General features: G+C 45.9%; 208 protein-coding genes, 5 tRNA genes and 6 pseudogenes (2 of these 219 only partly in view). 120 read left to right on the top strand and 99 right to left on the bottom strand.

All coding sequences use genetic code 11. From position 1 onward, the window contains the following. The 19 genes and pseudogenes from ilvA to H7R39_RS09045 all read left to right on the top strand — a co-directional run. Positions 1–592 carry the end of a threonine ammonia-lyase gene (ilvA, locus tag H7R39_RS09125; RefSeq protein ID WP_185898934.1) on the top strand. Its footprint begins 620 nt before the window's first position, so the window shows 592 of its 1,212 coding nt (coding positions 621–1,212); its start codon lies off the left edge, out of view; it ends in the stop codon at positions 590–592. A 205-nt stretch (positions 593–797) separates the two neighbouring features. Beyond that, the gene (locus H7R39_RS09120) at positions 798–1,484 is read left to right on the top strand and encodes a DUF4230 domain-containing protein (protein WP_185898933.1); all 687 of its coding nucleotides are present in this window, start codon (positions 798–800) and stop codon (positions 1,482–1,484) included. A 7-nt stretch (positions 1,485–1,491) separates the two neighbouring features. Continuing rightward, a complete protein-coding gene (locus H7R39_RS09115; protein WP_185898932.1) occupies positions 1,492–2,181 on the top strand; it encodes an MOSC domain-containing protein in 690 nt (229 codons plus the stop codon). 75 nt (positions 2,182–2,256) lie between these two features. Beyond that, a tRNA-Gln gene (locus tag H7R39_RS09110) sits at positions 2,257–2,331 on the top strand. Positions 2,332–2,343: 12 nt separating this feature from the next. After that, a tRNA-Met gene (locus tag H7R39_RS09105) sits at positions 2,344–2,418 on the top strand. 60 nt (positions 2,419–2,478) lie between these two features. After that, complete coding sequence (locus H7R39_RS09100) at positions 2,479–2,922, top strand: helicase IV (protein ID WP_185898931.1); 444 nt, start codon at positions 2,479–2,481, stop codon at positions 2,920–2,922. Between the two features lie 312 nt (positions 2,923–3,234). Next, positions 3,235–4,245, top strand: coding sequence for a bifunctional 3,4-dihydroxy-2-butanone 4-phosphate synthase/GTP cyclohydrolase II (locus H7R39_RS09095; protein WP_185898930.1), 1,011 nt, complete (start codon positions 3,235–3,237; stop codon positions 4,243–4,245). Beyond that, the gene (locus H7R39_RS09090; RefSeq protein ID WP_185898929.1) at positions 4,220–5,314 is read left to right on the top strand and encodes a PAS domain-containing sensor histidine kinase; all 1,095 of its coding nucleotides are present in this window, start codon (positions 4,220–4,222) and stop codon (positions 5,312–5,314) included. Before H7R39_RS09095 ends, H7R39_RS09090 begins: the two co-directional genes overlap by 26 nt. 65 nt (positions 5,315–5,379) lie before the next feature. Continuing rightward, positions 5,380–6,108: a response regulator transcription factor gene (locus tag H7R39_RS09085; RefSeq protein WP_185898928.1), complete on the top strand. Its 729-nt coding sequence runs from the start codon at positions 5,380–5,382 to the stop codon at positions 6,106–6,108. Between the two features lie 217 nt (positions 6,109–6,325). Further along, the gene (locus H7R39_RS09080) at positions 6,326–7,252 is read left to right on the top strand and encodes a Dyp-type peroxidase (RefSeq protein ID WP_185898927.1); all 927 of its coding nucleotides are present in this window, start codon (positions 6,326–6,328) and stop codon (positions 7,250–7,252) included. 269 nt (positions 7,253–7,521) lie between these two features. Beyond that, complete coding sequence (locus H7R39_RS09075; RefSeq protein WP_185898926.1) at positions 7,522–8,100, top strand: cytochrome C; 579 nt, start codon at positions 7,522–7,524, stop codon at positions 8,098–8,100. 618 nt (positions 8,101–8,718) lie between these two features. Then, entirely contained in the window at positions 8,719–11,277 is a 2,559-nt protein-coding gene (locus H7R39_RS09070) for a molybdopterin-dependent oxidoreductase (protein ID WP_185898925.1), read from the top strand. Positions 11,278–11,520: 243 nt separating this feature from the next. Beyond that, the gene (locus tag H7R39_RS09065; RefSeq protein ID WP_228724769.1) at positions 11,521–12,105 is read left to right on the top strand and encodes a cytochrome C; all 585 of its coding nucleotides are present in this window, start codon (positions 11,521–11,523) and stop codon (positions 12,103–12,105) included. A gap of 10 nt (positions 12,106–12,115) precedes the next feature. Then, positions 12,116–14,635 (top strand): molybdopterin guanine dinucleotide-containing S/N-oxide reductase, encoded by a 2,520-nt coding sequence (locus H7R39_RS09060; protein WP_185898924.1) that lies wholly within the window; start codon positions 12,116–12,118, stop codon positions 14,633–14,635. Positions 14,636–14,970: 335 nt separating this feature from the next. Further along, positions 14,971–15,702: pseudogene (locus H7R39_RS11655) on the top strand (cache domain-containing protein); the annotation flags it as partial. A gap of 837 nt (positions 15,703–16,539) precedes the next feature. After that, positions 16,540–16,941, top strand: a pseudogene (locus H7R39_RS11650) (methyl-accepting chemotaxis protein); the annotation flags it as partial. Positions 16,942–17,130: 189 nt separating this feature from the next. Then, positions 17,131–17,904, top strand: a pseudogene (locus tag H7R39_RS11645) (cache domain-containing protein); the annotation flags it as partial. Positions 17,905–18,711: 807 nt separating this feature from the next. Next, positions 18,712–19,083: pseudogene (locus tag H7R39_RS11640) on the top strand (methyl-accepting chemotaxis protein); the annotation flags it as partial. 191 nt (positions 19,084–19,274) lie between these two features. Next, positions 19,275–19,703: an EamA family transporter gene (locus tag H7R39_RS09045; protein ID WP_185898921.1), complete on the top strand. Its 429-nt coding sequence runs from the start codon at positions 19,275–19,277 to the stop codon at positions 19,701–19,703. 156 nt (positions 19,704–19,859) lie between these two features. Here H7R39_RS09045 and H7R39_RS09040 read toward each other — a convergent pair whose 3' ends face one another. Further along, positions 19,860–20,321 carry a methylated-DNA--[protein]-cysteine S-methyltransferase gene (locus H7R39_RS09040; RefSeq protein ID WP_185898920.1) on the bottom strand — a complete coding sequence of 154 codons (462 nt, stop codon included), beginning with the start codon at positions 20,319–20,321 and terminating at the stop codon, positions 19,860–19,862. 86 nt (positions 20,322–20,407) lie between these two features. Here H7R39_RS09040 and H7R39_RS09035 point away from each other — a divergent pair, with 86 nt between their 5' ends. Then, positions 20,408–23,056 (top strand): bifunctional aconitate hydratase 2/2-methylisocitrate dehydratase, encoded by a 2,649-nt coding sequence (locus H7R39_RS09035; RefSeq protein ID WP_185898919.1) that lies wholly within the window; start codon positions 20,408–20,410, stop codon positions 23,054–23,056. Positions 23,057–23,163: 107 nt separating this feature from the next. Here the strand turns inward: H7R39_RS09035 and H7R39_RS09030 are convergent, their stop codons facing one another. From H7R39_RS09030 to H7R39_RS09015, 4 genes are all read right to left on the bottom strand, one after another. Next, positions 23,164–24,336: a sensor histidine kinase gene (locus H7R39_RS09030; protein ID WP_185898918.1), complete on the bottom strand. Its 1,173-nt coding sequence runs from the start codon at positions 24,334–24,336 to the stop codon at positions 23,164–23,166. Further along, positions 24,329–24,991, bottom strand: coding sequence for a response regulator transcription factor (locus H7R39_RS09025; RefSeq protein WP_185898917.1), 663 nt, complete (start codon positions 24,989–24,991; stop codon positions 24,329–24,331). The genes H7R39_RS09030 and H7R39_RS09025 overlap by 8 nt, the downstream gene beginning before the upstream one ends. Further along, the gene (locus H7R39_RS09020) at positions 24,991–25,236 is read right to left on the bottom strand and encodes a hypothetical protein (protein WP_002944746.1); all 246 of its coding nucleotides are present in this window, start codon (positions 25,234–25,236) and stop codon (positions 24,991–24,993) included. Before H7R39_RS09020 ends, H7R39_RS09025 begins: the two co-directional genes overlap by 1 nt. A 63-nt stretch (positions 25,237–25,299) precedes the next feature. Further along, positions 25,300–26,211: an AEC family transporter gene (locus tag H7R39_RS09015; protein WP_122871381.1), complete on the bottom strand. Its 912-nt coding sequence runs from the start codon at positions 26,209–26,211 to the stop codon at positions 25,300–25,302. Between the two features lie 145 nt (positions 26,212–26,356). On the opposite strand from H7R39_RS09015, the gene H7R39_RS09010 reads away from it, so the two are divergent. Genes H7R39_RS09010 through H7R39_RS09000 form a run of 3 tightly spaced genes read left to right on the top strand, consistent with a single transcriptional unit; the run spans position 26,357 to position 30,861 of the window. Then, positions 26,357–27,568, top strand: a complete 1,212-nt coding sequence (locus H7R39_RS09010; protein WP_185898916.1) for an efflux RND transporter periplasmic adaptor subunit — start codon at positions 26,357–26,359, stop codon at positions 27,566–27,568. 18 nt (positions 27,569–27,586) lie between these two features. Next, positions 27,587–29,515 (top strand): MacB family efflux pump subunit, encoded by a 1,929-nt coding sequence (locus tag H7R39_RS09005; RefSeq protein WP_185899418.1) that lies wholly within the window; start codon positions 27,587–27,589, stop codon positions 29,513–29,515. Between the two features lie 2 nt (positions 29,516–29,517). After that, positions 29,518–30,861 (top strand): TolC family protein, encoded by a 1,344-nt coding sequence (locus H7R39_RS09000; RefSeq protein WP_185898915.1) that lies wholly within the window; start codon positions 29,518–29,520, stop codon positions 30,859–30,861. A 105-nt stretch (positions 30,862–30,966) separates the two neighbouring features. Here the strand turns inward: H7R39_RS09000 and H7R39_RS08995 are convergent, their stop codons facing one another. Together H7R39_RS08995 and tgt are read right to left on the bottom strand one after the other, a co-directional pair. After that, positions 30,967–31,659, bottom strand: coding sequence for a CorA family divalent cation transporter (locus H7R39_RS08995; RefSeq protein ID WP_185898914.1), 693 nt, complete (start codon positions 31,657–31,659; stop codon positions 30,967–30,969). Between the two features lie 9 nt (positions 31,660–31,668). Further along, a complete protein-coding gene (gene tgt / locus H7R39_RS08990; RefSeq protein ID WP_185898913.1) occupies positions 31,669–32,805 on the bottom strand; it encodes a tRNA guanosine(34) transglycosylase Tgt in 1,137 nt (378 codons plus the stop codon). A gap of 35 nt (positions 32,806–32,840) precedes the next feature. On the opposite strand from tgt, the gene H7R39_RS08985 reads away from it, so the two are divergent. From H7R39_RS08985 to H7R39_RS08955, 7 genes are read left to right on the top strand one after another with little or no spacing between them, the layout of a single operon-like run. Then, a complete protein-coding gene (locus H7R39_RS08985) occupies positions 32,841–34,244 on the top strand; it encodes a COG3400 family protein (RefSeq protein ID WP_185898912.1) in 1,404 nt (467 codons plus the stop codon). Positions 34,245–34,277: 33 nt separating this feature from the next. Further along, positions 34,278–35,315: a 3-dehydroquinate synthase gene (aroB, locus tag H7R39_RS08980; RefSeq protein WP_185898911.1), complete on the top strand. Its 1,038-nt coding sequence runs from the start codon at positions 34,278–34,280 to the stop codon at positions 35,313–35,315. Beyond that, a complete protein-coding gene (locus H7R39_RS08975; RefSeq protein ID WP_185898910.1) occupies positions 35,312–36,907 on the top strand; it encodes a mechanosensitive ion channel domain-containing protein in 1,596 nt (531 codons plus the stop codon). Before aroB ends, H7R39_RS08975 begins: the two co-directional genes overlap by 4 nt. After that, entirely contained in the window at positions 36,897–38,186 is a 1,290-nt protein-coding gene (mtaB, locus tag H7R39_RS08970; RefSeq protein WP_185898909.1) for a tRNA (N(6)-L-threonylcarbamoyladenosine(37)-C(2))-methylthiotransferase MtaB, read from the top strand. The genes H7R39_RS08975 and mtaB overlap by 11 nt, the downstream gene beginning before the upstream one ends. Continuing rightward, the gene (locus H7R39_RS08965) at positions 38,173–39,840 is read left to right on the top strand and encodes an AAA family ATPase (protein ID WP_185898908.1); all 1,668 of its coding nucleotides are present in this window, start codon (positions 38,173–38,175) and stop codon (positions 39,838–39,840) included. Before mtaB ends, H7R39_RS08965 begins: the two co-directional genes overlap by 14 nt. Positions 39,841–39,855: 15 nt before the next feature. Continuing rightward, positions 39,856–40,395 (top strand): molybdopterin adenylyltransferase, encoded by a 540-nt coding sequence (gene mog / locus H7R39_RS08960; protein ID WP_185898907.1) that lies wholly within the window; start codon positions 39,856–39,858, stop codon positions 40,393–40,395. 7 nt (positions 40,396–40,402) lie between these two features. Beyond that, positions 40,403–41,062: a nitrogen fixation protein NifR gene (locus tag H7R39_RS08955; protein ID WP_185898906.1), complete on the top strand. Its 660-nt coding sequence runs from the start codon at positions 40,403–40,405 to the stop codon at positions 41,060–41,062. Positions 41,063–41,274: 212 nt separating this feature from the next. Here the strand turns inward: H7R39_RS08955 and H7R39_RS08950 are convergent, their stop codons facing one another. From H7R39_RS08950 to H7R39_RS08930, 5 genes are all read right to left on the bottom strand, one after another. Next, positions 41,275–41,901, bottom strand: coding sequence for a DedA family protein (locus tag H7R39_RS08950; protein WP_185898905.1), 627 nt, complete (start codon positions 41,899–41,901; stop codon positions 41,275–41,277). Between the two features lie 369 nt (positions 41,902–42,270). Next, on the bottom strand, positions 42,271–43,050 hold the full coding sequence (locus tag H7R39_RS08945; protein ID WP_185898904.1) for a MetQ/NlpA family ABC transporter substrate-binding protein: 780 nt from the start codon (positions 43,048–43,050) through the stop codon (positions 42,271–42,273). Positions 43,051–43,241: 191 nt separating this feature from the next. Beyond that, positions 43,242–44,015, bottom strand: a complete 774-nt coding sequence (locus H7R39_RS08940) for a MetQ/NlpA family ABC transporter substrate-binding protein (protein WP_185898903.1) — start codon at positions 44,013–44,015, stop codon at positions 43,242–43,244. Between the two features lie 152 nt (positions 44,016–44,167). Then, positions 44,168–44,941 (bottom strand): MetQ/NlpA family ABC transporter substrate-binding protein, encoded by a 774-nt coding sequence (locus H7R39_RS08935; protein WP_185898902.1) that lies wholly within the window; start codon positions 44,939–44,941, stop codon positions 44,168–44,170. A 253-nt stretch (positions 44,942–45,194) separates the two neighbouring features. After that, on the bottom strand, positions 45,195–45,530 hold the full coding sequence (locus tag H7R39_RS08930) for an ArsR/SmtB family transcription factor (RefSeq protein ID WP_221892114.1): 336 nt from the start codon (positions 45,528–45,530) through the stop codon (positions 45,195–45,197). Positions 45,531–45,630: 100 nt separating this feature from the next. On the opposite strand from H7R39_RS08930, the gene H7R39_RS08925 reads away from it, so the two are divergent. After that, positions 45,631–46,407, top strand: a complete 777-nt coding sequence (locus H7R39_RS08925; protein WP_185898901.1) for a permease — start codon at positions 45,631–45,633, stop codon at positions 46,405–46,407. A gap of 173 nt (positions 46,408–46,580) precedes the next feature. On the opposite strand, the gene H7R39_RS08920 is transcribed toward H7R39_RS08925, so the two are convergent. The 7 genes from H7R39_RS08920 to pbpC form a co-directional block, all read right to left on the bottom strand. Next, a complete protein-coding gene (locus H7R39_RS08920; RefSeq protein ID WP_185898900.1) occupies positions 46,581–47,255 on the bottom strand; it encodes a methionine ABC transporter permease in 675 nt (224 codons plus the stop codon). Further along, positions 47,255–48,211 (bottom strand): methionine ABC transporter ATP-binding protein, encoded by a 957-nt coding sequence (locus tag H7R39_RS08915; RefSeq protein ID WP_185898899.1) that lies wholly within the window; start codon positions 48,209–48,211, stop codon positions 47,255–47,257. The genes H7R39_RS08920 and H7R39_RS08915 overlap by 1 nt, the downstream gene beginning before the upstream one ends. A 31-nt stretch (positions 48,212–48,242) precedes the next feature. Next, on the bottom strand, positions 48,243–49,229 hold the full coding sequence (locus H7R39_RS08910) for a diaminopimelate dehydrogenase (protein WP_185898898.1): 987 nt from the start codon (positions 49,227–49,229) through the stop codon (positions 48,243–48,245). 60 nt (positions 49,230–49,289) lie between these two features. Further along, positions 49,290–49,433: a hypothetical protein gene (locus tag H7R39_RS08905; protein WP_002952601.1), complete on the bottom strand. Its 144-nt coding sequence runs from the start codon at positions 49,431–49,433 to the stop codon at positions 49,290–49,292. Positions 49,434–49,473: 40 nt separating this feature from the next. Then, the gene (locus tag H7R39_RS08900; protein ID WP_185898897.1) at positions 49,474–52,095 is read right to left on the bottom strand and encodes a valine--tRNA ligase; all 2,622 of its coding nucleotides are present in this window, start codon (positions 52,093–52,095) and stop codon (positions 49,474–49,476) included. Between the two features lie 130 nt (positions 52,096–52,225). After that, positions 52,226–57,391 (bottom strand): alpha-2-macroglobulin family protein, encoded by a 5,166-nt coding sequence (locus H7R39_RS08895; protein WP_185898896.1) that lies wholly within the window; start codon positions 57,389–57,391, stop codon positions 52,226–52,228. Further along, positions 57,391–59,559: a penicillin-binding protein 1C gene (gene pbpC, locus H7R39_RS08890; protein ID WP_185898895.1), complete on the bottom strand. Its 2,169-nt coding sequence runs from the start codon at positions 59,557–59,559 to the stop codon at positions 57,391–57,393. Before pbpC ends, H7R39_RS08895 begins: the two co-directional genes overlap by 1 nt. A gap of 100 nt (positions 59,560–59,659) precedes the next feature. On the opposite strand from pbpC, the gene fumC reads away from it, so the two are divergent. The 19 genes from fumC (at position 59,660) to H7R39_RS08795 (ending at position 78,588) form a co-directional block, all read left to right on the top strand. Further along, on the top strand, positions 59,660–61,087 hold the full coding sequence (gene fumC / locus H7R39_RS08885) for a class II fumarate hydratase (RefSeq protein ID WP_185898894.1): 1,428 nt from the start codon (positions 59,660–59,662) through the stop codon (positions 61,085–61,087). Positions 61,088–61,238: 151 nt separating this feature from the next. Further along, on the top strand, positions 61,239–61,625 hold the full coding sequence (locus H7R39_RS08880) for a hypothetical protein (RefSeq protein WP_185898893.1): 387 nt from the start codon (positions 61,239–61,241) through the stop codon (positions 61,623–61,625). 334 nt (positions 61,626–61,959) lie between these two features. Next, positions 61,960–63,108, top strand: coding sequence for a hydrogenase small subunit (locus tag H7R39_RS08875; protein ID WP_185898892.1), 1,149 nt, complete (start codon positions 61,960–61,962; stop codon positions 63,106–63,108). A 2-nt stretch (positions 63,109–63,110) separates the two neighbouring features. Then, on the top strand, positions 63,111–64,829 hold the full coding sequence (locus tag H7R39_RS08870) for a nickel-dependent hydrogenase large subunit (RefSeq protein WP_185898891.1): 1,719 nt from the start codon (positions 63,111–63,113) through the stop codon (positions 64,827–64,829). 11 nt (positions 64,830–64,840) lie between these two features. After that, positions 64,841–65,521 carry a Ni/Fe-hydrogenase, b-type cytochrome subunit gene (gene cybH, locus H7R39_RS08865; protein WP_185898890.1) on the top strand — a complete coding sequence of 227 codons (681 nt, stop codon included), beginning with the start codon at positions 64,841–64,843 and terminating at the stop codon, positions 65,519–65,521. Then, positions 65,521–66,195 (top strand): HyaD/HybD family hydrogenase maturation endopeptidase, encoded by a 675-nt coding sequence (locus H7R39_RS08860; RefSeq protein WP_185898889.1) that lies wholly within the window; start codon positions 65,521–65,523, stop codon positions 66,193–66,195. The genes cybH and H7R39_RS08860 overlap by 1 nt, the downstream gene beginning before the upstream one ends. Further along, entirely contained in the window at positions 66,192–67,733 is a 1,542-nt protein-coding gene (locus H7R39_RS08855) for a hypothetical protein (protein WP_185898888.1), read from the top strand. Before H7R39_RS08860 ends, H7R39_RS08855 begins: the two co-directional genes overlap by 4 nt. Further along, entirely contained in the window at positions 67,717–69,942 is a 2,226-nt protein-coding gene (gene hypF / locus H7R39_RS08850; RefSeq protein WP_185898887.1) for a carbamoyltransferase HypF, read from the top strand. Before H7R39_RS08855 ends, hypF begins: the two co-directional genes overlap by 17 nt. Before the next feature lie 51 nt (positions 69,943–69,993). Then, a complete protein-coding gene (nikR, locus tag H7R39_RS08845) occupies positions 69,994–70,407 on the top strand; it encodes a nickel-responsive transcriptional regulator NikR (protein WP_185898886.1) in 414 nt (137 codons plus the stop codon). 131 nt (positions 70,408–70,538) lie between these two features. After that, complete coding sequence (gene nhaA / locus H7R39_RS08840; RefSeq protein ID WP_185898885.1) at positions 70,539–71,723, top strand: Na+/H+ antiporter NhaA; 1,185 nt, start codon at positions 70,539–70,541, stop codon at positions 71,721–71,723. Between the two features lie 4 nt (positions 71,724–71,727). Then, a complete protein-coding gene (locus H7R39_RS08835) occupies positions 71,728–73,011 on the top strand; it encodes a DUF2157 domain-containing protein (protein ID WP_185898884.1) in 1,284 nt (427 codons plus the stop codon). Beyond that, entirely contained in the window at positions 73,008–73,535 is a 528-nt protein-coding gene (locus H7R39_RS08830) for a GDYXXLXY domain-containing protein (RefSeq protein WP_185898883.1), read from the top strand. The genes H7R39_RS08835 and H7R39_RS08830 overlap by 4 nt, the downstream gene beginning before the upstream one ends. A 238-nt stretch (positions 73,536–73,773) precedes the next feature. Further along, positions 73,774–74,580, top strand: a complete 807-nt coding sequence (gene hypB / locus H7R39_RS08825; protein WP_185898882.1) for a hydrogenase nickel incorporation protein HypB — start codon at positions 73,774–73,776, stop codon at positions 74,578–74,580. After that, entirely contained in the window at positions 74,580–74,894 is a 315-nt protein-coding gene (locus H7R39_RS08820) for a HypC/HybG/HupF family hydrogenase formation chaperone (RefSeq protein ID WP_185898881.1), read from the top strand. The genes hypB and H7R39_RS08820 overlap by 1 nt, the downstream gene beginning before the upstream one ends. After that, complete coding sequence (gene hypD, locus H7R39_RS08815; RefSeq protein ID WP_185898880.1) at positions 74,891–75,988, top strand: hydrogenase formation protein HypD; 1,098 nt, start codon at positions 74,891–74,893, stop codon at positions 75,986–75,988. Before H7R39_RS08820 ends, hypD begins: the two co-directional genes overlap by 4 nt. A 121-nt stretch (positions 75,989–76,109) precedes the next feature. Further along, positions 76,110–77,159 (top strand): hydrogenase expression/formation protein HypE, encoded by a 1,050-nt coding sequence (gene hypE / locus H7R39_RS08810; RefSeq protein ID WP_185898879.1) that lies wholly within the window; start codon positions 76,110–76,112, stop codon positions 77,157–77,159. 145 nt (positions 77,160–77,304) lie between these two features. After that, entirely contained in the window at positions 77,305–77,646 is a 342-nt protein-coding gene (gene hypA, locus H7R39_RS08805; RefSeq protein WP_185898878.1) for a hydrogenase maturation nickel metallochaperone HypA, read from the top strand. Positions 77,647–77,779: 133 nt separating this feature from the next. Beyond that, positions 77,780–78,037: a hypothetical protein gene (locus H7R39_RS08800; RefSeq protein ID WP_185898877.1), complete on the top strand. Its 258-nt coding sequence runs from the start codon at positions 77,780–77,782 to the stop codon at positions 78,035–78,037. A gap of 71 nt (positions 78,038–78,108) precedes the next feature. Beyond that, entirely contained in the window at positions 78,109–78,588 is a 480-nt protein-coding gene (locus H7R39_RS08795) for a flagellar protein (protein ID WP_185898876.1), read from the top strand. Between the two features lie 600 nt (positions 78,589–79,188). Here H7R39_RS08795 and H7R39_RS08790 read toward each other — a convergent pair. Then, positions 79,189–81,738, bottom strand: coding sequence for a YhdP family protein (locus H7R39_RS08790; RefSeq protein ID WP_185898875.1), 2,550 nt, complete (start codon positions 81,736–81,738; stop codon positions 79,189–79,191). On the opposite strand from H7R39_RS08790, the gene mltG reads away from it, so the two are divergent. From mltG to H7R39_RS08745, 9 genes are all read left to right on the top strand, one after another. Continuing rightward, positions 81,668–82,630, top strand: coding sequence for an endolytic transglycosylase MltG (gene mltG, locus H7R39_RS08785; protein ID WP_228724768.1), 963 nt, complete (start codon positions 81,668–81,670; stop codon positions 82,628–82,630). The genes H7R39_RS08790 and mltG overlap by 71 nt on opposite strands. 64 nt (positions 82,631–82,694) lie before the next feature. After that, positions 82,695–84,911 carry an NADP-dependent isocitrate dehydrogenase gene (locus H7R39_RS08780; RefSeq protein WP_185898874.1) on the top strand — a complete coding sequence of 739 codons (2,217 nt, stop codon included), beginning with the start codon at positions 82,695–82,697 and terminating at the stop codon, positions 84,909–84,911. A gap of 12 nt (positions 84,912–84,923) precedes the next feature. Next, entirely contained in the window at positions 84,924–85,811 is an 888-nt protein-coding gene (locus tag H7R39_RS08775; RefSeq protein ID WP_185898873.1) for a lactate/malate family dehydrogenase, read from the top strand. A gap of 3 nt (positions 85,812–85,814) precedes the next feature. After that, entirely contained in the window at positions 85,815–86,591 is a 777-nt protein-coding gene (locus H7R39_RS08770) for an NlpC/P60 family protein (RefSeq protein WP_185898872.1), read from the top strand. 304 nt (positions 86,592–86,895) lie between these two features. Then, positions 86,896–87,207, top strand: coding sequence for a 4Fe-4S binding protein (locus tag H7R39_RS08765; RefSeq protein ID WP_185898871.1), 312 nt, complete (start codon positions 86,896–86,898; stop codon positions 87,205–87,207). Then, on the top strand, positions 87,204–88,364 hold the full coding sequence (locus H7R39_RS08760) for a 2-oxoglutarate synthase subunit alpha (RefSeq protein ID WP_185898870.1): 1,161 nt from the start codon (positions 87,204–87,206) through the stop codon (positions 88,362–88,364). Before H7R39_RS08765 ends, H7R39_RS08760 begins: the two co-directional genes overlap by 4 nt. Continuing rightward, the gene (locus H7R39_RS08755) at positions 88,354–89,199 is read left to right on the top strand and encodes a 2-oxoglutarate ferredoxin oxidoreductase subunit beta (protein ID WP_185898869.1); all 846 of its coding nucleotides are present in this window, start codon (positions 88,354–88,356) and stop codon (positions 89,197–89,199) included. The genes H7R39_RS08760 and H7R39_RS08755 overlap by 11 nt, the downstream gene beginning before the upstream one ends. After that, the gene (locus tag H7R39_RS08750) at positions 89,196–89,756 is read left to right on the top strand and encodes a 2-oxoacid:acceptor oxidoreductase family protein (protein WP_185898868.1); all 561 of its coding nucleotides are present in this window, start codon (positions 89,196–89,198) and stop codon (positions 89,754–89,756) included. Before H7R39_RS08755 ends, H7R39_RS08750 begins: the two co-directional genes overlap by 4 nt. A gap of 82 nt (positions 89,757–89,838) precedes the next feature. Further along, the gene (locus H7R39_RS08745) at positions 89,839–90,318 is read left to right on the top strand and encodes a flavodoxin domain-containing protein (protein WP_185898867.1); all 480 of its coding nucleotides are present in this window, start codon (positions 89,839–89,841) and stop codon (positions 90,316–90,318) included. Between the two features lie 175 nt (positions 90,319–90,493). Here the strand turns inward: H7R39_RS08745 and H7R39_RS08740 are convergent, their stop codons facing one another. From H7R39_RS08740 to murJ, 14 genes are all read right to left on the bottom strand, one after another. After that, the gene (locus tag H7R39_RS08740; RefSeq protein ID WP_185898866.1) at positions 90,494–94,081 is read right to left on the bottom strand and encodes a DUF4214 domain-containing protein; all 3,588 of its coding nucleotides are present in this window, start codon (positions 94,079–94,081) and stop codon (positions 90,494–90,496) included. 258 nt (positions 94,082–94,339) lie between these two features. Then, a complete protein-coding gene (locus tag H7R39_RS08735; protein WP_185898865.1) occupies positions 94,340–95,113 on the bottom strand; it encodes a hypothetical protein in 774 nt (257 codons plus the stop codon). 52 nt (positions 95,114–95,165) lie between these two features. After that, on the bottom strand, positions 95,166–95,801 hold the full coding sequence (locus H7R39_RS08730) for a YggS family pyridoxal phosphate-dependent enzyme (protein ID WP_185898864.1): 636 nt from the start codon (positions 95,799–95,801) through the stop codon (positions 95,166–95,168). Next, complete coding sequence (gene rseP, locus H7R39_RS08725) at positions 95,798–96,910, bottom strand: RIP metalloprotease RseP (protein ID WP_185898863.1); 1,113 nt, start codon at positions 96,908–96,910, stop codon at positions 95,798–95,800. Before rseP ends, H7R39_RS08730 begins: the two co-directional genes overlap by 4 nt. Positions 96,911–96,931: 21 nt before the next feature. Beyond that, positions 96,932–97,927 (bottom strand): AI-2E family transporter, encoded by a 996-nt coding sequence (locus tag H7R39_RS08720; protein WP_407644573.1) that lies wholly within the window; start codon positions 97,925–97,927, stop codon positions 96,932–96,934. A 23-nt stretch (positions 97,928–97,950) separates the two neighbouring features. Continuing rightward, a complete protein-coding gene (gene pgsA / locus H7R39_RS08715) occupies positions 97,951–98,505 on the bottom strand; it encodes a CDP-diacylglycerol--glycerol-3-phosphate 3-phosphatidyltransferase (RefSeq protein WP_185898861.1) in 555 nt (184 codons plus the stop codon). Then, positions 98,502–98,864, bottom strand: a complete 363-nt coding sequence (locus H7R39_RS08710; protein WP_185898860.1) for a hypothetical protein — start codon at positions 98,862–98,864, stop codon at positions 98,502–98,504. Before H7R39_RS08710 ends, pgsA begins: the two co-directional genes overlap by 4 nt. Next, positions 98,861–99,646, bottom strand: a complete 786-nt coding sequence (locus tag H7R39_RS08705) for an enoyl-ACP reductase (protein WP_185898859.1) — start codon at positions 99,644–99,646, stop codon at positions 98,861–98,863. The genes H7R39_RS08710 and H7R39_RS08705 overlap by 4 nt, the downstream gene beginning before the upstream one ends. Beyond that, the gene (gene dapA, locus H7R39_RS08700) at positions 99,646–100,515 is read right to left on the bottom strand and encodes a 4-hydroxy-tetrahydrodipicolinate synthase (RefSeq protein WP_221892130.1); all 870 of its coding nucleotides are present in this window, start codon (positions 100,513–100,515) and stop codon (positions 99,646–99,648) included. Before dapA ends, H7R39_RS08705 begins: the two co-directional genes overlap by 1 nt. Before the next feature lie 19 nt (positions 100,516–100,534). Next, a complete protein-coding gene (locus H7R39_RS08695; protein WP_185898857.1) occupies positions 100,535–101,788 on the bottom strand; it encodes a M16 family metallopeptidase in 1,254 nt (417 codons plus the stop codon). A gap of 8 nt (positions 101,789–101,796) precedes the next feature. Beyond that, the gene (locus tag H7R39_RS08690; RefSeq protein WP_185898856.1) at positions 101,797–102,870 is read right to left on the bottom strand and encodes a quinone-dependent dihydroorotate dehydrogenase; all 1,074 of its coding nucleotides are present in this window, start codon (positions 102,868–102,870) and stop codon (positions 101,797–101,799) included. Positions 102,871–102,911: 41 nt separating this feature from the next. Further along, positions 102,912–104,636, bottom strand: coding sequence for an ABC transporter ATP-binding protein (locus tag H7R39_RS08685; RefSeq protein ID WP_185899412.1), 1,725 nt, complete (start codon positions 104,634–104,636; stop codon positions 102,912–102,914). Beyond that, positions 104,633–106,021, bottom strand: coding sequence for a cysteine--tRNA ligase (cysS, locus tag H7R39_RS08680; RefSeq protein ID WP_185898855.1), 1,389 nt, complete (start codon positions 106,019–106,021; stop codon positions 104,633–104,635). Before cysS ends, H7R39_RS08685 begins: the two co-directional genes overlap by 4 nt. Next, positions 106,008–107,408, bottom strand: a complete 1,401-nt coding sequence (gene murJ / locus H7R39_RS08675; RefSeq protein ID WP_185898854.1) for a murein biosynthesis integral membrane protein MurJ — start codon at positions 107,406–107,408, stop codon at positions 106,008–106,010. Before murJ ends, cysS begins: the two co-directional genes overlap by 14 nt. A gap of 145 nt (positions 107,409–107,553) precedes the next feature. On the opposite strand from murJ, the gene H7R39_RS08670 reads away from it, so the two are divergent. From H7R39_RS08670 to H7R39_RS08625, 10 genes are all read left to right on the top strand, one after another. Next, the gene (locus H7R39_RS08670; protein WP_185898853.1) at positions 107,554–109,455 is read left to right on the top strand and encodes a flagellar assembly protein A; all 1,902 of its coding nucleotides are present in this window, start codon (positions 107,554–107,556) and stop codon (positions 109,453–109,455) included. Between the two features lie 2 nt (positions 109,456–109,457). Further along, positions 109,458–110,594: an MlaE family ABC transporter permease gene (locus H7R39_RS08665; protein ID WP_185898852.1), complete on the top strand. Its 1,137-nt coding sequence runs from the start codon at positions 109,458–109,460 to the stop codon at positions 110,592–110,594. Continuing rightward, a complete protein-coding gene (locus H7R39_RS08660) occupies positions 110,595–111,338 on the top strand; it encodes an ABC transporter ATP-binding protein (protein ID WP_185898851.1) in 744 nt (247 codons plus the stop codon). Beyond that, positions 111,328–112,260, top strand: a complete 933-nt coding sequence (locus H7R39_RS08655) for an MlaD family protein (protein ID WP_185898850.1) — start codon at positions 111,328–111,330, stop codon at positions 112,258–112,260. The genes H7R39_RS08660 and H7R39_RS08655 overlap by 11 nt, the downstream gene beginning before the upstream one ends. Then, positions 112,257–112,820, top strand: coding sequence for a hypothetical protein (locus tag H7R39_RS08650; protein WP_185898849.1), 564 nt, complete (start codon positions 112,257–112,259; stop codon positions 112,818–112,820). Before H7R39_RS08655 ends, H7R39_RS08650 begins: the two co-directional genes overlap by 4 nt. 28 nt (positions 112,821–112,848) lie before the next feature. Beyond that, the gene (gene ruvA, locus H7R39_RS08645; protein WP_185898848.1) at positions 112,849–113,403 is read left to right on the top strand and encodes a Holliday junction branch migration protein RuvA; all 555 of its coding nucleotides are present in this window, start codon (positions 112,849–112,851) and stop codon (positions 113,401–113,403) included. A gap of 13 nt (positions 113,404–113,416) precedes the next feature. Further along, the gene (locus H7R39_RS08640; RefSeq protein ID WP_185898847.1) at positions 113,417–114,451 is read left to right on the top strand and encodes a D-alanine--D-alanine ligase; all 1,035 of its coding nucleotides are present in this window, start codon (positions 113,417–113,419) and stop codon (positions 114,449–114,451) included. A 404-nt stretch (positions 114,452–114,855) separates the two neighbouring features. Next, positions 114,856–115,086: a type II toxin-antitoxin system Phd/YefM family antitoxin gene (locus tag H7R39_RS08635; RefSeq protein WP_002947827.1), complete on the top strand. Its 231-nt coding sequence runs from the start codon at positions 114,856–114,858 to the stop codon at positions 115,084–115,086. Beyond that, on the top strand, positions 115,086–116,255 hold the full coding sequence (locus H7R39_RS08630) for an alpha/beta fold hydrolase (RefSeq protein ID WP_185898846.1): 1,170 nt from the start codon (positions 115,086–115,088) through the stop codon (positions 116,253–116,255). Before H7R39_RS08635 ends, H7R39_RS08630 begins: the two co-directional genes overlap by 1 nt. Positions 116,256–116,544: 289 nt before the next feature. Continuing rightward, a complete protein-coding gene (locus H7R39_RS08625; RefSeq protein WP_185898845.1) occupies positions 116,545–117,981 on the top strand; it encodes a Mur ligase family protein in 1,437 nt (478 codons plus the stop codon). A gap of 255 nt (positions 117,982–118,236) precedes the next feature. Here the strand turns inward: H7R39_RS08625 and H7R39_RS08620 are convergent, their stop codons facing one another. Both H7R39_RS08620 and H7R39_RS08615 read right to left on the bottom strand, forming a co-directional pair. After that, on the bottom strand, positions 118,237–120,270 hold the full coding sequence (locus tag H7R39_RS08620) for an ATP-dependent helicase (RefSeq protein WP_185898844.1): 2,034 nt from the start codon (positions 120,268–120,270) through the stop codon (positions 118,237–118,239). A 316-nt stretch (positions 120,271–120,586) separates the two neighbouring features. Next, a complete protein-coding gene (locus H7R39_RS08615; protein WP_185898843.1) occupies positions 120,587–122,785 on the bottom strand; it encodes a TonB-dependent receptor in 2,199 nt (732 codons plus the stop codon). A gap of 230 nt (positions 122,786–123,015) precedes the next feature. On the opposite strand from H7R39_RS08615, the gene H7R39_RS08610 reads away from it, so the two are divergent. Continuing rightward, entirely contained in the window at positions 123,016–124,176 is a 1,161-nt protein-coding gene (locus tag H7R39_RS08610) for an FtsW/RodA/SpoVE family cell cycle protein (RefSeq protein WP_185898842.1), read from the top strand. 184 nt (positions 124,177–124,360) lie between these two features. Continuing rightward, positions 124,361–125,383 carry a UDP-N-acetylglucosamine--N-acetylmuramyl-(pentapeptide) pyrophosphoryl-undecaprenol N-acetylglucosamine transferase gene (locus tag H7R39_RS08605; RefSeq protein WP_185899410.1) on the top strand — a complete coding sequence of 341 codons (1,023 nt, stop codon included), beginning with the start codon at positions 124,361–124,363 and terminating at the stop codon, positions 125,381–125,383. Positions 125,384–125,494: 111 nt separating this feature from the next. Here the strand turns inward: H7R39_RS08605 and H7R39_RS08600 are convergent, their stop codons facing one another. From H7R39_RS08600 to H7R39_RS08545, 12 genes are all read right to left on the bottom strand, one after another. Further along, positions 125,495–126,211 carry an imidazole glycerol phosphate synthase gene (locus tag H7R39_RS08600; protein ID WP_185898841.1) on the bottom strand — a complete coding sequence of 239 codons (717 nt, stop codon included), beginning with the start codon at positions 126,209–126,211 and terminating at the stop codon, positions 125,495–125,497. Further along, a complete protein-coding gene (locus H7R39_RS08595; protein WP_185898840.1) occupies positions 126,208–126,714 on the bottom strand; it encodes a PAS domain-containing protein in 507 nt (168 codons plus the stop codon). Before H7R39_RS08595 ends, H7R39_RS08600 begins: the two co-directional genes overlap by 4 nt. 244 nt (positions 126,715–126,958) lie before the next feature. Beyond that, complete coding sequence (gene htpG / locus H7R39_RS08590) at positions 126,959–128,812, bottom strand: molecular chaperone HtpG (protein WP_185898839.1); 1,854 nt, start codon at positions 128,810–128,812, stop codon at positions 126,959–126,961. A 202-nt stretch (positions 128,813–129,014) separates the two neighbouring features. Continuing rightward, the gene (locus H7R39_RS08585; RefSeq protein WP_185899459.1) at positions 129,015–129,536 is read right to left on the bottom strand and encodes a hypothetical protein; all 522 of its coding nucleotides are present in this window, start codon (positions 129,534–129,536) and stop codon (positions 129,015–129,017) included. 192 nt (positions 129,537–129,728) lie between these two features. After that, positions 129,729–129,926 carry a hypothetical protein gene (locus H7R39_RS11325; RefSeq protein WP_228724767.1) on the bottom strand — a complete coding sequence of 66 codons (198 nt, stop codon included), beginning with the start codon at positions 129,924–129,926 and terminating at the stop codon, positions 129,729–129,731. Between the two features lie 147 nt (positions 129,927–130,073). Next, complete coding sequence (locus tag H7R39_RS08575; protein WP_228724766.1) at positions 130,074–131,114, bottom strand: hypothetical protein; 1,041 nt, start codon at positions 131,112–131,114, stop codon at positions 130,074–130,076. 4 nt (positions 131,115–131,118) lie between these two features. Then, positions 131,119–131,805, bottom strand: a complete 687-nt coding sequence (locus tag H7R39_RS08570) for a lysophospholipid acyltransferase family protein (RefSeq protein ID WP_185898838.1) — start codon at positions 131,803–131,805, stop codon at positions 131,119–131,121. Beyond that, a complete protein-coding gene (locus H7R39_RS08565) occupies positions 131,792–133,144 on the bottom strand; it encodes an SH3 domain-containing protein (protein WP_185898837.1) in 1,353 nt (450 codons plus the stop codon). Before H7R39_RS08565 ends, H7R39_RS08570 begins: the two co-directional genes overlap by 14 nt. Beyond that, on the bottom strand, positions 133,138–133,803 hold the full coding sequence (gene purQ, locus H7R39_RS08560; RefSeq protein WP_185898836.1) for a phosphoribosylformylglycinamidine synthase subunit PurQ: 666 nt from the start codon (positions 133,801–133,803) through the stop codon (positions 133,138–133,140). The genes H7R39_RS08565 and purQ overlap by 7 nt, the downstream gene beginning before the upstream one ends. After that, a complete protein-coding gene (purS, locus tag H7R39_RS08555) occupies positions 133,800–134,060 on the bottom strand; it encodes a phosphoribosylformylglycinamidine synthase subunit PurS (RefSeq protein WP_185898835.1) in 261 nt (86 codons plus the stop codon). The genes purQ and purS overlap by 4 nt, the downstream gene beginning before the upstream one ends. Position 134,061: 1 nt before the next feature. Then, entirely contained in the window at positions 134,062–134,778 is a 717-nt protein-coding gene (purC, locus tag H7R39_RS08550; RefSeq protein ID WP_185898834.1) for a phosphoribosylaminoimidazolesuccinocarboxamide synthase, read from the bottom strand. 11 nt (positions 134,779–134,789) lie between these two features. Next, on the bottom strand, positions 134,790–136,079 hold the full coding sequence (locus H7R39_RS08545) for a S41 family peptidase (protein WP_407644572.1): 1,290 nt from the start codon (positions 136,077–136,079) through the stop codon (positions 134,790–134,792). Positions 136,080–136,272: 193 nt separating this feature from the next. Between H7R39_RS08545 and H7R39_RS08540 the strand changes: the two genes are divergently transcribed. Continuing rightward, complete coding sequence (locus tag H7R39_RS08540; protein ID WP_185898832.1) at positions 136,273–138,846, top strand: ATP-dependent Clp protease ATP-binding subunit; 2,574 nt, start codon at positions 136,273–136,275, stop codon at positions 138,844–138,846. Positions 138,847–139,053: 207 nt separating this feature from the next. Here the strand turns inward: H7R39_RS08540 and H7R39_RS08535 are convergent, their stop codons facing one another. After that, complete coding sequence (locus H7R39_RS08535; RefSeq protein ID WP_185898831.1) at positions 139,054–140,118, bottom strand: tyrosine-type recombinase/integrase; 1,065 nt, start codon at positions 140,116–140,118, stop codon at positions 139,054–139,056. Positions 140,119–140,285: 167 nt separating this feature from the next. Between H7R39_RS08535 and H7R39_RS08530 the strand changes: the two genes are divergently transcribed. Together H7R39_RS08530 and H7R39_RS08525 are read left to right on the top strand one after the other, a co-directional pair. Then, positions 140,286–141,026: a 4Fe-4S dicluster domain-containing protein gene (locus H7R39_RS08530; RefSeq protein WP_185898830.1), complete on the top strand. Its 741-nt coding sequence runs from the start codon at positions 140,286–140,288 to the stop codon at positions 141,024–141,026. 10 nt (positions 141,027–141,036) lie between these two features. Then, positions 141,037–144,036 (top strand): molybdopterin dinucleotide binding domain-containing protein, encoded by a 3,000-nt coding sequence (locus H7R39_RS08525; protein ID WP_185898829.1) that lies wholly within the window; start codon positions 141,037–141,039, stop codon positions 144,034–144,036. 141 nt (positions 144,037–144,177) lie between these two features. Here the strand turns inward: H7R39_RS08525 and H7R39_RS08520 are convergent, their stop codons facing one another. Continuing rightward, positions 144,178–145,116 (bottom strand): DUF3137 domain-containing protein, encoded by a 939-nt coding sequence (locus H7R39_RS08520; RefSeq protein ID WP_221892113.1) that lies wholly within the window; start codon positions 145,114–145,116, stop codon positions 144,178–144,180. Between the two features lie 135 nt (positions 145,117–145,251). Between H7R39_RS08520 and H7R39_RS08515 the strand changes: the two genes are divergently transcribed. Further along, the gene (locus H7R39_RS08515) at positions 145,252–145,389 is read left to right on the top strand and encodes a hypothetical protein (protein ID WP_185898828.1); all 138 of its coding nucleotides are present in this window, start codon (positions 145,252–145,254) and stop codon (positions 145,387–145,389) included. A 10-nt stretch (positions 145,390–145,399) separates the two neighbouring features. Here the strand turns inward: H7R39_RS08515 and H7R39_RS08510 are convergent, their stop codons facing one another. After that, positions 145,400–146,599, bottom strand: coding sequence for an acetate kinase (locus H7R39_RS08510; RefSeq protein ID WP_185898827.1), 1,200 nt, complete (start codon positions 146,597–146,599; stop codon positions 145,400–145,402). Beyond that, positions 146,599–147,984 carry a phosphate acetyltransferase gene (gene pta / locus H7R39_RS08505; protein ID WP_185898826.1) on the bottom strand — a complete coding sequence of 462 codons (1,386 nt, stop codon included), beginning with the start codon at positions 147,982–147,984 and terminating at the stop codon, positions 146,599–146,601. Before pta ends, H7R39_RS08510 begins: the two co-directional genes overlap by 1 nt. A gap of 62 nt (positions 147,985–148,046) precedes the next feature. On the opposite strand from pta, the gene flgH reads away from it, so the two are divergent. From flgH to H7R39_RS08480, 5 genes are all read left to right on the top strand, one after another. Then, complete coding sequence (gene flgH, locus H7R39_RS08500; protein WP_122873899.1) at positions 148,047–148,748, top strand: flagellar basal body L-ring protein FlgH; 702 nt, start codon at positions 148,047–148,049, stop codon at positions 148,746–148,748. Between the two features lie 595 nt (positions 148,749–149,343). Continuing rightward, complete coding sequence (locus tag H7R39_RS08495) at positions 149,344–151,041, top strand: acetolactate synthase large subunit (protein WP_323874606.1); 1,698 nt, start codon at positions 149,344–149,346, stop codon at positions 151,039–151,041. Positions 151,042–151,049: 8 nt separating this feature from the next. Next, positions 151,050–151,511: an acetolactate synthase small subunit gene (gene ilvN / locus H7R39_RS08490; protein WP_163026421.1), complete on the top strand. Its 462-nt coding sequence runs from the start codon at positions 151,050–151,052 to the stop codon at positions 151,509–151,511. Further along, a complete protein-coding gene (lpxD, locus tag H7R39_RS08485) occupies positions 151,511–152,467 on the top strand; it encodes a UDP-3-O-(3-hydroxymyristoyl)glucosamine N-acyltransferase (RefSeq protein WP_185898824.1) in 957 nt (318 codons plus the stop codon). Before ilvN ends, lpxD begins: the two co-directional genes overlap by 1 nt. Before the next feature lie 61 nt (positions 152,468–152,528). Beyond that, entirely contained in the window at positions 152,529–152,822 is a 294-nt protein-coding gene (locus H7R39_RS08480; RefSeq protein WP_185898823.1) for a DUF2695 domain-containing protein, read from the top strand. Positions 152,823–152,936: 114 nt separating this feature from the next. Here the strand turns inward: H7R39_RS08480 and H7R39_RS08475 are convergent, their stop codons facing one another. The 10 genes from H7R39_RS08475 to murA form a co-directional block, all read right to left on the bottom strand. Next, positions 152,937–154,106: a pyridoxal phosphate-dependent aminotransferase gene (locus H7R39_RS08475; protein ID WP_185898822.1), complete on the bottom strand. Its 1,170-nt coding sequence runs from the start codon at positions 154,104–154,106 to the stop codon at positions 152,937–152,939. Positions 154,107–154,127: 21 nt separating this feature from the next. Further along, positions 154,128–155,963 carry a biosynthetic arginine decarboxylase gene (gene speA, locus H7R39_RS08470; RefSeq protein WP_185898821.1) on the bottom strand — a complete coding sequence of 612 codons (1,836 nt, stop codon included), beginning with the start codon at positions 155,961–155,963 and terminating at the stop codon, positions 154,128–154,130. Then, positions 155,956–157,203, bottom strand: coding sequence for a histidine--tRNA ligase (gene hisS / locus H7R39_RS08465; protein WP_185898820.1), 1,248 nt, complete (start codon positions 157,201–157,203; stop codon positions 155,956–155,958). The genes speA and hisS overlap by 8 nt, the downstream gene beginning before the upstream one ends. Next, on the bottom strand, positions 157,196–157,774 hold the full coding sequence (gene tmk, locus H7R39_RS08460; RefSeq protein ID WP_185898819.1) for a dTMP kinase: 579 nt from the start codon (positions 157,772–157,774) through the stop codon (positions 157,196–157,198). The genes hisS and tmk overlap by 8 nt, the downstream gene beginning before the upstream one ends. Positions 157,775–157,776: 2 nt before the next feature. Then, positions 157,777–158,244, bottom strand: coding sequence for a pantetheine-phosphate adenylyltransferase (gene coaD, locus H7R39_RS08455; protein WP_004320690.1), 468 nt, complete (start codon positions 158,242–158,244; stop codon positions 157,777–157,779). An 81-nt stretch (positions 158,245–158,325) separates the two neighbouring features. Next, the gene (locus H7R39_RS08450) at positions 158,326–159,264 is read right to left on the bottom strand and encodes a UbiX family flavin prenyltransferase (RefSeq protein WP_185898818.1); all 939 of its coding nucleotides are present in this window, start codon (positions 159,262–159,264) and stop codon (positions 158,326–158,328) included. Beyond that, on the bottom strand, positions 159,261–160,067 hold the full coding sequence (gene flgA, locus H7R39_RS08445; protein ID WP_185898817.1) for a flagellar basal body P-ring formation chaperone FlgA: 807 nt from the start codon (positions 160,065–160,067) through the stop codon (positions 159,261–159,263). The genes H7R39_RS08450 and flgA overlap by 4 nt, the downstream gene beginning before the upstream one ends. A 59-nt stretch (positions 160,068–160,126) precedes the next feature. Next, positions 160,127–160,201: transfer RNA gene (locus H7R39_RS08440), tRNA-Gly, on the bottom strand. 43 nt (positions 160,202–160,244) lie between these two features. Further along, positions 160,245–161,402 (bottom strand): molybdopterin molybdotransferase MoeA, encoded by a 1,158-nt coding sequence (locus H7R39_RS08435; RefSeq protein ID WP_185898816.1) that lies wholly within the window; start codon positions 161,400–161,402, stop codon positions 160,245–160,247. A gap of 1 nt (position 161,403) precedes the next feature. Continuing rightward, the gene (murA, locus tag H7R39_RS08430; RefSeq protein ID WP_228724789.1) at positions 161,404–162,669 is read right to left on the bottom strand and encodes a UDP-N-acetylglucosamine 1-carboxyvinyltransferase; all 1,266 of its coding nucleotides are present in this window, start codon (positions 162,667–162,669) and stop codon (positions 161,404–161,406) included. A 270-nt stretch (positions 162,670–162,939) separates the two neighbouring features. On the opposite strand from murA, the gene H7R39_RS08425 reads away from it, so the two are divergent. Genes H7R39_RS08425 through H7R39_RS08410 form a run of 4 tightly spaced genes read left to right on the top strand, consistent with a single transcriptional unit; the run spans position 162,940 to position 165,510 of the window. Further along, positions 162,940–163,599 carry an NlpC/P60 family protein gene (locus tag H7R39_RS08425; RefSeq protein ID WP_185898814.1) on the top strand — a complete coding sequence of 220 codons (660 nt, stop codon included), beginning with the start codon at positions 162,940–162,942 and terminating at the stop codon, positions 163,597–163,599. Between the two features lie 52 nt (positions 163,600–163,651). Beyond that, the gene (locus H7R39_RS08420; RefSeq protein WP_185898813.1) at positions 163,652–164,185 is read left to right on the top strand and encodes a rhomboid family intramembrane serine protease; all 534 of its coding nucleotides are present in this window, start codon (positions 163,652–163,654) and stop codon (positions 164,183–164,185) included. Next, the gene (locus H7R39_RS08415) at positions 164,182–165,021 is read left to right on the top strand and encodes a ferritin-like domain-containing protein (protein WP_185898812.1); all 840 of its coding nucleotides are present in this window, start codon (positions 164,182–164,184) and stop codon (positions 165,019–165,021) included. Before H7R39_RS08420 ends, H7R39_RS08415 begins: the two co-directional genes overlap by 4 nt. Next, a complete protein-coding gene (locus tag H7R39_RS08410; RefSeq protein ID WP_185898811.1) occupies positions 165,022–165,510 on the top strand; it encodes a SixA phosphatase family protein in 489 nt (162 codons plus the stop codon). A gap of 584 nt (positions 165,511–166,094) precedes the next feature. Here the strand turns inward: H7R39_RS08410 and H7R39_RS08405 are convergent. After that, positions 166,095–166,171, bottom strand: a tRNA-Arg gene (locus H7R39_RS08405). 419 nt (positions 166,172–166,590) lie between these two features. Between H7R39_RS08405 and H7R39_RS08400 the strand changes: the two genes are divergently transcribed. From H7R39_RS08400 to H7R39_RS08380, 5 genes are all read left to right on the top strand, one after another. Further along, positions 166,591–168,057: an acetyl-CoA carboxylase subunit A gene (locus H7R39_RS08400; protein WP_185898810.1), complete on the top strand. Its 1,467-nt coding sequence runs from the start codon at positions 166,591–166,593 to the stop codon at positions 168,055–168,057. Beyond that, a complete protein-coding gene (locus H7R39_RS08395) occupies positions 168,050–168,271 on the top strand; it encodes a hypothetical protein (RefSeq protein WP_122873882.1) in 222 nt (73 codons plus the stop codon). The genes H7R39_RS08400 and H7R39_RS08395 overlap by 8 nt, the downstream gene beginning before the upstream one ends. After that, positions 168,265–168,987: an arginyltransferase gene (locus H7R39_RS08390; protein WP_323874602.1), complete on the top strand. Its 723-nt coding sequence runs from the start codon at positions 168,265–168,267 to the stop codon at positions 168,985–168,987. Before H7R39_RS08395 ends, H7R39_RS08390 begins: the two co-directional genes overlap by 7 nt. A 35-nt stretch (positions 168,988–169,022) precedes the next feature. Next, positions 169,023–169,838 carry an adenylosuccinate lyase gene (locus H7R39_RS08385; protein WP_185898809.1) on the top strand — a complete coding sequence of 272 codons (816 nt, stop codon included), beginning with the start codon at positions 169,023–169,025 and terminating at the stop codon, positions 169,836–169,838. Between the two features lie 104 nt (positions 169,839–169,942). Then, the gene (locus tag H7R39_RS08380; RefSeq protein WP_221892112.1) at positions 169,943–170,551 is read left to right on the top strand and encodes a hypothetical protein; all 609 of its coding nucleotides are present in this window, start codon (positions 169,943–169,945) and stop codon (positions 170,549–170,551) included. A 98-nt stretch (positions 170,552–170,649) separates the two neighbouring features. Here the strand turns inward: H7R39_RS08380 and H7R39_RS08375 are convergent, their stop codons facing one another. The 4 genes from H7R39_RS08375 to H7R39_RS08360 are packed head-to-tail and all read right to left on the bottom strand — an operon-like array spanning position 170,650 to position 173,276. Next, positions 170,650–171,912 (bottom strand): RNA polymerase factor sigma-54, encoded by a 1,263-nt coding sequence (locus H7R39_RS08375; RefSeq protein WP_185898808.1) that lies wholly within the window; start codon positions 171,910–171,912, stop codon positions 170,650–170,652. Next, on the bottom strand, positions 171,912–172,640 hold the full coding sequence (gene lptB, locus H7R39_RS08370) for an LPS export ABC transporter ATP-binding protein (RefSeq protein WP_185898807.1): 729 nt from the start codon (positions 172,638–172,640) through the stop codon (positions 171,912–171,914). The genes H7R39_RS08375 and lptB overlap by 1 nt, the downstream gene beginning before the upstream one ends. Next, entirely contained in the window at positions 172,633–173,034 is a 402-nt protein-coding gene (tsaE, locus tag H7R39_RS08365; RefSeq protein WP_185898806.1) for a tRNA (adenosine(37)-N6)-threonylcarbamoyltransferase complex ATPase subunit type 1 TsaE, read from the bottom strand. The genes lptB and tsaE overlap by 8 nt, the downstream gene beginning before the upstream one ends. Next, the gene (locus H7R39_RS08360; protein ID WP_124851202.1) at positions 173,031–173,276 is read right to left on the bottom strand and encodes a S4 domain-containing protein; all 246 of its coding nucleotides are present in this window, start codon (positions 173,274–173,276) and stop codon (positions 173,031–173,033) included. The genes tsaE and H7R39_RS08360 overlap by 4 nt, the downstream gene beginning before the upstream one ends. Before the next feature lie 166 nt (positions 173,277–173,442). On the opposite strand from H7R39_RS08360, the gene H7R39_RS08355 reads away from it, so the two are divergent. The 15 genes from H7R39_RS08355 to H7R39_RS11555 all read left to right on the top strand — a co-directional run bounded on the left by H7R39_RS08355 (position 173,443) and on the right by H7R39_RS11555 (position 188,679). Continuing rightward, positions 173,443–174,666 carry an argininosuccinate synthase gene (locus H7R39_RS08355; RefSeq protein ID WP_009494474.1) on the top strand — a complete coding sequence of 408 codons (1,224 nt, stop codon included), beginning with the start codon at positions 173,443–173,445 and terminating at the stop codon, positions 174,664–174,666. Positions 174,667–174,680: 14 nt separating this feature from the next. Beyond that, positions 174,681–175,127 (top strand): 50S ribosomal protein L9, encoded by a 447-nt coding sequence (rplI, locus tag H7R39_RS08350; protein ID WP_002945216.1) that lies wholly within the window; start codon positions 174,681–174,683, stop codon positions 175,125–175,127. Beyond that, entirely contained in the window at positions 175,128–175,661 is a 534-nt protein-coding gene (gene hslV, locus H7R39_RS08345; protein WP_185898805.1) for an ATP-dependent protease subunit HslV, read from the top strand. Positions 175,662–175,668: 7 nt separating this feature from the next. Continuing rightward, positions 175,669–176,991, top strand: coding sequence for an HslU--HslV peptidase ATPase subunit (gene hslU / locus H7R39_RS08340; protein ID WP_185898804.1), 1,323 nt, complete (start codon positions 175,669–175,671; stop codon positions 176,989–176,991). Next, positions 176,988–177,857, top strand: a complete 870-nt coding sequence (gene era, locus H7R39_RS08335; protein WP_185898803.1) for a GTPase Era — start codon at positions 176,988–176,990, stop codon at positions 177,855–177,857. Before hslU ends, era begins: the two co-directional genes overlap by 4 nt. 109 nt (positions 177,858–177,966) lie before the next feature. Continuing rightward, positions 177,967–179,478, top strand: a complete 1,512-nt coding sequence (locus H7R39_RS08330; RefSeq protein WP_185898802.1) for a hypothetical protein — start codon at positions 177,967–177,969, stop codon at positions 179,476–179,478. Further along, positions 179,478–180,140: a type 4a pilus biogenesis protein PilO gene (pilO, locus tag H7R39_RS08325; protein WP_185898801.1), complete on the top strand. Its 663-nt coding sequence runs from the start codon at positions 179,478–179,480 to the stop codon at positions 180,138–180,140. The genes H7R39_RS08330 and pilO overlap by 1 nt, the downstream gene beginning before the upstream one ends. Further along, positions 180,137–180,541, top strand: coding sequence for a hypothetical protein (locus H7R39_RS08320; RefSeq protein WP_228724765.1), 405 nt, complete (start codon positions 180,137–180,139; stop codon positions 180,539–180,541). The genes pilO and H7R39_RS08320 overlap by 4 nt, the downstream gene beginning before the upstream one ends. Further along, positions 180,519–182,060: a pilus (MSHA type) biogenesis protein MshL gene (gene mshL / locus H7R39_RS08315; protein ID WP_185898799.1), complete on the top strand. Its 1,542-nt coding sequence runs from the start codon at positions 180,519–180,521 to the stop codon at positions 182,058–182,060. The genes H7R39_RS08320 and mshL overlap by 23 nt, the downstream gene beginning before the upstream one ends. Next, positions 182,050–182,871: an ATP-binding protein gene (locus H7R39_RS08310; RefSeq protein ID WP_185898798.1), complete on the top strand. Its 822-nt coding sequence runs from the start codon at positions 182,050–182,052 to the stop codon at positions 182,869–182,871. Before mshL ends, H7R39_RS08310 begins: the two co-directional genes overlap by 11 nt. Beyond that, entirely contained in the window at positions 182,864–183,769 is a 906-nt protein-coding gene (locus H7R39_RS08305; RefSeq protein ID WP_185898797.1) for a transformation system protein, read from the top strand. Before H7R39_RS08310 ends, H7R39_RS08305 begins: the two co-directional genes overlap by 8 nt. A 109-nt stretch (positions 183,770–183,878) precedes the next feature. Further along, positions 183,879–185,636, top strand: coding sequence for a GspE/PulE family protein (locus H7R39_RS08300; RefSeq protein ID WP_185898796.1), 1,758 nt, complete (start codon positions 183,879–183,881; stop codon positions 185,634–185,636). Beyond that, positions 185,633–186,883, top strand: coding sequence for a type II secretion system F family protein (locus tag H7R39_RS08295; RefSeq protein ID WP_185898795.1), 1,251 nt, complete (start codon positions 185,633–185,635; stop codon positions 186,881–186,883). The genes H7R39_RS08300 and H7R39_RS08295 overlap by 4 nt, the downstream gene beginning before the upstream one ends. A gap of 20 nt (positions 186,884–186,903) precedes the next feature. Next, positions 186,904–187,407 carry a PAS domain-containing protein gene (locus tag H7R39_RS08290; RefSeq protein ID WP_185898794.1) on the top strand — a complete coding sequence of 168 codons (504 nt, stop codon included), beginning with the start codon at positions 186,904–186,906 and terminating at the stop codon, positions 187,405–187,407. A 9-nt stretch (positions 187,408–187,416) separates the two neighbouring features. Continuing rightward, a complete protein-coding gene (locus H7R39_RS11555) occupies positions 187,417–188,679 on the top strand; it encodes a methyl-accepting chemotaxis protein (protein WP_185898793.1) in 1,263 nt (420 codons plus the stop codon). A gap of 440 nt (positions 188,680–189,119) precedes the next feature. On the opposite strand, the gene H7R39_RS08280 is transcribed toward H7R39_RS11555, so the two are convergent. Further along, positions 189,120–189,557, bottom strand: coding sequence for a GatB/YqeY domain-containing protein (locus H7R39_RS08280; RefSeq protein WP_185898792.1), 438 nt, complete (start codon positions 189,555–189,557; stop codon positions 189,120–189,122). Positions 189,558–189,687: 130 nt separating this feature from the next. Between H7R39_RS08280 and H7R39_RS08275 the strand changes: the two genes are divergently transcribed. Further along, positions 189,688–191,232 (top strand): inorganic phosphate transporter, encoded by a 1,545-nt coding sequence (locus H7R39_RS08275; protein ID WP_185898791.1) that lies wholly within the window; start codon positions 189,688–189,690, stop codon positions 191,230–191,232. Positions 191,233–191,458: 226 nt separating this feature from the next. Here the strand turns inward: H7R39_RS08275 and H7R39_RS08270 are convergent, their stop codons facing one another. The 10 genes and pseudogenes from H7R39_RS08270 to H7R39_RS08225 all read right to left on the bottom strand — a co-directional run bounded on the left by H7R39_RS08270 (position 191,459) and on the right by H7R39_RS08225 (position 205,233). Further along, a complete protein-coding gene (locus H7R39_RS08270) occupies positions 191,459–192,076 on the bottom strand; it encodes a tetratricopeptide repeat protein (protein ID WP_185898790.1) in 618 nt (205 codons plus the stop codon). Positions 192,077–192,372: 296 nt separating this feature from the next. Then, positions 192,373–194,510: pseudogene (locus H7R39_RS08265) on the bottom strand (TonB-dependent siderophore receptor). Then, the gene (locus tag H7R39_RS08260; RefSeq protein ID WP_228724764.1) at positions 194,507–195,472 is read right to left on the bottom strand and encodes a PepSY-associated TM helix domain-containing protein; all 966 of its coding nucleotides are present in this window, start codon (positions 195,470–195,472) and stop codon (positions 194,507–194,509) included. The pseudogene H7R39_RS08265 and the gene H7R39_RS08260 overlap by 4 nt, the downstream one beginning before the upstream one ends. Positions 195,473–195,919: 447 nt before the next feature. After that, positions 195,920–198,940 carry an efflux RND transporter permease subunit gene (locus H7R39_RS08255; protein ID WP_185898789.1) on the bottom strand — a complete coding sequence of 1,007 codons (3,021 nt, stop codon included), beginning with the start codon at positions 198,938–198,940 and terminating at the stop codon, positions 195,920–195,922. Further along, complete coding sequence (locus H7R39_RS08250) at positions 198,933–200,078, bottom strand: efflux RND transporter periplasmic adaptor subunit (RefSeq protein ID WP_185898788.1); 1,146 nt, start codon at positions 200,076–200,078, stop codon at positions 198,933–198,935. Before H7R39_RS08250 ends, H7R39_RS08255 begins: the two co-directional genes overlap by 8 nt. Then, the gene (locus H7R39_RS08245; protein WP_185898787.1) at positions 200,075–201,394 is read right to left on the bottom strand and encodes a TolC family protein; all 1,320 of its coding nucleotides are present in this window, start codon (positions 201,392–201,394) and stop codon (positions 200,075–200,077) included. The genes H7R39_RS08250 and H7R39_RS08245 overlap by 4 nt, the downstream gene beginning before the upstream one ends. A 142-nt stretch (positions 201,395–201,536) precedes the next feature. Beyond that, positions 201,537–202,268 (bottom strand): flagellar type III secretion system pore protein FliP, encoded by a 732-nt coding sequence (gene fliP / locus H7R39_RS08240; protein ID WP_376826371.1) that lies wholly within the window; start codon positions 202,266–202,268, stop codon positions 201,537–201,539. Between the two features lie 11 nt (positions 202,269–202,279). After that, complete coding sequence (locus tag H7R39_RS08235) at positions 202,280–203,050, bottom strand: OmpA/MotB family protein (protein WP_185898786.1); 771 nt, start codon at positions 203,048–203,050, stop codon at positions 202,280–202,282. A 5-nt stretch (positions 203,051–203,055) separates the two neighbouring features. Then, complete coding sequence (locus tag H7R39_RS08230; protein WP_002950161.1) at positions 203,056–203,823, bottom strand: motility protein A; 768 nt, start codon at positions 203,821–203,823, stop codon at positions 203,056–203,058. Positions 203,824–204,084: 261 nt separating this feature from the next. Then, on the bottom strand, positions 204,085–205,233 hold the full coding sequence (locus H7R39_RS08225; RefSeq protein ID WP_185898785.1) for a PepSY-associated TM helix domain-containing protein: 1,149 nt from the start codon (positions 205,231–205,233) through the stop codon (positions 204,085–204,087). Between the two features lie 147 nt (positions 205,234–205,380). Here H7R39_RS08225 and glmU point away from each other — a divergent pair, with 147 nt between their 5' ends. The 8 genes from glmU (at position 205,381) to H7R39_RS08185 (ending at position 213,353) form a co-directional block, all read left to right on the top strand. Continuing rightward, positions 205,381–206,700, top strand: coding sequence for a bifunctional UDP-N-acetylglucosamine diphosphorylase/glucosamine-1-phosphate N-acetyltransferase GlmU (gene glmU / locus H7R39_RS08220; RefSeq protein WP_185898784.1), 1,320 nt, complete (start codon positions 205,381–205,383; stop codon positions 206,698–206,700). Next, entirely contained in the window at positions 206,687–207,862 is a 1,176-nt protein-coding gene (gene coaBC, locus H7R39_RS08215) for a bifunctional phosphopantothenoylcysteine decarboxylase/phosphopantothenate--cysteine ligase CoaBC (protein ID WP_185898783.1), read from the top strand. Before glmU ends, coaBC begins: the two co-directional genes overlap by 14 nt. Continuing rightward, positions 207,859–208,539, top strand: coding sequence for a hypothetical protein (locus H7R39_RS08210; RefSeq protein ID WP_185898782.1), 681 nt, complete (start codon positions 207,859–207,861; stop codon positions 208,537–208,539). Before coaBC ends, H7R39_RS08210 begins: the two co-directional genes overlap by 4 nt. Position 208,540: 1 nt before the next feature. Beyond that, positions 208,541–209,242 (top strand): polyprenyl diphosphate synthase, encoded by a 702-nt coding sequence (gene uppS, locus H7R39_RS08205; protein WP_185898781.1) that lies wholly within the window; start codon positions 208,541–208,543, stop codon positions 209,240–209,242. A 361-nt stretch (positions 209,243–209,603) separates the two neighbouring features. Then, a complete protein-coding gene (locus tag H7R39_RS08200) occupies positions 209,604–210,410 on the top strand; it encodes a prepilin peptidase (RefSeq protein WP_185898780.1) in 807 nt (268 codons plus the stop codon). Then, positions 210,403–211,428 (top strand): LptF/LptG family permease, encoded by a 1,026-nt coding sequence (locus H7R39_RS08195; RefSeq protein ID WP_185898779.1) that lies wholly within the window; start codon positions 210,403–210,405, stop codon positions 211,426–211,428. The genes H7R39_RS08200 and H7R39_RS08195 overlap by 8 nt, the downstream gene beginning before the upstream one ends. After that, complete coding sequence (gene truA, locus H7R39_RS08190) at positions 211,429–212,412, top strand: tRNA pseudouridine(38-40) synthase TruA (RefSeq protein WP_185898778.1); 984 nt, start codon at positions 211,429–211,431, stop codon at positions 212,410–212,412. Beyond that, entirely contained in the window at positions 212,409–213,353 is a 945-nt protein-coding gene (locus H7R39_RS08185; protein WP_185898777.1) for a DUF3137 domain-containing protein, read from the top strand. The genes truA and H7R39_RS08185 overlap by 4 nt, the downstream gene beginning before the upstream one ends. A 234-nt stretch (positions 213,354–213,587) precedes the next feature. Here the strand turns inward: H7R39_RS08185 and H7R39_RS08180 are convergent. Beyond that, positions 213,588–215,048 (bottom strand): annotated as a pseudogene (locus H7R39_RS08180) (DNA translocase FtsK); the annotation flags it as partial. An 823-nt stretch (positions 215,049–215,871) separates the two neighbouring features. Beyond that, complete coding sequence (locus H7R39_RS08175) at positions 215,872–218,130, bottom strand: flagellin N-terminal helical domain-containing protein (protein WP_228724763.1); 2,259 nt, start codon at positions 218,128–218,130, stop codon at positions 215,872–215,874. Positions 218,131–218,255: 125 nt separating this feature from the next. On the opposite strand from H7R39_RS08175, the gene H7R39_RS08170 reads away from it, so the two are divergent. From H7R39_RS08170 to H7R39_RS08155, 4 genes are all read left to right on the top strand, one after another. Beyond that, positions 218,256–218,993: a YaaA family protein gene (locus tag H7R39_RS08170; protein WP_185898774.1), complete on the top strand. Its 738-nt coding sequence runs from the start codon at positions 218,256–218,258 to the stop codon at positions 218,991–218,993. Positions 218,994–219,113: 120 nt separating this feature from the next. Continuing rightward, positions 219,114–219,416 carry an HU family DNA-binding protein gene (locus H7R39_RS08165; protein ID WP_002950674.1) on the top strand — a complete coding sequence of 101 codons (303 nt, stop codon included), beginning with the start codon at positions 219,114–219,116 and terminating at the stop codon, positions 219,414–219,416. Positions 219,417–219,506: 90 nt separating this feature from the next. Next, positions 219,507–219,593 (top strand) — tRNA-Leu (locus tag H7R39_RS08160). Between the two features lie 188 nt (positions 219,594–219,781). Further along, positions 219,782–220,969 (top strand): tyrosine-type recombinase/integrase, encoded by a 1,188-nt coding sequence (locus H7R39_RS08155; protein ID WP_185898773.1) that lies wholly within the window; start codon positions 219,782–219,784, stop codon positions 220,967–220,969. Here the strand turns inward: H7R39_RS08155 and H7R39_RS08150 are convergent. The 18 genes from H7R39_RS08150 to H7R39_RS08070 form a co-directional block, all read right to left on the bottom strand. Continuing rightward, positions 220,966–221,622, bottom strand: a complete 657-nt coding sequence (locus H7R39_RS08150; protein ID WP_185898772.1) for a hypothetical protein — start codon at positions 221,620–221,622, stop codon at positions 220,966–220,968. The two genes, H7R39_RS08155 and H7R39_RS08150, sit on opposite strands and share 4 nt — an antisense overlap. A 225-nt stretch (positions 221,623–221,847) precedes the next feature. Continuing rightward, a complete protein-coding gene (locus H7R39_RS11315; protein ID WP_228724762.1) occupies positions 221,848–222,546 on the bottom strand; it encodes a helix-turn-helix domain-containing protein in 699 nt (232 codons plus the stop codon). Beyond that, the gene (locus tag H7R39_RS08140) at positions 222,536–222,784 is read right to left on the bottom strand and encodes a hypothetical protein (RefSeq protein ID WP_185898771.1); all 249 of its coding nucleotides are present in this window, start codon (positions 222,782–222,784) and stop codon (positions 222,536–222,538) included. The genes H7R39_RS11315 and H7R39_RS08140 overlap by 11 nt, the downstream gene beginning before the upstream one ends. Next, positions 222,781–223,026: a hypothetical protein gene (locus H7R39_RS08135; RefSeq protein ID WP_185898770.1), complete on the bottom strand. Its 246-nt coding sequence runs from the start codon at positions 223,024–223,026 to the stop codon at positions 222,781–222,783. Before H7R39_RS08135 ends, H7R39_RS08140 begins: the two co-directional genes overlap by 4 nt. A gap of 56 nt (positions 223,027–223,082) precedes the next feature. Next, positions 223,083–223,856 carry a phage antirepressor KilAC domain-containing protein gene (locus H7R39_RS08130; RefSeq protein ID WP_185898769.1) on the bottom strand — a complete coding sequence of 258 codons (774 nt, stop codon included), beginning with the start codon at positions 223,854–223,856 and terminating at the stop codon, positions 223,083–223,085. A 10-nt stretch (positions 223,857–223,866) separates the two neighbouring features. Then, entirely contained in the window at positions 223,867–225,258 is a 1,392-nt protein-coding gene (locus tag H7R39_RS08125; RefSeq protein WP_185898768.1) for a DEAD/DEAH box helicase family protein, read from the bottom strand. Between the two features lie 91 nt (positions 225,259–225,349). Further along, positions 225,350–225,637 carry a hypothetical protein gene (locus tag H7R39_RS08120; protein WP_185898767.1) on the bottom strand — a complete coding sequence of 96 codons (288 nt, stop codon included), beginning with the start codon at positions 225,635–225,637 and terminating at the stop codon, positions 225,350–225,352. A 9-nt stretch (positions 225,638–225,646) separates the two neighbouring features. Further along, on the bottom strand, positions 225,647–226,399 hold the full coding sequence (locus tag H7R39_RS08115; RefSeq protein ID WP_228724761.1) for a DNA methyltransferase: 753 nt from the start codon (positions 226,397–226,399) through the stop codon (positions 225,647–225,649). Further along, a complete protein-coding gene (locus tag H7R39_RS11310; RefSeq protein ID WP_228724760.1) occupies positions 226,354–226,581 on the bottom strand; it encodes a hypothetical protein in 228 nt (75 codons plus the stop codon). Before H7R39_RS11310 ends, H7R39_RS08115 begins: the two co-directional genes overlap by 46 nt. Further along, on the bottom strand, positions 226,578–226,760 hold the full coding sequence (locus tag H7R39_RS08110) for a helix-turn-helix transcriptional regulator (RefSeq protein ID WP_185898766.1): 183 nt from the start codon (positions 226,758–226,760) through the stop codon (positions 226,578–226,580). The genes H7R39_RS11310 and H7R39_RS08110 overlap by 4 nt, the downstream gene beginning before the upstream one ends. 2 nt (positions 226,761–226,762) lie before the next feature. Further along, complete coding sequence (locus H7R39_RS08105) at positions 226,763–226,939, bottom strand: hypothetical protein (protein ID WP_185898765.1); 177 nt, start codon at positions 226,937–226,939, stop codon at positions 226,763–226,765. A 10-nt stretch (positions 226,940–226,949) separates the two neighbouring features. Next, the gene (locus H7R39_RS08100) at positions 226,950–227,855 is read right to left on the bottom strand and encodes a hypothetical protein (RefSeq protein ID WP_185898764.1); all 906 of its coding nucleotides are present in this window, start codon (positions 227,853–227,855) and stop codon (positions 226,950–226,952) included. After that, positions 227,856–228,050, bottom strand: coding sequence for a hypothetical protein (locus tag H7R39_RS08095; RefSeq protein WP_185898763.1), 195 nt, complete (start codon positions 228,048–228,050; stop codon positions 227,856–227,858). Continuing rightward, positions 228,043–228,261 carry a hypothetical protein gene (locus tag H7R39_RS08090; RefSeq protein WP_185898762.1) on the bottom strand — a complete coding sequence of 73 codons (219 nt, stop codon included), beginning with the start codon at positions 228,259–228,261 and terminating at the stop codon, positions 228,043–228,045. Before H7R39_RS08090 ends, H7R39_RS08095 begins: the two co-directional genes overlap by 8 nt. After that, entirely contained in the window at positions 228,255–228,446 is a 192-nt protein-coding gene (locus H7R39_RS08085) for a hypothetical protein (protein ID WP_002944581.1), read from the bottom strand. The genes H7R39_RS08090 and H7R39_RS08085 overlap by 7 nt, the downstream gene beginning before the upstream one ends. After that, positions 228,397–228,585, bottom strand: a complete 189-nt coding sequence (locus H7R39_RS08080) for a hypothetical protein (protein ID WP_185898761.1) — start codon at positions 228,583–228,585, stop codon at positions 228,397–228,399. Before H7R39_RS08080 ends, H7R39_RS08085 begins: the two co-directional genes overlap by 50 nt. A gap of 3 nt (positions 228,586–228,588) precedes the next feature. Next, positions 228,589–228,822, bottom strand: a complete 234-nt coding sequence (locus H7R39_RS08075) for a hypothetical protein (protein WP_185898760.1) — start codon at positions 228,820–228,822, stop codon at positions 228,589–228,591. Positions 228,823–228,843: 21 nt separating this feature from the next. Beyond that, positions 228,844–229,050: a hypothetical protein gene (locus H7R39_RS08070; RefSeq protein ID WP_002944710.1), complete on the bottom strand. Its 207-nt coding sequence runs from the start codon at positions 229,048–229,050 to the stop codon at positions 228,844–228,846. Positions 229,051–229,137: 87 nt separating this feature from the next. On the opposite strand from H7R39_RS08070, the gene H7R39_RS08065 reads away from it, so the two are divergent. Next, a complete protein-coding gene (locus H7R39_RS08065; protein WP_185898759.1) occupies positions 229,138–229,476 on the top strand; it encodes a hypothetical protein in 339 nt (112 codons plus the stop codon). A 65-nt stretch (positions 229,477–229,541) separates the two neighbouring features. Here H7R39_RS08065 and H7R39_RS08060 read toward each other — a convergent pair whose 3' ends face one another. Then, positions 229,542–229,703 carry a hypothetical protein gene (locus H7R39_RS08060; protein WP_185898758.1) on the bottom strand — a complete coding sequence of 54 codons (162 nt, stop codon included), beginning with the start codon at positions 229,701–229,703 and terminating at the stop codon, positions 229,542–229,544. Between the two features lie 160 nt (positions 229,704–229,863). Between H7R39_RS08060 and H7R39_RS08055 the strand changes: the two genes are divergently transcribed. Together H7R39_RS08055 and H7R39_RS08050 are read left to right on the top strand one after the other, a co-directional pair. Further along, complete coding sequence (locus tag H7R39_RS08055; RefSeq protein WP_171992699.1) at positions 229,864–230,256, top strand: helix-turn-helix domain-containing protein; 393 nt, start codon at positions 229,864–229,866, stop codon at positions 230,254–230,256. Then, positions 230,253–230,686 carry the 5' portion of a helix-turn-helix domain-containing protein gene (locus H7R39_RS08050; RefSeq protein WP_185898757.1) on the top strand. It continues 160 nt past the right edge of the window, so 434 of the gene's 594 nt are visible here — the first part of the coding sequence; it begins with the start codon at positions 230,253–230,255; the stop codon falls past the right edge of the window. Before H7R39_RS08055 ends, H7R39_RS08050 begins: the two co-directional genes overlap by 4 nt.

The raw sequence follows: 230,686 nt of genomic DNA, 5'->3' as shown, positions 1-230,686 counted from the left end.
TGCGATGTTTAACAGCTTTAGCGCTAAAAAAAGCATAAACTCAAAAACCGTGCGCACGATCGCCGACGGTATCGCGGTTCGAGACGCGAGCGAGACGACGCTGGCAAATATCTTAGAGTGCGTGGACGAGTTTGTGCAGGTTGATGACGAGGAGATCGCAAACGCGATTTTGTTCCTGCTCGAGACGCAAAAGATCGTGGTCGAGGGCGCGGGCGCGGTCGGCGTAGCTAGTATCCTGCACAACAAGGTCAAATTTAAAGCCGGCGAGCGCATCGGCATCGTGCTAAGCGGCGGAAATATCGACGTGCAAATGCTAAACGTCATCATCGAAAAGGGTCTCATCAAGTCCCACCGCAAGATGGCGCTGCAAATCACGCTGATCGACAAACCCGGCGCGCTCATGAGCCTAACCGATAGCCTAAAGATCGCAAATGCCAATATCGTGAAGATCGACTACGACCGCTTCTCCACGAGCCTAGAGTACGGCGACGCTAATATCACGATCACGCTGGAAACCAAAGGCGAGGATCACCAAGAGCTCATCAAAAAAGTTCTCAGAGAGCACGATTTTAAATTTATACAAGTGTTTTAGATGGTTAAATTTGAGCTCAAATTTGCTAACTAAATTTGGGCTTGTCGTTAAATTTGCCTCAAATTTAAAACTCGTATCTCAAAGGTGCGGGTTTTGCCAAACTGCACCGTAAATTTAAATTTATATCGATACAAAACAACCCAAAGCTCAAATTTAACGATTATTTTAACGAATTTCGCTAAAATCGCCTTTTAAAGGAGCAAAGATGATAGATGTTACAAGCCTTATTTTGGCAATTTTGCTGGCGGTTTGCGTATTTACGATTTTTAGATTTAACAAAGCCTTAAAAACCGCGCAAAAGCCCTCTACGACGCAGATTGGCACCGAGATATCGCAGCTAAAATCCATCGGCGAGCTATCCGTTTTTCAGGTCTATAGCAAAGAGATCGTGACCAAGACCGATCATGCATTCGGCAGCTTCGGCAAGGAGTACCTGCGCTGGCTGGTGAGCGAGAAAAAGCTCTCGATGATATTTGAGTTTGAGATAAACTTCATCTACGACTTAACGAGCCCGCGCCTAGAGATCGTAAACGTCGCGAGCGAGGAGTATCTCATCAAGATGCCGCCTTGCAAATACAAATTTTCGATCGCGAATATGAAATTTTACGACGAGAAAAACGGCAAATTTATCCCGTTTTTGTTGCCTGATTCGCTAAACGGATTTTTCGGTAGCAGCTTTAGCGAGGAGGATAAAAACAGGCTCATCGAGGAGGCGCGCGCCGAGGTCGAAAAGATGTCCGTACGCCTAATAAATCAGCTCCAGTCCAAGATCCACAAATCCGCGCGCGATACGCTAGAGGCGATCGCAAAGAGCTTTGGGGCTAGGGCGGTGAGATTTGAGTTTAACGACGAGGACGAGCAGGTTAGGCTAAATCTGCAAAACGTGGCGTGAGGGTAAGATGGCATTCGTAAAAGCGCTTTTGATAGGTAAAGCAAGGCAGTACGGTAGCGTGGCGGCTACGGATGAGCTGGGCAAGGCGTGGCGCTCGGCAATATTTAAAAATGCGCAGACGGGCGAAATCTACGCAAACGAGCTTGGCTTTGAGGGCGACGAGGTCGCCGACACCAAGCATCATGGCGGCGTAAATAAAGCCGTGTTTGCAAACTCGCTAGAAAACTATCCCGCGTGGGAAGCTTATCTTGGGCTTAAAAATTTGCCGTTAGGCGCGATGGGCGAAAATTTGACCGTTAGCGGACTAGATGAAAATAGCGTAAACGTGGGCGACGTGCATAAAATCGGCTCATTAGTACTACAAGTAACCCAGCCGCGAAAACCGTGCTTTAAGCTCGCAAAACGCTGGGGAAATGCAAATTTAGCCAAAGAGATTTTTGCTACCGGATTAACCGGCTGGTACTATAAAGTGCTTGAAAACGGGTCGTGCAAGGCCGGCTGCGAGATAGAGATCCTGCAAAAAAACGAAAATGCTCTAAGCGTAATGCAGATAAATAAACTGTTTTTAAATCCGAGCGAAAATTTGGATTTGTTGCCTAAATTTAGAGCTCTTGAAGCGCTACCTGCTAGCTGGCAGGACGATATAAATAGGCGCTTAAACGGCTCGTATAGCACAGCTTTTATGGAAAAACTTTGAAAAAACGGCTAAAATTTGCCAAAAAGCTTGACAAATAAGGTAAAAATATATATAATCAGCTTTCTTTTTACAGGCTGGGGTATCGCCAAGCGGTAAGGCAATTGGTTTTGGTCCAATCATCCAGAGGTTCGAATCCTCTTACCCCATCCACTCAAATTTCATCGCGGAGTAGAGCAGTGGTAGCTCGTCGGGCTCATAACCCGAAGGTCGGCGGTTCAAGTCCGTCCTCCGCAACCAAATCTAATTTTTCCTTCATTTACTCCAAAAAATCAAATTTTGCATTAAAGAAAATTGCTTATGAGCTTTGACGTACCAAAAATTTTAATCGTTTTGCTGCTGATTGTAATTATTTTGCTGGCTTTAAAGCTATTTAAAAAGCAAAAAATCAAGCAAACTAGATACAAAAGCGATAGCGGCGATACAGTAAAAAGCCGTGCCGAACTCATCGTGGCAAATTGGCTGTTTTACCGCGGCATAGATTTTATCTACGAGAAAAAAGCGCCGACCAAAGAGCGCGTCGTTAGCGATTTTTACCTTACGCAAAGCGAAATTTATATCGAATTTTGGGGTCTTGAGACGCCGCAATACCTAAAAAGAAAAAGCAAAAAAATCAAAATTTACAAGAAAAATCGCCTAAAGCTTATCCAAATGAACGACGATAGCCTGCGAGATTTAAACGCATTTTTCGCTAAAGAATTTGCAAGGCTCGGCGCAAAATATCAAATCAAGCCAAAACAGTAAAATTTATCAAATTTACAGGCATTGTCGTTTTGCCGTAAATTTGCCTCTACTTAGCGCAAGCCTCAAAAGCTACGATGTTTAGCCTTTTCAAGGTGCGGGTTATGCCCAAAATCGGTCAAATTTGATAAATCCGTAGAAATTAAACAAAAACTTACAAGCCTGGTCGCTTCGTTTAAATTTAACCAAAAGTATGTTTGCGTTGCAGTTAGACGCGGCAAAAAGTCTGTAAAATCCCTAACAAGGCCCGCGCAAAAGCCTAAATTCAAAGCTAAAAATGTATAATTACCCTAAATTTTTAAACAAGGAATAACAATGGATAGAGTAGAGCAGGCCATAAACGACATCAAAAACGGCAAAATGGTCGTCATGGTCGACGATGAGGATCGTGAAAACGAGGGCGATCTGGTATTTGCGGCGACCTTTAGCGACACGCAAAAGGTAAATTTCGCCATAACTCACGCAAAAGGCGTGCTGTGCCTCGCGCTAAACGAGGAGATCGCGGGTCGCCTTGATCTAAATTTGATGGTGGATAAAAACACGTCCTGCCACGAGACGGCGTTTACCGTCACCATAGACGCCAAAAACACGACCACGGGCGTGAGCGCATACGAGCGCGACGTCACGATCCGCCTGGCAGCCGATCCGATGTCAAAGCCCGAGGATTTCGTGCGACCTGGGCATATTTTCCCGCTCATCGCTAAAAAAGGCGGCGTGCTAAGCCGCACGGGGCACACCGAAGGCTCGGTCGATCTATGCAAGCTTGCCGGACTAACGCAAGCAGCCGTTATCTGCGAGATCGTAAAAGAGGACGGAAATATGGCTCGCAGACCCGATCTAGAGGAGTTTTGCGATAAATTTGGGCTAAATATGGTCTCGGTTTCCGAGCTAGTTCAATACCGCTTAAAACACGAAAGCCTAATCGAGATAAAAGAAAAAAACGCGGCTAAGATAGCGGGCTTTGACGCCCTAAAATGCGATATCCTAGATCACAAAGGCGAGCGACACTATGCTTTTGTTTTCGGCGAGATAAAGGAAAAAACCGCGGTCAAATTTCATCAAATTTCAAGCGATGTGGAGCTACTGTGCTCGGATAAATTCGACGATTTGCGAGATTCGCTCGAGTATCTATCCAAAAACGGCGGCGTCGCGGTGTTTTTGCAAGGCGAGGAGAAGTCCGGCGAACAGGTCAAGGACTACGGCATCGGCGCGCAAATTTTACACAAACTAGGCGTCAGCCGTATCGAGCTTTTAAGCGCGAATAAAAACAAAGATTTCGTCGCGTTAAAGGGCTTTGGGCTTGACATCGCGGGCTACAAAGAGTAACGCAAGCGGGCCTAGCGAGGTCGCGCGAGCCTTTGCTAAGACGCTAAATTTGGGGCTTTTGTATGCGGACAAAAAGGGCGTCATAAAATTTATAAATAAAAAATTCGAGCGGATTTTTGCTCTAGCGCCCAAGGTTTTTTACGGAGCGAAATTTGACGAGATGATCACTGCGGCGCAGGGGCTTAGCGAGCTAAAAAGCTTTGAAAATCTCAAAAATAGCCCGCTAAACTCAAGCGATTTTGTAGTAAAAAAGGGCGATAAAAGCTTCAGGCTAAACGTCTCAAACGTGCTTGAGGGCGGGATAAAATTTGACGGATTTATCCTCGCAGTCACCGACGTCACGCACGAAGCGGAGCTCGAAAAAAAGGAGCTTGAGCATAGGCGCTCGGTGCTAGTTCACGCCAAAACCGCGCTGGTAGGCGAGATGATAAACTCCATCTCGCATCAGCAGCGCCAGCCTCTAAGCGCGCTGGGACTGTATCTGGACAATATCGATGAGTGCGCGCGCGAGGGCGAATTTGAGCACATACCGGCTCAAATCGCAGCCTGCAAAAAGAGCCTAAGACTCATGGATGAAACGATAAAGGCGTTTAGAAATTTTTACGCCAGCGGCGAGGGTGCGGCAAAATTTGACCTCGTTAATATCATAAACGAGCTTATTTTGATAGTGCGACCCGAGCTAAACTCTCACGGTATCGAGCTAAAATTTGCTCATGATGGCGGCAAGTGCGAGCTAAAAAGCGTCGCTAGCTACGTGAGGCAGATCTTACTCTCTTTGCTCTCAAACGCCAAGGACGCGTTGGTTGAAAGCGGATGCGAAACGCCGCAAATTTTGATCGAGTTAAAGAGATCGGGCGGGCTATTTTGCGTGAGCGTGAGCGATAACGGCAGCGGGGTTAAGGCGGATAGCGATAAAATTTTCGAGCCGTTTTTTACGACGAAAAATATAGGCACGGGCACGGGGCTAAACGTAGCTAGGGAGCTCGCCGTAAAAAAGCTAGGCGGCTCGCTGGAGCTTGAAAGTGCGGCGAATCCGACTAAATTTACGCTATTTTTAGGCGAAATTTAGACGAGGCGATAAATTTAAAAATTAGTTTGCAAACTTAAGAAAGACAAGCAAGAAACGAGGCTAGCGTGTATAGCAAAATAAAAAATATCTTAAACGGCGTAAATTTGCTCATCGTCGAGGACGACGAGAGCCTGCGCGAAAGCATCAAAATATCGGTCGAAAACTACGTGAGCGAGGTTTACGCCTGCGCAAACGCCAAAGAAGCGCTGGAGGTTTTTGAAGCAAAGGACGTAAATTTGGTGCTCTCAGATATCAACATGCCGCATATGAACGGGCTTGAGATGGCGGCTCGTATAAGGGGGCTGGATAAGGACGTGCCCATTATATTTCTCACCGCATACGATAGCGACGAAAACGTGCTTAGCGCGATAGAGCTGGGTAGCTTTGGCGTACTAAAAAAGCCCTTTGAAAAGCGCGAGCTCATCATGGAAATGAGCTTTGCGGCGAATAAATTTAAAAACGATTTTGCGGAGGTCGATCTAAAAAACGGCTTTAAATTTAACGCCTTTAGCAGGCAGCTAACAAAGGAAAACGAGCCTGTGGCGCTAACGAAAAAAGAGCAAAATTTACTCCATCTTTTTCTCAAAAATCAAGGGCGCGTCGTGAGCTTTGAGATGATCGAGGCGTGCGTCTGGCAGGAGGGTAGCTGCACCGCCGACGCGATACGAAGCTTTGTGTATAAACTACGCAAAAAACTCTATCCAGAACTCATCCAAAACGCGCAGGGCAGCGGATATGCGCTTGTCCTAGCCGAGCAAAATCAACGAACCGTGAGTCAAACGAGCTATATCTGAGGCAAGACGGCTTAATCAAAAAGTCATAGTTTAAATACAAAATGCGGCGCTTTTAAATTTGGCGTCTGCAAAAGACCGCAACGATAAATTTGAGCCAAGACTCGACGATTATAATCCGTTTAAAATTTACGTTTTCTTAAAAGCGTAAATTCAGCATAAATTAAAATTTAAGTCGTAAAATGCGAGCTGCTAATTTTAAAAATATCAAGGAGAAAAGATGCAAATAAATTCGCAAGAAGTAACGCAGGCGCCGGGAAACAACACCGTCTTTCAAACTTGGCTGTTAAGCGGCGACGAAAACGCCTGTAAAAAGGGCTTTGAGAGGCTTTGCGCTTTGGTCGTAAATTTAAATAAAACGGCTAAAGTAAGGTTTGGCGCGGAGGCGAACGTAAACTGCGTAATCGGCATCGGACACGACGCGTGGCTAAAACTAGGACTTCCGCAGCCGCTACCAAAAGAGCTTGTAAATTTTAAAGCGATAAAAGGCGACAAGCACGAAGCCGTGAGCACCGCGGGCGATATCCACGTGCATATTAGGGCGCTTGATGCGGCGGATTGCTTTGATATGGCGCAAAATATAAAGGCCGAGCTTTTTAAATTTGCCAAGCTCGCAGACGAAACTCAGGGTTTTAAATACCACGACGGCAGAGCGATTATTGGATTTGTGGATGGAACTGAAAATCCAAACGGCGAGGATAGGGATTATTTTGCCAAAGTCGGCGACGAGGACGCGAAATTTAAGGGTGGAAGCTATGTGTTTGTACAAAAATATAAACACAAAATGAGAGAGTGGAATGCAACTAGCGTGAGCGAGCAAGAAAAGGTCATCGGCCGCACGAAAGCAGACGACATCGAGATGAGCGAGGATGAAAAGCCTAGCAACTCTCACTCCGCCGCGGCAAACGTAGGAGATGATAAAAAAGTCGTTCGCGGAAATATGCCTTTTGTCGAGGGAAGCTTGACGGGGACGTACTTTATCGCGTATGCTAGCACGTTTTCGACGGTTGAAGCGATGCTAAATAAGATGTTTATCGGTGAGCCGCGCGGCAACTCGGATAGACTACTTGATTTTAGCACGCCGGTCACCGGAGCGCTCTTTTTCGCTCCTACTTTTGATATGCTCTCAAGCTATAGCGCAGAGTAGGATTTTTCGGCTCGCAAACCGTCCTAATTTTCGGGCATTTTGCGGGCTACCGCTTTAAAATTTGCTTTCAATAACCTCGCTGAATTAGCTTTTAAAATTTAAAACTAAGATTAGTATTTTTTCGTAAGCTTTTACCGTCAAATTTGCAAATTTTGCTCGCAAATTTACGATATGAGTCGCGCAAATATAAAATCTTAATTTGATAAAATCATAGTTTCATCATACTTTTCTTATATAATCCTTTTACATCTTAAATTTAAGGGAGAAAAATGAAAAAAATCCTACTATCAAGCTTGCTCGCCTGTTCGCTCTTTGCAGCGGGCGAGGTGTATAGCCCATCAGTAAAAGACGTTTACGCCGATGCGACGTCGCAAAAAAGCATAGGCAGGCTCTTGCCGACGAACGGGGTTAAAATTTTAGCCACGCAGGGCGACCGCGTGAAAATCTCCGTCAAAGGTTACCAAAATCCCGCCGTTAGCAACGTTGTTTATTTTAGTGACTCCGAGCGCGTCATCGCCGTTGCGTTTGCCAAAACCGCGACGCCTGATATAAAGGTCGTAAAAAAGGGCGCAAACGGCAAATGGGACGAGGTTGAGACCGTTGTCTACACGCAAAAAGACGGCTTTACGAACGACCTAGGCGGCCTTTTTGCTAAGGGCGGCGAGATTTACAAAGAGAGCTGTGGCGTGTGCCATTCGCTACATCAAACCACGCACTACAAGGCAAATCAGTGGCCTAACCTGCTAAAATCGATGATCGCGCGAACGGCGATCGGCAAAGACGACGAGTGGTTGGTGATACAGTACTTGCAAAAGCACTCTGCCGACGTGAACGTGGCGAAAAAGTAAAAGGCGGCGCGTAAATTTGACGAGGATTTACGCCTAAATGCGCCCACAAACGGACGAGATTTGCGGGAGCTAAACTTATAAATGTCGCGGCGAAGCGGTCGCTTTTTCAAATGCCGAAAAAGTTAAATTTAGCGCGCAAGACGAGATGCGCGCTAAATTTGAGCGACTACTTTGCGGGTTAGGCTGCGCGAACGAGGCTTTTAGCCGTCAAATTTGACTCGCTGGACGAGATGGCGGTTAAATTTGAGCGTAAAAGCTTAAATTTAAGTTCGTGCGAAGGTGCGGCTCGTTGGCTGATAAAAAAATCGCTTTTAAAAGAAGCGATGTGTTTTAGCTTTGCTTGTCTGCGACTTCGCAACTGCAAGCAGAGGGGTGCAGGGAGCGCTTGCGCTTCCGCTCGGAGGTCGGACTTCGTTCGACCGAGAAGTTTGATTTAGGGTACCCTACGCAGTAGGGACTTTAGGTGGGTGAGCGACCGTCTTTAGAGGATGCCGACTGCTCGGCATCCGTACGGGAGCGAGTGAGCGGAGCATATCGCATAGGCGATGCGAGCGATGGGTAAAAACAAATCGGAGGTCGGACTTCGTTCGACCGAGAAGTAAAAAATAGGAGAGGAAAATGAACCTACAAAGACGAAATGTATTAAAAGGCGGAGCGGCTCTTGCGGCAGCTCCTTTGTTTTCTAGCGTAACGGCGTCAAATTTACTCGCCGCCGAGCTAAATACGGCAAACGTGCGTAACGGCGAGGTGCTAACGGCCGCTCACTGGGGCATGCTAAAGGTTAGCGTCAAAGACGGCAAGATCGTAAAATCAGAGCCGTTTCAAAAAACGAGCGAAGTGTATAATCCGCTGCAACATTACACCGCCGACATGGTCTATAAATCACGCATAAAATACCCGATGGTGCGCAAAAGCTACCTAGAAAATCCGGACTCGCCAAAACCAGAGCTAAGAGGTAAAGACGGCTGGGTACGCGTACGCTACGAGGACGCGATAAAACTAGTGGCTAGAGAGCTAAAAAAGACTAGAAAACAAAAGGGTCTAGAGGGCGTGTTTGCGGGTAGTTACGGCTGGAAATCAAGCGGCAACGTGCACAACTCGCGAATTTTACTTCATAGATTTATGAACCTTAGTGGCGGATTTGTGGGGTCGCTAGGTGACTACTCCACGGGTGCTAGCCAGATCATCATGCCTCACGTCGTGGGCAGTATCGAGGTTTACGAGCAGCAAACCAGCTGGCCTGTGGTACTAGAAAACTCAAAAGTAGTCGTCATCTGGGGCGCAAACCCGATGGCAACTCTTCGCATAGCGTGGACTAGCACCGACGAGCAGGGATTTAAGTATTTTGAAGAGCTTAAAAAACGCAGCGACATAAAGGTCATAATAATAGATCCTATTAGAAGCGATACGGCGCAGTACTTTGACAAGGCTCAGTGGATCGCTCCGGTGCCAAACACCGACACTGCGATGATGCTAGGTATGATGCACTATCTATACGAGAGCGGCAAATACGATAAAAACTTCATCGAGACCTATACGAGCGGCTTTGATAAATTCCTGCCGTATCTGCTCGGTAAAACCGACGGCACGCCTAAAAATTTAGAGTGGGCGAGCAAAATTTGCGGCCTAAAAGTAAGCCTCATAAAAGAGCTAGCAGATACCTTCGCCGCTAACCGCACGATGATAATGAGCGGTTGGGGTATGCAGCGCGCGCATCACGGCGAGCAGCCGCACTGGGCGATGGTGACATTAGCGGCGATGCTAGGACAGATCGGGCTTCCTGGCGGAGGATTTGGCCTTAGCTACCACTACTCAAACGGCGGCGCTCCGACTTGCAAAGGCGCGGTCATCGGCGGCGTAAATAGCGCAAGCGTGGGTAAATTTAACGACGAGGGCGAGTTTATCGGCACCGATAGCGGAGAATTTGACGCAAACGGCCGCTTCGTAGCTAAAGCTGCGGCGGTTGCGGGTACGGGTCAAAGCTGGCTACAAAAGGCGACTCACTATGCATTCCCAGTCGCTCGTATCGCAGACGCCCTGTTAAATCCGGGCAAAGTGATCGATCACAACGGCAAGAAAATCACGTATCCTGATATCGACTTTATCTACTGGGTCGGCGGCAATCCTTTCGCCCACCATCAAGAAACCAACCGCCTACTAGAAGCGTGGCGCAAACCTCGCACGGTAGTCGTAAACGAAGCTTACTGGACGCCGACGGCTAAGATGGCTGATATCGTATTCCCGACTACTACGGCGTACGAGCGCAACGACGTCACGATGACGGGCGACTACTCGAATATGAACATCGTGCCGATGAAGCAAGTCGTGGAAAAATACGCCGAAGCGCGCGACGATTATCAAATTTTCACCGATCTTTGTAAGGCCTACGCTAAAAATTTAGTCGTAGCCTACACCGACAACGGCAAGGACGAATTTGACTGGATCAAAGAGTACTACGGCGCGGCGTACGAGCAGGTCAAGGCTATACCTGATTTTGAAACCGATATGAAGCCGTTTGAGGAGTTTTGGAATGAAAATAAGCCGGTAACTTTTGCCTCGACGCCTGAGAGCGATACGTGGGTGAGATTTGGCGAGTTTAGAGAGGATCCGGTGCTAAATCCTCTAGGAACGCCAAGCGGCCTAATCGAAATTTACTCCGAAACCATCGAGAAAATGGGCTATGACGACTGCGGCGCGCATCCGATGTGGTTTGAGCCGATCGAGTGGCTAGGCATGAAAGATAAACCTGCCGAGCTACACATGCTAAGCCCGCATCCGACCGATCGCCTCCACTCGCAGCTAAACCAAACCTCTCTGCGCAAAAACTACGCGATTGCAAACCGCGAGCCGATCTGGATACACCCTAAAGACGCCGCGAAAAAAGGTATCAAAACGGGCGATTTGGTTAGAGTATTTAACGCGCGCGGCGAAGTTCTAGCGGGTGCATTGGTGACGCAAGATATCAAAGAGGGCGTCGTTAAGCTCGCTGAAGGCGTATGGTACGACGGATTTGACGCGGGTCTTTGCAAAAACGGCTCGCCAAACGTACTAACTATCGATATCCCGACTAGCAAGCTAGCAAACGGCAACATCAGCCACACCGCGCTTGTAAATATCGAGAAATTTACGGGTAAGGCGCCTGAACTAACGGCGTTTAGCGATCCGAAATTCGCTTAAATTTGAAGCCGCGAAGTAAAATTTGCGGCTTAATCTCGGCTCCAACCTCGTTTGGTCAAATTTGACCTGCGAGGCTTTTTGACTACTACATGCTAAATTCTTAAAATATTTTTTTGCAAAATATAAAAAAATCCAATCTAAACGCATAAAAAATAAATTTATTACGATCAAATCATAAGCACTCTTACGGCACTTTATTTTTTTAATATTTTATTTATAAAAATATTTTGCTAAGGAGGAAACATGGTAACTAGATTTTTAGGTCGCATTGTTATTGCCGAGCTGTTTTTGATCGGTTCTCTTCTGGCCGGCGAAAAAATTTACAGCGATTCGGTAAAGTCGTTATATGCCGATGCATCATCCGCAAAGGCTATAGGGCGGTTATTGCCGACTAATGCCGTTACGGTCGTCCAAAAAAGCGGCGAACGAATCAAAATCGCTATACGAGGATATCAAAATCCCGACGTGAAAAACGTGATTTATTACAGCGATTCTCAGCGCGTGATAGCCGCTGCGTTTTCTAAAACCGCAAACATTGAGACGAGACTCCTTGAAAAAGGCAAAGGCGGCAAATGGGATAAAGTCGAAGTATCGGTTTATACGGAAGAGGGAGGCTTTGGTGGCGGGCTTGAAGCTATGTTTGAAAAGGCAGGGCAAATTTATAATGAAAACTGCAGTATTTGTCATGCCTTACCCGAGCCTTCACATTCCAAAGCAAATCAGTGGCCAAGCCTTTTGCAGTCTATGCTTAGCAGAACCGCGATAGACAAAAAAGATGAATGGCTCGTGATACAGTATCTACAAAAACACTCTGAAGACGTAAAATAAGGAGAACAAAATGAATAATCAAAGACGAAATATACTAAAGTATGGCGCTATATTAGGCGCTATGCCGATTATTTCAAAATTTAGCGTGTTTTCAAATTTAATAGGTGCCGAAATTTCAAGCGTAAGCTCCGGACTGGTTAAAAACGGAGTCGTTTTAAATGCAACTCACTGGGGCATGCTAAATATAACTGTTAAAGACGGTGTTATAGTAAAATCAGAGCCTTATCAAAAAGTCAGCGGTATTTATAATTCCCTTCAATACACGGTTCCCGACTCTGTATATAAAAGCCGTATAAAATATCCTATGGTGCGCAAAAGCTACCTAGAAAATCCCGACTCTCCAAAACCCGAACTAAGAGGCAAAGACGAGTGGGTGCGCGTCCGCTACGAGGATGCGATAAAACTAGTCGCTCGCGAGCTAAAAAAGACGAGAAAGGAACATGGCGACGAGAGTATATACGCAGGTTCTCAAGGATGGAAATCTAGCGGAAATATGCACAGCTCCACGATACTGCTTCATAGGTTTATGAATTTAACCGGCGGCGCTATCGTAACGATGGGCAATTATTCTACGGGCGCGGTCAGCTTTACTATGCCTCACGTCGTGGGCAGTATCGAGGTTTACGAGCAACAAACCAGCTGGCCCGTGGTGCTTGAGCACTCAAAAGTAGTCGTCATCTGGGGCGCAAATCCTATTTTAACTTTAAAAATAGCTTGGACAACGACTGATGAACTCGGTTATAAATATTTTGAAGAGTTAAAACAAAAGGATATAGAGATAGTCGTCATAGATCCTATAAAAAGCGAAACTGTTAAATATTACGATAAATGTACCCACATACCCATCCGTCCTAATACCGACGTAGCTATGATGCTCGGCATGGCGCACTATCTTTATACTAGCGGTAAGTACGATAAGGATTTTATAGAGAGCTATACTTACGGATTTGATAAATTTTTGCCTTATCTTTTAGGTCAAAGCGACGGTATAGCAAAAACTCCCGAATGGGCGAGCGAAATTTGCAAAATTTCAGCCGATACCATAAGAGCTCTAGCGGATAAATTTAAAGATAACCGAACTATGTTTATCTCCGGCTGGAGTATGCAGCGCGCCCATCACGGCGAGCAGCCGCACTGGATGCTCATAGCGTTAGCTAGCATGATAGGACAAATAGGACTTCCCGGCGGCGGTTTCGGATATAGCTATCACTACGCAAACGGCGGCGTACCTACCTGTAAAGGCGGCGTAATAACCGGAATAAATAAAGGCAAAAGGGGAAATTTCGACGAAAACGGTAATTTTATAGGAACGCAAAAAACCGATGCCTCGCAAGAGTGGGAACAAAAGGCCAAGAAACATAACTTCCCTGCTCCAAGAATCGCAGAGATGCTATTAAATCCCGGTAAAGTTATAGATCATAACGGTAAAAAGATAACTTATGCCGATACGCAGTTTATATATTGGGCCGGAGGCAATCCTCTAACTCACCACCAAGACTTGAATATGCTAGTAAAAGCATGGAGAAAGCCTAGAACCGTAGTGGTAAATGAAATTTACTGGACGCCGACTGCGAAGATGGCCGATATCGTTTTTCCTATAACGACGTCGTTTGAGCGCAATGATATCGTTATGAGCGGCGAATACTCAAACATGCACATAGTACCTATGAAACAAGCCATAGAAAAGCTTTATGAGGCAAAAGACGACTATCAGGTATTTAGCGACCTTTGTAAAGCTTATGCAGACGGACTTTACGAAGAATATACGCAAGGCGGCAAGAGCGAGATGGATTGGATTAAAGAATTTTACAACTCAGCCTACGAACAAGTAAAGGCCATTCCAGATTTAACAGTCGACATGAAGCCTTTTGATGAATTTTGGGCTGAGAATAAGCCCGTTATTTTTAGCTCCACTCCGGAAAGCGACGAATACGTAAGGTATGCTAAATTTAGAGAAGACCCTATACTAAACGTCTTAGGAACGCCGTCCGGGCTAATAGAAATTTATTCTGACGTAGTGGCTAATATGCATTACGATGATTGCATGGGGCATCCTGCGTGGTTTGAGCCTGCAGAGTGGCTCGGTATGAAAGATAAACCGGCGGAATTTCATATGGTAAGCTCTCATCCGGCCGATCGCTTGCATTCACAGCTTAACTATGCCAGCATACGCGACAATTACGCCGTAGCAAACCGCGAGCCGATATGGATAAATAAAAAAGACGCTCAAAAAAAAGGTATAAATGACGGCGATATAGTCAGGGTTTTTAATAAACGCGGAGAGGTATTGGCCGGCGCGATACTGACGGACGATTTTGGCGAAGGTATAGTTAAGCTAAACGAGGGAGCATGGTATGATCCGGACGAAAACGGTATGTGCAAAAACGGTTGCCCGAATGTGCTTACTATAGATATACCAAGTTCTAAGTTGGCAAACGGAAATATCGCTCACACCGCGCTCGTAAATATCGAGAAATTTACGGGTAAGGAGCCTGAGCTAACGGCATTTAGCGATCCGAAATTCGCTTAAATTTGAGGCCGCGAACTAAAATCTGCGGCTTAAATTTGATAAAACCTCGCCGGGTTAAATTTGACTCGGCGAAGCGTTTAAAATTCAGTCGTTAAATTTAACTCGGAGCGGTACAAATTTGGATTAAATTTATACCGTTTCTTCATACGAATTTATTCCTTTTTTACCTCGTTTTTCCACTATAAACGGAATTTTTATATTTTCATTCGCAGACTTGTATAAATTTGGATCAAATTTTGCTTTTAAAGCTAAGTTTATGCTAAATTTCAATTTTATTTAACTTTGAAAGTAGTAGAATAATTTTTTAATTTTAAGAAAAAATATAAGGAGAGAAAATGCGTTCTATCACGAATAAGATCGCGTTGATGCTCATCGTCGCGCTGATCGTTTCGTTTGCTGCTATTTCGGCGGTTAGTTATTATACGGCCGAGAACAAGGTCGTTCAGCTCGTTAGCCAAAATCAGGCTCAAATTTTAAAAGACGTCGACGCGGTCACGGATTCGTTTTTTCACGACTACATGGAGGTTGCGAACAAAATCGCTGCTGCCGTGGGCAATACCGATAACGACGGCGACGCGTATATGGCGCAGCTGAAATTTCAAAAATATAATGCAAATTCTTTGATTTCGTTTGTATTTTTCGGTCGCGAAGACGACGGATATTTTTTTCAATCCGACGACACTAGACTAACTCCTGAAAAAGACAACTACGACCCTCGCAAACGTGGCTGGTACATGGACGCAAAAGCTAAAAACGGAGCTATCTATACCGAGCCTTACAAGCCTGCTACATATAACGGACTGGTTGTTAGTTTTGCCGCTCCGGTTACAAAAAACGGTAAATTTATGGGCGTCATCGGCTTTGATATCCAGATCGACGCTCTAAGCAAGAAAATTTTAGATATGGGCAAAACCGAATACGGTTACGTTTACGTGATGAATAAAGACGGCGTCATGCTAATCCACTCAAATCCAGACAACGTCGGTAAAGCAGTCGAGTCTACGCTATATCTTTCAAAACAATACGCGGAAAAGAAATTTGACGAAAACGGCCTGATCCCATACACCAACTACAAAGGCGAAAATGTAACGGCCAAGCTCATACCTATCAACGATCAGGGTTGGTTTGCAGTCGCAGCTATCGGAGCAAATACCTTTTCTAGCAACACTTTGCCGCTTTTAAAAGCTCAGCTTGTGCTTGCTACTGTGTTTATCATCGCGCTTTCGCTATTTGTTTACGTACTGCTTAAAAAATCGCTAAGCCCGATAAAAACTATCCAAGAAAAGCTTGACGATACGTTTAAATTTATCACTTATGAGACGCAAAAAGCTCCTGACAAACTAAAAGTTACTACAAAAGACGAATTTGGACTAATGAGCTACGCCATAAACGAAAATATCGACAAGGTCATCGACGGTATCAAAAAAGATAGCGCGATGATCGACGAGCTAAACGGCGTAGCAAACAAGATGATCAGAGGAAATCTCGGCGCCAAGATCGCCCAGACGCCTAACAACCCTGCGCTAGTCGAGCTAAAAGAGCTACTAAATCGCTTCTTTGCCTCTATCTCGTCAAATTTAAAAGATATCGCCGCGGTGCTAAACGCATACAATAAAAACGACTATACATCCCGCGTGGATATAAAAGACGACATCGAAAGCGACCTGCGCGATATGATGCTGGGACTGCAAAGCGCAGGCGATGCGGTATGCAGCATGCTAAGAGAAAATCTAAGCGAAGCTCAAAGTCTCGAAGAGAAAGCAAAAGTACTCGCTGACTCCATGAGGGAGCTAACGCAAGGCGCAAGCAAACAAGCAAGCGCGATCGACGAGAGTGCGGCCGCGATCGAGCAGATGAGCAGCTCAATGAATGCCATCAGTCAAAAAACAGGTGACGTCATGAGACAAAGCGAAGAGATCAAAAACATCATCGTGATCATCCGAGATATCGCCGATCAGACGAATTTGCTAGCTCTAAACGCAGCTATCGAGGCGGCTCGCGCGGGCGAGCACGGTAGGGGCTTTGCCGTCGTAGCCGATGAGGTTAGAAAGCTAGCCGAACGCACTCAAAAGAGCCTCGGCGAAATCGAAGCTAACGCAAACGTACTGGCTCAAAGTATCAACGAGATGAGCGAGAGCATCAGAGAGCAAAGCGAAGGCATAAATATGATAAATCAAAGCGTAAGTCAGATCGACGATATCACGAAACAAAATATCGGCATCGTCGATACCACAAACGAGATCACCTCACAGATCGACGATATGGCTAAAAATATCGTCGCAGACGTGAGAAAAAATAGATTTTAATTTTTTAACATCAAATTTGGGAGCCCTAGCTCCTAAATTTGAATTTTATTACTAATTTAACCGCAACAAAATAAAAAAATCAAAACCTTAAATTATTATTTAATAGTTAATTTACTATTCTGGGATTAGTAACATTTAATACAAAAAGTTATAAAATCGCGTATTAAACTTTTAATAAAGGGAAAGTAAATGCGCTCAATTGCAAACAAAATATCGTTGATGCTCATCTTGGCACTTTTTATATCGTTTTCTGCGATATCTTTAGCTAGTTACAATACGGCTCACGACAAAACCGTAGACCTAGTGATTCAAACTCAAAAGCAAATTTTAAAAGACGTTAAAGTCATGTTGACTAACTTTTTTGAGAGCAATCAATACGCCATAGAAAAGATGGCCGAGAGTCTAGCTAAAATAGGCGAAAAAAGCGACGGCGAAAGAAACGCGGACGGTATAAATTTCGCTTTATCTCAGGCAAAAGCCGTATCCGGAAAAGAAATATCTCTCATTTATGCCGGATATGAGGACGGGGCTATGTTTAGATCAAACGGCCAAAACAAAGCAGGATACGATCCGAGGGTGAGAGGTTGGTACAAACAAGCTAAAGCCGAAGGCAGACCGACGTATACCGATCCATATATGGCCGCTTCGTTAAACGCGATGGTTATAACATTTGCCGCGCCTATCAAAAACGTCGGAGTGGCCGGCATAGACGCATCTATCGAGGCGCTAAGCGATAATATATCTCAAATCAGCAAAACCGCATATAGCTACGCTTTCGTCGTCGATCAAAACGGCAATATCATCATACACCCAGACAAAGATCTAGTCGGCAAACCTCATGATATAGCCAAAAGCCTCATCAAGCAATACCAAGAAAAGAAATTTGACGAAAACGGACTGGTAGCGTATAAAAACAATAAAAACGAGGACGTTTACGCCTATATGCTGGAGCTAAACGATAAAGGCTGGCTTGCTGTAACGGCGATGGATCAAAATATCTTTACCTCGCATACCTTGCCTATCTTAAAGATTCAGCTTATCTTGGCCGCTATATTTATATTCGTCTTATCGGCGATCGTACATTTCTTGCTCAAAAGATCGCTTAGCCCGATCAATACGATCACTGGCGCTTTGATCAGCTTCTTTAAATTTTTAAATTTCGAGACAAAAGAGCCCGTCGTTTCAAAAGTAAACACAAAAGACGAATTTGGCGTAATGAGCAAGCTAATAAACGATAATATAGCTAAAATTTGCGATAACGCCAGCCAAGACGCTAGAGCGGTATCTCAGTCTGTAGAGGCTGCAAAACAGATAGAAAACGGAAATTTAAGAGCTAGGATAACCGACAACCCGGCCAACCCGAAACTAGTCGAGCTAAAAGACGTTTTAAATAAAATGCTAGACGTTTTAGAGCACAAAGTCGGTAGCGATCTAAACGTGATCCAAAAAGCTTTTAACGACTTTAGAAAATCTGATTTCACGTCAAGGATCGCAGACGCCAAAGGCGACGTCGAGCTCGTGACGAACGAACTTGGCGAAGAGATAGCCGGCATGCTCGCGTTTAACCTAGAAAAAGCTCAAACTTTAGAAGAAAAAGTCCACATGCTATACGAGTCTATGAAGCAAGTGGCTCAGGGCGCTAGCACGCAGTCAAATTCTCTCCAAGAAAGCGCCGCGGCCGTAGAGCAGATGAGCAGCTCGATGAACGCCATCAGTCAAAAAACCGTCGACGTCATCAGACAAAGCGACGAGATCAAGCATATCATCGTTATCATCCGCGACATCGCCGATCAGACGAATTTACTAGCTCTAAATGCAGCTATCGAGGCAGCGCGCGCAGGCGAGCATGGACGCGGTTTTGCCGTCGTGGCCGACGAGGTTAGAAAGCTAGCTGAGCGCACTCAAAAATCGCTCGGCGAAATCGAAGCCAACACAAACGTCCTAGCTCAAGGAATCAACGAGATGAGCGAAAACATCAAAGAGCAAAGCGAAGCTATCAACATGATAAATCAAAGCATCGCCCAGGTCGATGAGCTCACCAAGCAAAACGTCAATATAGCCAACGCCACGAGCAGGGTAACTAGCGAAGTGGACGACATGGCAAAAGCTATCGTAGAAGACGTTAGGAAAAAGAAATTTTAATTAACTCCATCAAAACGGCGGGTTTGGATAAATTTGGCTTGCCGTTTTGATTTGACTCCTTTTATTTTGGCTGCGAAGCGTTAGTAAAATTAACCGCTTTGCAGCTTTCTCTTATTTTTTTATTTTAAATTTGTACCCTTTTGAGCTAAATTTGCCGTAAAATTTGACTATAATTTCGCAAAGGATAAATCATGCAAGAGTGGGCTTTATGGGCGCTGGCTTCGGCGGTTTTTGCCGCGCTTACGGCGATTTTCGCCAAGGTCGGGCTTGAGGGTATAGACTCAAATTTTGCGACTTTTATCAGGACTCTAGTTATCGCAGCGGCTCTAATTTTGTTTCTCACATATGCTAAAAAGTGGCAGCCCCTTGGCGAGCTAAGTGCGCTAAACTGGCTATTTTTGACGCTTAGCGGACTGGCTACCGGCGCGTCGTGGTTGGCGTATTTTAAAGCGCTTCAGATAGGCTCCGCGTCGCAGGTAGCTCCGATAGATAAGCTTAGCGTCGTTTTGGTCGTCATTTTTGCGGTTATGTTTTTGGATGAACGCCCGAGCGTCAGAGAGTGGATCGGTATCGCGCTGATCGCTAGCGGCGTGTTTACGCTGGTTTTTGCAAATAGATAGTTTACGCGTAAATTTTATTTGAGTTAAATTTACCAAATTTGGCGAGCATAAAATCGCGGTTTGCTAGCAAAATTTCGCGTCAAATTTGTGCCCACCAATCACAAATTTGATATGTACATTGTCAAATTTCAACCGCAAAAATACAAGCTATCAAATTTATTCCTTAAATTTAGCTTCGTGCTCCAAAAGCCAAATTTTAGTCGCCAGCCCTTCGCCGCCGCTGTATCCGCCAAGGCCGTTTGAGGCTATGACTCTGTGGCAGGGCACGATGATGGGGATTTTGTTTTTTGCGTTTGCCGAGCCTGCCGCGCGAAACGCTCTCGGCCGCCCCGTCATCGCTGCCAGCTGGGCGTACGTTACGCGCTGCCCGTAAGCGATCTTTTGCAGATTTTCGTAAACGCACCTTTGAAACGCCGTGCCGCCGATATTTAGTCTTGTTTTAAAGGTTTTAAGCTCGCCTTTAAAATAACCCTCAAGCTCGCTTAAACAGAGCTTTAAATTTACGTCCGTTACGTCCGCGCGGACGAATTCGCGCACGAAATTTATCTCGCAAACTCCGCTCTCGTCGCCGCAAATTTCCAAAACGCCCACAGGCGAGTTAAAATACGCTTTTTGCATCGTAATTCCTTAAAATCAAGTGCTTAAATTTAGCCAAATTTCGCTTTGTTTTGCTAAAATTACGTAAATTTTAATAAGGATAAACGATGGACTTTTTCACGCAGTACGAAAAACACGTAAAAGAGCGCGAGGCCCTAGGCGTGCCGCCGCTACCGCTAAACGAGAAGCAGACGAAGGAGGTTTGCAAGCTTTTAAAACAAGGCGGAGATAGGCGGAGCGAGCTTATAAATTTACTCGCAAATCGCGTAAATCCGGGCGTAGACGACGCGGCGAAGGTAAAGGCGGAGTTCTTAAACGAGATTATAAATCATGGACTTGAGATAAGCGGTCTTGATAAAATCGCCGCCGTAAATTTGCTGCGACCGATGCTTGGCGGATACAGCGTCATCGTGCTGCTTGAAAGCCTAAAAAACGGCGATGAGGCCGTAGCCCAGGCCGCCTGTAACGTACTAAAAGAGACGATTTTCGTACATGATTATTTTAACGACGTAGCGCAGCTTGCAAAAACCAATAAATTTGCGCTAGAAGTTCTGCGCTCATGGGCGGAGGCTGAGTGGTTTAGGGCGCGCGAGAGCCTGCCTAGGCGTATCAGGGCGGCGATCTTTAAGGTCGCCGGCGAAACCAACACCGACGATCTAAGCCCGGCTAGCGAGGCCTACACGCGCTCCGATATCCCGCTGCACGCAAACGCGATGCTAGTTAAGCGTCAGCCGGGTAGTCTAGAAATGATCCGCGAACTTAAAAAAGGCGGGCTAGAAGTCGTCTACGCTGGCGATGTCGTGGGTACGGGCAGTAGCCGAAAGAGCGGCATAAACTCCATCCAGTGGCACCTCGGGCGCAAGATAGAGGGCGTGCCGAACAAAAAAACGGGCGGTATCGTGATAGGAACGGCGATCGCGCCGATATTTTTTAACACTGCCGAGGATAGCGGCGCGCTACCTATAGTAGCCGACTCAAGCGCGCTAGAAACGGGCGACGTCGTGGATATCTACCCGTATGCGGGCGAGATCTTCCGCGTCGGGCGGGTAAATTTGAGCGCCGAGGGTAAATTTGATGCGGTTCAAATTTACGACGAAGCTAAATTTGAAAATTTAAACGAAAATGCTAAGCCCAAAGGCGAGCCGGTTGCTCGTTTTACGCTTGCGCCAAACACGATATTTGACGAGATCAGAGCCGGCGGACGCATACCACTCATCATCGGCCGCTCGCTTTGCGGTAAGGCCAGAGCCGCGCTAAATTTAGGCGCGGAGGATATATTTGCGAAGCCCGCGCAGCCGCAAGCGGACGAGAGCGAGGGCTACACGCTAGCTCAAAAGATCGTGGGCAAGGCCTGCGGCGTGCAGGGTATCAGAGCCGGGCAATACTGCGAACCGGCGACTCTAACCGTAGGCTCGCAGGACACCACCGGGCCGATGACGCGCGACGAGATCAAGGAGCTGGCAAGTCTTGGATTTTCAGCTGATTTCGTGCTGCAGAGCTTTTGTCACACGGCGGCGTATCCAAAGCCCAGCGACCTCGAGACGCAAAGGACGCTGCCTAAATTTATGAGCTCGCGCGGCGGAGTGAGCCTAAGGCCGGGCGACGGCGTCATACACTCGTGGCTAAACCGCATGGTGCTGCCCGATACCGTGGGCACTGGCGGTGACTCTCATACGCGGTTTCCTATCGGCGTGAGCTTCCCTGCGGGTAGCGGACTGGTGGCGTTTGCGGCGGTGTCCGGGGCTATGCCGCTAAATATGCCAGGCTCTGTGCTCGTGCGATTTAGCGGGCGGCTACAAAAGGGCGTGACGCTGCGCGATCTGGTAAATGCGATCCCGTACTACGCGATCAAGCGTGGACTGCTCACGGTCGAAAAGAAGGGCAAGAAAAACGTATTTGCCGGTAAAATTTTAGAGATCGAGGGGCTGGAAAATCTAAAAGTCGAGCAGGCCTTTGAGCTAAGCGACGCCTCTGCGGAGCGCTCTGCGGCGGCCTGCGCAGTAAATTTGAGCCAGCAGAGCGTCGCTGAATATGTCCGCTCAAACGTCGCTCTCATCGAGGCGATGATAGAGGCCGGGTATGAGAGCAGGGCGAGCCTGGAGCGCCGTGCGGCGAAAATGCGCGAGTGGCTAGCGGCGCCCGAGCTGCTGCGAGCCGACAAAAACGCGCGCTACGCCGAGGTGATCGAGATAAATTTGGACGAGATAAAAGAGCCCATCCTAGCCTGCCCGAACGACCCCGACGACGTCGCGACTCTGAGCGAAGTGCTAGCCGATAGCTCGCGCCCGCACAAGATTGACGAGGTATTTGTGGGTAGCTGCATGACAAATATCGGCCACTACCGAGCGCTCGGCGAAGCTCTGCGGGGACTTGGGGCGCTGCCGACTCGCCTTTGGATCGCGCCGCCTACCAAGATGGATCAGGCTCTGCTCGAAAAGGAGGGCTACTACGATATCTTCCGCGCGGTAGGCGCTCGCACGGAGGTGCCTGGATGCTCGCTTTGCATGGGTAACCAAGCCCGCGTAAACGACGGCGCAACCGTGTTTTCGACCTCGACGAGAAATTTTGATAACCGTATGGGCATGGGCGCGCGCGTGTATCTAGGCAGCGCCGAGCTAGCGGCAGTTTGCGCCGTATTAGGCAGGCTGCCTAGCGTGAGCGAATACATGAGCATAGTGCCCCAAAAGCTTGCGGGCAAAGAGGCACAGATCTATCGGTATCTAAATTTTAACGAGATAGAAAATTTTAAAATTTAGCAAATTTGGTTACTCGGGTAAAATTTGCGGCTAAAGCTAGGCTGTTTTGCGGCCGGCTTTTTCGCAAATTTTATCTAGCCAAATATGCATCCTTAAAATCGTCAAATTTAATGAGTCCACCTAAGCGTAAAGGTAGTTTCTTTGCCTAGTTCGCTTTCGCAGGCTACGGATATAGCGTTGTTTTCGCAGGCTCTTTTGACTAAATTTAGCCCGATGCCAAAACCGCCTTGGTCTTCGTTAAACCGCGTGTATCGCTCGAAAATTTTATCTTGCTGCTCTTTGCTTAGCCCCTCGCCGCTATTTGAGATTTTTAGCTCGCCGTCTTGCAAACTAACCGCGACGTAGCCGCCTTGGTTTGCGTATTTTACGGCGTTGCTTAGTAGGTTATCCACCGCACGTTTTAGCTCATAGCCGTTTGCATTTATGAGAGCGTCTTTTAAATTTAGCCTTAAATCAAGCCCTCGTTTAGCAAAAAACGGAGCAAAAAATTCGAGCCGCTCGTTTAAAATGTCTCTCAAATTTAGCTCCTCTTTTGGTGCGCAGCGCTCGGCACCAAAGGATAAATACGTGAGGTCCTCATAGGTACGGCTTAGCGTTTTGGCGGCGGTTTGGATGTTGTTTAGGCGCTTTAGATTTCTCTGGCTTAGGCTACTTTTATCTGCCGTTTCGATGCTCATAAGTATGACGCTAAGGGGCGCGTTTATCTCGTGAGTAGAGTCTTTTATAAAGCGATTTAGCGCGGCGATCTTGGCGTGTAGCGGCGCTAGCGCGGTCTTTGCTAGATAAAAGGCGATTATCATGATAACGCCTAAAACGATAAGCAAATTTAGCGCCGTACGCAGTCGCAGCAAATTTAGCTCGCTCGTGACGTCCTTGCCGCTTAGCGCGATTTTTGCCGTCGATAGCTCGTCGGCGCCATCTTCGTCCATATTTTGCAAAGCCTCAAATATCGTTACCTTGCCGTCCGATACGACCGTGCTACTCTGGGCGTCGTCAAATTTAGCGCAGCCCGCCTCGCCGTATAAAATTTGACCGCTTTTAGCTACGATGCAGGCTTTGACGTCTTTTTCGGCGGTAAAGCTTTTTACTGCGCCAAGCCCGGACATGCGCGCTTTCATGTAGATACCCATCTTGATCTCTTTTAGATTTTTTACCTCGTTTGAGATGAGGGCTTCCTTTTTCATTTTATAGTCGTTTGTAAAAAAATACCCCAAAAATATGGTGCTAGTGATGAGATAAAGCGAGAGGATTTTAGCTATAACGGCGGAGCGCTCAGACATAAATATAGCCGTCTCCGCGCCTATTTATGATCGCGTCCTTGCCTAAAATGCGGCGTAAGTTTTTGACGTAAACCCGCAGGCTCAGCTCGCTTGGCTCCTCGCCGTAGTTCCAAATTTTCTCAAATATCGTCTCTTTGCTCAGTAGCGCGTTTTTATTTTCCAAAAATAGCGCCAAAAGTTCGCTTTCTTTGTTTGAGAGGTTTACGATTTGCCCGTTTTGCCGGAGCGTTTTGGAGCTTGGATAAAATTTATATCCACCATTAAGCTCGATAAATTCGTCATTTACGTGAGAAAATTTGCGCTTGAGTAAAATTTGAATACGAAGCAAAAGCTCTTTTAGCTCGTAGGGCTTTTTTAAGTAGTCGTCGCAGCCGCTTTTGTAGCCGATCTCTAGGTCTTGTAGCGCGTTTAGCGAGGTGGTAAAGATCGCAGGCGTGTCGTCGCCAAGCCGCCTAAGTTCGCGCAAAAGGGAGAAACCGTCGCCTTTAGGTAGCTTGACGTCGAGGATGAGGATATCAAAATTTCGCTCGTAGGCGGTATCGAGGGCTGCTTTAGCATCGGCGCGAACGGTCACGTCGTAGCCTTGTTCGCTCAGATACTCGCTGATGAGTTCGCTTAGCGTCTCATCGTCCTCTACGAGCAAAATTTGCGTCATTACATCTTATCCTTTTTCATATCTTTCATATCGTCTTTCTTTTTACCCATATCGTCTTTCATCTCTTTCATGTCGCCCTTCATTTCGTCCTTTTTTATCATCATATCGTCTTTTTTCTCCATCATGGCGTCCTTCTTTTCCATCATGGTATCTTTTTTCTCCATCATATCGCCTTTCATCTCGGCGGCAAAGATAGAACCTGTAACGAACAACGCGCTAAGCGCAACTAAAGCTAACTTTTTCATAGCATCTCCTTTAAGAAAATTTATGATGGAAGTTTAGCCAAGAAACGTGAAACGAGCGTGAATTTATGCCATCAGGCTAAAAACGTACGATAAAAGCGGCAGGCTAATAAAGCTAAACGCGACTCCCACGGCCACAGCGGCGACAGCTAGCTGGCTATCAAGCTCTGCCTTCATGATCATCGCGCTTGCTAGCACCATCGGCGGCATGGCGCACTGCAGGATGCCTATCATCCAAATTTGACCGAAATTTACGCTAAAAACTATCGTGACTAATATAAAAATAAAAGGCGCTAGCAACATCTTGCCTGCGATTACCACTGCAGTTGATTTATAGCAGCTCTTGATACTGCGAAATCCAAGTCCGATGCCGATCGCAAAAAGAGCTACCGGAACGACGCTTTGCGCAAAAAGCGTAAGTGCGTCAAATAGCACCTTTGGAAGCGGAACGCCGCGAAGCAAAAAGCCTAAGATGAGCGCGACGAAAGGAGGAAATTTGACTACTTTCATCACGTTTTGCACGAGCGAAACCTTTGCCGGAGCGCCGAAAGCCAGGATAAAAGGCCCAAAAATGCTAATCGGGATCGAGGTGGCTAACTGATCGTAAAAGATAACTTCGTTCATCGCGTCCTCGCCGAAAAAGCCTTTGATGATAGGCATACCCATAAATACGGTATTTCCGAACATTCCCAGCAGTACGGCGCTCACGGTGGTGGCTTTGTTAAATTTTAAAAATCTGCACGCCAAAAATATCGCCGCAGCGCCCAGCATCGAACAAGCAAAGCCCGTGGCGATGACGTTGATAAGCGTAGTGTCGATGTTTACGTGGTAAATTTTGTCGAAAATCAGCGCCGGAAGCGCGAAGCAAAGCGCGTAGTTTATGAATACGGAGGCGTTTTTTTGCTCAAAGACTTTAAATTTTTTCGCCCCGTAGCCTGAGGCGATAATGATAAAAATAGATAATAATTGCGTAAACATTTGCGTAATCCGAGTTATAAATTTCAAAAATGCGATTATACGGCGGCTCGCATTAAAGAAAAATAAAATTTAATTGAATTACTTAACATCGCCTTAACGCATTTTTGTATATAATCTCGCGTTAAATTTTAAAAAGCGAGAAATAATGAAAAAACTTATCAAATTTATCGCGGTTTTCGCCGTGCTAGCGGGGGTTGGTTACTACTTCTACGATAAAAATTTTAACGTCCCGCAAGTCGATCAGTTTATCGCCTCAAAAGCCGTTCGCGGCGAGCTGGTAAAAAGTATCGAAAGTAACGGCGAGATCTACGCTACTGAGCTAATCGACGTGGGCGCGCAGGTAGGCGGCCAGATTAAAAAGCTCTACGTAAAGCTCGGCGACGTCGTAAAAGCCGGCGACATGATAGCAGAAATCGACTCCGCGACTCAGCAAAATAACGTAGATACCAAAAAAGCCCAGCTTGGTATTTACGAAGCGAAGTTAAATTCGGCCAAAGTCGCGCTTGAGATTTCAAAGACCAAATTTAAGCGCGAGCAAGAGCTTTTTGCTAAAAACGCAACCTCAAAAGAGGAGTTTGAAAACGCTAAAAATACCCTAGCCGCAAACGAAGCCTCGCTAAAAGAGATTGAGGCGCAAATTGTGCAGGCTAAAATCTCTCTAAACACCGCTCAGATAGACCTTGGCTACACTAAAATCACGGCTCCAAAAGGCGGCGTCGTGGTCTCCGTGCAGGTCGAGGAAGGTCAAACCGTAAACTCAAATCAAACTACGCCCACCATCGTAAACATCGCAGATCTAAGCAAAGTCCAGCTAAAAATGGAGATCGCCGAGGGCGACATCACAAAGATAAAAGTAGGCTCAAGAGTCGAGTACTCGATACTATCCGAGCCAAACCGTAAATTTCACGCCCGTATTAGCTCGATAGATCCGGGCCTCACCACGCTAAGCAACGGCAAATACACCACGACCACAAGCTCCGGCTCGACCGCCTCAAGCTCGAGTAGTTCGGCGATTTACTACTATGCCAAAGCTATCGTGGATAATGCCGATGGTACGCTAAGGATCGGTATGACCACGCAAAATACCGTCATCCTAGATAGCGCTAAAGACGCCGTTATCGTACCGTCGATCGCTATAAAAAAAGAGAACGGCAAAAGCGTAGTCTACGTGCTAAAAAAGGATAAAGACGGGCTAGATACGGCCGAGCGAAGAGAGGTGCAAACGGGACTAACCGACAGCTTAAAAACTCAAATTTTAAGCGGAGTAGAAGAGGGCGAGGAGGTCGTGACGAAACAAAACTCGGCGGCTGAAATCAATGCGATGCTCGAAAAAGAAAAAAGAAGAATGAAATTCTAAGGCGACGTCTTGAAAAATTTGATAGAACTTAAAAATTTAAGTAAGAAATTTAAGCTCGGCGATAACGTATTTGACGCGCTAAAAGACGTAAATTTGAGCATAAAAAAGGGCGAGTTTATCGCTATCATCGGGCAGAGCGGATCGGGTAAATCCACGCTCATGAACATCCTTGGCTGCCTAGATAATCCAAGCGGCGGACAGTATCTGCTAGAAGAGCGCGACATATCTAAATTTGAAGGCGACGAGCTAGCGCGTTTGCGCAGAGAAAAATTCGGCTTTATCTTTCAGCGCTATAACCTTTTATCTACGCTATCTACGCTGCAAAACGTAGCTTTGCCTAGCGTGTATGCGGGCATTTCTAAAAAAGAGCGCGAGAAAAAGGCCGGCGAGCTTTTAGAAGGGCTCGGTCTTGGCGAAAAGCTGCAAAATTTGCCCAATAAACTTAGCGGCGGACAGCAGCAGCGAGTCTCGATCGCTAGAGCACTCATAAACGGCGGCGAGATCATCCTAGCAGACGAGCCTACGGGCGCGCTAGATAGTAAAAGCGGCCTCATGGTGATGGAAATTTTAACGAATTTGCACAAACAAGGCCACACCATCATCATCGTCACGCACGACCCAAATATCGCCGCATACGCAAACCGCGTCATCGAGATAAAAGACGGCAAAATTTTGAGCGATACGGTAAAAAACGAGGAAATTTTCGCCTCCGAAAAACCTAGCCCAAAGCGTAAAAATATCTTTAGCTTTTACAAAGATCAGTTTATCGAGAGCTTTAAAATGTCGATAAATGCGATACTTAGCCACAAACTGCGCTCGGTGCTAACGATGCTTGGCATCATCATCGGCATCACCTCGGTTATCTGCGTCGTGGCGCTAGGGCAGGGCTCGCAGGAGCAGATCCTCTCCGATATCCGCGGTATCGGCACGAATACGATAGATATCTATAACGGCAAGGGTTTTGGTGATATGCGCTCGGAGAGGGTTAAAAATCTAACCGTGAGCGACGCGGCAATGCTAGCTAAGCAAGACTACCTAGATAGCGTCACGCCAAACGCCTCTGCTAGCGGCACGCTCACCTACGGCAACAAATCAGCCTCGGCTACGATCAGGGGCGGCAGCGAGGAGAGCCTAAACGTGATGGGTTACACCGTAGAGGCTGGGCGAGTGTTTACAGCGCAAGAGGTCGCAGAGTCGGCGTCCGTGATCGTGATAGATCAGCCAACTAGGGAGCAATTTTTTAAAAATGAGGATCCGCTGGGCAAGACCGTGCTTTTTAACAAACGCCCATTTAGGATCATCGGCGTAGTAGCCAAAAACGACAATATGTTCGCAGACTCCAGCACTTTGCGCACGTTTTCTACATACACCGCGGTCATAAACAAGCTAACCGGCGATAGGCACCTGTCATCTATCACGGTTAAGGTAAAAGACAGCGTAAACGCGCAAATCGCCGAGCAGAGTTTAACGGAAATTTTAACCGCCAAGCACGGTAAAAAGGACTTTTTCACCAGAAACTCCGATACGATCAAAAAAACGATCGAGGAGACTACGAGGACTATGACGCTGCTGATCTCTTGTATCGCTTTTATCTCGCTGCTAGTGGGCGGTATCGGCGTGATGAATATCATGCTAGTTTCCGTAACCGAGCGCACCAAAGAGATCGGCATCAGGATGGCGATCGGCGCGCGTCAGGGAAATATCCTCGAGCAGTTTTTGATCGAGGCCGTGCTGCTGTGTCTCATCGGCGGACTCATCGGCGTCGGGACTGCCTTTGGTATCGGGTATCTAACGGAAAATTTCGCGCCCGATATAAAGATGATATTTTCACAGACATCTATCGTGGTCGCGCTCGTCGTTTCTAGCGCGATAGGCGTGATATTTGGCTACATGCCTGCTCGCAGCGCCTCAAAGCTAAATCCTATCGACGCTCTTTCAAGGGAATAAAAATGAAAAAAATCTCCATAATCCTAGCCGCACTTTTGCTCGGCGGCTGCGCGGTAACGCAGATAAACGAAAACTACGAGCAAATTTTGCTAAAAGAGGACGCAAGCGCCGATATAAAAATAAACCGCGAGTGGTGGCGAGGCTATAACGAACCTAGGCTAAACGAGCTAATCAGCCTCGCGTTAAAAAATAATATAGACCTGGCAAAATCGGCCGTCGCCGTAAATAAAGCCCTAGCTCAAGCAGGCGTCTTGCAAGCCGATCTCGTGCCTAGCTTTAACGCAAATTTGGGCGTGGAAACTGGTAAAAATATAAAAACGGGCGGTAGCTGGAATGAGAGCTACAAAAGCGGCGTATCGCTAAGCTACGAAATCGATCTGTGGCGCAAGCTCGCAAACTCCGCAGACGCCGCCATGTGGGAAGTAAATGCGACTAAATACGACCTAGAGGCCGCCAGACTTGCGCTCATTAACTCCGTCGCAGATGCGTATTTTGAAGTGAAATATCAAAAAGAGAGCATAAATCTATACGAAAAGACGCTAAAAAACTACGAAGAGCTTGAGGCAATTATAAAGGCCAAATTTGAGCTAGGCAAAGAAGAGGAGCTAAGCCTAAAACAGGTAAAAAGCTCGGTAATCTCGGCTAAAAATAGAATTTTAAACGCAGCCAAGAGCCTTGATGCGGCAGAAAAAACGCTAAGAAATCTGCTAAACGTTAGGCCTGAGTTTGATTTAAATTTGAGCGGAAATTTGAGCGATATCTCGCCTCAGGGCGTAAATTTAAACGTGCCGCTTTACGTTATCGGCGCGCGTCCTGATTTGCAAGCCGCGGTCTCGCGCATCAAAGAGGCGCTTTTGGGGGTTAAAGTTAGCGAAAAAAACTTTTATCCCAGCATCACGGTAGGCGCAGGACTTAGCGGTAGCGGAGATAGTGCTAGCGAGGGACTTAAGCTAAATTTCTTAAGCGGAAATATCGCGATAAATTTGCCGTTTTTAAACTACTCCAAGCTTAAATCAAAGCTAAAAATCTCCGAGCTTGAGTTTGAGACGATGAAGCTAAACTACGCGCAGACGCTAACGACCGCGCTAAACGAGATCGACGCGAGCTATAAAAATCTGCAAAAAGACGAGGCGGTTTTGCGAAATTTAAACGAAAATTTGCGAAATCTAAGCTCTATCAGCGACATATATAAACTCAAATACGACTACGGCAAAACCGAGCTAAAAAACTATCTAGAGGCGCAAAATTCGCTGCTTGAAGGTAGGATCAGCCTGATCGCTCAAAAATATAAAATTTTGCAAGACGAAATCGGTATCTATAAAGCGACGGCTGGAAAAGCGGAGTAAATTTGACTATGTCGCGCACCTGATTTGCGGTTTTTTGGGTGCGTTAAATTTGCAGCGAATTTGACGGCTAGTTAAATTTAGCTAGCCGCAAATGACCTTGCAAATTTACTCGCGCCGTTTGCCTAGAAAATAAAACAGTCCCGCTAGCGTCGCAAAAAGCGCAAGCATAGATCCGGCGACGATTGCCGTGCCGTTTTGAAAGCCGTTTAAAAACATCCCGTTCGTATTCATCCCGAAAAATCCCGTGATCAAATTTAGCGGCAAAAATAGTGCCGAAAGTAGTGTCAGGATGTAGATGTTTCGGTTGATTTTGTCGTTTTTTAGGCTCTGTATATGCGCGTATATATCGTCTATCCTAGCGGCGTTTTCGTAGGCGGCGTTTTTTAGTACGCCGGCTTCGTAGACGTAGTTTTTGAGCTGCTTTTTTAGCTCGGGCCTTTCGTTTTGACAGATCGCCAGAGCCTCGTAAAAGTGCGAAATTTTATTTTGAAATTTGCGTATTTCGTATTTTAAGACCGCGTGCTTTTTGATAAATTTAGTAAAATCCCTCTTACCCGCGTAAATTTTCTCGTAGCTTTCAAGCTGGGCGGAGTGCTCGGCGATCTTGGCGCGAAACTCGCTCGTTATCTTTTTTACGACGCGGATAAACTCCTCCGCGCCGCTCTCGCTGCCGTCCTGGGCGTAAATTTTGTCGTCTTTAAAGATAAATTTATAGTTTTGTTCGCTGCCGTCCGTCACGAGATAGACGTACTCGCACTCCTCGTCGTAAAAGTACCCAGAGATATCGCGCTCGCTCACTGTTTTGCCTTATATGCTTGGCGCGTCTTTACCGCGTTTGGCGTAGAAATTTCGCCTAAATTTTTCAAATTCGCCCGCCGTTATCGCTTCTCTCATCTGTCGCATTAAATTTAGATAATAATGCAAGTTGTGTAGGCTCGCCAAACGGAAAAACGTCAGCTCGCCCGCTCGGTATAGGTGGCTAAGATAGGCGCGCGAGTAGTTTTGGCACGCGTAGCAGTCGCACTCGGGATCTATCGGAGCGCGGTCGGTTGCAAATCTCGCGGACTTAATATTTATCTTACCGAAACTCGTAAATAGCGTGCCGTTGCGCGCGTTTCGCGTCGGCATCACACAGTCAAACATATCCACGCCGCGAGCCACGTTTTCTACGAGGTCTTCAGGAGTGCCTACGCCCATGAGATAGCGCGGACGCGTCGCGTCTATGTATGGCATCACGGCCTGCACGGTGTCGTACATCTCTTGATTGCTTTCGCCTACGCTAAGCCCCCCGATAGCAAGCCCGTCAAAAGGCATCTCGCACAGCGCCTCAGCGCAAAATTTACGTGCCGCCTCGTCCGTGCCGCCTTGGATTATGCCGAATATATTTTGCGTGAGCCCTTCGCCTAAATCTCGCTTAAATTTATGATAGTCTATCGCCTCGCGCGCCCATTTTATCGTGCGTTTGATGCTTAGCTCTACGCGCTTTTTTTCAGCAGGAAGCGCGACTAGATCGTCTAGGATCATCATGATGTCGGAGTTTAGGTCGTACTGAGTATCTAGCACCGAGCGCGGCGTGAAATAGTGCGCGCTGCCATCGATATGGCTTTTAAATTTGATGCCGTTTTCGTCGGGCTTTGAGATTTTGCTCAGCGAAAAGGCCTGAAAGCCGCCGCTATCTGTTAAAAACGAGCGGTTAAATTTAGTAAAGCCGTGCAGGCCGCCAAGCTCCTTTACGACCTTGCTACTAGGGCGCAAGTAGAGGTGGTAGGTGTTGCCAAGGATTATTTGGGCGTCTAAAATCTGCATCATATCCACGGCATCTAGGCTTTTTACCGCACCTACGGTGCCAACTGGCATAAACACGGGCGTTTTTATCGTCGAGTGAGCGGTGATTAGCGTGCCCGCGCGCGCCGCACCGTCCGTTTTATCTATACTAAAAGTCATTTTGATATAATAGTCCCTTTAAATTTGGAGTTTTAATGAAAAATATCTTGATAGTTGCGGACGGCATTGTAGCGAAACATTTCTTAGAAAGACTATTCGTAAGCAGAAGTAGCACGCATCACTACGTAGTTATCGCTTGCGGAGACGAGGATTACTCGGACGTAAATTTAGAAAATTTTACCTTTTACCGCTTTGATCCCACGAGCCTTGATAGACTGAGGCAAGTAGCCAGCGGTTATTTCAGCCAGTTTATGATAATGCTAAAAGACGGCTTTGATACGGTCAGCGTCTATAATAACCTGCGTCAAATCAGCAAAAAAACGGAAATTTTGATGCTGGATCTCTGGGGGCTTGGCGGACTAGAGGACGACTCGCATCTAACTATTTTAGATGCCCGCGCGGTGCTAACGGCTAGGCTCATGGATTTTTTGCCCGACATCCCCGTCGTGGCCGATAACCTAGGCCTTGGCAAGGGCGAGATAATGGAAGTAAAGGTGCCCGTAGGCAGCTCCTTTATGTACCGTCACATCAGCTCCATAACGCAGAAAAAATGGCGCATAGCGATGATTTATCGCGGTTCAAATTTCATGATCGCAAAGCCAAATTTGATGATCCTGCCCGGCGACGTTTTGCTCATAGTTGGCGAACCAAGCGTGCTTTTAAGCGTATTTAGAAGCGTAAAAAAAGAAACCGGGCAGTTTCCAAACCCGTTTGGGCATAATATCTATCTGTTTTTAGACATGAAAAAGATGGGTGAAAAGCTGTGCATAAGGCTACTTGAGCAGAGTCTAAAACTGCACGAAAAGCTAAACAACAGACGCCTTTTCGTCAAGGTCGTAAATCCGGCGCTAAATTTAGCCTACGAAAAGCTAAAATCCGTAAACGACGAGATGGCGACGGTTATGTTTGATTATTTCGGAGGCGGAGTAGGGCAGATAAAAGACGACGTTTTCAAAAACGACGTCGGGCTAGTCGTAACGGATAATAAATTTTTCGCCGCGCACAAAAGGCTGCTTTTCGAGCTAAAAAAACCGGTCGCCGCCATCGGTAAAAGCGACATCGACGAGATCAAAAAGGGCGTGGTGCTAAGTAGCGGTTTTGGCGACGAGATAGAAAGCCAATCGGCCGTCATCATGGACTGCTGCTCGCAGCTTGATATGCCGATAACTCTTTATCACTTCGGCCGAAGCGGCGCGGACGAGGAGATGGAGGAGCATTTTGATAGTTTGGCTAAGATTTTCGGACGCAAGATCGAGGTCGTGGAGGACAAAAACTCAAATCCGATTTTAAGACTAAAAAAAGAGCGAAATTTGCTCCAGTTCGTGCCGTTTACAAAAAAGATCAGTAAAAAAGATGCCTTTGCGGCGTTTTCAAACGATATGAACCGCCTATACGCGCGCCTTAGCGACAACTATCAGATTTTTATACCGATAAATTAGGCTATTTTGGATAAAATAAAAGCGGAGAATAAGATGAAAATAGATATAAAATTTGACGGTAAGCCTGGCTACGGCGTCTATATAAACGAGCTAAAAGAGCTTAAATTTGACGCTAAAGTCGCTATCGTGACAAACGCAAAAGTAGGCGGGCTTTATCTGCAAAATTTACTCTCGCGCATAGATTGTCCGCAAAAATTCGTCATCAGCGTCCCAGACGGCGAAGAGTATAAAAATATGCAAACTATCGAGGCGATTTTAGAGCAGCTTTTCGTCAGCCGCCTTGACCGCAGCAGCGTGATTATCGCGCTTGGCGGCGGAGTGGTGAGCGATATGGCTGGCTTTGCGGCGAGCATTTTCGAGCGCGGGATCAAATTTATAAACATCCCCACGACCCTGCTAGCCCAAGTGGACGCGAGCGTAGGCGGAAAAACGGGCGTAAATAATAAATTCGGCAAAAATCTGATCGGCTCGTTTTATCAACCTAGCGCCGTTTACTGCGAAACCGGGTTTTTAAAGACGCTTGAAAAGCGCGAATTTGCCGCGGGACTTGCAGAGGCTGCGAAGATGGCGATAACCTTTGACGAAAAACTATTTTCGTGGATGGGGAGCGCAAATTTGACGGATGAGGCGAATTTGCAAAATTTGATCTACCGCTGCGTGCAGATAAAGGCCGCCGCCGTAGAGGCCGACGAGCGCGAAAAGGGCGTGCGCGCGGTGCTAAACTACGGCCATACCTTCGCTCACGTGATAGAAAACGAAACGAACTATAAAAAATATCTACACGGCGAGGCGGTGGCGATCGGCATGAATATGGCTAACGCGCTAGCGGTGAAGCTTGGCCTCATGAGCGAGGATCAAAAGGCGCGCGTGGCGGAGCTTTTAGTCAAATTTGACTTGCCGATAAGCTACAAGGTGCCAAATGCAAGCGGCTTTTACGAGGCGTTTTTCCTTGATAAAAAGGCGGAAAACTCGGCGATCAAATTTATCCTGCCGCGAGGTATCGGCGCATACGAGATACGAAAAGACGTGCCGCGCGAGCTGGTGATGGACGTTTTAAGAGAGTTTGAATGAGAAAAATTTTATTTATTTTATTTTTTGCGCTCTTTGCTTATTCGCTAGATGATATACCTAGCGATTTTAACGGGACAAAAGAAGCTCAGCTATCCGAGCTAAACGCGTCTTTGTCGCTTATCGAGGACGAGTTAGCCGATAACATCTGGGCGACTCGATACTCAAACTACAACACCTTTCAAAAGCTAAGCGCGGAGCTTGATGAAATCGAAGCGGCGATAAAAAAACAGGCTAAAAATACCGAAAAAGTACTCGAGCTACAAAAAAAACAAAGTACGCTAAAAGAGCAGATCGAGCTTTTAAGAGAGTTTCAAAAAGCGCCGTTTTCTAGCATGATAACGGCTCCCGAGATAGAAATTTTACAAAAGATAACCAACCCAGTCGCCGTGATCTCGGGCTTTTCTCACATAAAGCAGCTAAGAAGCGAAAAAGACGAGTATAAACGCCGACTAGACGGGCTTTCTAAGACGACCGACGAGCTAGCCAGAAAAGAGCAAATTTTAACCCAGATCGTAAATTTGAGCGACGACGCGCGCTTTCAAGCAGAGCTTGCGGAGGCTAGACAGGAGCTGGCGGAATTTAACGCCGCGGCCGACATCGCAAAAACAACCTACGGAGTGTATGAAAAGCGCGTAAACGAGGCGATAAACCGGACCAGCGAGGATATCAAAGCGCAGATGAAAAAGGCGCTAGATATCGGTATATTTATCGTAGTCGTGATCGGGCTTTCGTTTTTGTTCAAATTTATCATCAAAAAGACGATCACGGATAACGAGCGCCTCTATACGGCAAACAAATTTATAAACCTCGTAAACATCACGCTCATCATCATGATTTTGCTTTTTGCCTATATCGAAAACGTGACCTATCTCGTCACGGTGCTGGGCTTTGCGTCTGCAGGTATCGCGATTGCCATGAAAGATATGTTTATGAGTATGCTCGGCTGGACGGTGGTGGTTTTTGGCGGTAGTTTTCACGTCGGCGACCGCATCAAGGTGCGCAAGGACGGAGAGGACGTCGTGGGCGACATCATCGATATCTCGCTGCTTAGGATGACTATTTACGAGGACGTCACGATAGTCACCGTAAACTCAAATCGCAGAGCGGGGCGCATTATATTCGTGCCGAACAACTATATATTCACCGATCTGATCGCAAACTACTCGCACCACGGCATGAAGACCGTCTGGGACGGTATCGACGTTGTTTGTAGCTTTGAGTCGAATCACAAAAAAGCCGCTCACATCATCAAAGATATCGCGCGAAAATACTCTAAAGGCTACACCGAGATCGCCAAAAAACAAATGAGCAAGCTGCGAAATCAATACAGCATCAAAAATCCAAACGTCGAGCCGCGCGTGTTTACCTTTATCGAGCCTTACGGCGTAAAAATTTCGGTCTGGTATATGGCAAACACCTTCGCCACGCTATCTTTGCGAAGCACGATAAGCGCGGAGATCATGGAAGCCATCGCTAGCCACGACGACATCGTGATCGCCTATCCGACGCAGACTTTATACATGGATAGGCGCGTAAAAGCCGGCGAGTCAAAGCCGATCGGCGAAGGCGGCGAGGATAAGCATGAAGCCTAACTCAAATTTGACCCAGCAAGAGCCGCGCCGAGAGAAGGTATTTTTTAAAACCTTCGGCTGTCGCACGAACATCTACGATACTGAGCTGATGAAAAGCTACGTCAAAGACTACGATATAGTTAGCGACGAAAACGAAGCAGACATCGTGGTGGTAAACTCCTGCACGGTCACAAACTCAGCAGATAGCGGCGCTCGCAGCTACATAAACGGTATAAAAAAACGAGGCGCCAGAGTGATACTAACGGGCTGCGGCGCGGTGAGCAAGGGTAAGGAGCTGTTTAACAAAAGCGCGGTTTTCGGCGTGATAGGCGCGAGTAAGAAAGAGGATATAAACGCGCTGCTAAAGTCGCAAGATCCGTTTTTCGAGCTGGGAAATTTAAAAAGCATAGACAAAAATATCGTAACAAACTACGAAAATCACACCAAAGCCTTTATCAAGATCCAAGAGGGCTGCGACTTTGCGTGCAGTTACTGTATCATCCCCGCCGTTCGCGGCAAGGCGCGCAGTATGGACGAGGAAGCGATCTTGCGCGAGGCTAAAATTTTAGCCTATAACGGCTACAACGAGCTAGTGCTAACGGGTACAAACATCGGCAGCTACGGCAAGGATACGGGCTCAAGCCTAGGGCGACTGCTAGGCAGGATCGGTAAAATAGGCGGCATAAAGCGCATAAGGCTAGGCAGCATAGAGCCTAGCCAGATAGACGAGAGCTTTCGCGAGATTTTAAAAGAGAGCTGGCTAGAGCGGCATCTGCACATCGCGCTTCAGCACACGAGCGAGGCGATGCTGCGCATTATGAGGCGGCGAAATCAGGCCTTTAGGGATTTGGAGCTATTTTTACAGCTTAGCGAGATGGGCTTTGCGCTAGGAACCGACTATATCGTGGGGCATCCGGGCGAGAGCGAAGAGATCTGGAGCGAGGCGCTGGTAAATTTTAAAAAATTTCCGCTCACGCATCTGCACTGCTTTGCGTATTCGCCGCGCACAGGCACGCATTCGGCGGATATGAAAATGGACGTTAGCGGCGATGTGGCGAAGGCTAGGCTTAAAATTTTAAAGCAAATCGTAGCGGAAAATAATTTTAAATTTAGACAAGAGCACGCCAAAAAAGGCGGGAGCCTAAACGTTCTCGTTGAGCAGCTAAACGGCGAATTTTACGAAGGTTTCGATCAGTTTTATAATAAAGTAAAAATCAAAACGGATAAGCAAATTTTAAAAGAGTGGGCGGTCATAGATAAATTTGAAGTAAAAAGCGAGGGCGACTATGCACAAATTTAAGCTAAATAAACAAAAGATCATCGTGATTTTGACGGCTATTTTGGCGGTTTTGCTAGCCGTTGCGGTAGGCAGAAATCAACCCAAAAACATAATGTACGAAAGCTATGAAAAGCTGCTAGAGGGCGACATGATCGCAAGCGCGACCGTAAACGGCGGCGAGCTGGAACTCACGACTAAGGGCGGCAACAAATATATCATCGTAAAAGACGGCGTGGATATGCGCGCTCTGGTGCAAAAAGTCCCCGTCGATCTAAAAAAAGAGACGCCCGTGCTGGATGAAATTTTAGCCGTGCTAGCGCTACTTGCTATCTGTTTTGCGGGGCTTGCGGTTTATGCGAGGCTTAAAAAACAAAGACTCGCCGCTCAAAACGAAAATCAAAAAGCAAACGTCTATGAGTATGAAAATATCGCCGCTAGCTCGGTTGCTCCTGCTATCTCAAACGTCAAATTTGACGACGTAGCGGGCATAAAGGACGTCAAATTTGAGCTAAGTGAGATCGTGGATTTTCTAAAAAATCCGACGAAATATAAAAAATTCGGCATCAAAATGCCAAAAGGCGTGCTGATGGTCGGGCCTCCGGGCGTAGGCAAGACGCTAGTGGCAAAGGCCGTCGCGGGCGAGGCGGGAGTGCCGTTTTTTTACCAAAGCGGAGCTAGTTTCGTGCAAATTTACGTCGGTATGGGCGCAAAACGCGTGCATGAGTTGTTTTTAAAGGCTAAAGCCTATGCGCCGTCCATCATCTTTATCGACGAGATCGACGCCGTTGGTAAGGTGCGCGGCGGCAACCGAAACGACGAGCGCGAGGCCACGCTAAATCAGCTACTGACCGAGATGGACGGCTTTGAGGATAACTCGGGCGTCATCGTGATCGCTGCAACTAACCGTATCGAGATGATAGATGAGGCGCTGCTGCGCTCGGGGCGATTTGATAGACGAATTTTTCTTTCGATGCCTGATTTTGCCGATAGAGTCGAGATTTTAAAATCCTATCTAAAAGACAAAAACACGAGCGTAGAGGCGCAGGACGTGGCGCGTATCAGCGTCGGTTTTAGCGGGGCGGCGCTTTCTACGCTCGTAAACGAAGCCGCGATAAATGCGCTAAGACGCGACGGCGAGATAATCGAATTTAGCGATTTTGAAAGCGTTTTAAACAAAGTCCTGCTCGGAAAAAAGAGGATTTTAAGCTACAACGACGAGGAAAAGCGCATCCAAGCGCTCTATCAGGGCGCAAAGGCCTTGGCGGCGTATTGGTTCGGGATAGAATTTGAAAAAATTTCGCTCGTTGAGGAGCAGTTTATGCGTCCGGAGCGAGAGATAGAGTCGCGCTCGCAGATGTTTGCGCGTATCAAGGTCTGTTTGGCTGGTATGAGCGCGCTAAAGATGGTCAAAGACGATACCTTTTCAAACTCCAACGTCGACATCCAAAAAGCCCGCGAAATCGCGCAAAATATGGTCTTTGAGTACGGCATGGGGCATACCTTTACGCCAAGCGCGGCGGAGGCCGAGGAGCTACTGCAAGAGGCGTACGCCGAGGTCGGAACGTTTTTAGCCGGTATGAAAACTCAGCTAGAGCGCATCAGCGAGCATATCGAGATTTTTGAGAGTATCGATAAAGACGCGCTGGGCAAAATTATCAAAGAGTATTACAACTAAATTTAAGGAGAAAAAATGAAAGCGAAAATAGGCATTTTGACGCTGAGCGACCGCGCTAGCGAGGGTAAATACGACGATCTATCGGGCGCGGCGATAAAAGAGGTTTTGGATGGCTGGATAACGAGCGAGCGCGAGTATTTTTACGAGGTGATTCCCGATGAGATCGAGCTTATAAAAGAGCGCCTAAAATACATGATAGACGTGCTAGGCTGCGATTTAGTGCTAACTACGGGCGGCACGGGACCGGCTCCTCGCGACGTGACGCCTGAGGCAACCGAAGCCGTGTGCGAAAAGATGATGCCCGGCTTTGGCGAGCTAATGCGCGCAGCTAGCCTAAAATACGTCCCCACAGCGATCCTATCGCGCCAAACGGCCGGTATCAGAGGGCACGCGCTCATCGTAAATTTACCCGGCCAGCCAAAGGCGATCAGAGAGTGCCTAGAGCCCGTATTTCCTGCGATCCCGTACTGCATCGACCTGATCGGCGGCGCATTTATAGAGACGGATGAGAGCGTGATGAAGGTCTTTCGCCCGAAACAAAAGAAAATTTCATAATCCACGCGTGCTAAACTTTTTTGAAAATATAAATTTAAAGGCTACGAGGCTGCTTGAGGGCTATTATTCGCTCTTTTGCGGCCTATTTGTGCTTTGCGTCGGCATTTATGTGCTCGCACTCGTTTTTAGGGTCGAGTGGCTTTTATTTGCCTCTAGCGCTTTTGTCTACGCGTGCTTTGTCCTGCTTGCGTTTCGCTCGCTTTTTTGGTTCGTTTTGAGCCTGATTTTTTCGCCCGCTTTTGCTATAGTCGTACGCGAGCGTTACGATGAAAATTTATTTTTAGACGCGGTTTTTGCGCTTATTTGGATACTTTGCTGGTTGTTTTTATCGCTAGCCGTTAGTGAAAATATCTCAAAACTCGGCAACGAAATCGTATCTAAAATTTTACGCATCGCCGCGCTTTTTGCAGTGATCGGCGTTTATTATATCAGCATCGAAAATAGCTTAAATTTACAAGCTATTTTACAGCATACCGTTGCGCTTCGTATCGTGCTTATCGCAATAAACATCTACATGTTTCCTTCCCTTGTTGCGCTTTTAGCGCTTGATTTGCGCGGGTATTATTTGAAAAATAAAGACGCAAAAATGGCTAAATTTTCATTTTTTAATTTCACCAAAGAAGCTTTAAAAGTAATCAAATTTATTGCCTTAAGGCGTAAAATTTAAACGCATAAACTTTTTATACAGTCTCTAAAAAACGCTATTTTTTGTAAATTTGAGGGATAGAAAACCGCTCTGCTACTTTTTGATTAATAGCCGAGAAGTTAAAATTTTAGTAAAACTCTTGATGTATTTTGGCGTAGCGATGGCTTGCGATAAATCCCGCAAAGCAAAGCCAAATTTTAATTTCGGCTTTACCAGCTGGTTTACTCGGCAGTTTATTCTAGCTCTCTTGTGCCGATTTTTGATTTTTTACTTAGGCGTCTTACGTAAAAAATATAAAGCGCAGTGAGCAGGCCGACGGCGGCGAGCAGGGCGACCACGATGTGGCTAAACGCGCTCTTGTCGTAGTTTTTGCCCAGATACCAGCCCACTGCTAGCAATATGGCGACCCAGATGCCCGCACCAAGAGTCGTGTAGAGGCTAAATTTAAAAAGATTCATCTTGGCAAGGCCCGCAGGCAGGCTGATGTACTGGCGGATGCCCGGGATCAGGCGGCAGTTAAATGTCGAAATCTCGCCGTGCCTTTTGAAAAAGGCCTCAAATTTGCGCATTTTTACCTTTGTGATGCCGACGTATTTGCCGTATTTTAGCACGAGCTCGCGCCCAAAAAAGTAGCATAGATAGTAGTTAAACACTGCTCCTGCGAGGCTGCCCGCCGTACCCGCGCACCACGCTAGCACTAGGCTCATCTGTCCTTGGTGTGCGAGGTAGCCCGCGGGTATCATCGCCACTTCGCTTGGAAACGGGAAAAACGAACTTTCTAAAAACATCATCAAAAATATGCCCGCATATCCCCACTCACCGACGGTTTGGACGATAAAATTTATAAAATCGCCTAGCATTTTTCTCCTTAAATTTAAAATTATGATTTTAGCAAACTACGGTAAATTTTAGCTTTAGGCGGGCGTAATTTGGGGTTAGGGCTGTCTATGGCGATTAAATTTGACGGAATTTCGGGCGAGTTTTAAATTTGCTTGCAGGATAAATTTAGAAGATAAAGATTTGGGTTTTACCCGCTCCTTGATAAGGTTTTGTGGAGGATTGTCGAGTTAAAAAAATGAGTTGCGGTCAAATTTGAGTTCTAAATTTAACCGCGTCAGTTTGAGAGTCAAATTTGACGATAAAACCCAAATTTGACTCAAATTTTATCGACCGACTTTAAAATCGGCCAAAAAGCTTTCGGTCTGCGCTAAAACGCAAGCGGCGCGTAATCAAAACACCGGCAGGATCGCTCCGTCATATCTTTTTAGGATAAATTCCTTCGTCTCGGGGCTGGTTGCGGCTTTAACGAGGGCTTTGATTTTCGGGCTATTTTCATTGCCTGCTTTGACCGCGATGATGTTGGCGTACGGGCTTTCGGTACCTTCGATAGCTAGCGAGTCTTTTTTAGGATTCATGCCGATATCAAGGACGAAATTCGTGCTTATAGCAGCAAGATCGACTTCGTCTAGCGTACGGGGTATCTGCGCGCCCTCAAGCTCGACGAAATTTAGGCGCTTTGGATTTTTCACGATGTCTTTTGGCGTGGCTAGCTCAGCGCTTTTATCTAGCTCGATGAGGCCCGCTTTTTGCAGGATATTTAACGCTCTGTTGCCGTTAGTCGGGTCGTAGGCGATCGCGACTTTAGCGCCGTCTTTTAGCTCGCTTAGGCTCTTTATCTTTTTTGAGTAAAAGCCCAGCGGCTCAAGATGTATTGCCGCAGCGGTTATCAGGGTCGTGCCTTTTGTTTCATTGTGATTTTTTAGATACGGCCAGTGTTGAAAGAAATTCGCGTCCAAATCGCCGTCTTGCGTCGCTAAATTCGGGATCGAGTAGTCATTTATCTCTTTGATGACTAGATCGTAGCCCTCTTTTGCTAAGACGGGTTTGATAAACTCCATGATCTCTGCGTGAGGTACCGGCGAGACGGCTATTACGATAGTGTGATCTTTATCTGCTGCATAGAGGTTAAAGGCTAGCGCCAAACTTGCTAAAATTTTAAAAACTTTCATTATATTTTCCTTTTTTATTTTAAAAAACGGCGCTAAAAAGGTAAAAGCTTTTACGCCGTTTTGTTTTTGGAGATTTTTCTCGACTATTTTCGGTTTTTCGTCAAATTTGAGCCGTAAAATTTAAGCAAAAAGCGCCTATTGCGATTTTTAAAGTAATTTTTACGATGGCAAATCGGTCAAATTTGATGCGATCAGAAGCTTGGTATCACCGCGCCTTGGTAGCGCTTTACGATAAAGTCTTTAACCTCGGGAGTTAATATCGCTTTATCTAGAGCCTTGATTTTCGGGTTATTTTCGTTGCCGGCCTTGGTCGCTACGTAGTTGGTGTACGGGCTATCTTTATCCTCTAGGATTAGCGCGTCTTTGGTCGGTTTGAGGCCTACGTCTAGGGCGTAGTTTACGTTGATAAATGCTAGCGCGACGTCGTCGAGAGAGCGGGGCGTCTGCGCGGACTCCATCTCTTTAAATTTGAGATTTTTCGGATTTTCCGTGATATCTAGCGGAGATTTGTATTCGCCCTCTTTAACCTTTACTATGCCGGCTTTTTCGAGTAAATTTATCGAGCGCGTCGAGTCTGCGGCATTGTTTGAGATAGCGATGATGTCGCCGTCTTTTAGCTCGTCTAGGCTTTTTATCTTTTTAGAATACGCGCCCATAGGCTCGATGTGTACGCCCGCGGTCGGCACGATGTGAGTGCCTTTGTCCTTGTTAAACGACTTCATATACGGTAGGCCTTGGAAGTAGTTGGCGTCGAGTTCGCCGTTTTCGACGGCGAGGTTTGGGATCACGTAGTCGTTAAAGATTTTGACGTCGAGCTTGTAGCCTTCTTTTTCTAGGATCGGCTTTACGACCTCTTCTAAGATCTCTGCGTGCGGCACTGGAGATGCGCCTACGGTGATAGTTTTGTCGCTAGCATACAGGCCGGTAGCCAAAAGCGCGCCCAGAAGTATTTTTGAAAATTGCATTATTATTCCTTTTTTGATAAAAAACGGCGCTAAAAAGGTAAAAGCTTTTACGCCGTTTTATTTTAAGAGCGGTCTCTAAACTAAATTTGGATTCGTCGTTTCGCTAAATTTGCCCTGCGCCCATAAATTTGAGCGGGCGGGGCTAAATTTGATTAAAACGTCGGGATTATCGCGCCTTTATATTTTTCCTCGATAAATTTCTTTACCTCCGGGCTCGTGACGGCTTTATCCAGAGCTTTGATTTTCGGGCTGTTTTCGTTACCTACTTTGACTACGACGTAGTTGGTGTACGGGCTATCTTTGCTCTCAAGTACGAGCGCGTCTTTGGTCGGGTTTAGGTTGGCGTTTAGAGCGTAGTTCGTGTTGATAACGGCGATGGCGACGTCATCTAGCGTACGAGGAACTTGAGCGGTCTCGATCTCTTCAAATTTTAGCTTTTTCGGGTTTTCCGTGATATCAAGCGGAGTTTTTAGAGGGTTGTCGTTTAGCTTGATAAGACCTGCGCTAGCTAGCACGTCAAGCGCGCGGCTCTCGTTTGTCGGGTCGTTTGGTATAGCTACGGTGCTACCGTCTTTTAGCTCTTTGATATCTTTTATCTTTTTAGAGTAAACGCCCATAGGCTCGAGGTGAACGCCTACGGTTTTAACTAGATGAGTGCCTTTGTTTTTGTTAAATTCCTCAAGATACGGTAGGTGCTGGAAGTAGTTAGCGTCTAGATCGCCGTCCTCGGTGGCTAAATTTGGAGTAGAGTAGTCGTTGAATTCTTTGATTTCAAGAGTAAAGCCGTCTTTTGCAAGGATTGGTTTTACGACTTCTAAAATTTCAGCATGCGGAACTGGAGTAGCGCCTACGACGATTTTCTCGGCGGCGTTTGCTGCGATTGTTAGGCTTAGAGCGACTAGAGAGTATTTGAGTAAATTTTTCATTTTATATCCTTTTTAAAATTTGGCTAGCATTTAAAAAAGGATATGAGCGGAGGCTTAAATTTCTTTTTAAATGCTTAGCGAGACTAAGCGCTTAAAAAGAAATTTTGCGCTTAGCGTTAGTCTTTCGACGACTTAAGTTGAGTGAAGCGACGCATTTCGCACATATCTGATTTCATTTTCTATCCTTTCTTTGTAAAATTAATTTCGCGCATTGTAAATAAAAAAAGTTTAAAAAAAAATAAATTTTAGAAATTTATCTTAGACTTTTTATGACGCCTCTTGCATTTTCTGAGTTTTTGGCTGCTTTTTCCTCTAAAATATTTTTTAAACATTCCAAAAAATTTGGCAAACAGCAAATATCAACCGAGTAAAAAACATTAAGTCCGGACTTCTCGCTTTTTAAAATTCCCCCATTTTTTAATACCCCAAGATGCTTCGAAACCGTTGCTTGTTCTTTATTTAAAAGCTCACAAATTTCACCTACGCTCATCTTTTTATCACCTAAAATCTCAACTATCCCAATCCTAATAGGATGAGCCAAAACTCTCATAAAATCGCTTTTTAGCGCAAGAATATCAACATATTGCATTTTTATACCTTTTTTATGATTTTAACTTAAAAGAGCTAAATTTATACTTGATTATATTCCTATATTAGTATATAATCATATAAAAATTTAAAGGTAAAAAATGCTCGATCTTTTTAATCAACACAATATATTTGAGTTTATCAAATTTTTCATACTTTATTTTACAGAGATTTCACTACTATTTTTTTGTGTCTCTTTTTTGGTGTTTATCGTATCTGAAAAATTTAGTCAAAAACTCAAAAAACACCTTATAAGCACAAAAATTTCAAGCTTTATCAAGGCGTTTTTGGTTGGCGCTATTACGCCGTTTTGTTCGTGCTCTACTATACCTCTTTTAAATGGGTTTTTAAAAAGCGGCGTATCACTTGGCGTTAGTAGCGTATTTTTGTTAAGCTCTCCGCTTGTTAATCCTGTAATTTTAACGCTTCTTTTTATGAGCTTTGGGTTTAAATTTGGCATTATTTATTTTACGGTCATTTTCATCTCATCGCTTGCTTTTGGTCTTTTGTTATCAAAAGCAGATCAAAGTCTATTTTTAAAAGATGATTTTTTAAAACCAAAATTTAGCCCAAACAATCCAACTAAAAGCTTTGTTTTTACGCCCGTTAATCAGACGCAAGCTTGTTCTTGCAAGGATATAAAAAATAATAAAAATATTTACAAAATGGCGCTTTTAAACTCGGTAAAAGAGTATAAAAAGCTATTTTATTACATACTGCTTGCGATGTTTATCGGCGCCGCTATACACGGATTTGTTCCGCAAAAGCTTATCTCAAACTATCTTGGTTCTAGCGACATCGCCTCGATACTTATTTCGGCATTTTTTGGAATTTTACTCTATGTTAGAGTAGAAGCGCTAGTGCCAATATTGGCTTAGCGCTTCTTGCGTCGGGTGCTAGTGCGGCCGCATTTGGAGCGTTTGTAATAACGGCGGCAGGGGTTAGCCTGCCGGAAATCATACTTCTTAATAGGTTTTTTAGGCCAAAATTTATGGCAATTTTTATCGCTTTTATCTTATGTGTGGCATTAGCATTTGCAATGTTTTTAAAATCATTTTTTTGAAATTTTATATAAATAATTACCTAAAATTTGAAAAATTTGTACCATTATAATGAGTATCACGACGGTATAAAGCATGATATCGGGGCGAAATCTCTGATAGCCGTAGTTTATCGCCACAGACCCCAGCCCGCCGCCGCCGACCGCGCCTGCCATCGCGGAAAAGCCGATATTTACGATCAAAGTAAGCGTAAAAGCGGCGATGATACCCGGCAGCGCCTCAACAAACATAACGCGAAAGATGATCTGAAAATTTGAGCTACCAAAGCTTCTAGCAGCCTCGATGATGCCTTTATCGACCTCTTTTAGTGCGCTCTCTATGAGCCTAGCGATAAACGGCGCTGCGCCGATAGTAAGCGGAACGATAGCCGCGCTGGTACCGATACTGGTGCCTACGATCAGGCGCGTGAGCGGGAAAAGAACGATGATGAGGATGATAAACGGAAAGCTTCTTAGCGTATTTACCGTGATGTCAAGCGCGATAAATAGCGGTTTGTTCGGCTTTAGGCCATCCTGCGCCGAAAGCACGAGCAAGATAGCGGGCACTAGACCTATGAGAAACGCTAAAAGCGTAGAAACCACACTCATATAAAGCGTCTCGCCGATAGCAGGGAGCAAAATGCGCTCGAAAACGTCGGGAAATTTAGAAAAATCTATGCCAAACATCACGCCACCTCCCATAATACGCCGCTTTGCTTGATATACTCGGTCACGCGCGCTTCGTCTTTGGGATCGACGTTGATGACGAGCGAGCCAAGCACGTTTTCGTTTAGCTTTTCAAGCTTGCCCCAGACGATGTTAAAGTCGATGTTTAGCGTGCGCGCCATGTGCGTGATGACGCTGTTTTGCGCGACTTCTTTCGGGAAAAAGAGCCTGATATTTACGCCCTCGCTCGGCAAAATTTCATCCTCGCCGAGGAATTCTTTCATCTTTTCGTCGGGTTTTAAAAATAGCTCCTCGATCGTACCGCTGCCGATTATCTTGCCGCTTTCTAGCAGCACTGCGCGGCGCGCGATGCTTTTTACGACCTCCATCTCGTGCGTGACTAAAACGACGCTGATGTTTAGCGTTTGATTGATTTGTTTTAAAAGCTCGAGTATCGAATTTGTCGTATTTGGATCAAGCGCCGAGGTCGCCTCGTCGGAGAGTAAAATTTTTGGACTTAGCGCAAGGGCACGGGCGATGGCGACGCGCTGTTTTTGTCCGCCGCTTAGCTCGCCCGGGTAGCTTGTGGCTTTGTTTGCAAGGCCGACGAGATCCAACAGCTCGCTCACTCTTTTTTTGATTTCGCCGTCTGAGTAACCCCAAAATTTAAGCGGAGTCGCGACGTTTTCAAATGCCGTTTTTCTAGCCATCAGCGCAAAGTGCTGAAATATCATCCCCACGTCGCGCCTAAGCTCTCTTAGCTCTCTATCTCTTAGCGCCGAGATTTCTTTGTCAAATACCTTTAGGCTGCCGCTTTGATAGTCCTCTAGACCGTTTATGCAGCGAAGCAGGGTGGATTTACCCGCGCCGCTGTGGCCTACGATGGCGAAAATTTCGCCTTTTTCTACGTTTAGGCTGACATCATCTATGATCTGCGTCGCCCCGTAAAATTTCTTTAAATTTTCTATTTTTATCACTAATTTTCCTTGTTTTTAAAACCGCATAAATTTATAAAATTTCGCGCCTTAGCTCATCGGCGCTCTTTGGCGAAAGAAGCGCCGGAGCGATGTCAAACACGCTAAACGCGCCGCACTCGCCTCTTTTCGACAAACGATACGCCGCGCGGGCGTAGGCTACGAGCACGCTTGCGGTAAATTCCGGATTTGAGTCAAGCTTTAGCGAAAACTCGATCAAGTGTTTATTTTCTCCGCTTTCGCCCGTTGCCCCGCTTCGCAAAACGAATCCTCCGTGAGGGATGCCGCCGTGCTCTTTTTTAAGCGTCGCAATATCGATGAAATGCACGCTCGTATCGTAGTCGGCAAAGTAGTTTGGCATCGTTTTTATCTCACGCTCGATGCGCGCTTTATCGGCGCCGTCCTGCGCCACTACGTAGCACTCGCGCAGGTGTTTTTCGCGCGTTGAAAGCTTTGGATTCTCTCCTGAACGTACTCGCTCTAAAGCGCTATCTATCGGCACGGTGTATTGGCGAGCGTCCACGACGCCCTCGATCCTGCGGATGGCGTCGGAGTGGCCTTGGCTCACGCCTTTGCCCCAAAACGTATAACTACTGCCGTTTTCCAGCACGCTCTCGCCAAATAGTCTATTTAATGAAAACAGCCCCGGATCCCAGCCTACGGCGATGATGCCTACATTTCCGCCCTTTTTGGCTGCGGCGTCTACCGCGGCGAAGTGCTCAGGGATTTTTGCGTGCGTATCGAAGCTATCAACTACATTAAATTCTTTTGCAAACTCTGGCGTCTGAGTCGGTAGATCCGTCGCACTACCGCCGCAAAGCACCAAAACGTCAAATTTGCCCTTGTGCGATAAAATTTCATCCGCGCTAAATACCGGAGCGCCGCATGTTTTTACTTCGCTCGGATTTCTGCGGCTAAAAACGGCCGAAAGCTCTAAATCCTTGCTATTTCGCGCGGCAAGCTCCACGCCGCGACCTAAATTTCCATATCCCAAAACCGCTATTTTTATTTTTTCGCTCATTTTTTATCCTTGATAAATTTTAAAATTTAGCGCGTAAAACGGCGCGCCGCCGATTAAATTTTACTTCATCAGCAAATAATAAATCACGTATATCCAACTTAAAAATCCGTGGATTATCGCCCACAATATGCTTTTATTAGCTCCCCATGATAGCGCGACGGCTATGACCGTGCCCAACGTAAATCCACCTATACTGCCTTTCATTTTTTCTCCTTGATTTAAAATTTAGGCTCAAACGAGCGGACTACTCGCCAAACGCCTTTAGTTCGTCGCATACTTTGGCGAATTTTTCCTGCGCGCTTTGCAGTCCTTCGCGGTTGGCTTCGACCACGGCTTGCGGAGCGGAGGCCACGAATTTATCGTTGTTTAGCATACTTGAGAGCTTTGCTATCTCTTTTTCCAGTTTGGTTTTTTGCGACCGCAGTCGCATGATAACAGCGCTCATATCCACGCCCTCAAGCGGCACGAATGCCTCTAAATTTTCGCTCACGTCGCGCGCTGCGTTTTCTATTTTAGCGTCGCAAAACTCGATCTGCTCGCATTTAGCTAACAGTGCGATATAGTTTGTTGCCTCGGTCAAATTTTCGTTTCCGTTTAGCTTGATGAAGGCTTTTGCGATCTTTGAGTTGCCTTGCTCGATGGTCGCCTTTGCGCGGCGGATAGCTACTATGGCCTCGATCACCAGCTCAAAGGTCTTTTCTATCTGCAAATCACGCTCGTTAGCCTGCGGATACTCCTCTATCATGATCGAGCTTGCGTTTTCTAAATTTGAACTGCTAAGCTCGTGGAAAAGGTATTCGGAGATAAACGGCATAAACGGACTCAGTAGCCTCATCGCCTCTTTAAATATCGCTCCAAGCTCTTTTACGCTGCCTTTGTCGGCTTTGCTAAGCTCGATGCCCCAGTCGCAAAACTCGTCCCATAAAAATTTATAAATCGCGTTTGCCGCGTCGTTAAAGCGGTAGGCGTCTATGTTCTCTCGCACTTCGCGCACGCACTCGTTAAAGCGGCTTAGCATGTATTTGCCAAGCTTCGTTTCGATTTTTGCGTCGCTTAAATTTGCAAATTTAGACTCGTTTAGCAGCAGGTATTTGCTCGCGTTGTAAAGCTTGTTCGTAAAATTTCTCACTAGCTTCATCTTTTCGTCGCTTAGCTTTATGTCGCGTCCCTGCACGGCAAGTAGCGCAAGCGTAAAGCGCAGGATATCGGCGCTGTATTCGTCTATGCTAACGAGCGGGTCGATGACGTTGCCTAGGCTTTTACTCATCTTTCTACCTTGCTCGTCTTTAACCAAAGCGTGCAGGTAGATGTCGTCAAACGGCAGCTTGCCTAGCGCGTTTTCGCCCTGAAACATCATCCTAGCCACCCAGAAAAACAAAATATCAAAGCCGGTGATTAGCAGGTTGTTTGGGTAAAATTCGGCCAAATCGCCCTCAAACCATTTCTCGTTTTTTAGCTCCTCGCCGTTGCCCCAACCAAGCGTGCTAAACGGCCAAAGTCCCGAGCTAAACCAGGTATCAAGGACGTCCGGGTCTTGAAGGAAATTTGCGCTTTTGCATTTTGGGCACTGCGTCGGTTCGCCTTCGTCCGCCCACTCGTGTTCGCACTCATTACAGTAAAATACCGGGATCTGATGCCCCCACCATAGCTGGCGCGAGATACACCAGTCGCGAAGCTCGCGCATCCAGGCGTTAAAGCTATTTATCCAGTGTGCTGGGTAAAATTTAGCTAAGCCTTCGCCGACCTTTGCGATCGCGTCGTCTGCGATCTGTTTTTTGACGAACCACTGCTTTGAGATGTATGGCTCGACGACGTTTTTGCAGCGGTAGCAGTAGCCGACTTGATTTTCGTAGTCTTCGATCTTCTCGACGTTCCCGAGCTTTTCTAGCTCTGCGACGATGACGTCTCTGGCTTCAAGTCTTTCTAGCCCCTTAAACTGCGCGCACTGCTCGTTTAGGATGCCTTTTTCGTCAAAAACGGTGATAAACTCTAAATCATGCCTTTTGCCGACTTCGTAGTCGTTAGTATCGTGCGCCGGGGTGACTTTCACAAGACCAGTTCCAAACTCCATATCGACGTGCTCGTCGGCGATGATCTCGATCTTGCGACCGATTATCGGTAGGACGACTTTTTTGCCGATCAAATTTTTATAACGTTCGTCGTTTGGATTTACCATGACGGCAGTGTCGCCGAAATATGTTTCAGGCCTAGTGGTAGCAACTACAACATATTCGCTTGGCTTATCTGCAAAATAGTATCTCAAATGATAAAGTTTGTCTTTGTTTTCCTTATGCTCGACCTCGATGTCGCTGAGCGCGCCGTCGTGAGTACACCAGTTTATCATGTAGTTTTCGCGTACGATGAGCCCTTTTTCGTAGAGATTTACGAAGGCTTTTTTGACGGCTATCCTGAGCCCTTCATCCATCGTAAATCTCTGGCGCGACCATGCCGGAGAGATGCCTAGTTTTCGCATCTGATGCACGATCATACCGCCGCTTTTTTCTTTCCATTCCCAGACTTTTTCTACGAATTTTTCGCGTCCGAGCTCTTCTTTTTTGATGCCTTGGGCTAGGAGCTGCTTTTCAACGACGTTTTGCGTGGCGATACCTGCGTGATCAAGGCCCGGCTGCCACAGCGTTTTGTAGCCGTCCATTCTTTTGTAGCGCGTCATTATGTCTTGCAATGTAAAGGTTAGGGCGTGCCCGATGTGAAGCGAGCCAGTTACGTTTGGAGGCGGCATCATGATGCAAAATTTACGGCCGTCTTTGCGGATGTTTTTGTTCGCGTCTATCTCGAAATACCTGCGTTCTTCCCAAATTTTATAAAATTTATCTTCTACTTCTTTTGCGTCGTAAAATTCCGCCATATTTTATCCTTAATAATTGTTTAAAAAATGTCGGATTTTACTACAAATTTGCTAATAGTATGTTTAAAATAGGTTGTTTTTAAGAATAGGCAAAGAAAGCGAAGCGGCTAAAAAACCGCTTCGCAAAGGATTATTTGACGATAAATTCGTGCTGAGCTAGATCGTAGTCGCTCATGCTCTCGTCGTACATATTTTCCGTGATGACCGCAGGCAGCATGCATTTACCGCTCATGACGACGCGAAGAGGCGTGTAGAGCACGTGCGCATCCTTGCTAGCGTCCAAGCTATAAAAGCTCAAAACTCTGTCGTCCTCGATATTTTGATGCTCGAGAGTTAAAGAGTTTTTCGTAGCTTCCGTTCTTGCGTTAGGTACGATATTTTCGTTTACCACCTCAAGGCAAGGGCTAATCGTTTCGTTTATCACGCCGTTTCTGATAAACTCATTCGTTTTAAGAGAAAGCTTTGAGTAGATGACGTCGTTTACCTTAAGCGCGTTGATATCGATCTCTTTGCCGTCTTTGCCGACGAAAGTTCTGTAGATATCAAGCTCTTTTTTGTCAAATTTGTGATTTACGTCTAGCTTTTTGTAGCCTGACGCGCTAACGCCTAGATACACGGCTGCGCCGTTCTCAGGCACGATAGTAATCTCAGGCTTTTTAGGAGCGATGTTGATAGCTCCGCGGCCGTCGAAATTTAGATCGTGTCCGTCGGCAATAAGCTTAAATTTGTTCTCGCTTGAGACGTCTTTGATATAAACTCTTAGCGCTCTTAGCGTAAATGCGCGCTCCTGCGTCGAATGTAGCTTATCGACGCGAGCGATCAGGTAGTCCGCTAGCTCATCGCTAAATGCGTTTTTCTCAAAGTGATTAGCGTGTAAAAGTAGCATAAAGGCCTTGTTTCTGATCTCTGAACCGAAGTTATCTGCTAGCTCTTTTTCGCGGTTATAGGTCGATTTGTTTAGCTCTTTTAGTACTTTTTCGCTCTCTTTATTTAGTCCCTCGTTTTTGAGGATCGCAGCCATCAAGTAGCCCTCAAGCGCGCTGCCTTGGTATCTCTTTTGATCGTATAGAGCGTTTAGCTTCGATCTATCGAGTTTCTTTTGCGAGCTTAGGACGTAGGCTGCGTAAAGAGCTTGGAAGTTGTCGTTGCTACCAAACGCCTTTAACCAGTCGATCGCTTTATTTTTTACGTGGCTATCAAGCGCGAAGCCTGATTTTTCAAGGGTAAACAGCATATCGATAGAGTAGATAGAAGCAAAATTGTTCGTGTAGCCTAGCTGATTCCAGTAGCCGATGCTGCCGTCTGTTTTTTGCATATTGACGACGTCTTGTATGCCCGCTTCGACGAATCTTCTTCTATCGGCTTCTTTTGCTTTAGCTTCTTTGGAATCATCTCCGCCAAGCACTAGGAAATTTAGCTCAAAAAGCTTACTTGAGCGCTGCTCGGCGCATCCGTAAGGGTAGTTTACGAGCTTATCGCTATTTGCGCTTAATACGCCTTTTATAGAGCTTGAAGCGTCGATTCTGATGCGTTTAAATTCGCTGTCAAGCTTAAATGTTTTTTCCACTGTAGCCTGGAAATTTTTAGCGTAGGTACTAAGCGGATAGGCGTGGATGACGTCAAGTTTTTGCGAGTAGGTGTAGCCGTTTTTGCCGTCGTTTGCGGTGAAATTTATATATGATTTGCCCGTAGCGTTAGCGTCGATGACGAAATTTAATTTTGCGTTTTCGTTAGGTTTTAGCTCGATGCTATCGACTGCTAGCTGTGCGTTTAGGTTCGTATCTATGCTTAGAGCAACGGTTTTTGGCTCTTTAGTGGTGTTGATCACTCTTAGCGTGTAGTTTACCTGGTCGCCCTGGATCAAATACGCCGTTTGCGTTGGTTTTAGGATGATGTCGTCTTTTACCTTGACGGCATTTACGCTAAAGCCTAGTTTATCGCCGATGACGCTAAGTGCTGCCAAATTTATCTCGGAGTTAAAGTCGCTAGGTACTTCTACGTCAAAGCTCGCTACGCCGTCCGCGCCCGCTTTTGCGGTTTGCATTTTGATGTATGTTTTGACGTTTTTCTTATCGACGGGGCTGGCAAATTTTGCCATTCTCATCTCCATGAGAGCAGCCGCCGCGTCGCCGCCGAAGCTTAGTACTTTGCCGTCTTTTTTAAATCCGCTCAAATTTGAGTAGATATCATAATCAAGCACGCCGTCGTTTAAAATTTTGTCAAAGAAATCAAGAGGGCTTTTTAGCTTTTGATTTGTTATCTGAAGTACGCCTTCATCGACCGCAAATAGCGTAACCTCGGCATTTGGCTCGGTTTTTACGCTAGCTTTAAATTTGGAGTTTGACTTCACGACTTTAGGCGCTTCGATGCTGACGTTCGTCGCTCGGTATGATTTGTCCGCTTTTACATAAACTTTGTCGTAGGTTCTAAACGGCATAGTGTCGTTATCGGCTACGCGCATGATAGATGCCGTGACGTAAAGTCCCTCAAAATCGAAGTCAAGGTCAAATTTGGCGTTTGCGACGTTGTTTTCGATATTTACGACTTTATACTTTTTGACGTTTTCTGACTCGACCGTGATGATGCCGATACCGCTTTTTAGCACGGAGCTAACGTCTACGTTTAGCGAGTCGCCTTTTTTATAGACTTTTTGATTTAGCTTGATTTTAGCTTTAGCTAGCTCTTTTGTCGGTTGCAACGTGCCGCCGTAGTCCCAGCCGCTAACGTAGATATCTAAATTTGCCGAGTGGCCGCTTAGGATATCGGAAACCACGACTATGAAGTCGCCGCTTTGACTAAAATCATAAACGAATTCGTTGCCGCTAAGAGTATCACTAAAGACCTTTTCGTAGCGCTTGTTCCATTTTAGATAGCCTTCTTTGTCGTAGTTGTATTCCCAGATCGCTTTTTTGATCTCTACGGCTTTTTGTCTATCTTTTAGCTCCTCGTCCTTGAGCGGATCGACGCTGACGAAATTTAGCGTTAGTTTGGAGTTTGAGTCGATGTATGTGTCGTTTGCTCTGACGCCGACCATCACGTCAAAAGGATAGACGCTAAAGTCGCTGCTAGCGCTCACGTTTTTGCCGTCGTCGTTAATGGTAAATACCGCAGTGCCTTTTAAAATGCTTGCGATTTTGCCTTTGTTTTGTAGCTTAAACGCAGTCGCGCCTTTACCTTCGTTGTCTAGAGTGACTGGCTTAGTAAACTGATCTAGGCCGTTTGCAGCGTATTCGCCGTTGCTAAATTTATACTCTTTAAATTTATCGTTTTTGTAATCTTGTTGATATAAATTTAACGCCACATCGCCCTCTAGATTAGCCGCCGCTCCGCCAAAAAGGTAGTTGCTTTGTAGTTTTACGTCTATTAGATCGTCTAGAGCGTAAATTTGCTTATCTAGCTTAACTTCGTTTTTGATGCGTTGCGGAGTGAATGACTCAACTGAAAAGTCGTAGCTATCGATGATTTTATTTGCAAAGATCACTTCAAATTTAAACGTTCCCGTTAGTCCCGAGTTTACAGGCTCGTCGAAATTTATCACGCCAAGCTCGGTGGTGTTTATGCTTTTATCTAGGATTACTTTGTTTTGCGGATCTCTGATTTTTAGCTTAACGGGCATGTTTGAGAGGCTCTTAAACAGCGCGTTTTTGATGATGATCTCGCCTTTTATATTTTCCTGCGGGCGGATGATGTTACTAGCAAAATGCAAATACGCGCTATACGTTTCGCTTCTATCTTTGGCGTCTAAATTTGACTCCTCGTTTAGGCGTTTGTTTTGCGATAGCGCGATAAAGCTCTGCTCTTTACCTAGCGTTAAAACTGCGCTTGAGACGTCCTTGCCGATATCTTTTTTGTTAAATTTAAACACGCCTTCGTCGTTTGTGATACCGCTTGCGATGAGATTGTTTTTGACGGAGTAGATTTTGACGTCTGCGTTTGCGACCACTTCGTTTTTACTCAAGCGGTTGGCAAATAAAAATACCTCGTCTTTTGAAACCTTCATGCTTAGGCCGATATCGGTTAGATAGACCGGTTTTTGGACGCTTTTGTCTTTGTCGTAGTAGATCGTTACTAGATAAACTCCGTCGCCGCCCTCGGCAAAGTCAAGCTTAATCTTGCTTTTTTGCATTTCGTTTTGAGCGCCGCCGATCTCGTAGTTTTTGCTAGCGACCTCTTCGGCATAGTTATCTAAAGGAGTCTCGGTGAAATTTAAAAAGTATCTTAAATTTTGCTCTTTTAGCTTCTCGACTACGACTTTAGCAGTGTTCGTATTTACGCTTTTTACGCCGATCTCGCCTAGGCTAGACATATACGTTCCGCTATCGGTAAACTCCAAAAACGGCTTTAGATCGCCGAACGCGACGTTAAATGAGGAGTTTTCTCGAAGCATCGAATAGTCGTCGCCAAAGCCTTTGTAGAAAGTGACTTTGTATGTTGTCTGCGGTTTGAAGTCGTTGCTGGTAATGTCGATATAGTAGTAGTAATATTCGCCGTCGGCATCCTGATGGCTGGTGTACTCCATATCGCTCACTTCAAAGCTATTTACGCCCTCGACCTTGATAAATTTTTTAATATTATCGGAGTCCACCCAATCTTTAAGATAGAGTCTAGCCGCTAGTTTGCCGTTATCTAAGCTAACTCCCTCGACCTCGTTTAAAAACATAGTCTTGGCTTTTGGCTTATCGACGAAATTTTCATCCGGGCCGGCTACTTTTTGCACGACTTCAAAGTCGTCGGCTAAATTTACGCCCGAAGCGTTTTTGAGATTTTTAGAGACCGCAAATACCAAATTGTCGCCGCTTTCAAGTAGCTTTATCTGAAAGCTTTTAGGCGTTTTGGCTACGATTTTATATTTGATATTTTGCTTGGCTAAATTTTGCTTGTCGTAAATTTTAAAATTTGCGGCAAACTCATCCTCGCTAACAGTATCGTTAAATACCGCTAAAAAGGTATCTCCGGAGTACTCTATCATGTTTGATAGCACGAAGTCCCCGCCGTAAAATTTGGCCTTGCTCTCGCCTTTTTTGCACGAGTAGCTTACGCCTTTTGCCAGAGGCTTTTTAGGGTAAAATAAAATCTGGTTTGAGCCGTACTCAAAGGCTCCCGTTATCTCGGGCGCGCACTCGATTATCTTTTTGTGCGTGACTTTGCCGATGAGCAACTGTTCGTTTTGAGCGTATTTGACGCCAAGACTCACCGAGCCGTCGTCTAATGCCCTGCTTGAACCGTCAAGCGTAAAGGCGCTTAAATTTGCCGCCAAAATGCAGCTCAGGCTTAAGCCGACTAACTTGAAACGCATTAAAACCTCCTTATTTCGATATTGATTTCGCTTAAATTCGAATTTTCGTCCAGACACCCGAGCTTATGTTTGCCTTGCGTTAAATTTAATGTATTTTCGCTCGCGTTGTTTACTTTTTCCCATTCGTTTTCGTCGATCTTGAGATATATCTCATCGCCGATATATGCGTAACATTTTAGCATAACTTTAGTTAAATTCTCATCGCTTAGCAGAATTTGATTATTTGACGGCGTTGCAACGAGAGGTTTATAGCTTTTAAACTTATAGTAACAAGGGCTATCTTTGATATCTTCTTGTGTGATCGCGCCGTTTTTGAGCAAAAAACCTACTTCATCGCCCCTGATGCTCTCGCAGATATCCTTTAGCTCTACTCCCTCTATCCGCCAGTCGTCTTCCTTGTCTCTGCACTCTTTAAATTTAAATGCGTCAAGGCAGGTTTTTTTGCTCTCTATGCCGCTTGGAGCGCTCATGAAAGATAATTTTTGCTTTTGGGCAAGCAGCTTAAAGACGTCAAAAACCGTGCGCGAGGCGTCGCTAAATCCGCTTAAATTTTGCGTTTTTTTGCCGTTAAAGTTACCAAACCACACCGCGACCGTGTAGTCGTTATTTACGCCGATCGTGTAGATATCGCGCGAGCCGTAGCTGGTGCCGGTTTTAAAGGCGATTTGAGGCGTGTCTTTTGCGTATTGCCACGCGACGCCTAGATAGCTTCGAGAGGCTGAGGAGAGCATTTTTGAGGTTAGATACGCGCTTTGCGGGCTGATTAGCCGTCCGTAGCCTAGTAGCGTCTTGCCTGCGACTTCAAGCGGTTTTAGCTCGCCGCCGTTTGCGTAGATCGTGTAGAGGTGGGCTAAATTTAGCAAACTCATCTCTGCGCTTCCAAGCGCGATACTGTCTGCGTAAAATTCCTTTGAATAACTCACCAAATGCACGCGAGAAAGCAGCTCGTAAAGAGAGTTTTCGCCAAGCTTGTTGTTTAGGCTAACGGCCGGGATATTTAGGCTAAGCGCTAGCGCCTCGGTCGCCGAGATGATGCCGAAAAACCTGCTGTCGTAGTTTTTAGGCGCGTACTCTCCGAGGAAAATTTCTGTATCTATCATCTGGCTTTTTGGCGTGATGAACCCATCGTCGAGTCCTAGCGAAAATATAAACGGCTTTAGCGTGGAGCCCACGTTTCTACTCATCGTCACGCCGTCGTTTTGCCCCTGCGGAGCGTGCCAGTCGTGCGAGCCTACGTATGCCGCTACGCTCATATTTTTGTTGTCGATGATTATCCCCGCGGCGTTGTAGGCGTCTTTTGATTTTAGCGAGGTTGCCGTATTTTTTAGCGCGTTTTCGAGTAAAATTTGCAAATTTAGATCTAAATTTGAGTTCGTAACGCCGTTTTTTAGAGCTTGCGCGGCGTAGTGCCTGGCCTTATAAACGGCATCGTAGCGTTTGTTTTTAAAGGGCTCTCTTTGCGCTCTTTGGAATGCGCTTTGATCTATCACGCCGGCTTTATAAAGCAACTTTGCGACGCGGTTTTTTAGCGCGTTGATGTTTGATTTTTTATCTAAGCGGTTGGCGTTTGGATTTTTTGGGATCGTGCTTAAAAGCGCGCACTCGGCGATACTAAGTTCGCTTAAATCTTTACCGAAATAAAACCTCGCCGCAGCCGCCGCCCCCTCGATATTTCCGCCGTATGGGGCGAGGTTAAAGTAAAAATTTAAAATTTCGTCCTTGCTGTAATGCCACTCAAGCTGAAGCGCGGTAAAGATTTCTTTAAATTTATTTGCATAGGTGCGCTCCTCTCGCTTCATCATGCGCGCGACTTGCATCGTGATCGTGGAGGCACCGATGCGGTTTTTATGCGTGAGATTGTGCGCGGCCGCGCGTATCATAGCAAATGGATTTACGCCGATGTGGTAGTAGAAAAATTTATCCTCAAACAAAAGAACGCTATCTTTTAGCGTTTGCGGGATGTTTTTGGCTTCAAATCTCCAAATTTCATCGCTACTAGGCCGAAGGGCGACGATCCGACCGTCTTTATCAAAAAGTATGAGCGAATTTTCCCGCTTTAGCGCTTTGACGTCGAGCGGATAAGCAAAGTCAAGCGCCAAAAAAGCTACGAAGCAAAGCAGGGCAAAGGCGAGAAAAAATTTGATAAATTTAGCTAAAACTCTTTTCATTTCGCGATTATATCGAATTTGCGCGTAAAATCTCGAAAGATTAAATTTATGATAATTGATATATAATTTCAAATATTAATTTAAGCAAAGGAGAAAAACCGTGGAATATAGAATAGAAAAAGACACGATGGGCGAGGTAAAGGTTCCAAACGACAAATATTGGGGTGCGCAGACGCAGCGCAGCCATGAAAATTTCGAGATCGGAGTAGGGCTGGAGACGATGCCTAAAGAGGTCATAGAGGGCTTTGCCTATCTAAAAAAGGCGTGCGCGCTGGTTAATCGCAAGCTAGGCCGTCTAGACGAACCTCGCACCGAGGCGATCGCGCAGGCGTGCGATGAAATTTTAAACGGCAAACTGGACGGAAATTTCCCTCTAGTCGTGTGGCAGACGGGTTCGGGCACGCAGTCAAATATGAATTTAAACGAGGTCGTTTCAAACCGCGCGATGGAGATTTTGGGGCTAAATTTTCGCGATAAGGCGGCACTGGACGCCAAAGACGCAAAATTCGTACACCCAAACGATCACGTAAATAAAGGCCAGAGCTCAAACGACACCTATCCTACGGCGATGCGAATAGCTTTTGTGCTAGAGCTTCAAAAAAAGCTACTGCCCGCGATCGAAAAATTAGAAGCGACGCTGGATAAAAAGACCGCCGAGTTTGCGGGGATCGTAAAGATCGGCCGCACTCACCTGCAAGACGCCACGCCGCTCACGCTCGGGCAGGAATTTAGCGGCTACGCGCATATGCTAAAGGCGAGCAAGGCGCAGATCCTCGCTACTATGCCGTTTTTGCAGGAGCTCGCTATCGGCGGCACCGCGGTAGGCACGGGGCTAAACTCGCACCCGAAATTTAGCGAGATGGTAAGCGACGAGCTAAATGCGCTAACGGGCACGGCGTTTAAATTTAAATCCCATCCGAATAAATTTCACGGCCTAACCAGCCACGACGCCGAGGTGTTTTTAAGCGGCGCGCTAAACGGCCTGGCGGCAAATTTGATGAAGATCGCAAACGACGTGCGCTGGCTAGCAAGCGGGCCAAGATGCGGCATCGGCGAGATAAACATCCCCGAAAATGAGCCGGGAAGCTCGATAATGCCGGGCAAGGTAAATCCGACGCAGTGCGAAGCCGTCACGATGGTAGCGGCGCAAGTAATGGGCAACCACGTCTCGATTTCCGTCGCTGCAAGCCAAGGCAACTTCGAGCTAAACGTCTTTAAGCCGGTGCTTACCTACAACCTCATCCAAAGCATCCGCTTGCTAAGCGACGCGATGAACAGCTTTGAGAAACATTGCGCTTGCGGTATCACGGCAAACGCCGCGAAAATCGACAAACTGCTGCACGAGAGCCTAATGCTCGTAACCGCGCTAAATCCGCACATCGGCTACGCAAACGCCGCTAAGATCGCCAAAACCGTGCACCATAACGGCACTACGCTGCGCGAGGAGGCGATAAAATCGGGCATACTAACCGCCGAGGAATTTGACGCGTGGGTGGTGCCCGAGGATATGATCGCGCCGAAGGAATAAATTTTAGTTATTTGACTTTTTGGGCTCGGCAGGATTTGGGCGATTTTGCCGAGCCTTCTTTAAAATCCATAAATTTGAGAGCGAAATTTACGTTTGCGCCTTAAATTTTACTCAAATTTGCCGATGTACTTTTAAATTTAAAGGCACGGCGATGGATGTAAAACTAAACATAAATTTAAACTCAAATTTGATGAGCGTCGGCAAAAGCTCAGCGGCGGCTAGCGCGGCAAATTTAAACGCGGGCGCGCTAAATTTAAAAAGCGGCGATAGAGGCGATATCTTGCGCGGCGCATCAGATTTTTTTGATAGCGCAAACGAGGCCGAAAGCAGCGCCGATCTCCTAAAAAAGCAGCTGGAAAAACTGCAAAAGCGGCTAAAAGAGCTTGAGGTGGCGATAAAGCGTGCAAGTGCCAGCAAAAATCCATACGCAAAAGATATGGCGGCCTCGCTTGAAACGCAAAAGGGAGCGGTGTTTGCGCAGATAATGCAAATAAGCGCGCGAATTTTAGAAATGCAAGGCGGCCAGGGTAAAATTTGACGCCGTAAATTTGCATTTCAAATTTTAAAGCCTTTAAACTAAATTCGTAAATTTAAGAAATAGGGCGATTTTGATTTTAAAATATCAAAATGTAAAAATAATTTGTCAAATCTATCTTTTTATACTTTAATTATTTTTTAGGACTTTTCTCGCAAAAATAACACTAAAATAACAATATACTTAATCATAGAAACTAATATTTTTGCTAAATATAAAATTTTAATTTTTAGTTGTAATATTTCAATTTCTGAAATTATTTGATAACGACTTAAAGATAAATTTACTCCGTTATCAAATATGCAAAAAATGCATATTTTACCCCAAAGGAGAGAGCATGAGAGATGACGTCCTAGTTAGGATAAACGAACGACTTAACGTGCTTGCCGCGCTTCCGACTCTAAAAAACGGATCGATCGGCGAAGCTTTAAAGAAAAGCGGATTTAGTAGGCGCGATTTTATGAAATGGGCGGGCGCGATGACGGCGTTTATGGCGCTACCTGCGTCGATGGCGCCTACAGTGGCTAGAGCCGCCGAGCTTAGCGATAGATTGCCCGTGATATGGCTACACATGGCCGAGTGCACGGGATGTAGCGAGAGCCTGCTTCGCACCGATGCGCCGAGTATAGATAGCTTGATTTTTGACTACATTAGCCTCGAGTATCACGAAACCGTGATGGCGGCGGCAGGATGGCAGGCTGAAGAAAACCTAGAAAGCGCGATCGAAAAATACAAAGGCAGATACATCCTGCTAGTCGAGGGCGGCATACCTACGGGCGATACGGAGAACTATCTAACTGTCGGTCCTTTGGGGCTTAGCGGCCTACATCACGCAAAGCACGCGAGCGAGAATGCCGCGGCGATATTTGCTATCGGCACCTGTTCGAGCTTCGGCGGAGTGCAGGCCGCAAAGCCTAATCCGTCAAATTCCGTCGGCCTATCAAAAGTAACCTCAAAACCTGTTATAAACGTCCCCGGCTGTCCTCCGAGCGAGAAAAATATCGTGGGCAACGTCCTTCACTACATACTTTTTGGCACCTTACCGGCGCTTGACGTATTTAACCGTCCAAAGTGGGCTTACGGGCTTAGGATCCACGATCTGTGCGAAAGACGCGGTAGGTTTGACGCGGGCGAGTTCGTGCAGACCTTTGGCGACGAGGGCGCGAAAAACGGCTACTGCCTCTATAAAGTCGGCTGCAAAGGCCCATATACGTTTAACAACTGCTCTCGCGAGAGGTTTAATCAGCACACTAGTTGGCCGGTGCAAGCAGGCCACGGCTGTATAGGCTGCTCGGAGCCTGATTTTTGGGATACGATGGGGCCTTTTGAGGAGCCGATGGCAGATAGGCTGTTTAACACCGTTTTAGGCCTAGGCGCCGATAACGTCAGCGATAAAATCGGCATCGGAGTGCTGGCGCTCGCAGGCATCGGTATAGCAGCGCACGCCGCGGTAAGCATTTTTGCTAAAGACAAAGAGGAGGCGTAAAAATGAGCGAGCAAAGAATAGCAATAGACCCCATAACCAGGATAGAAGGTCACCTGCGCATAGAGGTCGTCGTAGATGAAAATAACGTAGTTAAAGAGGCTTACTCGGGCTCAACGCTTTGGCGCGGCATAGAGCAGGTCGTAAAGGGGCGCGATCCGAGGGACGCGGGATTTTTCATGCAGAGGATTTGCGGCGTTTGTACGTTTTCGCACTACCGCGCGGGCATTATGGCCGTCGAGGACGCGCTGGGTATCGTACCTCCGCTAAACGCGCAGCTAACGCGTACGCTGATGAACAACGCCCTTTATATGCACGATCACGTAGTGCATTTTTATCAGCTTCACGGCCTTGACTGGGCGGACGTAGTCTCGGCTCTAAGCGCGGACGTGCACAAGGCTGGCGACGAGGCGTTTAAATACTGCGATACGCCTTACGCGACCGGCGCAGATAAGCTAAAAGAGGTAAAAGAGCGCGTTGAAGCCTTCGTAAAAAAGGGAAATTTAGGGCCTTTTGCAAATGCATACTGGGGACATCCGACCTATAAATTTACACCCGAGCAAAATTTGATCGTGCTTTCGCACTACTTAGAGTGCTTAAGGATACAAAGGACGGTAGCGCAGATGATGGCGATATTTGGCTCCAAAAACCCGCACCCCCAAAGCCTCACCGTAGGCGGCGTGACCTGCGTGATGGACTTGCTAGATCCTGCAAGACTAGGCGAATATCTAACTAAATTTCAAGAAACGGCTGATTTTATCAACCGAGCGTATTATCCAGATCTAGTTATGGCCGCTAAAGCCTACGGCAGCGAGCCAAGCGTGCTAAAAGATGTCGGCGTGCCAAATTTATTCGCTTACGACGAGTTTTTAGTCGGCAGAAACGAGTATCTGATCCAAGGCGGCGCTATCTTAAACGGCGACATCAGTAAGGTTTACGAAGTAAATGGCGACAAGATCACCGAGGAAGCCACTCACGCATGGTATAAAAACCCGGCTCCGCTGCATCCGTACGACGGCGAAACCGAGCCAAACTACACCGGCCTAAAAGATATGAAAACATTGGGCGGCCACGGCAAGGAGGTAGATACCAAAGTGTTTGACGAAAAGGGCAAATATAGCTGGATCAAAGCTCCTCGCTATGATGGCAAACCGATGCAGGTGGGACCGATAGCCAGCATCATCGTAAACTACGCCAATGGTAACGAGCGCGTGGTAAAGATCGTAGATAAATTTTTAAAAGATACGGGCCTTCCGCTTGAGGCGGTATTTTCTACGCTAGGCAGAACCGCAACTAGGATGCTAGAGGCTAAACTAGTAGCCGATCACGGACTAACCGCCTTTACTAGCTTAGTAGAAAATCTAAAAACCGATCAAGAAACCTGCGCTAAGTATGTCATAGATAACGGTAAAGAGTATAAAGGAAATTTCCAAGGCAACGCCCCTCGCGGCGCGCTCAGCCACTGGTGCCGCATAAAAGACGGCGTGATAACCAACTGGCAAGCAGTCGTGCCTAGCACATGGAACGCCTCGCCAAAAGACGCCGCAAATGCGCGCGGTAGCTACGAGGAGTGCCTCATCGGGCTAAAGATCGCAGATCTAACCAAACCGCTTGAGATCATCCGCAAGATCCACTCTTACGATCCTTGTATCGCATGCGCCGTACACGTGATGGATGCGCGCGGTACGCAGCTGGGCGAATACAAAATCAATCCGAATTTGTGAAAGGAGCGACTATGAGCGAGCATAATGACCGCAAAAGCGAGTATGAATTTTCCATCGGGCTTAGAGCGACGCACTGGATCAGGTTTTTTGCCATCACATTTTTAGTCGTGAGCGGCTACTATATCTCTTATGTTTTCGTTAGCCCCGAAATCACGAGCGAACCGACGAATTTTATGAACGCCAAGTTGCGCGCGGCTCATCAGATCGCGGGATTTATCTTGATAGCGTGCTTTATTTTCAAGCTCTACCTATTTATATTTGACAAATACAGCCGTAAAGAGGTCGTTAGTATCGTCGATTTTTTTAACCCCAAAGTCTGGATAGCGCAGATAAAATACTATCTGTTTTTAGGCCCGCACCCGCATCTAAAGGGCGTTTATAATCCGCTTCAGTTTGCGTCGTATTTTTTCTTTTATCTAGTGCTTTTTTTGATCTGCCTAACGGGTCTCGTTCTCTACGTCCACGTCTATCACGAGGGGCTTGGCGGGCTACTTTACGAGCCGATGAGGCAGTGCGAGGAGCTAATGGGCGGGTTAGCAAACGTCCGTACGATACACCGCATCTGCATGTGGATCATCATGATTTTCGTCGTAGCGCACGTATATATGGCGGTATTTAACGCCGTAAAAGGCAAAAATGGAGCTATGGACGCGATTATTAGCGGCTACAAATACGTAAAAGACGAGCACTGATGCGGGTTTTGGTGCTAGGTATCGGCAACGTGATGTTTGGCGACGAGGGAGTTGGAGTGCATTTTGTCAAAATGATGGAGCAAAACTATAAATTTAGCCCTAAAATCAGGGCTAAATTTGACTCCGCTTTAAATTTGGACGATAAATTTGAAGCGTCAAATTTGGACGTCGCAAACTCAAATTTAAGCGGCGATTTGGCTAGTCGAGACGGCTCCAAATTTAACGCGGACGGCGCAAATTTGGAGCTAAGATTTATCGATGGCGGTACGCTAGCTATGGCGTTAACGCCCCTTATAGCTCAGGCGGACGTTTTGATAGTAGTCGACTGCATCAGCGCAGATGGCGGCGAGACGGGGGACGTGTATTTTTTCGGTTACGAGCAGATGCCGCCCACAATTTCCTGGAACGGCTCCGCGCACGAGGTAGAGATGCTTGAAACATTGCGGCTGATGGAGCTTGCGGGCGATTTGCCGCGGACTAAAATTTTAGGTATCGTGCCAAAACGCATTGAGCCTATGAGCTTTGAGCTCTCGGCTCAGGCGCAAGAGGGCGTAAATTTGATGGAAAAGACGCTTTTAAACGAGCTTTCGCGGCTTGGATTTAGTTACGAAAAGATCGCAAATTTTAGCGTCTCTGGCATCGCTTTAGAGTTTTCAAAAAAGGGCGCGATATGATTTTGGCCTACGAGTTTGACTGCGCGAGCGAAAATTTCGCCTTTTTTCTTAAATTTTACGCACAAAAAAGCGGACTAAAATTTAGCCTTAAGAAGAAGATAGATTTAACTACGCTTTACGCCGAGGGCGCGCAAGAGGAGCTTTTGGCGTTTTCGGATCAGCTTTCTGGCTCGTTGCCTCATAGCCTGTTTTTGCGCGGCTCAAAGGTTTACGCGAGCCAAAATTTACCGCAAGGCGAAACGAGCGAACCGCAAAATGCCCTCTCAAACATCACGCCGCGCGTCGTTAGCGCTTACCTAAAAGGCGAGCTAGAAGAGTGCGAAAACGGCGTTTTTAGCGATGTTTGCGTTTTTACGGACGGCAAATTTACGCCCGTAACGAAGGCGAATTTTAACGAGCTTTTGGATTTTGCTTTTAAAAATTTAAGCACAGGCGCGAGCGTTAAATTTAAAGATATTAGCGGCGAATTTGAAGCGTCAAATTTTACCGAACTAAACGAAAATTTTAATCTTTTAATGCCGACAAACCTTAAAAATTTACCCAAAATTTTTATCGCAAACGAAGCCGAACAAGTAGCCCTAGCAAGCTACGAAAAGCCCGCCGTTACGCTAAAAACGACGGCGATTTACCGCGGCAATCACCCAAACTCGCCAAGGTTTTTTGACGTCTGCGCCGCTAGAGATATTTTCCTCTACGCGCTTTGTGACAAGCTTTTTAAAGCGGGCCTAAATTTTATCGCGTTAAAGGCGCAAAAGCTGCCGTTTAAGGCTACCGTGCTTGAAAACGGATATATTTTTAGCGGCTCTAGGATTTATTATTCGCGTGCAAATTTGAGCGAGGTAGAGGGCGCCGCGGATAAAAATCTAGCCAATTTTAATCTCGCAAAAAAAGAATTTGACGAAGGAGGCGGGATAGCTAGGATATTTTTAAGCAGGTTTAAAGACGATGAAGTTAAAATTTACCCCAAATTTGATGATTTTAACGTCTTAAATTTCGCCTTGCCCGCGAGTTTTGACGAGCTTTACGCTCAGATAAAGCGCGAGGAGGGCGGCGAGAGATTGCTTCAAAATTACGGCGAAAGCTTTAGCCTACCGAGCGGCGAGCTAAATGTACAAAACGGCTTTTTCGGGCTATTTTGCATGGCTGGAGCGCTGCTTGGATTTGATAGCGATGCGCAAAAATCGGGCGAAATTTTACTGCAAAACGCGAGCGATTTTAACGGCGCAAAAGGGCCTAGGCTTGATTTTAAAATGCTAAACAAAACGCATTTTGACGTCGTTAAATTTGCTAGAAGCGGCATGAGTTTTAGGCTCGCGGGCGTCGATGCGAGGCTGCTTAGCTACGGATACGCCGAGTCGCTGGCTTATTTTTTGAGCGATTTTTCGGACGCGATAAAGCAAGATCTCGGCGTACGAAACGCGCTGCTTTGCGGCTCACTTTTTGAGAATAAAACGCTTGCAAATTTGACGTTAAAGCATCTAAAAACGGGCTTAAACGCCAAATTTAGCAAAGAGTTTTTGATTGAAGAGATGTTTTAAATATGAAATTTCAGGCTTAGTCCAAGGCGTCGGTTTTCGCCCTTTCGTTTATAATCTAGCCCTTAAATTCGGCCTTGCGGGCGAAATTTATAACGACGACGAGGGCGTAAAGCTAACGCTTTGCGGTCCACGCGAGCAGATAGAAAAATTTGAAAAAGCGCTGCATGAGGAGCTGCCCAGCCTCGCTCGTATCGACGAGATGAAAAAAACCGAGCTAGAGGATGCGAAATTTGACGAGTTTAAGATAGTCGCCTCAAAATCAGCCAAAAAACACGCGCCTATTTTGCCCGATTTTGCCCTCTGCGCAGACTGCGAGCGCGAGTTTTACGACCCCGCAGACCCGAGATATCATTATCCTTTTATCAACTGCACCAACTGCGGCCCGAGGTTTTCGATTATCGAATCGCTACCTTACGACCGCGCAAACACGACGATGAATGCGTTTAAGATGTGCGAATTTTGCGGCGGCGAATACAAAAATCCGCTAAATCGCCGCTATCACGCCCAGCCCATCTCCTGCCCAAACTGCGGCCCTAGGCTTGCTCTAAAAGATAAATTCGGGCGGGTTTTAGCGCGGGATAACGATAGCGCAAAGCAGGCAGCGCGGCTCATAAACGAGGGCAAAATTTTAGCCGTAAAGGGGCTTGGCGGATTTCATCTGATGTGCCGTTTAAAGGATGATACGGTGGGGCTTTTAAGAGAGCGAAAAAAGCGCCCTAAAAAGCCCTTTGCCGTGATGTGCAAGGATATCTCGCGCGCTAAAAAATACGCACGAATTTCGCCCGAAGAAGAGCGGCTTTTAAGCTCAAATTTAAAACCGATCGTCGTTTTGCAAAGCTTGCCGGACGCGCCGATTCCCTCAAATTTAGCGCCGGGGCTTAATAAAATCGGCATATTTTTGCCATACACGGGCGTTCATCTCTTGCTTTTTGAATACCTAGAGGGCGACGTCATCGCTACCTCGGCCAACGTCTCGGGCGAGCCGATAATCTACGACGAAAAAGAACTGCGAGAAAAGCTGGGCGGCGTGATAGATTTTTACCTAGATAACGACCGCGAGATCCACTCGCCAAGCGACGATAGTATCGCGTTTGTAGCGGACGGTGAGCCTATCTTTATCCGCACCAGCCGCGGCGTGCATCCTAAGTTTATCCGCACGAAATTTAAGAGCGAAAAGACCGTTTTAGCAGTCGGAGCGGAGCTAAAAAATCAGTTTGCGATATTTAAGGACGGCGAGCTAATGATAAGCCCATATATCGGCGATCTAAAAAACGTCGCGACCTATGAGCGGTTTTGTGCGCTAATCAATCTTTTTAGCGAGATTTACGAGCTAAAATTTGACGAAATCGTAGCCGATTTGCATCCGCATTTTTTAAACCTAAAATGGGCGCGCGAATACGCCGCGAATTTCGGCTCAAATATCACGCAAATCCAGCATCATCACGCGCATTTGCTATCGGTGATTTTAGAAAACGATCTGGACGCAAAGCGCGAGTATCTGGGCTTTTGCTTTGACGGTACGGGATACGGCGCGGACGGGAGCGTCTGGGGCGGAGAGATACTAAAAGTGTGCGGCAAAGAGTACGAGCGAGTTTGCAAATTTGACGAAATTTTGCTGATCGGCGGCGAAGCTAGCGTGAAAAACATCTGGCAGATCGCTTATGCCGCGATTTTAAAATATAATCTAGAGCGCGAGGCGGAGGCGTTTTTAGCCAAATTTGAGCCCGCTAGGCTAAAAAATCTAAAAATCCTGCACGAAAAGCAAATAAACTGCGTCAAAACCAGCTCGCTTGGACGAATTTTTGACGCGTTTGCGGCGGTGATCCTTGGGCTTGATAGCATTAGCTACGAGGGCGAGGCGGGGATGAGTCTGGAGGCGCTTTTTGACGCAAATTTGGACGCTTGCTACGAGTTTGAAATCAGGAGTGACAAAATTTGCTTTAAAGAGGCCTTTAAAAGAGCGCTAAAAGACGATGCCAAAACGGCTGCGACGGGCTTTATAAAAGGGCTCGCAAAGCTCGTAGCAGACGCGGCTTGCGCGCAGCCTAACGACGTCTTGCTAGCGGGTGGCGTTTTTCAAAATAAAGCCCTGCTTGAAAATGTAATTTTAATTCTTAAGCAAAAAGGTAAGAAGTATTACATAAATAAGAACTTTTCGTCAAACGACTCTTCGGTAGCTATCGGTCAAATCGCGCTTACATTAATTTAAATTAAAGTTTTCTGATGTATAATATCTAATAATTTCTTTAAGGAGGCGATAGTGGAAAATATCATAAGATTCAGCGTCTCGTTGCCAAAGCAGTTATTAGACGAACTTGACAACAAAATAAGCGCTCAGGGCTATGCTTCGAGAAGCGAGTTTACTCGCGATCTGATTAGGGAAAAAATAGTAAATGATAGTTGGAAGGACGCGGATGAGGATCTTATCGGCGTTTTGACGCTCATTTATCTACATCATCAAAACGACCTCGTCGTGAAAATGATGGACATCGAGCACAAGGCGAACCTACACATCGCCTGCACGACTCACGTCCACGTGGATCACGATAACTGCCTAGAGACTCTGATACTGCGCGGCAAAGCAGGGTCTATCGAGAAATTTTCAGAAAAAATGGGCGGACTAAAAGGGGTTAAATTTGCAAAACTCACCAAAGCCGCCATCCCGCGCTCATAGCGCTTAAAATGCGGGCGGGTCTGATAAGCTCTATCAAATTTGCCCGCAAAAATCTCTTTTTTATCGCGCATTTAGCCCTTTGATGTTAAAATCGCCGGAATTTATCGCTATTTTTATCCTAAGGCTAAAATTTGAAACATATTTCTTTTAAAAATTTCGTCCAAAACGAGGCGAGCTCGGGTATCTTGCTCATACTTGCCGCGATTTTTGCGATGATATTTCAAAACGGTTTTTTGAGCGGATTTTACAACTCTTTTTTACGCATAAATATGGGCGTGGTTTTCGGTGAATTTAGCCTGCAAAAGCCGTTTATTTTGTGGGTGAACGACGGTCTCATGGCGGTTTTTTTCTTTCTTTTAGGGCTTGAGCTAAAGCGCGAGATAGTCGAGGGCGAGATGCGAAATCCCGCTCAGATCGTGCTACCTATCGTAGGCGCCGTCGGCGGCATCGTCATGCCCGCGCTCGTTTTTTACGTGTTTAACCATGCCGATGCTTTCGCACTAAAAGGCTGGGCGATCCCGACCGCGACGGACACGGCGTTTGCTCTAGGTATCATAATGATTTTAGGCAAAAGAGTGCCGGCGAGTCTTAAAATTTTCCTCGTGACGTTATCTATCATCGACGACGTTTGCGCGATTTTGATAATGGCGATATTTTACAGCGGCCATCTCTCGGCGATGTCGTTTGTGGTTGCTGGGGCGGCTACTTTGGGGCTTTTGGCTTTAAATTTAGCCGGCGTAAATAAAAAAGCCTGCTACGTGATTTTGGGCATAATCCTTTGGGTGAGCGTGCTAAAATCGGGCGTGCATGCGACGCTAGCGGGCGTCGTGGCGGCATTTTTTATACCGCTTAAGGCAAAGGACGGTGAGGGCTCGATGTTAAAACAGATCGAGCACGACCTGCACGGCTACGTCGCCTTTTTCGTGTTGCCGGTGTTTGCCTTCGTAAATGCGGGCATCTCGCTAAAAGGCATCGGGCTGGAGCAGATTTTCCACCCCGTGTCGCTAGGCGTCATACTGGGGCTGTTTGCGGGCAAGCAGCTAGGGGTGTTTGGATTTTGCTTTCTTGCGATCAAATTTAAGCTCGCAAAGCTACCGAAATACTGCAATCTAGCTCAGTTTTACGGCCTTTGCTTGCTTACTGGCATCGGCTTTACGATGAGTCTTTTTATAAATTCGCTCTCCTATCACGACACCTACGAGTTCGCGTACGCCGATAAGCTCGCGGTACTCATCGCGTCGCTGATCTCGGGCGTGACGGGCTATGCGATGCTCTACTGGGCCGGACGACACAGGATAATGAAATGCGTGGAGTAGAAAAATGATGATATTTCATAAAAATTTTCTCGCAGACGAGCTTGCGAAGTGGCGAGAAGAAGGGCTAGTAAGCGATGAGGCGGCGCGCAAGATAGCGGCTAGATACGATATAGATTTATCGGGCGCAAACGAGCGGCGAAGCTTTATATTAAAGCTCGTCGCGTATCTATTCTTGGCGCTTTCGCTATTTACTTTGGTCGGCGCAAACTGGGAGGAGCTGCCGCGCGCCGTGAGGCTAATCATAGTGCTTGGCATACTCGCGGCGGTAAATTTTAGCGGAGTTTTGGCGCAGAAAAACGGTAAAGAGACGCAGGCTACGACGCTATTTTTCCTGGGTAACTTTTGCTACGGCGCGGCGATCGTTTTAGTTGCGCAAATTTACCACCTAGGCGAGCATATGCCAAACGGCGTGCTGCTGTGGGCGGTCGGAGCGCTGGCGCTCGCGCTTGCTACGCGCAAGTCCATCATCACACTTCAGGCTCTTATTTTGGGGCTTGTTTGGTTTTTGATGGAGTTTGAGTTTAGCGGCGTTTCGCACGGATTTTTGCTATTTATCGTAGCTAGTGCGGCCGTGCTTTGGCGCGACGATTCGCGGCTGCTTACGGGCGCGCTTTTTGCGAGCGTGTTTACTTATATCGTATCTTTCGTGCTTTACGAGCGGTATTTTATGACGGATTTGCGCGTGGACGACGCGTTTTACGGCGTTCATTTTTTCGCGCTTAGTTACTGCTTGCTAGCCGTTTGCACTTCGTTTTTGCTTGAGAGAGCGGGCAAATTTGAACTCGCGTTTTATCTCAAAAACATCGGCATCGTCTGCGGCGCGGGCATCTTGTGTTTTGATATGTCGCTTTACGAGGATTTGCATTTTTCGCGTCCGTGGCCTTACGGCACGCAGAACTACGAGAATGTTTTAAACGGCGTTACATTTTTAAAAAGCGTGTTTGGGGCGCTATTTGTGGCTTTTTGCGCGGCCTCTTTGGGGCTTGCGTTTTACTTTAAAAAATACGCCGCCGCTATCGTCGGAGCGCTTTTGGTCGCTCTACCTTTTATCTTAGACGCGTTTGCAGGCTACGAGGAGGGGGTGTTTTCGCTCATCGGTGTTTGCGTCGCGGTCGCTCTTATCAAGCAAAATAATATGAAATTCGGCATAGTGCTCATCTTTTGGGTGGCTTTCGTGCGATATGTGGATCTGGTTGGCGATTACGTCAGTGCTAGCGCGCTGTTTTTGGTGTTTGCGCTGGTGGTGCTCGGCGTGTCTAGGATCTCTAAAAAAAGGAGCGCGAGATGAAACTAAAGCTAATTTTTGCCGCCGCGGTATTTCAAATTTTAGCCGTGATAGCGATGCTTGCGTATGCGTACGCGCCGATATATTTTGGCAAAGAGATCTTGCTGCAAACTACGCTTCACGATCCGCGCGATATGTTTCGCGGCGATTACGTGCGCCTTAGCTACGGCTTTGCGGGCGTTTACGAGCTGGACAAAAGAGACTCAAATTTGAGCAAAAGGCAGCAGCTGCACGGTAGTAAAATTTACGCTATCTTAAAGCAGGACAAAGACGGCAAATATAAATTTGACAAATATAGCTTCGAGCGACCTAGCGGTGGGACGTTTTTAGCGGGTAGGGTTGATTATAATACCGCAAATTTCGGCATCGAAGCCTTTTTCATGCCGCCCAAAAGTGCAAAGCAAATGGAGCGAGATATGATGGAATTTAACGCCACCGCCGTCATCAGCGTGATGGATAACGGCAAAGCTCGTATCAAGGATATCGTAATAGAAAAGCCAAAAGTCGGAGAATCTAGCAAGCGTTAAATTTACGGGCGGCCGGAGGGCTAAATTTGACTAGACTTATCTGAAGTCAAATTTAGCCTGAGCCATAAAATTTGACGTGGCTTAAATTTAATCAAATTTGACCGATCTCGCCGCCGCCGCAAAAATTTCAAAATATAAATAAAACGCAACGAAATAATATCCGCAAGGTATGAAACTAAAGCGAGATTTTAACATCTAAGAGTATAATAACCCCAAAAAATCGCTAAGGAGAAACAAAATGTGTAAAGATTGCGGATGCTCGCTGGGCGGGCACGACCACGCCCACACTCACGCAGACGGCACGACACACTCGCACGCTCACGATCACGGCGCCGAACACGGACACGGCGCGGCTCACGAGCATAGTCACGGCCATGCGCACCCTGCGCTAAACGAGAGCAAAACGGTTGAAGTGATAACTAAAATTTTATCCCAAAACGACGAAGAGGCCGCGCACAACCGCGCTCATTTGGACGAGCACGGGATTTTATGCGTAAATCTCATGAGCAGCCCCGGCAGCGGCAAGACAACGCTACTAGAAGCTACGATAAAAAGCGGTAAATTTAAAATCGGCGTCGTCGAGGGCGATCTAGAAACCAACCAAGACGCCGACCGCATCATAAAAGCTGGCGGCAAAGCCCACCAAATAACGACCGGACAGGCATGTCACCTCGATGCCTTTATGGTGCACGAGGGACTTCACCATCTGCCGCTAGAGGGCCTTGATATAGTTTTCGTAGAAAACGTCGGCAACCTCGTTTGCCCCGCTAGCTACGACGTGGGCTCGCACTTTAACGTCGTGCTGCTCTCGGTACCTGAAGGTGACGACAAGGTGGCCAAATATCCCGTGATGTTTCGCGCCGCCGATCTCATCGTGATAACCAAAATTTCGCTGTTGCCGCATTTTGAATTTGACGTGAAAAAAGTCGTCAAAGAGGCTCGCAAACTAAATCCGAAGGTCGATGTCGTCGAGCTTGACGCAAAAACGGGCGAAGGTATGGAGAAGTGGTTAAATTTCTTAAAATTTAAAAAAGAGCTTAGATAATGTGCCTCTCAATCCCGTCAAAAGTGGTCGCGATCGACGAAGATAACGTCGCTACCGTAGAGACGCTAGGCGTGAGTCGCCGCGTAAGCCTCGATCTCATCGCCGAGCCCGTGGCCGTAGGCGAATACGTGCTCATACACGTCGGCTACGCGATGGAGAAAATCGATACGAAATTTGCGCTAGAAAGCATCGAAATCTACCGCCAAATCGCCAAAGATATGCAAAACGGCCAGATCGGCGCAGACGAGGGCGACGCGGGACTAGGCGCTATGCAAGAGGCGGCAAACAAGCTGGACGCAAAGGAAAAAGCGTGAATCTAATCAATGATTTTCGCGATAAAGAGCTTATCTTAGCGTTTTCAAAACTCATCAAAAAAGAGAGCGTAAAACCGCTAAATATCATGGAAATTTGCGGCGGACATACGCACTCGATCATGAAATTTGGCCTACCGCAGTTAGTCGGCGAACATATAAATTTCGTCCACGGCCCGGGCTGTCCGGTGTGCGTGATGCCAAGGAGCCGCATAGACGAGGCGATCAAGCTAGCTCAGATGCCAGGCGTGATTCTCTGCACTCTAGCCGATATGCTCAGAGTCCCAGGCTCAAACACCAGCCTGCAAAAACTGCGCGGCGAAGGTTGCGACATCAGGGCGCTATATAGCCCGCTAGATTGCATCAAAATCGCGCGGGAAAATCCCGAAAAGAGCGTGATATTTTTCGCGATCGGGTTTGAGACGACGACTCCTATGAGCGCAAATTTAGTGCAAAAGACGCTGGAGCTCGGGCTAAAAAATCTATTTTTCCATATAAATCACGTTACCGTCCCAGCACCCGTGCGAGCGATCCTAAACGACGAAAACGTTAAGATCGACGCGTTTTTGGGGCCTAGCCACGTGAGCGTGATCACGGGCTACGGCATATACGAGAGTATCGCGGCCGAGTACAAAAAACCTATCGCGGTTAGCGGATTTGAGCCGCTTGATCTGATGGACGGCATCCTAAACCTCGTCCGCCAGCAAAACGCAGGCACGCACGAGGTCTATAACGAATACGCCAGAGTCGTCACGCGCGAGGGCAATCAAAAAGCAAAGGCGCTCATAGACGAGTTTTTCGAGCCGTGCGACTTCTCGTGGCGCGGTCTTGGTATGATCGCGCAAAGCGGTATGAAGCTACGCCCCGAGTACGCCGAGCTTGACGCGAGGGTCAAATTTGACTGTAGCGTGCAAAGCAAAGGCGAGAGCAAGGCCTGTATCTGTCCCGAAATTTTACGCGGACGAGCAAAGCCTTTCGACTGTAAAATTTTCGCTAAAGCCTGTACGCCAAAAACCCCGGTAGGCTCATGCATGGTCTCTAGCGAGGGCGCATGCGCGGCATACTACAAATACGGCGACGTCAAAAGCGCGGGGTAAATTTGACGCTTTGCGCCAGTCTCGGCAAATAGCGAGGTCGCGAAATAGTCGCGAATGGGCGATACTTCGCGCGACTTGGCGGCGAAAAACGAGGCGCGAACTATAAAATTTAGAGGAAAAAATGAGCAAAATAATGCTAAGCCATGGCGGCGGCGGCGAGGAGATGAACTCGCTCATAAACGAGACGATTTTTAGGATATTCGACAACGAAATTTTGCGCGAGAGCAACGATAGCGCGATACTAAATTTTAGCGACTTTTGCGCGGACGAGAGCGATAAATGCTCGGCAAATTCGGCACTTAAATTTAACGGCAAGCTTGCCTTTAGCACCGATAGCTTCGTGGTTACGCCGATATTTTTTAACGGCGGCGATATCGGCAAGATCGCCGCATGCGGCACGATAAACGACCTAGCTATGGTTGGTGCCGAGGCAAAGTACCTAAGCTGCGCGCTAATAGTCGAGGAGGGGTTGGAGATATCCGAGCTAGAGCGCGTGCTAGGCTCGCTAGCCACCGTCGCTCGCGAAAACGGCGTGCGGATAGTCTGCGGCGATACGAAGGTCGTACCGCGCGGCAAATGCGATAAAGTTTTTATCAACACGAGCGGTATCGGCGAGATCGTCTGCGAGGGCGTGGAGCTAAAAAGCCTGCGCGCGGGCGCAAAGATCCTGATCTCGGGCGACGTTGGCAGACACGGCGCGGTGGTGCTGGCTAGCCGCGAGGAGCTTGATCTACAAAGCGAACTAAAAAGCGACTGCAAGGCGCTAGTAGGCGCGGTAAAGGCGCTGATAGAGGGCGGCGTAAAGCCTCTTTGTATGCGCGACGCGACGCGCGGAGGTCTTTCGGCGGTGCTAAACGAATGGGCGAAATTTAGCGGCCTAGACATCCTCGTGCGCGAGGAGGATATCAGGGTCAGCGACGAAGTGACGGGCGTTTGCGAGCTATTTGGTTTTGAGCCGTATGAGCTAGCCAACGAGGGTACGTTCGTGCTGGCCGTAGATGAAAAAGACGAAGCGCGCGCGCTTGAGATTTTGCGCAAATTTGACGCTAACGCAGCTTTGATTGGCGAGATCTTAGGCGCCGCAAACGGTCGCGTCATCCTGCAAAACGCATACGGCTCGAAGCGCTTTTTAGAAGCGCCAAAGGGCGAGCTTTTGCCTAGAATATGCTAGGTGCGGCGATGGATATGTCAAATTTAAGCGCATTAGCTTTTGGGGTTTGCACGGCGCCAGAATCGGCTCGCAAAATTTATCAAATTTACGCCCTAGGCGCGTGCGTAAAAATAAAATCCGCTCCGTCTACAAGCGAGGCAAGCCGATGCACGAACTAAGCATAGTGCAAAGCCTAGTCGCGCTTTGCGAGAAAAACGCCGCCGCAAACGGCGCGAAAGAGGTCGTGCGCCTTGAAGTGCGTATCGGACGGCTAAGCGGCGTCGAGCCTCACTACCTAGAAAGCGCGTTTGAGGTTTATAAAGCGGGCACGATCTGCGAAAATGCCGAGCTTTTGATCGCCTTGCAAAACGTCGCCGTAGAGTGCAAAAGCTGCGGTTTTAGCGGCGAGCTTAGTGAAAACGACTTCACCTGTCCGGCCTGCGGCTCGCAGGAGCTTGATGTCACGGGCGGCGAGGATATGCACCTCATGCGCCTTGAGATGCGGTGATTTTACCGTAAATTTTAGCTCAAATTCGGTGCTTAAATTTGAGCCGATTTTTAAAATTTACTTCCAAAAACACGGCAAAATAAATTTAAAAAGAAGCCAAATGCCCAAATTTCCATTTGAAATCATAGAGTAAATGCTGCTAAAATGTGTGGCCGAGGGCGGCGAGCCGGAGCTTAGCTTTCGACTGCGCGGCGAGGAATACATGATCATCGCCTATGCGCATCGCTGCTCGTTTCAAAGATGTTCGGACGAATCCGGCGCAAACGCGAGCGGCGAGCGGTATTTCGCCACGCTGCAAGAATTCTGCGCCGCGCCGCAGATAGACGGACGCTCGCTAGAGGAGCTTTGGAGCGAGGCGGATGATTTTTACTGCCCTAATTTCGAGCCGTGAGACCGTGAGATTTGTGCGGCGCAGGCAAATGCGCGGATAAATTTGAACTAAATAAATCTGAAAGGAAATAAATGGGTTCTGCTTGGAGTTACAGCGCGAAAGAGTGCAGCGCGGACGGTAAATTTAGCGCGGAATTTGAAGGTCATGAGATAGCCATGGGCGCGCCGAGTTTGGGCGAGCTACGGCTTTACGCGAGCGCTGAGGCACAAGGTTTAAATTTGAAGTGCGAAGAAAGCGATGGCGAGAACGAAAACGTAAAATTTAGCCAAAGCGGCGAGATTTTACTTAGCGAGCAGGCTACGGCGTGTTTTACGTTTTCGGACGATTCGCGGTTTTTGGCCTTTGCCGAGTGGACGGCTGATAAAATGCAGCTCGTAAAGGTGCTACGGCTAGCGGACATGAGCCTAAAAACCGTTGACAGACTCCAAAGAGTCGCGGAGTTTTTGTCTTTTAGGGACGGCTTGCTGGAGATTTTGGACTCGCCGATTTTTATGCCCGGAAGCTTTTGGGTGGACGTTCGCGAGCTTTTTGACGATGAGATCAAAAGCTAAATTTGACGCCGTAAAACGCCTGAGCCGCTAGCGATAAAATTTAAAACGCAGGCAAATTTAATAAAAATCGTAGTCCCAGCATGACGGCATCAAACGCCAAAACCCGCCGTAAATTTACAGTAAATGTGCAAAATCTACGGCCGGTGCGCTAATTTTTAGGGGCCGTTTTTGCCCTGAGCGCATTTAGAGCATCTGCATACTACATCTACGCTGGTTTTGTCTCGCTAGTCTTGGCGCCGTTTTTATCAAATTTGACGCATGCGCGATTTTGGGCTTTGCGGCGAGAAATGTCGCAGCGACGTTTGTCGTTTTGCTCGCGATTTCACGGCCTATAAAGATTATAAATTTATGAAAATCCGCAGCGACTCTAGTCTATTTGAAGGGCGAAATTTTTGCTATTTGGATTTTGTTTTCGACTCGGTTTTTGCCGTATTTAGGTATGGCACTCATGCTTGCCATTTAGAAATATCAAAGACCGCAAATTTGATTAAATTTGCCGATAGCCCGCGAACGCCTTGCGCAGACAAGTGGCGCGGGGTATTAAATTTGGCTTAAATTTAACCCGCAAACTAGCGGCGCAGACGCTTGCGCTCGTCAAATTTACTCAAATATCAAAAACGGCGCTTCGAGTACGTTTCTGATTATCTTAAACGGCGAAAGCAGCGCGTCTTGCAGGATTTGCGTCGAGTATTGCGGCTTTTGCAGCGTTCCGCGAACCTTTATGACGGTCGAGAGGGTGCGGTCTTTGCCTAGCACGATCTGATTTATGAGCGGGATCTTGTCGATGATGGAGCTGGCGTCCTTTAGCAGCTTTAGCTCCAGATCCACGTCGATCTCTTTGGTTGCGAGATTTATCGTGCCGTGCCCGCCGATATCCGCGCTCGAGCTCTCTAGCTCGATGGCTAGAAACTTTAGCACATCTGCCTTTTTCTCAAATAAAATTTTGCCGAATTTCACCGGATATCCGTCGGCGCTAAAATCCGGCGTCTTAAACACGAGTAGGGAGGGTACGGAGTTTAAAAACGTGAGAAGCTGATTGTAAAACGTGTAGTCTTTTAGCGTGGCGCCGATCAGCCTTACTTCGCCCTTAAAATCATCGGTGCTGCCGCCTAAAACGCGCATTTTAAAGCTGCCGCCCTCAAAGCTTTTGATGTTAAAAATCGAGTTGATAAACTCGCCTCTGATGTCGTTTGCCGACATTTCAATTTTTTTGTCCGATTTTATGAGCGAAAAGTTGCCGCGAGCGGGCTTGGCGTCAAATCTCACCGTCCCGTCCGCACTTTGGCCGCTATAAGCTAGCAGGTCCAGAGTCGCGTTAAAATCGTTTAAAACGAGCTTCGAGCCCTTGGCTTCAAACTCGATGTCGGCTTCCTTATCGGTTAGATTTTCGTCGCCGCTAAGCACAAGATCGAGCTCTTTTATAAAAAGCTCCGTCTTGCCGCCCGAGATTTTGAAATTTAGCCCGCCGCTTTTGCTTTTGCCCGTTGCGCCTTTTGCGTTTACGTCGATGGTAAAACTATCGGCGTCGTAGGGCGAGCCGTCTTTTTTAAACAGCGGCGTTTCAAATTTAACGTCGTTAGCCTCGATGCTAAGATTTTCAAAATCTTTGGTTTTTATATTTACGCCGCCTTCTGATATTTTTAGGCTTTTTAGCAGCGGCGAGTAGGGCAGTAGGCTCTTTGCGTCAGGCAAATTTATCTCGTTTTGCGCGCCGAATTTTAAACCCACGGCGGCTGGCGAAGCGATATCTAGCTTCGTATCCTTGCCGCTAAAATCAAGCCTGGCCGCAAACGGCACCGCGCCTAGTTTTAAAATTTCGCTCTTGCCGAAGGCTAAATTTAGCCCCTTTAGCGTGCCGTTTATGTCGCCTGCGAGCTTGCCTAGATCAAGATCTACCGCCGCGTCCGCGCTAAAAAAGTCCATCCCCGTATTTTTCGCATTTACCTTTAGCTTATCATTTAAAAGCTCGACGTCTGCGGTATCTACGTTAAATTTAGCTCCCGCAATTAGAGTCTGTCCGCCCGTGACTTTAAATTTACCCTTAGGCGTCACCTCTAGCGGGTCAAATTTGATATCAAGAGCGAGTTTGCCGTCCGTTTTGCCGCTTAGCTGTTCAACGGGAACCTCGATGTCGTAGGCTTTTAGTATGGAGTTTACGCTTTTGTCGTAGAGGGCCGAGGTTTGCAAATTTAGCGTGAGTCCAGCGCCTTTTTCCTCGAAAATTTTATAGATTTCAAGAGTGCTTCCGTTTAGATTTTTGCCTTGCCATTTCGGGTTTTTTAGCGTGAAAAATAGCGAACCTTTTTTTAGCTCGACGTCGACTCCTTCGGCTGTGGCGGCGGGTAGTTTTTCGTGAAATTTAACCTTTACGTTTTTTGAAAAACCCTGCGCGCTAAGCTCGTTTAGATAGGGTTCTTGGCTGTTTAGATCAAACCTGCCCCGAAGCGATTTTACGAAGTAGTTATCCGCCGTGATATAGCCGTAGATCCAGTTTTTTATCTCTTTATCTAGCCCCGTTTTTGCGCCCAGCTCATCCATAAAGCCCCTTAGGCTAGTTGCGTTTATGTCGCTTAGTTCGTATTTTAGCTCGCCTTTTTTGAGATTTACGGTAGCGTTTCCGTTTAGTTCGTGACTGGAAAACGTACCGTTAAAATCGTAAATTTGACGCCTTAAATCGGCATTACTAACGCCGCTTAAGGTGATGTTAAAGTCCTTAAACTCGAGCAGATAAACGTTTGCGGTGATACCGTCTTCGGTATCTTTAAAATTTGAGCTAACCGCCAAAAACGGGCTATCTAGATAAAAAACGTCGTCTCTGTAAAACAGCGTGGACTCGCTGTTTAAAAATTTGACGCGTTCGAGTAAAATTTCGTCAAACAGCCTGTCGATCCAGACGATGTTTTTGGATAGATCTAGCAGCGCGTCCTCGGAGCTATCCTTGGCGCTTTGTTTAGGTATCTCTATATTTTTCGCGCGTAAAATTATTTTTTTATCGAGTTTTATATATAATTGCTCTATTTTAAAGTCGCCCGCGTCGATATTTTCTATCTCGACGCCGTGTTTTAGGACGGCTATAAAAATGACGAATATCAAAACCGCGGGGATCAAAATGCGCCAAATTTTCTTCATTATCAGCGAGATGATTTTCATATTTTTTCTGAGCTTTCTTGTTTATCTTAGCCGCCCGGTGAGCGTGAGCGAGGTCATTTTCGTGCCTCAGGGCAGTACGCTTGGGATTATATCATATCTAAGCGAAAAAAATACGGACACAAATAAATTTGACGCCGTGATCTTGCGCACTATGGGGCACGTGCAGGCAGGCTGGATAGACCTGGGCGCGGCAAAGCTTAGCAAGCTTGATTTTTTATATAAACTCACGACCGCAAAGGCGGCTCTAACGCAAATAACGCTGATTCCCGGCGAAACGACGGCCGTATTTTTGCAAGAGGTCGCAAAAAAGCTAAATTTGAGCGAGACGAAGCTAAATGAATTTTACGCCAAATTTGCTCCGCTAGGGGACGGCTTTTTAGTGCCTGAGACATACAAAGTACCGCTTGGCGTAAACGAAGAACAGCTAGCGGCGCATCTGGTAAATTTATCTAAAAAATCCCACGAAAAAACGGCGACTGAGCTACTCGGTAACTACGACGAAAAGCGCTGGAGCGAGTATCTCGTGACGGCCTCGGTCGTGCAAAAGGAGGCCGCAAACGAGGATGAGATGCCCCTTGTGGCCTCCGTTATCCAAAACCGCCTAAAAAAGGGTATGAAGCTGCAAATGGACGGTACGTTAAACTACGGGCTATATTCGCACGAGACGGTCACGGCCGAGCGCATACGAAGCGATAAGAGCAAATTTAACACCTATCTAAACGAAGGTCTGCCGCCAAGCCCCGTCTGCACCGTGGGTCTAGCGGCGATACGGGCGGCGATAAGGCCGGCGCAGAGCGAGTTTTTGTACTTCGTTCGCGATAAAAAGACTGGCAAGCATAAATTTAGCGCGACGTACGAGGAGCACGTAGGCGCGATAAATTCCCAAAAATAGCCTGCCAAAAGGCGTTTTAATATAAATTTGGATAAGATTTTGCGAAATTTAACTAGGAGGAAAGATGAGCGACATCGTCTATACTAGAACCGACGAATCCCCGCTGTTTGCTAGCTACTCGTTGTTTCCGATCCTGCAGGCGTTTTTGCGCGCAGGCGGTATAGAGATAGCCCAGGCCGACATAGGGCTAGCCGCGCGGATCATCGCCGCTTTTAACGACAAGCTGCCGCCTGATCTGCGAGTGAGCGACGACCTTGAGATGCTACGAAATTTGACGCAAGAAAAGCGCGCAAACATCATCAAGCTACCAAACATCTCGGCAAGCTTGCCTCAGCTAAACGCCGCTATCACAGAGCTTCGCGCTAAAGGCTACGATCTACCGCCGTACCCCTCAGATCCAAAAACGCCGGAGGAAAAAGACGCGGCCGCCAGATACGCCAAAGTGCTAGGAAGCGCGGTAAATCCGGTGCTGCGCGAAGGCAACTCCGACCGCAGATGCGTCGGTGCGGTAAAACGCTATGCCCGCGAAAACCCATATAAAATCACCCCTTTTGAAAAAGATAGCAAAACCGAAGTCGCCTATATGAAGGGCGGCGATTTTTACTCTTCCGAGCGCTCGATCAGCTTTGAAGCGGATGAAAATTTACGCGTCGAATTTATCTCAAAAAGCGGCGAAAAAAGCATGCTAAAAGAAAATTTAGCGGTAGAAAAAGGCGACATAATCGACGCTAGCTTTATGAGCGCGCGGGAGCTGGACGTCTTTATAAAGGAGCAAATCGCGGACGCGAAAGCAAAAAATTTGCTCTTTAGCGTGCATCTAAAAGCTTCGATGATGAAGGTGAGCGATCCCGTGATTTTCGGGCATTTCGTGAGGATTTTTTTCGCGGAGGTTTTTGATGAGTTTGCAGACGAGCTAAAAAGCGTAAACGTCAGTGAAAACAACGGATTAAAAGACCTTTTTGCGCGGATTTTAAATTTACCGCAAGCAACGCAGGAAAAAATCAAAGCCAAATTTGATGAAATTTACGCCATAAGGCCAAATTTAGCGATGGTAAACTCGGCTGCCGGCGTTACAAATTTACACGTACCTAGCGACGTTATCATCGACGCTTCGATGCCCGCGATGATAAAAAACGGCGGCAAAATGTGGGACAAAGAGGGCATAGCCAGGGAAACCAAAGCCGTGATACCCGATAAAACCTACGCCGTCGTTTATGAGGCCGCGATCGCGGATATCAAGGCAAACGGCGCGCTAGATCCCGCTAAAATCGGCAGCGTCTCAAACGTCGGACTGATGGCTAAAAAGGCCGAGGAGTACGGTAGTCACGATAAGACCTTTGTGATGAGCGAAGCTGGCGAGGTGCACGTGTTAAATGCAAAAGGCGAAATTTTATTTAAATTTGAGTTAGAAAAAGGCGATATATTTAGGATAACGCAGGTCAAAGACGTCGCCGTGCGAAACTGGGTCGAGTTAGCGCTAAAACGCGAGAAAATCACGGGGCAAAAGGCGATATTTTGGCTGGATGAAAACAGAGCTCACGACCGAGAAATACTAAAAAAAGTAAGAGCGCAGCTAGCTAGCGCCGATACCGGCGGGCTTGATATAGAGATCATGTCTCCCGCGGCCGCTTGCAAAAAGTCGCTTGAGATCATGAGGCGCGGCGAGGACTGTATCAGCGTCACGGGCAACGTCTTGCGCGACTATCTGACCGATCTTTTTCCGATCTTGGAGCTTGAAACCAGCGCCAAGATGCTCTCTGTCGTGCCGCTGCTAGAGGGCGGAAGTATCTTTGAGACGGGAGCGGGAGGTAGCGCACCGAGGCTCGCCGAACAGCTGCTGGAGCAAAATCACCTAAGCTGGGATAGTTTGGGAGAGTTTTTGGCTCTGGGCGCTAGTCTCGAGCAGTTAGCGGGATTTAAGCAAAGCCCTGAGGCGCAAATTTTAGCCGATGCCCTAAATGCGGCCGTAGAGCGCTATCTAAAAGAAAATAAGGTTCCGCGCTTTGAAGTGGGGCAGCTAGATACGCGCGCGAGTCATTTTTATATTGCGCTTTACTGGGCGAGCGAGCTTGCCGCTAGCGGCACGGGACTGGGCGCTAGATTTAAACTCGTCGCCCAAAATATCGCGCAAAACGAGAGCGCGATAGTGGCCCAAATAAACGCGGCGCAAGGACGAAAGGTCGATATCGGCGGATACTATAAGCCAGACGGCAAAAAGGCGAGCGCGGCGATGAGGCCGAGTGCGACGTTTAATCAAATTTTGCAAAATCAAATTTTATAAAAAAGGAAAAAAATGAAAATTTCAGTTATCGGAGCTGGAAACGTAGGCGCGAATGCGGCTAGCGCTATTTTGCTAAGAGGCATCGCAGATGAGATCGCGCTGGTGGATATATTTGGTGACGTGGCGCGCGCAAAGGCGATCGATCTATCTCAGAGTGCGGCGGTTTTCGGTCTGGATGTTAGCGTTGCCGGCGGGGATGATTTTGAGCTAGTTAAGGATAGTGACATCGTGGTCGTGACCGCCGGAAGCCCTAGAAAAGAGGGGCAGACTAGAGAAGATCTGCTGCTAAAAAACGCAGGCATCGTAAAAGGCACGGTGGAGAAAATCGCCAAATTTGCCCCAAATAGCGTCATCATAAACGTAACAAATCCGCTCGATGCGCTCACGTATCTTGTCTATAAAACGAGCGGTTTTGATAAAAGTAGGGTGCTGGGGATGGCTGGCGAGCTAGACTCCGCGCGCCTAAAATACGAGATCTCTCAAAAAACCGGGCTAAAAAACAGCGCCTTTAGCGCGCACATCATAGGCTCTCATAACGACGATATGGTGGCACTACAAAGCAACGTGAGCGTGGATCTAGGCGGCGAATTTGACGCGGTAGCTCAGGAGGCTAAAACGGGCGGCGCAAAGATCGTTAAGCTGCTCGGCACGTCGGCGTATTACGCTCCGGGCGCGGCTGCAGCCAAGATGTGCGAGGCGATAAAAACCGGCAGCGAGCAGTGGCTAAGCTGCTGCGTGATAGATGGCGAGTGCGCGGGCGGTAGGCTGGTTAAGCTAGGCAAAGGCGGCGTGCGCGAGATCAAGCAACCAAGCGCGGAGGAAAAAGCAGCGCTTGAAAAAGGCGAATCGCAAACGGCTGTAAATATCAAATTTTTAAAAGAAAGCGGGGTAATCGCGTAGCTGATGTTTATAAAATCCAAGATCAAAACAAAACAAATCCACGCGCTATTTTTAGCGGCTTTTATTTCGGGCTGCGCTAACGTTTCGCCAAGCGCTCCGAAAAATGAAGCCTCGGTTGCGACGCAGACAAAGCAAAGCCAAATCCAGACTGCGATGCCGGCGGAGAAAGGTCAAATTCAAGTTGCGACTTCGCTAGAAAAAGATAAAGCCCAAAACTCGGGAAGCGAGACTATGCAAAGTAAAGTCGGCGACCGATTTAACGTGAAAGAAAAAGCTCTGCTTGACCTTATACAAAAGTATGTGGGCAAAAGAGACGGCGGCGACTGCTCTGGTTTCGTAACGCTTATAAATAAAAAATTTAACCGAGACTTTTTTGACGAAAAGGAACTCGATAAATTTTACACCAAGCGCGGCCTAAAAAGCGAAGCGATGTTTAAGCTTTACGAGAGTAAAAATCTGATTGCATTTGACGATCCGCAGGTCGGGGATTTGATATTTTTTAATAACACGACTAGAGGCACGAAAAATAACAAAAAAGCCAAAATTATTACTCACGTAGGCATCGTAAGCAGCGTCGAAAAAGACGGCACTGTAGCATTTACGCATCATACCAAGGGTAAAAATATGGTGGATTTTATGAATCTAAACAACAAAAACACACGTAAAAAAGGCAACAAAGAGCTAAATTCCTATGTCGTATCTTGCAAAAACAAAAGCACGTCGTGCCTTGCGTCAAATAGATTTTCTGGATTTGGCAAAGCCAGCGTAAGGAGAAACTAAGTTTAGTTATTTATGCTTATCGCTTTAAATTTACCGCCGTATCCGTTAAATCGTCGTCAAATTTACGGATCGGCGGCGGTAAATTTGACTTTCTAAATTTACTCTACGCCAAATTGCGTAATAGCCGTTAAATTTGAACCAAAAATCCTAAATATCAAGAACGGCATATCCGCTAGGGCGTTTCAAATTTGCTCGTTTTCATACAAAAAAACTCCAAATTTTGTTTTACTATCCGATTTAAATACCAAATTTAACTTAAATGCTATAAAATTATCGTTACGAGTTAAATTTGATAAGGAAAAATATGCTGATAAAAACTGACGCCCCCGTCTGGGTCGATATCTCGCGCTGCAAGGCGTGCGATATCTGCGTGAGCCGCTGTCCTGCGGGCGTGCTGGCGATGGCCGTCGAGCCGCGCGCAGTGCTAGGCAAAACGATCGAAGTGGTACACCCGGAGGCCTGTATCGGGTGCCGAGAGTGCGAGCTACACTGCCCCGATTTTGCTATTTACGTGGCGGAAAAGGGCTTTAAATTCGCCAAACTAACCGCCGAGAGCAAAGAGCGCGCTACCGCCGTAAAAGAGAATAAATTTGAAAAATTAGAGGCGGAGCGATGAGCGAATTTTTAAATAATAACGGCGGCAAAAGAGAGGTCATCGCTAGCGGCAACGAGCTGGTCGCGCTTGCGGCGGTGGAGTGCGGGTGTAACTTTTTTGGCGGCTATCCGATCACGCCAAGTAGCGAGATCGCGCACGAACTAAGCGTGCTGCTACCAAAGCACGGCGGTAAATTTATCCAGATGGAGGACGAGATCGCAGGCATCTCGGTAGCGCTTGGAGCCTCGATGAGCGGGGCAAAGGCGATGACTGCAAGCTCGGGTCCCGGTATCTCGCTAAAGGCCGAGCAGATCGGGCTTGGCTTTATCGCGGAGGTGCCGCTAGTGATCGTAAACGTCATGCGCGGCGGACCTAGTACGGGGCTGCCTACTCGCGTGGCGCAGGGCGATCTCCTGCAGGCGAAAAACCCAACTCACGGCGACGTAAACAGTATCGTTATCGCGCCATCAAGCCTAGAGGAGTGCTATACGCAGACCGTTCGCGCGTTTAATCTCGCCGAGCGGTTCATGACGCCCGTGTTTTTGCTGCTAGACGAAACGATCGGACACATGCACGCAAAGGCCGTATTGCCGCAGACTAGCGAGCTAGAGATCTACTCGCGTAAGCAGTTTGGCGGCGATCCCGCGGACTACCGTCCGTACAGGGCCGCAGCAGACGAGCCTGCCGTGCTAAATAAATTTTTCGGCGGTTACCGCTATCACGTCACTGGCCTTCATCACGGTGAGACGGGATTTCCGACCGAGGACGGCGCGGTCGTGGACTACAACATCAAGCGTCTTTTTAACAAAATAAATGCGCACGCGCATGAGTTTGAGCTTTGCGAGGAGTTTATGCTGGATGACGCGGAGATTTGCATTATCGCGTTTGGCTCCGTGGCTCGCGCGGCAAAAGAAGCGGTGCTAAATTTACGCGAAAAAGGCGTGAAAGTAGGACTTTTTAAGCCTATCACGCTATTTCCGACGCCAAGCGAAAAATTACGCGAAATATCGGCTAAATTTAGCAAAATTTTAATCTGCGAGTTAAATTTGGGCCAGTACGCGGGCGAGATAATAAAAGCTACACTAAGAGAGGATTTTAAAACGCTGCTAAAAGCCAACGGTCGTCCGATCAGCCCGCAAGAAATCGTGCAAAAAATAGGAGAATTTGATGGCATTTAACTACGACAACTACCTACGCACGGACAAAATGCCGACTCTGTGGTGCTGGGGCTGCGGCGACGGCGTGATACTAAAGGCGTTAATCCGCGCGATCGACAGGCTAGGCTGGGATATGAACGACGTGTGCGTGGTCTCGGGCATCGGCTGCTCGGGACGCTTTAGCTCCTACATCAACTGCAACACCGTCCACACGACGCACGGGCGCGCGATCGCCTATGCTACGGGTATCAAGCTCGCAAACCCGGATAAACACGTCATCGTGGTAACCGGCGACGGCGACGGACTAGCGATAGGCGGCAATCACACGATCCACGGATGCCGCAGAAATATAAATTTAAACCACGTTTTGATAAATAATTTCATCTACGGGCTAACAAACTCCCAAACCAGTCCGACCACGCCGACTGGCTTTTGGACGGTGACGGCGCAGTACGGTAACGTAGATCCGAATTTCGACGCGTGCAAGCTCGCAACCGCCGCAGGAGCGACATTTGTAGCGCGCAGCAGCGTGATAGAGCCGGCAAAGCTAGAAAAGATATTTGCCGAGGGATTCGAGCACGACGGATATAGCTTTTTTGATGTATTTTCAAACTGCCACATAAACCTGGGCCGTAAAAACAAAATGGGCCAAGCTACGCAGATGCTAGAATGGATCGACGGTCGCACGGTGAGCAAGGCTAAATTTGACGCTATGAGCGAGGATGAGCGGGAGGGTAAATTTCCGCTAGGAGTAATGCATAAAGACGAGTCGCGCATGGAGTACACGAAGGCCTACGACATGGTGATAAAAGCCGCTAGAGACGGCGAGAAAATCGACTTTGGAGCGCTAAAATGAAAAGGCAGCTAAGATTCGTCGGAGTGGGTGGCCAGGGCGTGATATTAGCGGGCGAAATTTTAGCCGCGGCCAAGATCGAGGAGGGCGGATACGGCGTCAAGGCCTCGACCTACACCTCGCAGGTGCGCGGAGGGCCGACGAAGGTCGATATCATTTTGAGCGAGCGCGAGATATTTTACCCCTACGCAAACGAGGGCGAGATCGAGTTTATGCTCGCCACCGCGCAGGTTAGCTTCGAGCAGTTTAAAGACGGCGTAAAAGAGGGCGGTATCATCGTCGTGGAGCCAAATTTGGTACGCGCTAGCGACGAGGACAAAAAGCGCTGGAAAATCTACGAAATACCGATCATCTCCATCGCTAAAGACGAAGTGGGCAACGTCATAACCCAAAGCGTCGTCGCGCTCGCAGTCGCCGTGCAGATGAGCGGCTGCCTAGATACTGAGCTAGTTAAACGCGTAATGCTCTCAAAAGTACCTAAAAAAGTCTACGCCGAGAACGAAAAAGCCTACGAGCTGGGGCTCAAATACGCCAAAATTTGCATAGAAAACGGCAAATAAAAGCGTGATTTGAAATAAGATAAATTAAGTATCATTTCGTTATAATTCAGGTATTAATTTATTTGATTTTAAGGAGAACAAAATGAGCGTTGGTATTTTTTACACGACGACAAAAGGGCACACAAAGAGCGCGTGCGAGTATCTAGCCGGCAAAATAGGAGCGCAGCTAATAGACGTAAAGGGCGCAAGGGCGGAGGATTTTGCTAAATTTGACGTCATCATCGTGGCGGCGCCTAGCTACGGCGACGGCGAGTTGCAGTCTGATTGGGCGGAGAAACTACCGCTTTTAAAAGCCGGTAGTAAAGGCAAAAAAGCCGCCATCATAGCCATCGGCAATCAAGCCAACCATCCGCAAACGCTTTTTAGCGGCGCGGTGGATTTTCTGCCGTATCTAAAAGATGCGCAAATTTTTGGCGCTAGCGACGTGGACGGATATAAATTTAACCACTCCGCATTTTTATTAAACGGCAAATTTATCGGTCTTGCGCTTGACGTTAAGGGTGATGAAAACTACGCAAAACGCATCGACAAATGGGTTGAGCAAAACAAGTCTAATTTTTAATTTTCTACTTTCCGCCGCTTTGCTAGTTAATTTGCGGAGCGGACGACTCTCTTTTTATTTTTAAAAATTGCGATATCAAATTTTAACGATGAGTAAAATTTGATAAATCTTGATACTTGTAAAAAAATACGAGAGATAAAAAGGGGCTGAATTTTAGCCCCTTTTAGTTTTAAACTTAGCTTAGCGTCGTGTATCCGCCGTCTACGTCGCTAAATCCAGTGCTGTAAGCTACGCCGGAGATTTTGACTAGGGTGTCGCTGCCTTCTTGATAGCCGTCTATGCCGTCGGTATTTAACGCTAGATACGCGTCAAATTTATCAGCCCCTACGTTTTCTAAGAAATAAGCCCCTTCGCCTGCTTTTAAATTTGCTAGCTTTTCCGTCAAATTCGACGAATCCGTGCCGTCTGCCGCTTTTGAGATTTTAGCGATATTATCAGGTAGTTTTATCTTCTCGCCTTTAGATATCTGCATCATTTTGCCGCCCGCATCTATTGTTATCTTTTTGGCGTCCGGATTTTGAGCGATGGTTTCTTTGAGATCAAATTCCTCTTTACCTAAAAACGACCCGTTGTTACCCTGGGCTTTTGAGATTAGAGAGATTTTATCCGAGTCTATGTTTTCATAGATTTTAAACGTCGTTTGAGTATCGCCGACATTGGCTACAGCTTTTTTACCTAGTGCCTTATCAGTTATGGTCGCAGTGCCTTTAAAGCCCTTAGTTACGTCATTTAGCGGGCTTAGATCCCAAGGCGTAGATAAATCCATCGTAAGCGCAGATTTTGTTGCTAGCAAGGAAGTTTCATTATCGGAGCCAACGTCAAATTTGATCGTTTTATTGGCATATTCTGCGCTTGTTATTGTAGCTGATTTTATCTGCTCGTTTTCGTAGGTTACGTCTATGGTTCTATCATTTTGACTATATGACGAGTCTTGCAATACCTGTTTTATCAGTTTATTTGAAGCATCGTAGGTTTTGGTTACGGTTTGAACGACTCTGCCGCCTTCATTATTACTTAGGGATTTTACGATCTCGACGTTTGGCGTAGATTTGTCTATCTCGTAGACTTTTGCTCTGGTTTGCCAGCCGGTAGTATTTAGCACCTTTTCGTTTTTATCAAAAAAGACCCCTTGGGCAAATTTAAACCCGCTATTTTCATCTTGAGCTCTTTCAAAAACTATTTGATAAGTTTTATTCGTCGCGGTATTTACGTATTCCCAAATTTTAGATTTGCCGTCTACTACGTCTTTAGCTACCGCGTTTTGGAAAGTAGACGGAGTAGGGGCGGTAAAATCGGAGTTTAGTTTTTTGTAGATCGATGTCGCGCCGTCTTTTAGCTCCGTAAATTTACTTCTATTTTCGACGTCTTTTACCTCTATTAAGGTATCGCTGCCTTCTTGATAACCCTCTACGCCGTCGGTATTTAGCGCCATATAGGCGTTAAATTTATTTTCTCCTACGTTTTGCAATAAGTACTGCGCCTTGTCGACTCCGAGCGTAGATAGCTTCTCTTCGATGTTTTGCAGATTTACGCCGTCTTGGGCTTTTGATAGCTCAGTGATGTTTGACGGAAGCGTGATTTTATCTTGAGCATTATCTAGCACGGCCATCTTTGATCCGTTTGATAGGTTGCTCGTATCGGCGTTTATGCTTATTTTTTTCAAATTTGCATTTTCTTGTAGGGTCTGGGCTATATCGAAAGTATCGACTCCGTAGCTGCTATTGACCGTATATGCAGCCTTTGACACTAGCGTCACGTCGTCCGAGAATCGTCCGTCGTATGCTCGGTAGACTACTTCGCTATTTCCGATATCGGCGGTCCATTTCGTATTTAGCGCGCTATCTGTTACCGTGACTTTGCCTTTGTAGTTGAAATTCGGCGTAAGAGGACTTAGATGCTCCGGCGAGCTTGCGTTTTGATACAGTTTGCCTTTGTAGTCTAGATTTTCGCTATCTTTGCTGATTTCAAAGTCTATTTCGGTATTTGCGTATTTAGGATCGGTTTTTCTAGCGTAGCTTAACTTGCCGTCTTCGTAGGTTAGGGTGAGTTTTTGCCCGTCGCTTCTCTCTAGTACTTTTTCTTCTAGCACGCCTTTTTCGTCAAATTTATCTCTGGTGATGTCGCCTACTTTTGAGACGCTAGGAGTGTATTCTTCGGTTACCTTGTAGCCGTCTTTTTCGTAAAATTTATAGGCTTTGATCTTGTAATCCTTGATCATATTTTCGCCGTTATAAAATTTACCGTCCGGCATATCGACTTTTATGTCGGAGTTTTCGGGCTGAGCGTCTCTTTTGCCAAATTCAATCCTATATGTAACGCCGCTAGTATCGTTTGTGTATTCCCAGGCGAGAGCTTTGCCGTCTTTTACGTCGATCGGTTTCATGGCTGCTTTGCCCGTTAGCTCCTCAACTTTATAAACGTTGTTATCTTTGTCGTCTTGCGATACTACGTCTTTTATGACGTCGTATTTTGCTTTTATGAAATTTATCTCCGCATTGTCGGTGCTATCTAGAGTCTTTATGCTGTCTATGTGGGATTTTATATAGTCAAAGTTTTTAACGATATTTGCCGAAGTATCTTTTATTACAAATTTATCGCCATTTGCTTTTTTGTTTTTTAGAGCTGTAAAGGTAGCGATATCTAGCGTAAAATCCTTACTATCGTCTATAAAAAATTTCTCTACCGAACTGCTTTTTATCAAATTTAAATGATCGCTCGTTGCGTTATGTAGCCAAATTTTACCTTCGGAAATTTTGTTTAATAACGCTTCGGTAGCTTTATTTGCATCCATTGTGAAACTTCCCTCGTATTTTATGGATGAAACATAAGCGAGTTTTGCAGCTATTTTTTCTATATTGTTTTGGATGACACCTCCCTCGTCTTTTATGATAAATTTGACATTTGAGCTACTATTTGCAGTTTCCTCTAAAAATGTTTTAGCGTCTACTTCTTTTATAATAGGGCTAGGCTTGCCACCGCCAGAATTACCGCCACTGTTTCCTCCTTGTCCCGGATTGCTTGGAGTGTTTGGAGTGTTTGGCGTATTAGGAACGTCCGGAGTATTTGGAGTATCAGGCGTATTTGGAATATCCTCTTTAGGTACTATCTGTTTTATCTCGTCTTCGCTTTTACCCGTTACTTGGGATAAAATCTTAACCTTATTGTTTTGCTTGGCGGATGCTTCTAATTTGGTTTCATCTACGGTTAGAGTTCCTTTGTTATCTTGTATAACCTTTTGTATATCGCTAGCTTTTAAAGAAGAAGATATATTGCCGTTAATATCTACGAAAGCTTTTAAGGCGTTTTGTATGCTTCCGCTAGGAACGTTTTCTATACTATCTGCCACCATATTTGAAGCAAGTACTTTATTTACTAAAAGATTATGAGCCGCTTTGGTGGCTTCATCGGTACTGTTTGAGTATTTAGGATCAAGTGCTGCTTTAAGAAGCTCGCTTGCTATAAAGCCTTTATCTATTCCTTCTTTTAGTTTATTTACCCAAAAGGCTTTACCTTCTTTATCTATACCCGTACTCTTACCTAGTACGTTTTCATAGATATGATTTATAAACTTTTCGTCGGTATCTAGATTGCCTCCAAAATACTCTTTTGCTGCACTGGTATTAAGCATAGCGTTTGCAATATCTGCCATACTTAGGTTTTGAGTATTTGCTGCGTTTAGCCAGAATTTACTTCCGGCGCCTTCACTGGCTCTACCAAATAAGGCTACGTATAGAGCTGATATTTGTGATTGGGTTAGGGACATGGAAAATCCTTGAATGTTAGAATTTTTCAAATACGAGCACTAGGTATTTGAAATTTTATTATTATATATTACAAATATAAAAACAAAACTTATATTTTAACCGAATACAAAATAATAAAAAAGAAAAGGTTGGGTTGCTAAAATTTACAGATAATTAAAATTATATTATTCAAAAAGTATTTAGGTGATAAAGCGAATCGATAAAATTTTTTATAAAGCGATGTTTTTAAAAAAGAGCAAAAAGAAAAGCCTACGGTTTTATTTTCCAAAAAGCTTCTTTATAGCGCCGAAAAAGCCGCCTGAGCCTTCGTTTTTGTTGCTTTCTTTTTTACTTTTGTCTAGCTTCATCGCTTCGCTTAGTTGCTGAGCCGCCGTATCGGCGTAGATAAACGCGCCTTCTGGGTCGCAATTAAAAAGATTTGAGTAGCACTCAGAATCATTTAAATCAATCGGGTTGGGTATAATCACGTCGGTTGCCTCAAACAGTCCGTAGCTGTTTTCTACGCTAAATTTAACCGCGCTTAAAAATGCGGGCAAATTTTGGGCGTAAAAATCATCCGTTTTTTGCTTGATATTGCCACCTGCGTTGTAGTCCTGCCAAAATTTAGCCAAATTTGCCGCGCTTATAAACGCGCCCGATGAGTAGTTTCCGTCAAATTCGCCAGTAAATTTAGCTTTTATCTCGGGCGGTATAACACCGCTTATGTCGCTTAGATACCGCTTAAATTCGCCATGCTCCTGCGCCAAAAAACTAAACGCCGTACCGCGCGTGTAGAAGTACTTTCTAAAAAATCCCTGCACGGTAGCGAGTATGTAGCCATGGCTGACCGAAAAGCTCTCGTTATCTTTGGTTTCAAGCGCGATTTTAAGAGTATCGATGTACTTTTGCGCGTAAAAATCCTCCATGCCGTACTCTTTTGCAAGCCTCTCTACGACCGACCAGTCGCCCTCTCTCGCGCTTTTTAACGCGTCAAAATACCACTGCTTTATCTCGCTTTCGTTGATCGGATGATAACTCACGTCGTAGCCCATTTTGGCTCCTTTTTAGGTAGATTTTTCTAAATTTATACGGATCTCGACCGATCTACGCGTATAAAATCGACCCCAGACGAATCATATTCGAGCCGCATTTTATCGCTAACTCAAAGTCGCCGCTCATGCCCATGGAGCAAATTTGCGCGCCGCGAGGTTGCAGATTTTCGTAAATTTTACGCGTCGTCTCAAAGCTCTTTTGTATGGCTCGCTCGTCATCAACGTGCGCGCCGATACTCATCACGCCGACGGGTTTTAAAAATTTACACTCCTGCGCGATTTGCAAAAACACATCCTGTGCGGCTTCTGGCGAGATGCCTTGTTTACTATCTTCGTAGGCCGAGTTTATCTGTAGCAGGCAAGGTAGCTCATAGTCAAGTCTCTTATCCACCGCAAGTGCGGCCTCTACGCTCTCGCAGCTTTGCCAAAGAGCGGGCTTGAGCGCTAGGAGATGGTTTATTTTGTTGCTTTGAAGTCGTCCGATAAAGTGCCACTCAATCGGCAAATTTGATAAAATTTCGCTCTTGTTTTTGAGCTCTTGCACGCGGTTTTCGCCAAAGCTCGTTTGTCCTTGCCTAAAAAGCTCTAAAACCTCTTTAGTCGTTACGTTTTTGCTTACGGCGATTAGCTTCACGGCCTCGCCCGTGCGCGCGTTTTCGATGCGTTCTAAAATTTGTGCGAGCTTCATTGTCCAACTCCGCTTAGGCGCATTACGTCGTTAAAGGTCGCAAACGCCATCAGGCAGAGCAAAAACGCCCAGCCGCAGTAGGTGAGGCCGATATAGACTTTTTCGTTCATCTTGCGGCGGAAAACGAGCTCATAAAGGTTGAAAAATATATGTCCGCCGTCAAGCGCCGGGATAGGCAGTAGGTTTAGCACGCCTAAATTTACGGAGATCAGCGCGGCGATGATGAGTAGGGTCGAGACGCCGATGCCTGCGGCCTTTGAGGTGATGTCGGTGATCTGGATGATGCCGCCCATCTCTTTTAGCGGTACGACGCCTGCGATGAGCTTTTCAAGCCCCGTAAATATGAGCTTTGAGGCGTTTACGGTCTCAACGAGCGCGAATTTTAGCGAGCTAAAGCCGGTATTTCGTATCGTGACGGCCTCGCCTGAAGGCGAAATGCCGATGAGCGGTTTTTCTATCTTTTCGCCAAATATCGTCATGCTTTGCCCGATTTTAGGCGTCAAATTTATCGTTTTTATTTCGCCCGCACGCTCGAGCGTGATCGCGGTGGAGGTTAAATTTACGTTTTTGCTTATCTCGTCCCATTCGCTGATTTTGATGCCGTTTATGTTTAAAATTTTATCGCCTTTTTGCAGTCCGGCGCTTGCTGCGGCGGAGTTTTCAAGTACTTTGCCCACAGTCGGCGCTAGCCTTTCTACGCCGATATGTCCGAGCGCGATAAAGATAAAAAACGCTAAAGCGAAGTTAAAAAACGGTCCGGCAAAAAGGATGAAAATGCGTCCTAGCGGGCTAAGCCTCGTATAGCTGTCGGCATCCTCGTTTTTTAGCCCCGGTTTGGAGTCCTCTTGCCCTTTTAGGCTAACGTAACCGCCAAGCGGTATCGCGCCGATGGCGTACTCGGTGCCGCCGATGGTTTTTGAGTAGACGCTTTGCCCAAAGCCCACGCTAAATTTTAAAACGCCGACTTTTAGCATGCGAGCGGCGAGAAAGTGGCCCAGCTCGTGAAAAAATATAAGAAACGAAATCACCAAAACCGTGATCAAAAAGTGCCACGAATACGCATAAATGCCGACGGCTAGCAACGCCGCCACAAAGATAATGCTTTTCAAAATTTACCTTTAAATTTGATTTTACCGCTCGAGTTTATCGCTGAGTAAAACGGCGATAAATTTCGTGCTCGGGTTCGCGTCAAGCGCGATCTTTAGGCTCATGGTAAGCGGTACGGCCAAAAACATACCGCCGATGCCGAACAAAAATCCCCAAAAAAGTAGGCTCAAAAGCACTACAAGCGTGCTGATACCAAGGCCTTTGCCAAGAAATTTTGGCTCGATAAAGTTGCCGATGACGACATTTACGACCGCATACAGCGCCGCAGTCCAAGCGCAAGCCGCCGCGTCGTTTAGCAAAAGCGCCACCAAAAGCGCGGGAACGGCCGCGATGATAGAGCCGATAGTCGGGACAAAATTTAGCACGAAAGCCAAAATCCCCCAAAGCGGCGCGTAAGGCACGCCGATGAAATTTAGCCCGATAAATATAAAAACGCCCGTCGCAAACGATGCCGCGGACTTGATCGCGAGATAGCGTTTGAGATTTGATATAAACGTATCTACGATCTGATTTGTTTGCGGATTTTTACTCGCAAAATACTCGACTTTTTGAGAAAATACCTGCACCTCAAAAAGCATAAAAGTAACGAGTAAAAAGACAAAAAAGCTCTTTGAGGCAAGCTCCGTGCCGCTTCTTAAAAATCCGCCCATTACGGCAAAAAGTTTATTGATATCAAAGTCTGCGGGCGCGGCGACGCTGTTTGGGTCGATGAGGCCGCGGCTAGCTAGTATGTGGTGATAGTGGTCGGCGAGGGCTTTAAATTTGCTCTGAAGCTCGGGCATATAGCTAACTAGCCCGTTGATCGTCTTTAGCACGGTGTTTGCGATAAAACCAAGCGACAAAAACACGACCGCCGTAACGAGCGCAAAGGCTAAAACGCGCGGAAATTTGAGCTTTTCTAGCGCATTTATCGCAGGCGTCGCCACTATAGCGATAAAAACCGCCATTAAAAATGGCAGAACTACGACGCTAGCGGCCTTTAGCCCGGCTGCTACCACGACGAAGCTCGCTAGATAGATTATGGCGTTTCCGGTTCTCAAATTTACGCCTTTTTGGCTTGATTTTTAACGTGCCTTACATAGGCGTTTACGTACTCAAAGCCCGAATACAGCGTCAGCGCGACGCTAAGCCAGAGCAAAAACTCGCCAAAAGGCCACTGCATGGTTAAAAAGCCGATCGCGATCATCTGGCAGACGGTTTTGACCTTGCCCGCCATCGATGCGGCGACCTCTACGCCTTCGCCCGCCATCACGACGCGAAATCCCGTGATAAAAAACTCGCGAACGAGGATGAGATACACGGCCCACGGGCTCGCGCGGTCTATCATCATGAGCCCTAAAAACGCGCCAAGAGTCAGCATCTTGTCAGCAAGCGGGTCGATCACGGCTCCAAGCTTGGTCTTTTGATCCCACGCGCGCGCGATAAATCCGTCGAAAAAGTCCGTGACGCTAGCGATCACGAATACAAGCGCGGCAAAGTAGTTCATCCAGCTAACGTGCACGCCTGAGAAGGAATTTACGCTAAGTAGCAGCCAAAACATCAGAGGTGCGAGAAATACGCGCAGGAAGGCTAGGGCGTTTGGTAAATTTAGGCTCATTTATTTGTTCTTTCTTTTTGGTTTCGGAGTTTAAAATTTGACGGCTCGGCGCTAAAGCCCGCGTAAAATTTGCCGACCCGAATTTTGTTTGATTTGGTCGGTCGCGGATTTGCGCTTTGGTTAAATTTGCTCGTCGCTTCGTCAAATTTGAGCGATTTTGGATTTAAATTTAACGGCAAAAAGCGTTTCGATTCTTTTAAATTTAAATCAAATTTAAAATATTCGTCCGAGTCGCAAAATTTGCTTTTAAATTTTAAATTTTCAAATTTAGCCTGCAAACGCATTAAATTTATACTGCCGAATTTGCCCGAAATGCGAGCAACCGACAAAGGAGCGCAGGCTAAATTTGCTTTTTTCATTTAAACGTAGTACCGCCGTCGATGATGAAGGTATGACCCGTGACCCAGCTAGCTTTTGAGCTACAGAGAAACAAACATGCGCCGGCGATATCTGCGGGCTGACCCATGCGGTTTAGCGGGCTTAGTTCGGCCGTTTTGTCGCGCACTTCTTCGTAGTTCGTAAAAGCCCTAAGCGCGTCCGTCTCGATCGGGCCGCCACTAACGACGTTTACGCGGATGTTTTTTTCGCCAAGCTCGGTGGCCGCATAGCGCGCCATAGCCTCTACCGCGGCTTTAGCGGTGCCGTGGCCCGCGTAGTTTTCGATATAGACGAGATTGCCCGTCGATGATAGCGAGATGATACTACCGCCGCCCGTTTTTTCCATGCGTTTTGCGGCTTCTTGCGCGCCCACTACGAATGCATTTACTGTCGCGGTGAAAATATTATTGATACCGCGAGGGCGAAGTTTCATAAATTTAGTATATCCGCCTGCTACCGGGCGACCCGAGATGATTGCGTTTGAGATGAAAAAATCTATACGGTCAAAGTCTGCGTCGATCTCTAAAAATAGATCTTTGTAGGTCTCGGGCTCGAGTATATTTAGCGCGTAGGCTCTAGCTTTTATGCCGTACGTCGCCTCGAGCTCGGCGGCTTGGGTCTTGGCTAGCTCTTCGTTTGAGTTGTATGTAAAGGCGATATTTACGCCCTTTGCGGCAAATTCCTCCACGATGGCGCGTCCGATGCCGCGCGTTCCGCCGCTGATTACTAGAGTTTTGCCTTTAAATTCGTTTTCGCAATTCATTAAAATCCTTTTATATTATATTGTTTTATGGTTTGTTCGATTTTTTTGAGATTTTCGGCGCTCGGCTCGCAAAGCGGCAGGCGGTACTCGAGGCTTGATATGAGCCCGGCGATATACATAGCTGCCTTGACCGGGATCGGATTGCTCTCGCAAAACATTATTTTATTTACCGCATAAAGATCGTCGTTTATGGCTTTTGCGCGCGCAAATTCGCCTTTTAACGCAAAGTGGGTCAAATTTGAGATTTCGTCCGGGAGCAAATTTGCCGTGACCGAGATCACGCCCTTGCCGCCGTTTGAGAGGATAGGGTAGTTTATCGCATCCTCGCCGCTGATGACGGACAAGGTAGGCTCGTGCGCGAGCAGATCGACGCAGCGCTCGATGCTGCCGGTGGCTTCTTTTACACCGTAGACGTTCTCGCACTCTTTAAACAGTCTAAAAACCGTGCACGGCTGGATATCTACGCCCACGCGGCCCGGGACGTTATAGAGCAGCACCGGGATTTCGACGCTTGAAGCGATCGCTTTGTAGTGGCGGTATAGGCCTTCTTGCGTTGGTTTATTGTAGTATGGGGCTACCGAGAGGATACCGTCTGCGCCGTGATCTTGCGCGAATTTTGCAAGGCCTACCGCCTCGTGAGTGGCGTTGCTACCCGCACCCGCGAGTACTTTTACGCCGGTATTTTTGCAGGTATTTACGGCTATTTCGATGCAGATTCTATGCTCGTCGTGCGTTAGCGTCGCGCTCTCGCCCGTCGTGCCTACGGGTACGACCGCGTCGATGCCGTTTGCGATTTGTCTTTTGATTAACTTTTCATAACCGATTTCGTCTAGTTTGCCGTCTTTAAAAGGCGTAATCAGCGCCGTCATAGCGCCCGTTATTGCTTCTTTATTCACTTTTTTCCTTTCTTAGGATGATCGTCGTGGATTTTTCTTTTCTTGCGTATTTTTTGCAAATTTCGTTTAGATCGGCCGGTTTTAGCGCGGCTGTTTTTTCGGGCAGCTCAAAAAGCGGCTTTATATCGCCTCTAACGAGATATCCGCCGTATAAATTCGCCACCTTCGACGCGCTATCTAGCGAGTAAATGAGATCGCTTTTTAAGCTATTTTTTATCTTGGCTATCTCGTCTTCGTCGATTTTTTGCGTTTTTGCGTTTTCAAGCACTCGCCAGATCTCGTCCTCCGCAGCCTCTGCCTTGACGCCGGGATTACAAACGGCAAGCACTACGAGCAGGCTCTCGTCGATATTGCTCATATTATAGACGTCTACGCTGTTTACGAGGCACTTTTCGTCTATCAAAACGCGCTGTAAAACCGAGCTTTGTCCGCTGCCTAGATACTCCGCTAGCGCGCCTAACGCAGGCTGATCCTCGTGATTAAACGGCGGGATCTTAAAGGCAAGCGCCAACATCTCTACCTCGCTATCTTTGTAAATTTCAGTCCTTTTCGCGCCGTTTTGCTCGGGCTCGATGCAGTGCAACTTAGGTAGCGGTTTTTTGTTTTTTATATTTTCAAAGTGCTTTTTACCTAGCTCAAAGGCGCTTTTTTTGTCGATGTCGCCGCTGATTAGTAGGATCGCGTTTTGCGGCTGATAGTATGTCTCGTGAAATTCTTTTATATCCTCTATACTCCAGTTTCTGATATCGCCGATAAAGCCGATCGGAGTCCAGTGGTACTGGTGATAGCTAAAAGCGACGTTAAAGAGCGTAAAGTACAAAAAGCCGATCGGAGAGTTGTCCGTGCGCCATCTGCGCTCCTCGGTCACGACGTCGCGCTCGGGCTGAAATTCTTTATCTTTTAGGCCCAAATTTTCCATTATATCGGCGTAAAGCCTAAGGGCTTCGTCTAGGTTGCCCTTTGAGCATTTGACGAAATAATGCGTATAATCAAAGCCCGTGCTAGCGTTATTTACGCCGCCAAAACCTTTTACGATCTCGTCAAATTCGCCCGCTTTCATATTTTTCGTAGATTTAAAATTTAGATGCTCTAGCATGTGAGCGATGCCGCTCTTGCCCATGGTTTCGTTTCGCGAGCCCACGCGGTAAAACACGTCCACGCTAATTACGCTAGAGCCCTTGCTAGCGGGGATGTGATAGATCTCAAAGCCGTTTTTGAGCTTTGTTTTGGAGTATTTTATAAGCATAAATTTCCTTAAATTTTGTTTTTTATATCGCAGCCCACCGCTTCGCTAATCGAGGCGAAATTATCCTCTTTTAAAAGCTTTAAAATACCTTCGTTGATCTGTTTTGCGATGTTCGGGCCTTTAAATATAAAGGAGGTGTAAATTTGAACCAAATTTGCGCCCGATTTTATGCGTGCGTATGCCTCCTCGGCGCTGTCTATGCCGCCGCTTGCGATCAAAACCGTCTTGCCGTAAAGCTCGCTAGCCACCGCGCTAAAAAGCTCGCGCGAGCGTTTGGCGATGACCTTGCCGCTTAGCCCGCCGAAATTTTGTAAATTCGGCGACTTTGATAGCGAATAATCAACGCTCGTATTATTTACGATTACGCCTTTTGCGCCGCTTTCTACGGCCGTTTTGCAGATCTGCACGGCTTTGTCGTCGTCCATATCGGGCGCTATTTTAAAGATTATCGGTTTTTTTGCGATCGGCGTAAGGCGCGCAAAGAGGTCTTTTATAAAGCTATCTTCTTGCAGTTCGCGTAGGTTTGGGGTGTTTGGCGATGAGATGTTGATGACGAAGCAGTCGCAAATTTCGTTAAATTTAGCGACTAAAATTTCATAGTCCTTGATCGCTTCTTCATTTGGCGTGATTTTATTTTTGCCGATGTTGGCAAAAAGCGGTATCGCAAACGGATAGAGCTTGCCGACGCGCGCGCCAAGAGCGTCTGCGCCTTCGTTGTTAAAGCCCATCGCGTTTTGTATGCTCTCTTCTTCGATGAGGCGAAAAAGGCGCGGTTTTGCGTTGCCCTCTTGCGGTTTTGGCGTCACGGTGCCAAACTCCACGTGCCCAAATCCGAGCGCGGCTAGCGGACGCAGCATGGTGGCGTTTTTATCAAAGCCGCCGGCGATTCCAACCGGATTTAAAAAGCTAGTTCCGAGCAAATTTTGCGAAAGAGCCGCGTCCGCGACGACGCAGTTTTTGGCGACGATACTATAAAGTCCCGGAAATACGCAGTCTGAGATACTTAGCGTTTTTTCTACGATTTTGTGAGCGGTTTCGGGGTCAAATTTAAAAAATATGGATTTTAGCGTTTCGTAATTCAAATTTTATCCTTAAATTTTGAGCGATTTTATCAAATTTAGGCTTAAACAAGGGCTTCGCCTTTTAGTTTCGCGTAAATTTCGCAGCTCTTGCTAAGCGCCTCGTCGGTATCAAAACCGACCACTTTTCCGCCGCTGATAACGGCGATCTTGTCGGCATTTTGTACCGTACTTAGGCGGTGCGCGATGATAAATATTATCTTTTCTTTTTGTAAATTCGCGATGGCTTTGGTTATCTGCTGCTCGCTTTCGTTATCTAGGGCGCTCGTGGCCTCGTCAAATATCAAAATCTGCGGGTCGTCGTAAAGAGCGCGGGCGATGGCGATGCGCTGGCGCTGGCCGCCTGAGAGATTGGTGCCAAATTCATTTAGCACGGTCTGCGCACCCTGGGGTAAATTTGACACGAAATCATACGCATTTGCCGTTTTTAGTGCGAGCTCGACTTTGGCTTCGTCGTATTCGCGGCCGTAGGCGACGTTGTTTGCGACCGTGTCGTTAAAGATATAGACGCGCTGGGTCACTAGGCCGATATTTTGTCTAAGCGAGCCGAGGTCAAAATTTTTGATATTTTCGCCGTTTATCTCGATCGCTCCGTCGTTTGCGTCGTAAAATCTCATTAGCAAATTTACGATCGAGCTTTTTCCGCCGCCGCTACTGCCCACGAGCGCGACGGTTTGAGACTTGCTCGCGCTTAGATTTATACCTTTTAGCACCTCTTTGTCGTCGTAGTTTAGCCTGACGTCTTTAAAATTTATCAAATTTATTTCAGACGGCACGGGCTTGTCGCCGCTTAAAATTTGAGGCTCTTTGTCAAGCAGCTCAAAGGTTCGCTCTGCCGCGACCACGGCGTCTTGCATCTTGTTATAAAGGCCTGAAATGCGTTTAATAGGCGTATAAAGCATGAAAAGCGCGGTTAGGAAAGAAAAGAAGCTTCCCATTGTCAAATTTCCGTCTATGACCTCTTTGCCGCCGATAATGACGACCGCCGCGACGCCGACGGAGCCGAAAATTTCCATCATCGGACTCACCATCTCGTTTACTTTTACGCTTTTTAAATTTAGTTTGAAAAATTTAGCATTTTCGTCGGTAAATTTGGCGTGCTCAAACTCTTGCGCGTTGTTTGCTTTGATGATTTCGATGTTGGTAAAAATTTCGCTTAGCTTCGAGCTGATGTCGGAGGTTTTTTCCTGCGAGGCGCGGGAGATTTTTTTCATCTTTTTTGCGAGTTTTGAGAGCGGATAGACGGCTGCGGGCATGATAACTAGCGCAAAAAACGCAAGCTGCAAGCTCTGATAAAGCACTACGCAAAGCAGCCCCGCGATCGTGATAGCCTCGCGGATGAGTTCGGGGATCATGGAGCTAACGATGCTTCTGATGCGGTCTATGTCGTTGATATTTCGGCTTATTAGCTCGCCCGTGCGGTAGTCGTTAAAAAACTTCATATCCAAATTTAGCAGGTTTTTTAGTAGCTTCTCACGAAATCTCCTCACGATATCCTGCCCGATATATGCCGTAAAATACGCCTGCAAAAACGTCCCGAGCCCCTTTAAAACGTAAATCGCGATGATGGCGTAGGGCAAAAGATAAAGCAGGTCTTTGTTTTTTTCGATGAAAATTTTATTTAGCACCGGCTCGATCACCCACGCCGACGCCGCAGTGCCACCGCTAGCCATCAGCATGCCGGCGATTGCGATGATAAAATACGAAATATAATCCCTAAAATAGGGCGCAAACCGCCGCAAAACCTCTTTTAGGCTCATCTGCTTCATATCTTTTCCCACATGCAGCCCTCTGGCGTATCCATGAGGCTGATGCCGTTTGTGGCTAGCATATCGCGGATTTTATCAGATAGCTCGTAGTTTTTGGCTTTTTTAGCTTCGTTTCTTTGATTTATCAGATCTTCGATGTAGGCTCGCTTTTCGTCGCTCACGCCAAACTGAAAATACTCAAATACGTCCACTTGCAAGATGCCTAGCACGCGAGCTATCAGCTCTAAATTTGCCGCGATTTCGCCTTTTTTGGCTTTGTCTTTAGGGTTTGCGTCTAGCTCGTCGTTTGCGCTGCGGACGAACTCGTCTACGCTAGCAAGGGCTTTTGAGGTGTTTAGATCGTCCTCCATCGCAGACATAAACTCGCTCTTAAATTTCTCGTTCGCGCTCAAATTTGCCGCAGCGCCAAGAACCCGTTTTTTTAGACGGTAAATTTTATCTAGGCGCTTTTTTGCCGCATTTAGATCATCTTCGCTAAAGTCGAAATTTGCTCTATAGTGGCTAGAGATCAGATAAAATCTCACCGCCTCGCCCAAATTTCGCTCCAGCGCGTCCTTAACGAAAAAGCTATTTCCGAGGCTCTTGCTCATTTTTTCGTTATTTACTTGGATAAAGCCGTTGTGTAGCCAGTATTTAGCCAGGCTCTTGCGCTCGGCGCAGCGGCACTGCGCGGCCTCGTTTTCGTGATGAGGAAAGAGCAGGTCAAGCCCGCCCGCGTGGATATCTATCTCAAATTTTTCGCCGCTAGAGAGATGCTTTTTTATCATCGCAACGCACTCGGTGTGCCAACCGGGTCGGCCGCGGCCAAACGGGCTCCCGTACCATTTCTCGTCAAATTTCCACAGCACGAAGTCCTTTTTATCCTCTTTTTGTAAATTTGACTCGACGCGAGCGACGTTTGCCTCGGTGTCAAATTTACCGCTCAGGCTCAGATACTGCGCGTCCTTTGCGGTGTCAAAGTATATGCCGTCTCCCGCGATCTCGTAAGCAAAGCCGTTTTTTAGCAAAATTTCGATGTACTCTATCATCTCTTTTAGCGTCTGCGTCGCTTTTGGTTTGACGTCTGGCTCAAGTACGTTAAGCGCGCCCATATCGCGCTCATAGCTTGCGATGTATCTGTCCGTGATCGCTTCTAGACTCTCGCCGCTCTCGCTCATTTTCTTTAAAATTTTATCGTCGATGTCGGTGTAGTTTCGCACGAATTTGACCTTGTATCCAAGCTCGCTTAACGTGCGCCTAAGCAGATCAAAGCTAATCGCGCTTTTGGCGTGTCCTAAATGCGCGTCGTCGTAAACCGTCGGCCCGCAAACGTAAATGCGTACGAAGTCGCTTTTTACGGGCTCAAACTCCACTTTTTTTCTCTTTACGCTATCAAAAATTTGCATCTAAAAATTTCCTTAAAAATATCAAAATCACTGCTTCTAAAGCCAAAACCGCGCTTAAAAGCGTTAATTTTTTAGGCTCAATTATAGCTAAAAATTTCCTTATCCCAAAAAATTTGACGTTTAAAGCTAGCGTCAAAAACCCGCCCAGCGAGCTAGCAAGCGCTAGTCCGAACGCGCCGTAAATTTGCATCAAAATAACGGCCAAAACTAGGTTAAAAACGAGCGTGATAACGGCGATTTTGGAGGCTAGTTTTTGCTGTAAATGCGCATAAAGCCAAAGCGAAAAAAGCTTGGCAAGCCCAAACGGCAAAAGTCCGATCATATAAGCGGCCAAAACGCTCGCGGTCGCCGCCGTATCGGCCTGCGTGAAGCTTCCGCGCTCAAAAAGCAGCTTTATGATAGGCTGAGCCAAAACGATGCCGCCGATGGCCGCCGCAAAGAGCAGAAAATATAAAATTTCAAAGCTTTTTCGCATCCATTTTAGAGCTTCGGCTTCGTTGCCGGCCTTGATCTGGCGCGTGATTTTAGGAAAAAGCGCGGTTGAGAGCGCGATCGCAAATATCGCTAAAGGTAGCTGAAAAATGCGGTTGGCGTAGAAAAGATAGCTTATCGATCCAGCCGCCAAAAACGACGCCAGCCACGTATCCATAAATGAGCTTAGCTGCATCGCGGATGATCCGACTAGACCGTGGAAAAAGTTGCTAAAAAAGCCTTTTGTATCGGCTCTTTTGCCGCGGGCAAATTTAACTAAGCCGCCAAAAAATAGCTTTGAGATTCCGTTAAATTTAAGAGCGATAAGGTGCGCGATGAGCTGCAAAACGCCGCCTACAACGACGCCAAAGCTAAGATAATAAGCTACGATTTTAGGCTCTTGTCCGCGCGCTAAGATTAGGGAACCGATCATGGCTAAATTTAGCAAAGCGGTCGAAAACGCCGTCGTAGCAAAGTGCCCGCGGTACTGCAAAAGCGAGGCTAAAAAAGTAACGGCAAAGATGAGCGCTAGGTAGTAGAAGTTGATTTTTACGAGCGGGACGGCTTCGTTTATGTCGCTAGGCGCTAGGCCCGTGGCGATAACGGCGGTAAAAAACGGAGCGAATAAATTTACCAAAAGCGTGAGAACGCCGATAAAGGCTAGAAATTTAAGAAAAATCTCGGCGCTAAAGAGCGATTTTTTGTTTGATTTCGTAAAATTTGGCAAAAAAGCGTTGGCAAAAGCCCCCTCGCCAAAGATACGGCGCAATAAATTGGGTATCTTAAACGCGATGAAAAATATATCGCTGTAAATGCCAGCACCTAAAGTAGAAGCCGTGAGCAGGTCGCGCACGAGCCCTAAAACTCGCGAAACCATGATGCCGATGCTGTTTGAAAAAAAGCCTTTTATGAGCATAAAATTTCCTATTTAAAATTGGCGTAATAATAGACAAAATTTGTTTTAAAATACGTAAAAGCGGGCGCGAAAATCTCGCATAATGTGTTTTTAATGAAATTTTAGAGATAATCTCGCGAAAATAAAAATAACGCGAGAGTATCACGTGCCAGAAAACCAAAACGCGCAGCAAAACTTCCTTGCCGAGATGGAGGTCGAGACCGCCAACCCGTACGGCGAGATATTGAATTTAGTAAAAAGCTTCGGCGTCGATAGCAAATTTATAGATTTTGATATCTTGGAAATCAAAACCGAATGCAAGGTGGTAGGCGAGAGCCAACCTAGACAAATCGCCGAAGACAAGCTAAACGTCTTTGATAACGATAAATTTTACGTAGACAGAGTCGAGAGTATCAAGCAAAGCTATCTGGTTAAATTTTACGACGTTAGGCGCGTAAAGCCTACGCCTTTGCCTAACGTTTCTGTAAATGCAAATAAAAATTTGACCAAAATTTTAGCTACCGTTTCGCAAAACGCCGACACTGTTTATTTTAAAGAATTTGACAAAAAGCTGATAAATTTCATCTACAAAAAGCTGATAAAAGTAGGCATCCTGGTTGGCATCAGAAACAAAACGATGCTAGAAGAGGTCGCTAAAATTTCTTCGGTTCTAAGAGTAAAAGAATTTATCGACAAGGACTACACCTTTGCCGTGACTGTAGGCGTAAACGTAGTTCCGTCCACAGACGACGCGCTAATCTATCACTACAAGACAAAAATAAGAAACGTAGATGAAAACGACAAGATCGACTACGCAAACAGAGGCTATCTGCTCGGAGTCGTCGAAAACGAGCTCATAATCGAATACGTAAAACTAAGAGACGGTACAAGCGGCCGCGACGTGAGGGGGAATTTCCTACTCGCACAAAAAGCCAAGGCCACGATAACAAAAATGCCCGAACACACCGAAAATATCTACGTAAAAGAAGACAACGAGGGAGTAAAATTTTTCGCCAAAAAACCGGGCTACGTCAAAGAGGAAAAAGGCGTCTTTGATATCAAAGACGAGCTTGACGTAAATGAAATCACGTTTAAAACCACAGGCTCGGTCGATACGGGTCTTGATACCAACGTAACGCTAAACGTAAAGGAAAAAGACCTAACGAAAGACGCCATAGGTACGGGCATGACGGTCGAGGCAAACGAAGTAAACGTCGAGGGAAACGTCGCCGCAAACGCTGTAGTAAAGGCAAACAAAGTAACGATCGGCGGACAAACCCACGCCAAAGCTCTCATCGAGGCGAAAGAAGCAAAAATAGCCGTACATATCGGTAGCTTTGAAGGCGAGAGTGTCGAGATAGATAGGCTCGAAGGCGGCAAGGTAAAAGCTAAAAAAGCCGTGATAAAATCGGTCATCGGCGGCGAGATAATCGCCGAAAGCGTCGCCATCGATACGCTCGTATCAAACTCAAATATCATAATCGCCGATACTTTGGAGATAAAAAAACTAAAAGGCGTGAATAATAAAATTTTAGTCGATTTTAGCATGATAAAAAACACGGGCGAGCAGATAAACGAGCGTATGGCGAAGATAAAAGCCATCAGAGAACAGATCGTAAAAATGCCACGCACGCTAGAGTCTAAAAGATGCGTCATCGAAGAAAACAGAGGCCCGATAAACGTCATCAAGGCTAAAATCGAGGAACTAAAAAGCACGAACAACACTCCGCCCGCGACGTTTATGAAAAAACTAAAAGAGTATCAGCAGCTAGTGCACGAGTACAACGCGCTTTTAAAAGAATTTCGCGAGAAAAAAGCCGCGATCGCCGAGCTAAGGGGCGAGATAACAAATATCCAAGAGGGTATATTTAACTCAAAAGTGATAAATCACAGTAATTGGCGCGAATTTAACGAGATAAAATTTAGGCTCGTAGACCCGGCTCGCGACATCACGTATAGTACCCGCGAAAACGAGATCGCGCGAATAATCACGATAGCTAAAGTCGAGACCGAGGACGGCGACATAGACTACGTAGTTAAGAAAAAAAATAACGCTAAAAAGGCCTAAATTTGCCTCTTTTTTTAAAATTTGAAAGCGAGTTTTACAAGTGCGAGCAAAGCGGCGGCAAGCTAACTATAAATCTAAAAAACGACTGGAACTACAAGCTGCCGGCTCAAATTTGGACTCAGACGGCCGCACTCATCGGCTCAAAGAAATTTAATAAAATCGTTTTAAATTTTAAAGACGTAAAAGAGCTTGATTACGCAGCGGCGCTGTTTTTTAAAAATACCTTTTTAAACGCGCGCAAAGAGTACGAGCTAGTAAATTTAAACCCGTACGCGCAAAAGATTTTTGATTCGATAAATAGCGAAATAAATCCTAAAATAAAGCAGATCATAGACGCCAAACCTAACGAAAATCCATTCTCTCAAATCGGCAAAAATTTGACCGCGTTTTTTGCGGGATTTTGCGCATTTTTAAATTTCATGGGCGAGTTTTTGGTTAAATTTAGCAAGATATTCATGCTAAAAAATATCCGCGTGAAGGAAATTTTGGCTTATTTCGAGGATGCGGGCATAAAGTCGGTTTTTATCGTGTGCCTCACCTCTTTTCTCATCGGCATCGTGCTGGCATATCAGGGTTCAAATTTGCTCGAGAGTTTCGGCGCTACGATAATAATCGTCGAGATGATGGGTCTTTTGACCCTGCGCGAGATAGCTCCGCTCATCGCCGCTATCATCGTGGCGGGGCGCCTGGCGTCAAGCTTTACCGCGCAAATCGGCGTTATGAAAATCACCGAAGAGATCGACGCGATGAAAACGATGGGATTTGATCCGTTTAAATTTCTCGTTCTGCCTCGCGTGATAGCTCTCATCGTAGCCATGCCTCTTATCGTGTTTTTAGCCGACGTGGCGGGGATTTTCGGCGAGATGGTCGTGATGGAAAACTACCTAAACATCAGCTTTGATAGCTATCTAGCGAGGTTTGGTCAAGAGGTGGAGATCAAGCATCTTTACGTCGGGCTTTTTAAGGCACCGTTTTTTGGCGTCGTGATCGCGTTTATCGGCTGCATGAGAGGCTTTCAGATCAGCGGAAACACCCAAAGCGTGGGCACATATACGACCGTGAGCGTGGTAAATGCGATATTTGGCGTGATCATGGTGGACGCGCTGTTTTCGATTATTTTCACGCAGTTAGGCATATAAATGATAATAAAAGCGACTGATTTAACGACGAAATTCGGCGACAGAGTGATCCACGACGGGCTAAATTTTCACGTAAACGAGGCTGAAATTTACGGGCTACTGGGCGGTAGCGGCACGGGCAAGTCGACGCTGATGAAAACTATGATATATCTAAAAGAGCCAAGCGCCGGCAAAGTCGAGATGTTAGGGCGCGATCTATGGTCGCTAGACGAAGCGGCTAGACAGGAGATGAAGCTCGCATGCAGCGTGATGTTTCAGTTCGGTGCGCTTTATACCTCGATGAACGTGCTGGAAAATATCTACATCCTACTAAAAGAGTATAGCGGTATGAGCGAGCGCTCTATGCGCGAGATAGCGATGTTTTGGCTGCAAAAAGTAGGCCTTAGCGAAAACGTCGCGCTGCAATACCCAAGCGAGCTAAGCGGCGGTATGAAAAAGCGCGTAGCGATGGCTAGAGCGCTGGTGCTGAGTCCTAAAATTTTGTTTTTAGACGAGCCAAACTCCGGCCTTGATCCAAGCAGCGCGCGCGCCTTTGACGAGCTAGTGGTCGAGCTACGAGATACGCTTGGCGTCACGGTCGTGATGGTGACGCACGATATAGACAGCATTTGTACGATTTTGGATAGATTTTTGATACTTCAGGATAAAAAGATAGCCTTCGAGGGGACTTTTGAGCAGCTGATGCAAATGCCCGAAAATCCGCTCGAAGAGCTTTTAAAAACAAGGAAAAACGGTGGGAAATAAAATAAATTATACTTTGATAGGCCTCTTTTTCGTGCTCGTCGTGAGCGCGCTAGGCATCGCGGCGTGGTGGCTGGGCGGATACGGGAAAAAAGCCGATGATTACAGGTCGTATTTCATCAAAACTACAAGCCTGCCAAGCGGCATCAAAAAGGACTCCACGGTCAAATTTATCGGCGTAGACGCGGGCACGGTCAAGGATATTCGCTTTGCCGACGAAAAAGAGGCCCTCATCGAGCTTGAGCTCTCCGTAAGGAAAGATATACCGATAAGAACCGATAGCACGGCGTCTGCGGAGATACAGGGCATCACGGGCATCGGCTACCTAAATATCTCGCGCGGCAGCATGGATAGCCCGCTCTTTGATAAAAACGAAAAGGCCTACATCGGGCTTGAGGCGAGTTTTTTTGACAAAATCGGCGACAGAGCCGAGTATCTAACGAAAAATTTAGAGTCTACCTTTAAAAATATCAATAAATTTTTAAGCGACGAAAACGCGGCTAAATTTTCGTCTATCCTGGTTTCGGTTGATGAAGCCGCGAAGAAGATAAACGCCGGAAATCTCGATATAAACGCGACTATCGCAAACGCGAACGAGGTTTTGGCAAATGCAAATTTGACGCTAACCGAGCTAAAAAAAGCGCTAAAAAACGCCTCGGGCACGCTTGAGTTCGTAAATTCGTTTACGACCAAGGCTGCAGACGCCGCGCAGGCGCTAAAAAATCTACAAACCGCGATAGCAGAAAAGATAAAAAGCGGCGAATACGACGTAAAAGACGCGCTAAATACGATTGGCGACGAGACGGAGAGGACGCTGCTTAGCTTCCAAAAGCTCATTTCGGATTTCAGAAATACCCTTTTTAGACTCGAGGACGACCCGTACGAGTTTTTCTTTAAAGACACGCAGAAAAAGGACGAAAAATGAAAATTTTAAGCACGGTTTTAGCTCTGGCGGCGCTGTTTTTTAGCGGTTGTAGCGTTTTGGCAAAGCCTGCGCCCAGGACGAATTATTTTATGCTAGGCGGCGCGGAGGATAAATTTAAAGAGTGCGAAAATAGGCCCGAAAAAACGGTTTTCATCGAGGAGGTGCGGGTTTTTGGCGCGTATGAGAGCCGCGAAGTCCTAAAGATAGATGCAAACGGCGAGATCCGTCCGCTAAAAAACGTCAAATTTTTAGCCCTTCCAAGCGAGATGACGAGGCGAAATTTGATCATAGCCGCAAGCGATCAATGCGCGTTTAAGCCCTCTTTTAAAAACGCGGACATCATCGTAAAGTCAAATTTGCTCACGCTTCAAATCAAAGATCAAAAAGCGCAAATTTCGATGATGTTTAGCTTTTTTAAAGAGGGCAAAGAGCTAAAAAGCGTCGTGCTAAGCTCGCAAAAAGACGCAGGCTTGGACGAGGGTGAAATAGCTATGAAGGCGCTAAATGCCGCCTTTAGCGAGGTTACGGATAAATTTTTGCAAGAATTAATCAAATTTTAGAGATAATCGCAAATTTTAAAGGAAAACGATGATAAAAGCGATCGAGGGCGTGATAACAAAAAAAGAGCCCGCAAATCTCATCTTAAAGACGGCCGGCGGCGTGAGCTACGGCGTGGCGATCTCGCTTTTTTGCTCGGCAAAGCTCGAGCGAGGCCAGAGCGTGGAGCTAAACATCACGCAGATCATCCGCGAGGATGCGGACTTGCTTTACGGGTTTTTAGATAGTAACGAACAAAAGATGTTTGAGACGCTGATAAAACTAAGCGGTATCGGCGCGGCGACGGCGATGGCAGTGTGCTCGAGCCTAAATCCCAACGCATTTTTAAATGCGGTTAAAAGCGGAGATGCAGCGGCGCTACAAACGGTACCGGGCATCGGCGCAAAGACTGCTAGGCGCATCATCGCCGAACTTAGCGACGCAAAGATGACTATGGATGAAAATTTGCCTAGCCATCAGCACGAAGCGATTCTAGCGCTTGAGAGCCTCGGCTTTAAAAGAGAAAAGATAACCAAGGCGCTAAGCGAGTGCGACGCGCAAAATACGGGCGAACTCATCAAACAAGCCCTAAAAAAACTAGTATAAAAAAGGAAAAAATATGAAATTTGCTGTTATATTTGGCGCAAAAAGCTACGAACACGAGATCAGTATCGTGAGCGCCATAGCCCTAAAAAAGGTGCTAAAAAACGAGCCTTTGTTTATATTTTGTGATAAATTTAGAGAATTTTACCTGATAAACGGCGCCGATATGAGGGCGAATTTCTTTAGCTCTGGCAAGTATAAAAACGCCAAAAAGCTCACTCTTAAGCAGGGCGGATTTTTCGCGGGTGGGCTGCTCGGCGAGAAAAAGATCGAGGCGGACGTATTTATAAATTTAGTCCACGGTATGGACGGCGAGGACGGCAAGATCGCGGCGCTGCTTGAGTTTTACGGCCTTAGCTACATCGGCCCTCGCGTGGAGGCTAGCGCGCTAAGCTACAACAAGGAACTAACCAAACTACTCGCGCAAAAAGCGGGTGTAAAAACCCTAAACTACGAGGTTGTAAGCAGAGAAAAGGCGCCTAGCCTGCCGCTACCCGTGATCCTAAAGCCGCTCCGACTAGGAAGCTCGATAGGAGTTAGCGTGATAAAAGACGCTATCGAGCTAGAATACGGCCTGGACGTGGCGTATGAGTTTGATAAAGAGATCCTGGTCGAGCCCTTTATCGAAGGTGTAAAGGAGTACAATCTAGCAGGCTGCAAGGCGGATGGCGAGATAAAATTTTCCATCATCGAAGAGCCGAAAAAGAAGGAATTTTTAGACTACGAGCAAAAATACATGAGCTTTTCAAACGAGAGCATGGCGCGCGAGGCCGATATAAGCGCAGAGCTAGCCGCCAAGCTAAAACAAAGCTTTGAGCGCATTTACAACTGCGGCTTTGACGGGGCGCTGATACGCTGCGATTTTTTCGAGATAAATGGCGAAGTATATCTAAACGAGATCAATCCAAATCCGGGCAGCTTGGCGAATTATCTATTTGACGATTTTGAGGGGACTCTGGAGCGACTCGCCGCAAGCTTGCCCAAAGAGCGCGAGATAAATATCGACTATAAATTTATCAACTCCATAACGTCGGCAAAAGGCAAGTTGTAAAGAAACGTCGGCATTTCCCGGCGCCTTTTTAGTAAATTTGACCGCTTTAAAACGCCTTGTTTTTGGCGGCTTTTTGCACTTTATCTTATCGCTACTAAAATTCGAGCGTTAACTTTTTAAATTTGACGGCTATTACGCTTGCTAGGCAAAAAGCTCGGCTTGTTTTGTAACATTTTAGCCCTAAAGTACCGATTTTTAGGCCAAATTTGACTCGCCTATTTTCTGTTCAACGGCTAGTTTCAATCAAATTTTACCATACTGTTTTTATACTCTCGCAAATTTCACGCCAAAAACATAAAACGCTCTGAAATAAATTTTAAAGAACATAATGCGCCATTATATTTTAATTTGAATTTAAAGATAATATGCTATATTTTACACAAAATTTTACGTAAAGAGCAGAGATGACTACTTTTAGCAAAGATGAAATTTACACGGCGACCGAAGTGGTGCGAAATTTCAGCGCCGTCTTGGGCAAGGTCGGCAAGGCGCAGATGAAGCGCGCGGTGATCGTCAAAAATAATAAATTTGAAGCCGTGCTGCTAAATATGGGCGAGTACGAGCGCCTATGCGAGGCCGTCGAGGTACTGCAAAGCATTTATGAGGCTAAAAAACGAGCCGGAAGCGGCGAATAATGGCGGTCAAAGAGGTAAAATACGGCGGCAAAATTTACCGCATCAGCTACGAAACCGTAAATCCCGCGCACAAGGACGTCGCACTATTTTTGCACGGTTGGGGCGCAAACAAAGAGATTATGAAAAAGGCTTTCGGCACGTATTTTAAGGACTTTCGGCACGTTTACGTCGATATGCCGGGCTTTGGCGCGAGCAGTATACACGGCGCGCTAGCGACGAAAGACTACGCAAAAATCATGAAATCCTTTTTAAACGAGCTTGGCGCAAGCCCCAAAATCATCTTCGGACATAGCTTCGGCGGCAAGGTCGCAACCCTGCTAAATCCCGAATATCTCGCGCTTTTAAGCTCGGCCGGCATCGTAGCTAAAAAGCCGCTTTGGGTGCGATTTAAGATCGCTTTGTTTAAGTTTTTAAAGCTGTTCGGGCTTGGGTTTTTATACAAATTTTTCGCCACGAAAGACGTAAAAGGCATGAGCAAAACGATGTATGAGACGCTAAAAAACGTCGTCGATGAGGATTTTAGCTCTAAATTTGCAGACTTTGGCGGCAAAGCGTTTGTATTTTGGGGCGAGGAGGACAAGGCAACGCCTCTAAAAAGCGGCGAACGCGTAAGTCGCCTCATCAAAAACAGCGAATTTCACGCGCTAAAGGGCGATCATTTTTTCTTTTTACTCCACGCGCGCTACATCGACGGCGTCGTAAATGCGGGGCTAAATTTGACGGACTTGGATGATGAAAGCGGGATAGAGAGCGTAAAAATTTTAAGCCCGAAAAACCATGAAAATTTAAGCGAAAAAGCCTGGGGTGCCGACGAAAACGGCGATCCCAAAAACGCTGCCGAGCAAAATTTGACGGAATCTACCCAAAAGGCTTTGGAGCAAGAGGTAGCCATAAATACAAAAACCGTCTCGCAAAGCAGCCTTTTTGACGAGCGGTCGCAAGATAGTAGCCTTGTGGATCAAAACCCGCAGCTTAACGATGTAAGCGGCAAAAACGGTCAAGTTTTTAAAGAAAATTTGTTTGACGAGCAAGAAATCGCGCAAAACCAATCGGAGCCCAAAAATAGCGTTTCAATCAGAGACGAGCAAAATCAAATTTTACCAAAAAATGAGCAAGACGCTCAAAAAAGCCACAAAAAGCCGGTACAACAAACGTTTGATTTAAGCTAGCGCGCAAATTTGGTATTTGCGCTTTTGACTTAGTTATTAGCATTAAATTTGTGCTGGTTTGGCGGGCCTGTATCAAATTTACGAGCTAAATTTAAGCCCAAAATCTGTAAAATCTCGGCTGATAAATTTGCGTTTTACGGCGTAAAAAAGCAGGGCGATTAAATTTGCTCTCAAATTTAACGAAAAAACTATCAAATTTACGCCAAGCACGCAAAAACAAACCGCAAAACGCTAAATTTAGCAAAAAGGGTGCAAACAAAAGCCCGCTTAAGCGAACCTAGGAGAAAAAATGAACGAAACCCTCATAAATATCGGCCTTGCCGCGACGCAGATTTTATTTGCCTTTGCGCTCGGATTTTATCTCATCACCTGCCTTCAGTGGTTTTCCTACAAATTTGAGCGCGTGCTATTTCACTTCACCATGCCGCTGTGGCACGTGTTTTTCCTCATCGTGCCGATCGTGCTTTTTTACGGGGCGGAGCGATTTTTCTGGATTTATTTTTACTTTGCACTGGTACCAAGCCTCGCTCTTTGGCACAAAAAGCTAGATAAAAAGCTGGTTTTTACGCCGAGAGTCAAGCGATTTTTTGTTATCTTAGCGCTCGCTGTTATCGCTAGCTACGCCGTTTATCTCGCGACGCAGCACCGCGTAAATCTAGGCGTCGTTCTGCCACTCGTGCTCTCTTTCGCGCTTAGTTTTTTGCTGGAAAAGGCTAAATTTAAGGCCTACGAAAACAGCGCGCGCAAAAAGCTAGCCTCGATGCCGGAGCTCAAAATCATCATGATAACGGCGAGTTTTGGCAAAACCAGCATAAAAAATTTCCTCTTTGAGCTGCTTAAAAATGACTTCGTCTGCCGCAAAACCCCTCGCAGCGTAAACACGCTAGCAGGCCTCATCCAAGACGTAAACAACGAACTTGCCGCGGGTACGCAGATATACATCGCCGAGGCCGGCGCGCGCCTAAAAGGCGACATCGCGCAGATTACGGAGTTTTTGAACCCGCAGATCGCTATCGTCGGCGAGATCGGCGCGCAGCATATCGAGTACTTTAAGACGCTCGAAAATATCCGCGCCACGAAGCTTGAGGCTCTTGGCTCAAAGCGCCTAGAAAAGGCTTTCGTACATAGCAGCACGCAGGCAAATGAGGGCGAGAAGATAGAAATTTACGATAAAGACCTAAGCGGCGTTGAGGCGAGCTTAGACGGGGTCAAATTTAAGCTTGGCGAGAGGGAGTTTAACTCGCCGCTGCTTGGTAAATTTAACGCCGCAAATCTAGCCGTCTGCGTCAAAACCGCGCTATATCTGGGGTTAGGCGAGGCCAGGATCGCCTCCGCTCTAGCGCGCTTAAAAAACGTCGAGCATAGACTCGAGCGCATCGACGCGGGCGGTAAAATCATCATCGACGACGGCTTTAACGGTAACTTTAACGGTATGAGCGCGAGCTACGAGCTGGTCGCCGGCTACGAAGGGCGCAAGGTGCTCGTGACGCCTGGCATCATGGAGAGCAGTGACGAAGAGAACGAAAAGTTAAGCAAAATCATCAACAAGACCTTTGATATCGTCATGCTGACAAGCTCGCTAAACGCCGTCGCGCTGCTAAAGCACCTAAGCAGGCCGAAAGTCATCATCATCAAGGATAAATCAAAAATGCAAGAAGCCCTGGCGCAAAACACCAAAGCCGGCGATCTGATCCTTTTTTCAAACGACGCTCCGAGCTTTATGTAGGCGTAAATTTGGTTTGGGCGGCGCAGTCAAATTTAGCGGCGCTGCTTCTAGCCACTCAAATTTGATTAAAATTTAGTACGCTCGCATTGGCGGAGATTGATTTAAAAAAATGCCTTTAAATTTGAAGTTTGGTTAAATTTGGCATTTTCAAGGTGCAGGTTATGCCAAGCGCCGACTGTGGCAGATGAAAGATAAAATAGGGCGGCTAAATTTAAACGACTTCAAATTTTACATCGGTCAAATTTGCCGTCAAATTTAAATCCCGGCGCTCGCCATCCCAGCCTCGATCAAAAACTGGCTGGGTTGGTAGTTTATCTTTTTGATCTTGTCGTATTTGGCGTAGCTGAGTATAAGCTCGTCTCGCGCCCTCGTGACCGCGACGTAAAAGAGCCGCCGTTCCTCCTCGAGCGAGCCGCCCATGCTCATTAGTTTGAGGTTCGGGAAGCGATTTTGCGCGAGATCGACTACGAAAACCAGATCAAACTCAAGCCCCTTTGAGGCGTGCACGCTTAGCAGATTTACCCCTTCGCCGCTGCTCATTTCGCTGCTGCCCAGCGTGATAAAGTTATAAAATTTCTCCGCCTCCGAGTAGTTTTTGGCTAGCTCGCCCAGCACCTCTAGCTTGCCCGCGATGCGCTCGAGGGCCTCTTTTTTTAGCGTTTCGTCTATGTTGCCGTTTTTTTGCGTGGCGCGCTTGGTCGCGAGGTTGTCGGCGATGAGAGCGTAAATTTTGCTATTTTTTAGATCCTCTATCAGCGAGGTCGGGCGCGAGTGGCGTTTGGCGGCGCTTAAAAAGTTGTAAATTTCATACAAAAACTGCCCGCCGCTCTCGCTTAGTTTTTGCATTTTTAGCACGGGGTGAGCAAAAAATTTCTCGCTAAAGTTAAATTTAGCAAAGCGCGACTTCTCTCCGACCTCGTCAAGCTCGTCAAAAAGCCCCAGCTGGTAGTTTTTGGTCTTTTTAGCAAAGGCCTCCACACTATCGTCAGGCTGCAAAAATCCGCGCACGACGTCGCCGTGTCCGACCTTGCTTAGCACCTCGAAAATCTCCTTGCTAAGCGCCGCACCCACGCCTTTTGCGTATTCGCACACGTGGATAAAGGCCATGATGTCCTTTGGGTTGATGAGGATGCCTAGCAAATCCATCGCGGCGCGCACCTCGCGGCTCTCAAAAAAGCTCACGCCGCCCTTGCGCTTGGAGCCGATACCAAGCTCTCGCAGCGCGACTTCTAGACCGTCGGCGCTTGAGTTGTTGCGAAAGATGATGGCGATGTTTTCTTGTTTATATTTTGAAACGGCGATGATCTGCGCGATGTTGGCGTACTGGTCGAAAAGCTCGTTGTAAACCAGCAGCTTTGGCGAGGTAAATTTGCCCTCGCGGCCGACGACTAGTTTTTTTTCATAAAGGCGCGGGTTGTTCGCGATGACTTTGTTGGCCAGAGCTAGGATCGCGGAGCTGCTGCGGTAGTTGATGTTTAGCGCGTAGATTTTGGCGTCTGCGAATCGGTCCTTAAACGAGCCGATGATCTCGATATTTGCACCGTTAAATGCGTAAATACTCTGGTCAAAATCCCCGACGCAAAAGAGGCTTTTTGTCTCAAAAGCGCTGATTAGCGAGCCTTGCAGGGAGTTTGTGTCCTGATACTCGTCGACTAAAATTTCCTCAAATTTTAGCGGCGCGCCTTTTCTTAGTTCGTTACGCATTTTGATAAGCAGGTCGTTAAAATCCGCGTAGCCGAATTTGCTCTTTTCCTCCTCAAATTCGCGCAAAACGTCCTCGTAAATCTCGGCATAAACGCCTTGTTCGTCGCTTCGCTCCTTTAGCCACTCGCCAAACGTCTGCTTTAAGGCTAAATTTTGATACAGCGAATACGCGTCGTAAAGATAGGCGCCGCCGTAGGGTTTGACGTCGCTTAGATGGTTAAATTTGCGCCTCTCGACGAGCGATTTTAGTAGCGTTTTTAGTTCGCTAGGCTGCTTTAGCGTGACCGGTTTTTCTAGAAATTTAAGCAGCGAATAAGAAACCGAGTGAAAGGTGCCCGCAGTGATGCGCGAGGTGATTTTTTTATCAAAATGTCGGTTTAATCGCTCTATCATCTCGGCCGCGGCCTTGTTGGTGAAGGTTAGAAGTAGGATTTTTTCGGGCTTTACGCCTAAATTTAGCAGATGAGCGATGCGCGCGACGATGGTGCTGGTTTTGCCGGTGCCCGCACTTGCTATGACTAGATTATGTCCTGCTGGAGCGGTTGCGGCGGCGTATTGTTCTTGATTTAGTTTTGAAAGGGGCATATTTTCCTCGCGTTTAAAAGGGCAGATTATACCCAAACGGGCTTAAATTTATAAAAACGCAAAAGCGGCGAGGGCTAAATTGTTTTGATGCAGGTTTAGTTCAAATTTGAACTAAAAAGTCAAAGCGCAGCATTTTTTTACTTCACTGCGCTTGTAGCCTTTCAAGAGGCTTTAGACGGAGCGCTTTTAAATTTGACGACGGAAGCCACCTCGTCCTCGTCGGTAGCGACCGAGCCAAATTTAAAAGCCTCTACTGCAGTTGCGACCGCAACGGAAGCAACGAAGTATAGAGCAAAAAAGCGAGCCTTAAATCAAATTAAAATTTGACTTCGGCCGAAAGCATAAACATCCTGCTCTCGCCCAGGCTTAGCCCGTTAGCTACGCCAAGAACGCTAGCGCTGGTGCCTGCGCCATCAGCACTTGCAGGATACATACCCGCCCAGTATTTTTTGTTAAATACGTTATTTACGTTAAAGCGCAAAGTGGTTTGCTTGCCTAGCATCGCGCGGCTAACGTATCTCACGCCAAGATCCGTGACGAAAAAGCTAGGCGTAGCCTGCGTGTTTAGATCGTCGATATACATCTTGCTCGTGTAGTGGAAATTTGCGCTAAATGCGAGCTTTTCGGTATTTGGAACGACGTAGTCAAATAGCAAATTCGAGTTTAGTTTAGGCACGCCGTTTACGACCTTGCCGTTTGCGCCTTTTAGTAGCGGATTTTTAAATTTAGAATTTATAAGCGTAAAGCCGCCTAGAACGCTTAAATTTGAGGTGATTTTACCGCCGCTCATAAACTCAAATCCAGTGTTTACCTGCTCGCCTTGGACATCGTATTTGCCGCTACTGCCGACATAGGCGATAGGGCGCTGTATCCTAAATACCGCCGAGCTAAAGTCGATCTCGTTTATGCGAGCTTTGGCGCCTATTTCGTATTGTTTCGAGCGATACGGTTTTAGCACGCTGGTCGTGCCGTCGGCGTTCGTGCCACTGCCGCCTTGTTGCAAGCTATCGGCAAATGTAAAATACGTGCTGACGTTTTCGACCGGCTTATAAACCAAGCTCGCGCCGTAGCTAAGGCCTGATTCGTCGTATTTAGTCACGATAGGCTTTAGCTGTCTTTGCGTCGCGGTTATGGCCGGGCGAGTGCGCTCTTTTATCCAGCTGTTTGAGAGGCTTAAAAGCAAGCTAAAGTTATCGTTTATCGTGATATCGTCTAGCACGGAGATATTTTTCATATCGGTCGTGCTTAGTTTATATAAATTCGAGCCTTTTTTTGAGTTTGGATGCGGGAAAATTTTAGGATCGTTGATGTTTGCCGAGCCCGCTTTCGTCGTCGTGCTTAAATTTGAGTAGCGATACTGCACGTATCTATATCCGTTTGCCTGCACGCTAAAGTTATGGTTTAGCCCCCAGGTATCAAAGTCCGTGACTGCCTTTAGATAGCCGCTAGGTAGATCAAATCTATACGCCGCCGTCGCTCCGCCGCTGTGATAGGTATCGTAGTTGCCGTTTTTATCGGTAATTCTGTTTACGACGCTGTGTATGTGGCGATCGGCTCGCTGGAACTGATATCCGCCCTCGAAATACCAATCCTCGCTCGGAGCGTATTTAAATTTAACGCTAGCCGTCGTCGTTTTTAGATTCATACCGCCGTATGGCTGACCAAGTCCGGGAGTTTTGTTATCGACCGGATCTGGTAGTTTTAGGTCGTTTCTGATCATGCCGTCTTTTACGTAAAGCGCAAAAAGTCCAGCAAAGCCGTGAGTGTTGTGCTCGTAGTAGCTAGCTGCGGTCTCAAACGTAAGCGACTCGGTCGGATAAAACTCGAGCGTGATGCTGGCTAGGCGGCGCTGATAGTTGCTGTCTTTTACTTGTTTTGCGCCGTCTGAGCCGTATACGACCGCGCGGTAACCTACTTTGTCAAATTTCATCGAGCTATCCACGCCCACGCCAAAGTGCTCGCGCGAAGCGTAGTCTGCCCAGATGCTGTGCTCGTTATCTACCGGGCGTTTTCTCGTGTAGTTAAAGACGCCGACCGGGTTTTGCGGGCCGTAAAGCGAGCCGGCAAGACCGTTTTGTATCTGCAAACTCTCAAACATCGCCATCGGGATCGCCGTAGTCGAGATAGCGTAAAAACCGTCCCAAAAAACGTTGCCTACGACGCTGCCTTCAAAGCCGCGAGTTTGCGGACGACCGACCGTGGTGCCGCCTCTCATCTGTACTTGCGCGGACGGGAAGTACTTCACCGCCTCCTCAAAGCCGGTCACGCCCTGATGATTCATCGTTTCTTTCGTGATCGTGCTTATCTGATACGGCGTATCTAGTACCTTTTTACCAGCCAGGATGCCGTTTTGCACGTTTTTGGCGAGGATGCCTTCGCTAATACCGCTCTCGCTGATGTTATCGCCGACGCTGTTTATTTCGACGCCTTCTAGCTTAACCGTATCGGCGGCGTTCGCCTGCGCTGCAAATAGCGTCAAAACCGCACATGTGGCAACTGAAAATTTCACTCTCATTTAGACTCCTCTTTTAGTTTTATGCTACATTTGCATAACGCGCGTATGTTACAAACTATTTACTTAATACTAAATTAAAATTATATATTGATATAATTTGTACTATTATATTTTTAATTTTTTAGGCAATTTTTGAGCTAAATTTTGAAATTTATAAACGCTCGATTAACATCTTTGTAAGTCAAATTTAAGTAAAATCGCCCATTAAATTTAACTCGGGAAAGGGAAAAATGCAGGCGGATAAGTGGATATTTTACTCTTGCGTCGCGCTCATTACTATCGGTATAGTTTTTTCGCTCTCCTTGCCCGTTTTTACCGTGCTTTTCTTTAACTACGAGCCTTATCATTTTTTCATCAGACAACTTGTCGTAGGGGCGATCGGGATATTTTTGATGTGGGGTATCTCGCGGCTTGACCCTGACAAATCCATGGTCTGGATCGGCTTTTGTCTATTCGGCTTTTGCGCTATCGCTATGGGAGCCATGCACGCGCTGCCTAGCTCGCTAGTCACCGATGCGGGCGGAGCTAAGCGCTGGATACGCTTGCCGGGCTTTTCTCTAGCGCCGGTTGAGTTTTTTAAGATCGGTTTTGTTTACTTTTTGGCATGGAGTTTTGCGCGCAAGATCGATGGCAGCAAAAAGAGCCTAAAGCAGGAATTTAAGCTCATTTTGCCTTATATGTTTTTGTTTTTGATAGCCGTTTATCTTATCGCTATCCTTCAAAACGACCTCGGCCAAGTCGTCGTTTTGGCGCTTACGCTTATCGTTATGATGCTTTTTGCCGGCACTAGCAAGCGGCTTTTCGTCATTGGCATGGCGAGCGCTTCAGTGCTTGCTATCGTGGCTATTTTTACGTCGGAACACCGTATATTACGTATAAAGTCGTGGTGGGGTACGGTGCAAAATATGGTCCTTTCTCTTATGCCCGAAAATATGGCAAATATGTTTCGCGTCGAGGGCGTGCCGGAGCCCTACCAGATATCGCACTCGCTAAATGCGATAAAGCACGGCGGATTTTTCGGCGAGGGGCTGGGAGCGGGCGTGTTTAAGCTCGGATTTTTGAGCGAAGTGCACACGGACTTCGTACTTGCCGGTATCGCCGAGGAGGTCGGGGTGCTGGGGATACTCATCATCACGTCGCTTCTTTTGATTTTGCTTTTCCGCATCTTTCGCGTCTCCTCAAGGAGCGAAAACAAAGTCTATCACCTCTTTACGCTCGGCGTCGGACTTCTCATCTCGTTTTCGTTTATCATGAACTCATACGGCATCACCTCGATCACGCCTATCAAGGGCATCGCCGTACCGTTTCTAAGCTACGGCGGTAGCTCGATCCTAGCGCTTTGCATAGGGGTCGGTATGGTGCTGATGGTGAGCAAAAAAGTAAAAGATTGAGCTTAAATTTGACTTGCGGCACGGTAAGGCAAATTTAAGCATTCTAAATTTAAACGGCAAGGAGTAAAATTTGACGCCTGAAAATTTAAAAGACAAAGAGCAAAATTCGGCTGAAATTTCACCGTCAAATTTGACTAGCGATGAAGCCCAAAACAAAGATAAAAGCAGCTTACAAAACGGCACTATCGTCATCTGCGGCGGAGGTACGGGCGGACATCTAGCCGTCGCAAAAGCTCTAAACGAGGAGCTGGTTTCGCGCGGATGCAGAACGATATTTGTGGGCTCTAGCAGCGGGCAGGACAAGATGTGGTTTGAAAACGACGCCGCATTTAGCGAGAAATTTTTCCTGCCTAGCAGCGGTGTCGTAAACAAAAAGGGGCTGGGCAAACTTTTTTCGCTTTTTAGTATCCTAAATTTAGCCTTTAAATGCCGAAAAATCTTTAAGACACAAGGCATAAAAGCCGTCGTTAGCGTAGGTGGATACAGCGCGGCGCCTGCGGCATTTGCGGCAATTATCTCTCGCACGCCGCTTTTTATCCATGAGCAAAACGCCGTGATCGGCAACCTAAACAAGCTCCTAAAACCGCTTGCAAAGGGCTTTTTTAGCTCTTATTTTAAGCCTATCTTTAGCTATCCCGTAGCGGAAAGATTTTTTAGCTCGGCCAGGCTTCGCAGCGAGCTAAAAACGGTGATATTTTTAGGCGGTTCGCAGGGCGCGGCGGCGATAAATTCGTTAGCTTTAAAGCTGGCTCCGATTTTTAAACAAAAAGGCGTAAAAATCATCCATCAATGCGGAAAAAACGCGCTTGAGGGCTTGCAAGAGGAGTATAAGAAACTGGGGCTTAGCAGCGACGAACTCGAACTTTTTGACTTTGATCCCAAAATAGAGCTTAAGATGAGCCGTGCCGATCTAGCGATAAGCCGCGCAGGGGCGGGCACTCTGTGGGAACTCACGGCAAATGCTCTGCCTAGCGTATTCGTGCCTTATCCTTACGCCGCAAACAACCATCAGGTCTTTAACGCGAAATTTCTCGTGGATCAAAATTTGGCCAAATTTTGCTTTCAAAAAGACGGCGAGATCGACGCGGATGAGATGCTAAATTTGATAAACGAGATGGATATAGCGCAAATTTCAAGCAAGCTTTCCGGGCAAATAGATAACGGAGGCGCGCGAAAAATTGCGGATGAAATTTTAAAAGATATTTAAATTTACGGCATGGCGTTAAATTTAAATATCTTTGTATTAATGCAAATTTGAAAACATGATTAAATTTGCCGTAGTTTAAGCGCGCTAAAACAATACAAAAAAGCAAAAAGATTAGTTTATAAAATCATCCTTCAACTCTCGCAGCTCGTAAACTAGATAGTGATACACGAGCTCGCCGGTTTGCAGGCTTTGACCGCTAAAAACCGGTTCTATCATCGCCGCGATCTTATCACAAACGCTGATTATCTCGGCTAAAAGTAGCTGATCGCCTCTGCTTTTTGCTAAAAAAACAGAATAAAGTAAAAATTTATACGCCATCTTAAACTCGCCCAAAATCACGTTTGAGATGATGCTAGCCTGCATTTTTAGTAGCTTATCTAGTCTTGATTGCGCTTTTAGTAGTTCGGCTAGTTGCGTCTTTACGGCGCGCAGACGAGCCGCGTCTTTGTCAAAGAAGCTTCGTCTTTTGTATTTTTGCATGATGGCGCTTTGAGCTTGCAAGAGCTCGGTTATATCCTTGATGTTTTTTGCGGCGACTTGGAGTTTGTGATTTGCCGCCGTGCTTATGCCGTTTTTCTCGCTTTTTAGCGATATCTCTAGTAGGATCTGCGAGAGATAGGCGCTGACGTTAGCATAGTAATCCTCGTTGTCAAAAACAGCCGAAAAATATCCGCTAGCCTTTGTCCCTCGCTCTTTGACCGCGCTTGCTAGAGCGCTAAACTGTGCGGCGCTCATGATCGCTTCTTGCGGTTTGATGTCCATTTTTTCAAGCTCGTTAAGCTCGTTTTTTAACTTAATTATATCGCCTGAGATAGGATGCTGCCTCATATCTGTCCTCGCTGAAGTTTATGTACCAACTCGTCGTAGCTGACGCCGGCGCCGGCTAAAATTTGCCCCAGCAGCTTGCCGGAAGCCTCCATGCCGCCGCTTTTTTCAGCCTCAAGCAGCCGTCTATATACGCCTTCGATAAATTTGACGCCCTCAGGGTTTGGTTTGCGGCGAACGGAGTAGTAGCCGATGATCTCGCCGTTAGCGTCTAGCGAAGCCGTAATGTTAGCAAATACCCAGTAAAATCCGCTGTCAAAGCTCTTGTTTTTAACGAACGCAAATATCTCTTGCTTCGCCTTTATACGCTCCCACAGTAGCTTAAACACGATGCGCGGCATATCGGGGTGCCTAATGATGTTGTGCGGCTTGTGCAAAAGCTGCTCTTGCGTAGCGCCTACGATCTTTAAAAACGGCTGATTGCAGTAGGTTATCCTGCCCTTTAGATCGGTTTTCGATACGATAAAATCTTCTTCTTTTACGAAATATTCTTTACTTCCGTTCACTTTGTACCTTAAATTTTTCGGAAATTATAACAAAATATTACGCAAATGTAGCTTACTAGCCTTTTTAAATTTGGCATTCGGCGAGCATGGTAAGCGTCTTTTAGGTCAAATTTGACGCCGTAAATTTAAGGGTAGGGCGAGCGGATTTTGCTATGTAAATTTGAGTGCGAGGTTTAAAAACTCGGCGGCAAATTTAACTTCGCCGCCGAACCGCAATAAAATTTAAGCCCAAAAAGGCTTAAATTTAGATCGCTTTTAGCAAAATTTTAGTTAGCTTTTTGCTAAATGCCGATGGATCGTCGATAGCGACGCCTTCGTTTAGCTTAGCCATATCCAAAAGCAGCTCCGCCGCGTCATATATCATCGCCTCGTTTTGAGATAGCTTTTCAAAGAGCTCGTGCTTTGGATTTATCTCCAGTATCGGCAAAATTTTGCCCGCGCTATGCCCCATCTGCTTTAGCATCATCTGCGTAGCGTAGTCGGGATCGTTTTTGTCGTAAACGATGACGGCGGGGCTTTGGCTTAGGCGTGAGCTTAGCTTCACGTCCTTGACCTCGTCTTTTAGTATCTCTTTCATCTTAGCTAGCAGCGCGGCGAATTTACCCTCGTCGGCTTCGCTTTTTTCAGGCTTGATCTCGGCGTCGATATCGGTGTGATTTACCGCTTTTATAGGTGTTTTGTCGTAGTCTTGGACCATCGGCATGACGATAGAGTCTATCTCCTCGTCCATGATGAGTACTTCTATCCCTTCAGCCTTAAAGCTCTCTAAAAGCGGCGAATTTCTTAGCATCGTTTCGTTATTTCCGCTGATGTAGTAGATCGATTTTTGACCTTCTTTCATCGCGTCTTTGTACTCTTTTAGGCTGACTAATCCCTCGCGCTTGCTTGATTTAAAGAGGCAAAGGTCTAAAATTTGCTCCTTTTCGCTGCTAAATCCGTAAAGCCCCTCTTTGATCACCTTGCCGAATATTTTATAAAATTTGATGTATTTTTCTCTATCTTTTTCTTTTAGCTTGGCTAGTTCGCCCAGGATTTTTTTGACGCTTTGCTCTTTGACGCTGCGCATTATGCTGTTTTCTTGTAGGATTTCGCGGCTGACGTTTAGCGGCAGGTCCTCAACGTCGATTATACCGCGGACGAATCTAAGATAAGGCGGCAGCATCTCTTTGGCGTCGTCGCTGATAAATACGCTTTTGACGTAGAGTTTCACGCCGCTTTGATAGTCCACGCGAAATAGATCAAACGGCTCTGACGCCGGCACGAAAAATAGGGTAGTGTACTCGATCTTGCCCTCGGCTTTGGTATGCACGTAAAGTAGCGGATCTTCGCTGTCGTGCGAAATTTGCTTATAAAAGTCGTTGTAGTCGGCGTCTTTTAGCGCGCTTTTACTCATTTTCCAAAGTGCTGAGGCTTTATTTATCTGCACGTTTTTAGTCTCGTACGAGCCCTCTTTTTCGCCCTCTTTAGGCGGCACGTACTCTTCTTTATCCGCAAATATCGGATACGGGATGTGGTTGGAGTATTTTTTGACGATGTTTTCGATGCGATAAGGCTCGGCGAACTCGCCATCTTTTAGATAAAGCGTGATCGAGGTGCCGTGGCTATCTTTTTGCGCGGGCGAGATCTCGTAGGTTTTCGCATCCGAGCTCCACATAAAGGCTTCCTCGCCAAGCGCCTTTTTGCTCACGACTTCGATCTTATCCGCAACCATAAATGCCGAATAAAACCCGACGCCAAACTGTCCGATGAGCGCGCTATCTTTTTTAGCTTGGCCGCTTAGCTTGTCCAAAAAGCCCTTCGTACCGCTTCTAGCGATGGTACCGAGGTTGTTTATCAGTTCCTCTTTATCCATACCTATGCCGTTATCGCTAATCGTTAGCGTCTTTTTTTCTTTGTCTATTTTGATATCGATTCGTGGGGAGTAACTTAGACTTTTGTATGCGTCGTCCGTGAGACATAGGTAGTTTAGCTTATCCAGCGCATCGCTTGCGTTTGAGATGAGCTCGCGCAAAAATATCTCTTTGTTCGAGTAAAGCGAGTGTATCATCAAATTTAACAGCTCGTTTACCTCGGTTTGAAATTCAAATTTTTCGCTCATTTTTTGTCCTTTGTTTTTAAATTTTTAGCAGATTATAGCACAAAGTGCTAAGAATATCTTTAAACTTGATATGATTACTATCAACTAATCTAAAATTTGTTTCTCAAATTTGACGTTTGCTTGGATGGTAAATTCTGTCAAATTTTGGATTTGGATTTTAAATTTTGACGCTTGCTTTTTGAAAGCGACTAAAATTTAAGCTTCAAAACCTCCGCCCTGCTGTAAATTTTCGCCTTTTTCTTAAAAACTCGCACTCGTCCGCCAGATCGCAAAGTCCGTTTTCTAGCAGAAATTTGACCGCCTCGGCGTTATCAAGCGCTAAATTCGTCTCTATAAAAAATCTAAGCCTGCCTTTTTTAAGCTCTTTTAAGCTTTTAAATTTTAAAAACTCCTCGAAATATCTCATTTTCTCGCGGTAAAATTCCCTAAATTTCACGCTTTTTCCAAACTGCGCCGCCTTTAAAATTACGGCCTCGCCAAACTTTAAAGTAGCGCCGTTTTCATGAGCAAAGGAGCGCATATCGACCGCGATTTGCAGCGCGATCTCGCTCATATCGGCGTTCATGCTAAGCAGCTCTTTAAAAACCCCAAAGCCGTCCGCGCCGTAAATGCAGCCTAAAACAAATTTATCGTTCGCGTCCGCTCCATGCCTAACCAGTAGCTTTACGAGGCGGATGACGTCAGCTTCGCTAAGCTTGGACTTTTGTCCTGAGGGAAGCGGCATCAGTAGCAAAGCGGCGTTGCAAATAGGGCTGGCAATGACGGTTTTGTAGTTTAGATCGGGCTTAAATTTGAGTACTTTTTCTATCCGCTCAAAGTCGATTTCGCCCGTGTTATATATTTTAGCGTTAAATATAAAAGGCGTAAAAAGACGGTCGCAATACTCGACCAGCTCGTCGTTTGCGCAGAGCGGGTTTTACCATAAAAAATCTAAAATTTGATCAAGCCCGGAATCTATCTGCTCGCTCGTAGCGTTTTCGTCGTAGAAAATCCTAAAATCAGGCACGGATTTTGGCTGCTCGAAAACCTTGACCGCTTCGTCTTGATCTAGCGCAAAAAGCGGCACAAATAAAAAGAGTAGGGCGAGCGGCAAAAATCGTAAAGAAATTTTCATAATCTATCCTTCAAATTTACATACGCCGCGGTAAAATTTGAGTCTAAATCCAGCAGTCTAAATTTGAAGCGGCAAATTTAACCTAGGCCGTCTTGTTTAAATTTGCCCTTAAAATTTAGCTTCATGCCGCTCGTTCGCCGCGCTATGTTATTTGATTCCTATTAGCTTTAGACTCTCTTTTGCGTCGTAGTGGGTCGCGTACTTTTTGAGATTTTCGCACGAGGTTTGTAAATTTTCTTGCTTGCAAACGCCGTTTTTTAGCAGAAATTTAACCATATCCTCGCTGTCTAAGATCGCGGATAGTTTCGTAAAAATTTCCAGATCCTTGGCCTCAAATTCGCTAAGCGGTTTAAATTTTAGCAGCTCCTCGAGGTAGCGCATTTTATCGCTGTAAAATTCGGTAAATTTTGCGGTTTTCGCAAACTGCCTTATTTTTGGATCAAGCGGAGCGTTGGCGATCGGCGAGGCGCCGTTTTGACCCATAAAAATAGCTATCCCGCCGGCCACGCAAAGCATCGTTTCTTTGTCGCCGCGCGCGCCTTTGCTAAGAAGGTGGCTAAAAATCTCAAACGCTTCGGCATTGCAAGCCGTGCGCAAAAGCTCAGGCGAACCGATATCCGCGCCGTTTGCTATGAGTAGGTCGATGAGTCGTATCGCTTCTTTTTGATCGAATTTATATTTGCCCTCGGGATCTATGCCAAGCGCGATAACCGCGTCAAGAGGGGTGAAAATCATAAATTTATAGTTGAGTCCCGGCTTAAATTTGAGTGCCTTTTCTATGCGTTCAAAGTCGAATTTGCCCGTTTTTATGATTTTTACGTTGTAGATAAACGGCGAAAAAAGGCGGTCGTTAAATTCTCCGTACTCGTCGTTTACGCGGTGCGGGTTTTGCGACAAAAACTCCAAAATTTGATCAAGCCCCGCGTCTATTTGCTCGCTCCTAGCATTTTCGTCGAAAAAAATCTCAAAATCAGGCTCAGGTAAATTTGAAGCAAATAAAATTTGAGCTAAAACCATAAATATAACGGCGTACTTTTTCATAAATCCTCCTAAATTTACGGCTTTTACGAGGCGGTCAAATTTGGCTAGCGGATTTAAGGGCCAAATTTGCTCGCGGTAAATTTGGTTCAAATTTTGGCTGAAAAGTTCGTCAAATTTACGCGTGCGGCAAAATTTACGATAAAGCAACGCTTTAAATCGCCGCTTTTTGCCTCTCGCTATTTAGCGTTTCTTGCATTTTAGCCCTTGCGTTCTCTAGCCACTCTGGCTCGGCGGTGTCGACGAGATCTAAGCAGATGATTTTGATTTTGCCGTTTTTAAAGCTAAAATTTTTCACGTCCATGATGTCCGAGCCCGCGATCACGACGGGTTGGATTTTTAGATTTAGCTTGTCGGCGATGATTTTCGCGCCGCCTTTAAACGGCAAAAGCTCCTTTGAGTGCGAGCGCGTTCCTTCCGGAAAAATCGCCAGCACGCGCCCCTTTTCGACGCGGTCCTGCGCGTCTTTTACGAGCTTGATGAGCGAGCGTTTATTCTCGCGCTCGACTGAGATCATTTGCGGCACGTGGATGATCTGTCCGATGACGGGCAGGTCGGCGATCTCTTTTTTGGCGATCCAGCAGAGATTTTTAGGATAGACTTCCTCTAAAACGACGATATCTAGCATGCTTTGGTGGTTCATGATGATCATATTTGCGCGCTCGTCGAATTTGCCGACGACTTCGAGCGAGTAAAAACCGAAAAATCGCTGACTCCTGCCCCAAAATTTCCTTACGGCGTGGATATGCTTTTTAAAAAGCCACATAAAAAACACGACCAAAAGTATGCTGATTAGAAACTCGACCGCGAAATAAGCGGCCTTTATCCTAGAAAATATCATCTTTTTTCACCCAGCCTATCTTGCCGTCGTCTAGTAAAATTTTGACGTAGTCCTCGCGTTCGCCGAGGATCTCGACTTTTTCCTCCGCTTTTGAAGTGTAAAATACGCTTGAGTTTTGCGTAGGCAAAATTTTTACGTTTATATTTTGCCTTAGCGTCGCGCCGCCAAACGGGTTGTAGCTGTAAAGGATATAAGCTCCAAGGCCGACTACGACGACGAGGAATATCGCATCGCGCTTAAACAAAAACGTGATCAAAAATATACCAAAAAGCGCGTAAACTCCGATATTTTTGTAAATTTCAAATTTGCTTTGCTTTGGATTTAGACCGATTTGCGTACTGATCTCGTCGTCCTCCACGACTACCGGGAGCGAAAAGCTCACAAAATCTTTTTTGGCGAGGCTAAAGTAGTTAAAATCTATTGAGTTTTTTTCGGGCGAAAATATCGCAAAATAATATCCGCTTTGCGCGTCAAATTCGCCGCTTGTGGAGTCCACGCCTTGCTTGATGATGTCCTTATCCTCGATGAAAAAGTCCGCTATATTGCCTTTTTGTGCGTTTACTTCGACGATCATGATGAGATTTTTGTCGTCAAATTTGTTGGTTTTGTATTTTTTGACTTCGAGATTTTGGGCGACGACGTGGTTGTATTTCTCGCCGCTTTTTAGCGCTACGATTTTAGGTAGCGAAAGCGTCAAATTTGCCGTCTGAAAAAACTCGCCGTTGCGCTTTAAATTTACCGTGATTTTTGGATTTTGCACGACTTGATCGGAAGCCTCTGCGTAAATTTGAGCTTTATAAACGCCCTTGCCGTCGTTATCCCAGCGTAAATTTGAGCTTAGCCATTTTAGGTTTTCGGTTTCGGGTAAGACGGTTTGCAAATCTACCGCGATGTTATCCTGGATATCGACCGAGAGCGTAAAGCTAAAAATTTGTCCGACGTAGACTTGCTTTGGCGCGTTTAGAGCCTTGATGATGATATCGTTTGGCTGCACGCGCTCGTATAGTTGGCTGTCTTTTAAATTTAACTCTGGCTCGTTGGTTGGCGCGATATTTTGCGGGATAGGCTGGCGCAGATGCGTGCCGCCTTGGTTGCTTACGGTTTGGCTTTGCGCTGCGGGGGTTCTGTTTTGAGTAGCCGCGCTTTGTGCCTGGGCAGGAGTTCTATTTTGCGCGCTTGGCGCTTTGTTTTGTAAATTTGGCTTTTGTGAGGGCGTTTGCGGAGCAGGCTTGATCACTTTTTGGCTTTGCTCGTCGCCCATCATATCAAATACGCTAGGCTCGGTGGCTCCGCTAACTAAAACAAATATAGTAAAAAAGGCTAAAAAGGGCTTTAGCAAACTAGCCCTTTTAGCATCTTTAGTCCGTCGTCCGTGCCTAAAAACTTCTCGCAGGCGCGCTCAGGGTGAGGCATGAGGCCGAATATCTTTTTGTTCTTATCGCAAATTCCAGCTACCTCGTCGACCGAGCCGTTTGGATTTAGCGCGGCGCCGTTTGCGTCGCAGTATTTTAGCAGCACCTGATCGTTGTCGTAGAGGCCTTTTAGCGTCGCCTCGTCGGCGTAAAAGTTGCCCTCGCCGTGAGCTATCGGTATATTTACGATCTCGCCGACGCTTAAATTTGAGAGAAATTTATTTGCGTTTGAGACCACTTTTAGATAGTGGTATTTTGAGATGAAGCTTAAATTTTCGTTTCGTCTCATCGCTCCTGCAAGCAGTTTTAGCTCGCACAGCATCTGAAAGCCGTTGCAAATTCCAAGCACGTATCCGCCTTTTTGGGCGTGTTTTACGACTGCGCTCATCGCGGGGCTAAATTTAGCGATAGCCGCCGTGCGCAGGTAGTCGCCGTAGCTAAATCCGCCCGGAAGTACGATTAGATCGGCATTTATCTCGCTTTCTTTGTGCCAGATTATCTGCGTCTGGCAACCCAAAAGCTCAAAAGCGTACTTTGTATCTTGCTCGCAGTTCGTGCCTGGAAACAAAACGATGGCGACTTTCATTTTGCGCTCTCGCATTTATCGTTCAAATTTATCTCGTAGTCCTCGATGACGGTGTTTGCGAGCAGTTCCTCGCACATTTTGGTGAGCTCCTTGCGCGCTTCGTCTTTGCTTGCGGCGTTTATATCCAGCACGATTTGTTTGCCTATTCGCACGCCGCTTATGTTGTTAAATCCAAGCGAACCGAGCGCGTGCTCGACAGCCTTTCCTTGCGGGTCCAAAACGCCGTTTTTTAGGGATACGTTGATGATAGCTTTCATTTTAAACCTTAGATAAAATTCTTTTTAAAACTTCTTCGTAGGCGACTTTTACGTTGCCAAGATCCTGGCGAAATCTATCTTTATCGAGTTTTTCGTTCGTAGTCGCGTCCCAAAAGCGGCAGCTATCCGGACTGATCTCGTCTGCTAGCAGGATGTTTCCGTCCTTATCGACGCCGAATTCGACTTTAAAATCGACTAATTTTAAGTTTCTATCTGCGAAAAATTTAAAGAGGATAGCGTTTATCTCGCGGCCCATGTGTTTTAGTCTGTCAAGGTCGTTTTCGCTCTTAACTAAGCCCATGATTAGGCAATGTTCGTCGTTTACGAGCGGATCGTGCAGGTCGTCGTTTTTGTAGTAAAACTCTACCAATGGAAACGACAAAACCGTGCCTTCTTTTATCGCAAGGCGCTTTGTTAGGGAGCCGGTGGCGATGTTTCTCACGACCACTTCAAGCGGTATGATTTCGCATTTTTTCACGAGCTGTTCGGTGTCGCTTAGGGTTTCGACCAGGTGGGTCGGGATACCTTTTTCTTTTAAAAGATGAAAAAGCTGCGTCGAAATTTTGTTATTTAACGCGCCTTTACCCGCTTCATTGCCTCTTTTTTGCGCATCAAAGGCGGTTAGATCGTCTTTGAATTCCGCTATGAGCAAGTCCGCATCGTCCGTTGCGAACATCTTTTTTCCCTTGCCTTCGTAGATCAGCTCTTTTTTTTGCATTTTTGCACTCCTTATTTTAGCTGTAAAATTTTGATCGCGTCAATCGCCGATTTTAGTTGTATATCGTCGTTTACGTTAGCCTCGGTTATTATCTTTTTGTTGTCGGCGGTTTTGGTCGCGTTTTTATCGCCGTTACCGTCGATTTTACTTAGTTCGTTGGTTAGGTGTTTTTTTAGTTCGCTCTCTTTTATAGAAAACGCATTTTCGTCCTGCTGAGGTACTTTGCCCGGAAATACGACGATATCAGGCTCTACGCCGGTTGCTTGTATGGTGCGGCCGCTAGGCAGGTAGTAGCGAGCTATCGTTAGGCGAATAGCCTCTTTGTCATCGACTGGAAGGATGATCTGCACGCTGCCTTTACCGAACGTCTTTTCTCCGATAACGACGGCGCGTTTGTGGTCTTGTAGCGATCCGCTCACGATCTCGCTCGCGCTCGCGCTTCCGCCGTTAACTAGCACCGCAAGCGGTAAATTTGTGATTTTATTTGCTCTCGCGGCTTTAAATTCGCTATTTTCGCTCTCGTTTCTGCCCTTTTGAGATACGATCACGCCGCTATCTATAAACAAATTTGTTAATCCGACCGCTTGGTTTAAAAGTCCGCCCGGGTTATTTCGAAGGTCTAGTACGATACCTTCCGCTTTTGGGTATTTTTTGATAAATTCCTCGGCCTTTTCGGTTACGTGCTTGTCAAAATTCGTCACGCGAAGATAGAGGATGTTGTCTTTTTCGATCATCTTTGCGTAAACGGACTCGACTGAGATGATGTCACGCACGAGCTTGACGTCAAACGGCTTTTGCTCGCCTTTTCGCACGATAGTTATCGTGATAGGCGTCTTTGGTTTGCCGCGCATTTTATTTACCGCTTCGTCTATGGTAGTGCCTAGAGTCGCGTTTCCGTCGATGCGAAGGATGATGTCGCCGCTTTTTATGCCGGCTTTATCCGCAGGCGTATTTTCGATAGGCGAGATGACGGTTAGCGCGCCGTCTTTCATACCGACCGTGATGCCAAGGCCGCCAAATTCCCCGTTTGTCTGCACTTGCATATCTTTAAACGCCTTTTCGTTTAAAAATCCGGAATGCGCGTCGAGGTTGTTCAAAAGCCCCTCTATAGCTTTATCCACGATCTCTTTAAACTGTAAATCATCAACATAGTATTTTTCGATAGTAGAAATGGTTTTTGTAAGTTTTGAGAGCGATTGTAGTTTAGAATTTGAGCCGTCCTCGGTGGCTTTAGCATTTAAATTTGCGCTAAAAATAGCTCCGAAAATCATCGCGCCCGCAACGCTCGAAAACAAAAACATCTTTTTTTTATTCAAAGTTAATCTCCTGCCTTTTTAAGTGGGGCTATTTTAGTTAAATTTGCCTAAAAATAGGATAAAAGATTTAATAAAATTTAACTTTATTTCGTAAGTATTTATATTGTATCACTTAGATAACTTGACAATAATCGACTAAAGTTATATAATACGCTCATTATAAACTAAAGGAGAAAAAATGGCAAATTTAGGCGAAAATTTAACCGCACAAATGCAAGAGCTGGTAGAAAAGGGCGTCGCGCTCGCGATTCACGCGAAAAATCCGCAAACGTTTCCGCTTCACTTGCTTTGGGCACTGGTCGCAGATAGCGGCTCGCTACTAAACCAAGTCTTTAACAAAATGAATGTCAGCAAGGACGCAGTGGAGCTTGAAGTAAAAAGCAAAGCCGCGCAGCTACCCACAAGCTCAAACGTGAGCAAAGAAAACGTGCAAATTTCAAAAGAGCTCATAAACTCTCTTGAAAGCGCAAAAGCTCTGATGGTGAGCCTAGGAGATAGCTATATCGCGGTAGATACGTGGATTATCTCGGCGCTTGAGCTGCCTGAGATCAAGCAAATTTTAGGCAAATTTACGGATGTTTTAGAAATCCGTAAAAATTTAGAAAGCATCAGGGCAGGGCGCAAGATAGATAGCCAAACCGGCGACGAGACGCTAGATAGCCTCGAAAAATACGGCATTGATCTAACCGCAAAGGCGCTAAATAAGGAGCTTGATCCGGTTATCGGACGCGACGAAGAGATCACGCGCATGATGCAAATTTTAATAAGAAAAAGTAAGAATAATCCTATTTTATTAGGCGAGCCGGGCGTGGGTAAAACCGCTATCGTCGAGGGCTTAGCGCAAAAAATCGTGGCAAAAGACGTACCGACTAGCCTATCAAACAAACGAGTAGTAGCACTCGATATGAGCGCTTTGATCGCGGGCGCGAAATACCGCGGCGAATTTGAAGACAGGCTAAAAGCCGTCATAAACGAAGTAAAAAGCGCGGGAAATATCATCCTCTTTATCGACGAGATCCATACTATCGTGGGCGCTGGAGCTAGCGAAGGCAGCATGGACGCGGCAAATATCCTAAAACCCGCGCTTGCTAGAGGCGAGCTGCACGCCGTGGGCGCTACGACGCTAAAAGAGTACCGCAAGTATTTTGAAAAGGACGCCGCATTGCAACGCCGCTTTCAGCCTATCGACGTCAAAGAGCCTAGCGTAAACGAAGCGCTTCAAATTTTACGTGGCATAAAAGAGCGCCTCGAGGTGCACCACGGCGTGACGATCACCGATAGCGCGCTGGTTGCGGCGGCAAAGCTAAGCGACCGCTACATCTCAAACCGCTTCTTGCCGGATAAAGCGATCGATCTCATCGACGAGGCCGCGGCCGAGCTAAAAATGCAAATCGAAAGCGAGCCGTACGAACTAGCCCGCATCAAGCGCGAGATCGTAACGCTGCAAGTCGAAAAAGAGGCGCTAAAAATGGAAGACGAGGCTAAAAATGCGGCGCGCCTAGCCGAAATAGAAAAAGAAATCGCCGATCTAAACGAGCAAAAACACGCCCTTGACGGTAAATTTGAAAACGAAAAGGCGGTTTTTGGCGGCATCTCAAAAGCTAAAAAAGAGATAGATAGTCTAAAAAGCGAGGCTGAGATAGCGCGTAGAAATGGCGATCTACAGCGCGCCGCCGAGATCGAATACGGCAAAATTTTAGAAGCGGCCAACCGCCAAAAAGAGCTCGAAAAAAAATGGGACGAGATGAAAAAATTAGGCGTGCTACTCAAAAATCAGGTCGATGAGGAGCTGGTGGCTGAAATACTAAGCAAATGGACGGGAATTTCGGTCAGCAAAATGCTAACTAGCGAAAAGCAAAAATATCTGATGATCGAGGAGCATTTGCGCGAAAGCGTCGTCGGTCAGGATGCCGCTTTGCACGCTCTAGCAAGAGCTATCAAGCGAAATAAAGCCGGCCTAAACGAGGGCGCGCGTCCGATCGGATCGTTTTTGTTTCTGGGACCTACGGGCGTGGGTAAAACGCAGTCGGCGAAGGCTTTGGCTAAATTTTTATTTGACGACGAGCGTGCGCTCATACGCTTTGATATGAGCGAATATATGGAAAAGCACAGCGTCTCTCGCCTACTCGGAGCGCCTCCTGGATACGTGGGCTATGACGAAGGCGGACAGCTAACAGAAGCCGTGCGCAGACGTCCGTATAGCGTCATACTTTTTGACGAGATAGAAAAGGCTCACAAAGACGTGTTTAACGTGCTTTTAGGCATCCTAGACGACGGAAGGGCGACTGATAATAAAGGCGTGACGGTCGATTTTAAAAACACGATCATCATCCTCACGTCTAATATCGCGTCAAATTTTATTATGGATCTAAAAGGCGAGGAGCGCGAGCAAGCGGTCAAAAACGAGCTTAAAAACTACTTTAAACCCGAGTTTTTAAACCGATTAGACGACACGATAATCTTTAATCCGCTCGATGAAGACGGGCTAATAAAAATCGTGGATATAATGTTTAAAGAGCTTGAAAAAACGCTGCAAAATCGCGGTATCAAGGCGAGCCTAAGCGAAGAGGCGAAGAAATTTATCGCAGGTGCGGGCTTTGACATCGTTTACGGCGCTAGACCTTTACGCCGAGCTCTTTACGAGCTAGTGGAAGACCCGCTAGCCGATATGATCCTGCGCGACGAGCTTGAAAGCGGCGACGAGATCGTAATCGGTAGCGACAAAGAAAAAATAACGATCTCTAAAATTTAAACCAAATTTACGGTCGCGTTTCAGGCGCGGCCGTTTTTCATCTCTAGTCAAATTCTTGAAATTTAACCGCGCAAATATCTTATGTATAGACTGCTCAAATTTGAAAATAGCATATTGACTTGTAAATTTAGCTAAATTCCAAATTTAGCAAGCTCGCGTACGTTAGTCGCCCGGGTCAAATTTACCAAAACCGCTCAAATTTAGCGGCTATTCCCCGCTTAGCTCCTCGGCTACCTGCGCGGCGAGCTTTAGCTTTTCGCTATCAAAATGTGTGTAAATGCGCGAAGTGTTTAGGCTCGCGTGCCCGAGCGCTTCTTGCACTAAAACCAGGTCTTTTTGCTTTTTGTAAAGCATCGTGGCAAAGGTGTGACGCAGCATGTGAGCGCCGTTTTTTTCCTTACGGATTCCTACTTTAAAGAGTATCTGCTCGACGATGCGGCTCACGTAGGCCTGCGTCAGGCGCGTACCTTTTTTGTTGATAAAAAGATAGCCTTCTTTATTTATATAGTTTATCGCGATCGCGTCCAGATGGGCTTCGATGAGGCGGCGCTTGATCATAACGACGCGGTACTTGTTGCCTTTGCCGCGGATTCTTATGACGTAGAGTTCGCCGTCCTCGGTTATATCTTTGCGCTTTAGGCTTAGCGCCTCGCTCACGCGGATGCCAGTGAAAATGATAATTTTGATGATGAGCTTGTTGCGATTGGCATTGCTTTTAAACTCCGCGTTTTCGATCGCCTCCAAAAATCTCTTGACCTCATCCTCGCTCATAAACTCAGGCAGCTTTTGCCCGCGCGCTCCGCCCACGCCGCCCCAGTTTTTTAGCTCGATGTCAAAGACGTGCGCCTTGCCGTCCTCTTCGTTTTGCTTATCCAAAAATGCGAAAAAATTTATCGCACTTATGCGGTAGTTTTTCTTGCTCGCGTCGCTAAGCCCGCCCGTGACGCTAGCTAGAACCTCGCTTAGCAGCTCTTCGTCGATCTGCTTTAGGCTCTCTAGCTCGTAAAATTTGAGCGTCTCGAATATCTTTTTAAGCGGATTAAAGTATGTATTTATACCCGTTAGTCCCGCGTTTCTAGCCGATTTTACAAGGCCGTCTAGTTGGTCGATATTTTTTATCTCGCGGCTAAGGGCGAAATTTACGCTTGCTAGCGCCTTTGGGTCGCGAAGCTCTTTGTTTGAGAGCGAGCTAAGCTTAAATTTGACGTATCTCGTGAGCCAAAATATAAACGAGTTTTCAAAACTATCCTTGCAATCAAGCGCGTATTTCAAGATATTTTCCTTAAATTTATTAAAATCTGAAAAGCATTATAACCAAATGCTTCTAAAAAATAAATTTTTGGGTAATCTGAAAAACACTTTTAATCAAAATATTAATATTATCATTTAAGTTAAGTTATGATAAAGTTACGAAACCATTTTGATTCAAAGGAGAAAAAATGCAATCAACGCTAGGTTCGCGTCGTAGCTTTATCGCTGCGGCGGGTGTTTTTATCGCGGCAACCGCGCTCAGGGCCGCTCCGAATACTTTTGAAAAAACCAAAGGTCCGCGCTACGGCATGGTCATCGACCTCACGCGCTGCGTGGGCTGTCAGTCTTGCACAATGAACTGCTCCATGGAAAACAACGTCCAAGCAGGCGCCTTTAGGACGATCGTTTCGGAGTACGAAGCTAGCGATAAAGAGGGCACCCGAGCCGTTATCGCATCGCTGCCGCGCCTTTGTAATCACTGCGAAAATCCAGCCTGTATCGACGTTTGTCCGACGGGAGCGAGCCACCAAAGAGGCAACGGTATCGTTAAAGTAAATAGCGCCGAGTGCATCGGCTGCGCGCTTTGCGCCGAGGCCTGTCCGTATCACGCTAGATACCTTAGCCTACAAACCTACAAGGTCGATAAATGCACCTTCTGCGACCACAGACTGCGCGAGGGATTGCTGCCTGCGTGCGTGGAGACCTGTGTGGGCGGAAGCCGCATAATAGGCGATCTAAACGACAAAAACTCAAATATCAGGAAATTTTTAGCCGCCCATGAGACGATGGTGCTAGATAGTCCGAAAAATACGCATCCGCAGGTTTTTTACTACGGCGTGAGCGAAATTTTGGCTAAAAACGATAAGGAACTGGCGGCTAAAAAAGGCTACAAACAAGCGATCAGCTGGAGCGAAGAGATCGCGCTGTAAGGAGAAAATAATGCAAAGACGAGAATTTCTAAAAAACGCGGCGATGATCTCGGCCGCTGGCGCGACCGCTGCGGTAGCGGACGACGCGGGGAGAATAAAAGACGACTATAAACCGCAGGGCAGCTCGCTACAGCCAGAATTTAGTGTAAAAGATGGCAAAATTTCGATAAACGACGGCCATAGCGTGGTATTTTCTATGTGTCACGGCTGCGTGGCAAAGTGCGGACTGCGGCTACATGTGGACGAAAAAGCCGACCGCGTGCTAAGATGCACGGGCAACCCATACCATCCGCTATCAAACGTGCACTGGGCGAGCTTTGATACCTCGATAAACGACGCACTGCTAGCAACAACGGCTAGCGGCGAGGACGATCGGCGCGCCACGGTATGCGCTAGAGGCGCAGCGCTACCCGAGATGATAGCTTCGCCTATTAGGATTTTATCTCCGCTAAAGCGAGTGGGCAAAAGAGGCGAGGGCAAGTGGAAAAAGATCAGCTTCGAGCAGCTCATCGAGGAGGTCGTCGATGGCGGGGATCTTTTTGGCGAGGGGCACGTGGACGGGCTTAGGGCTATACTCTCAGACGAACTCATCGACGAGGCAAATCCCGAATACGGCACCAAGCGCAACCAGCTTTTGAGCTTTTATCTCTATGACGGACGCTCGGATATCGTCGATCGCTTTATCAAAAAATCTTTCGGCACTATAAATCACTATTCGCACGGCGGTATCTGCGGCGGCGGTTTTAGAGTCGGCGGCAAAATCGCGCACAACGCAAAGGGCTTTGCTCATACTAAGCCCGACTACGAAAACTCCAAATTTACCATCTACTGGGGCACCTCGCCGGCAAACGGCGGAAATCCGTTCCAAAAGCAAGCCAAAATGGTCGCCCACGCAAGAAGTAAAAACGACGGCTTCACCTATGCAGTGGTAGATCCGACGCTAACAAACGCCGTCAAATTCGCCGCCTCAGACAAAGGCCGCTGGATCGGTATAAAACCGGGCACCGACACCGCGCTTGCTATGGCGATGATACGCTGGATCATAGAAAACGAAAAATACGCCGCAAACTACCTCATGCAGCCAAATTTCGAGCAGGCAAAGCTAGCCGGCGAAATACACTGGTGCAACGCCACCCACCTAGTCATCACGCAAAAAGGCCACCCAGACTACGGTAAATTTGCGCTAGTTGGCGACGAGTGGCAGGTCTGCTCTCAAAGCGGCAAAATCCAAAGCTACAAGATAAACGAGCCGGCTAAGCTCTACTATAAAGGCAAAATTTTGCTTAACGGCAAAAAAGTCGAGGTCAAAAGCTCGATGCAGCTACTAAAAGAATCAGCCTATAAACACAGCCTCAAAGAGTACTCTAAAATTTGCGGCGTGAGCATAGACGATATCCTCTGGCTGTGCGAAAATTTCACCAAAAACGGCAGGCAAGTCAGCACCAACGTCCACGGCGGCATGATGCACACGCAAGCAGCGATGAGCACCTGCGCGATATTTTGCCTAAACACGCTTATGGGCACATACGGCTACAAGGGCGGCACCGTAAACGCAAGCGCGGGCACGCACGAGTTTTTAAAAGGCAGATACGATCTAGAAAATTTCGAGGGCGCATTCAAACCAAACGGACTAAATTTATCCCGCTCGGGCAAGTATTACGAAACGAGCTCTGAGTTTAAACGTAAAGTCGCGGCAGGCGGCAGCGGCTATCCTGCACAGCAGCCGTGGTATCCTATCTCGATGCCGCTGGTAAACGAAACGCTCACCAGCCACGCCGCGGGCTATCCGTACAAAGTAAAAGCGTTTATAAACTACATGACGAACGTCGTCTACGGACAGGCGGGGCTCAAAGTCGCGGTACTTGACGCGCTAAAAGATAGCAAAAATTTACCGCTTTTCATCGGTATCGACGCCTTTATGAACGAGACCAACGCCTACGCCGACTACCTCGTGCCAGACGGCGTAAATCTCGAAAACTGGGCGCTTCCAAACTCGCTCTGGGGTACGATAGCTAAAACCTCGGTCGTGCGCTACCCGGCCGTCGCCGCTAAACAAGACCGCGCCGCAGACGGCACGCTAATCGACGTAGAGGCCTTTTACATCGCGGTGGCAAAAAGGCTCGGGCTAAAAGGATTTGGCAAAGGCGCCTTTAAGGATAAAGACGGAAAGCCGATGGATCTGGATACTAAAGAGCAGTATTACGCCGCGGCGCTGGCAAATTTGGCCTTTGACGGAGAGGGCGTGAAGGACATCAGCAAAGAGGATCTAAAGCTAAGTAAAATTTCAAAAACCATGAAAAAGCTAGAGCCGTTTTTAAAAGATGAGGAAAAAGCAAAAGTCGCGCACGTGCTGGCAAAGGGCGGTAGGTTTGACAGCTACGAGAGTGCGTACAAGGGCGATAAAACCACGGTAAAAGTACCCGCCGCCACGCCTGCTGCGATCTACTACGAGCCGCTTGGCGGACATAGGCACTCTATCACGGGCGAGTATATGCCGGGCACGCCGACTCTGGCCCTTGCGGTCGCTAGCGACGGTACTCCGCTAGAAAAGTTTTTCCCAAAATCAGAGTGGAAATACCTCGTAAGCTCGAGAAAATCAAACATCCAGCACTACTACACGATCGTTAGTCCAAAGCTACGCGCCATACATCCGAAAAATTTCGTAAGGATCGCCGAGGATATCGCAAGCGAGCAGGGTATCAAGACTGGCGACAAGGTCAAGATCACGACGCCGTATGGCTCGCAAACGGGCGAGGCCTTCGTAACAAACGGCGTTGCTAGCGGCGTCATCAGCCTCGAGCACGGTTTTGGACACGATGAGTTTGGCGCTAGAGTGCATTTTATCGACGGCAAACCGGCCTTTTGGCTAGAAAACGCGGAAAAAGGGGTAAATCACAACAAACTTGGCCTACTAGATCCGAAGCGAAAGGGTAAATTTAGCCTAAACGACTGGCTAGTGGGCACCTGCGCTAGACAGGCGCTACCTGCAAATATCCGCAAAATCGGCTAAATTTAACGCGGCGGCTAGGGCATAGCCTGGTCGCCGTAAAATTTGACGCTTGGGCGGTAAATTTAAAGTAGCGTAAATTTGTCGCGGATGGCGTCAAATTTACAGTATTTTTAAGGTAGATCACGCAAATTTGAGGCAAATTTACCTATAGATATCTAAACTTAAATTTAGCTCGTCGATGACGCTAAGCATCTGCCTCACGTATCTTTGTTCGCGGCGAGCTTCGTTGATATCAGGCCTCTCAAAGAGTCGTCCCTCGAAAAAATTTCTCCTGCTAAAGCAAAATAGATAAAATTTGTTATCCATAAAGGCTACGCTGGGCGATTTTAGAGTGTTTTTGTAGGCTTTTAGTATATTTAGCTTGCCCATAAACGCAGGCGTCAGCAGGTATCTAGCCTCTATCTTATCGGTCGTAAAAACTCTAAAATTTTCATTAAATTTGACGTCGTCGAGCAGCTCTTTGTCGCCTAGAAATTTAGTGTTAAAATCCTTACTCACGGCGACCGTTTTGCTGCGAAATTTCTTATTAAACTCGCAAACCAGCACGCTACCCTTGAAGTCCGAATACTGATCAAATGCGTACTTTAGCAGGACGAAGGCGGCGACGTATTTGTTATTTATCCGAGGGTATTCGCGCTCATGGCTGATCACCTCGCACAGGCTAAATTTGACGCCTTTATAGACTCCGCGTACGCTATCTTCGCTATAAAATATGCTCGGTCTATAAATCCCCGCCGCGTCAAATTCGCTCTGCGAAATGCCGCCGTAGGCGCTATACGTAAAGCTCTCGTCGATATCTTTGATGAGTGCGGGGATAAAAACTTCTTTGTAAAATTCGTTATATTCATCCTGCGCTTTGCCGATACTTTTTAGCTTTGCGGGCACCCAAAATAGCAAGCCAAAAAACAGCACAAGCAAAACCAAAGCCGCCCCGGCGCCCAAATCAAAAATCTTAAGCGCCGCTAGAAGTAGAGCAAAAACGCCGACGCAAAGGGCGATAAAACTAGGCGTTCCGGCCGCTGCGGCTCGGCACTCTTTTTGTTTTTTTACGGTTAATAAAAATGCTTGCGAAAGGGTCATTTGCTCGCTTTTGATTAAATTTTACGTAAATTTTGACCGAGCGCAGCTTAAAATAAAGTAAATTCGGGCAGATAAATTTGAGCGAGGATTTTTAAAATTTGATGGGTTTGGAATCAAATTTGGCTCGGCGTAAATTTGAAATTTGCCGCCGTTTATAATCGTAAATTTCAGATCAAATTTGACCGAGCCCTAGAAGCGACTCGTCAAATTTGCTTTAAGCGCCAAATCAAAGCGGTTTTTGCAGCAAACGCGCAGACGAAAGCTCAAATTTAAGCGGTAAAATTTAGAGATTTTCTATCACCCTTTTTGTTTCTAGCGCGATTTCTAGCTCCTCGTTGGTCGGCACGACGAGAGTTTTTACCGCTGCGTCAGGGGCGCTGAGATCGCGTATACCGCCGCTTGCGGCGAAATTTAGCTCGTGATCGATCCTGATACCCATGTGCGTGAGATCGTTGCAGATTTTCTCGCGGCTATACGGGGCATTTTCGCCGATACCGCCGGTAAAAACGACCGCGTCCACTCGGCCCAAAACAGCGTAATACGCGCCGATATACTTTTTGATACGGTAGCAAAACATCTCAAAAGCTAGATGCGCGCGCTCGTCGCCGCCTTGCATCTTGACGACCACTTCGCGCATGTCGTTTGAGCCGCAGATGCCTAGCAGCCCGCTTTTTTTGTTTAAAAACGCGTCTATGCCCTCAGCCGTAAGCTCGCCTAAATTTAAAAGATATGTAAGCACCGCAGGATCCATATCGCCGCTTCTAGTGCCCATTATCAGGCCTTCTAGCGGGCTTAGGCCCATCGAGGTATCGACGCTTTTGCCCCCTTGTACGGCGCAGGCGGAGGCTCCGTTGCCAAGATGTAGCGAGATAGCGTTAAATTTCTCGTACGGCACGCCTAGATACTCGGCGGCTTTTTTAGTCACGTAGTGGTGCGAAGTGCCGTGAAAGCCGTATCTGCGGATATGTAGCCTCTTGCAAAGATCAAATGGTAGAGCGTAGCGATAGGCGTACTCGGGGATAGTTTGATGAAATACGGTATCAAAAACGACGACGTGAGGCACCTTTTTACCACTCTCTTGCATCGCATTTCTTATGCCCGCTAGGTGGCCTGGGTTGTGAAGCGGCGCTAGGACGGAGTTTTGCTCGATTTTGGCGATCACGTCAGGCGTAACTAGAGCCGAGTCGCTAAAGCTCTCGCCGCCGTGCACGATGCGGTGTCCGATGCCGTCTAGCTCGCTAAAATCATGCAAGATATCTGAGCTAGCAAACAGCCGCCTCATCGCCTCAAGCCCCTCGTGGTGGTCTTTTAGCGGCGCGCGCTCCTCGTAAATTTTATCCGCGCTAACGTCTTTTAGCTTGGCATAGGAGCTTGCTTCGCCGATCTTTTCGACTAGACCGCTAGCGATGACGCGATTATCCGCCATATCAAAAAGCTGAAATTTAACCGACGAGCTACCTGAGTTTAAAACCAAAATTTTCACTATTTTTCTCCTTCGTTTGCGGCTTGTATCGCGCTGATTAGGACCGTATTTATGACGTCTCCCACGCCGCATCCGCGACTTAGGTCGTTTACCGGTTTTTTTAGACCTTGCAAGATCGGCCCGACGGCGACGCAGTTTGCGCTTCGTTGCGCGATTTTATAGCCGATATTACCCGCGTTTAAATTTGGAAATACAAAAACGTTCGCGCGGCCTGCTACGTCGCTGTTTGGTAGCTTTTTCCGCGCTACAGCCGGATCTACGGCCGCGTCGTACTGCACGGGAGCTTCGATTTTTAGGGTGGGGTCTAGCTCTCGCGCTATCTCGCCCGCACTCCCAACCATGTCTATATCCGCTCCGCTACCGCTATCTCCGCTAGAGTAGCTTAGCATCGCTACTCGCGGCTCTAGTCCGAAAGCACGCGCCGTATCCGCCGAGGCTAGGGCGATTTGCGCTAGTTGCCGGGCATCCGGGTTTGGATTTATCGCGCAGTCGGCGTAGATCAGGATCTCCTCCTCAAAGCACATTATAAACGAGCTTGAAACTAGCGGGCTATCAGGGCGGGTTTTGATGATCTGAAGCGCGGGGCGGATAGTGTGCGCCGTGGTCGTGTTTGCGCCGCTCACCATGGCATCAGCTAGTCCTTCTTGTACCATCATCGTAGCAAAATACGTCCTATCTCGCACGAGCTCGCTGGCTTGCTCTAGGCTTACGCCCTTGCTTTTGCGAGCTTCAAAAAGCGCGGCGGTTAGGCGATCTGCGTACTCGTTTTTTTCTAAATTTATAAATCGCGCGCCGCTTAAATTTACCCCGAGCTTCTCCGCGTCAAATTTAACCTTGTTTTCGTCGCCCAAAAGGATCAAATTTACCGCGCCGCTTTTTAGTAAAATTTCGCTGGCTTTTAGCACCCGCTCGTCTTCGCTTTCGGGCAAAACGACGGTTTTTTTACCTTTTGCGGCGAGTTTAAATAGCGAATTTTCAAAGCGCAAAGGCGTGATTATATCTTGCTTTGCGTTTAAAATTTCATCCAAATTTCCGCTTACGATTAGCTTTGAGTTTCGCGTAAAAAAGCTCAAATTTTCGCGGCAAAAAACCGGAACGTTTAAATTTCTAGCGATTTGTAAATTTAGCTCTATTTCGCCGATATTTGCGATGCTTTTTGCAGGCTTAACCAGTACGAGATCAGCGCTCTCGGCTAGTCGGTCAAATTCATTTATCATGCTTTTAAAAAACTCTCGCTCGCTGCCGTTTTCAAAAGCTTTTTTGGCATTTTCGAGCCCGTAAAAATCATTGATGGGGTCAAAAACGGCTACATTTTTAAATTTTGTTGATATAATTTCGTAAATTTCTTGAAAATTCGCGCCAAGCGCAAGGATAGAATCGGCCATAATTTTCCTTTTGGAACTTGATTTGCTTATTTTATCGTAAAATTTTCACTTTAAGGTAAAGCGTGAGAAAAAATATTTACTTTTGCGCCCTTGCAGCAGCGTTTTTGAGCGGGTGTTTGCCCAGCGCCGACCCTCGCATAGATATGAAACCGCCCGTTTACGTCGAGCAGCTTCCCGCTAAACAGGTCAATAACCAACCAAACGCGGGCAGTCTTTTTGGTCGCGGCGACAACCCGCTTTTTGCCGATCGCAAGGCGATGAACGTAAACGATATCGTAACCGTCGTCATCAGCGAGCGCGCCAACCAAAGCTCCAGCGGCAAGCACGACACTAGCAAAAACAGCACGATAAGCCTTGGCGGAGGGATATTTACCGCAGGCTCCGCGCCGCTATCTACGCTGGCTACTCAGCTAAACAAGGCCGGCGACATCGGCTTTAGCGCGGGCACGAAAAACGAATTTACGGGTGCGGGATCTAGCGTGCGCGCAGAGGCCTTTACGACTACGATTTCAGCGCGCATCATCAAGGTACTAGAAAACGGCAACTACTTTATCGAAGGCTCGCGCGAGCTACTCATAAACGGCGAAAAACAGATCATGCAGCTTAGCGGCGTGATCCGCCCGTACGACATCTCAAACGCCAACGAGATCGACTCGCGCTACATCGCCGACGCAAAGATCCTATATAAAACCGAAGGCGACGTGGATAGGGCGACGAGGAAGCCGTGGGGGACGAAGCTTATGGAGGCGATCTGGCCTTTTTAGTCTCTTTTGCTTTTTTGGCGGCTTGTCTTTTTGTCCTATACGTCGTTGCTTTTAATTTTGGCTCGGTCATTACCGACGAGGTACCTCCCGTCGCAAAATTTAAAAGCGCCTCGTCTAAAACAAAAATCCTGTCCCTTATCGTTTTACGCTAAAATTTAAAATTTTCCCCGCCGAGACCCGCACCCTGAAAATATAAATTTAAACACGCGACGCGATAGCGTCAAATTTAACCTGCACGCAGTGCAGCAACATATCACGTGCAGTGGGGATGGTGGGGGTTTGGGGGGGAAGGGCGACGCTTCGTAAGTAGAAACCCCTTCCGCCACCCAAGAAAAAGAAAAAGCTTAAATTTTAGAAAACTAAAGAACGTGTATCATTAAATTTGAAAACCAAATTTAGCATCTTAAAGGTGCAGGTCTCGGTGCGTAAAATTTAAAAAATTATCCAAATTAGATTCTTTCTAAATTTAGCTCACAAATTTACTCAAATTTAAGCCCCTTTAAAGTACCGCCCAAATTCTAAGCCCGATTTTACGCGTTTTTAAACCTGAAAGCTGTATAATCGGGGTCAAATTTATCAAAAGGCGATACAGATGATAAAAGGCATTTCTGGCTCGCGCATGGTGATGGAAGCCTTGCGCGAGGAGGGCGTAGAGACGGTTTTTGGTTACCCGGGCGGCGCGGCGCTAAACATCTACGACGAGACGTATAAGCAGAGTTATTTCAAGCACGTTTTGACGCGTCATGAGCAAGCCGCCGTGCACGCCGCAGACGGCTACGCCAGAGCTAGCGGCAAGGTCGGAGTGGCGTTTGTGACGAGCGGCCCCGGCTTTACAAATGCGGTCACGGGTCTAGCCACCGCATACTCGGATAGCATTCCGCTTATATTAATAAGCGGCCAGGTTCCGACCTCGCTTATCGGCACGGATGCCTTTCAGGAGATCGACGCCGTTGGCATCTCTCGCCCGTGCGTGAAGCACAACTACCTCGTGCGCAGTATCGAGGAGCTGCCGCGCATCCTAAAAGAGGCCTTTTATATCGCTCGCTCGGGACGTCCAGGGCCCGTTCACGTCGATATCCCAAAGGATATAACCGCGGCCGTTGGGGATTTTGATTACCCGACCGAGATAAAGATGCCGACGTACAAACCGACCTATAAAGGCAACGCAAAACAGATCAAAAAAGCGCTCGAAGTCATAGCAGAGGCCAAACGCCCGCTACTTTATCTAGGAGGAGGCGTCGTAGCGGCGAACGCTAGCGAGCTTGTGCGTAAATTTAGCGCAAAGACGGGCATCCCTGCGGTCGAAACGCTGATGGGGCTTGGCGTCCTAGCGCACGAGGATAAAAATCTACTCTCGATGGTCGGCATGCACGGCAGCTACGCGGCAAATATGGCGATGAGCGAGACCGATCTCATTATCGCGCTTGGCGTGCGATTTGACGACCGCGTGACGGGCAAGCTAAGCGAATTTGCTAAACACGCCAAAATCATCCACGTCGATATCGACCCTAGCTCGATCTCAAAGATCGTAAACGCGCACTTCCCGATCGTAGGCGATCTAAATTTCGTCCTAGAAGAGATGCTGGAAAAAGTAACCGTAAACGAGCAAAATTTGACCGCGTGGCGCGAGATCTTGGCTCGCTACGACGCGCTAAATCCGCTGGATTACAAAGATAGCGACGAGATTATAAAACCTCAGTGGGTCGTACGCGAAACGGCTAAAATTTTAAAAGAATCTGGCAAAGACGCCGTGATCGCCACCGACGTCGGCCAGCACCAGATGTGGGTCGCGCAGTTTTATCCGTTTGATAGGCCGCGCCAGCTGATAACTAGCGGAGGTCAGGGAACTATGGGCTTTGGTTTGCCAGCAGCCCTCGGAGCTAAAAACGCGATGCCCGAAAGCATCGTCGTAAATTTCACCGGCGACGGCTCGATCCTAATGAATATCCAAGAGCTGATGACCGCCACCGAGATAGATAAGCCCGTCATCAACATCATCCTAAACAACAACTTCCTAGGCATGGTGCGCCAGTGGCAGACCTTTTTCTACGGCGAGCGCTACTCCTCGACCGACCTTAGCCTGCAGCCTGATTTTGCAAAGATCGCAGAGGGCTTTGGCGGAACGGGCTTTGTGTGCCGCACGAAAGACGAGTTTCGCTCTGCGCTAAAAGAGGCGATGGCCTGCGGTAAAACGGCGGTACTAGACGTACGCGTGGATAGATTTGAGGATGTGCTTCCGATGGTTCCTGCGGGAGCGGCGATATATAACATGATCTTAAAAAGCAAGGAATAAAAATGAGCATAAGAAGAGTGATTTCAGTCATCGTGCTAAACGAGCACGGCGTTTTATCGCGCATTTCCGGGCTTTTTGCGGGGCGCGGATACAACATCGACACGCTCACGGTAGCGCCGATCCCAGGCACCGAGCTTTCTCGTATAAGCATCGTCACTAGCGGCGACGAGCGCGTACTAGAGCAGATCGTAAAGCAGCTACACAAGCTAATACCGACCTACAAAGTAATCGAAAGCGGCGAATTCGTCGAAAAAGAGATGGCGCTGGTAAAAATCCCGCTTAGCGAAAATTTCGGCGGACTAGACGCGATACTAAAGGCCTACAACGGCATCGTAGCCAACACCAACGAAAACTACATCGTCGTCATGGTCAGCGACGACGCAAGCAGGATAGAAAATTTCCTCAAAGCTATCAAAAAATTTAACCCCACAGACGTCGTGCGCGGCGGCTCGGTGCTAATGGATCTATGATGAAACTAAGCGAAATTTATAAAATTTTAGGACTAGAATTTAGCGGCGAGGAGCTAGAGATCACGGCTCTAAATTCGCTCTCAAACGCAGGTGCTAGCGAGCTAGGCTACTGCGATAGCGAGAAAAACGCTAAATTTATCGAGGGCTCAAAGGCGGGCGCGATTTTAGTCGCGTCAAATTTAAAAGATCTTGTCGGTGCGCAAAGCAGAGCAGTAGTGGTAGAAAACCCGCACCTTGCCTTTGCTATTTTGAGCGAATATTTTGCCAGGGAGCTTCTGGCTTCCCAGCCGCAACCGGCGCAAATTTCACCAAGCGCAAAGATAATGTCAAACGTCTACGTGGGCTCAGGCGCCGCGATCGGCGACAATACGCTTGTGATGGCGGGCGCCTACGTCGGCGATAACGTAAAAATCGGCGCAAACTGCGTCATCCACCCAAACGTCGTCATCTACAACGACACCGTTATCGGCAACGGCTGCCGCATCAACGCAAACGCCGTCATCGGTAGCGACGGCTTTGGCTACGCGCACACGAAAACGGGCGAACACGTGAAAATTTACCACAACGGCAATGTCGTTTTAGAGGATTTCGTAGAGATCGGCGCATGCACGACGATAGATCGCGGCGTGTTTGAAAGCACGGTCGTAAAAGCATACGCCAAGATCGATAACCTCGTGCAAATCGGCCACAACTGCGAGATAGGCTACGGCTCGATACTGGTCTCTCAGGTAGGGCTCGCGGGCTCGACCAAGCTTGGACGCAACGTCGTGATGGGCGGACAAAGCGGCTCTGCGGGACATTTAAAAGTCGGCGACTTTGCTCAGATAGCAGCGCGCGGCGGCGTGTCAAAGGATATCGCGGGCGGTAAAAAATACGCAGGCGCATATCCGATAATGGAGCTGGCCGACTTTTTCAAACTGCAAGCTAAGATCGCGAGATTTTTTAAGAAAAACTAAAATTTGACGGCTGTTGCGCAATAGCCGTCAAATTTGGTGATGTAAATTTGAACGAAAATCCATGGAAAAAAGCAAAAGAAAAGAAATTTTAAAAGCTATAAAAGAAAAAGAACTAGCCGAGTTTAGACAAAATTTACCTATGCCGGAGGATAAATTTATGCAACTTTTCGAGCTTTTGGACGCCGAGCTTCACGCGCACGGCTGCGATCACAGCCTAAAACTCACCAAGCAAATCCTCTCAAATTTGTGCGTAAAAGACGTTTTGAGCGTGCTTGCATGGCTTGAAGAGCAGGGCGGATACTACGACTGCGAAGTGATGATGAACGTTGAGGAGAAATTTGAGTATTTAGATTAAAGCGACGATTTAAATTTGATGCTAGGTTTATCAAATTTATGAAAGCTAAATTTATAAAAACCCAAATTTGACGCCGCAAATTTAAGCCGCATCAAATTTGAGTCAAAATTTACGCTATTTTTTATAACTTTTTACAAATTCGCCGATCCTTGCGATACCTTTTCTGATACTCTCCAAATCGGTCGCAAAAGACAGCCTAAAGTATCCGTCCATACCAAATCCCATGCCCGGCACCACGGCGACCTTGGCCTTTTCTAGCAGCTCTTTGCAAAATTTCATGCTATCAGGCTCGACCTCGGAGCAGTTTATGAAAAGATAAAACGCGCCGTCAGGCTTAAGCACGCTAAGTACCGGTATAGCGTTTATCATCTCGACGCCCAGGTCGCGGCGCTTTTTAAACTCGCCCTTCATATACGCGATATCCTCGTCGGCTTTACCGAGCAGCGCAGGGATGGCACCCGCTTGCGTTAGGGAGTTTATGTTGCTCGTACTTTGGCTTTGTAGCTTGTTGACCGCGGCGTTTAGCTCCTTAAACGGGCTAGCCATGTAGCCAAATCTCCAGCCCGGCATCGCACCGCATTTACTTAGGCCGTTTATCGTGATCGTACGGTTAAACATATCCTCGCTCACCGCCGCAGTCGCGACGAATTCGCCCTCGTAGTTTAGCTTTTCGTACATTTCGTCGCTAGCCACGATGATTTTCGTGCCTTTTAGCACTTCGCCTAGCGCCTCTAGCTCTTTGCGGCTATATATCGCGCCCGTCGGGTTGCAAGGGCTGTTTAATACTAAAATTTTAGTTCTAGGAGTGATAGCCGCTTTTAGCTGCTCAGGCGTGATTTTAAAGCCGGTCTTTTCGCTAGTTTCTATAAAAACTGGATTGCCACCGCTAAATTTGACCATCTCCGGGTAGCTCACCCAGTACGGGCTTGGCACGATAACCTCGTCGCCCTCGTCGATTAGCGCCTGAAATACGTTAAAAAGCGAGTGCTTCGCGCCGACGTTGGTGATGATTTGATTTGGCGCATAGTTTAGGCCGTTGTCGCGCTTTAGCTTTGCGGCGACCGCCTCTCTCACCTCGGGCGTACCCGCTACGGCTGTGTATTTGCCGCAGCCTTTATCCAGGGCGGCTTTTACCTCGTTTTTGATGATCTCTGGCGTGTCAAAGTCCGGTTCGCCCGCGCCAAAACTGATCACGTCCTCGCCGCAGGCTTTCATCTCTTTTGCCTTGGTGCTGATCTCGATAGTTAGACTCTCGCCTAGCACCTGAACTCTTTTTGATAGCATTTTTACTCCTTTTTTCTAAATTTAAGATATAGTTTTTAGATAGCCGTTATCGTTCAAAAACAGATACATTTCGCCTAAAATTTGCTTGCGCTGCGAGTCGGTTACGAGCTTTGACTTTTCGATACGCTCGTTTAGGATGTCCTGGATCTCGTAGATGTCGTAGTCCAGATCCTCCATGATATCAAGGATGGATTGGCTTTCTAGTAGGTGCGACACTTTAAATCCCTCTGCGTCTATCTCGATGGTCGCTTCGGTCGGGTGGGTAAAGAGGTTGTGCTTCATACCCAGCACCTCCTGATACGCTCCGACTAGGAAAAATCCCAAAAAGTACTCCTCTTTTTCCACATCCACGTCGTGCAAAAACAGAGGATTTTCCTCGTCGTCAAAGCCTATTTCGCCATCAGAATCGCACGTGATATCCCACAGCGACGCCGAGCGGGTAGGGCGTACGTCTAGGCGGTCAAGCGGCATGATAGGGAAATTTTGCTTTAAACCCCAAAAATCAGGCAACGACTGAAAGAGGGAGAAATTTACCAGGTAGCGCTCCTGCGCCTCCTCTTGAAGCTTTAAAAGCTCGGCGTTATGCTGTTTAGTGCCTAGGATCTTTGCCGCTTTTTTGATGATTAGGTGGGTTAAAATTTCAGCATTCGAGCGATCTTGCAGATCGACGTAGCCTAGATCAAACAGCGTGAGTATACTCTCCATATGATCGATGCTGTCGTGCAGATACTCTATCGCGTTTGACGGTTTTATCGTGCTTAGCAGGTCGTTTAGCTCGGTGATTAGCTGAGGGTTTTTCTTTTTTAGTAGGAGTTTTTCCTCGGTGTAGTCCTGGCTAAAGAGCTCCAAAACAGGCGCGACCAGCACGGCGTGCGATGCCGCGACGAAGCGGCCGCTCTCGATAAAGATATCAGGCTCCACCTCGTTTCGCTGCGTCGCCATCGTCTTTAGCAGATAGACCACGTCGTTGGCGTACTCGCTTAGAGTGTAGTTTCGGCTTGAGTTTTCCTTAAACTGCGAGTACTCTATGGCTAGACCGCCGCCTAAATTTATGGCTTTTAGGTTTTTCGCACCCATTTTTCGCAGCTCGGCGTAGATGTTTCCAGCTTCGATTAGGGCCTTTTTTAGCGGGTGGATTTCGGTGATTTGCGAACCGATGTGAAAGTGGATCATATTAAAGCGGTCGAGCAAATTCGCCTCTTTTAGCAAATTTACCGCTTCGATTAGCTCGGTAGCGGTTAGGCCAAATTTGGAGTTTATGCCGCCGCTTTTAGCCCAGATACCAGATCCGCTGCTATGCAGTCTGATACGCAGACCGATGTTTGGCTTTGGTGCGAAACGCTCTTTTGCGATGGCGATGATAGCCTCAAGCTCGTTTAGTCCCTCGATCGTTAGCGTGATGTTGTGTCCCATTTCGGCCGCGATAAAGCCGATGTTTATCATCTCTTTATCTTTAAAGCCGTTTACGGTGATCGGCGCGCCTTCGTTGTTATACGCCATCACCAGCAGCAGCTCGGCCTTTGAGCCCGCCTCCAGCCCATAGCCATATTTTTGGCCGTGACGGACTAGATTTTTTACAAAGCCCGGATACTGGTTTACTTTTAGCGGATAGACGGCGTTAAAGCTGCCTTTGTAGCCAAATTCGTTTTTCGCGCTCTCAAAGCTTTTGTAAATTTGCGAAATTTGCTTGTGTATGAGGTGAGGGAAGCGCAGCAGCAGCGGGCCTCGGTAGCCTTCGCTCCTGATGCTTTTTACGATATCGATGATGGCGGGTTTTGAGCCGGTATTGACGCAAATTTTACCGTTTTCGACGATAAAGTTATTATTTCCCCATAAATTTAAACCGTAATCATACATTTAAAATCCTTTTAAGTTCCGTCTCCAAATCAACCAAATCAAGCGTTTTTTCAGCCTTTTCGCTCAGATCTTTTAGCCAAATTTTGCCCGATTTTAGCTCGTCCTCGCCGACGCAAAGGCAAATCCTAGCGTTTGCGTTATCTGCGGCGTTTAGGTGCTTTTGTAATTTTTTAGGCTCGTAGCTCACGAGAACCGGGAGGCTTTTTCTTAAATTTATCGCTATTTTATAGACCGCGTCCACGCCATCGGCATCCATCGCGCCGATATATATGCCGCCTCTTGCGCTTTGGCTCTCGCGGCCGCCTAGGATTTCCATTATTCGCTCGATACCCATCGCAAAGCCCACGCCGTAGCTAGCCTTGCCGCCTAGGTACTCGACCAACCTGTCGTAGCGTCCGCCGCCTGCGACCGCGCTCTTTGCGCCGATCTCGCTTGAGACGAACTCAAACGCCGTTTTACAGTAATAATCAAGCCCTCGCACGAGCTTCGGATCTATCTCAAATTCCACGCCGTTGCCGCTTAAAATTTCTTGCAGCTTTTTAAACTCGCCCGCGCATTCGTCATTTAGGCTGTCGATTATCAGCGGCGCGTTTTCGTAAATTTTCTGACAGCTCTCGACCTTACAGTCTAGCACGCGGATAGGGTTTGTTAGTTTTCTGCGCTTGCAGTCCTCGCAAATTTGCCCCTCGTGCTCGTCTAAAAATTTAACCAATTTTTCGCGGTATGCGCCCATACTAGCGGCGTCTCCGAGCGAATTTATAAGCAGCTTGGTTTTTATACCCAGGCGAGAGAAAATCTCGTTTATCATCAAAATAACGCTCGCGTCCTCATAAACGCTAGGCTCGCCGAAGCACTCGCAGCCAAACTGGTGAAACTCGCGCAAACGGCCTTTTTGCGGGCGTTCATAGCGAAACATCGAACCGTGATAAAAGTATCGTCTCACGCCGCCCGCGCGGTCGAATTTAGCCTCGATAAAGGCGCGCACGACGCCCGCCGTACCCTCCGGACGCAGGCAAACGTCGTTGCCGCCCTTGTCCTCAAACTGATACATCTCCTTGCCCACGATGTCGCTGCTTTCCCCGACGCTGCGGCGAAAAAGCGCCGTTTGCTCCAGGTGCGGAGCCAGCACGAACTCGTATCCGTAGTTTTTCGCGACCTCTTCGCAGATCTTGATTATCCTCTCGTAAAGTCCCGACTGAGGCGGCAAAACGTCCTTCATCCCCCTTAATGCGCTAATCATTTATAAACTCCTTTATCAAATTCGTTATTTTTTCTTCGTCCAGGGCGGCGTCGATCGTGACGTAGCGGACGTCTAGTTTTTGCAAAATTTCCTCCATCGCGTCCTGCACTCTTAGTAGATACGCAAAACCTCTAGCCTCTATGCCGTCCATCTGCGCGCGCGAATTTAGGCGCGATCTTAGCGTGCTTTCGTCCGCTTTAAAAAATACTATTTTTTGCGGAAAATTTCCTTGCAGGGCGAATTTATTTAAATTTAAAAGCTCTTCAAAGCTAAAATTTCCGCCCGCCAGCGCGTAGGCCATGCCTGAAACAAAGCCTCTGTCGCTTAAAATCATCTTGTTCGAGTTGGGTTTTATTATCTTGCCCGAATGCTCGGCTCTATCGGCCAAAAATAGCAAAATTTCAGCCCTTTTATCTAGACCATTTTCTTTTAGTAAAATCTCGCGCAAATTTTCGCCAAGCTTCGTGCCGCCCGGCTCTTTAGTCACGATCGCTTGCGGGTAAGCCGCCGCCAGCCGCGCTATCTGCGTACTTTTACCTACGCCGTCGATACCTTCAAATAAAATATACAAATTTAGCCTTTCAAAGTTTCTAAAATTTCGCTTGGAACCAGCTTGCTAACGTCGCCGTCGTGGCTAAGAACGGAGCGCACGATCGAGCTTGAGATAAAGGCGTTTTTGAGGCTCGGCATCAGATAAACGGTCTCAAGCTCCTCCCAAAGCGTGGCGTTTGCGTAGCCGATTTGCAGCTCGTACTCAAAGTCGCTAACCGCGCGAAGTCCGCGGATCACGACGTTTACGCCGCAGCTTTTGGCAAAATCGACGAGCAGGTTATCAAAGCCCACGACCTCGACGTTTTTTAGGTCCGCCGTCGAGATCTTTACCATCTCTACGCGCCTAGCCAAGCTAAAATATGGCTGCTTACTCTCGCTAGCCGCAACCGCGACGATGACTTTATCGAAAATTTTAGTCGCCCGCCTGATAACGTCGACGTGTCCGTTTGTTACGGGATCAAAGGTGCCCGGATATATGCAAGCTTTCATTTTTCGCCTTTAAATTTTAAAGGTTGATTTTACTATTTTATGCCTAAAATAGGACTTTATCTTGCGACCGGCGCAGCTGTTTTAGCTCCATCTTTTGTAAATTTGATGCTTAAGTCCAAGCAGGTCAAGCCACTTGCCGATGATGAAATTTTCCATATCTTCGAGGCTATTTTGAGCTGAATAATATCCCAAAACGGGCGGCGCGATAACGGCGCCTAGAGCGGAGAGCTTAGCTGCGTGCTCGAGCGCTAGCGTAGAAAACGGCATCTCTCTAACGCCCAAAACAAGCCTCTTTCGCTCCTTTAGCGCGACTGCGGCGGCGCGAGTTATCAGCGTATCGGCAAGGCCGGCGTGGATTTTGGCTAAGGTGCTAATAGAGCAGGGCGCGACGATAGTAGCGTCTATGCCGAACGATCCCGAGCTCGGCGCTGCGGCGAGATCGGGATCGTCGTGGATGACTGCGCATTTTTGCAAATCTTGCCAAATTTGATAAATTTCGTCTTTTTGGGCGCTATTTTTATCCAATTCACTTTTGTTTTGAAATTTAGCCCCCTCAAATTTGCCTAAAATTTGAGCGTCTTGCCGCTCGTTTTTCTCGCTGCTATCAAATTTGCAAAATTTCCCGTCTGCGTCGTCAAGAGCGCAGTTATCCAAAGCGTCAAATTTTAAACCGTTGTCGTCCAAACCTTGCGCATTATCTGTAAATTTGCCGCTTTGGTTTTGCGATCTTTCGTCTCCGCCTACAAAATCTAGCTCGCCTTGAGCGGAGCTAGATTTTGTAAATTTTGCGCATCCGTGATCTTCGTCAAATTTGGCGCTATTTTGGTTTGCGTTAAATTTTAAACTCGCCGCCGAACCATTTTTATAAAAAATATCCGAAAAATTTAGCTCTTTTTCTAACACGTTCATCGCGTTTTTACTCACGCACAGATGCAGCTTGCTTCTTTTTGCTATCTCGCGGGCGAGCTTTAAACCCAGATTTACGCCGCTTGCGCCGCTGATACCTAGAAAAATTTTCATCTTATCATCACCTGTTTTTTTGAGACGATTTGCGCGCTAAAGACCTTTTTGTCATTATTTTTAACCTTGATGGTCTCGCCTAGATTGCCGTTTTCTAGCGCCGTGACCTCGACGATGATGCTAAGCGCACCGTCGCTAAGCACCGCATTGACGCGCTCGCCTTTTTTTATGAGCGGTAGCGGGGTAAACTGCCGTAGCCGCAGCACTTCGCCGCTTTTTATGTTTTGCTTGGCCGCTAGCCTCGCATTTGGCGCGTCGCTCATCATGTCGGGGCTAAACTCGCCAAGCTCGACCCAGTCCTTTGCAAAGTCGCCGATACCTAGCATTTGGCGCGTCGCAAGCGGCTTAGTAGCCCTTAAAACCGGCATTTTTGCGCTAACTTCATATCTAAAAAATACGCTTGGCTGCAAGCCGTTTGGCGTGACAAAACCGGCTCTAAAGCTGCCTTTTGGATTGATTTTGTTTACGTAAATTTTATCGAATTTGTATTCGTGGAAGTTTTTAGGAAGTTCGTTTTGAGGCTCGATAAGCGGAAATTTGACGAATTGTAGTCCCTTAAACTCGCTCGTAACCTCTTGCAAAAACGCGCGCTGCACGAGAGCTAACGCGTCGCAGTTTTTTACAAATATCGTCTCTCCGCCGCTTTTGTCCTCAAGCTCTACGCCGCGCTTTTTTAAAATCTCCGCTAAATCTCGCGAATTTATTTTTGCGGCTTTGTTTTCGCCTAAATTTAAAATTTCGTCGTTTTTGCCTGCAAAACCCAAGTCCGCAAGCGTTATTTTGCCGTTTGAAACGCAATACATCGGCCAAAGCGCTAAATCTGAAGAAAATAAAAAAAAGGGAAAAAATAGTAAGAAAAAAATGGAGCGGGAAACGAGATTCGAACTCGCGACCCCAACCTTGGCAAGGTTGTGCTCTACCCCTGAGCTATTCCCGCACCGTTTGAGAAGTCGCAATTTTAGCAAAAACGTTTTCATTTGTCAAGAAAATTTCAAAATTTTTACGATTTCGCCCGCTTTTAGCTCGCCGAGGCTTTCGCTTGTTACCAAAACGGCGTTACTTTTGATAAGCGGAGTTATCATGCCAGAGCCGAATTTATTATTATCCGTCACGACAAATTTGCCGTCACAGTAGCTGCCCAGCACGATATTTTGGCGTCCAGATTTTATTTTTACGTCTTGATTTAGGGCGGCGTCAAATTTTTCTAGTCGCGCACCCTTTAAAAAAGGAACGACTAGCAAAAAGCACATCAAAAACGCCGCCATCGGATTTCCGGGCAGGATAAAGACGATTTTTTTATCTTTTATAAAAGCTTTGCTCGGTCGTCCGGGGCGGATATTTACGCCGTCAAAAAGCTCGCTAAAGCCTAAATTTAAAAGCGCCGTTTTCATAAAATCAGCCTCGCCCTTGCTCGCTCCGCCGCTTGTTATGATGACGTCAAATTCGGCCGACTCTAGCGCGCGCGTCGTACTTTCTAGATCGTCCTTAATAATGCCCGCGTACGAGCTAGCAAAGCCGAAGCTTTGAAGCAAAGACGCGATGCCTGCGCCGTTTGCGTTGTATATTTGCTCCTCGCTGGCGTTTTGCCACGGCTCGACCACTTCGTCGCCGCTTGAAAATATACCGATTCTTAGCTCGCGCTCTACACAGACGCAATAAATGCCCTGAGCAGCTAGCATCATTACTCTTGCGGGCATTAAAATTTCGCCTTTTTTTAGCAAAATTTCGCCAGCTTTGACCTCTTCGCCCTTATATCTTAGGGCGTTAAATTTTTTGACTTTGCTTTGCGGCGAGAGCTTGCCGTCCTGCAAAATAGCATCCTCAAAAGGCACGACCGTGTCGGCATTTGTCGGCATTTTAGCGCCGGTCATTATCTTTACGCATTCGCCTTTTTTTAGCGCAATCTCGGCCTCATCGCCCGCCAGCACGGTTGCTGCGACGCTTAGCGGCTCGTTAAAATCGTCAAATTTGAGCGCGTAGCCGTCCATCGCGGCATTGTCAAAGGAGGGCAAGTTTTTAACGGCAACGACGTCCTGCGCTAAAATTTTGCCCGTCGCGCGCTCAAGGCTCGAAAACTCGCCGTAGCCGTCAAATTTGGCTTTTTCTAGGATTAAATTTTGAGCAAGCTCTAGCGTCATTTTACTCCTCCAGCCTGCGTATTTTTGCGCCCAGAGCCGCCAGCTTGCGCTCTAGCCCCTCGTAGCCTCTATCCAGGTGATAAATTCTGTGCACGCGGCTAGTTCCGTTTGCTGCAAGAGCCGCTAGCACTAGGGCTGAGCTTGCGCGAAGATCGGTAGCCATCACGTCTGCGGCGTTTATCTCGCCTCCGCCGTAGATCGTCGCGATGTGGCCGTTTAGACGGATATCCGCACCCATACGCGTGAGCTCGCTAACGTGCATAAATCGGTTCTCAAAAAGCCTCTCGTCTATCGTACTAACGCCGTTTGCCGTGAGCGAGAGCGCCATAAACTGCGCCTGCATATCGGTCGGAAATCCCGGGAACTCAGTCGTCACGATCTCGACGGGATTTACGTTTTTGGCCGGCATTATCGTGATTTTGTCGCCGTCCACGACGGTTTCAAAGCCCATTTGGTTAAATTTAGTAAGCACGGCTCGCAGATGCGCAGCGTTGGCGTTTGTTATGGTTACTTGCGAGTTCGTGATCGCCCCGGCGCAAAGATACGTGCCCGCCTCGATCCTATCGGGGATGACCGCTATCTCGCCCACATCCAGCAGGCGCCTATCCGTGCCCTCGATCACGAGCTCGTCCGTGCCGATACCCTCGATCTTTACGCCGCCTGCGGCCAAAACCTCGCAAAGCTGCACCACCTCAGGCTCTTTGGCGACGTTGATTAGATGCGTCGTGCCGTGAGCGAGCGCGGCGGCCATGATGATGTTTTCGCTGCCCGTTACCGTGATCTTGTCAAACACGATCTGCGCGCCCTTTAGCCCGTCAGGCGCCGTGGCTACGACATAGCCTTGCTTTATCTCGATGTTTGCGCCCATTTTTTCGAGCGCGCTTAGGTGTAGATCTATCGGCCTTTGTCCGATCGCGCAGCCGCCGGGCAGACTCACCTCGCAGTGGCCAAACCTAGCTAGCAGCGGCCCAAGAACCAGGATAGAGGCGCGCATTTTGCGCACGATGTCGTAGTTGGCCTTCGTGGAGCTAACGTAATTTGAGTTGATTTTTAGCGTGTGATCGTCCGCAAATTCGCATTTTGCGCCCAAATTTACGAGCAGCGTCGCCAATGTTTTTATATCCGCGACGTTTGGCATATTTTTTAGCGTCACGTCGTTTTTTATGATTAGAGCTCCGGCTATGAGGGGCAGGGCGGCGTTTTTCGCGCCGCTTATGGCGACCTCGCCGCCTAGTTTCGCGTTTCCTTCGATTTCTAAATAATGCATCATCTTAAATCCTTAAATAAAATCCAAAGTATAGTGAAATTTAGCTTATAAATTTAAATTTATGCCGATATTTACCGATTTATTTATATAATCCTGCTTTTAGGCAGTTCGTCTCTACGGCTTGTCTCTTGGGTAAATTTAAATGATCTAGAAATTTTCTCCCTCGATGAACTATTATGTTCTATCTTCGGTCGAAAATTTCGTCGAAACATTTAAATTTATCACAAGATACTTCGCCTTGAAATTTAAATATAAAATAGGATGATTTAAATGAAATTTACCATTTTTTTACCTCTTGTGTCGATTGGTGCTTTGATTTTTAGCGGTTGCGCGAACAATACGCCCAAAATTTACCCGACCGATCAAAGCGGACAGATTTTAAACGCGAGATTTTTAAACTCGCAGCAAGACGCATTTAACGATCTAGGCGGCATAGCGCTTTCAAATTTTATGCAAGGCTTTTTAGGCAAAAAAGACGGCGGAGACTGCTCGGGCTTCGTTTCGCTCGTAAATAAAAACATAAATAACGTTTACTTTTCCGAGACGAATTTACTCAAATTTTACGGCGAGCAAGGATCGAAATCTCAAGCCATTTATAATCTTTACAAAAAGCGAAATTTGATCTCGCAAACAAGTCCAAAGCTTGGAGATTTGGTATTTTTTAACAACACCACGAGTCAAACCAAAGGCAAAAACAAGCAAATCATAACCCACCTTGGCATCATAGACCGCATAGAGGACGACGGAACTATAAGATTTATGCATAATACCAGAGGCAAAAACAAAAGCGGATTTATAAATCTATTTCAAAAAAATAGCCACAAAATAGGCGGCAAAGAGGTAAACTCCTACATCGTAGCGTGCAAGGGCGGCGACGCTACTTGCCTAACGTCAAACAGATTCGCCGGCTTTGGCAAGGTTAATTTTTAGCTAAATTTATGTCTAAATTTTATATGATAAAGCCTTTAAAAAGGAGCCGTTTTTGAAAGCTACGATATCGCTCATCGCGTTAAATTGTCTAGTATATCTTGCCGTTTACTGCGGCATTTGCGGTAGTAACGTGACGCTTGGGCTAAATATGTTTTTCACGGACGGACTTTACGTCTGGCAGCCGGCGACTTCGATGTTTATGCATGCAAATTTAGCCCATCTACTGATGAATATGGCGGTTTTGTATCAGTTTGGCTCGCTTCTTGAGCGGTACTACGGCAGTGAAAAATTCGCCGTCGTTTACTGCGTCGGAGGCGTTTTGACCTCGCTACTTAGTTTTATTTATATTTATGTTATGTTTAAAACTAACGGAACTTTTATAAATTTAGTCGGAGCTAGCGGCGCGATTAGCCTGCTACTAGGCGTTTTGGCGTTTTTGGACGCAAGCAGCAGAAAAGGGCTAATAATCGCTATCTTGCTAATGAGCTTTGCCCCCGTAGCCATGGGCGTAAACGTCGCCTGGTATGCGCACATCATCGGCTTTGCGTTAGGGTATTTCGGGGTAAAATTTAAGGTGATAAAATGAGATTTTTTGATCAAATTTGGGAAATTTTAGAGTGCGGCGACAAGGAGCTTAAATTTGATAAATTTAAACGATTTTACGCCGAGTATAAGGCCGGTAAATTTGACGCGCAGATAGAAGAGGGCGGTAAATTTGACGAGATAAAACAGCTCGAGCGCCCAAGTTACGCGGCATTTTGCGAGGTCGTAGCTATGAGAGAAATAGGCGGCAAAAAACAAGCCGACAAACAAAAAGCCTTCCTTCACTCGATCGCACATATCGAATACAGCGCCGTAGATATCGCGCTAGATGCGGCGTATCGCTTCCGCGCGCTACCAAAGGCCTACTATGACGACTGGCTAGAGGTCGCGCAGGATGAGATCAGGCACTTTAAGATGATCGAGGATCACATGGCTAAATTTGGCGTGAAATACGGCGATTTTACCGTGCACGACGGGCTTTTTATCGCTTTACAAAACACCTCCGCGTCGCTGCTTGAGCGCATGGCGGTGCTGCCTAGATATATGGAGGCAAACGGCCTTGACGCAAATGCTTTTATGCTAAAAAAATTAGAAACCGAGCGCGAAAAAGATGAAGACAAGGCGCGGCTTTGCGAAATTTTGCAAGTCATTTTAGACGAGGAAATCTCGCACGTCTCAAAGGGCGATCGTTGGTTTAAATTTGCCTGCGAAAAAGAAGGCGTAAGCCCCGAAATCTATGCGCAAATCGTACAAAAAATCTACCCTAAAGCCTTTTTGCAGTCCCGCGAGCTAAACGTGAGCGCGCGACTAAAATCAGGCTTTAGCGAGGCAGAGATCGAGCACATAAAAAATCTATCAAAGGCTGGAAAGGTGGTATAAATGAAAAAAATCTACTTTATCAGGCACGCAAAAGCCGTAGAAGAGGGCGAAGGCAGCGACTTTGAGCGCGATCTAAGCGAGCGCGGCAAAAAAGACCTGTCACTGATGTGCGAACGGCTAAAAAAGCATGAGGTGAAGGCGGATGCGATATTTTCAAGCCCTGCCAAACGCTGCGCCAAAACGGCTCAAAAGCTAGCCGAAGCGGTTAAATTTAAGAAGAAAATCAAATTTAAAGACGAGCTATACAGAGCGCAGACACATGAGCTTTTGACTTTCATAAGGGAGTTTGACGACAAATTTCAAACCGTATTTGTTATAGTCCACAACGACGCTATAACTGAAATTTGCGAGCTTTTAAGCGACGCCGCGATCGGAAATATACCCACATGCGGCATCTTTTGCGTCGAATTTGACGGCAGCTTCAAGGAGCTAAAAGAACACGGCGCAAAAGCTCTGTTTTTTGACTATCCTAAAAAGCATAAAAAATAGGGCAATCAAAAGCTCTATTTTATTCCTGCATTTTTCATCAACTTAATTACTTCAAAAAATTACCTCAAAAAACACACAATAACGAGCAAAATATTTAGCAAAATAAGCATAAAAATTATCCGTTAAATTTAGCATGAAATTTGATGGATAATTTATTTTAGTTCAAAAGGTAAAATGCCAGCAAATACCGTATTTTAGGCATTTACTGAAGATATTGAAGCAATACAAAAGAGATATAAATATTTATTTGAAAATTATAGTTTTCAATACAAAATGGCAAAAATAGTCTGCATTTTACTTTTTAACTTATTTTTATAAGCATTAAAATATGTATCATAAAAATTGAGTGTTTTCTGTATATGGGATTAATTTTTTGATTTTTAAAAAACTTTAGCACTAAATGTTTTATTGCAGATTAATTGTATATTTTTTGTAGCAAAAAAATTAAATTAGAATTTTATATTCAAAGGTCTTTATGCCTAAAATGATTTATCTACAAAACCCCTAGAACAAAAAATAAAGAAAAGAAAAATAGAACAAGCATCGGAAATTTGTAAAAAGAAGGGGATTAATTAAGAAATAAATGGTGCGCTCGAAGGAATTCGAATCCCTGACCTTTTGAACCGCAATCAAATGCTCTATCCAGCTGAGCTACGAGCGCACTTTAAAAGAAATGTGAAGTATAGCCAAAGGTTTCTTAAATCTTTCATAAATTTTGATATATTTGTAAAAATTTCATTTTTTTGCCTACCCTACTACGTCAAAATTACTGCACGGCTATCAAATTTCAAATTTATATACTAAATTTGCCATATTTAATCGTCTATAAAAAATCTTTATGTTATCTTATACGGCAAATTTAATTAAAAACAAGTGCGTCTGGCTTAAAGCAGTCACAATCGCCAAAATATAGAAATAAATTAAGAAAAAAGCCAAAAAATTAGTAGCAAAACGGCAAAGATAACAAAAAGAGCGAATTTAAAGACGGCATGCAAAGATCGAGCTCTAAAAAAGCAAATTTCAAGCATCAGCAAGCAAAAAAGAGTAAAATTTGAAAAACGACAAAGAAAGGAAAGCCAAGTGATACATAAAATTTTGATCGCAAACCGCGGAGAGATCGCCGTTCGCGTGATACGCGCCTGCAAAGATCTACACATCAAAAACGTCGCTATCTACACCAAGCCCGACCAAGACTGCCTGCACGTCAAAATAGCCGACGAGGCCTACCAGATCGGTATCGATCCGATCAAGGGCTACCTAGACGCCAAGCGCATCGTCGAGGTCGCAAAAGCATGCGGCGCAGACGCGATACACCCGGGCTACGGTTTTTTGAGCGAAAACTACGAATTTGCCAAAGAGGTCGAGGATGCGGGGCTGGTTTTCATAGGACCTACAGCCGACGTCATCCGTAAAATGGGCAATAAAAACATCGCTCGCTATCTGATGAATAAAAACGGTATCCCTATCGTGCCTGGCACCGAAAAGCTAAACAACGAAACGATAGAAAACATCAAGCTCTACGCCGAACGTATCGGCTACCCGGTCATCCTAAAAGCTAGCGGCGGCGGCGGCGGACGCGGTATCCGCGTCGTGTGGAAAGAAGAGGAGCTAGAGTCTAGCTTTGAAAGCTGCAAGCGCGAGGCTAAGGCGTTTTTTAACAACGACGAAGTTTTCATGGAAAAGTACGTCGTAAATCCGCGCCACATCGAGTTTCAAATTTTAGGCGATAAATACGGCAACATCATCCACCTGGCAGAACGCGACTGCTCGATCCAGCGCCGCCACCAAAAGATCCTCGAGATAGCGCCTAGCCCCACTATGAGCGAAAGCCTGCGAAAGAGTATGGGCGTGACCGCAGTCGCAGCGGCAAAGGCAGTAAACTACACCAACGCCGGCACGATCGAGTTTTTGCTCGATGATTACAACAACTTTTATTTTATGGAGATGAACACCCGTATCCAGGTCGAGCACGGCGTGACCGAGGAGATCACGGGCGTGGATCTTATCGTGCGCCAGATCCGCATCGCAGCCGGCGAGATCCTCGACATGGAGCAAAGCGACGTCATCACGCAAGGTTTTGCGATCGAGGCGCGTATCACTGCCGAGGATGCATGGCAAAACTTCATCCCGAGCCCTGGCGAAATCACCGGCTATTACCCTGCTCTTGGACCTTCCGTGCGCGTGGATAGCCACCTATATAAAGACTATCAGATACCGCCGTTTTACGATAGCTTGCTAGCTAAACTCATCGTCCGAGCCCCTAGCTACGACCTAGCCGTAAATAAACTAAAACGCGCGCTAGATGAGTTTACCATCGAAGGCAGCGTCAAAACCACGATCCCGTTTTTGCTCAGCATTAGCAAGGAGCGCGACTTTAGGCGAGGATTTTTCGATACGTCCTACGTCGAAAACAAGATGCCTACCCTGCTAGAAAAAATGAAAACCAAAGACAACGAAGACAACGAAGAGGTGATCGCCGCCATCGCCGCCGCGATACAAAGAGTAAAAGACGCCAGAAAATTTAAAGAGGAACACGCGAATGAATGATTTTTTCGATAGTTTAAAGGATATAAAAAAAGAGCTGCAAAAAGAGCAAAATGCAAATTTGAGCTCAAATTCAGCCGCCAAAAATGCCGCGAAGCAAAATTTAAAGCCTGAGCCAAAAACTTTTAGCAAAGAAGAAGCCATCGCACACAAAGAGCAAAATTTGCGCGATGAATTTCTAGCCTACGTCAAGGACGCGGATATCAAAAAGTGCTAGTAGTGCCGTTTTCCACCCTGCCTAGCCCCTGCCCCTACCTCAAGGACAGGGACTCGCGCATGGAGTATCGCTACGTGGACGGCTGCGACTTTGCCGTAAACGACGCTCTAGCTAGGCGCGGTTTTAGGCGCTTTGGCAAGTATTTCTCCAAGCCAAACTGTGCAGGTTGCCGCGAGTGCGTAAATATCAGGGTTGATGCGCTAAATTTTAAATTTAATAAATCCGCCCGCCGCACTATACGCAAAAACGAAAACACCAAAATCATCCTCACAAAGCCGCTCATAGACGACGCGCACGTGGCGCTATACAAAAAATACCATAAATTTATGCAGCAAAAGCGCGAGTGGAAGTACTACGAGCTGGACTTTCGCCGCTACTACGAGCTCTACGTCGCGGGGCACGCGGAGTTTGGCAAGGAGATAGCGTATTTTGCAGACGGCAGGCTCATCGGCGTCGATCTCGTTGACATCCTTAGCGACGGCATCTCGGCGGTTTATTGCTACTATGATCCTGATTTTGCGGACCTTAGCATCGGCAGATACTCGCTCTATCAGCAAATTTTACTGGCTAGGCAGCTAAATTTGCGCTGGATATACCTGGGCTACTACGTCAAAGACTGCCCTAGCCTGGCTTATAAGGCCGACTACAAGCCCTACGAGCGCCTGTGCGAATACGTCCCGCTAGACGAAACGCCCGTGTGGGAAAAAGCGGAATAAAAAATGCTTTCAAATGCGTTTTATAAAGGCAAAATTTGATAAAAGTAAGTCAAAATCTAGAATCTCTAAGCATAGAAACATCGGATGCGGATCTGTTTTTCGAGCTACAAGCGCTCATAAAGCGAAACTTTGCCAAGACGCTGGGGCAAAAAGGCAAAGTGATGTCGTTTTACGACGAAAACGAGAAGGTTCAGCGCAAATATTTCGTCAAATTTCTAAAAAAACTCTGCCAAAGATACGAGCTAAAAAACGTAAATTTAAACTTCGCCGAGTATAAAACCATCAAACTCCACTACATACAACCAAACTCGCTAAAAGCCATGGTTTTCGTCGATGTCGCCTTCGTGCGTGGCGGCGCGATATTTAGCTTCGATCGCTCAAACGAGTCTTTTATCTTGCACATCATCAGGGGCTTTGAGTCAAAGCAAATTTTATCCGCCGAGGGTCAAATCGCGCTAAATATCGCAAATTTGGGCGAGTGCGAGCTCCTAGAAGAGCTGTTTAACAAAAGCGAATATATGAAATTTTCGATTATCTTTAACTATAACGAAGAGGAATTTGAAAATTTTAAAAAACAGATCAAAATCTGCGCCAAGAAAAACGAGGCCAAATTTGCTGCTCTTGCTAGCCTTTTCGAGGATCATTTTATGGTGCTTGGATGCGATAAAAACGATAGCTTCGAGGAGGTGCGAAACCGCTATCTGGAGCTCGTCAAAGCCTATCACCCCGACTTTCACGCCGCGCTTAGCCACGAGCTTTTGGACGAGTGCAAAACGCAGTTTCAGCGCATCCAAAACGCCTATGAGAGCTTGAAGCCGTATTTTAAGGAGCTTGAAGTGGGAGCGGAGTAAATTTACTTTTTCAAATTTGAACAAATTTGATGCTAAATCAAATTCGTGTTTTTAGGCGCAAACCCTGCCTCGGCTGGCTAAATTTAAACGATACGGAGACGATGTTGCAAGAAAATTTTTTATATAAATATTGTAAAACCCATGGCAAGGTCGCTACGAACATCATTGTGGCGGTCTATTTTTTATTTGCCCTCGGCATTTTTATCGTACCCGGCGACATTCTTTCTTGCTGCGAGATTTGCCGAGAGTTCGTAAATTTTATGAAACAATACTTTCCCAATATCCAAATTTTTAGCAACGTGAGCCCGTTTAAAGAGGAAATCGAATTTTACACAAGCTATATGTGGGTACTGGGGCTGCTTTGGGCGGCGGAGATGGCGTTTTATGTTACCTGCATATACACGGTATTTATGGACACGGATATAGACGAGCGCGAGGATATAAAAAAACTAAGCTGGAAAATGCTCGTATTTAGATTTACGTTCGGTCTTTTTGCCATATACGTGTATTATACGGGTTACATCGTCACGGGCGGCGTTAGCTTTATGGCGTGGAATATTAAGATAGATTTTGCGACCAAATTTGAAATATTTCAATACATATCACTTTTTCAGAGTATTTTCTCTGCCGTGGGAATATATTTACTGACATCGCTAATCTATATACTTTATTACAAATTTTTTAGCCGCAAAATCCGAAACGACCAAATTTAAAAGCAAAAAGCCCCTCGCCAAAAGCTCGCTTAAATTTAAAATTTACGCTTAAATTTGCGGCGAGCTCGGCAAATTTGCCTCGCTCCAAGCGTCAAATTTTACTTACCGGATTGTAGCAGATAGGTCTTTTTACGCTCGCTGGAGCTGCCGATATTTAGCGCGAGGCGGTATTTGGTTATCGTGCGGCGGACGACCTCGACGTTAAATTCCTTCTTTATAAACTCCAAAATTTTCAGATCGCTAAGCGGCTTGGCGGGGTTTTCGTTTCGGACGAGATTTGCTACGAAGTCCTTGATGCCCTTGTTTGAGACGTCCTCGTCGATCGCAGCGGAGAAAAAGCTCTTTATAGGCACGAGTCCGCGCGAACACTCGAGGTATTTGTTTGAGATGCCGCGCGAGATGGTTGACGGGTTTCGCCCCAGATCCTCGGCGATGTCCTTTAGGCGCATAGGCTTGATGTCGCCGCCAAAAAAGTAGTCGTACTGATACTCAACTAACATGAGGGCGATCTTGCGCAGCGTGGCTTTTCGCATATCAAGCGCGTCTATGAGGTCTTTTGCCTCTTTTACGCGCGAGGCGACAAAGCTCTCTTTTTCGTCCAGCCCCTCGACGTCGATGACGATCTCTGGATAAAAGTCGTCGTTGATGCGCACCTCGATACCGCCCGAGCTCGTGTCTATGACGATGTCGGGGATGATCGCCGCAGCCTCGCTCATATACTCGATCGCGGGCGGATTTTTTAGCCTCTTGATGACGGCTAGAGCTTCGTTGTAGAGCGGGATTTTACGCATTTGGGAGAGATTTTCGAAATTTAACGCAAGCTTTTTAGCGCTTTCAAAGAGCTTTTCATCCAAATTTAGCTCCTCAAGCTGAAACAAAAAGCTCTCTTTGTAGTCCTTTGCGCCGATGCCCGCGGGCTCGAGGTAGGCAAACCGCTTTCGCACCGACTCGATCTCCGCCTCGCCAAATTCGTCAAAGATTTCAGGCTCGTAGTAGCCCTCCTCGTTTATACACTCGATGATTTTCATCGCGATTTTTTGTGATTTTTCGGTCGGAAAAAGGGGTTTATCTATCTGCTCGATTAGCTTGTCGTAAAGCCCGGTTTTAGCCACGCTAAAGCTTTCGATATTGTCTGTTACGCTGTTTTTTGATATTTCTTTGAAGAAGTTTTTATCTTTTTTAGACGGCGCGGCGCTCGGTAGCTCGCTTAAATTTCGTTGCTGCACGCTTGCAAACGGATTATCCGCTAAAAACGGCTCAAGCGTCTCCTTTAGCTCCTCGACGCTGCTGCTTAGTATCGGCAGCCACGAGCGCAACGTGTGCGAGAGCTTATTTTTGGGAGCTTGAGTTTGCTTTAGCATTATTCTACAAATTTAAACTCTTCGCCCAGATAGTGGGTGCGCACGAGTTTGTTGTTCGCGACTTCGTTCGCGCTGCCGCTAGCTAGCAGGCTACCGTCCTTGATCACGTAGGCGCGGTCGCAGATAGCTAGCGTCTCGCGGACGTTGTGGTCGGTGATGAGCACGCCTATGCCGAGCTTCTTTAGATCGCGAACGATGCTTTGTATGTCGCTAACGGCGATCGGATCGACACCGGCAAAGGGCTCATCCAGGAGCAAAAATTTAGGCGTGATGATGAGGCTTCTAGCGATCTCGCAGCGTCTACGCTCGCCGCCGCTTAGGCTCACGCCCTTTCGCAAGCGTATGGGCTCGATATTTAGCAAATTTAGCATTTCATTTACTTTTTTCTCGCGAACGGCCTCGTCTTTATATAAGATCTCGGCACCTAGTAGTAAATTTTCCTCGACGGAGAGGTCTTTAAATATACTTGATTCTTGCGGCAAATAGCCGATCCCCATATGCGCCCGCTTATGCAGAGGCACCTTCGTCACGTCCGCGCCGTCTAAAAACACGCTGCCGCTAGTTGGCGAGATAAGTCCGCAGATCATATAAAACATAGTCGTTTTACCGGCACCGTTTGGCCCCAGCAGCCCTACTACCTCGCCGCTTTTAACCTCCAGCGAGATGCCTTTTATGATGTTTGTTTTTTTGATTGTTTTTTGTAAATCTTTAACTTCTAATTTATGCACCGTAAACCTCGTATTTTCGCCCTTTTTGGCTAGGCGAGATGACTACCTTGACGCATTTTTCGCCCAAATTTTCTAGCGCCTTTTCCAGTCGCTCGTCGCCCCACTCTACTAGGTGAAGCCCCTCTTCTAGCAAATTTTCAAAAAGTCCGTTTTGTAAAATCGCGTCAAGTCCGTTTTGATAGATATCGTAGTGATAAATTTTATCCCCGTAGCTTTGCATGACTGAAAACGTGGGCGAAGTAACCTCCGTATCGATGCCGCGAGCCTTTACGATGGCTTTAACTAACGTCGTTTTGCCGCTGGCTAAATTTCCTTGCAAGATAACGACGCCGCTTTGAGGTAAAATTTTTACCACTTCCTCAAGCTCGTCTAGTCCCAAATTTAGCTCTATCATAGCTCTTTTACGTATAGCGCTTGGGCTGATTTTGGGATGCTTTTGGTCTCCGGGATCGCCAGCACTTCGTAGCGCGCCTCTCTCGTTAAAAATTTGATCGTAATCACGTCGCCGATCTTGACCTCTTTGGCTGGTTTGGCGACGACGCCGTTTACGCTCACGACGCCACTTTTGCACATATCTTCGCTGACTGCGCGCCTTTTTGTGATATTTACGGTATTTAAAAATTTATCTACTCTCATGGCGGCGATTTTAGCCAAATTTGGCTTAAATTTTTAATTCCTCGCCGCTGCATATTAAATTTAATGTAAATTTGACGTTTAGCGCACTCGATTTTAGCGGAGATATTTATTCCAAATTAATCAAATTTGGCTAAAATACGCGTCATCTCAATATAAAGGATAGAGAATGAAAAAAGACGTGAAAAAAGTCGTTCTCGCCTATTCGGGCGGACTTGATACGAGCATTATTTTAAAATGGCTGCAAGACGAGTATAAATGCGAAGTGGTGACCTTTACCGCCGATATCGGCCAGGGCGAGGAGCTAGAACCCGCACGCCAAAAAGCGCTGGAGCTCGGTATAAAACCCGAAAATATATTTATAGAGGATTTAAAAGAAGAATTTGCGCGGGATTTCGTATTTCCGATGTTTAGAGCAAACGCCGTTTACGAGGGCGAGTATCTACTAGGCACCTCGATAGCTCGCCCGCTAATAGCTAAAAAGCAAGCCGAAATCGCCGCCAAAGTAGGCGCCGACGGCGTGAGCCACGGAGCGACCGGCAAAGGCAACGACCAAGTGCGCTTCGAGCTAGGCTACTACGCGCTGGGAGATAACCTAACCATCATCGCTCCTTGGCGCGAGTGGGATCTAAACAGCCGCGAAAAGCTACTAAAATACGCCGAAAAAAACGGTATCAAAATAGAAAAGAAACCGGGCAAAAGCCCCTACTCTATGGACGCAAATTTGCTCCATATCAGCTACGAGGGCTTAGTACTTGAAAACCCTGCTCACGCTCCGGAAGCCGATATGTGGCGCTGGACGGTAAGCCCAAAAGACGCGCCAAACGAAAGCGAGATAATAGAAATCGGCTACGAAAAAGGCGATCCCGTTAGCATAAACGGTAAAAAAATGAGTCCAGCAGCGCTACTAGCCGAGCTGAACCGCCTAGGCGCAAAACACGGTATCGGTAGACTAGACCTCGTAGAAAACCGCTCAGTCGGCATGAAAAGCCGCGGCTGCTACGAAACTCCGGGCGGTACGATAATGCTAAAAGCTCACCGCGCGATCGAGAGCATCACGCTAGACCGCGGCGCGGCACACCTAAAAGACGAGCTAATGCCTCGCTACGCAGAGCTCATCTATAACGGCTACTGGTGGTCGCCTGAGCGTATCATGCTGCAAGCGCTCATCGACAAGAGCCAAGAGAACGTAAACGGCACGGTCAAAGTCGAGCTCTACAAAGGCAACGTCATCGTGCTAGGACGCGACAGCAAGACGGACAATCTCTTTAGCGAAGCGTTTTGCACGTTTGAAGAGGACAGCGTGTTTGATCAAAAAGACGCGAACGGATTTATCAAACTAAATGCGCTAAGATTTATCATCGGACGCAAAAACGGACGCAAATTTAACTAAATAAAAGGATAAAAATGAAAGTACTACTAATAAAAGACGTAAAATCGCTCGGAAAAGCCGGCGAAATCAAAGAGGTAAAAGAAGGCTACGGAAATAACTTCCTAATCGGCAAAGGCTTTGCTAAGGCCGCGACTCCCGATGTTTTGCGCCAGTACGAAGCCGAGCAAAAACGCAAGGCCGAGGAGTTAAAATACGAGATCGCAAACATAGAAAAGCTAAAATCCGAGATCGAAAAAATCACGCTCAAGGTTAAAAAGCCGCTCGGAGCAAACGGAGCGCTATTTGGCGCGGTAACGAAGGATGAAATTTCAGAAGCGCTAGAAAAAAATCATCATCTAGTCGTAGATAAAAAGGCATTTGACTTCGCGCACACTATAAAAGCGACAGGCATCTACGAAGTGGACGTCAAGCTCGGCCATGCCGTGCGCGCCACGCTAAAACTAGACGTCGAGGGCGAATAAGTGTTTCACGCGACTACTATTTTAGCCTATAAAGGCAAGAACAAATCGGTCATCGGCGGCGACGGACAAGTGAGCTTTGGCAACACGGTGCTAAAAGGCAACGCGGTAAAAATCCGCAAAATACACAGCGGCAAGGTCCTAGCGGGCTTTGCCGGCAGCACCGCGGATGCGTTTAATCTCTTTGATATGTTTGAAAACAACCTCGAGCACGCCAAAGGCGACCTGCTAAAAGCGGTGATCGAGTTTAGCAAAGAGTGGCGCAAGGATAAATATCTGCGCAAGCTAGAAGCTATGATGCTAGTGCTTGACCGCGAGAAAATTTTCCTTTTAAGCGGAACTGGCGATGTCGTAGAACCCGAAGACGGCAAGATAGCCGCCATCGGAAGCGGCGGCAACTACGCCCTATCCGCAGCCAGAGCTCTGGATAAATTTGCTCAGATCGACGAGGAGGAGCTCGTAAAAGAGAGCCTAAAGATCGCGGGCGAAATTTGCATTTACACGAACACGAACATAAAAACCTACGTTTTAGAATAGAGAAAAGATGAATTTAACCCCAAAAGAGATAGTGAAATTTTTAGACGATTACGTCATCGGGCAAAAGGACGCTAAAAAGATCATCGCCATCGCGCTACGAAACCGCTACCGCAGGATGAAACTGGATAAAACGATGCAAGACGATATCATGCCAAAAAACATCCTAATGATAGGCTCCACGGGCGTGGGCAAAACCGAGATCGCAAGACGCTTGTCAAAGATGATGGGCTTGCCGTTTATAAAAGTAGAAGCTAGCAAATACACCGAAGTGGGCTTCGTCGGACGCGATGTAGAAAGCATGGTGCGCGACCTGGCAGCTGCGTCGGTAAATTTGGTCAAAGCCGAACAGCGCGAGAAAAACCGCGAGAAAATCGACGAATACGTAAAAGATAAGATAATAAAAAAACTCCTGCCGCCTCTGCCGACGGGTGCGAGCGAAGAGAAAAAAGCAGACTACGAAAAAAGCTACGAAAAGATGATGAGTAGGCTAGAAAACGGCGATCTAGATGATCTTAGTATCGAGATAGAGGTCGTGCAAAATAGCTTTGACGCGGGCGCGAACGTACCGCCCGATATGGCGCAAATGCAAGAAAGCTTCGTCAAAATCATCGGCCTAAGTAACAAAACCGTCAAAAAAGAGATGAAGGTAAAAGACGCCAAAGAAGCGCTCAAAAACGAAGCTAGCGATAAAATTTTAGATATAGAGAGCATCAAAACCGAAGCCGTGCGAAGAGCAGAAAACGAGGGCATAATCTTTATCGACGAGATCGATAAGGTCGCGGTGAGCTCAGGAAACTCCGGTAGGCAAGATCCGAGCAAAGAAGGCGTGCAACGCGACTTGCTACCTATCGTGGAGGGTTCGACGGTGACGACCAAATTTGGCGCCATAAAGACCGACCATATCCTTTTTATCGCCGCGGGTGCCTTTCACATCAGCAAGCCAAGCGATCTGATCCCCGAGCTTCAAGGGCGTTTCCCGCTGCGAGTTGAGCTTGATAGCCTAGATGAAAATGCGCTGTATCAAATTTTAACCCAGCCCAAAAATTCTCTACTCAAACAATACGAAGCGCTTTTAAAAACCGAAAACGTTGAGCTTAAATTTAACGATGAAGCTATCAGAGCTATCGCTAAAATAGCCCAAAACGCTAACGAAAAAATGGAAGATATCGGCGCTAGACGCCTACACACCGTGATCGAGCGCGTGATCGAGGATATCAGCTTTGAGGCTAATGAGCACGGCGGCGAGACGGTAGAAGTAGACAAAGCTCTCGTAGAAAAGCGTCTCTCAGACGTCGTCGAGGATCAGGATCTAGCGAGATATATCTTATGAAATCGGGCTTTGTCAGCATCATAGGCCGTACGAATGCAGGCAAAAGCTCGCTTTTAAATTTTTTGCTTGATGCGAAGATCACCATCGTCTCGCACAAGCAAAATGCCACGAGGCGCAAGATCAGCGGTATCGTGATGAACGGCGAAGATCAGGTCGTTTTTACCGATACGCCGGGACTTCACGAGAGCAACAAGACGCTAAACAAACTCATGATAAACGAAGCGATAAAATCGATGAGCGACTGCGATGCGATCGTATTTTTGGCGCCTATTCACGACGACATAGACGACTACGTCAAATTTCTAAATTTAAATCCGCAAAAACCTCATATCCTGGTACTCACCAAAGTTGACGAAGTCTCAAACGCTAAAGTGCTTGAAAAAATAGCACAGTACCAAAAATTTCAAGACAAATTTACCGCGCTTTTGCCTTTTAGCGTCAAAAAGCAAACTTACAAAAAGCCGCTTTTAGATGAAATTTGCAAGCTTTTGCCCGAGCACGAGTATTTTTACGATCCGGAATTTTTAACGCCGACAAATGAAAAGGAAATTTTTCGTGAATTTATCCTTGAGGCGCTCTATGACAATCTAAGCGACGAGATCCCCTACTCTACCGACGTGCTCATAGATAAGGTCAAAGAAAAACCGGAAATAACTGAAATTTATGCCACCATAATCACCGAGCGCGAGATACACAAATCTATGATTATCGGAAAAAACGGACAAACCATCAAAAGAATCGGGATAAATTCAAGAAAGTTAATATCAAATTTTACAGGACAAAAAATCCTCGTAAAGCTCGTTGTAGTCGTTAAAAAAGACTGGCGTAAAGACGAAAAAACTATAAAAAGCTTGAATATTTTATAAATAATTATTAAGTTGCCTAATTTTTGTGCTATAATAATGCCATTGGTTGTGGGTTCTATTATTTTTTGCAATCATACAATTGATTATTTGTTTGGAGGAAATTTAAACTATGGCAAAAAACAAAGGCGATACAGGAAGCATAGTCACATACGATCCGTATCTGCAAACCTCTTATGCTTTTTCTAATAATAAAATTTTTCCAACGGAGTTAAGCAAAGCTAATAAAAATAGCTTTTTCATATCGTATGTCAAGTATAAAGATATCACGGTAGGAAGCGTGGAAATTCCGATATCTACCGAAGAAGACGATACATCAAACCTAATAACCATAAAAGCTTATGAGCAGTTTAACCTAGATCCAGCAACTGAATACAAGATAGTGTACAATGAGGTTCCAAATATCTCATCCGAAACTAAAATTTTTAATGTATTCATATCTGATGTTTTATCTACAGACAAATTGTACTCTTTAGCAATAAAGAAGATTCCATTTATAGATTACGTAGTTCCTGCTCCATTGGCGTTTGATGCATTATACAAAAAGAACATACTTTCTACTCAAGATACGGAAGCCTTTATAGTAATACAAGAGGATGACGCCTTTATAGCAGTTTACTACAACGGAGAGTATGTTCAGTCAAGACCGCTTAGATATTCTATAAAAAATATTAGCGAAAAATTTGCAACTTTAAGCGGAGATAAATTAAACGATAACGCATTTTTAAATATACTTAAACACGGAACAAATACGCTTGATGATAAAAATAAAAATTTTATAACGGAAATTTTTGATGAGATAGCTTATTATATAGGCGATATCGTAAATAGTCTTAGCAGGTTTAATGGGTCAAGTATTTCAAGCATATATATAGCAGCTGATGCAATGATGGGTGATTTTGCAGAATTTATGCAAGAAAAACTAAATATACCAACCAAAAATCTTGAGCTAAATATCGCAATAAATTCAAAAGACATAGAGATAAGCAACATCCATAATATTATGGTGGTTAATGCGCAATACTACAAAGAAACTCAGGAAAACGACTTTAATTTCTCAAATTTCTTGCGCCCGTTGCCACTATTTAAACGCAGTAGCGGTAAACTTGTTACATATGTATTGGTTGGCTTATTGCTCGGCCTATTACATCCATTATATCTTTATGTATCAGGAATCATAACCGACATAGATACTGCAGATAAAAAGAGTGAATATGAAATCAACAATGCAGATAAAATAAGAATAGAGTCGGCCCTGGCAGCCGCTGATCAACAAATTTTAGATACTTCAAAGTTAATTGAGGCCGAACAAGAAAGAATTAATTTTAGAAAAAATACCATCAATGAAATTTATGACAAAAAAGTTAATTATCCTATGAAAGGCATCGTGTTGTTTGAACTTAGCAATCTGATAAACAATAAAGATATACAGACTGCAAAAATTAATAACTCAGACAGAAATATGACAGTTACCCTAGTAAGCAAAGATGAAAAGAAATTAACGGAGCTTATACAAAACGTAAGCAATTCTGAAAGATACTCCATATTAACTAGAGAAATTTTACTCGATAAAAATTATGGGGCACCATCATATGAAACAAATGTCACTATAAAGATTAAATAATGAAAAAAGATAATACACTTGTAAAAATCGATAACTATTTCGACGGGAAAAAGCCAAGCGAAGTTACTTTGATGTTAATTATGGCGCTTGTGTTGTCTGGCGTTATTGCATATTATGCTGTTATACAATACGCAGAGGACTATTATGACAATTCAATGTTAACCAATAGTCAAACGACAGATGAGTTAAATAAAGTAAATGCTTATCTAGATAGCGTAAGTCAAAATAATGACAGAAACAATGATAGAAATTTTAAAATAAATCAAAAGCAAAATGAGCTAAAACAAAGGCAAAATGAACTCGCTGATGCCAAAAATATGAATCAATATTTTGATAATAAGCTTCGAGAATTATCATATCTAATTTTTAATGAACAAAGCTGGGCTGATTTCTTAGATAGTTTAGCTCTTTTGGCAAATAAAAATAATGTAAAAATAACAAAAATTGTAAATACCTTTAAAGAGCCTAATGCACAAAAAATAGAGCAAATACTTGACATTAACGTTTCAGTCGATGGTAATTATAAAGATATCATAGGCTACATCAATGCCATTGAAGAATCAAAACTAGTAGTAGACGTCAATGGAATAGATATAAATTCTACTGATGGCAAATTAAAAGGAAATATGGGAATTTATATATGGGGGATGAAATATCAATGAAAACTAGAATCTTGTTTTTTACATTAATGCTTTGTTCTGCTTCTCTGGCTAGTAATTCCCAAGCGGAAATGGAGCACTATGATCAGCTTTTCAGTGCAATCAATGAACAACGAAAGGGCCTAAGCGAATTAGAACTAAAAAGCCTCTCTGATCCTTTTTTAAAAATTAAAAACACAAATCATGACAACAATGGGTCTTTGGATGAAACATTTGATCTGCAAGCCATTTTTAATAACAAAGCCAAAATAAACGGTAAGTGGTATCAAGCAAAGGATAATGTTGGCGAGTATGAGCTTGCAAGCATTAAGTCCAAGAGTGTTACATTAATAAATAAAGATGAAAAAATCGATTTAAATTTAACAAAAGGGGCAAATAAAAATGTCGTTATCAAAATTAAATAGAATTTTTACCATATCCATTATAACTGCTTTGTCGCTAACTACAGCAAATGCCAATAGTTGCGAAAAAAGGGTTTTTAACCTTAAAATCAATGAACAAGTTTCTGTTCAAGAGATTTTAACGCAACTGTCAGATATGTGTCATTTTAGTGTTGTCACAAAAGATCAATTCGCTAAAGACGCCATAGGTGAACCGCTTTTTGGAATCAATATAAAAGACAAAACGTTAAATGAGATTTTTAGCCTTTTACTATCTGAAAAAGATATGAGCTATACTTTTTCTCAAGATATATTAAAAATTTCGTCTCTCCAGACTAAAACTTTCAAGATTGACTATATAACATCCGTTAGGGAAGGAACGGCTATTACGAAAGCTTCGGTTGATTCAGCTCCTATAGAGGTTGGTGATGAACAAAATGACAATGAAGGTTCCGAAGATATTACGAAGGGTGGCGGCAAACTAGATAACGTAATAAGAACCGTTGAAAAATTTGATTTTTGGGAAAAGCTAGATACTGAAATTAAAGCAATACTAAATAATACAACAGAGAGCATAGTTGCGCCAGATCCAATTATTAATGCGAATGCCGGTCTTGTTACCGTAACGGGTACCGCAGCTCAGCTACGAAGAGTATCAGATTATATTAAAGATGTCCAAGAGAGACTCAAAAAACAAGTCGTTATAGATGTATCCATAATATCAGTTGAATTATCGAATAGCTATGCAAAAGGTATTGACTGGAGCAAATTTAGTATAGGTTTCAAAACAGGACTTGCTAACGGCATACCGCTTTTTTCAGAACACAATAACAATGGCAGTAGCCTGACTTGGTCAAACAGAGGAAATAGTTTTAATAGAGGGTTCAATAGGGAACTAAGCCTTTTGGCTGGGTTTAATTTTAACCTTGATGGTGTATTAAATTTCCTTGAAACAAATGGCAAGACAAAAGTTATTTCTAGTCCAAAAATTACAACCCTAAATAATCAACAAGCCCTTATTTCAGTTGGAGACAATATAAACTACCGCGTATTAGAAGAAAGTCAAAACAATAATGCCTTAAATGGCAGAACAACTACCACTTTCAAACAATATTCTGTTTTTATAGGCATTCTTCTTAATATACTTCCTGAAGTTTCAGACGACAATAAGATTATGCTTAGAATAAACCCTTCACTAAGTAGCTTTAAATACAATGAAGACGACAGTAAGCAAACTGGAATAAGAGAGATCGCGCCAGATACCATTCAGAAAAAACTTTCAACAGTAGTTCAAGTAAACAGTGGCGACACAATAGTTTTGGGTGGCTTAATTGGTCAAAAAAAGGGCAAAGAAAATTCTAAAGTTCCTTTACTTGGCGATATTCCTGTCCTTGGACATGCGTTTAAAAGCACAAAGGACGATATAAAAACAACAGAGCTTGTGTTCATAATAACACCAAGAATAGTAGATGTGTCAAATGCCACCCCAATCAATCAGTCTCTTAAAGATTTGGGTTTCTCGAGGTCAATATATGAGCAATAAATATACTACTCTTAAAAATATATTTATTGATATTGCACAAGAAAATGACTATATAAATTTAGATAAATCCATTATCGCATATAAAAAGATTTTGGATTTATTGCAAAAACCAGCAAAGTTAATTTTGTTTTATGGTAAGCCTGGTTGCGGAAAAACATTTTTACTAAAAAAAATCGTCAGCGATCTCAAAGATCGCGACGATATTTTATTTTTTCCGTACCCATTTTTTAATGAATCAGAATTTGTAAAATCATTATATGAAGGGATTTTTAAAAAAGAGTCCCAAGAAAAAATCGAAACTTATGAGCAGTTTATAAAAATATATGAGGCTAAAATTGAAGATAGCCAAGAAAAAAAGCAAATAATAGTTATTCTTGACGAATCACAACTTTATCCTGAGATTTTATTAGAAAAAATTCGCATAATGTCCGATAGTGGTCTTTTTAAATTTTTATTTGCCACGCATGAAAACGTCGATAAAGATGTACTATCAAGGGATTATTTTAAATCAAGAGTGTGGGAAAGTATAGAAATGGGCTCTGTTGACACAGAGGAGATGAAAGTTTATCTAGAAAATAAACTTCAGAATAGTCAATTTTTCTATATATTTCTAAAATTTACTGAAGAGCAATTTAGGCTTTTGAATGAATTAAGTCGTGGGAATTTAAGGATGCTAAACAAGCTTATGTTTAATATTTTTGAACTCTACGAATATTTTGATGCAAATCAACCAACCATAATAGGCGGTGACAAAATGGTAACGAAAATTTTAGAGATGGCAGCCATCAAATCGGAGCTTATAGATGCTTGAAACATATGAGATATTGGAGCTAGAAAGGCGATGGAGAGCCTACGACAAAAAGAGAAAAGAGTTTAAGTTTTCAGATAAAAAGAACTACATATACGCCATTTCAGCTGTTTTGGCTATATCAGTTTCCGTATCTTCGCTTACTTTTTACTTACTAAAGGACTCGTTAGTAAATAATGTTAGCAGCACAACAATTAGTAAAGATATCAAGGAAAGCAATAAAGATACTATAAGACAGTCTGAAAATATTGAACCTGAGCAAAAAATCGATCCGAGCAATAATACTTTGTTAAATTCTGATAATTTTGGCGGAACCGAAAATATATCAAATTCTCAAAACAACAGTATCGCAAACGAAGATGCCTCAGACGGTATTAATACTGAAATTCAGCAGCACGGTTGGGTAAACGCAAACGATATACCGCAAGATATACAGCCGGCACCGGTAGACAATATGCGTAAAAGCATTGGCGGCAGACAAGTCGCAGTAAAAACACCAACAGAAGAAATGATAAATTTTGATTCTGAAAAGCCTATTGTCGCAAAAGGCATGAGCAGTTCTCAAAATCTAAATAAATTCCAAATTCAATCTTCCGGCTCAGATGTTTCAGTTGATGAACTAACGGCTAAATTTGAAAAGTCAAATAGTTCTGATATTGCAGTGCTGATTGCAAGAAGATACTATGACATTAAAGACTATAAAAATAGCGAAAAATGGGCGCTAATAGCAAATGAGCTTGATAGCAACAATGAAGAGAGCTGGATAATATTTGCAAAGTCAAAATATAATCTAAAACAAAAAGATGATGCAATAAGCGTTCTTAAAATATACAACGATAAAGCAAATTCTGCAAATATTGAAGACCTTATGAGACAAATAGAGGACGATACTGCTTTATAATAAGTATCATTTTATCAAGCATGGGAGCTATGTTAAATATTTAGAGAACAGCTTTAAACACTTATACTCTCATGTCTTGTCCTCCTAAAAATTTTAAAAAGGTATCCTAGTGAAGAAAATTTATGAAGTATTTTTAACTGACATTTTGAAAAACAACCTAATAACACAAACACAATATATCAATATCGAGACTGCCCTAAAAGAAAAAAAAGATTTTGAATCAATTTTTCACAAGGAAGCGCCAAATTTACAAAATGACTCTATTTATGATACACTAGGCGAACTCTACAAAAGACAACGCATCACGATAGATGATATCGTAGAAAATTTTGCCGTAAATTTAAAAGATTTTTTAAAATCAGTAGCAACCAAATTTAAGCTTGAGTATATTGATCTAGACAACATTGATATAGATTACAAACTTTGCGAAAAAGTCCAGCTAAATCAACTAAAAACATACCAGGCACTACCTATAAAAGAAGATGAGATCGCTGTATATGTAGCTTTTAAAAATCCTTTTGATATGTCTGGGCAAGATAGACTTCAGGCTGTATTTAATAGGAAGCTACTAAAGCCCGTTGTCGCGGATCCCTCAAAGATTGACAAATATCTAAGCAAAGTTGAATTAAACGATAGCGTTAAAGGTATAGTTGCCGAAATCAGAAAAGAACTCTCATCAACGACTGTAGTAGGCGGCAACGCAAATGAAAATAGCTCCGGCATATTAAAATTGATTGAAGTCATTTTACGAACTTCGATAGTAAGTCGCGCAAGCGATATACATATTGAAGCCACAGCCACAAACTGCGTCGTGCGAGGTAGAATCGACGGCATGCTAGCTGAACTTTTTATCTTTGATAAAGATCTTTTTCCGCCTCTAGTATCACGCATGAAGCTACTATCAAATATGGATATAGCTGAACGCAGAAAACCTCAAGACGGGCGCTTTTCTGCTCAAGTAGCTGGCAAGGAGTATGATTTTCGTATTTCTACATTGCCGATACTGCACGGCGAGAGCATAGTTTTACGTATTTTGGATAAATCAAAAGTCCTAATTAGCCTTGAAAATTTAGGTATGCATCCAAACACATTTGATAAATTTAACAAAGCAATGAAGGCTCCTTACGGCATTATATTGGTTACCGGGCCAACCGGCTCCGGTAAAACAACCACTCTTTATGCTGCATTAAACGACATAAAAAGCGTTGAAACAAAAATAATAACAGTTGAAGATCCAGTAGAGTACCAGCTAAATATGATCCAGCAAGTCCACGTAAATGAAAAGGTCGGACTTACTTTTGCTTCAGCCCTTCGCTCTATTTTAAGACAAGACCCGGACATCATAATGATAGGCGAGATCAGAGACCAGGAAACGCTTCGTATAGCCATTCAGGCCGCACTTACTGGGCACTTAGTGTTTTCGACGCTTCACACAAACGATGCAATAAGCGCCGTAACGAGAATCGCCGATATGGGGATCGAGCCGTATTTAATTAGCGGCGCATTGGTGGCGATAGAAGCTCAAAGACTTGTTAGAAAACTATGTCCAAACTGTAAACAAAAAACAGTTTTACCGTCAAATTTGCAAGAGCAGTTTCAAGACTTTTTACCGCAAGACTATCAGTTTTATAAGCATGTCGGCTGTGATCAGTGCTCGCAAACCGGCTATGTAGGACGAGAGATGATAAGTGAAGTTTTGCCGATAAGCGATAAGATCGCGGCAATGATAGCAAACGGAACCACAAAAGAAGAAATAAAAAAAGTGGCACTCGAAGAGCATTTTATAGACATGTTTAAGGATGGCGTTATAAGAGCTGCAAGAGGCATTACAACAATAGATGAAGTATTTAGGGTGGCTAAAGTATGAAATTTTTTGAAGTTGAATATATGGCTAATGGTCGTCGCCAGAAGATGACCTTAAAGGCAAACAACAGAAGTGAAGCGCAGGCTATAGCAAAAAATAAAAATGCTGGTATAATAGTAAAAGTCGGTGAAACAAAAAATGTTCCCATAGAAGAACAATTTGCCGATCTAATTAGTAAAGTATCAACTTTTCTCGGTGGTTCAAAAATAAAAGTTAATAACCTAATTGCCGCCTTTAGGCAGCTAAGTGTTATGACCAATGCCGGAATTTCAATCCACGATAGCATTAAAGAAGTTTCAAAATCCACGGAAGACAAGAGACTCAAGGCTGTATTTGCAACCTTAAACGACGATCTTAACCAAGGCCAAAGTCTAACCGATGCTATAACTAAATTTAAGGGTGAGCTCGGTGACGTAGTTGTAGCCATGGTGAAACTTGGCGAAAGCACCGGCAATATGTCTGAGTCGCTACATAAACTGTCTGAAATTTTACAAGAAGTTTGGGAAAACCAGAGAAAATTTAAAAAAGCCCTCAGATATCCGATTATAGTAATGTCTGCTATGGCTATAGCTTTTGTTATTTTGATGTTATTTGTTGTCCCCCAGTTTAGGGAGATATTTGAACAGCTTGGAGCAAGACTGCCTCTTCCTACAATAATTCTTCTTTCCATAGAGAGCGCATTAAGTAATTACGGCCTATATATCTTAGCCGGTTTTATAGCCACAATATATGCCATCAAGCACTTATACAAAAGCAATGATGATTTTAAATACAAATTTGATAAATTTATGCTAAAAGTTTATTTAATCAATAAGGTTATATTTTACTCAACCATGAGCAGATTTAATCTTATTTTTACAGAGCTTGTAAGGGCAGGTATTCCTATCGCCGACGCCCTTGAAACAGCGACTTTAACGGTAGAAAACCAAGACATACACGACAAGCTCGCTACGATCAAGATCGCGGTTTCAAGAGGCGTATCTTTAACAGAGGCCTTTAGGGATACTCAGCTTTACGAAAGCATGCTTATACAGATGCTAAGCGCGGGTGAAAAAGGCGGTGCGATAGATGCGATGCTAGAAAAGATAACCGACTATTACAAGGCTAAATTTAGCGACCTAGTCGACAATATCTCAAGCTACGTCGAGCCGATCATGCTTTTATTTATGGCTTGCATGGTTATTCTTTTGGCTCTCGGTATTTTTATGCCTATGTGGGATCTTGGAAATGCCGTCCAAGGGCGACAATAAATAGGAATTTAAGGAAATAAATGCAAAACAGTTTAGTTGAGCGTCAAGTTAGCGCCGATGCGTTTTTGGTTTCAAAAACAGACACAAAGGGCAAAATAACCTATTGTAATATCCCTTTTACCCAAATAGTCGGAGCAAAAGGCAATGAGCTTATCGGAAAGCCGCACAATATCGTAAGACATCCCGATATGCCGCGCATTGTTTTTAAAATTTTATGGGAACACGTGAAAAACAAAAAAGAGGTTTTTGCCTACGTTAAAAACAAAAGCTTTGACGGTTCATTCTACTGGGTATTTGCAAACGTGACGGCTTCGCTTGACCAAAACGGCAACACTATCGGCTACTATTCCGTCAGACGCAAACCAAATCCAAAAGCTTTAGAAATCATTATTCCACTTTACAAGCAACTACTGGAAATCGAAAAAAGCGGCGGTATAGAGGCGTCGTCAAAGCTACTTGAAAGTATTTTAAAAGAAAAAAACAAAAGCTATGATGAGCTAATGAATGACCTGCAAAGACTATAAAGGAAAATTATGTTTTTTAAAAAAGAAAAAGTAAATTACGATGAAATTTTAAATGTGGTCGAACAGGCTAGAAACGGCTTTTTGGAACCTAGAATTTTACAAATAGATCCAAACTCTCAAATCGGCAAAATAGCACTTGGTATAAACGATTTGCTCGATCAAATCGAAGCTTTGCAAAGAGAAATGGGCACTTGCGTAAAATCGGCCGAAAGCGGGATAACTTATAGAAATATTTTTGCAGAGGGATTTCGTGGTCTTTTTAGAACCAATGCCATTTCCATGAGCGAAGGCGTCGAGGGCATAAAAGCCGGTCAAAAAGGTAAAACCAGAGGTATACTATCTGAAAAATTTAGCGAGCTCGGTAATGGAAACGACGGTATTTTAGAAGTGCAAAACGACCTAAATCAAAGCATTAAAAATTTAACCCAAATTTCAACCATGGCGCAAGATACTTCGGTAAAGGCCAACGAAAGCATGTCGGCCGTAAGCGAACTTAGCCAAAATATGGGCAACCTAGAGCACCTTATCACAGAGTCTACCGAAGCTATTAAAAATTTAACCCACAGAACCGAGGAAATCTCATCGGTCGTAAATTTGATCAAAGATATCGCCGAGCAAACAAACCTACTCGCCCTTAACGCTGCTATCGAAGCGGCACGCGCCGGCGAGCACGGACGAGGCTTTGCCGTGGTTGCAGACGAGGTGCGAAAGCTAGCCGAAAATACGCAAAAAGCTACAAGCGAAATCGGCATAAACATCCAAACTCTGCAACAACAAACAAACGACCTAAACGACAACTCCAACAAAATCACGCAAATAGCGCAAGTCGCAAACGTGAGCGTGTCTAAATTTAGAGATGCTGTGAATGTATTTAGCCAAGGCGCGACGCAAAGTGCAAAAATCTCAAAATACGTCGAAAACAAAACCATCGGCATCATCGGCAAGATCAACCGAGTGACGTATCTGCAGACCGCATACGGAAACGTTATCAACGAAAGAGGCGATGACGAAAACATGCAAAAACAAACGCAAAATTTAAACGCATGGTACGAGAGCGCGGCGGCATATTTTGCAAATTCAAAAAGCTTTGAGAAGGCAAGCGTCCCGGCAAAACAAATAAGCGATCTAGTAAAAGCCAATCTAGACGACTCGAAAAACGGCTACAGCATGAACGATATCCAAAAATTCGTCGATAGATTCGCCAAGGTCAGACAAGCAAGCGGCGAGATATTTAAGATAATAGACGCGACGATAGAAGAAAGCGTAAAGTAATATTATTAAAATTTGAGCCAAATTTAAAACGTTTGGCTTAAATTTGAACCCTCTCGCGCTACCTCAAAAAATCAATCAAGTCGTCAAAAGCAAAAATCTTACAATGTATAGCTGCATCAAAATAGTACAAACCATGCCTGAGAGCAATAAAAAATATCTTGGATTTGTTTTAAACTTGTAGGCATAAATTTACACTCTTTTGCAAAAGGCGTAATACATCCTTGCAAATTTATATCCATGAATCAAAATTTCCAAATTTGCCTCGTGCCAATCAAAAAACAACCGTATGTCGCAAATTCAACAAATTTAACCAAAAAGCACACCGGCCATTCTCTGTATTGCCTTAATTCCACAAAAGGCAAACTTGTCTAAAACAAGCTTGCCTCCTCTCAAATTTGACCAAATTCCAAAACAAACTCGGTCAAATTTAAATGCAAAATTTAGCCTAGCAGCCTCTTTGCGCACTCGCTTATGCTCTTGCCGTCGCTTCTAGCGCCGATTTTTTCTTTGGCCGCTTTCATCACCGCACCGATATTTGCGCCCTCGCCTAGTCCCGCGATAATCTCTTTTATCTGGGCTTCTAGCTCGTCCGCGCTTAGTTGCTTCGGTAGATAGCCGCTTATGATGTCGATCTCTTTTTGCTCATTTTGCGCCAGATCGTCCCTGCCGCCGTTTTTATACTGCTCGATAGAGTCCATGCGGCGTTTTATCTGAGTTTGTAGGATCGGCAACACCTTTTCATCCGTCATTTCGGCGCGCTCATCGACTTCGACTTGCTTGATGACCGAGTTTATGAGCCTTAGCGTGTCGCGGCGAAAGTTATCTTTTTCTTTCATCGCAGTCTTGATGTCCTCTAAAATTTGCTCCCTAATCGTCATTTTTTCTCCTTTAAATTTAAGTGGGCAAATTATAACGAAGCTAAAATTTAAAGCTAATAAAACCGCCTAAATTTGGCTTGCTTAAGAAAAATATAGTTATAATTAGCCATTCATTTTTAAAAGGACTTGCTTGAGAAGCGACAATCTCTTTGCATTTGCGATCTTTATAATCACCGCGTTTGGATTTTTCGTTTGGGGCTATCAGTACATCCCGACTCATCACTTTTTGCTTTTCAGTATCGCTAGTATTTTCGGTATCTTTATGGCGTTTAACATCGGCGGCAACGACGTCGCAAACTCCTTTGGCACGAGCGTGGGCGCCAAGACCGTCACGATAAAGCAAGCCTTAGTTATCGCCGCTATTTTCGAGCTTAGCGGCGCGATATTTGCCGGCGGCGAGGTGACCAAAACCATTCGCGAAGGCATAGTGAGCTTCCCGCAGGAGGGCACGGAGCCTATGCTTTTCGTGCTGATTATGATGTCGGCGCTTTTAAGCTCTGGTATCTGGCTTTTTATCGCGTCTAAAAAGGGTCTACCTATCTCTACGACGCACTCGATCGTAGGCGGTATCGTCGGCGCCGGGCTTACGATGGGCTTTACGACTATGGGCGGGGATAAGGCTCTAGCTATGGTTTCCTGGGGCGAGATAGGCAGGATTGCCGTTAGCTGGGTTATCTCGCCGCTGCTAGGAGGCATCCTTTCTTATTTCATTTACGGCTACATAAAATCTAAAATTTTGATCCCGACTCGTAAATTTACCCTAGAGCTAAAGGTGCTAAAACGCGAACGTAAAGCCTATAAAGAGCGCTATCTACAAGAGCTAAAAACAAAACCCGAAAGCGAACAGATAAGGATACTAAGCAAGATCGCGGTCCTTGACGAGGATGATGTCGAAAGCGGCGAACGCAGCGAATACAAGCTCGCCATCAAAGCCATGAAAGAGCGCGAAAAAGAGATCGATACGTCAAAAGCCATGCGCAAACACATCCCGATGGTAGCGGGCATCGGCGCGATCATCATCTCATCGATGATGCTTTTTAAAGGGCTTGAGCATCTAAATTTAGATCTAGGTTTTATCGGCACGATCTGGATCATCTGCGTCATCGGTATCGTCACCTATCTCGCTACGCTTGCGATGATAAACGTGATGAAAAAAGACAATGCCGAAAAGAGTACGAACCGCATTTTCTCGTGGTTTCAGATATTTACGGCCTCCTCGTTTGCCTTCTCTCACGGCGCCAACGATATCGCAAACGCCGTAGGTCCATTTGCCGCGATCCTAGACGTGCTAAAAACAGGCTCCATAAACGCCACCGCTCCGGTGCCGGGAATTGCAATGGTGACGTTTGGCATCTCGCTCGTGGTCGGGCTTTGGTTTTTAGGCAAAGAGGTCATCGCCACGATCGGTAGCAAGCTAGCCGAGATCCTGCCTACGACGGGATTTAGCGCCGAGCTAGCGGCCAGTACCGTTATCCTGCTAGCTACAAAGCTCGGCATCCCCGTCTCCTCGACGCACATCCTCATCGGTGCGGTGCTTGGTATCGGTATACTAAACCGCGACGCCAACTGGAAAATGGTCAAGCCTATCGTGCTTGCGTGGGTTATCACGCTACCGATTGCAGGCGGCTCGGCAGCGCTAATCTATATGCTTCTTAAGACTGTGTTGGGTCTTTAAATTTGACTCTTGCGAGCTGCGGGCTCGTCTGATTTGATTTTACGTCAGTATCTGACAAATTTGAGGTAAATTTAGATACGACTTTGCCGTTTCGTCAAATTTAACGCTCAAAATCTATATGTAGAAAATAGCCCGTAAGAGTTGTAAACTAGGCAAAATTTAGCGGTAGCTTAAGTAGATTTTAGAAGCCAGAGCCAGCAGTGCGAGAAAAACATAAAAGCAAATTTTACTCGTTACTTATCAGCGAGAGATTTCTACAGCCGATCTCATCGCCCATCTCGCAGCCCATTTTATAAAATTTCTTCGCAGCTTCCAAGTCTGCGGTTTTGACGCCTAGCGAAAACTGATGCATGCCGCCTAGATTTGAGCAGCTTTGCGCGTGCTCTAGCTGTAAGCACGACTTCTCATAGAGCCTTCGCGCCGCGGCAAAATCATGCTCCGTACCGCGTCCTAGGCGGTAAAAGTTAGCTGCGTTATAACAGCCGTATTTGTTGCCGAGCGTGCAGGACTTCGCAAATATCGTCAAGATCTCGCTCTCATCCTTGCTTTTTAGCTTTTGATGCAGCGAGCCTAGATTTGAACAGGCGATACCCTCGTTATCCTCACAGGCCTTTTGATAGCAGAGCTTTGCGCGCTCGTAGTCTTTGTCGTTTTCAAATTTCACGCCCGTGTTGTTGCATTCTTTTGGGGTTTTATCGTCGCAGATGTGCTTTATTTCATCATTTGTGATAGGCATTGGGGTGTCGGGGTTTGCCTTTTTTTGTGCGGCACAACCGCTAGCAAACGCCGCAACCAGCGTAAAGATGATAACGTGCGAGATAGCTTGAAAAATAGCGCGTTTCAAAATTTAGCCTTAAGAAAAATTTGCCTTAATCTTACCTTATGTTCGCAAAAATAATGCTTAAAATAAACTTTAAAAACTTAATTACAATCAAACATAGCCGAGTTTGTAGCAAATTTATTGCTCACTAAAAGAGTATTTCTAGCACGTTAAGACAAATTTATGCTTAATTTTATATCTAAATTTGGCGCCTATCGTCATTCGTAAATTTACAAATTTAATACCGACAAAAAGCGCCGAATTTATAATCTATATAACCGCACTAGCAAACAAAGCTACGCGGCAAAAACCTAAACGACTTAAAAACTATACGTAAAGCCCAGATTAAACGTTCGCGGGTCGCCGTATACCATCTTGTTATTGCCGATACCCTCGAAGTATTTTTTATTAAACACGTTGTCGATATTTAGCTGGATGTCGAAATTTTTGCTTATCCTGTAGCCAAACATCAAATTTGCCAGCGTGTAGGCCTTTTGCGTGATTTCGTTTGCGCCGCTACCGACGTAAATTTTACTTTTGTACTGCACTCCGGCACCCGCTATAAAGTCCGCTATAGAGTATTTAGCAAAGAGATTTGCCGTAGTGCGCGAGCTTTCGGTATCAAATTTCTTGCCGTCGGCGTCCTTGGCGTTAAAGTGAGTAAGCCCAAGACCTAGGCTTAAATTTTGATTTATCTCGCCGTTTACGTCCACCTCAAAGCCCTTACTCGTCACGCCTTTTTTAGCTTCGTACGCGTCAGTCGTAGTGCCGGGGATCTTTTGTCCGGTTTTTGCGCCTAGCTTATCTTGTACGACCTTAAATACGCCAAAAGAAGCCGAAAGCGCTCCGTCAAAATAATCGCCCTTTATGCCCATCTCATAGTCTTTGCCTTGGATAGGGTCTAGATATTTGCCTTCTATATCCTTTACGGTTTGAGGTTTAAAGATACTCGTGTAGCTAGCATAAAGAGTGTGATTTTCGCCGATATCGTACGTGACGCCTAGATACGGCGTAATTTCTTGAGTGAAATTTCTATTTCCGTTGCCGCCTGTTATGCGGTACTTATAATAGCTCATCCTAGCCCCCAGCAAAAACTTTAGCTCGTCCGTGATAGAAAATTTATTAGCCAAATATACAGCCTTTTGCACCGTCTTATCGGCGTTGTTTTGATCGGCGTAAGGTAGCTTCGGGTCGTCTAGGTGTAGGTTTTTAAAGTCTATCCTAGTGCGCGCAGCGTAGGCTAGGCCTGCTGGAGTCGTGCGGCTATTCCAGTAGCTACTGACGTTGTCGGAGCTTTTTTATAGTTGTTATACATAGCGCCGAAAACCGCCTCGTGAGGCAAGCTAAACGCTTCGTAGGGCATATTTACGTAGGTGTCTATGTTGTGGATATTTTCTTCGCGTTTATTTGCGTAGACGCTAAGTCCGCTAACATCGCCCGTGCCGTCTAAATTTACCTTGCCGCCATAGTAGAGTAAATTTGAGTCCGTGTTTGCTCGGCGGAAGGAGTAGGAAAGATTTAGGCTGGCTTCGTTTTCAAAATAGTGCCTAAAATCAGCATAAACGTCAAAAGTCTTGATATCCCACCTAGTCCAAGGCTGCGAAAAAATTTCTTTTTTGCTAAATTCGCGCCTAGCGTCGTTTTTGTAAAACGCAGGCATTCCTCCCCAGCGTACGCCGTGACGCTTTAGCTCCTGATAAAACGCGCCCAGGCTAAGCCACGAACTATCCATGATATCAGCGTCCACTACGCCGTAGATAGCGGTGTTTTTACGGTTATAGTAGTCCATATACGAGCGAGACTTCTCGTGCATAAAAGACGCTCTAGCCCGCACGCTGCCGTCAGCAGTCACCGGAGTCTGCACGTCGCCAGATACGCCGTATCTATCGTACGAGCCCGCGCTTAGTTTGAAATTTCCCATAAATTCTTTAGAATTTGCTCTTTTTCGGATGAAATTTAAGCTAGCAGCCGGATTGCCGGCACCCGCTAGCAGGCCGTTTGCGCCCTTTACGACTTCGACGCGTTCATACGGCAACATGCTCATATCGTTTGCGCCTATGCTAAATCCGCCAAAGCTTGGCATCGAATCAAGCAAATAATAATCTATCTTAAAGCCCCTTGCCGTAGGATATACGCGCTCGTCCCACTTGCTAAGCGTGACGCCGGGAATATTTCGCAAAAGCACCTGATAGTCGTTGATGTTTTGATCCTTTAGCCTAGCTTCGGTGATGACGGTTATCGATTGAGGCGTTTGGCGCGAGGTGAGGTCTAGCTTCGTGGTGCTTTTTACCAGCTCTTTTGCGTTGTATTTGACGTCGTCGCGCCTTTGCTCGCTAGTGACCTCCACGGCCTGTAGCGTCTCTTTGCCGGCTGCGTTCTCGCCGTTTTGAGCGGCTAAAATTTGAACGGACGCGAGCAAATTTATAGCCGCGACCGAAAGCAAAATTTTATTTTTCATCTTTTTCTCCTTTTAAAATTTGATCTTTTTATCCATAAATAAATTCCCGAAACGCTAAGCGCAAGCGGAGCTAGCCCGCACAAAAACCAGAAAAACTTAGTCGCGGCGTTATAGTCGCCGTAGTGAGCTCGCCTAAACGTCGATAAAAATTTATCCGTTTTGCTTGCTAGCTCGATATCTTTTACATCGATTAAATTTGCGCTGTTTTTATCGTAAGAAACGGTGCTTGAGTACTGGCTATGAAGGAAACCTTGACTCGGTTTTTGCCCGTAAAGCGTGATATTTGCGCCGTCAAAAAATGGAAAACTAACGTAATGCGTCCTAAATCCGGGCATATCGGCAGTCGCTTTTTGCACGAGAGCGTCGATTGAGATATTTTTATCGTAAATTTGCGGACCGATTACGAATTTAGAGTTATCAAAAGGCGGCATAAACATAAACCTAAGCTCCCACCAAGCCCCGCTAAGCGCGACCGCAAAGATAACGGGCGTCGAAAAAACGCCGATAAATTTGTGCGAATCGCTCATAAAAACCGCCATTCGCGCAAACCGAAGGCGCAGCAAATTCGTCCAAAAATTTCGGTAAACGATAAAGCCGCTAATCGAAATAATAAAGGCAAAAATCGCCGTCAGACCGAGTAAAATTTGACCGCTTTTTTCAAGAAGCAAATTTTCGTGAAGCTCGGTTATAACGCCGATAAATCCGCTATCATGCGGCACGAGGTCGCCTTTTATCTCTCCGCTAAAAGCGTCCAGATACACGCACGCCCACTCTTTTTCGCCCACTCCGTGCTTTAACAGCCAAATTTTGTCCGTTTTTTGGGGATCTGCGTCGATATTCCAACCTACGATCTCGTGCTTTGGATACTCTTTTTCTATTTTTTCTCTTAGCTCGTCAAATTTTAGTCTACTTCTTTGCTCGTTTTCGTCGCTATTTTTTGCAACGTATATGGCGCCCGGCATTAATAAATTATTTATCTAGTCTTTATAAACCAAAACCGAGCCTGTAAAACAAGCGACGACTAAAGGAATGCAAAATATCAGCGAAGCGTAAGTGTGAATTTTGTACATAATCTTTTTGCTAAATATATTCACGTTTAACATTTGCCCTTTTTAAATTTGCTTTAAATCGGCGCGGGTTTTAGCATTTTAAAAATTAATAATTTCTAAAACCGTTATCAGATAAATAAGTAATCTATATTTTGTGCTGAATATTTAAAAACAGGGTTTAGCAGAGGCAGACGAATGCAAAACGGCAAATTTGTTACGTTAAATTACGGAAATCAATTTAATGTGGTCTCAAAGCAAAATCGGCTTTTTAGTTTAAACAAAATCAGCGCCCAACGGTCGAGCAAACGTCAAGCGCAAATTTGATGCAGGTCTCGCCCAAAGCAAGCTCAAATTTAAGCCCTAGATTTCCTCTCTTTTATAAATTTTACTCACGAATTTATCTATCTTATACACCGCACCAAAGAGTGCCGGCACCACAAGTAGCGTTAGTAGCGTCGAGCTAATAAGTCCCGAGATAACCGAGATCGCCATCGGGGAGTTGCCCTCGTATCCAGCACCCCTGCTAAGAGCAAGCGGCAACATCGCAAATATCATCGCAAAAGTAGTCATCAGTATCGCTCGCAGTCTTTTTACGCCAGCGCGCACGATGGCTTCGTTTAGCGGTGTGCCCTCGTTTGCGTAGCGATTGGCGAAATCCACGACCAAAATCGCATTTTTGCCCACCATGCCAAAAAGCAAGATCGCGCCGACCATGACGAATAGGCTAAAGGAGTTGCCGCTAAGATACAGTCCGACCGCCACGCCGCCAAAGGCAAGCGGCATCGAGATCATGATGATGAGCGGCAAAATAAAACTCTCGTAAAGCGCGGCTAGGATCATATAGATGAGTACGACGCTAAGGCTGATCGTAAAGACAAAGGCCGCGTTCGTGTCGTTCATCATCTCGATAAAGCCCGTCATCACATAGTCGTAGCCCGCTGGCAAAATTTGACCGATATTTTCGTCGATACCCTTTTGCACGGCGCCCAGCGGGACGTTATCCACGTTTGCGACGATCCTGATCTGACGCTGTTTGTTAAAGCGGTTTATCACAGAAAAGGTCTTGCTCGTCTTAAACTCCGCCACCGCGCTTAGGCTTATACTCTCGCCGTAAGCGTTTTTGATCTTTAGTTTTTGCAGCGCCTGCGCGTCCTTGCGGTACTCGTCGTCAAATCTCAGTATCATATCGTACTGCGCGTCGCCGTTATCAAAGCTACCAAGCCTATTTTGCCCAAAGGACGCGTATATCACCTGCGCGACCGCGCTAGGATCGACGTTTAGGCGTTTGGCTTTGTCTTTATTTACGCTGATTTGTAGCTCGTTTATCTTGTCTTCGTTATCGCTGCCCACATCCGTCGTACCCTCTATCGCGCGCACCATGGCGATGGCTTTTGGTAGGATTTTGTCTAGCTTTTCTAGGCTATCGCCTGTGATCGTTAGCTGCACCGGCTCGCTGTCGCTGCCCGTATCGACGTACGGTATCTGCAGGACTTTGACGCTGAGATCTTCAAATTTAAGCTTTTTTCTATACTCGTCCATTATCTGCGTTTGACGCTCTTTTCGCGACTCAAAGCCTTTTAAGCGGACGTAAATTTTAGCCTTATACGCGTCCTTTGAGTCCGTGTAACCCGCGATCATATATGAGTACTCGACGCGCGGATCGCTATCTACCTCGCGCACGACCTCGCCGGCTCTAGCGCTCATAGCCTCGACCGAGATACCGGGGCTTGCTTTTAAAAATATCTCAAACTGCCCCTCGTCCTCGACGGGCAAAAAGTCCATACCGACCTTACCGGCTAGACTCATACAAAGAGCCAGCACGCCAAAAGTAAGGATAACAAACGCGGTTTTAAACCTCAAAATAAGCTTCAAAAGCCGCTCGTAACCGCTCTCCAGAGCCTCAAATATAGGCTCCGTCACGCGGTAAAATTTACTCTCGCCCTTGCCTAAAAACCTAGCCGCCAGGCTAGGTATCAGCATAATGCAAACCAAAAACGACACCACGATACCGCCGCTCACGCTCATACCGAAGGAGTTAAAATACTGCCCGACGATACCCTCCATAAAGGCAATCGGCACAAACACGCAAAGCAGCACCGCGCTAATGCTAAGCACGCTAAAGGCTATCTCGCGCACGCCCTCAAAGCTTGCTTTTAGCGGATTGCTCTCGCCTTCTTGCATCTTTTTGGAGATATTTTCCACGACCACGATCGCATCGTCGATAAATATACCGATACCAAGCGTGAGAGCCAGCAGCGTGAGGCGATTTAGATCAAAGCCCAAAACGTCGATGATAAAAAACGTCCCCACGATACTAGCCGGGATCGCAAGCGCAGCGATGATAGTCGCGCTAAAGCTTCGCAAAAAGAAAAAGACGATGACGACCGTGAGCGCGACGCCCAGCATCATGTCAAATTTGACCTGATTTATGTGCTTTAGGATGCTTTCGCTCTTTTCATAAACCCGCTCCACTTCGTAGTTCTCGCCCAGCCTTGCCGCTAGTTCGCCAGTTTTAGCTTTGAGCGCATCTATCGTCTCGATCGTGTTTGCTCCGCTTACTTTTATAGCGTCAAGCAACACTCCGCGCTTGCCGTTATACATCGCTACGGCGTCGGTGTCGTGATGAGATAGCTCAATGCGCGCGACGTCTTTTAAAAATACGTCCTTTTGTAGGCGGATCTCCTCTAGCTCCTGCACGCTTTTAGCGTCAAATTCGCTCTTTAAAAATATCTCAAATTCGCTGTTTTCGAGCTTTCCTAAAGGCGCTTTTAAATTTTGCGATTTGATTATATTTATGACCGAGGCCGCGGTTAGGGCGTATTTATCGAGCTTAAACGGATCAAGGTAAATTTTAATCTCAGGCTCCAAAAAGCCCTTATCATCGACCTTGCCCACGCCTTTTACGCGCTGTAAAAACGGCTTTGCCTCATCTTTGACCGCTTGCATAAGCGCGGTTAAATTTTCATCCTTGCGGCTAACGAAAAAGCTCGCCACCTTGCCGCTGTCGCTGTTGATTTTCTCTATCTCGGGCTGGGCGTCCAGCTTTGCCTTTGCAACCTTGTCGCGCACGTCGTTTGCGGCGACGTCGATGTTTTTCTTGAGATTAAACTCGACCAAAACGATGCTGAGGTTGTTAAATGTATATGACCTGATCTTTTTGATACCGTCTATCGTCGAGACCTCATCCTCGATCTTTTTGGTGACCCTGCTCTCGATAAGGCTCATATCGCCTGGCGCGTAGGTCGTGATCTTAACCAGCGGGATGACGACCTCGGGGAAGAGATTTACCGGCATCCTAAGAAGCGACATCGCGCCGAAAAATACGAGCGCGATGAAAAACATCAGCGTCGTAATCGGGCGATTTATGGCTAGTTTATACATTTCGGGCCTTCATTAAAATGGGCTTTTGCGTCAAATTTGCCCAGCCTCCCCGCCCCGCAAAAAGCATTTGGCGTTTAGCGGCTAGTAAAATTTGTGCCGCGTCAGATTCGGCGTTTAAATTTATGCCGCCTTGTTTATGCGATAAATTTAACGTGCCCGTCAAATTTGCATTTTTTGCGGCGGAGTCAAATTTAACGCAGTACGCAGAATTTGAGCTCAAATTTATCTCGCTTTTCGTTTGCGACGCTAAAGTTGAAAACCGCGCTACGCTGAAGCTAGTTTTTTCTACGTCAAATTTCGCGCCTGCTAGCCCATCGTTTTTAAAGCCTTCAAATTTATGCCCAAATGTTTTATTTTTGTCCTTGTTTTTAGGCTCGGTATCCGTTTCAACCTGCGAATCCGAGACGATATATCCCTCGCCAAAAAGCCCCGGCGTTAAATTTCGTGCCTGCACTTCGGCGTAAATTTTGCCGTTTTTCGTGTCGATAGTCGGATAGATGAGGCTGATCTCGCCGCGTCTTTCCTTATTTTCGCCGTCTAGTTTATAGACAAATTCACTGCCGATTTTCACGCGGTCTTTAAATTTTTCATCAAAGCTAAGTTTGAGCTTCACGTCCGGATACGAAAAGATCGACATCAGCTTTTGTGCTACGCCGCCAACACCCTCGCCGACCTCGATACTCTTGGCCGAGATCGTCCCGTCAAAAGGCGCGAGCAGCCGCGTGTCTTCTAGCCGCTTTTGTGCCAAATTTAGCGCCAGATGCGCTCTGTTTTCGGCTAGCGCGGCGTTTTTAAAATCAAACTCCGCATTTTCAAAAGCCTGCTTCGAGCTCACGCTTTGAACGAGCTTAAATTTATCCAGCACGCTTTTTGCGTGAGCTTTTGCCGTCTGCGCGCTCTCTAGGTCGTTTTGAGCGAGCTTTACGGCTAGCTTTTCGCTCTCGTTTTCAAGCTCAAGCAGCACGTCGCCGCGCTTTACCGCGGAGCCTATTTCTATGTTTACGGCCTTTATGATACCTACGGCTTTTAGCGCGAGCTGCGCGTCTTTTGCGGGCGCGACGTCAAAGCTCGCGTAAATTTTATCCTGCGCGCAAAGCGCAACCGCCGCGCTCAGTAAAAATAGTAAAATTTTATTCATTTGCGCTCCGTTTTTTCGATATTTTCAGCGATTTTGCCGCCGCGCTCGTATAGATACTCCGCCTTTTTGATCTCAAATTTACTCTTGCTTAGCTCCAGCGCGCTACCTGCGCTAAAGCTCTGCGCGGTCGCGTTTAAAAACTCGACGTACCCAAGCAGCCCGGCTTCATACTTTTTACTAACGGCATTTAGCGAGGTTTGCGCCGAGTTTAGCGCGCTTTCGCCCGCAGCTATCTTTTGTTTGAGCGTCTTTAGGTCGTTTTTGATATTTGCTAAATTTAGCTCGTTTTGCAAGCGCTTTTGATCCAGATTTAGCTTCGCTTGTAGCGCGCTTATGCGCTTTATCTCGCGCCGCTTTTTGTTCGCGCCAAAATCAAACGCCTTCCAGCTAAAGCCCAAAATCAGCTCGTTTGTATTTAAATTTGGCTTAAAAAAGTCGTCGAAATACGGCTCCAGCGCGCTTCTATACTGCGCCGGCAGCAAATTTCTATCGTAGTGAGTGCGCATAAAGGTGTATGTGTTTTTGATAAAAATTTGCGGGTTCGTCTCGGACGCGGTTATCTTTTCATCCTCCAAGGCCGCAGCGAAATTTAGCCTAAGCGCCTCAAGCTCTGGCTTTGTGCTCTTTTGCGGCGCGGAGTTTTCATCGTCCAAAAAAGCGATCCTAGAGCCCGCCACAGGCTTTATATCTCTGCCCGTTAGCGCGTAAATTTGATTTTTTATCTCGTTTTGATTTTGCGTGATTTCGAGGCGTTCGGCGAGCGCCATGGCGTATCTAGCATTTATCGCTTCATACTCGCTCTCGTCGCTAAGCCCCGCGTGGTAGTATTTTTCCAGTCTATTTAGAGCGTTTTTTAGGTAGTTTATCTCGCCTTCTTTTGCGGTCGCGAGCTCACCCAGCGACAAAAAGCTAAAATAAAGCTTGGTCGCATTAAACGCGAGCAGGTTTTGATAATCCTCGTTTTTTAAAATTTCAGCCGCGCTAAGATGTGAAAGCGAGCTTAGCAGGGCTTCGCGCTTGCCGCCGTCATAAACAGCAAGCTCCAAAATCACCCTTGCCGTGGCGGCTCTTTGCGGGCGCAGGACGTTGATGTCGCCGCTTAAAAAGCTGTATCCACCGTCGATCGTGAGACTTGGCATATATGCACTTTTTACGGCCTCTTTTTGTAGCTGCGCTTTTTGCGGTTCGTAGTTTGAGATTTGAGCTAAATTTGAACTTTGCGCAGCCAAAATCAGCTCGGGCAAATTTCCGTCAAATTTAATCTCCGAACCGACTAAAAAAACGCAAAAACTCAAAAATATATAAATTTTTTTCATCTAAACCCTTCCCTGTTAGCTCTGGGCGGCGCGGGCTAAATTTGAGCAGGTTTGCGCCGTCTCGGGCCTGGCGCCGTAGGTAAAATAAAATAAAAATTTAAGCGGCGCGCGGAGCATTTTTAAGATTATAGCGACAAAAAACCTAATGAAAGCTTTTAACAAGGTTCATGACGAGCAAATTCCACCCGTCGACGAGCACGAAAATAAGCAGCTTAAACGGCAGTGAAATCATCGTCGGCGGCAGCATCATCATACCCATCGCCATAAGCACGGAGCTAACGACCATATCGATGACCAAAAACGGCAGATAGAGCAAAAAGGCTATCTCAAACGCCGTTTTCATCTCGCTGATCATAAACGCGCTCATCACGACCGTAAGCGGGATATCGTCGAAGCTTTGCGGGTTTGGCATATTTCTGATGCGTAAAAACAGCGCCAAGTCCTTCTCGCGCGTATTTTTTATCATAAACTCGCGAAACGGCTTCACGCCGCGCTCAAAGGCCTCTTGATAGCCGATTTGCTCGCTTAGATAGGGCTGTACGCCCGCTTCGTAGGCTTGCTTGCCCACAGGCTCCATGATAAAAAACGTAAGCACCATCGCAAGGCTAATAAGCACCGTAGAAGGCGGCATCTGCTGCGTGCCCATCGCCTGTCGTAAGAACGAAAAAACGATAATGAGCCGCAAAAAGCTGGTCATCATAAAAACTAGCGAAGGAGCGAGCGTGAGGACGGTTAGGACGAGTAGGACGTTTAGCGAGCTAACTAGCTGAGTGGGCGTAGTAGGCGCGCTTAGGCTGAGATTTACGGTCGGGATGGTGACGTTATCCTCGCCGATCGCGACCGCCGCAAAGATAAAAAACAGCAAGAACGTCAGTTTTTTCAAATTTACTCCTGCGCGTCCAGTATGCTTTTTTGCGTTTTGGCTTTGTCGTCTAAATTTAACGAAACAAAGTGGATCTCGACCCTGCGGTTTTTCTCCCTGCCCTGCTCGGTGAAATTCGTCGCAAACGGCTCAAATTCGGCCTTTGCGGACGCAGTTAGTTTTTTAGGATCGACGCCGTCTTTGATGAGCTCGCTAACTACGCTGATAGCTCTAGCCGACGATAGCTGCCAGTTGTCTCTAAACTCGGTAGACGCTGGCTGCTCGCTGTCGGTGTGCCCGATCACGTTTGCCACGACGTCCGGAGGCAACTTTGCTATCACCATCGCGATACGTTTTAAAAACAGCAGAGCATCGTCATTTTGCAGCTGGGCGCTATCTTTTGCAAAGAGTAAATTTGCCGGCAGCCTGATCACAAACCCGCTCTCGCTCTCCTCAAACGTAACCTCAGGCGAGCCGCTAGCATGCAAAAGCTCGTTGATAGAGCGCAGGGTTTGTTCGAAATTTGATTTCACACCAGTGCGCTCTTTGTTTGAGGTGGCGTGGTCGTCTTGGTTTTGTTCGGCGCTGACGTCCGGTTTCGCGCCGCCCTCAAGCACGCCCAAAGCCCCGCTTAGCGAGCCGATCGCGGCTTCTAGCTTTTTCGCATCCATCGTACTCATAGAAAGAAGCAGTACAAAAAAGCAAAGCAGAAGCGACATCAAGTCGCCAAACGCCGCGAGCCACTCGGGTAAGCATTTGGGGCAGTCGCCCGGATCGATTAACTTTTTAGCCATTTTTTCTACTTATCAAACTGACTAACGCGGTCTTTAGGCGGTAAAAACGACAGAAGCTTCATCTCGAGCGTCCTAGGGTTGTCGCCCGCTTGGATCGCCATTATACCCTCTAGCATCAGCACTTTAGCCGTACCTTCGTCCTTGTCGCGTATACTTAGGATGTTTGCTACGGGCGAGCCCAGGATGTTTCCTATCATCGCACCGTAAAGCGTAGTAATGAGCGCGACCGCCATCGAAGGACCGATAGCCGAAGGATCGGACATGTTCATAAGCATCGCGACCAGACCGATGAGCGTACCGATCATACCCATCGAGCCCGCAAAGCCCGCGATTTGTTCGAAAATTTTGATATTATCGCCGTGACGCGAGCTTGCCTGTTCCATATCTATCTCAAGCAGCGTTCTGATGGCGTCCGGTTCGTTACCGTCAACCGCCATAGATAGGCCCTTTTTTAGAAACGGATCTGTTTCGTTATTTGCATCGCTCTCAAGCGCCAGGATGCCGTCGCGGCGGGCCTTTGTAGAGTATTCGACCATTTTTTTTACGATTTCGGGGAGATTGTAGGTTTTTGGCTTTACCGCGATGCCGTAAAATGTGCCTAGCTTTTTTATCTGCTCCATCTTAAAGCCAATCATCAGTGCGCAAATCGTACCGCCAAAAACGATCAAAACCGAGGGAATATCGATGTAAGCTCCGATTCCGACGCCCATCTGCATGGAACCGAGCAAAAGCACCATAATAACTATCCAACCGACGAGGCTACCTAAATCCATCTTGCAACTTTCTATATTGTAAATTTGGTTTGTATTTTAGTTTTTTTTAGTTGAAAATACAGTTAAATTTAGGTTAGCTTTTTGCAAAAGCCGTTCCAAAGCGGCGTAAAATTTTTCAAAATTTTATATTTTTGTCAAAATTTGATTTAAAAAACGAAGCAAAATTTTAAACGAGAGCAAGAGATAGCGTCTTGCCGCGAGCGTAAATTTGATGAATTTATCGCTCGCACGCTATCAATGCTTAGCAAAAGGTAAATTTAGCTAAGCCTTTTTTGGCTTAAACGCCCTTTTTGCCGTCATATAAAAGCCGCTAAAGATAAAAAGCGCCATCAAAAGCGAAACCGCCGACCACAAAATTTTACCAGCAATCCCGAAAAAATACCCCGTATGCAGCTGATAGTTCGTGCTCTTTACCATGCCTACGGTTATGCCATCGGCTTGCTTTTGCTTCGCCATCTTGCTATCTTTTACATTCACGGTCGCCATTTTTGGACGAGCGGTGCTAGGCGCGTCAGGTTCGTAGTATCTGACGTTTATCTTATCTCCGGCCGCGAGCATCAGGCTAAATTCCTTATATTCTATGCCGCTTGATTTAAATATCTCGTAAGCCCTCTGCACATCGCTAAATTTATACTCGGCGTTCTTTTTACCCTCTGCTTTTGCTGGCGCGCCCTCTTTGCGCTCGGCCTCTTTAGGCAAATTTTGCGCGCTAACGAAAAGCTCAGTCACCGCGCCGTTATACCAGCGGTACGACCACATGAGCCCCGTTAGACAGATGACGAGATAAATCACCGCGCTTAAGGCGCCTAAACTCGTGTGTAGGTTGTGAAAAAGGGCGTATTTTTTGAGTTTAAAATTAGGCTTTATCGCCTCGGCAAATTTGCGTTTTATCCTTGGAAAATGCAGCCAAACGCCGCTTATCACGAGCACTATCATCGCGACCGTACTAGCGCCTACGATCTGCTTGCCGACCTCGCCCGCGGTTTTGTTACCTGTTAGCGCAAAGCCTAAATTTCGGTGCAGCGACATTACGGTGCGAACAAAGGCGAATCCGTAGTCCTTGCCGATGATCTGCGCGGTATACGGATCGACCAGATAGGCATCGCTACCGCTAGCATAAATTTTGACCGCTTCGTTTTCGTTTTTGGGTAGCACGAGCCTTGCCGGCTGTTTAACGCCCGTTTGCTCGCTAAAGCTTTGCAGGATTTTTTCTACGCTTAGCATTTCGCCCGTTTTTTCTACCTTTGGAGCGTTTAAATTTATGAGATCATCAAGCTCGTGTTGATACGATAAAATAGCGCCAGTAACGCCGATAATGAGTAGCGGAACGGCAAAAATAATCGATAAAATCAGGTGGAGATTAAACAAAAACTGATTTCTTCTTAAAGCCTTTTTTAAAAATGAAAGCAAGTTGCATCCTTTAAATTTGATTTTGATTATATTCAAAGGCCGTGATTATATAAATTAATGCTTAAGAAATTGTTAAGTCCAAAAAGCATTAATCGCGCATTTAGCAAATTTGAGATAAAATCGCTCAAATTTAAATAAGGAAAAAAGATGAGCGATATTGGCGTAGTGGTGCTTGCCGCGGGGCTTGGCACGAGGATGAAATCAACCAAACCAAAGGTGCTTTTCGAGCTTTGCGGAGAGCCGATGATTATCCATATTTTGCGCAAGGCTTATGAGATCAGTAGCGACGTGAGCGTGGTTTTGAGCTATCAAAAAGAGCTAGTGGGAGCCAAAATCAAAGAAATTTTCCCTCAAACTAAAATTTACGAACAAAATTTAAAAGATTTTCCGGGCACTGCTGGCGCGCTAAAAAACATCCCGCTAAATAGCAAAAAAACGCTGATTTTGTGCGGAGATATGCCGCTTATAAAAACCAACGACCTAATCCGCCTAAGCGCGGGCAACTCAGACATCGCGCTAAGCGTTTTTGAGGCGGCAGATCCGTACGGCTACGGCCGCGTAATCATAAATAACGGCAAAGTAGAAGCCATCGTTGAGCAAAAAGACGCGACCGAGACGCAAAAAATGATAAAAAGCGCAAATGCCGGTTGCTACTGCTTTAAAAGCGAAGTTTTGCGCGAGATTTTGCCTCTCATCGGCAACGAAAACTCGCAGAAAGAATTTTACCTAACCGACGCGATAAAAATCGCAAACGAGCGCGGTCTAAAGTGCTGGGCCATCAGCGTCGAAGAGCAAAATTTCATGGGTATAAACGATAAATTTCAGCTCAGTATCGCCCAAAATTTGATGCAGGAGGAGATCAAGAAAAATTTGATGAAAGCGGGCGTGCTAATGCGTCTGCCAAATAGCGTCTATATCGACTCTAGAGCAAAATTTGAAGGCGAATGCGAACTGCAAGAAAACGTAAGCATCGTCGGAGAGTGCCTCATCAAAAACTCCGTCATCAAAAGCGGCTCGGTCGTAGAAAGCTCCGTCATCGAGGACTCTGACGTCGGCCCTCTAGCGCACCTGCGCCCAAAATGCGAGATCAAAAACACTCACATCGGAAATTTCGTCGAGCTAAAGGCAGCCAGGCTAAACGGCGTCAAAGCAGGCCACCTAAGCTATCTTGGCGACTGCGAGATAGGCTGCGGCACAAACGTAGGCTGCGGCACGATCACGTGCAACTACGACGGCAAAGCCAAACACAAAACGATCATCGGCAAAAACGTCTTTATCGGCTCGGACACGCAGCTCATAGCTCCCGTAAAAGTCGGCGACGACGTACTAATCGCCGCGGGCAGCACCGTAACTAGCGACGTACCAAGCGGCGCGCTAGCCATCAGCCGCACGAAACAGGTAAATAAAGAAGGCTTTTTCTATAAATTCTTTAACGACAAGAAAAGCGACGAAAATGCTAAAAAATAAAAAAATTTTGCTCGCGGTTTGCGGCAGTATCGCGTTTTATAAAGCTTATGAAATTTTATCAGCGCTAAAAAAAGAAGGCGCGGATGTGCGGGTTATGCTTAGCGACGGAGCGCTCAAATTTTGCTCGGAAGCAGGCTTTGAAGCGCTGTGCGAGCATAAAATTTTAACCTCGCGCACGGAGAGTTGGCAGGACGGACTAAACCACATCGCCTACGCCAAAACCGATCTAATCCTCATCGCGCCCGCGAGCGTAAATACGATAAACAAGCTTGCAAGCGGCATTTGCGATAACGTCTTCATGCAAACTCTGATCGCTAGCCCCGCTCCCCTACTCATCGCGCCGGCAGCCAACGACAAAATGATAAATCACTTCTCCACGCGCAAAAATTTCGAATTTTTAGCGGCAAACGGCGCGAGATTTATCGAGCCAGTAGAAAAAACCCTAGCCTGCGGCGATATGGGCAAAGGCGCGCTGGCAGACGTTTCGACGATCATCTACGAAACCAAAAGAATACTAACGGAGCCAAAATTTAAAGGACAAAAGGTGGTCGTAACGGGCGGCGCCACGAGCGAAAAGATCGACGACGTAAGAGCCGTGACGAATCTATCTAGCGGCAAGATGTCAAAAGCGCTGGCGGACACCTTTTACTACGCAGGCGCGGACGTGACGCTCATAGCTAGCTTTGAGACGGCAAACGCGCCCTATAAAACGCTCAAATTTCAAAGCTCGGCGGAGTTAAAAGAGCTGCTACGCGCAAATTTGACGGACGCAAATTTGCTCGCGATGGCGGCTGCGGTTAGCGACTACGCTCCGAAAACCAAATTTGAAGGCAAGCTAAAAAAGCAAAACTTAGGCGAAATTTGGACGCTAGAACTAGCGCAAAATGGCGATGTTTTGGGCTCGATGGCGGATTTTAAAAACGTCAAAAAAATCGGCTTTAAAATGGAAACGGACGCTGCAAACGCCATGCAAAACGCAAAAAATATGCTTGAAAAAAAGAGCCTCGACGCCGTTTGTCTAAACGTGCTGGGCGGCGATATAAATTTCGGCTCGGATAGCACGCAAATCACATTTATCACGCATCGAGGCGCGCAAAATATCGCGCTAACGTCCAAAGAGGACGCGGCGCGGCAAATCGTAAATTTAGCAATCAAGCTATGATAAATCCTGTCTCACGAGTGCAAAAAATCGCAAGCGGCGGCGCGGGCACGGCTCTAAACGCGAGCCTGCCCATCAGTATCAAAGTCGCAGAAAAGACGGGCTATAATCGCTACAATCTCAAAATGGGCAACAAAATCCTAAGCACGAAAAGTATGAAAAGCCTCGATGTGGACGGCGAATACTGGGGCGAGATCGCAAGCGGCACCGAAAATATCGTGATAAGAAATCTCTTTAAAAAGCCGAGCTTATCCTACGCCGCACCCGACGGACTTGCGCTAATAGAAAGGCTGATAAGCGAGCCCGATCTAAACTGGTTTTATGAATATATATTTAACGGTCTTAGCGCGGCAGACTCGCGAGAAACGTTTGAAAACCTAGCTCAGATGCTGCTTGCGCTGCAAAAAAATATCATTAATATTTCGTTTGTTTATAACGGCGTAAAAGGCGTTTTTCAGATGAAATTTGACGGAGCCCGCACGAGTCAAATTTACCTCGTTTTTTCAAATTTCGCTCCGATTATTTTCACGCTAAAAGGCGCCAGGATAATCAGCGCACAAACGCCGTTTGACAAGGTCGCTAGGCTTTTGCGAGGTGAGTTTGACTGCGAAGCGCAAACGACGCGAAACATCGCCGCTTTTTTTGATCCAAACGGCAAAATAATTGATTTTAAGGGCTAAAATGAACGAGCTAAATCACCTAGCTATCATCATGGACGGCAACGGCAGATGGGCCAAGCGCCGCGGTTTGCTACGCACTAAAGGGCACGAAACGGGCGCGAACGTCGTGGAGCAGATGTGCGAGTTTTGCATCGACGAGGGCGTGGCGATACTGAGTCTTTATGCATTTAGCACCGAAAACTGGAAGCGCCCAAAAAGCGAAGTGGCGTTTTTGATGGATCTTTTGCATAAATTTTTGCTCTCAAAACGCGAGAGCTTTATCAAAAACGGTATCAAATTTAACGTCATAGGCGACGAAAGCCCGCTAAGCGATAAGCTAAAAAACGAGATAAATGAGATCAAAAACGCCACCGCGCAAAACTCGCGGCTAAAGCTAAATTTAGCCCTAAACTATGGGGCCAAAGATGAAATTTTAAGAGCTTTTAGGAGATTTTGCGAGAAAAATGGAGGAGAGTTTGACGCCCAAAACCTAACTCTAAATTTAAGCGAAGACAGCCTGCAAACTTGCCTCGATGAGCCCACGCCCATCGACCTTCTCGTGCGCACCGGCGGCGAGCAGAGGCTGTCAAATTTTATGCTTTGGCAGGCTAGCTACGCCGAGTTTGCCTTTACGCCCACGCTTTGGCCCGATTTTACGCGCGAGGAGCTAGCCTTGATAACGGCTAAGTTTAAGAAAAAAGATAGAAGGTTTGGCGGACTATAAAATTTGAGCTTTTGGCTGTCACTGTTTTTTAAATTTACGCCGTTTTACTTTATCCGCTCAAGACAAAAGGCTTTTAATTTTACGAGCCAAAAGCCTTGCCGAAGCGCCTTTTTGCATAAATTTTTAACCGAAATCTTTAAATTTAAAATCATTCAAGGCAATATTTCGCTAAAATCGCCTTTAAATTTTGTGTTTTTGTATTTTGCGGCGCAAAATGACGAGGCGAATTTTAGATCAAATTAACGCGATAAATAAGCAATTTTAAGCAAAGATTATCTTTTGAAACGTCGCGATTTGGTTTAAAAAGCCGAAAATTTGGCATAAAAACCGCAAAAACGGAATAAATTTAAATAGGAGAGTTATGATTTTCGCCGTTTTATTTTTTATATTGGGCGCCGTAGTCGGCAGTTTTAGCAACGTCTTAATCTACCGCATGCCGCGTGGCGAGAGCATAAATTTCCCCGCCTCGCACTGCCAAAGCTGTAAAACGCCGCTAAAGCCGTATCACAACGTCCCGATTTTCGCGTGGCTGTTTTTGCGCGGCAAATGCGCGTTTTGCGGCGAAAAAATCAGCTTTCAGTATCCGCTCGTAGAACTCGCTAGCGCCCTACTTTGCGTGCTTGCGTATTTTTATGAAACGCGCGGGCTAGAGATGTTTGCAGACGGCTTTTACGGCGCGATTTTCAAGGCGGCGATGCTTGGTATCTGCTTTATCTTGCTGCTAGCGCTTAGCCTTATTGATTTTCGCTACAAAGCCGTTCCCGATCCGCTGCTTTTTGCCAGCGTCGCATTTTCGCTACTTTACGGATTTAATCTTCCCACCTCTTTTGACTCGGAGGGGCTTTTACGCGCATTTGATTCGTTTATAAACGCCGCGATTTTTATGTTTGCTTTTTGGCTACTTCGCGCAGTCGTTAGTCTAGCTCTTAAGCGCGAAGCCATGGGTTCTGCAGATATTTTTATTGCGGGCGTTATGGGTGCGATTTTGGGTATCAAGCTCGGTCTCATGGCGATCTACGTCTCGGCGCTGCTGACGCTGCCCGCATACGTTATCGTACGAAAGCGCGGATACGAGCTGCCTTTCGTGCCGTTTTTGAGCCTTGCTACGCTTATAGTTTATGCGTTTAAGGATTGGTTTATCTACATCTTGGGGCTCATTTATGGATAGGACGGCGCGTTATCTTTTCTCAAATTTTCTAGGTACGTTTGCGTCGATGTTTGCGACGCTTTTTCTCATCATGTCGATCGTGTTTTTTATCCAGATCGCACGTATCACCTCATATATCGAGATCTCATTTTCAGAGCTTTTTAAACTTTATATGTTTATGCTGCCTAGAGTACTGCTTTTTACCGTACCGATCGCGTTTTTTGCATCGCTTGCGCTTATGTTTTTCAGGCTTTCTCGCGAAAACGAGAGCATCGTACTTTTTACGCTCGGATATTCGCCCGTTAGGATCGCTAAATTTTTCCTCATCGTTAGTGGCGCGGTTTCGACCTTTTTAATAGTCACCGCGATAGTGCTGATCCCTACAGCTGCAGAACTAAACTCAAATTTCGTCTCATATAAAAAAACCGTCGCCAAGCTAAATTTAAAAACGACCGAATTCGGGCAAAAATTTTCCGACTGGATGGTCTTTATCCAAAACGAAAAGAGTGACGAAAACGGCACTCTTTACGAGGGCGTGACGCTTTATTCGCCAAAAGAAGGCGCGCACCGATTCGTCCTTGCTAAAAACGCTCGCCTAACTAACAACAATGCCGTTCTTGAGTTCACGCTATCAGACGGCAAAATTTACGATATCAGGGATGCCTCGTGGCACAAAACAGACTTTGGTACTATGAAAATCAGTACCGCCCAAGAGGACAGCGTAGCACAGACGAAGTCGTTTGTGCAGTATTGGCAAGCGATGAGCGAGGATAAAAAGCGCGCCAAAGACTTCGCAACCTACGTTCTCATCGCGCTTTTCCCGCTAGCGACGACGCTTTTTGCTTTGAGCCTTGGTATCGTGACCTACCGCTACGAAAAAGGCTTTGTGTATTTTGGGATATTTGGCGTGCTATTCGGGTATTTTACGCTCATTATGCTCTTTAGTTCGCGCGTTTTTATAGCGATTGCGGCGATATTTTTATTATTTTTCATTGCCTCGATTTTTAGCTTTAGGGCTAAAATTTTAAAAAGATACTAAGTGCGGCTTAAACTCGTTTTTAGCTACGACGGGTCGAAATTTCAGGGCTCGCAGATCCAGCCGCACGAAAACGGCGTCGAGGACGCTCTGGGCGCAGCCCTAGCGCACATGGGCATTTTTAGCAAGATAATCTCCAGCTCGCGCACCGATAAGGGCGTGCACGCAAACAATCAAGTCGCCTGCGTGGAGTGTGGCGAGCATTTTAGGGACTTTGCGCATCTCAGAGCTCTCATCAACCGCCACGCCCATCCAGCCATTCACGTTAAATTTATAAGCCGCGTTAAAGACGACTTTCATCCGCGATACGACGCCACGGCGCGCGCATATCGATACGTGATTAATCACGGCGAGTTTTCGCCTTTTTTGTCGCCTTACGAGACTTTTTTACCAAAATTTGACCCAAATTTAGCAAACGAACTACTCGCGCTTTTTGTCGGCGAGCACGATTTTAGCGCATTTATGAAGCTTGGCAGCGACGTCAAAAGCCCGGTGCGGCGCGTTGCAAAGGCGTTTTGCTACGAGCGCGGCGAACGAACGATTATCGTTTTTAAAGCAAACGGCTTTTTGCGAGCCCAGGTTCGCCTCATGGTCGCTAGCGTTTTAAAGGCGCTTGAGCTTGCCAAAAGCGGTAAATTTAGACAAACCCAGGCACACGAGTTTAAATTTGAGCGCGCAGAGGCGGCAAATTTGGACGCAAATTTAAACAAAAAAAGCCGCGATAACATCCTGACGGCAAGTCACGAAAGCGTAAATTTGGCGAAATTTGAAAAAAACGCAAATTTGACAGCCGAACATGCGGTTTGCGTCGCTTCAAAATTTGACGCTAAAAACTCAAATTTAAACAAAGTCGCAAACAACTGCCGCGATGCAAATTTCCTCAAAGCAAAAGAGCTTTTGCGCCAAGCTATCTACGAGCAAAAGCCGCTCACTCGTATCCCCGCGCCGCCAAACGGCCTTTATCTAAACCGAGTTTTTTACGAATGAGAAATCAAAAAATAAAAGAAGCTATCGCCACCGTAACGCAAAAGCAAAATGAGTGTAAAAAAATAGTCAAAAAATACGCTACATTTATGACTATAACGACATTTGTCGCGCCGATACTACTTTTTATTATTATGGAGCGACGCTTTGAAATATTCTTTCTTTTATTTGCAGCCATCCCAATATATGTCACGCCGAGAATTCCAAAAGTAGAAAAAACACTGGAAGAGTATAGAAGCTTCTACAAAAATGTTTTTGTTAGCACGGTAATTGCTGATATAGATAGCAATTTTACATACGAGCCTCAAAAAGGCATCAGCGCAAACGAATTTTATAAAAGCGGAATATACAGGCGCGTAAATTTTTACGGCGAAGACCAAATAAGCGGTACTTACGCTAATGTCAAATTTCAATTAAGCGAGGCTATAAAAGTAGAAAAAACATATGACTCAAACGGCTCAAAAAACCCTTATCTGGCGCTTTTGAGAGTAAGCAAAGTCATATACGACGAATACATGGACTTTAACGGTACAGTACTAGTCTGCGAGTTTTATAAAAATTTCAAAGGACAAACGATACTAGCCGACAAAAAGGTGCTAAATACGAAAATATCTGGCGAAAAAGAGATACTTGACGATACAGAGTTTAACGACGAATTTCGCGTATTTACCGACGACAAAATAGAAGCGCGCTATCTTTTAAGCCCCGGTTTTATGCAACGCCTACGCGAGGTTAAGCAGGGTTTTGACAGTGCCGTATCGCTAAGCGCGGCGTTTATGGACAATAAATTCTATCTCTTTTTAAACGGTGCAAAAAACCGTTTTGAAAGTTCACTATTAGACCCGCCGCTAAGCCTTTCTGATGCGCAGGCCATAAAAGACGAGATCCTGTGGCTATTACGCGTCATAGACGAGTTAAATTTAAGCCTTGACGTTTATAAATAATTTTGCTTCGGGAGTAAATTTTGCCAACGACGAGCTTAAAATTTGACCGTAAATTCAGTCGGTAAATTTAAATATACCGCAATTAGATAAAAATACTAAATTTTGATTTAAACGCGCAAAACTTCACAGCACGGCGCAAAGCCGGTCGCTCGTAGCGGACGCCTATTCTCAAATTTAACGGCACCAACCCAAAAATAAATACAGCCGGCACTTGCTCGTAAATTTGAGCCAAATTTACAAAATATCCCTCTGCCCTTTTGCGTTCATCGGGCTTAGCACGCCCATTTGCTCCATCTGTTCGATTATCGTAGCTGCACGGTTGTAACCGATTTTTAGGCGGCGTTGCAGATAGCTGATCGAGGTTTTTTGCTCGCTTAACACGATCTCTTTGGCCTCTTCGTAGAGCTCGTCTAGCTCGCCCGCGATCGCAGTACCGCCGCCTGCACCTCCGCTAGCGCCCTCCTCGGCTAGAAATCTCTCGTCGTAGACCACCTCTTGCTGAGCTTTTAGGAAATTTACTATCGTGTCGATCTCTTTTTCGCTAGCAAACGGCGCGTGCAGTCTGATGACGCCGGGGCTTCCCGGAGGCGTAAATAGCATATCGCCGCGTCCCAGCAGGCTCTCCGCGCCCATTTGATCCAAGATTACCTTGCTATCGATGCGCTGACCGACGCGGTAGCTGATACGGCTAGGTAAATTTGCCTTGATTAGCCCTGTCACGACATCGACGCTCGGGCGCTGCGTGGCTACTATGAGATGTATGCCGCTAGCTCTGGCCATCTGCGCTAGACGCCCGATGTATAGCTCCACGTCCTTGCCGCTAGTCATCATGAGATCGGCTAGCTCGTCGATGATCACGACGATATACGGGAACTGCTCTCCGCCCTCCTCTTTCATTTTTTCGTTGTAGCTTTCGATGTTTTTGGTGCGCGTGCGGCTCATGATCTGGTTGCGGCGCTCCATCTCGGCGACCATATTTGATAGCGCGGTGATGGCCTGCTTGGCCTGCGTGATAACCGGAGTTAGCAGGTGTGGGATGTCGTTATAGATGCTAAACTCAAGCATCTTTGGATCTATCATCATCAGGCGTAGCGTCTGCGGACTGTTGCGATATAGCAGGCTTAGCAGCATCGCGTTTATACCCACGCTCTTACCGGAACCCGTCGTGCCCGCGATTAGCAGGTGAGGCAGCTTTTTTAGATCGGTGACAAAGGGCGCACCGACGATATCCTTGCCTAGCGCGATAGTTAGCGGACTGCTCGAGTTTTTGAAAACCTCGCTATCTAAAATTTCTTTTAGGTATACGGTCTCGATGTTTTTGTTCGGAACCTCGATGCCTACGACGTCTTTGCCCGGTATCGGCGCCTGGATGCGGATAGTCTGAGCGCGCAGAGCCATCGCGAGGTCGTCTTGCAGGGTTAAAATTTTACTCACCTTGATATGAGGCGCCTGACGAAACTCAAACGTCGTAACGATCGGACCCGTGTAAGTGCGCACGACGTCGCCGTCTATTTTAAATTTGCGCAGCTTATCGAGCAGATCGGAGATCTTTTGATCGATCTCGGCTTCGTTTACGCTGTGCGAGCGCTTTGGCGGATCGTTTAGAAATTTAAGCGGCGGCAACGCAAAATCCTTAGGCTTTTCGACCTTGCCTTTTTCCATTTGTTCGAGTAGCTTTTTATTTTCGGCGACTTCGTTTAGGATCTCGACGCCGTTTATCGTGACCGTACTTTTTTCTTCTAAATTTGACTCGCTTTCATCCTGCGCATCGTCTTCATCGTCCGGCTCGTCTTCGTCCTCTAGCTTTTCGCTGTTTTCCTCGCTCAAATTTAACTCGCTTTGAGCTTTAGGCTTTTTGATTTGTCTAGGTTTTTTTTGCGATTTTGGTTTAACATCGCCCATATTTTCAAATTTATCCTCATTGTAGCTGGGTTCTACAAAAGCCTTTTTTAGGATAGCTATGATGTTGTCCTGCGCGATGAGACCAAAGCTCAGCACAAAAAGCATCACGATAAAGACCCACATGCCTATCACGCCGGCGACGTCTTTTAGCGCATCATTTATGCTGTTTGCGACCAGTCCGCCGTAGCTAGCGTCCGCACCTGATTGAAACATCAAAAACGCCAAAAATAGCAGTGCCGCTCCAAGCGTCGTCTGAGCAAATTCGGCATTAAAGCCGTTAAAATATTTGTAAATATAGTATGCAAAAAATATAAAAACAAAAGGATAAACGTAAGCTATAAAGCCAAAAAGCTTGAAGTTCCAAAGCCCGATCGCGTTGCCGAAGCTACCGACGAAATTTGCCGCTGGTGCGATGGTAGCAATCCCAAAAAATATCAAAAAACAAACGACTACGACTAAAACCGATTCTCTTAAAATGGCGCGTCCTTTTAAATTTAGTAAATTTAAATTTGCGGGAGAGCGAATTTTAGAGCCGAATTTATCAAATTTGACCCCATTTTCGCTCCGCTCGCTTTGATAACAAAACTTTAATAAAACGGTAGATTATAGCGAGTTTTTACATATAGTTTAATAACGAGAGCTGATTTATCTTCGCCACGGACTGCAACATCGCCTGATACGACATCATTTTTTGCATGAGATTCATATAGGTCTCGCCGTAGTCGGCATTTGTGATGTCGGCTTTGACGGTTTTTACGTTTACCTCCATGATGCTAGCGCGAGTGTTGGTGTCCGCTAGCGCCGCGCTTTGAGCGCCCACCTTGGTGTGGATTTTGCTCACGTGATCGGCGATGTGGTCTATCCTCTCGATCGCGCCTTGGATACCTGAGTTACGCGGATGCTCGCCATCGCTATCGGCACGGTACTGACCGCTTCTAACGGCCTCTATCATCCTATCTAAGTCATCAAAAATATCCACGCTAGGGCTATCTATCTCAACGCCGTTGTTTGCAGAAAAGCTCCACAGCGAACCTTCTCCTTGCTTTGTTGCAGGAGTCGTGCCGGTGCTGTCGCCCGCAAATTTATCGACATTTCTATTGTCGTAAATTCCGACTTTTATCGGCGTAACGGCATTTTGCTTGTCGGTTACTTTTATTCGGCCCCTATGGTCCATATTTGCCTCGACGCTGCCTTGTGAATTTGCGATGGCTTGTTTGTAATCGTTAAATGTATTACCAGCGGGCATACTATCGCTAGCGACCATACCGATGATATCGTTTAACTGCCTAAAAGTCATATCTTTTGACTGCGTATTCCTGCCTTCGGTCGTCGGCGGGTTTGTGGTGTCGTTATAAAAACTATCCCAAACCGGTCCGTTATAATGAGTTACAGGAGCAATTGGATTACCGTTGTTATCAGTTACTTGCGCTATATTAACCGTGGCATTTCCCGATGTAGCCGGAGGTGTAGGCGCGCCAAATTTAATGAGTACATCATAGGTGGATCCGCTTTTTGATTTTATTTGCATTTGTAGCTCTTGGCCGTTTATGTTATATTTATCCCGTTCGCCCTCATATAAATTTTTGGCTCCGACGACTTGACTTAACGTTGTGTTATCGTCGGCAAATTTACCGCTGCCTCGCTCTACTTGCGATACGGTGCCTATTAAATTTCTACCCTCTTGTTTAAAATTTATCTTGTCGTAGTCGTAAGCGTTTGTAGTAGCTCCACTTAAGTCTTCGTATTTGCTTTTTACAAATTCCGTGATTTCATAGTCGTCAGGATTTAACCGCACCCTAGCTTCGAGCGAATTTGCAGGATTGCCGCCCGTGAGATTCGTAATGTTATTAAACGCATTTGAGGCTGCATTGATATTTGCCGCAGTCAAATCTCCTGCATTTGCCACCTTTTTAGTTGCCGCTATCATATGAAAATCAATAACCTGATTGCCTTTACTTAGGTCTTTTACATTGATTTGACCCTGATTATTTATCGTTACTTCGACGACTTTATTGGTCGGAGTGTTGCCGTATTCTGTGCCGATTTTTTCCAGCAAGTCATTTATTGAAGCGTCCGATGTCATCTTAAATTTGCTCGTAAAGCTAGTGCCGTTTGGCTTTTTACCCTGCAAGAAAAAGGTCGTATCTTGAAACCGCCTCACGCCCGTACCCGTGAAATCTTGATTGGTTAGAGTTTTTTCGTCTTTTACGTATTTAAAACCGATTAGATCGCGCATTTTATGCTCGCTATCGATGTAAACGGTCTTGTTTCTATCATCTAAATTTTGTGCTTTTAGCATCGTGTTGGAGGTAACTTTTTTATTATAATCGCCATCCTTGCCCAAAAACAGCTCCTGCCCGTTTTGGTTGTAAGTCAAATTTACCTGGGCTCCGCCTACCGTTTTCATCGCCTGCGCATTGCCGTAGTATTCATTTGTATCGCCGTTTATAGGCTTTGTATTTATCGCGCTTCCGGAAAATAAAAACTGTCCGTTGATCGAGGTGTTTGCGATATTTACCAAATGATTTTTGATACCCTGAAGGTCGTTTGCGATGGCTTCGCGCGATGTTTTGGAGTGGATTTCGTTGGCGCCTTGAACCAGCTTTGTTTTAAAACCCTCAAGCTGCTGCTTAAATTCGCCCAAAGCCTTATCGGTATTTTTTGAAAAGTGCTGCGCTTTTGAAGTCGCCGTTTGCACCTGCTCAAGCGTCGCAACCTCGTAATCAAGCCTCATGCCGTCGTTATAGACGCTGCTGTCCTCGAAAGAATTTTGGATTTTTAGACCGGTTGACATTTGGTTGTTTAGCTTGTAAAGCGCTTTCATATTAGTCTGATAGTCGTAGTTGTTCATAAATTTCATCAACTGATTCGTCATTCTCATTGAGTTTTCCTTAAATTTAATCAAGCTCTTACAAGCAAATAAAGTTCCACTTGTTATATCGTCAAATTTCAAAATTTATTTAGTTTTAGATATGATTTTGCCAAATTTAAGGAGTATAAATGAAAATCCTCTTTTCGCCGAGCGAAGCCAAAACCGCCGTAAGCCCAAATAAATTTATAGATAGAAACGACTTTGTTTTTCCCAATTTATATGAAAAGCGGTGCGAAATTTTAAAAATTTACGATGATTTTTTACAAACGACTACCGTTGAAAAAATCTCAAAACTTTTCGGCGTGAAAAAATTGACCGATGAGCCGAGCCTGCGCGAAAGTCTTTTTAAAAAAGGCGCGGTAAAAGCCGTCCTGCGATATGACGGAGTAGCATACAAACACCTTGACTACCGCAGCCTTGATAGCGCGGCGCAGGAATTTATAGATAAAAATACGCTGATTTTTTCAAATTTATTCGGCCCCGTGACGGCGGCGGATATGCTGCCCGAATACAAACTAAAACAAGGCGAGCGCATAAACGGGCTAAATTTGGAGGAATTTTATAGGCAAAATTTTAGCGACGAGATAGATGAGTGGCTGGGAGATGACGATATTTTAGACCTTAGGGCTGAATTTTACGAGAAATTTTACCGCATACGAAAACCGTTTGCGACCTTTAAATTTCTAAAAAACGGTAAAGTCGTCAGCCACTACGCCAAAGCATACCGCGGGATAGTTTTGAGGCAGGTTGCAAAAAACCAAGTGAAAAATTTTGGCGAACTTTGCAAAATGGATATAGAAAATTTGCGCCTCATAGACGCCAAAAAAACGGGGCTAAAAAGCGAGTTTTTGGTGCAAATCGTCTAAAATTCGCCATTTTTTGTCAAATTTGCGTGAAATTCGTTAAATTTTCGGCTAAAAACTATTGTATTTTTTATAAAAACGTTGTAAAATGCCCGCATATCACTTCTTATTAAGGATGGTTCAATGAAAAAAGCTGATTTTATTCAAGCTGTTGCCGAAAAGGCTGGTCTTTCTAAAAAAGATTCTCTAAAAGTTGTTGATGCAGCGTTAGAAGTAATCCAAAACGCACTAGTCGCAGGAGATAGCGTTAGCTTTATAGGTTTTGGTACATTTGGTACAGCCGATAGAGCAGCTAGAAAGGCAAGAGTACCTGGAACTAAAAAAGTTATCGACGTTCCTGCTAGCAAAGCCGTTAAATTTAAAGTGGGCAAAAAACTAAAAGAAGCCGTAGTAGCCGGCGCAGGCAAAAAAGGCAAAAAGAAATAATCCCCCTTTCATGAAAGCTCAAATTTGAGCTTTCATGCTTTTTTAATCTCTTTTTTATATCTTTCAAGGTAAAATCTCAACTCTTTATTAGCCCGAGTGGTGAAACCGGTAGACGCGCCAGACTCAAAATCTGGTAAGGGCAACCTTGTGTCGGTTCGAGTCCGACCTCGGGCACCATTATACCCCATCTTAAAACCTCCCAAGACATCTAAAAACATAAAAAAGCCCCGATATAGACGGATTTTAAAGATATTTTTGCGTATATTTAAAAATACTAAAGGATATAAAAATATATTTGCAAATATCCACTTTTTACGGAATAATAACGGAGCAAAACAAAAAGCACAAAAAGGACTCCGTAAAAAATGCCAAAGATACCCACCCCGCTCACAGATAGAGAGATCAGGACGCTAAAGCCAAAGGATAAAATTTATAAAAAAAGCGACGGCAGAGGTTTATATATTTTCGTAGATCCTAGCGGTCGTAAATATTTTGCTCTCGAATACAAAAGCCCGGCCGATAATAAAATCAAAAGGCTAAATTTGGGCGATTTTCCCGAGTTTAGTTTGGCAATGGCGCGCGAGGAGAGGTTTAAGCTGGAGCAAAAGGTAAGAGACGGCATCGACGTCAAACGCGAGAGCGAGATAAACGAGCAGGCTAATTTTAAAAAACTCGCGCAAAGATGGCTCGAAATAAAAGCCGCTAGCGTAGAGCCAAATACCCTATATAGAGATAAAAGGCTGCTTGAGATGTATGCCTATCCGTTTTTTGAAAATAGAAGCATTACGGACATCACCGTAACCGACGTCATCGAAATTTTAAAAAAGATAGAGGCTAAAGGCAGCCTTGAGATGATGAAGCGGCTCTATTCACTTTTAAATCAAATTTGGCAATCAGCCTACTATATCGCGCCGCATAACGTGATCGCGAGCATTAACTACCGCTTCACGTTCAAAAAAGTCAAAGAGAAAAATTACGCGACGCTTACCAAAAACGCCGATATTAAGGCTCTTTGGCAAAGTATAGACGAATACAGCGGCGACGTTCGCACCAAATACGCCCTTAAATTTGCAGTCCTCACAGCGCTACGCCCTTTTAACGTTAGAAGCGCAAAATGGGAGTATATCGACTTTGACGAGGGCGTCATAAGCATCCCCGCGGGCGATATGAAAATGCGAGAGGCTTTTACCCTGCCCCTATCGCGTCAAGCCCTGGAGCTGCTAAAAGAATACAAAGGCTACAATCTAGATCAAATTTATCTTTTCGGCTCGCTTTACGGCTCAGCCCGGTATATGAGCGAAAACACCCTAAACGTCGCGCTTCGCCGTATGGGATTTAGCAAAGACGAGATCGTGTCGCACGGCTTTCGCGCCATGTTTAGCACCGTTTGCAATGAAAACATCGACGCTCACGGGCTAAATTTCGACATCATAGAAAAATGCCTCGCGCACAAAGGCACGGACAAGATCCGCGCCGCCTACAATCGCGCCCAAAATTTAGCCCAAATGCGCGCTTTGATGCAGTGGTGGGCGGACTATTTAGACGCGCTTTAATCTTTTCTCGCGATTAGCTTTTCTTTGACGCCGATTATTGCCTGGGTTAGCTTGTAGTGCATATTCGTCATATCGTCTTTTAGGCTCTCAAGCTCTTTAAACGCAGGGTTATATGTATGGTCGTCAAAAAGGACTATACGAGTAGCGAGCTCGTTTATCTTTTTGTCTCTACTTTCTAGCTTATGCGTAAGCTCGGCTATAAACGCGTCTTTGTGTGATAGTTGGGATTTGTAGCTGCTTATCTCTCGCGCGACGCGTTTGGCTTCGAGCTTGGCGGCGGCTTCGAGCGAGATCACCTTATCCGCCAGCGTGAGATTTCGCGCCCTTGCCTCTTTTGCGCTCTCAAGCTCGCCTAGTATCGTTTTTTCTAGCTCCATCTCAGCCCAAAGCCTGAAGTTTTTCGCTTCTTTTGAGCGGATAAACATGCCCAGTTTGATAATGCCGCGGAGAGTCCATTTGATGATGGGGCGATTGCGGTCGTTTTTAGCCACGATAAAGTGAATACCCTCGACGATTTCATCGGTGTGTAGTCGCTTGTGTTCTTTGATATTATTCACGGTTGTATCGTAACGCTTAGCGACGTATTCAGTAGTAAAGGTTTGGAAATTTAGAATTTCAACTTGCGCTGGCTCTACTTGGAATAAACTTTGCAATTTTTCGCCCCTTATGTGGATATTGTTTAAATATTTGGCGAAATTATATCAACATTGTTTAGATTTGTCAAGTAGCTTTGTAGATATTATCCACAAAATAGTTTTAAAAATGTGGATAATTTTAATAGCTGGAAATCCCAACCATTAAAATTTTTTAATGGTAAGAATTTCTTACTACTAAGCGACGGGAATACCGTATCTCTTAATAGCCAGAAATTCTGTCTATTAATCAATCATCGTTTTTATCGCGGTTCTTAACGCTTTGTAGTTCTCAAGTTTCTTTTTCAAATTTTCATTTTCAAGCACCAAATTTATAGCGGCTTCGGTTTGCGTGCTGATTTGCCCCTTTGCGCTTAGTGTTCGCAAGCTATCCGCGCTCATTCCTATCCTCTCCGCCAGCTCTCGCTGCGTGATGCCCAGCTCGGCGCACACCCGTTTAACTATATTTTGCTCTTTGTAATTTGGATCAAAATGCCACTCAATCACGTATAAATCGTTTTGCTTTTTATCCTTAAATTCTATATGGTTACCGCCTTCATAAAAAAAGGTATCGTATCCGACTATCTCTTTGATTTTGGCGTTTATTTCCTTTATGAGTTCTTTTGTATTGTCTCGTCTTATCGGCGTGACCGGATTTATCTCGTGTTTAAGTTGCCCTAGGATTAAAATTTTAGATCCGTCCGTAGGATCATTGCCTTTATTAATCGCGCTAGGATTTTCTATCATAAGATCAGGGCTGTGCCTGTTGTCTTCAAGCCAATCAAATACGCTATCCTCATCGTCCTCGTTGCGCAGGTTTTCGATACAGTATTTTTTAAACCTCTGATAAAACGGCAATATCGCCTCTAAATTAGTAGGATGTAGCCATTTATTATTTTCTTTTGCGTATTTTTTACATATTTTTATAAAATTTTCACTTGTCATTTTTTCCCTTTTCATCGTCGCAAATAAAGCTCACTTGTAACCCCTTAGTGTCTTTTAGCCTAAAAAACACATCATCAAGCGCGCTTAATACGTCACTATCACCCCTAAAAAACGCAAAATCGCAGTTAGGGCATCTGGTTATCGTCCTCTTTCTGTTTTCAAAGTCGAATATAACCCTAGTTCCGCAATTATCACACTTAAATTCAAGTTCTTTAATCTCTTTTATGTTCTTTTTCATCGCTTATCCTTTTCATCGTCGCAGATCAAATTTACGCGCATTTCTTGCATTGAAAAAATCTCAATCCCTCTTTTTAAGGCATTAAGTCCGTCGATTAGACTTACTTGGCTTACCCAAATTTCGCCGCAATTAGGGCAAGTATAAACGAAGTTCTCAAGCGTTGAAAAATTTAAGCTAAGCGACGTATCGCATTTTTTACATACAAATTCGATGCCCTTAACCTCTTTTATATTCTTTTTCATTTTTTACCTTTATCTTATTTTACTAAATTTCGGCTAAATTTCATTAAAAATAAATCTCACGCGCTCTTTGAGAAAAATTGCTCTATTTTAGGCGCGAGCGCTACTTGCCCTTTGCTCGTGATTTTCGTCGTAAAGGTTTGTAGATTGCCTTTTGTGGTGGCTATCACGTTCATCACAAGCTCAAAGTATCCGTTATCTACGTATTTCTGATAAGGCTTATTGTCTTTTTGCAAGTAGCCGCTATCTCTCAGCCAGCTAAAAAGCCGCTTTTGCCCTACCCTGATGCGCTTGTCGTCGCATAGGGCTTTTGCGTAGTCGCCGATATTGATGCTCGTCGCGCTTGCTTCGACTGCTTTTGCGAAGGTGATATAAGGCAAATTTGCCGCCTTTTCGCGCTCTAGTTCCTGAGTTTTAGCTCTTTGAGATTTTAAATCAAGGGCTAGTTTTATGATCGTATCGGGATCGCTTAGCACCTCATCGATCTTTTTTTGAGTGAGATAGCCGCCGTGCTTGCGGATAGACGGCAAAACCTCAACATTGACCCATTTTCTAAAGCTCCTGGCGTTTGGCTTGTCGCTTCGCATTAGCACGAAATAAAGCTGCGGCTCGGTAACAAAAGTCGCGTTTTGCTCCCTGCCTAGACTATCAAAGATGGGGTAGGTTAAATCTAGGCCATCGTCAAACTCCCTTTTTATCGCATTTTTGACGTCGGTGACGTTTTGAATTTCCAAAACCCTGCAAACGTCGGCTAAGCAAAAAAGCGGATCGCCCGACTCGCCTACCGCAACCCTGATCTCAAAGTTATCGTTTTTAAAAATTTCTAGGTTCATTTTTGCCCCCCTAAACGGCTTTTAAAAACTCCGGCAAGCTCATCGCTACGCTCGGGTTATATTCGCTTTTTTCTCGGCTTACGCGCTTAATCTCACCTAGCACCAGCTCGCGCGTTTGCTCCAAACATCCCTCTATCATTTTGTAAAATTCAGCCTCTTTGCGGCGGATATTTGCTAGCACGTTTGCCTCGGCTTCGCTCGTAATGATATAGCAAGTTACTTCGCGCGTTTGGCCGTAGCGATAGACGCGGCGCAAGCTTTGAAAAAATCCCTCAAAGCTATCCGATAGCGAGGCATAGATCACGTTTGCGCAGTGCTTTTGCCAGTTCATGCCAAAGCCGGCGATCTTGGGTTTTGTTATGAGGCACTTTATTTTACCGTTTGCAAAATCGCTCATCGCGCGCGCCTTAAACTCGTCGCTATCGCTTCCTTTGATCTCCACGCTATCCGCCACTAGCTTTTTGAGCATCGCGCCCTCGTCATTTAGCTCGCACCAAATCAAAAAATTCTCGTTTGACGCATTGCAAATCTCGGCCACTTTTTCGCATCTTTGCTCCAGGCTGTCTTTTTTGGCTTGCCTGCGCTCTTGTAAGGTTTGCGCGGCGATCGCAAAAAGCGAATCCTTGCTTTGGCTTTCAACTTCGACGTGCTGCATTTTTAGCGGCGGGAGCTTAAATTTAGCGTCCTCTTCGGCGCTATACCCTAGATCGGAGGGTTTTGTAAAAAATACCGCCCACGAGCTGATAAATTTCCAAAACGGCTTAACCGCGTGGCCTTTTAGTATCCATTCGGACGTATCGCCGCCGTCATGCACAAAATACATCGAGAGCATTTCGGACAAGCTCATCACGTTTAAAAACTCCGTATGATTGCCTAGCTCCGTGTAGTCGTTAGGGCTTGGAGTGGCTGAGCATGCGAGCTTATAAGGCGTGTGTTTGTAATTTTCGATGATTAAATTTCGCGTGGCCGAAGTATAGCTTTTTAGCCTTGAGCTCTCGTCCAGGACTAGCGCGACAAACGCGTCCGGGTCAAATTTATCCAGCTTTTCATAATTGGTAATGTTTAACCCGTTTATCACGTCGTCCGCGCTTTCGCAAAATTTAACGTCATATCCTAGGATGTGCTTTATCTCCTCGATACTCTGAAAAGCGACGGCAAGAGGCGTCACGATGAGCACGGGCGCGCGCTCTTTTAGCCAAATTTGATAAGCCCACTCGCCTTGCATCGCGGTTTTGCCGCTGCCCGTCATCGCAAATATCGCAAAATGCCCCTTTTTAAGCGCGAGATAAACGAGATCTTTTTGATAATCAAACAGCGCGCCGTTTAGCTCGTCTCGCGATATTTCGATGCTTTTAAAGCTAGCTCGCTTTTGTTTCGTCTTTAAAAAGTCTTCATATTGCATAAATTTTCCTTATCTCTAGGTTGCGAGTAGCAACCTTAGTCTTTAGTATTTGGTTCTTTAGCGGCGATTTATTCGCCGCGCTAAAAGAACGTTAGATAATACAATTCTTGAAAAAGTCGGGCATTGAGCGGATTTTACCGTTATCGCTTAACGTGGCTATAACCTCAAAATGCTCATGCTCGTCCAAACATCCGATCGCTTTTATCATTGCTTCGCGCCTCGCGTTTTCTAGCTCTTGCTTTAGGACGCTTATGTCCTCGCCCGATCTCTTTGCTTTGAAAAATGCCATTTGAAGCGCGCTATATCGCCTAATCTCGGGTCTGCACGCATTTTTAACTTTACTCGCGTAGAAGTCTTGAATTTCTTTTGCCTTATCCACCGTAAGCCTTTAAAAAAGCGATCCCTGGGCGCGCTCTCGCATGGCTAGCTCGCAGTTTTTCGCCGCAACGTTAAAATAAGAGCTCTTTAGCTCGATGCCTATCCCTTTGCGGTTCATTTTTAGGGATTGATAAACCTCGCTACCGATACCCAAAAACGGAGTAAATACGACGTCGCCCTCATTGCTCCATAGCTGAAGCGCGCGTTCTATAACGTCGAGCTGGAGCGGACAAATATGCTTCTCGTCCTCGTCGTCGCGGCTACCTTTTAGGCTTAGCGTATTGCTTGGATTAATGTCCATCCAAACCGGGCTCGCGTATCTTTGCCATACTTCGATACTGCCGCGGTTTAGATTGCCTTTTTCTTCGTCAAATTTGGATGCGATCGGCGCACCGTCGCCGCAGTAGTATTTTAGCCCGCCCTCGATCGGCTCGGCGTTTATGCCCGGCTTTCTCATCGTGACGAGGTAGTCGGGTATCCCTTGGCGGCTCATTGCGCTATCTTTTACGAGCTGCTTATGAAGTAGGCCGAGCGCCTTGGTGCGTTGCTGAGCGATTACAGGGTCTTTCCAAATGCAAACTTCGGAGTGAAAAATAAAGCCCACGCTCTCAAAAAGGCGTATCAACTCGCCGCGAAAATCGCGAATTCCGATAAATCCGTCTCTAACCTTTGAAGTTGGCAAATTCATGCAATGAAAACTCATAAGTCGCCCGCTTTTTAGGATGCGAAATAGATCCTTGGCCAAAAACGCAAAATGCTCCATAAATTCGCCTTTTTCGGAGTTGCCATATCTCGATCGGAATTTGAATAAGTATAAAGGCTATCAAACGGCGGCGAGTAAATGATATAGCCTACGCTCTCATCATTTAGAGCCTTAACGACCTCGCAGCTATCGCCGTTATAAATGGCGTAATCACGCGCCACGACTTGATCTATCACGTTCATGCTTCTTTACCTCTAATCATCTCTAAAATTTCGTCTTTATCGACAAACACGCTGCGACCAGTTACGGCGTAGCGCTTAATAAGGCCTTTTTGCGCCCATTTCTTGATCGTCACTACCGCAACGCCTAGCATTTTTGCCGCCTGCGCGTAACTGATAAAATTTATTTGATTTTGATGCATTTTCACTCCTCGTTTGCCGCGCCCTCGATCGGCTTTTCGTTTTTCGCCTTGATCTGCATGGCGATTTTTATATGCTCCTCGTTCGGATACCTTTTGATTAAATTTTCTATACCCTCAATCGTGAAGTATTTACAAACCTTAAGCGCCTTTATGTGCTCATCTACGTTAAATTTTCCCACTTTTTACCCTTTAAAAAATAGTTTTGCTTAAATTTAATCGCTTGCGCATATCCATAAAATATGCGATTTGTTCATTAAATTTGCCAAGATAGACGCCAAAAGGAAACTCACCCGTGAGCTTATCCGCGATCTCATCCATCACCTCAACGCACTCCTTAAAGTTCTCGTTTTCGATAAAATCTATAAATTTACCTTTGAGCCTAAACGTAACTTCAAGGCGCTTCCAGTCCTTAAATTTTTCGTCTATTTTTTGTTTGTGGTAGTTCGTTTGCTTTTCGAATTTGTCATATAAACAAACCTTGTCCACCGCGTAAAACTTCCCGCTTTTTAGTCCGCGATTGGCGTATATGCTCGTCTTAAAGCTTATTACGTCGTCGGCGCACTCTTTTACGGACTCTTTAAATTTGCCTTTGGCTTTATGATTTATTTCGCCCCGATCTTTAAAATCCACCGCGAGATCAAAGCTGTAAGGCTTAAAGCGCCGTAAAAACTTGCCCAAAATTCGGTAAGTTTCTTTAAAAATATCCCTGCTAGGCTGAAATAGCCCCGCAAAGACAACGCAAACGTAATAGCCAAAAGGCTTTTTACGCTTCTTGCAAAGATCGTTTAACTCGCTAGAGTTTTCGACCACCAGCATCGTATTACTTAAGCTTTTCGTGCCGCGCTTAAAGCTGACGTAGCGGATTTTAAAGGGGTGCTTTTCGTCCGCATCAAAAAGCGGCTTATTTGCGCCCTTAAATTTATACTCCGCATAATCCTTGACCGTTTTATTTCGGCTTATTAGCCGCAACTTTCCCAAAAGTTCAAGCTTTTTTAAAAAGCCGTTCAGCGTGGCCTTTGGCATCACAAAACGGATGCTATCTATCCCACAATCGACAATGTCCTCTTCGCTAAATTTAGGCGTTTTGGGCTTCATCTACTGCACCGCGAGCCAGTTATCCATTTTTTGTTTGATTTCAGTGATTAGGTCGTCCGCCTGCTCGGTTTCGTTTTGTTCCAAAAGCTCGGCAAGCTCGCCCAGATCCTCTTCGATCTCCTCGAAAAATGAGGCGATTAGCTCTTTGATCTCGTCTTTGGCGTTTTTTAACGCATCGCTTAAATTTTTACTCATTACCCGCCTCTTTTTTTGCGACCTCGATGGACATCTTAAGCCCGTGCGAGATTTGGACGTCCGACAAGTCGTCCGTGTTTAGCTCGCGCTCTAGGTTTTCGAGAGTTTCGAGGTAGCTTTTTTTGTCCTCTTTGAGCTCTTTTATCTGCTCGTCTATTCTCTCGATCCCCGCCTTGACTTCAAAAAATCTCTTTAAATTTTGAATTAGCATGTTTTTTCCTTTATATCCACGATCGTGCCGCCTAGCCTGCACGCGATAAACCCGTCCGCATTTACGTAGTAGTGCGACCCGCTAAAGATCGCGCCGCTCGCTCCTTTAAATTTCCTATCTTTTGCCCGGCACGGCTCAAACGAGCGATGCGAGAGAATTTGTCTTAAAATTTGGATTATTCGCACTTTTTGCCTCCGCTTTGCCTAGCTTTGCGCCGCGTTTAACCCCGCGGATCTCGCCCTTTGGAGTTAGTTTTGTTTCAAACCCCGCCATCGCCATTTTTGCTTGAAATATCGCAAAATCAACCGCTTTTTTATTTAGCATTTTTTAACTCGCTTTCTTGTTTTTGTTCAAAAAGACATATCCCGCGCACGTGCCGTCGCCCACTCGGACGTTTTTAGCCGCGCGCCACTCGATCCCGTCGCTCTCTAGTATCTTTGCGTTTGCCTTACTCACGTATCCGCACCGAAGCCCCATGATCGAGCTTATCCCGCGCATTTCGCAATAATCCTTTAGCGTCCATCTTGTTTTTTCGTAAATTAATTGTGCTAGAGTTTTCATTAACTCGCCTCCTTTAAAATTTCAAATCAAAAAGCCGTATTTGAGCTCAAATTTCTGCATTGCGTCATTAAAATCCTCGCAACCATTCAAAAACTCCTCGCCCAAATCGCTGTTTATTAGCTTGATTAACTTTTGGTATATCGTCTTGCGTCGTAAGCACTCGTCGGCCATCTCTTTATTGACTGCGGCGTTTAAATACGCCTCTAGTAAAAACTCATCTTTTTTCATCTTTTATCCTTTCCAAGTTTCACTCTTTAAGCCCCTTTTTGGGTAAAATTTGAGTGCAAAATCAACAACCCAAAAGGAGCCAAAACAATGAAACAATCCAAACGTCCGCTTATAGACTTTGACGACCATCTACAAAACGCCGCGGACGACGTAAACCGCCATATCGCCAACTCCGACGCCTACTTGAGGGCTTTATGCGCAATCAAGCTTTACGAGATAGGCCGCTACGACGAAGACAAGCTACACTCAACCTTAAACGAGATTTTCGATAACCGCGCTAGCCTCTTACGACAAAACGCCAAAGATAGGCAAAACCGAGCGATAGCGTCGCTAGATAAACGACAGATAGCAATGTGGCTATTAGATAAAGCCGCCGCATTCGTCGTTTTTCTGTGCTCGCTTTTGGCTGCTCGCTATCTGGTCTGAAGTAGTAGCCGGTTATCTCGTCGCTCAGCCTCTTTTTCGTCATCTCTTATCCTTTGCAGGGCAGCTTAGGCCGCCCTTTTTTGTAAAAAATGCTCTAAAAAGATTTGAAAATCTTTAGACTTTTTAAAATAGTGGCGCACCTGGTCAAAGCCGATCTTGTCCTCATCGACGTAGAAGTGGCTGACGTCTTGCTGTCCGCAGCTCACGTGAGCGCCCCACTCGTCCACTCTGACGCCTTTGCTGTATTTGCTAAGAAGCTTAACCGCGTTTTGAAGTTTCCTTTTTTGTCCTTTTTGGTATAATTGCTTAATTTATTTCTGAATTATATGACATTTTTTGTCATATGTCAATTAAATTTAGCTTAAATACGTCAATAAAAGGCATATTATGAAAGAAAATGTCATAAATTTAAAAGAAGTTAGGGATAAAATAGGCTTAACGCAAAAAGAAACGGCAGACAAACTCGGCATATCACTCAGGACTTATCAACGATACGAACTTGACGGAGACGGGATTGACTATAAGAAATTACTAGAAATTTCAAAAAAACTAGGGGTGAGTATGGACAAATTAACGGGAGCGGTAGCCGTCGGACAAAATAACATAGCCGTAAGCGGCCACAATAATACTATAGGCAACAGGCAAAAATACTCCCCCAAAGTAGATGAATTTTTAGAGCTTTATAAAAAATACGGCAATGAGGACTTGGATTTTTTACTTGACCCGATTATAGAAAAGCTAAAAAGTATTAAAGAGATTTCAAAAAGGCAAGTAACATGAGACGCAAGCCGTCATCGCTAAGAAATTTAAAAAGCTCCGCAACCGATATAGTTTGCCGTATGTGCGTAGTAGCCAAAGTCAAAGGAAAAAACGGGCTAGCGCAAAAACTAAAAATCAAGACGACTACGATAGAAAACTGGATAAACTCAAATAAAGTCCCGCGCAAGTGGATGTATTACGTGGCCGACACCTTTGATAGCAGTTTTGACTTTATAGAGCTTGGATTTTTCTTTGAGCCGGGCGAAGTATTAAAAGATGCCCAGCTTATGGAGTGGGAAAAAGAGTATAAATACTCTTATATAAAAAAGCCTATAAAAGTAGTTTATATCGCAGTGCCGTTTATTAGTCAGGACGGTCATATTTTTGAAGAGGACGTGTTAGACGATAGCGATACGGCGGTAGCCGTCGGACAAAATAACATAGCCGTAAG

It is taken from the genome of Campylobacter massiliensis (assembly GCF_014253065.1).
GTDB classification, from domain to species: Bacteria; Campylobacterota; Campylobacteria; order Campylobacterales; family Campylobacteraceae; genus Campylobacter_A; species Campylobacter_A massiliensis.
Note: the sequence above shows the minus strand (reverse complement) of the source record. Positions and strands in the feature narration are given on the sequence as shown.

Excerpts from the sequence above, each read along its gene's own strand:
- H7R39_RS09120 (WP_185898933.1), top strand. The coding sequence starts at position 798 with ATGATAGATGTTACAAGCCTTATTTTGGCAATTTTGCTGGCGGTTTGC.
- H7R39_RS09115 (WP_185898932.1), top strand. The coding sequence starts at position 1,492 with ATGGCATTCGTAAAAGCGCTTTTGATAGGTAAAGCAAGGCAGTACGGT.
- H7R39_RS09100 (WP_185898931.1), top strand. The coding sequence starts at position 2,479 with ATGAGCTTTGACGTACCAAAAATTTTAATCGTTTTGCTGCTGATTGTA.
- H7R39_RS09095 (WP_185898930.1), top strand. The coding sequence starts at position 3,235 with ATGGATAGAGTAGAGCAGGCCATAAACGACATCAAAAACGGCAAAATG.
- H7R39_RS09080 (WP_185898927.1), top strand. The coding sequence starts at position 6,326 with ATGCAAATAAATTCGCAAGAAGTAACGCAGGCGCCGGGAAACAACACC.
- H7R39_RS09075 (WP_185898926.1), top strand. The coding sequence starts at position 7,522 with ATGAAAAAAATCCTACTATCAAGCTTGCTCGCCTGTTCGCTCTTTGCA.
- H7R39_RS09070 (WP_185898925.1), top strand. The coding sequence starts at position 8,719 with ATGAACCTACAAAGACGAAATGTATTAAAAGGCGGAGCGGCTCTTGCG.
- H7R39_RS09065 (WP_228724769.1), top strand. The coding sequence starts at position 11,521 with ATGGTAACTAGATTTTTAGGTCGCATTGTTATTGCCGAGCTGTTTTTG.
- H7R39_RS09060 (WP_185898924.1), top strand. The coding sequence starts at position 12,116 with ATGAATAATCAAAGACGAAATATACTAAAGTATGGCGCTATATTAGGC.
- H7R39_RS09045 (WP_185898921.1), top strand. The coding sequence starts at position 19,275 with ATGCAAGAGTGGGCTTTATGGGCGCTGGCTTCGGCGGTTTTTGCCGCG.
- H7R39_RS09040 (WP_185898920.1), bottom strand. The coding sequence starts at position 20,321 with ATGCAAAAAGCGTATTTTAACTCGCCTGTGGGCGTTTTGGAAATTTGC.
- H7R39_RS09035 (WP_185898919.1), top strand. The coding sequence starts at position 20,408 with ATGGACTTTTTCACGCAGTACGAAAAACACGTAAAAGAGCGCGAGGCC.
- H7R39_RS09030 (WP_185898918.1), bottom strand. The coding sequence starts at position 24,336 with ATGTCTGAGCGCTCCGCCGTTATAGCTAAAATCCTCTCGCTTTATCTC.
- H7R39_RS09025 (WP_185898917.1), bottom strand. The coding sequence starts at position 24,991 with ATGACGCAAATTTTGCTCGTAGAGGACGATGAGACGCTAAGCGAACTC.
- H7R39_RS09020 (WP_002944746.1), bottom strand. The coding sequence starts at position 25,236 with ATGAAAAAGTTAGCTTTAGTTGCGCTTAGCGCGTTGTTCGTTACAGGT.
- H7R39_RS09015 (WP_122871381.1), bottom strand. The coding sequence starts at position 26,211 with ATGTTTACGCAATTATTATCTATTTTTATCATTATCGCCTCAGGCTAC.
- H7R39_RS09010 (WP_185898916.1), top strand. The coding sequence starts at position 26,357 with ATGAAAAAACTTATCAAATTTATCGCGGTTTTCGCCGTGCTAGCGGGG.
- H7R39_RS09000 (WP_185898915.1), top strand. The coding sequence starts at position 29,518 with ATGAAAAAAATCTCCATAATCCTAGCCGCACTTTTGCTCGGCGGCTGC.
- tgt (WP_185898913.1), bottom strand. The coding sequence starts at position 32,805 with ATGACTTTTAGTATAGATAAAACGGACGGTGCGGCGCGCGCGGGCACG.
- H7R39_RS08985 (WP_185898912.1), top strand. The coding sequence starts at position 32,841 with ATGAAAAATATCTTGATAGTTGCGGACGGCATTGTAGCGAAACATTTC.
- aroB (WP_185898911.1), top strand. The coding sequence starts at position 34,278 with ATGAAAATAGATATAAAATTTGACGGTAAGCCTGGCTACGGCGTCTAT.
- H7R39_RS08975 (WP_185898910.1), top strand. The coding sequence starts at position 35,312 with ATGAGAAAAATTTTATTTATTTTATTTTTTGCGCTCTTTGCTTATTCG.
- mtaB (WP_185898909.1), top strand. The coding sequence starts at position 36,897 with ATGAAGCCTAACTCAAATTTGACCCAGCAAGAGCCGCGCCGAGAGAAG.
- H7R39_RS08965 (WP_185898908.1), top strand. The coding sequence starts at position 38,173 with ATGCACAAATTTAAGCTAAATAAACAAAAGATCATCGTGATTTTGACG.
- mog (WP_185898907.1), top strand. The coding sequence starts at position 39,856 with ATGAAAGCGAAAATAGGCATTTTGACGCTGAGCGACCGCGCTAGCGAG.
- H7R39_RS08950 (WP_185898905.1), bottom strand. The coding sequence starts at position 41,901 with ATGCTAGGCGATTTTATAAATTTTATCGTCCAAACCGTCGGTGAGTGG.
- H7R39_RS08945 (WP_185898904.1), bottom strand. The coding sequence starts at position 43,050 with ATGAAAGTTTTTAAAATTTTAGCAAGTTTGGCGCTAGCCTTTAACCTC.
- H7R39_RS08940 (WP_185898903.1), bottom strand. The coding sequence starts at position 44,015 with ATGCAATTTTCAAAAATACTTCTGGGCGCGCTTTTGGCTACCGGCCTG.
- H7R39_RS08935 (WP_185898902.1), bottom strand. The coding sequence starts at position 44,941 with ATGAAAAATTTACTCAAATACTCTCTAGTCGCTCTAAGCCTAACAATC.
- H7R39_RS08930 (WP_221892114.1), bottom strand. The coding sequence starts at position 45,530 with ATGCAATATGTTGATATTCTTGCGCTAAAAAGCGATTTTATGAGAGTT.
- H7R39_RS08925 (WP_185898901.1), top strand. The coding sequence starts at position 45,631 with ATGCTCGATCTTTTTAATCAACACAATATATTTGAGTTTATCAAATTT.
- H7R39_RS08920 (WP_185898900.1), bottom strand. The coding sequence starts at position 47,255 with ATGTTTGGCATAGATTTTTCTAAATTTCCCGACGTTTTCGAGCGCATT.
- H7R39_RS08910 (WP_185898898.1), bottom strand. The coding sequence starts at position 49,229 with ATGAGCGAAAAAATAAAAATAGCGGTTTTGGGATATGGAAATTTAGGT.
- H7R39_RS08905 (WP_002952601.1), bottom strand. The coding sequence starts at position 49,433 with ATGAAAGGCAGTATAGGTGGATTTACGTTGGGCACGGTCATAGCCGTC.
- H7R39_RS08900 (WP_185898897.1), bottom strand. The coding sequence starts at position 52,095 with ATGGCGGAATTTTACGACGCAAAAGAAGTAGAAGATAAATTTTATAAA.
- H7R39_RS08895 (WP_185898896.1), bottom strand. The coding sequence starts at position 57,391 with ATGCGTTTCAAGTTAGTCGGCTTAAGCCTGAGCTGCATTTTGGCGGCA.
- pbpC (WP_185898895.1), bottom strand. The coding sequence starts at position 59,559 with ATGAAAAGAGTTTTAGCTAAATTTATCAAATTTTTTCTCGCCTTTGCC.
- H7R39_RS08880 (WP_185898893.1), top strand. The coding sequence starts at position 61,239 with ATGGATGTAAAACTAAACATAAATTTAAACTCAAATTTGATGAGCGTC.
- H7R39_RS08875 (WP_185898892.1), top strand. The coding sequence starts at position 61,960 with ATGAGAGATGACGTCCTAGTTAGGATAAACGAACGACTTAACGTGCTT.
- H7R39_RS08870 (WP_185898891.1), top strand. The coding sequence starts at position 63,111 with ATGAGCGAGCAAAGAATAGCAATAGACCCCATAACCAGGATAGAAGGT.
- cybH (WP_185898890.1), top strand. The coding sequence starts at position 64,841 with ATGAGCGAGCATAATGACCGCAAAAGCGAGTATGAATTTTCCATCGGG.
- H7R39_RS08860 (WP_185898889.1), top strand. The coding sequence starts at position 65,521 with ATGCGGGTTTTGGTGCTAGGTATCGGCAACGTGATGTTTGGCGACGAG.
- H7R39_RS08855 (WP_185898888.1), top strand. The coding sequence starts at position 66,192 with ATGATTTTGGCCTACGAGTTTGACTGCGCGAGCGAAAATTTCGCCTTT.
- H7R39_RS08835 (WP_185898884.1), top strand. The coding sequence starts at position 71,728 with ATGATGATATTTCATAAAAATTTTCTCGCAGACGAGCTTGCGAAGTGG.
- H7R39_RS08830 (WP_185898883.1), top strand. The coding sequence starts at position 73,008 with ATGAAACTAAAGCTAATTTTTGCCGCCGCGGTATTTCAAATTTTAGCC.
- hypB (WP_185898882.1), top strand. The coding sequence starts at position 73,774 with ATGTGTAAAGATTGCGGATGCTCGCTGGGCGGGCACGACCACGCCCAC.
- H7R39_RS08820 (WP_185898881.1), top strand. The coding sequence starts at position 74,580 with ATGTGCCTCTCAATCCCGTCAAAAGTGGTCGCGATCGACGAAGATAAC.
- hypE (WP_185898879.1), top strand. The coding sequence starts at position 76,110 with ATGAGCAAAATAATGCTAAGCCATGGCGGCGGCGGCGAGGAGATGAAC.
- hypA (WP_185898878.1), top strand. The coding sequence starts at position 77,305 with ATGCACGAACTAAGCATAGTGCAAAGCCTAGTCGCGCTTTGCGAGAAA.
- H7R39_RS08800 (WP_185898877.1), top strand. The coding sequence starts at position 77,780 with ATGCTGCTAAAATGTGTGGCCGAGGGCGGCGAGCCGGAGCTTAGCTTT.
- H7R39_RS08795 (WP_185898876.1), top strand. The coding sequence starts at position 78,109 with ATGGGTTCTGCTTGGAGTTACAGCGCGAAAGAGTGCAGCGCGGACGGT.
- mltG (WP_228724768.1), top strand. The coding sequence starts at position 81,668 with ATGACGAATATCAAAACCGCGGGGATCAAAATGCGCCAAATTTTCTTC.
- H7R39_RS08790 (WP_185898875.1), bottom strand. The coding sequence starts at position 81,738 with ATGAAAATCATCTCGCTGATAATGAAGAAAATTTGGCGCATTTTGATC.
- H7R39_RS08780 (WP_185898874.1), top strand. The coding sequence starts at position 82,695 with ATGAGCGACATCGTCTATACTAGAACCGACGAATCCCCGCTGTTTGCT.
- H7R39_RS08775 (WP_185898873.1), top strand. The coding sequence starts at position 84,924 with ATGAAAATTTCAGTTATCGGAGCTGGAAACGTAGGCGCGAATGCGGCT.
- H7R39_RS08770 (WP_185898872.1), top strand. The coding sequence starts at position 85,815 with ATGTTTATAAAATCCAAGATCAAAACAAAACAAATCCACGCGCTATTT.
- H7R39_RS08765 (WP_185898871.1), top strand. The coding sequence starts at position 86,896 with ATGCTGATAAAAACTGACGCCCCCGTCTGGGTCGATATCTCGCGCTGC.
- H7R39_RS08760 (WP_185898870.1), top strand. The coding sequence starts at position 87,204 with ATGAGCGAATTTTTAAATAATAACGGCGGCAAAAGAGAGGTCATCGCT.
- H7R39_RS08755 (WP_185898869.1), top strand. The coding sequence starts at position 88,354 with ATGGCATTTAACTACGACAACTACCTACGCACGGACAAAATGCCGACT.
- H7R39_RS08750 (WP_185898868.1), top strand. The coding sequence starts at position 89,196 with ATGAAAAGGCAGCTAAGATTCGTCGGAGTGGGTGGCCAGGGCGTGATA.
- H7R39_RS08745 (WP_185898867.1), top strand. The coding sequence starts at position 89,839 with ATGAGCGTTGGTATTTTTTACACGACGACAAAAGGGCACACAAAGAGC.
- H7R39_RS08740 (WP_185898866.1), bottom strand. The coding sequence starts at position 94,081 with ATGTCCCTAACCCAATCACAAATATCAGCTCTATACGTAGCCTTATTT.
- H7R39_RS08735 (WP_185898865.1), bottom strand. The coding sequence starts at position 95,113 with ATGGGCTACGACGTGAGTTATCATCCGATCAACGAAAGCGAGATAAAG.
- H7R39_RS08730 (WP_185898864.1), bottom strand. The coding sequence starts at position 95,801 with ATGAAGCTCGCACAAATTTTAGAACGCATCGAAAACGCGCGCACGGGC.
- pgsA (WP_185898861.1), bottom strand. The coding sequence starts at position 98,505 with ATGAGCCTAAATTTACCAAACGCCCTAGCCTTCCTGCGCGTATTTCTC.
- H7R39_RS08710 (WP_185898860.1), bottom strand. The coding sequence starts at position 98,864 with ATGAAAAAAGCAAATTTAGCCTGCGCTCCTTTGTCGGTTGCTCGCATT.
- H7R39_RS08705 (WP_185898859.1), bottom strand. The coding sequence starts at position 99,646 with ATGAATTGCGAAAACGAATTTAAAGGCAAAACTCTAGTAATCAGCGGC.
- dapA (WP_221892130.1), bottom strand. The coding sequence starts at position 100,515 with ATGACGGCGCTGATTACGCCTTTTAAAGACGGCAAACTAGACGAAATC.
- H7R39_RS08695 (WP_185898857.1), bottom strand. The coding sequence starts at position 101,788 with ATGCTTATAAAATACTCCAAAACAAAGCTCAAAAACGGCTTTGAGATC.
- H7R39_RS08685 (WP_185899412.1), bottom strand. The coding sequence starts at position 104,636 with ATGAAGCAGATGAGCCTAAAAGAGGTTTTGCGGCGGTTTGCGCCCTAT.
- cysS (WP_185898855.1), bottom strand. The coding sequence starts at position 106,021 with ATGCAAATTTTTGATAGCGTAAAGAGAAAAAAAGTGGAGTTTGAGCCC.
- murJ (WP_185898854.1), bottom strand. The coding sequence starts at position 107,408 with ATGCTCATAAAAGGCTTTTTTTCAAACAGCATCGGCATCATGGTTTCG.
- H7R39_RS08660 (WP_185898851.1), top strand. The coding sequence starts at position 110,595 with ATGATAATAAAAGCGACTGATTTAACGACGAAATTCGGCGACAGAGTG.
- H7R39_RS08650 (WP_185898849.1), top strand. The coding sequence starts at position 112,257 with ATGAAAATTTTAAGCACGGTTTTAGCTCTGGCGGCGCTGTTTTTTAGC.
- ruvA (WP_185898848.1), top strand. The coding sequence starts at position 112,849 with ATGATAAAAGCGATCGAGGGCGTGATAACAAAAAAAGAGCCCGCAAAT.
- H7R39_RS08640 (WP_185898847.1), top strand. The coding sequence starts at position 113,417 with ATGAAATTTGCTGTTATATTTGGCGCAAAAAGCTACGAACACGAGATC.
- H7R39_RS08635 (WP_002947827.1), top strand. The coding sequence starts at position 114,856 with ATGACTACTTTTAGCAAAGATGAAATTTACACGGCGACCGAAGTGGTG.
- H7R39_RS08630 (WP_185898846.1), top strand. The coding sequence starts at position 115,086 with ATGGCGGTCAAAGAGGTAAAATACGGCGGCAAAATTTACCGCATCAGC.
- H7R39_RS08625 (WP_185898845.1), top strand. The coding sequence starts at position 116,545 with ATGAACGAAACCCTCATAAATATCGGCCTTGCCGCGACGCAGATTTTA.
- H7R39_RS08620 (WP_185898844.1), bottom strand. The coding sequence starts at position 120,270 with ATGCCCCTTTCAAAACTAAATCAAGAACAATACGCCGCCGCAACCGCT.
- H7R39_RS08615 (WP_185898843.1), bottom strand. The coding sequence starts at position 122,785 with ATGAGAGTGAAATTTTCAGTTGCCACATGTGCGGTTTTGACGCTATTT.
- H7R39_RS08610 (WP_185898842.1), top strand. The coding sequence starts at position 123,016 with ATGCAGGCGGATAAGTGGATATTTTACTCTTGCGTCGCGCTCATTACT.
- H7R39_RS08600 (WP_185898841.1), bottom strand. The coding sequence starts at position 126,211 with ATGAGGCAGCATCCTATCTCAGGCGATATAATTAAGTTAAAAAACGAG.
- htpG (WP_185898839.1), bottom strand. The coding sequence starts at position 128,812 with ATGAGCGAAAAATTTGAATTTCAAACCGAGGTAAACGAGCTGTTAAAT.
- H7R39_RS08585 (WP_185899459.1), bottom strand. The coding sequence starts at position 129,536 with ATGCCGCTTCCCTCAGGACAAAAGTCCAAGCTTAGCGAAGCTGACGTC.
- H7R39_RS11325 (WP_228724767.1), bottom strand. The coding sequence starts at position 129,926 with ATGAAAATTTCTTTACGATTTTTGCCGCTCGCCCTACTCTTTTTATTT.
- H7R39_RS08570 (WP_185898838.1), bottom strand. The coding sequence starts at position 131,805 with ATGATATTTTCTAGGATAAAGGCCGCTTATTTCGCGGTCGAGTTTCTA.
- purQ (WP_185898836.1), bottom strand. The coding sequence starts at position 133,803 with ATGAAAGTCGCCATCGTTTTGTTTCCAGGCACGAACTGCGAGCAAGAT.
- purS (WP_185898835.1), bottom strand. The coding sequence starts at position 134,060 with ATGAAAGCTATCATCAACGTATCCCTAAAAAACGGCGTTTTGGACCCG.
- purC (WP_185898834.1), bottom strand. The coding sequence starts at position 134,778 with ATGCAAAAAAAAGAGCTGATCTACGAAGGCAAGGGAAAAAAGATGTTC.
- H7R39_RS08545 (WP_407644572.1), bottom strand. The coding sequence starts at position 136,079 with ATGTTTTTGTTTTCGAGCGTTGCGGGCGCGATGATTTTCGGAGCTATT.
- H7R39_RS08540 (WP_185898832.1), top strand. The coding sequence starts at position 136,273 with ATGGCAAATTTAGGCGAAAATTTAACCGCACAAATGCAAGAGCTGGTA.
- H7R39_RS08530 (WP_185898830.1), top strand. The coding sequence starts at position 140,286 with ATGCAATCAACGCTAGGTTCGCGTCGTAGCTTTATCGCTGCGGCGGGT.
- H7R39_RS08525 (WP_185898829.1), top strand. The coding sequence starts at position 141,037 with ATGCAAAGACGAGAATTTCTAAAAAACGCGGCGATGATCTCGGCCGCT.
- H7R39_RS08520 (WP_221892113.1), bottom strand. The coding sequence starts at position 145,116 with ATGACCCTTTCGCAAGCATTTTTATTAACCGTAAAAAAACAAAAAGAG.
- pta (WP_185898826.1), bottom strand. The coding sequence starts at position 147,984 with ATGGCCGATTCTATCCTTGCGCTTGGCGCGAATTTTCAAGAAATTTAC.
- lpxD (WP_185898824.1), top strand. The coding sequence starts at position 151,511 with ATGAAACTAAGCGAAATTTATAAAATTTTAGGACTAGAATTTAGCGGC.
- H7R39_RS08480 (WP_185898823.1), top strand. The coding sequence starts at position 152,529 with ATGGAAAAAAGCAAAAGAAAAGAAATTTTAAAAGCTATAAAAGAAAAA.
- H7R39_RS08475 (WP_185898822.1), bottom strand. The coding sequence starts at position 154,106 with ATGCTATCAAAAAGAGTTCAGGTGCTAGGCGAGAGTCTAACTATCGAG.
- speA (WP_185898821.1), bottom strand. The coding sequence starts at position 155,963 with ATGTATGATTACGGTTTAAATTTATGGGGAAATAATAACTTTATCGTC.
- hisS (WP_185898820.1), bottom strand. The coding sequence starts at position 157,203 with ATGATTAGCGCATTAAGGGGGATGAAGGACGTTTTGCCGCCTCAGTCG.
- coaD (WP_004320690.1), bottom strand. The coding sequence starts at position 158,244 with ATGAAAGCTTGCATATATCCGGGCACCTTTGATCCCGTAACAAACGGA.
- H7R39_RS08450 (WP_185898818.1), bottom strand. The coding sequence starts at position 159,264 with ATGAAAATTTTTCTAGGTATCAGCGGCGCAAGCGGCGTAAATCTGGGT.
- flgA (WP_185898817.1), bottom strand. The coding sequence starts at position 160,067 with ATGTATTGCGTTTCAAACGGCAAAATAACGCTTGCGGACTTGGGTTTT.
- H7R39_RS08435 (WP_185898816.1), bottom strand. The coding sequence starts at position 161,402 with ATGACGCTAGAGCTTGCTCAAAATTTAATCCTAGAAAAAGCCAAATTT.
- murA (WP_228724789.1), bottom strand. The coding sequence starts at position 162,669 with ATGCATTATTTAGAAATCGAAGGAAACGCGAAACTAGGCGGCGAGGTC.
- H7R39_RS08425 (WP_185898814.1), top strand. The coding sequence starts at position 162,940 with ATGAAATTTACCATTTTTTTACCTCTTGTGTCGATTGGTGCTTTGATT.
- H7R39_RS08415 (WP_185898812.1), top strand. The coding sequence starts at position 164,182 with ATGAGATTTTTTGATCAAATTTGGGAAATTTTAGAGTGCGGCGACAAG.
- H7R39_RS08410 (WP_185898811.1), top strand. The coding sequence starts at position 165,022 with ATGAAAAAAATCTACTTTATCAGGCACGCAAAAGCCGTAGAAGAGGGC.
- H7R39_RS08395 (WP_122873882.1), top strand. The coding sequence starts at position 168,050 with ATGAATGATTTTTTCGATAGTTTAAAGGATATAAAAAAAGAGCTGCAA.
- H7R39_RS08375 (WP_185898808.1), bottom strand. The coding sequence starts at position 171,912 with ATGCTAAAGCAAACTCAAGCTCCCAAAAATAAGCTCTCGCACACGTTG.
- tsaE (WP_185898806.1), bottom strand. The coding sequence starts at position 173,034 with ATGATAGAGCTAAATTTGGGACTAGACGAGCTTGAGGAAGTGGTAAAA.
- H7R39_RS08360 (WP_124851202.1), bottom strand. The coding sequence starts at position 173,276 with ATGAGAGTAGATAAATTTTTAAATACCGTAAATATCACAAAAAGGCGC.
- H7R39_RS08355 (WP_009494474.1), top strand. The coding sequence starts at position 173,443 with ATGAAAAAAGACGTGAAAAAAGTCGTTCTCGCCTATTCGGGCGGACTT.
- rplI (WP_002945216.1), top strand. The coding sequence starts at position 174,681 with ATGAAAGTACTACTAATAAAAGACGTAAAATCGCTCGGAAAAGCCGGC.
- hslU (WP_185898804.1), top strand. The coding sequence starts at position 175,669 with ATGAATTTAACCCCAAAAGAGATAGTGAAATTTTTAGACGATTACGTC.
- era (WP_185898803.1), top strand. The coding sequence starts at position 176,988 with ATGAAATCGGGCTTTGTCAGCATCATAGGCCGTACGAATGCAGGCAAA.
- H7R39_RS08330 (WP_185898802.1), top strand. The coding sequence starts at position 177,967 with ATGGCAAAAAACAAAGGCGATACAGGAAGCATAGTCACATACGATCCG.
- pilO (WP_185898801.1), top strand. The coding sequence starts at position 179,478 with ATGAAAAAAGATAATACACTTGTAAAAATCGATAACTATTTCGACGGG.
- H7R39_RS08320 (WP_228724765.1), top strand. The coding sequence starts at position 180,137 with ATGAAAACTAGAATCTTGTTTTTTACATTAATGCTTTGTTCTGCTTCT.
- mshL (WP_185898799.1), top strand. The coding sequence starts at position 180,519 with ATGTCGTTATCAAAATTAAATAGAATTTTTACCATATCCATTATAACT.
- H7R39_RS08310 (WP_185898798.1), top strand. The coding sequence starts at position 182,050 with ATGAGCAATAAATATACTACTCTTAAAAATATATTTATTGATATTGCA.
- H7R39_RS08305 (WP_185898797.1), top strand. The coding sequence starts at position 182,864 with ATGCTTGAAACATATGAGATATTGGAGCTAGAAAGGCGATGGAGAGCC.
- H7R39_RS08295 (WP_185898795.1), top strand. The coding sequence starts at position 185,633 with ATGAAATTTTTTGAAGTTGAATATATGGCTAATGGTCGTCGCCAGAAG.
- H7R39_RS08290 (WP_185898794.1), top strand. The coding sequence starts at position 186,904 with ATGCAAAACAGTTTAGTTGAGCGTCAAGTTAGCGCCGATGCGTTTTTG.
- H7R39_RS11555 (WP_185898793.1), top strand. The coding sequence starts at position 187,417 with ATGTTTTTTAAAAAAGAAAAAGTAAATTACGATGAAATTTTAAATGTG.
- H7R39_RS08280 (WP_185898792.1), bottom strand. The coding sequence starts at position 189,557 with ATGACGATTAGGGAGCAAATTTTAGAGGACATCAAGACTGCGATGAAA.
- H7R39_RS08260 (WP_228724764.1), bottom strand. The coding sequence starts at position 195,472 with ATGCCGGGCGCCATATACGTTGCAAAAAATAGCGACGAAAACGAGCAA.
- H7R39_RS08255 (WP_185898789.1), bottom strand. The coding sequence starts at position 198,940 with ATGTATAAACTAGCCATAAATCGCCCGATTACGACGCTGATGTTTTTC.
- H7R39_RS08250 (WP_185898788.1), bottom strand. The coding sequence starts at position 200,078 with ATGAATAAAATTTTACTATTTTTACTGAGCGCGGCGGTTGCGCTTTGC.
- H7R39_RS08245 (WP_185898787.1), bottom strand. The coding sequence starts at position 201,394 with ATGAAAAAAATTTATATATTTTTGAGTTTTTGCGTTTTTTTAGTCGGT.
- H7R39_RS08235 (WP_185898786.1), bottom strand. The coding sequence starts at position 203,050 with ATGGCTAAAAAGTTAATCGATCCGGGCGACTGCCCCAAATGCTTACCC.
- H7R39_RS08230 (WP_002950161.1), bottom strand. The coding sequence starts at position 203,823 with ATGGATTTAGGTAGCCTCGTCGGTTGGATAGTTATTATGGTGCTTTTG.
- glmU (WP_185898784.1), top strand. The coding sequence starts at position 205,381 with ATGAGCGATATTGGCGTAGTGGTGCTTGCCGCGGGGCTTGGCACGAGG.
- coaBC (WP_185898783.1), top strand. The coding sequence starts at position 206,687 with ATGCTAAAAAATAAAAAAATTTTGCTCGCGGTTTGCGGCAGTATCGCG.
- H7R39_RS08210 (WP_185898782.1), top strand. The coding sequence starts at position 207,859 with ATGATAAATCCTGTCTCACGAGTGCAAAAAATCGCAAGCGGCGGCGCG.
- uppS (WP_185898781.1), top strand. The coding sequence starts at position 208,541 with ATGAACGAGCTAAATCACCTAGCTATCATCATGGACGGCAACGGCAGA.
- H7R39_RS08200 (WP_185898780.1), top strand. The coding sequence starts at position 209,604 with ATGATTTTCGCCGTTTTATTTTTTATATTGGGCGCCGTAGTCGGCAGT.
- H7R39_RS08195 (WP_185898779.1), top strand. The coding sequence starts at position 210,403 with ATGGATAGGACGGCGCGTTATCTTTTCTCAAATTTTCTAGGTACGTTT.
- H7R39_RS08185 (WP_185898777.1), top strand. The coding sequence starts at position 212,409 with ATGAGAAATCAAAAAATAAAAGAAGCTATCGCCACCGTAACGCAAAAG.
- H7R39_RS08175 (WP_228724763.1), bottom strand. The coding sequence starts at position 218,130 with ATGACGAATCAGTTGATGAAATTTATGAACAACTACGACTATCAGACT.
- H7R39_RS08170 (WP_185898774.1), top strand. The coding sequence starts at position 218,256 with ATGAAAATCCTCTTTTCGCCGAGCGAAGCCAAAACCGCCGTAAGCCCA.
- H7R39_RS08165 (WP_002950674.1), top strand. The coding sequence starts at position 219,114 with ATGAAAAAAGCTGATTTTATTCAAGCTGTTGCCGAAAAGGCTGGTCTT.
- H7R39_RS08155 (WP_185898773.1), top strand. The coding sequence starts at position 219,782 with ATGCCAAAGATACCCACCCCGCTCACAGATAGAGAGATCAGGACGCTA.
- H7R39_RS11315 (WP_228724762.1), bottom strand. The coding sequence starts at position 222,546 with ATGACAAGTGAAAATTTTATAAAAATATGTAAAAAATACGCAAAAGAA.
- H7R39_RS08140 (WP_185898771.1), bottom strand. The coding sequence starts at position 222,784 with ATGAAAAAGAACATAAAAGAGATTAAAGAACTTGAATTTAAGTGTGAT.
- H7R39_RS08135 (WP_185898770.1), bottom strand. The coding sequence starts at position 223,026 with ATGAAAAAGAATATAAAAGAGGTTAAGGGCATCGAATTTGTATGTAAA.
- H7R39_RS08130 (WP_185898769.1), bottom strand. The coding sequence starts at position 223,856 with ATGAACCTAGAAATTTTTAAAAACGATAACTTTGAGATCAGGGTTGCG.
- H7R39_RS08125 (WP_185898768.1), bottom strand. The coding sequence starts at position 225,258 with ATGCAATATGAAGACTTTTTAAAGACGAAACAAAAGCGAGCTAGCTTT.
- H7R39_RS08115 (WP_228724761.1), bottom strand. The coding sequence starts at position 226,399 with ATGGAGCATTTTGCGTTTTTGGCCAAGGATCTATTTCGCATCCTAAAA.
- H7R39_RS11310 (WP_228724760.1), bottom strand. The coding sequence starts at position 226,581 with ATGAACGTGATAGATCAAGTCGTGGCGCGTGATTACGCCATTTATAAC.
- H7R39_RS08110 (WP_185898766.1), bottom strand. The coding sequence starts at position 226,760 with ATGCATCAAAATCAAATAAATTTTATCAGTTACGCGCAGGCGGCAAAA.
- H7R39_RS08100 (WP_185898764.1), bottom strand. The coding sequence starts at position 227,855 with ATGAAGCCCAAAACGCCTAAATTTAGCGAAGAGGACATTGTCGATTGT.
- H7R39_RS08095 (WP_185898763.1), bottom strand. The coding sequence starts at position 228,050 with ATGAGTAAAAATTTAAGCGATGCGTTAAAAAACGCCAAAGACGAGATC.
- H7R39_RS08090 (WP_185898762.1), bottom strand. The coding sequence starts at position 228,261 with ATGCTAATTCAAAATTTAAAGAGATTTTTTGAAGTCAAGGCGGGGATC.
- H7R39_RS08080 (WP_185898761.1), bottom strand. The coding sequence starts at position 228,585 with ATGCTAAATAAAAAAGCGGTTGATTTTGCGATATTTCAAGCAAAAATG.
- H7R39_RS08075 (WP_185898760.1), bottom strand. The coding sequence starts at position 228,822 with ATGAAAACTCTAGCACAATTAATTTACGAAAAAACAAGATGGACGCTA.
- H7R39_RS08070 (WP_002944710.1), bottom strand. The coding sequence starts at position 229,050 with ATGAAAAAAGATGAGTTTTTACTAGAGGCGTATTTAAACGCCGCAGTC.
- H7R39_RS08065 (WP_185898759.1), top strand. The coding sequence starts at position 229,138 with ATGAAACAATCCAAACGTCCGCTTATAGACTTTGACGACCATCTACAA.
- H7R39_RS08055 (WP_171992699.1), top strand. The coding sequence starts at position 229,864 with ATGAAAGAAAATGTCATAAATTTAAAAGAAGTTAGGGATAAAATAGGC.